At 67.9% G+C, this 225,074-nt stretch carries 193 protein-coding genes and 13 pseudogenes (1 of these 206 only partly in view); 132 read left to right on the forward strand and 74 right to left on the reverse strand.

The window, feature by feature from the left end:
* Window positions 1-621, forward strand: the end of a protein-coding gene (gene tnpC, locus ACHMXA_RS30890; protein WP_395322083.1) for an IS66 family transposase. It extends 948 nt beyond the left edge of the window; 621 of the gene's 1,569 nt are visible here — the last part of the coding sequence; the start codon falls outside the window, past its left edge; the stop codon is at window positions 619-621.
* 137 nt (window positions 622-758) lie between these two features.
* Here tnpC and ACHMXA_RS30895 read toward each other — a convergent pair whose 3' ends face one another.
* The 4 genes from ACHMXA_RS30895 to ACHMXA_RS30910 form a co-directional block, all read right to left on the reverse strand.
* On the reverse strand, window positions 759-1,208 hold the full coding sequence (locus ACHMXA_RS30895) for a carboxymuconolactone decarboxylase family protein (RefSeq protein ID WP_281147579.1): 450 nt from the start codon (window positions 1,206-1,208) through the stop codon (window positions 759-761).
* 149 nt (window positions 1,209-1,357) lie between these two features.
* Entirely contained in the window at window positions 1,358-2,293 is a 936-nt protein-coding gene (locus ACHMXA_RS30900; RefSeq protein ID WP_348638670.1) for a sigma-70 family RNA polymerase sigma factor, read from the reverse strand.
* Between the two features lie 415 nt (window positions 2,294-2,708).
* A complete protein-coding gene (locus ACHMXA_RS30905) occupies window positions 2,709-3,131 on the reverse strand; it encodes a hypothetical protein (RefSeq protein WP_176666165.1) in 423 nt (140 codons plus the stop codon).
* A complete protein-coding gene (locus ACHMXA_RS30910) occupies window positions 3,128-4,072 on the reverse strand; it encodes a manganese catalase family protein (protein ID WP_395322085.1) in 945 nt (314 codons plus the stop codon). Before ACHMXA_RS30910 ends, ACHMXA_RS30905 begins: the two co-directional genes overlap by 4 nt.
* Before the next feature lie 507 nt (window positions 4,073-4,579).
* Between ACHMXA_RS30910 and ACHMXA_RS30915 the strand changes: the two genes are divergently transcribed.
* Window positions 4,580-5,068, forward strand: a complete 489-nt coding sequence (locus tag ACHMXA_RS30915; protein WP_395322087.1) for a PA2169 family four-helix-bundle protein — start codon at window positions 4,580-4,582, stop codon at window positions 5,066-5,068.
* A gap of 257 nt (window positions 5,069-5,325) precedes the next feature.
* Here ACHMXA_RS30915 and ACHMXA_RS30920 read toward each other — a convergent pair.
* Window positions 5,326-6,078 (reverse strand): annotated as a pseudogene (locus tag ACHMXA_RS30920) (OBAP family protein); the annotation flags it as partial.
* 236 nt (window positions 6,079-6,314) lie between these two features.
* Here ACHMXA_RS30920 and ACHMXA_RS30925 point away from each other — a divergent pair.
* The 14 genes and pseudogenes from ACHMXA_RS30925 to ACHMXA_RS30990 all read left to right on the forward strand — a co-directional run bounded on the left by ACHMXA_RS30925 (window position 6,315) and on the right by ACHMXA_RS30990 (window position 19,132).
* Complete coding sequence (locus tag ACHMXA_RS30925) at window positions 6,315-6,845, forward strand: DUF4142 domain-containing protein (RefSeq protein WP_395322088.1); 531 nt, start codon at window positions 6,315-6,317, stop codon at window positions 6,843-6,845.
* A 73-nt stretch (window positions 6,846-6,918) separates the two neighbouring features.
* Window positions 6,919-7,116 carry a hypothetical protein gene (locus tag ACHMXA_RS30930; RefSeq protein ID WP_395322089.1) on the forward strand — a complete coding sequence of 66 codons (198 nt, stop codon included), beginning with the start codon at window positions 6,919-6,921 and terminating at the stop codon, window positions 7,114-7,116.
* Between the two features lie 46 nt (window positions 7,117-7,162).
* Window positions 7,163-7,678, forward strand: a complete 516-nt coding sequence (locus ACHMXA_RS30935) for a helix-turn-helix domain-containing protein (RefSeq protein ID WP_395322090.1) — start codon at window positions 7,163-7,165, stop codon at window positions 7,676-7,678.
* Between the two features lie 94 nt (window positions 7,679-7,772).
* Window positions 7,773-7,928 (forward strand): annotated as a pseudogene (locus tag ACHMXA_RS30940) (ABC transporter permease); the annotation flags it as partial.
* A 151-nt stretch (window positions 7,929-8,079) separates the two neighbouring features.
* Window positions 8,080-9,120: pseudogene (locus ACHMXA_RS30945) on the forward strand (acyl-CoA dehydrogenase family protein); the annotation flags it as partial.
* Between the two features lie 256 nt (window positions 9,121-9,376).
* A complete protein-coding gene (locus tag ACHMXA_RS30950) occupies window positions 9,377-10,513 on the forward strand; it encodes an ABC transporter ATP-binding protein (protein ID WP_395322092.1) in 1,137 nt (378 codons plus the stop codon).
* Window positions 10,498-12,285 (forward strand): ABC transporter permease subunit, encoded by a 1,788-nt coding sequence (locus ACHMXA_RS30955; protein ID WP_395322094.1) that lies wholly within the window; start codon window positions 10,498-10,500, stop codon window positions 12,283-12,285. The genes ACHMXA_RS30950 and ACHMXA_RS30955 overlap by 16 nt, the downstream gene beginning before the upstream one ends.
* A gap of 55 nt (window positions 12,286-12,340) precedes the next feature.
* Window positions 12,341-13,441 carry an ABC transporter substrate-binding protein gene (locus ACHMXA_RS30960; protein ID WP_395322096.1) on the forward strand — a complete coding sequence of 367 codons (1,101 nt, stop codon included), beginning with the start codon at window positions 12,341-12,343 and terminating at the stop codon, window positions 13,439-13,441.
* A gap of 158 nt (window positions 13,442-13,599) precedes the next feature.
* Window positions 13,600-14,583, forward strand: a complete 984-nt coding sequence (locus ACHMXA_RS30965) for an AraC family transcriptional regulator (RefSeq protein ID WP_395322098.1) — start codon at window positions 13,600-13,602, stop codon at window positions 14,581-14,583.
* A 54-nt stretch (window positions 14,584-14,637) separates the two neighbouring features.
* A complete protein-coding gene (locus ACHMXA_RS30970) occupies window positions 14,638-15,222 on the forward strand; it encodes a carboxymuconolactone decarboxylase family protein (protein WP_395322100.1) in 585 nt (194 codons plus the stop codon).
* Entirely contained in the window at window positions 15,212-16,291 is a 1,080-nt protein-coding gene (locus tag ACHMXA_RS30975) for an acyl-CoA dehydrogenase family protein (RefSeq protein WP_395322102.1), read from the forward strand. Before ACHMXA_RS30970 ends, ACHMXA_RS30975 begins: the two co-directional genes overlap by 11 nt.
* A complete protein-coding gene (locus ACHMXA_RS30980; protein WP_395322104.1) occupies window positions 16,288-17,112 on the forward strand; it encodes an ABC transporter ATP-binding protein in 825 nt (274 codons plus the stop codon). Before ACHMXA_RS30975 ends, ACHMXA_RS30980 begins: the two co-directional genes overlap by 4 nt.
* A gap of 11 nt (window positions 17,113-17,123) precedes the next feature.
* Window positions 17,124-18,381 (forward strand): annotated as a pseudogene (locus ACHMXA_RS30985) (ABC transporter substrate-binding protein).
* Window position 18,382: 1 nt separating this feature from the next.
* A complete protein-coding gene (locus ACHMXA_RS30990; protein WP_395322106.1) occupies window positions 18,383-19,132 on the forward strand; it encodes an ABC transporter permease in 750 nt (249 codons plus the stop codon).
* A gap of 36 nt (window positions 19,133-19,168) precedes the next feature.
* Here the strand turns inward: ACHMXA_RS30990 and ACHMXA_RS30995 are convergent, their stop codons facing one another.
* The 4 genes and pseudogenes from ACHMXA_RS30995 to ACHMXA_RS31010 all read right to left on the reverse strand — a co-directional run bounded on the left by ACHMXA_RS30995 (window position 19,169) and on the right by ACHMXA_RS31010 (window position 24,161).
* Window positions 19,169-21,487, reverse strand: a complete 2,319-nt coding sequence (locus ACHMXA_RS30995) for a molybdopterin guanine dinucleotide-containing S/N-oxide reductase (protein WP_395322108.1) — start codon at window positions 21,485-21,487, stop codon at window positions 19,169-19,171.
* 3 nt (window positions 21,488-21,490) lie between these two features.
* Window positions 21,491-22,498 carry an NrtA/SsuA/CpmA family ABC transporter substrate-binding protein gene (locus tag ACHMXA_RS31000; protein ID WP_395322110.1) on the reverse strand — a complete coding sequence of 336 codons (1,008 nt, stop codon included), beginning with the start codon at window positions 22,496-22,498 and terminating at the stop codon, window positions 21,491-21,493.
* 49 nt (window positions 22,499-22,547) lie between these two features.
* A pseudogene (locus ACHMXA_RS31005) lies at window positions 22,548-23,292 on the reverse strand (ABC transporter ATP-binding protein).
* Window positions 23,289-24,161: an ABC transporter permease subunit gene (locus tag ACHMXA_RS31010; RefSeq protein WP_395322112.1), complete on the reverse strand. Its 873-nt coding sequence runs from the start codon at window positions 24,159-24,161 to the stop codon at window positions 23,289-23,291. Before ACHMXA_RS31010 ends, ACHMXA_RS31005 begins: the two are co-directional and overlap by 4 nt.
* A gap of 237 nt (window positions 24,162-24,398) precedes the next feature.
* Between ACHMXA_RS31010 and ACHMXA_RS31015 the strand changes: the two genes are divergently transcribed.
* The 3 genes from ACHMXA_RS31015 to ACHMXA_RS31025 all read left to right on the forward strand — a co-directional run bounded on the left by ACHMXA_RS31015 (window position 24,399) and on the right by ACHMXA_RS31025 (window position 27,189).
* Window positions 24,399-24,527, forward strand: a complete 129-nt coding sequence (locus ACHMXA_RS31015; RefSeq protein WP_395322114.1) for a hypothetical protein — start codon at window positions 24,399-24,401, stop codon at window positions 24,525-24,527.
* 25 nt (window positions 24,528-24,552) lie between these two features.
* Window positions 24,553-25,668, forward strand: coding sequence for an LLM class flavin-dependent oxidoreductase (locus tag ACHMXA_RS31020; RefSeq protein ID WP_395322116.1), 1,116 nt, complete (start codon window positions 24,553-24,555; stop codon window positions 25,666-25,668).
* Between the two features lie 138 nt (window positions 25,669-25,806).
* On the forward strand, window positions 25,807-27,189 hold the full coding sequence (locus ACHMXA_RS31025) for a SidA/IucD/PvdA family monooxygenase (protein WP_395322118.1): 1,383 nt from the start codon (window positions 25,807-25,809) through the stop codon (window positions 27,187-27,189).
* Between the two features lie 41 nt (window positions 27,190-27,230).
* Here ACHMXA_RS31025 and ACHMXA_RS31030 read toward each other — a convergent pair whose 3' ends face one another.
* Window positions 27,231-28,211: a tripartite tricarboxylate transporter substrate binding protein gene (locus ACHMXA_RS31030; RefSeq protein WP_395322120.1), complete on the reverse strand. Its 981-nt coding sequence runs from the start codon at window positions 28,209-28,211 to the stop codon at window positions 27,231-27,233.
* A gap of 225 nt (window positions 28,212-28,436) precedes the next feature.
* Between ACHMXA_RS31030 and ACHMXA_RS31035 the strand changes: the two genes are divergently transcribed.
* Complete coding sequence (locus tag ACHMXA_RS31035; protein WP_395322122.1) at window positions 28,437-30,656, forward strand: rhodanese-like domain-containing protein; 2,220 nt, start codon at window positions 28,437-28,439, stop codon at window positions 30,654-30,656.
* 18 nt (window positions 30,657-30,674) lie between these two features.
* Here the strand turns inward: ACHMXA_RS31035 and ACHMXA_RS31040 are convergent, their stop codons facing one another.
* Entirely contained in the window at window positions 30,675-31,559 is an 885-nt protein-coding gene (locus ACHMXA_RS31040; RefSeq protein ID WP_395322124.1) for a LysR family transcriptional regulator, read from the reverse strand.
* Between the two features lie 185 nt (window positions 31,560-31,744).
* Here ACHMXA_RS31040 and ACHMXA_RS31045 point away from each other — a divergent pair, with 185 nt between their 5' ends.
* From ACHMXA_RS31045 to ACHMXA_RS31070, 6 genes are read left to right on the forward strand one after another with little or no spacing between them, the layout of a single operon-like run.
* The gene (locus ACHMXA_RS31045) at window positions 31,745-32,851 is read left to right on the forward strand and encodes a TauD/TfdA family dioxygenase (RefSeq protein ID WP_395322126.1); all 1,107 of its coding nucleotides are present in this window, start codon (window positions 31,745-31,747) and stop codon (window positions 32,849-32,851) included.
* 4 nt (window positions 32,852-32,855) lie between these two features.
* Window positions 32,856-33,821 (forward strand): hypothetical protein, encoded by a 966-nt coding sequence (locus tag ACHMXA_RS31050; protein ID WP_395322128.1) that lies wholly within the window; start codon window positions 32,856-32,858, stop codon window positions 33,819-33,821.
* Window positions 33,818-35,209, forward strand: a complete 1,392-nt coding sequence (locus ACHMXA_RS31055; protein ID WP_395322130.1) for an MFS transporter — start codon at window positions 33,818-33,820, stop codon at window positions 35,207-35,209. The genes ACHMXA_RS31050 and ACHMXA_RS31055 overlap by 4 nt, the downstream gene beginning before the upstream one ends.
* A 32-nt stretch (window positions 35,210-35,241) precedes the next feature.
* Window positions 35,242-36,420 carry an acetyl-CoA carboxylase biotin carboxylase subunit family protein gene (locus tag ACHMXA_RS31060; RefSeq protein ID WP_395322132.1) on the forward strand — a complete coding sequence of 393 codons (1,179 nt, stop codon included), beginning with the start codon at window positions 35,242-35,244 and terminating at the stop codon, window positions 36,418-36,420.
* Window positions 36,401-37,666 carry an ATP-grasp domain-containing protein gene (locus tag ACHMXA_RS31065; RefSeq protein ID WP_395322133.1) on the forward strand — a complete coding sequence of 422 codons (1,266 nt, stop codon included), beginning with the start codon at window positions 36,401-36,403 and terminating at the stop codon, window positions 37,664-37,666. Before ACHMXA_RS31060 ends, ACHMXA_RS31065 begins: the two co-directional genes overlap by 20 nt.
* Window positions 37,663-39,348, forward strand: coding sequence for a hypothetical protein (locus ACHMXA_RS31070; RefSeq protein ID WP_395322135.1), 1,686 nt, complete (start codon window positions 37,663-37,665; stop codon window positions 39,346-39,348). Before ACHMXA_RS31065 ends, ACHMXA_RS31070 begins: the two co-directional genes overlap by 4 nt.
* A 16-nt stretch (window positions 39,349-39,364) precedes the next feature.
* Here ACHMXA_RS31070 and ACHMXA_RS31075 read toward each other — a convergent pair whose 3' ends face one another.
* Together ACHMXA_RS31075 and ACHMXA_RS31080 are read right to left on the reverse strand one after the other, a co-directional pair.
* Window positions 39,365-39,745, reverse strand: coding sequence for a hypothetical protein (locus ACHMXA_RS31075; RefSeq protein WP_395322137.1), 381 nt, complete (start codon window positions 39,743-39,745; stop codon window positions 39,365-39,367).
* 25 nt (window positions 39,746-39,770) lie between these two features.
* On the reverse strand, window positions 39,771-41,351 hold the full coding sequence (locus tag ACHMXA_RS31080; protein ID WP_395322139.1) for an ABC transporter substrate-binding protein: 1,581 nt from the start codon (window positions 41,349-41,351) through the stop codon (window positions 39,771-39,773).
* 159 nt (window positions 41,352-41,510) lie between these two features.
* Between ACHMXA_RS31080 and ACHMXA_RS31085 the strand changes: the two genes are divergently transcribed.
* The 3 genes from ACHMXA_RS31085 to ACHMXA_RS31095 all read left to right on the forward strand — a co-directional run bounded on the left by ACHMXA_RS31085 (window position 41,511) and on the right by ACHMXA_RS31095 (window position 45,389).
* Complete coding sequence (locus ACHMXA_RS31085; RefSeq protein WP_126185139.1) at window positions 41,511-42,494, forward strand: ABC transporter permease; 984 nt, start codon at window positions 41,511-41,513, stop codon at window positions 42,492-42,494.
* Between the two features lie 43 nt (window positions 42,495-42,537).
* The gene (locus tag ACHMXA_RS31090) at window positions 42,538-43,497 is read left to right on the forward strand and encodes an ABC transporter permease (RefSeq protein ID WP_395322140.1); all 960 of its coding nucleotides are present in this window, start codon (window positions 42,538-42,540) and stop codon (window positions 43,495-43,497) included.
* A 161-nt stretch (window positions 43,498-43,658) separates the two neighbouring features.
* Window positions 43,659-45,389: a dipeptide ABC transporter ATP-binding protein gene (locus tag ACHMXA_RS31095; RefSeq protein WP_395322141.1), complete on the forward strand. Its 1,731-nt coding sequence runs from the start codon at window positions 43,659-43,661 to the stop codon at window positions 45,387-45,389.
* An 84-nt stretch (window positions 45,390-45,473) separates the two neighbouring features.
* Here the strand turns inward: ACHMXA_RS31095 and ACHMXA_RS31100 are convergent, their stop codons facing one another.
* The 21 genes and pseudogenes from ACHMXA_RS31100 to ACHMXA_RS31200 all read right to left on the reverse strand — a co-directional run bounded on the left by ACHMXA_RS31100 (window position 45,474) and on the right by ACHMXA_RS31200 (window position 71,846).
* Window positions 45,474-45,740 (reverse strand): antitoxin, encoded by a 267-nt coding sequence (locus ACHMXA_RS31100; protein ID WP_395322143.1) that lies wholly within the window; start codon window positions 45,738-45,740, stop codon window positions 45,474-45,476.
* A gap of 165 nt (window positions 45,741-45,905) precedes the next feature.
* Window positions 45,906-47,507 (reverse strand): ABC transporter substrate-binding protein, encoded by a 1,602-nt coding sequence (locus tag ACHMXA_RS31105; RefSeq protein WP_395322145.1) that lies wholly within the window; start codon window positions 47,505-47,507, stop codon window positions 45,906-45,908.
* Between the two features lie 34 nt (window positions 47,508-47,541).
* Window positions 47,542-49,284, reverse strand: a complete 1,743-nt coding sequence (locus ACHMXA_RS31110; RefSeq protein ID WP_395322147.1) for a hydantoinase B/oxoprolinase family protein — start codon at window positions 49,282-49,284, stop codon at window positions 47,542-47,544.
* Window positions 49,281-50,968: pseudogene (locus ACHMXA_RS31115) on the reverse strand (hydantoinase B/oxoprolinase family protein). The gene ACHMXA_RS31110 and the pseudogene ACHMXA_RS31115 overlap by 4 nt, the downstream one beginning before the upstream one ends.
* Window positions 50,965-53,133, reverse strand: coding sequence for a hydantoinase/oxoprolinase family protein (locus ACHMXA_RS31120; protein ID WP_395322149.1), 2,169 nt, complete (start codon window positions 53,131-53,133; stop codon window positions 50,965-50,967). Before ACHMXA_RS31120 ends, ACHMXA_RS31115 begins: the two are co-directional and overlap by 4 nt.
* A gap of 99 nt (window positions 53,134-53,232) precedes the next feature.
* A complete protein-coding gene (gene metC, locus ACHMXA_RS31125; protein WP_395322151.1) occupies window positions 53,233-54,513 on the reverse strand; it encodes a cystathionine beta-lyase in 1,281 nt (426 codons plus the stop codon).
* On the reverse strand, window positions 54,510-55,151 hold the full coding sequence (locus tag ACHMXA_RS31130) for a cysteine dioxygenase (RefSeq protein ID WP_395322153.1): 642 nt from the start codon (window positions 55,149-55,151) through the stop codon (window positions 54,510-54,512). Before ACHMXA_RS31130 ends, metC begins: the two co-directional genes overlap by 4 nt.
* A gap of 31 nt (window positions 55,152-55,182) precedes the next feature.
* Window positions 55,183-55,989, reverse strand: coding sequence for an amino acid ABC transporter ATP-binding protein (locus tag ACHMXA_RS31135; protein ID WP_395322155.1), 807 nt, complete (start codon window positions 55,987-55,989; stop codon window positions 55,183-55,185).
* A 51-nt stretch (window positions 55,990-56,040) separates the two neighbouring features.
* Entirely contained in the window at window positions 56,041-56,859 is an 819-nt protein-coding gene (locus tag ACHMXA_RS31140) for an amino acid ABC transporter permease (RefSeq protein ID WP_395322157.1), read from the reverse strand.
* Window positions 56,849-57,592 (reverse strand): amino acid ABC transporter permease, encoded by a 744-nt coding sequence (locus ACHMXA_RS31145; RefSeq protein WP_395322159.1) that lies wholly within the window; start codon window positions 57,590-57,592, stop codon window positions 56,849-56,851. Before ACHMXA_RS31145 ends, ACHMXA_RS31140 begins: the two co-directional genes overlap by 11 nt.
* The gene (locus ACHMXA_RS31150; RefSeq protein ID WP_395322161.1) at window positions 57,589-58,863 is read right to left on the reverse strand and encodes an aminotransferase class I/II-fold pyridoxal phosphate-dependent enzyme; all 1,275 of its coding nucleotides are present in this window, start codon (window positions 58,861-58,863) and stop codon (window positions 57,589-57,591) included. The genes ACHMXA_RS31145 and ACHMXA_RS31150 overlap by 4 nt, the downstream gene beginning before the upstream one ends.
* Window positions 58,864-58,873: 10 nt before the next feature.
* Window positions 58,874-59,692 (reverse strand): transporter substrate-binding domain-containing protein, encoded by an 819-nt coding sequence (locus ACHMXA_RS31155; protein ID WP_395322163.1) that lies wholly within the window; start codon window positions 59,690-59,692, stop codon window positions 58,874-58,876.
* 5 nt (window positions 59,693-59,697) lie between these two features.
* A complete protein-coding gene (locus ACHMXA_RS31160) occupies window positions 59,698-60,561 on the reverse strand; it encodes a transporter substrate-binding domain-containing protein (RefSeq protein WP_395322165.1) in 864 nt (287 codons plus the stop codon).
* Between the two features lie 107 nt (window positions 60,562-60,668).
* Entirely contained in the window at window positions 60,669-61,514 is an 846-nt protein-coding gene (locus ACHMXA_RS31165; RefSeq protein WP_395322167.1) for a transporter substrate-binding domain-containing protein, read from the reverse strand.
* A 79-nt stretch (window positions 61,515-61,593) separates the two neighbouring features.
* Window positions 61,594-63,288, reverse strand: coding sequence for a rhodanese-like domain-containing protein (locus ACHMXA_RS31170; protein ID WP_395322169.1), 1,695 nt, complete (start codon window positions 63,286-63,288; stop codon window positions 61,594-61,596).
* A 129-nt stretch (window positions 63,289-63,417) separates the two neighbouring features.
* Entirely contained in the window at window positions 63,418-64,314 is an 897-nt protein-coding gene (locus ACHMXA_RS31175; RefSeq protein ID WP_395322171.1) for an NmrA family NAD(P)-binding protein, read from the reverse strand.
* Window positions 64,311-65,396, reverse strand: coding sequence for an ABC transporter substrate-binding protein (locus ACHMXA_RS31180; RefSeq protein ID WP_395322173.1), 1,086 nt, complete (start codon window positions 65,394-65,396; stop codon window positions 64,311-64,313). Before ACHMXA_RS31180 ends, ACHMXA_RS31175 begins: the two co-directional genes overlap by 4 nt.
* 19 nt (window positions 65,397-65,415) lie before the next feature.
* On the reverse strand, window positions 65,416-67,044 hold the full coding sequence (locus ACHMXA_RS31185) for an ABC transporter substrate-binding protein (RefSeq protein ID WP_395322174.1): 1,629 nt from the start codon (window positions 67,042-67,044) through the stop codon (window positions 65,416-65,418).
* A gap of 3 nt (window positions 67,045-67,047) precedes the next feature.
* Window positions 67,048-68,682 (reverse strand): ABC transporter substrate-binding protein, encoded by a 1,635-nt coding sequence (locus ACHMXA_RS31190; RefSeq protein WP_395322175.1) that lies wholly within the window; start codon window positions 68,680-68,682, stop codon window positions 67,048-67,050.
* Window positions 68,679-70,196: an amidase gene (locus ACHMXA_RS31195; protein ID WP_395322176.1), complete on the reverse strand. Its 1,518-nt coding sequence runs from the start codon at window positions 70,194-70,196 to the stop codon at window positions 68,679-68,681. The genes ACHMXA_RS31190 and ACHMXA_RS31195 overlap by 4 nt, the downstream gene beginning before the upstream one ends.
* A gap of 36 nt (window positions 70,197-70,232) precedes the next feature.
* Window positions 70,233-71,846, reverse strand: a complete 1,614-nt coding sequence (locus tag ACHMXA_RS31200; protein WP_395322178.1) for an ABC transporter substrate-binding protein — start codon at window positions 71,844-71,846, stop codon at window positions 70,233-70,235.
* Window positions 71,847-72,061: 215 nt separating this feature from the next.
* Between ACHMXA_RS31200 and ACHMXA_RS31205 the strand changes: the two genes are divergently transcribed.
* The 5 genes from ACHMXA_RS31205 (at window position 72,062) to ACHMXA_RS31225 (ending at window position 79,527) form a co-directional block, all read left to right on the forward strand.
* The gene (locus ACHMXA_RS31205) at window positions 72,062-73,393 is read left to right on the forward strand and encodes an acyl-CoA dehydrogenase family protein (protein ID WP_395322179.1); all 1,332 of its coding nucleotides are present in this window, start codon (window positions 72,062-72,064) and stop codon (window positions 73,391-73,393) included.
* A 6-nt stretch (window positions 73,394-73,399) separates the two neighbouring features.
* The gene (locus ACHMXA_RS31210; protein ID WP_395322181.1) at window positions 73,400-74,584 is read left to right on the forward strand and encodes an LLM class flavin-dependent oxidoreductase; all 1,185 of its coding nucleotides are present in this window, start codon (window positions 73,400-73,402) and stop codon (window positions 74,582-74,584) included.
* A 36-nt stretch (window positions 74,585-74,620) separates the two neighbouring features.
* Window positions 74,621-75,658, forward strand: coding sequence for an aldo/keto reductase (locus ACHMXA_RS31215; protein ID WP_395322183.1), 1,038 nt, complete (start codon window positions 74,621-74,623; stop codon window positions 75,656-75,658).
* Entirely contained in the window at window positions 75,655-76,896 is a 1,242-nt protein-coding gene (locus ACHMXA_RS31220; RefSeq protein WP_395322185.1) for an SfnB family sulfur acquisition oxidoreductase, read from the forward strand. Before ACHMXA_RS31215 ends, ACHMXA_RS31220 begins: the two co-directional genes overlap by 4 nt.
* A 249-nt stretch (window positions 76,897-77,145) precedes the next feature.
* Window positions 77,146-79,527 carry a DNA polymerase II gene (locus ACHMXA_RS31225; protein ID WP_395322187.1) on the forward strand — a complete coding sequence of 794 codons (2,382 nt, stop codon included), beginning with the start codon at window positions 77,146-77,148 and terminating at the stop codon, window positions 79,525-79,527.
* A 320-nt stretch (window positions 79,528-79,847) separates the two neighbouring features.
* Here the strand turns inward: ACHMXA_RS31225 and ACHMXA_RS31230 are convergent, their stop codons facing one another.
* From ACHMXA_RS31230 to ACHMXA_RS31250, 5 genes are all read right to left on the reverse strand, one after another.
* Window positions 79,848-82,958: an EAL domain-containing protein gene (locus ACHMXA_RS31230; RefSeq protein WP_395322189.1), complete on the reverse strand. Its 3,111-nt coding sequence runs from the start codon at window positions 82,956-82,958 to the stop codon at window positions 79,848-79,850.
* Window positions 82,955-83,974 carry a TRAP transporter substrate-binding protein gene (locus tag ACHMXA_RS31235; RefSeq protein WP_176666539.1) on the reverse strand — a complete coding sequence of 340 codons (1,020 nt, stop codon included), beginning with the start codon at window positions 83,972-83,974 and terminating at the stop codon, window positions 82,955-82,957. Before ACHMXA_RS31235 ends, ACHMXA_RS31230 begins: the two co-directional genes overlap by 4 nt.
* A 269-nt stretch (window positions 83,975-84,243) precedes the next feature.
* The gene (locus ACHMXA_RS31240; RefSeq protein ID WP_176666538.1) at window positions 84,244-85,026 is read right to left on the reverse strand and encodes a citryl-CoA lyase; all 783 of its coding nucleotides are present in this window, start codon (window positions 85,024-85,026) and stop codon (window positions 84,244-84,246) included.
* Between the two features lie 11 nt (window positions 85,027-85,037).
* On the reverse strand, window positions 85,038-86,579 hold the full coding sequence (locus tag ACHMXA_RS31245; RefSeq protein ID WP_395322191.1) for a class I adenylate-forming enzyme family protein: 1,542 nt from the start codon (window positions 86,577-86,579) through the stop codon (window positions 85,038-85,040).
* A gap of 21 nt (window positions 86,580-86,600) precedes the next feature.
* Window positions 86,601-87,590, reverse strand: coding sequence for a tripartite tricarboxylate transporter substrate binding protein (locus tag ACHMXA_RS31250; RefSeq protein WP_395322192.1), 990 nt, complete (start codon window positions 87,588-87,590; stop codon window positions 86,601-86,603).
* Window positions 87,591-87,782: 192 nt separating this feature from the next.
* Between ACHMXA_RS31250 and ACHMXA_RS31255 the strand changes: the two genes are divergently transcribed.
* The 7 genes from ACHMXA_RS31255 (at window position 87,783) to ACHMXA_RS31285 (ending at window position 95,671) form a co-directional block, all read left to right on the forward strand.
* Complete coding sequence (locus tag ACHMXA_RS31255) at window positions 87,783-88,625, forward strand: IclR family transcriptional regulator (RefSeq protein WP_395322194.1); 843 nt, start codon at window positions 87,783-87,785, stop codon at window positions 88,623-88,625.
* Between the two features lie 707 nt (window positions 88,626-89,332).
* The gene (locus ACHMXA_RS31260) at window positions 89,333-91,603 is read left to right on the forward strand and encodes a phosphoesterase (protein ID WP_395322195.1); all 2,271 of its coding nucleotides are present in this window, start codon (window positions 89,333-89,335) and stop codon (window positions 91,601-91,603) included.
* A complete protein-coding gene (locus tag ACHMXA_RS31265) occupies window positions 91,506-91,805 on the forward strand; it encodes a hypothetical protein (protein ID WP_395322197.1) in 300 nt (99 codons plus the stop codon). Before ACHMXA_RS31260 ends, ACHMXA_RS31265 begins: the two co-directional genes overlap by 98 nt.
* Window positions 91,806-91,951: 146 nt before the next feature.
* Window positions 91,952-93,367: a cytochrome-c peroxidase gene (locus ACHMXA_RS31270; RefSeq protein ID WP_395322199.1), complete on the forward strand. Its 1,416-nt coding sequence runs from the start codon at window positions 91,952-91,954 to the stop codon at window positions 93,365-93,367.
* On the forward strand, window positions 93,364-94,005 hold the full coding sequence (locus ACHMXA_RS31275) for a hypothetical protein (RefSeq protein WP_395322201.1): 642 nt from the start codon (window positions 93,364-93,366) through the stop codon (window positions 94,003-94,005). The genes ACHMXA_RS31270 and ACHMXA_RS31275 overlap by 4 nt, the downstream gene beginning before the upstream one ends.
* Window positions 94,006-94,050: 45 nt before the next feature.
* Entirely contained in the window at window positions 94,051-94,716 is a 666-nt protein-coding gene (locus ACHMXA_RS31280) for a hypothetical protein (RefSeq protein ID WP_395322203.1), read from the forward strand.
* Window positions 94,717-94,765: 49 nt separating this feature from the next.
* Window positions 94,766-95,671: a 2OG-Fe(II) oxygenase gene (locus ACHMXA_RS31285; protein WP_395322205.1), complete on the forward strand. Its 906-nt coding sequence runs from the start codon at window positions 94,766-94,768 to the stop codon at window positions 95,669-95,671.
* A 96-nt stretch (window positions 95,672-95,767) separates the two neighbouring features.
* On the opposite strand, the gene yjjJ is transcribed toward ACHMXA_RS31285, so the two are convergent.
* The 3 genes from yjjJ to ACHMXA_RS31300 form a co-directional block, all read right to left on the reverse strand.
* Entirely contained in the window at window positions 95,768-97,156 is a 1,389-nt protein-coding gene (gene yjjJ, locus ACHMXA_RS31290) for a type II toxin-antitoxin system HipA family toxin YjjJ (RefSeq protein WP_395322207.1), read from the reverse strand.
* A 146-nt stretch (window positions 97,157-97,302) separates the two neighbouring features.
* Window positions 97,303-100,302 carry a transglycosylase domain-containing protein gene (locus ACHMXA_RS31295; RefSeq protein ID WP_395322208.1) on the reverse strand — a complete coding sequence of 1,000 codons (3,000 nt, stop codon included), beginning with the start codon at window positions 100,300-100,302 and terminating at the stop codon, window positions 97,303-97,305.
* 249 nt (window positions 100,303-100,551) lie between these two features.
* The gene (locus tag ACHMXA_RS31300; protein WP_395322210.1) at window positions 100,552-100,995 is read right to left on the reverse strand and encodes a universal stress protein; all 444 of its coding nucleotides are present in this window, start codon (window positions 100,993-100,995) and stop codon (window positions 100,552-100,554) included.
* A 101-nt stretch (window positions 100,996-101,096) separates the two neighbouring features.
* Between ACHMXA_RS31300 and ACHMXA_RS31305 the strand changes: the two genes are divergently transcribed.
* The 12 genes from ACHMXA_RS31305 (at window position 101,097) to ACHMXA_RS31360 (ending at window position 110,959) form a co-directional block, all read left to right on the forward strand.
* The gene (locus ACHMXA_RS31305) at window positions 101,097-103,418 is read left to right on the forward strand and encodes a heavy metal translocating P-type ATPase (RefSeq protein ID WP_395322212.1); all 2,322 of its coding nucleotides are present in this window, start codon (window positions 101,097-101,099) and stop codon (window positions 103,416-103,418) included.
* Window positions 103,418-103,555 carry a cbb3-type cytochrome oxidase assembly protein CcoS gene (ccoS, locus tag ACHMXA_RS31310; protein WP_395322214.1) on the forward strand — a complete coding sequence of 46 codons (138 nt, stop codon included), beginning with the start codon at window positions 103,418-103,420 and terminating at the stop codon, window positions 103,553-103,555. Before ACHMXA_RS31305 ends, ccoS begins: the two co-directional genes overlap by 1 nt.
* Window positions 103,556-103,620: 65 nt before the next feature.
* On the forward strand, window positions 103,621-105,060 hold the full coding sequence (gene ccoN, locus ACHMXA_RS31315) for a cytochrome-c oxidase, cbb3-type subunit I (RefSeq protein ID WP_395322216.1): 1,440 nt from the start codon (window positions 103,621-103,623) through the stop codon (window positions 105,058-105,060).
* A 9-nt stretch (window positions 105,061-105,069) separates the two neighbouring features.
* Window positions 105,070-105,711: a cytochrome-c oxidase, cbb3-type subunit II gene (ccoO, locus tag ACHMXA_RS31320; protein WP_395322218.1), complete on the forward strand. Its 642-nt coding sequence runs from the start codon at window positions 105,070-105,072 to the stop codon at window positions 105,709-105,711.
* Between the two features lie 24 nt (window positions 105,712-105,735).
* Window positions 105,736-105,876, forward strand: a complete 141-nt coding sequence (locus tag ACHMXA_RS31325) for a cbb3-type cytochrome oxidase subunit 3 (RefSeq protein ID WP_395322220.1) — start codon at window positions 105,736-105,738, stop codon at window positions 105,874-105,876.
* 13 nt (window positions 105,877-105,889) lie between these two features.
* Window positions 105,890-106,807, forward strand: a complete 918-nt coding sequence (ccoP, locus tag ACHMXA_RS31330) for a cytochrome-c oxidase, cbb3-type subunit III (protein ID WP_395322222.1) — start codon at window positions 105,890-105,892, stop codon at window positions 106,805-106,807.
* 15 nt (window positions 106,808-106,822) lie between these two features.
* On the forward strand, window positions 106,823-108,244 hold the full coding sequence (gene ccoG / locus ACHMXA_RS31335; protein ID WP_395322224.1) for a cytochrome c oxidase accessory protein CcoG: 1,422 nt from the start codon (window positions 106,823-106,825) through the stop codon (window positions 108,242-108,244).
* A gap of 10 nt (window positions 108,245-108,254) precedes the next feature.
* Complete coding sequence (locus tag ACHMXA_RS31340) at window positions 108,255-108,554, forward strand: FixH family protein (RefSeq protein WP_395322226.1); 300 nt, start codon at window positions 108,255-108,257, stop codon at window positions 108,552-108,554.
* Window positions 108,551-108,817: a hypothetical protein gene (locus ACHMXA_RS31345; RefSeq protein ID WP_176666139.1), complete on the forward strand. Its 267-nt coding sequence runs from the start codon at window positions 108,551-108,553 to the stop codon at window positions 108,815-108,817. Before ACHMXA_RS31340 ends, ACHMXA_RS31345 begins: the two co-directional genes overlap by 4 nt.
* Window positions 108,814-110,256, forward strand: a complete 1,443-nt coding sequence (gene hemN, locus ACHMXA_RS31350) for an oxygen-independent coproporphyrinogen III oxidase (protein ID WP_395322228.1) — start codon at window positions 108,814-108,816, stop codon at window positions 110,254-110,256. Before ACHMXA_RS31345 ends, hemN begins: the two co-directional genes overlap by 4 nt.
* Window positions 110,257-110,258: 2 nt before the next feature.
* Window positions 110,259-110,723, forward strand: coding sequence for a sulfite exporter TauE/SafE family protein (locus ACHMXA_RS31355; protein WP_395322230.1), 465 nt, complete (start codon window positions 110,259-110,261; stop codon window positions 110,721-110,723).
* On the forward strand, window positions 110,699-110,959 hold the full coding sequence (locus ACHMXA_RS31360; protein WP_395322232.1) for a hypothetical protein: 261 nt from the start codon (window positions 110,699-110,701) through the stop codon (window positions 110,957-110,959). The genes ACHMXA_RS31355 and ACHMXA_RS31360 overlap by 25 nt, the downstream gene beginning before the upstream one ends.
* A gap of 82 nt (window positions 110,960-111,041) precedes the next feature.
* Here the strand turns inward: ACHMXA_RS31360 and ACHMXA_RS31365 are convergent, their stop codons facing one another.
* The gene (locus ACHMXA_RS31365) at window positions 111,042-111,545 is read right to left on the reverse strand and encodes an ornithine carbamoyltransferase (RefSeq protein ID WP_176666136.1); all 504 of its coding nucleotides are present in this window, start codon (window positions 111,543-111,545) and stop codon (window positions 111,042-111,044) included.
* A gap of 235 nt (window positions 111,546-111,780) precedes the next feature.
* On the opposite strand from ACHMXA_RS31365, the gene ACHMXA_RS31370 reads away from it, so the two are divergent.
* The gene (locus ACHMXA_RS31370) at window positions 111,781-112,551 is read left to right on the forward strand and encodes a Crp/Fnr family transcriptional regulator (RefSeq protein WP_395322234.1); all 771 of its coding nucleotides are present in this window, start codon (window positions 111,781-111,783) and stop codon (window positions 112,549-112,551) included.
* 18 nt (window positions 112,552-112,569) lie between these two features.
* On the opposite strand, the gene ACHMXA_RS31375 is transcribed toward ACHMXA_RS31370, so the two are convergent.
* The 3 genes and pseudogenes from ACHMXA_RS31375 to ACHMXA_RS31385 form a co-directional block, all read right to left on the reverse strand.
* Entirely contained in the window at window positions 112,570-114,399 is a 1,830-nt protein-coding gene (locus ACHMXA_RS31375; protein ID WP_395322236.1) for a GAF domain-containing protein, read from the reverse strand.
* 97 nt (window positions 114,400-114,496) lie between these two features.
* Window positions 114,497-114,778, reverse strand: a pseudogene (locus ACHMXA_RS31380) (PAS domain-containing protein); the annotation flags it as partial.
* Complete coding sequence (locus ACHMXA_RS31385; RefSeq protein WP_395322238.1) at window positions 114,702-115,433, reverse strand: winged helix-turn-helix domain-containing protein; 732 nt, start codon at window positions 115,431-115,433, stop codon at window positions 114,702-114,704. The pseudogene ACHMXA_RS31380 and the gene ACHMXA_RS31385, both read right to left, overlap by 77 nt.
* A gap of 213 nt (window positions 115,434-115,646) precedes the next feature.
* On the opposite strand from ACHMXA_RS31385, the gene ACHMXA_RS31390 reads away from it, so the two are divergent.
* The 3 genes from ACHMXA_RS31390 to ACHMXA_RS31400 all read left to right on the forward strand — a co-directional run bounded on the left by ACHMXA_RS31390 (window position 115,647) and on the right by ACHMXA_RS31400 (window position 118,059).
* Window positions 115,647-116,831, forward strand: a complete 1,185-nt coding sequence (locus ACHMXA_RS31390) for a fatty acid desaturase (protein ID WP_395322240.1) — start codon at window positions 115,647-115,649, stop codon at window positions 116,829-116,831.
* Window positions 116,832-116,910: 79 nt separating this feature from the next.
* A complete protein-coding gene (locus ACHMXA_RS31395) occupies window positions 116,911-117,147 on the forward strand; it encodes a hypothetical protein (RefSeq protein WP_395322242.1) in 237 nt (78 codons plus the stop codon).
* A gap of 72 nt (window positions 117,148-117,219) precedes the next feature.
* Complete coding sequence (locus ACHMXA_RS31400; protein WP_395322244.1) at window positions 117,220-118,059, forward strand: universal stress protein; 840 nt, start codon at window positions 117,220-117,222, stop codon at window positions 118,057-118,059.
* Between the two features lie 73 nt (window positions 118,060-118,132).
* Here the strand turns inward: ACHMXA_RS31400 and ACHMXA_RS31405 are convergent, their stop codons facing one another.
* Window positions 118,133-118,639 (reverse strand): universal stress protein, encoded by a 507-nt coding sequence (locus ACHMXA_RS31405; protein WP_395322246.1) that lies wholly within the window; start codon window positions 118,637-118,639, stop codon window positions 118,133-118,135.
* A 165-nt stretch (window positions 118,640-118,804) separates the two neighbouring features.
* Here ACHMXA_RS31405 and ACHMXA_RS31410 point away from each other — a divergent pair, with 165 nt between their 5' ends.
* The 6 genes from ACHMXA_RS31410 (at window position 118,805) to ACHMXA_RS31435 (ending at window position 122,380) form a co-directional block, all read left to right on the forward strand.
* A complete protein-coding gene (locus tag ACHMXA_RS31410) occupies window positions 118,805-119,389 on the forward strand; it encodes a hemerythrin domain-containing protein (protein ID WP_395322248.1) in 585 nt (194 codons plus the stop codon).
* Window positions 119,390-119,481: 92 nt separating this feature from the next.
* Window positions 119,482-119,904 carry a universal stress protein gene (locus tag ACHMXA_RS31415; protein ID WP_395322250.1) on the forward strand — a complete coding sequence of 141 codons (423 nt, stop codon included), beginning with the start codon at window positions 119,482-119,484 and terminating at the stop codon, window positions 119,902-119,904.
* Entirely contained in the window at window positions 119,904-121,340 is a 1,437-nt protein-coding gene (locus ACHMXA_RS31420; RefSeq protein ID WP_395322252.1) for a trypsin-like peptidase domain-containing protein, read from the forward strand. Before ACHMXA_RS31415 ends, ACHMXA_RS31420 begins: the two co-directional genes overlap by 1 nt.
* A 10-nt stretch (window positions 121,341-121,350) precedes the next feature.
* On the forward strand, window positions 121,351-121,887 hold the full coding sequence (locus ACHMXA_RS31425; RefSeq protein WP_395322254.1) for an NUDIX domain-containing protein: 537 nt from the start codon (window positions 121,351-121,353) through the stop codon (window positions 121,885-121,887).
* A gap of 35 nt (window positions 121,888-121,922) precedes the next feature.
* Window positions 121,923-122,078, forward strand: coding sequence for a hypothetical protein (locus tag ACHMXA_RS31430; protein ID WP_395322256.1), 156 nt, complete (start codon window positions 121,923-121,925; stop codon window positions 122,076-122,078).
* A 20-nt stretch (window positions 122,079-122,098) separates the two neighbouring features.
* The gene (locus tag ACHMXA_RS31435; RefSeq protein ID WP_256099056.1) at window positions 122,099-122,380 is read left to right on the forward strand and encodes a high-potential iron-sulfur protein; all 282 of its coding nucleotides are present in this window, start codon (window positions 122,099-122,101) and stop codon (window positions 122,378-122,380) included.
* A 162-nt stretch (window positions 122,381-122,542) separates the two neighbouring features.
* Here the strand turns inward: ACHMXA_RS31435 and ACHMXA_RS31440 are convergent, their stop codons facing one another.
* Window positions 122,543-123,973 carry an MFS transporter gene (locus ACHMXA_RS31440; protein ID WP_395322258.1) on the reverse strand — a complete coding sequence of 477 codons (1,431 nt, stop codon included), beginning with the start codon at window positions 123,971-123,973 and terminating at the stop codon, window positions 122,543-122,545.
* A 136-nt stretch (window positions 123,974-124,109) separates the two neighbouring features.
* On the opposite strand from ACHMXA_RS31440, the pseudogene ACHMXA_RS31445 reads away from it, so the two are divergent.
* Window positions 124,110-125,025, forward strand: a pseudogene (locus tag ACHMXA_RS31445) (LysR family transcriptional regulator).
* Between the two features lie 93 nt (window positions 125,026-125,118).
* On the opposite strand, the gene ACHMXA_RS31450 reads toward ACHMXA_RS31445, so the two are convergent.
* Window positions 125,119-126,021, reverse strand: a complete 903-nt coding sequence (locus tag ACHMXA_RS31450; protein WP_395322260.1) for a LysR family transcriptional regulator — start codon at window positions 126,019-126,021, stop codon at window positions 125,119-125,121.
* 127 nt (window positions 126,022-126,148) lie between these two features.
* Here ACHMXA_RS31450 and ACHMXA_RS31455 point away from each other — a divergent pair, with 127 nt between their 5' ends.
* Window positions 126,149-127,159, forward strand: a complete 1,011-nt coding sequence (locus ACHMXA_RS31455; protein ID WP_395322262.1) for an aldo/keto reductase — start codon at window positions 126,149-126,151, stop codon at window positions 127,157-127,159.
* Window positions 127,160-127,304: 145 nt separating this feature from the next.
* Here ACHMXA_RS31455 and ACHMXA_RS31460 read toward each other — a convergent pair whose 3' ends face one another.
* Both ACHMXA_RS31460 and ACHMXA_RS31465 read right to left on the reverse strand, forming a co-directional pair.
* Window positions 127,305-128,450 (reverse strand): sigma-54 interaction domain-containing protein, encoded by a 1,146-nt coding sequence (locus ACHMXA_RS31460; RefSeq protein WP_395322264.1) that lies wholly within the window; start codon window positions 128,448-128,450, stop codon window positions 127,305-127,307.
* Window positions 128,447-129,574, reverse strand: a complete 1,128-nt coding sequence (locus ACHMXA_RS31465) for an acyl-CoA dehydrogenase family protein (RefSeq protein ID WP_395322627.1) — start codon at window positions 129,572-129,574, stop codon at window positions 128,447-128,449. Before ACHMXA_RS31465 ends, ACHMXA_RS31460 begins: the two co-directional genes overlap by 4 nt.
* Before the next feature lie 309 nt (window positions 129,575-129,883).
* Between ACHMXA_RS31465 and ACHMXA_RS31470 the strand changes: the two are divergent.
* The 12 genes and pseudogenes from ACHMXA_RS31470 to ACHMXA_RS31525 all read left to right on the forward strand — a co-directional run.
* A pseudogene (locus tag ACHMXA_RS31470) lies at window positions 129,884-130,744 on the forward strand (LLM class flavin-dependent oxidoreductase); the annotation flags it as partial.
* Between the two features lie 318 nt (window positions 130,745-131,062).
* A complete protein-coding gene (locus tag ACHMXA_RS31475) occupies window positions 131,063-132,253 on the forward strand; it encodes an acyl-CoA dehydrogenase family protein (RefSeq protein WP_395322629.1) in 1,191 nt (396 codons plus the stop codon).
* A 348-nt stretch (window positions 132,254-132,601) separates the two neighbouring features.
* The gene (gene msuE / locus ACHMXA_RS31480) at window positions 132,602-133,213 is read left to right on the forward strand and encodes an FMN reductase (RefSeq protein WP_395322266.1); all 612 of its coding nucleotides are present in this window, start codon (window positions 132,602-132,604) and stop codon (window positions 133,211-133,213) included.
* Window positions 133,214-133,259: 46 nt separating this feature from the next.
* Window positions 133,260-134,399 (forward strand): dimethylsulfone monooxygenase SfnG, encoded by a 1,140-nt coding sequence (gene sfnG, locus ACHMXA_RS31485; RefSeq protein ID WP_395322268.1) that lies wholly within the window; start codon window positions 133,260-133,262, stop codon window positions 134,397-134,399.
* A gap of 11 nt (window positions 134,400-134,410) precedes the next feature.
* Complete coding sequence (locus ACHMXA_RS31490; RefSeq protein WP_395322631.1) at window positions 134,411-135,304, forward strand: ABC transporter ATP-binding protein; 894 nt, start codon at window positions 134,411-134,413, stop codon at window positions 135,302-135,304.
* A complete protein-coding gene (locus ACHMXA_RS31495; RefSeq protein WP_395322270.1) occupies window positions 135,304-136,200 on the forward strand; it encodes a branched-chain amino acid ABC transporter permease in 897 nt (298 codons plus the stop codon). Before ACHMXA_RS31490 ends, ACHMXA_RS31495 begins: the two co-directional genes overlap by 1 nt.
* Before the next feature lie 3 nt (window positions 136,201-136,203).
* Window positions 136,204-137,217, forward strand: coding sequence for a branched-chain amino acid ABC transporter permease (locus ACHMXA_RS31500; RefSeq protein ID WP_395322272.1), 1,014 nt, complete (start codon window positions 136,204-136,206; stop codon window positions 137,215-137,217).
* A 49-nt stretch (window positions 137,218-137,266) separates the two neighbouring features.
* Window positions 137,267-138,589 (forward strand): ABC transporter substrate-binding protein, encoded by a 1,323-nt coding sequence (locus ACHMXA_RS31505; RefSeq protein WP_395322274.1) that lies wholly within the window; start codon window positions 137,267-137,269, stop codon window positions 138,587-138,589.
* Window positions 138,590-138,639: 50 nt separating this feature from the next.
* The gene (locus ACHMXA_RS31510; protein WP_395322276.1) at window positions 138,640-139,899 is read left to right on the forward strand and encodes an SfnB family sulfur acquisition oxidoreductase; all 1,260 of its coding nucleotides are present in this window, start codon (window positions 138,640-138,642) and stop codon (window positions 139,897-139,899) included.
* A gap of 4 nt (window positions 139,900-139,903) precedes the next feature.
* Window positions 139,904-140,683, forward strand: a complete 780-nt coding sequence (locus tag ACHMXA_RS31515; RefSeq protein WP_395322278.1) for an ABC transporter ATP-binding protein — start codon at window positions 139,904-139,906, stop codon at window positions 140,681-140,683.
* A gap of 206 nt (window positions 140,684-140,889) precedes the next feature.
* Window positions 140,890-141,315 carry a DUF6088 family protein gene (locus ACHMXA_RS31520; RefSeq protein ID WP_395322280.1) on the forward strand — a complete coding sequence of 142 codons (426 nt, stop codon included), beginning with the start codon at window positions 140,890-140,892 and terminating at the stop codon, window positions 141,313-141,315.
* Window positions 141,278-142,321 carry a nucleotidyl transferase AbiEii/AbiGii toxin family protein gene (locus ACHMXA_RS31525; protein ID WP_395322282.1) on the forward strand — a complete coding sequence of 348 codons (1,044 nt, stop codon included), beginning with the start codon at window positions 141,278-141,280 and terminating at the stop codon, window positions 142,319-142,321. The genes ACHMXA_RS31520 and ACHMXA_RS31525 overlap by 38 nt, the downstream gene beginning before the upstream one ends.
* An 858-nt stretch (window positions 142,322-143,179) precedes the next feature.
* Here the strand turns inward: ACHMXA_RS31525 and ACHMXA_RS31530 are convergent.
* Window positions 143,180-143,926, reverse strand: a complete 747-nt coding sequence (locus tag ACHMXA_RS31530; protein WP_395322283.1) for a hypothetical protein — start codon at window positions 143,924-143,926, stop codon at window positions 143,180-143,182.
* A gap of 66 nt (window positions 143,927-143,992) precedes the next feature.
* On the opposite strand from ACHMXA_RS31530, the gene ACHMXA_RS31535 reads away from it, so the two are divergent.
* The gene (locus ACHMXA_RS31535; protein ID WP_395322285.1) at window positions 143,993-144,487 is read left to right on the forward strand and encodes a hypothetical protein; all 495 of its coding nucleotides are present in this window, start codon (window positions 143,993-143,995) and stop codon (window positions 144,485-144,487) included.
* Window positions 144,488-144,687: 200 nt separating this feature from the next.
* Here the strand turns inward: ACHMXA_RS31535 and ACHMXA_RS31540 are convergent, their stop codons facing one another.
* Window positions 144,688-145,593: a LysR family transcriptional regulator gene (locus ACHMXA_RS31540; RefSeq protein WP_395322287.1), complete on the reverse strand. Its 906-nt coding sequence runs from the start codon at window positions 145,591-145,593 to the stop codon at window positions 144,688-144,690.
* A gap of 86 nt (window positions 145,594-145,679) precedes the next feature.
* On the opposite strand from ACHMXA_RS31540, the gene mdlC reads away from it, so the two are divergent.
* From mdlC to ACHMXA_RS31570, 6 genes and pseudogenes are all read left to right on the forward strand, one after another.
* Window positions 145,680-147,308, forward strand: a complete 1,629-nt coding sequence (gene mdlC, locus ACHMXA_RS31545) for a benzoylformate decarboxylase (protein WP_395322289.1) — start codon at window positions 145,680-145,682, stop codon at window positions 147,306-147,308.
* A gap of 46 nt (window positions 147,309-147,354) precedes the next feature.
* Entirely contained in the window at window positions 147,355-148,806 is a 1,452-nt protein-coding gene (locus tag ACHMXA_RS31550) for an aldehyde dehydrogenase (protein WP_395322291.1), read from the forward strand.
* 25 nt (window positions 148,807-148,831) lie between these two features.
* A pseudogene (locus ACHMXA_RS31555) lies at window positions 148,832-149,296 on the forward strand (Bug family tripartite tricarboxylate transporter substrate binding protein); the annotation flags it as partial.
* Between the two features lie 115 nt (window positions 149,297-149,411).
* On the forward strand, window positions 149,412-149,801 hold the full coding sequence (locus ACHMXA_RS31560; RefSeq protein WP_395322633.1) for a Bug family tripartite tricarboxylate transporter substrate binding protein: 390 nt from the start codon (window positions 149,412-149,414) through the stop codon (window positions 149,799-149,801).
* Window positions 149,802-149,943: 142 nt separating this feature from the next.
* On the forward strand, window positions 149,944-151,581 hold the full coding sequence (locus ACHMXA_RS31565) for an FAD-dependent oxidoreductase (protein ID WP_395322635.1): 1,638 nt from the start codon (window positions 149,944-149,946) through the stop codon (window positions 151,579-151,581).
* A gap of 20 nt (window positions 151,582-151,601) precedes the next feature.
* The gene (locus ACHMXA_RS31570; protein WP_395322292.1) at window positions 151,602-152,567 is read left to right on the forward strand and encodes a Bug family tripartite tricarboxylate transporter substrate binding protein; all 966 of its coding nucleotides are present in this window, start codon (window positions 151,602-151,604) and stop codon (window positions 152,565-152,567) included.
* 186 nt (window positions 152,568-152,753) lie between these two features.
* Here ACHMXA_RS31570 and ACHMXA_RS31575 read toward each other — a convergent pair whose 3' ends face one another.
* Window positions 152,754-153,089: a hypothetical protein gene (locus ACHMXA_RS31575; RefSeq protein ID WP_395322702.1), complete on the reverse strand. Its 336-nt coding sequence runs from the start codon at window positions 153,087-153,089 to the stop codon at window positions 152,754-152,756.
* Here ACHMXA_RS31575 and ACHMXA_RS31580 point away from each other — a divergent pair.
* Entirely contained in the window at window positions 153,019-153,273 is a 255-nt protein-coding gene (locus ACHMXA_RS31580; protein WP_395322637.1) for a hypothetical protein, read from the forward strand. The two genes, ACHMXA_RS31575 and ACHMXA_RS31580, sit on opposite strands and share 71 nt — an antisense overlap.
* Window positions 153,161-154,459, forward strand: a pseudogene (locus tag ACHMXA_RS31585) (tannase/feruloyl esterase family alpha/beta hydrolase); the annotation flags it as partial. The gene ACHMXA_RS31580 and the pseudogene ACHMXA_RS31585, both read left to right, overlap by 113 nt.
* A 303-nt stretch (window positions 154,460-154,762) precedes the next feature.
* Here the strand turns inward: ACHMXA_RS31585 and ACHMXA_RS31590 are convergent.
* Together ACHMXA_RS31590 and ACHMXA_RS31595 are read right to left on the reverse strand one after the other, a co-directional pair.
* Window positions 154,763-156,760, reverse strand: a complete 1,998-nt coding sequence (locus ACHMXA_RS31590) for a phosphatase PAP2 family protein (protein ID WP_395322294.1) — start codon at window positions 156,758-156,760, stop codon at window positions 154,763-154,765.
* 276 nt (window positions 156,761-157,036) lie between these two features.
* On the reverse strand, window positions 157,037-157,558 hold the full coding sequence (locus tag ACHMXA_RS31595) for a hypothetical protein (RefSeq protein WP_395322296.1): 522 nt from the start codon (window positions 157,556-157,558) through the stop codon (window positions 157,037-157,039).
* A gap of 223 nt (window positions 157,559-157,781) precedes the next feature.
* On the opposite strand from ACHMXA_RS31595, the gene ACHMXA_RS31600 reads away from it, so the two are divergent.
* Window positions 157,782-158,180 carry a hypothetical protein gene (locus ACHMXA_RS31600; RefSeq protein ID WP_395322298.1) on the forward strand — a complete coding sequence of 133 codons (399 nt, stop codon included), beginning with the start codon at window positions 157,782-157,784 and terminating at the stop codon, window positions 158,178-158,180.
* Between the two features lie 194 nt (window positions 158,181-158,374).
* On the opposite strand, the gene ACHMXA_RS31605 is transcribed toward ACHMXA_RS31600, so the two are convergent.
* From ACHMXA_RS31605 to ACHMXA_RS31630, 6 genes are all read right to left on the reverse strand, one after another.
* Window positions 158,375-159,190, reverse strand: a complete 816-nt coding sequence (locus ACHMXA_RS31605) for a hypothetical protein (RefSeq protein ID WP_395322300.1) — start codon at window positions 159,188-159,190, stop codon at window positions 158,375-158,377.
* Window positions 159,191-159,999: 809 nt separating this feature from the next.
* Entirely contained in the window at window positions 160,000-161,130 is a 1,131-nt protein-coding gene (locus ACHMXA_RS31610; RefSeq protein WP_395322302.1) for a sterol desaturase family protein, read from the reverse strand.
* Window positions 161,131-161,150: 20 nt separating this feature from the next.
* Complete coding sequence (locus tag ACHMXA_RS31615; RefSeq protein WP_395322304.1) at window positions 161,151-162,233, reverse strand: GNAT family N-acetyltransferase; 1,083 nt, start codon at window positions 162,231-162,233, stop codon at window positions 161,151-161,153.
* On the reverse strand, window positions 162,224-163,066 hold the full coding sequence (locus ACHMXA_RS31620; RefSeq protein ID WP_395322306.1) for a hypothetical protein: 843 nt from the start codon (window positions 163,064-163,066) through the stop codon (window positions 162,224-162,226). Before ACHMXA_RS31620 ends, ACHMXA_RS31615 begins: the two co-directional genes overlap by 10 nt.
* A 35-nt stretch (window positions 163,067-163,101) precedes the next feature.
* Complete coding sequence (locus ACHMXA_RS31625) at window positions 163,102-164,340, reverse strand: multidrug effflux MFS transporter (RefSeq protein WP_395322307.1); 1,239 nt, start codon at window positions 164,338-164,340, stop codon at window positions 163,102-163,104.
* Window positions 164,340-166,190: an AMP-binding protein gene (locus tag ACHMXA_RS31630; RefSeq protein ID WP_395322309.1), complete on the reverse strand. Its 1,851-nt coding sequence runs from the start codon at window positions 166,188-166,190 to the stop codon at window positions 164,340-164,342. The genes ACHMXA_RS31625 and ACHMXA_RS31630 overlap by 1 nt, the downstream gene beginning before the upstream one ends.
* Window positions 166,191-166,332: 142 nt before the next feature.
* On the opposite strand from ACHMXA_RS31630, the gene ACHMXA_RS31635 reads away from it, so the two are divergent.
* From ACHMXA_RS31635 to ACHMXA_RS31725, 19 genes and pseudogenes are all read left to right on the forward strand, one after another.
* The gene (locus ACHMXA_RS31635) at window positions 166,333-167,154 is read left to right on the forward strand and encodes a phosphodiesterase (protein WP_395322311.1); all 822 of its coding nucleotides are present in this window, start codon (window positions 166,333-166,335) and stop codon (window positions 167,152-167,154) included.
* Window positions 167,155-167,166: 12 nt separating this feature from the next.
* Window positions 167,167-168,282, forward strand: a complete 1,116-nt coding sequence (locus ACHMXA_RS31640; RefSeq protein ID WP_395322313.1) for a DUF6001 family protein — start codon at window positions 167,167-167,169, stop codon at window positions 168,280-168,282.
* Entirely contained in the window at window positions 168,266-168,829 is a 564-nt protein-coding gene (locus tag ACHMXA_RS31645; RefSeq protein ID WP_176668829.1) for a DUF6031 family protein, read from the forward strand. Before ACHMXA_RS31640 ends, ACHMXA_RS31645 begins: the two co-directional genes overlap by 17 nt.
* Window positions 168,826-170,094, forward strand: a complete 1,269-nt coding sequence (locus tag ACHMXA_RS31650; protein ID WP_395322316.1) for an aspartate aminotransferase family protein — start codon at window positions 168,826-168,828, stop codon at window positions 170,092-170,094. Before ACHMXA_RS31645 ends, ACHMXA_RS31650 begins: the two co-directional genes overlap by 4 nt.
* Window positions 170,087-170,548 (forward strand): aromatase/cyclase, encoded by a 462-nt coding sequence (locus ACHMXA_RS31655; protein ID WP_176668827.1) that lies wholly within the window; start codon window positions 170,087-170,089, stop codon window positions 170,546-170,548. Before ACHMXA_RS31650 ends, ACHMXA_RS31655 begins: the two co-directional genes overlap by 8 nt.
* Window positions 170,545-171,660, forward strand: a complete 1,116-nt coding sequence (locus ACHMXA_RS31660; RefSeq protein ID WP_395322318.1) for an SDR family oxidoreductase — start codon at window positions 170,545-170,547, stop codon at window positions 171,658-171,660. Before ACHMXA_RS31655 ends, ACHMXA_RS31660 begins: the two co-directional genes overlap by 4 nt.
* Complete coding sequence (locus ACHMXA_RS31665) at window positions 171,657-172,670, forward strand: fatty acid desaturase family protein (RefSeq protein ID WP_395322320.1); 1,014 nt, start codon at window positions 171,657-171,659, stop codon at window positions 172,668-172,670. Before ACHMXA_RS31660 ends, ACHMXA_RS31665 begins: the two co-directional genes overlap by 4 nt.
* The gene (locus ACHMXA_RS31670) at window positions 172,651-173,169 is read left to right on the forward strand and encodes a deoxycytidine triphosphate deaminase (RefSeq protein WP_126472178.1); all 519 of its coding nucleotides are present in this window, start codon (window positions 172,651-172,653) and stop codon (window positions 173,167-173,169) included. The genes ACHMXA_RS31665 and ACHMXA_RS31670 overlap by 20 nt, the downstream gene beginning before the upstream one ends.
* Window positions 173,166-173,774, forward strand: a complete 609-nt coding sequence (locus ACHMXA_RS31675; protein WP_176668824.1) for a dCTP deaminase — start codon at window positions 173,166-173,168, stop codon at window positions 173,772-173,774. The genes ACHMXA_RS31670 and ACHMXA_RS31675 overlap by 4 nt, the downstream gene beginning before the upstream one ends.
* 16 nt (window positions 173,775-173,790) lie before the next feature.
* Window positions 173,791-174,552: pseudogene (locus ACHMXA_RS31680) on the forward strand (PEP/pyruvate-binding domain-containing protein); the annotation flags it as partial.
* A gap of 940 nt (window positions 174,553-175,492) precedes the next feature.
* Window positions 175,493-175,744 (forward strand): PEP-utilizing enzyme, encoded by a 252-nt coding sequence (locus tag ACHMXA_RS31685; RefSeq protein WP_395322639.1) that lies wholly within the window; start codon window positions 175,493-175,495, stop codon window positions 175,742-175,744.
* A 1,213-nt stretch (window positions 175,745-176,957) separates the two neighbouring features.
* A complete protein-coding gene (locus ACHMXA_RS31690) occupies window positions 176,958-178,082 on the forward strand; it encodes a hypothetical protein (RefSeq protein ID WP_395322322.1) in 1,125 nt (374 codons plus the stop codon).
* Window positions 178,079-179,128, forward strand: coding sequence for a hypothetical protein (locus tag ACHMXA_RS31695; RefSeq protein WP_395322324.1), 1,050 nt, complete (start codon window positions 178,079-178,081; stop codon window positions 179,126-179,128). The genes ACHMXA_RS31690 and ACHMXA_RS31695 overlap by 4 nt, the downstream gene beginning before the upstream one ends.
* A gap of 31 nt (window positions 179,129-179,159) precedes the next feature.
* Window positions 179,160-179,786: a hypothetical protein gene (locus tag ACHMXA_RS31700; RefSeq protein WP_395322326.1), complete on the forward strand. Its 627-nt coding sequence runs from the start codon at window positions 179,160-179,162 to the stop codon at window positions 179,784-179,786.
* Window positions 179,787-180,539: 753 nt separating this feature from the next.
* Window positions 180,540-181,430 carry a hypothetical protein gene (locus ACHMXA_RS31705; protein WP_395322328.1) on the forward strand — a complete coding sequence of 297 codons (891 nt, stop codon included), beginning with the start codon at window positions 180,540-180,542 and terminating at the stop codon, window positions 181,428-181,430.
* Window positions 181,421-182,206: an HAD-IIA family hydrolase gene (locus ACHMXA_RS31710; RefSeq protein WP_395322330.1), complete on the forward strand. Its 786-nt coding sequence runs from the start codon at window positions 181,421-181,423 to the stop codon at window positions 182,204-182,206. The genes ACHMXA_RS31705 and ACHMXA_RS31710 overlap by 10 nt, the downstream gene beginning before the upstream one ends.
* A 46-nt stretch (window positions 182,207-182,252) precedes the next feature.
* Window positions 182,253-183,386 carry an alanine racemase gene (locus ACHMXA_RS31715; RefSeq protein WP_395322332.1) on the forward strand — a complete coding sequence of 378 codons (1,134 nt, stop codon included), beginning with the start codon at window positions 182,253-182,255 and terminating at the stop codon, window positions 183,384-183,386.
* A 6-nt stretch (window positions 183,387-183,392) separates the two neighbouring features.
* Window positions 183,393-184,223 carry a hypothetical protein gene (locus ACHMXA_RS31720; RefSeq protein ID WP_395322334.1) on the forward strand — a complete coding sequence of 277 codons (831 nt, stop codon included), beginning with the start codon at window positions 183,393-183,395 and terminating at the stop codon, window positions 184,221-184,223.
* 215 nt (window positions 184,224-184,438) lie between these two features.
* Window positions 184,439-184,870: a VOC family protein gene (locus ACHMXA_RS31725; RefSeq protein ID WP_176668815.1), complete on the forward strand. Its 432-nt coding sequence runs from the start codon at window positions 184,439-184,441 to the stop codon at window positions 184,868-184,870.
* A 126-nt stretch (window positions 184,871-184,996) separates the two neighbouring features.
* On the opposite strand, the gene ACHMXA_RS31730 is transcribed toward ACHMXA_RS31725, so the two are convergent.
* Both ACHMXA_RS31730 and ACHMXA_RS31735 read right to left on the reverse strand, forming a co-directional pair.
* The gene (locus ACHMXA_RS31730) at window positions 184,997-185,911 is read right to left on the reverse strand and encodes a LysR substrate-binding domain-containing protein (RefSeq protein ID WP_395322335.1); all 915 of its coding nucleotides are present in this window, start codon (window positions 185,909-185,911) and stop codon (window positions 184,997-184,999) included.
* Window positions 185,912-186,281: 370 nt separating this feature from the next.
* The gene (locus ACHMXA_RS31735) at window positions 186,282-187,178 is read right to left on the reverse strand and encodes a LysR family transcriptional regulator (protein WP_395322337.1); all 897 of its coding nucleotides are present in this window, start codon (window positions 187,176-187,178) and stop codon (window positions 186,282-186,284) included.
* Between the two features lie 100 nt (window positions 187,179-187,278).
* Here ACHMXA_RS31735 and ACHMXA_RS31740 point away from each other — a divergent pair, with 100 nt between their 5' ends.
* The 3 genes and pseudogenes from ACHMXA_RS31740 (at window position 187,279) to ACHMXA_RS31750 (ending at window position 190,094) form a co-directional block, all read left to right on the forward strand.
* A complete protein-coding gene (locus ACHMXA_RS31740; RefSeq protein WP_395322339.1) occupies window positions 187,279-188,148 on the forward strand; it encodes an SDR family oxidoreductase in 870 nt (289 codons plus the stop codon).
* Window positions 188,149-188,189: 41 nt separating this feature from the next.
* A pseudogene (locus ACHMXA_RS31745) lies at window positions 188,190-188,486 on the forward strand (AtaL-like protein); the annotation flags it as partial.
* A gap of 69 nt (window positions 188,487-188,555) precedes the next feature.
* A complete protein-coding gene (locus ACHMXA_RS31750; protein WP_395321717.1) occupies window positions 188,556-190,094 on the forward strand; it encodes an IS3 family transposase in 1,539 nt (512 codons plus the stop codon).
* Window positions 190,095-190,140: 46 nt separating this feature from the next.
* Here ACHMXA_RS31750 and ACHMXA_RS31755 read toward each other — a convergent pair whose 3' ends face one another.
* Window positions 190,141-191,058: a LysR family transcriptional regulator gene (locus tag ACHMXA_RS31755; protein ID WP_395322341.1), complete on the reverse strand. Its 918-nt coding sequence runs from the start codon at window positions 191,056-191,058 to the stop codon at window positions 190,141-190,143.
* 96 nt (window positions 191,059-191,154) lie between these two features.
* Here ACHMXA_RS31755 and ACHMXA_RS31760 point away from each other — a divergent pair, with 96 nt between their 5' ends.
* From ACHMXA_RS31760 to ACHMXA_RS31785, 6 genes are all read left to right on the forward strand, one after another.
* Window positions 191,155-192,183, forward strand: a complete 1,029-nt coding sequence (locus ACHMXA_RS31760) for a Kelch repeat-containing protein (RefSeq protein WP_395322343.1) — start codon at window positions 191,155-191,157, stop codon at window positions 192,181-192,183.
* 609 nt (window positions 192,184-192,792) lie between these two features.
* Entirely contained in the window at window positions 192,793-193,827 is a 1,035-nt protein-coding gene (locus ACHMXA_RS31765) for a tyrosine-type recombinase/integrase (RefSeq protein ID WP_395322345.1), read from the forward strand.
* The gene (pabB, locus tag ACHMXA_RS31770; RefSeq protein ID WP_395322347.1) at window positions 193,824-196,250 is read left to right on the forward strand and encodes an aminodeoxychorismate synthase component I; all 2,427 of its coding nucleotides are present in this window, start codon (window positions 193,824-193,826) and stop codon (window positions 196,248-196,250) included. Before ACHMXA_RS31765 ends, pabB begins: the two co-directional genes overlap by 4 nt.
* Before the next feature lie 31 nt (window positions 196,251-196,281).
* Window positions 196,282-197,106, forward strand: coding sequence for a DMT family transporter (locus ACHMXA_RS31775; protein ID WP_395322349.1), 825 nt, complete (start codon window positions 196,282-196,284; stop codon window positions 197,104-197,106).
* Between the two features lie 109 nt (window positions 197,107-197,215).
* Window positions 197,216-197,377: a hypothetical protein gene (locus ACHMXA_RS31780; RefSeq protein WP_395322351.1), complete on the forward strand. Its 162-nt coding sequence runs from the start codon at window positions 197,216-197,218 to the stop codon at window positions 197,375-197,377.
* On the forward strand, window positions 197,377-197,811 hold the full coding sequence (locus ACHMXA_RS31785) for an acyl-homoserine-lactone synthase (protein ID WP_395322640.1): 435 nt from the start codon (window positions 197,377-197,379) through the stop codon (window positions 197,809-197,811). The genes ACHMXA_RS31780 and ACHMXA_RS31785 overlap by 1 nt, the downstream gene beginning before the upstream one ends.
* Before the next feature lie 35 nt (window positions 197,812-197,846).
* Here the strand turns inward: ACHMXA_RS31785 and ACHMXA_RS31790 are convergent, their stop codons facing one another.
* On the reverse strand, window positions 197,847-198,557 hold the full coding sequence (locus ACHMXA_RS31790; RefSeq protein ID WP_395322353.1) for a LuxR family transcriptional regulator: 711 nt from the start codon (window positions 198,555-198,557) through the stop codon (window positions 197,847-197,849).
* Window positions 198,558-198,880: 323 nt separating this feature from the next.
* Between ACHMXA_RS31790 and ACHMXA_RS31795 the strand changes: the two genes are divergently transcribed.
* Window positions 198,881-199,864 carry a helix-turn-helix domain-containing protein gene (locus tag ACHMXA_RS31795; RefSeq protein WP_395322355.1) on the forward strand — a complete coding sequence of 328 codons (984 nt, stop codon included), beginning with the start codon at window positions 198,881-198,883 and terminating at the stop codon, window positions 199,862-199,864.
* A gap of 14 nt (window positions 199,865-199,878) precedes the next feature.
* Here the strand turns inward: ACHMXA_RS31795 and ACHMXA_RS31800 are convergent, their stop codons facing one another.
* Both ACHMXA_RS31800 and ACHMXA_RS31805 read right to left on the reverse strand, forming a co-directional pair.
* Window positions 199,879-200,781 carry a ParB/RepB/Spo0J family partition protein gene (locus ACHMXA_RS31800; RefSeq protein WP_395322357.1) on the reverse strand — a complete coding sequence of 301 codons (903 nt, stop codon included), beginning with the start codon at window positions 200,779-200,781 and terminating at the stop codon, window positions 199,879-199,881.
* Window positions 200,778-201,569 carry a ParA family protein gene (locus ACHMXA_RS31805; protein ID WP_395322359.1) on the reverse strand — a complete coding sequence of 264 codons (792 nt, stop codon included), beginning with the start codon at window positions 201,567-201,569 and terminating at the stop codon, window positions 200,778-200,780. Before ACHMXA_RS31805 ends, ACHMXA_RS31800 begins: the two co-directional genes overlap by 4 nt.
* A gap of 324 nt (window positions 201,570-201,893) precedes the next feature.
* Here ACHMXA_RS31805 and ACHMXA_RS31810 point away from each other — a divergent pair, with 324 nt between their 5' ends.
* The 16 genes from ACHMXA_RS31810 to ACHMXA_RS31885 all read left to right on the forward strand — a co-directional run bounded on the left by ACHMXA_RS31810 (window position 201,894) and on the right by ACHMXA_RS31885 (window position 216,077).
* A complete protein-coding gene (locus ACHMXA_RS31810) occupies window positions 201,894-202,355 on the forward strand; it encodes a hypothetical protein (RefSeq protein WP_395322361.1) in 462 nt (153 codons plus the stop codon).
* Window positions 202,356-202,359: 4 nt separating this feature from the next.
* A complete protein-coding gene (locus ACHMXA_RS31815) occupies window positions 202,360-202,860 on the forward strand; it encodes a TrbC/VirB2 family protein (RefSeq protein WP_395322363.1) in 501 nt (166 codons plus the stop codon).
* An 11-nt stretch (window positions 202,861-202,871) separates the two neighbouring features.
* Complete coding sequence (locus ACHMXA_RS31820; RefSeq protein WP_395322365.1) at window positions 202,872-203,240, forward strand: type IV secretion system protein VirB3; 369 nt, start codon at window positions 202,872-202,874, stop codon at window positions 203,238-203,240.
* Window positions 203,241-203,255: 15 nt separating this feature from the next.
* Window positions 203,256-205,763: a VirB4 family type IV secretion/conjugal transfer ATPase gene (locus ACHMXA_RS31825; protein ID WP_395322367.1), complete on the forward strand. Its 2,508-nt coding sequence runs from the start codon at window positions 203,256-203,258 to the stop codon at window positions 205,761-205,763.
* Window positions 205,756-206,490 (forward strand): type IV secretion system protein, encoded by a 735-nt coding sequence (locus tag ACHMXA_RS31830; RefSeq protein WP_395322368.1) that lies wholly within the window; start codon window positions 205,756-205,758, stop codon window positions 206,488-206,490. The genes ACHMXA_RS31825 and ACHMXA_RS31830 overlap by 8 nt, the downstream gene beginning before the upstream one ends.
* 6 nt (window positions 206,491-206,496) lie before the next feature.
* On the forward strand, window positions 206,497-206,706 hold the full coding sequence (locus tag ACHMXA_RS31835) for a hypothetical protein (protein ID WP_176668784.1): 210 nt from the start codon (window positions 206,497-206,499) through the stop codon (window positions 206,704-206,706).
* A 14-nt stretch (window positions 206,707-206,720) separates the two neighbouring features.
* Window positions 206,721-207,770: a type IV secretion system protein gene (locus tag ACHMXA_RS31840; RefSeq protein ID WP_176668783.1), complete on the forward strand. Its 1,050-nt coding sequence runs from the start codon at window positions 206,721-206,723 to the stop codon at window positions 207,768-207,770.
* 141 nt (window positions 207,771-207,911) lie between these two features.
* Window positions 207,912-208,634 carry a virB8 family protein gene (locus ACHMXA_RS31845; protein ID WP_395322371.1) on the forward strand — a complete coding sequence of 241 codons (723 nt, stop codon included), beginning with the start codon at window positions 207,912-207,914 and terminating at the stop codon, window positions 208,632-208,634.
* 20 nt (window positions 208,635-208,654) lie between these two features.
* Window positions 208,655-209,473 carry a P-type conjugative transfer protein VirB9 gene (gene virB9, locus ACHMXA_RS31850; RefSeq protein WP_395322373.1) on the forward strand — a complete coding sequence of 273 codons (819 nt, stop codon included), beginning with the start codon at window positions 208,655-208,657 and terminating at the stop codon, window positions 209,471-209,473.
* Window positions 209,470-210,807, forward strand: coding sequence for a type IV secretion system protein VirB10 (virB10, locus tag ACHMXA_RS31855; protein ID WP_395322375.1), 1,338 nt, complete (start codon window positions 209,470-209,472; stop codon window positions 210,805-210,807). The genes virB9 and virB10 overlap by 4 nt, the downstream gene beginning before the upstream one ends.
* On the forward strand, window positions 210,776-211,570 hold the full coding sequence (locus ACHMXA_RS31860) for an ATPase, T2SS/T4P/T4SS family (RefSeq protein WP_395322377.1): 795 nt from the start codon (window positions 210,776-210,778) through the stop codon (window positions 211,568-211,570). Before virB10 ends, ACHMXA_RS31860 begins: the two co-directional genes overlap by 32 nt.
* Before the next feature lie 14 nt (window positions 211,571-211,584).
* Entirely contained in the window at window positions 211,585-211,926 is a 342-nt protein-coding gene (locus ACHMXA_RS31865) for an ATPase, T2SS/T4P/T4SS family (RefSeq protein ID WP_395322379.1), read from the forward strand.
* Window positions 211,892-213,820: a type IV secretory system conjugative DNA transfer family protein gene (locus ACHMXA_RS31870; RefSeq protein WP_395322381.1), complete on the forward strand. Its 1,929-nt coding sequence runs from the start codon at window positions 211,892-211,894 to the stop codon at window positions 213,818-213,820. Before ACHMXA_RS31865 ends, ACHMXA_RS31870 begins: the two co-directional genes overlap by 35 nt.
* A gap of 25 nt (window positions 213,821-213,845) precedes the next feature.
* A complete protein-coding gene (locus ACHMXA_RS31875; RefSeq protein WP_395322383.1) occupies window positions 213,846-215,042 on the forward strand; it encodes an LPD7 domain-containing protein in 1,197 nt (398 codons plus the stop codon).
* A gap of 145 nt (window positions 215,043-215,187) precedes the next feature.
* A complete protein-coding gene (locus tag ACHMXA_RS31880; RefSeq protein ID WP_395322385.1) occupies window positions 215,188-215,820 on the forward strand; it encodes a TraX family protein in 633 nt (210 codons plus the stop codon).
* 53 nt (window positions 215,821-215,873) lie between these two features.
* The gene (locus ACHMXA_RS31885; protein WP_395322386.1) at window positions 215,874-216,077 is read left to right on the forward strand and encodes a hypothetical protein; all 204 of its coding nucleotides are present in this window, start codon (window positions 215,874-215,876) and stop codon (window positions 216,075-216,077) included.
* A gap of 640 nt (window positions 216,078-216,717) precedes the next feature.
* Here the strand turns inward: ACHMXA_RS31885 and ACHMXA_RS31890 are convergent.
* From ACHMXA_RS31890 to ACHMXA_RS31915, 6 genes are all read right to left on the reverse strand, one after another.
* A complete protein-coding gene (locus tag ACHMXA_RS31890; RefSeq protein WP_395321717.1) occupies window positions 216,718-218,256 on the reverse strand; it encodes an IS3 family transposase in 1,539 nt (512 codons plus the stop codon).
* Window positions 218,257-218,859: 603 nt separating this feature from the next.
* Window positions 218,860-219,966: a relaxase/mobilization nuclease domain-containing protein gene (locus ACHMXA_RS31895; RefSeq protein ID WP_395322388.1), complete on the reverse strand. Its 1,107-nt coding sequence runs from the start codon at window positions 219,964-219,966 to the stop codon at window positions 218,860-218,862.
* Window positions 219,959-220,540 (reverse strand): hypothetical protein, encoded by a 582-nt coding sequence (locus tag ACHMXA_RS31900; RefSeq protein ID WP_395322390.1) that lies wholly within the window; start codon window positions 220,538-220,540, stop codon window positions 219,959-219,961. Before ACHMXA_RS31900 ends, ACHMXA_RS31895 begins: the two co-directional genes overlap by 8 nt.
* Window positions 220,541-221,156: 616 nt before the next feature.
* On the reverse strand, window positions 221,157-222,023 hold the full coding sequence (locus ACHMXA_RS31905) for a DUF932 domain-containing protein (RefSeq protein WP_395322392.1): 867 nt from the start codon (window positions 222,021-222,023) through the stop codon (window positions 221,157-221,159).
* 610 nt (window positions 222,024-222,633) lie between these two features.
* Window positions 222,634-222,993 (reverse strand): DUF2958 domain-containing protein, encoded by a 360-nt coding sequence (locus ACHMXA_RS31910; RefSeq protein WP_395322642.1) that lies wholly within the window; start codon window positions 222,991-222,993, stop codon window positions 222,634-222,636.
* A 627-nt stretch (window positions 222,994-223,620) separates the two neighbouring features.
* Entirely contained in the window at window positions 223,621-224,490 is an 870-nt protein-coding gene (locus ACHMXA_RS31915) for a prephenate dehydratase (RefSeq protein WP_395322393.1), read from the reverse strand.
* Window positions 224,491-225,074: the final 584 nt, after the last annotated feature.

Below are 225,074 nucleotides of genomic sequence, written 5' to 3' on the forward strand. Positions count from 1 at the left end.
CGAGGTACGCTGATCTGCGACGACTACGCGGGCTACAAGCAGGTGATGAGCGCTGGCGTGACCGAGGCCGGTTGCCTGGCGCACGCACGGCGCAAGTTCCATGAGCTGTGGGCCAACCACAGCAGCATGCTTGCCGAGGGGGCGCTCAAGCTGTTCGCCAACCTCTACGACATCGAACGCGAGGTCAAGGACCTCGGGCCGGGCGAGCGGCTGCGCGTGCGGCAAGCCAGGTCCAGGCCGGCGGCCGACTTGTTGCACGCCTGGTTGATGGCTAATCGTCAGAAAGTGCCAGATGGCAGTGCAACGGCCAGGGCCATCGACTACAGCCTCAAGCGCTGGGCTGCGCTGACGCGCTTCATCGACGACGCCGACCTTGCCGCAGACAACAACCGCATCGAGAACCTGATCCGCCCCGTCGCGTTGGGCAGGAAGAACTGGCTGTTCGCCGGTAGCCTGCGCGCGGGCCAGCGCGCCGCCGCCATCATGAGCCTGCTGCACACCGCCAGGCTCAATGGCCATGAGCCATCCGCTTACCTCAAGGACGTACTGCAGCGGCTGCCGACCCAGCCAGCATCTGCACTGCGCGATCTGCTGCCGTACCGCTGGACGCCGCTGACCTGAGCTGCGGCATCTCCGGCGTCAAGATGACTTCGCCTGGCGCATACGTCGCAGTAGCCGGCCAGCAAGATCGGGAAGTTGATGCCGCACTACTGAATGGAACCCACGAGCTCAGCCAATAGAGCGGCGCGCCGCAGCCGTTAAGCTTTCGCCCGCGGCTTCATGCGGAAGCTGATGCCCATGCGGTTAATGGCGTTCATCGCGGCGATGGTGAGGGTCAGGTTGACCAAGTCCTTCTCGCCGAACACTGCCAACGCCGCCTCGTAGGCTTCATCGGAAGCGTGTGTTTCGTTGACGCGGGTGACTTCCTCGGACCAGGCGAGGGCCGCTCGCTCTTGCTCCGAGAACAGGTACTCCGCTTCGTGCCACACCGGCACGAGGACTACTTTCTCAACCGACATTCCGCCAGTCATCAGGTCACGGGTATGGATGTCGATGCAGTGGGCACAGCCATTGATCTGCGAGACTCGCAGGAACACCAGATGGATAAGCTGGCTGGGCAAGGACGTGCCAGAGGTGACGAAGTGATGCAGGCCACCGATGGCCTTTGCGCCCTCCGGGGATACTTGGAACCAAACTGCGCGGGTCATGAAACGCTTTCTTCAAGTTGAGACTGGATGCGGCTGCAGGAGCAACCTGGTCCCAAGACGTTTGACGTGATCGCGTTGTGACAGTCGCAGGGGAAAGAAATGTCGCCCCAGGCCTCAGGTTCCTGGTGGCGGCGCGTTTGGCCGGGAGCTCAGGAGACGAGTGGCTTCTCCTTCAACGTTGCCAACTTCACCGGATTCCGCTGGATGCGAACCCGAGAGACCTGGACATTGGTGAACTCAAATGTCTGTACGGAGTCAAGCGCACCATCGATGTAGCGCAGGAGGGACCATTCGCCATTCAGTATGGCCAGCTCAAGTCGCATAGCGTCACCGTGGCGAAGGTGCATCGCGTAGTAAAGCTGAGCGATGCGTTGAGCTCCAAACAAAGGCCCCGTGAAGCTTGGCCTGACGTCGCCAAAGTCGCCCAGCATCTCCGCTTCCTCTGCGAGCAGCCTCTTAATGCCCTCAAGGTGACCGCTCGAAATTGCTTGAACGAGTCGTCGCAACAGTTCCAGCTGAGCCACTGCTGGCATTGGCGGCGCCTTCATGCCCGCTGATTCGCGTGCGTTCTCCAGCCTTCGCTTGGCTCTATGGACAATCTGCCGGGCGGAGGCTTTGCTTCGGCCAATAGCCTCGGCTACTTGCTCGTACTCAGCGTCAAACACCTCACGCAGCAAAAACGCGGCCCGCGCTTCCGGCGACAGGCAGTCCAGAAGTAGCAAGAAGGCGATGGACACATTGTCGGCGGTCTCACACGCTTGCTCAGGCGTGGTCGGCGCCCGTTCCAGTAGCGGCTCCGGGAACCACGGGCCCGCGTACGTCGCTCTCCGCAGTTTGGCCGCCCGAAGACGGTCAATCGCCATCCGCGTGGTCACGGTCACGAGCCAAGCTTCAGCATTCAAGACTTGGGCCTGGGACGATTTCGTCTCCTCATGCCAGCGCAACCATGCGTCCTGCACCAAGTCCTCCGCCTCCTGTACGGACGAAAGCATGCGATAGCCAATAGCCATCAACCTGGGACGCACGTTCGAGAACAGTTCGGTAGACGCGGACGACATGGCGAGCAAGTCTAGTACGAAGGTCAAGCTCCTTGGTGGGCGTGGCCATCTCCTCGGCGCGAGCTAATTTCGGCCATCGGTCTACGACGTAGGGGGTGATGCCATACTTCATCACTACCCTGCTCCTGTAATCAAGTCCACCTAAGTTGGGTGGACGCGATCCTTTCTGCCGTCAGCCCCGGTTTCAAGATGACTTGGCCGGACGGATACGCTGGAGCCACCTCCGCAATCTGCGGGCAGTCGCCCCACGGAAAAAGGGCGGCTCGCTGACCACGGCCTTGATGCCATGCACTGCGGCTGCCACGGAGTCAGTGTCCTGCAGGTCGCCCTGGACTATCTCGATACTGGTCTCATGCAGATGGACGGTGCGCGCTCTATCGCGCAGTCGCTGCAGGCGCCGCACTTCCTGCAGTTCCGCATGCGCCATCGGGGGCCGGGCCCGCTAGACGTTGTGCAGGTAGCGTTCCATGCGCGCCACCTCCACGATGCGCTGCGGCTGGCTGTCGATGAGGGCGATCGGCGCGCGATGACCGAGCTCTCGCTGAGGCCGCAGGAACCAGTCGGCACGCTCCCAGTCTTCGGTCCAGCCCGCGAGTTCGGCCACTACGCAGGCCACGCCTCGGCGCTGCGACATGTCGCTGCGCTCGAACTGGAAGACCGGGAACCACAACACCTCCCGCCAGGTGAAGAACAACAGCTCGCGATGTGCGATCCGGCGGGCGAGCCAGGCGAAGCCACCGGGGTTCCTGGCGGCCACCCGCGCTGCGATCTCGCTGTCGCGCGCGAGGCCGCCGGTTGGGCGGTAGCCGCACAACAGTGCGTTGAAACGCTGATCGAGCGGGTCGACGACGGCATCCTTGTTCACTTGAGCGGCTTGCGCAGGAGGCCTTCGGGATCGGGACCCACGAGGTCCGCGTCGGGCGCAAGGCCGTCTTCCCCGCCCATACCGAGCTCGGCGCCCGTGAGTGGATCGCCGTCGCGCGCCGACTGCGTGCGCGCGGCCATCTGGGCGACCACCGGCGCTTCTTCGGCCGAGAGTTCGACTGTGGCCAGGCCGTCGCCGCCGCCGACGGGTGCGGAGTCCTGTGTCATCGGCATGAAGTCCCATTTCCCGCCCTGGTTCCAGGGGCCGCGCAACTCCGGCTCGCCCTTGGACATGCGGAAGTAGACGCTGGTGAAGCGCGGGTCGCCCGGCAGCTTGCCCGGCGGAAAGTTGGGTGTGATCGCGTACAGCGCCTTCTCGAAGGACTTCTGGTGCGCGATCTCGCGCGTCATGAGAAAGCCCAGTGCCTCCTTCACCCCGGGGTCGTCGGTCAGGTTGATGAGGCGCTCGTAGACGATCTTGGCGCGCGCTTCGGCCGCGATGTTGGAGCGCAGGTCGGCAGTCGGCTCGCCGATGCTGTCGATATAGGCGGCCGTCCAAGGGACGCCCGCAGAGTTCACCAGGGCCGGGCCGCCGCCGTAGAGCACCTGCGTGAGATGGCTGTCGTTGCCTGCGCCGGTGATGCTGCGGTAGAGCTCGCCTTCTTCCTCGACGCCTTCGGCCAGCCGCCCCTTGGCCCCCTTGTTGAGCATGCCGACGATGGTGCCGATGATCTCGAGATGGCTGAGTTCCTCGGTGGAGATGTCGAACAGCATGTCCTTGCGGCCCGGGTCGTCCTCCCCGAGGGCCTGCGTGAAGTAGCGGCAGGCCGCGGCGAGTTCGCCCTGGGGGCCGCCGAACTGCTCGAGCATGAGGTTCGCGAGGCCGGGGTTGGACTCGCTCACGCGGACGGTGTACTGAAGTCGCTTGTTGTGAGAGAACATGAAGATGGCTCCTGGTTGGTTAGAGGGAAAGGATCGGCATTGCGTTCGGGCTGGAGCGTGCTTCTCCGATGCCACGAATGGCGCGTGCCCGGCGCGGGTCATGTGTCGTGGCAAGCGGCATGCCGGTCGAAGGCGGGACGAACACCCGGGGCGAGGAGCAGGAGGGCGGTTGCATGCGCCCCGCGTGCCTCTGCACTGCTTTCTTCGTTCGCTGCGAATCGGTGCTCCACAGGGGCCTGCCGGCAGTTTTGCAGCAAGTTTTGCCAATCCGCCGAAAAGGAATTCCGTGCTGCCGACCAGTGGCGCCTCGTGGCTTGACGATCTGCTCGTCGCCTGGCCCGCGCAGGTCCTGGCCGGCAAATGACTGACAGCGTGCCTGCAGAGTGGATGACACCGCCCTCGCGGCACGCGCGCACCATGGATTGCAGCGAGCCATTCCGGCCCGTCGGCCGGACGCAGGCGCGAGCCCCCGCGTTCGGCCTAGCCATTCCCTTGAAGGAGCTTTCCATGCCTGACTACACGACAGCCGGCAGCCCCGGCGCCACTGGATCCGAAGAAGTGGTCGACGTACTCGACGACCTCCTGGAGAACGCACGCGACGGCGAGTACGGCTTCAAGGCCTGCGCGGACGAAGTCAATTCGCCTCAGCTCAAGCAGGTTTTCCAGGACCGCGCTTCGCAATGCGCCGCGGCTGCGTCCGAACTGGCACAACTGATCCGCCGGCTGGGCGGCAAGGTCGACGACGGCGGCACCGTGGCCGGCGCAATGCATCGCGGCTGGGTCCATGTGAAAGGATCGCTCGGCGCCGACAGTGCGCTGTCGATGCTAGAGGAGTGCGAGCGCGGCGAGGACGCAGCCGTGGCCCGCTACCGCAAGGCACTCAAGGCGCCGATTCCAGCGGACGTGCGCTCCGTGGTGGAGCGGCAGGCACAAGGGGCGCAGCGCAATCACGACCAGATCAAGGCATTGCGCGACCAGATGCGCGCAGGGGCCTGAGGGAGCCGTGATGACCGGCTCATCCGCAAAGACCGCCCGGCAACCGCCTAGGCAGTCGCCGGTGAACATCGACCAGAACCGCGCGGTGGGGCAGGACAGCCCCGCCGAGGGCAGCCGCATGGGGCGCGAGGCCAACAAGAAGCGCGGCTACCCCGGCTCGCCCGACATCGGCACCAACGCCGCCCAGAAAGAGGAGGCGGGAGAGAAGCTCCCGCCCTCGGACGCCTGAGCGGCGTGCCTCCGGCCGTTGCAGGCGCGTGCGGCGTGCCGGTCGGATCCGGCAGCTGCACGGCGCGGCCGGCCTGCCAGGCATCGGCGCCGGGCGCCACTGCAGGCGCGAGGATGTCTTCACGGTCCCTTCGCTTGTCATCGCTGCGCACGCCGAAGCGCCGGTCCCGCTCCTCGATCATCGCCGTGTCGGCTTGGCCGTCCGAAGTGAAGCCCATCATGAGTTGCGGCACGCCCAAGGGCAGTTCCTTGTGCTGGTCCGTGTGCCAGGTGTGAAAGGTCTTGCCGTAGGTGCCGACGAGCTTCTTCATCAGCGCGTGCTCCGCAAGCTGCGGAATCCCCGGCGCGATCAGCTGGCCCGATTTCACCTCGTGCGCATGGCTGTGCCAGAGCGCCTTCTCCGCATCGGGCAGCCCCTTGAAAAGGGCTTCGCTCACGATGTACTCCACGCCCATGAGCTTGGACTGCCTGGTGTTGCCATCGAAGATCACGCACTGGATCAGTTCCTCGTTGAGGATCGTGCAGTAGTGGTGTGCTTCCATCTGCGCGTCCATCCGGCCGCTATAGAAGTGGAAGCCGTCGAGATAGGCGTTGAGCGCTTCCACGGGCGGCTTGTCCTGCAGCAGGACGGCACCCGCCTCCAGCGCCGCTGTGTCCTGGCGTTTCTGAGCGCCCGGCGCCTGGACGCTGGAAGGGCTGGTCCCGTCGCCGCAGCCTGTAAGCGCAAGGGCGATCATCAGCATTGCGCCGCGCGTAGCGATGTCGAGGAAATGGCGGCCCATGGATTGCGTCCGGAATGGAGTTCCTGGTTGTGGCAATCGGCATGCCTGTCGGAGCCCGTGCGTATTGAAGACCGCCTTGGCCGGCCTCGGACCGGTGACCTGGTCGTCAAACGAACGTCCTATCGCTCCAGGTGCCAGGAAGGAGTTTGGAGCATGTGGATTTGATTCTTCTCCTACACGGCGAGCGGCGAGAGGGCGAGAGCCTTCGATGCTTGATCAACCCAGGAGTGCATCCCATGACCCGATTTCCTCTTCACCTCGCGGCTCGCGTCGCCGTCGTTTCCTCGTTGCTCGCCGTCTCTTCGGCATGGGCCGCCGACAAGCTCGCGGCCGCCGATGCGGCGATGCTCAAGGACATCGCGCAGGCCAACATCGCCGAGGTCGAGACCGGCAAGATGGCGCTGGAGAAAAGCTCGGACGCCGAAATCAAGAAGTTCGCGCAGATGATGGTCGACGACCATTCCAAGGGGCTCGGCGATGTGAAGACGCTGGCTGCCGCCAAGGGCACCGAGCTGCCCGACTCGCCGGACGTCAAGCACAAGGCCACGGCTCTCGAATTCAAGGCACTATCGGGCGGCATGTTCGACAGCCGCTATGTGAAGCAGGCGGGCGTCGGCGACCACGAAGCCACCGAGAAGCTGCTGAAGAAGACCCAGTCCCAGGCGAAGGACGCCGATCTGAAGGCCCTGGCCGGCAAGATGTTGCCGGTAGTGCAGTCGCACCTGCAACACGCGCGCACCCTGGAAGCCGGCATGGCCAAGAAGTAGGGCATGGACCCGCTCCGGCCTGCGCCGCGCGAGCCGTGCAGCGCGCAGGCCGGCGGTTCAATAAGGAGTTCTCATGGACAAGGATCGAGACAAGGGCGGCCGCGCGGGCCGCAGATTGATGGCCGCATTGTTGGCCGTCATCGCGATCATCGTGGTCGGCATGCTCTTCTTCTACGGCGTGCGAAAGCCGGAGCGAGGGCCGGGCAACGTTCCGGCCCAAGGGGCCGCGAAGCCGCTGCAGGACAACGGAAGTCCGCCCACGTCGAAGTAGGTGCAGCAGCAGCGCTTCGAGCGGGTGCGCGGAACTACGAGTCCGTATGAACGAGGCGGTTCTCGGCACGCCCGCTTCCGCCATCGCCGGGCACACCATCGCACTCGAGGATCTGTGGGGCGACAGTGCGCGGCTGTTCGATCGGCTCGCCGGCGCGCGCAGCATGGCCGAGGCGGCCGCGGCGCTGGAGGGCGCAATCTCCGAGCGCCTCGGCACCGCGCAAGGACGCAATACCCATCCGCGTTTCGCGCTCGAAGCCGCCAGGAGGCTGCAGAGCGCCAGCGTGGACGTTGTCGCCGCAGACCTCGGCGTAAGCGCCCGACACCTGCGTCGTGTGTTTCGCGAGGCCTTGGGCACCAGCCCCAAGGCATTCGTCAGGCTCACGCGCTTCCACCGCGCGCTGCGCGATGCGCGTCAGGACGGCCGCACGGGCTGGGCGGGCATCGCCGCTGCCGCCGGGTACTACGACCAGGCGCACCTCATCGCCGAGTTCCGGGCGATTGCCGGCGTGACGCCGCGTGCACTCGTCGACGAACTCCGTGCGGGGCCTGGGATCGACTGAAGTCAGGTTACTGCGCTGGCGCGCGGAACGGGCCTGGCCATCGTCGTCATCAGGAAGCGTGGCGAACTGATCCAGTGTTTCAGTGTTCGAACAAGGAGCCGGCGGGCTGGGCGACCTCGCGATCCGCTACGGCTACGAGCGCTACGAGACGCGCGTGATGTTCGAGGTGATCGTGATCCTCATCGCGCTGGTGTCCGTGATCCAGTTCGCGGGCGAATGGCTGTCGCGAAAGGTGGACCACCGGCGCTGAGGGCGCATATGGCGGACGGCGCAATACGGGATTCGCATTTGGTCATGCGGATTCCTTCGTTCTGCATGCGAACCTTCGTTCCTAGACTCGATGGCTCCCTTGTCGAGCGGTTCCCTCGCTCCCTGAAGCCGGGTGGAGTCCCTTGTCATCCTTGCCCTCCCCATCTCCCTCATCTTCGTCATCTGCCGCCTCTGCGGCCGATCCCTTCGATGAAGACTTCGGCGGTCTCACGCAGACAGTCCAGGCGCTCGCCGACTCGCTCGCCGCCACCGCCGCTGCGCGCGACCGGGCCGGCGGCACCGCATTGGCCGAGCGGCAACTGCTGCGGCAAAGCGGGCTGCTGACGCTCGCCATTCCGTCGGCCTACGGCGGGCAGCAGGCGGCATGGCCGCTGATCTTCCGCATCCTGCGCAGGCTCGCCCAAGCCGACAGTTCGCTCGCGCACCTGTTCGGCTTCCAGCACCTGCAGGTGGCGAGCATCCTGCTGTTCGGCTCGCAGGCGCAGCAGGCGCGCTACCTGGGCCAGGCGGTGGAGCATCGCTGGTTCTGGGGCAACGCCGTGAATGCACGCGACACGCGGCTCACCGCCAGGCGCACCGAGCAAGGCCTCGAGATCGACGGCGTCAAGGGCTTCTGCTCCGGCGCTTCGGATTCGGATGTGCTCAATGTCTCCGTCACCCTCGGCCCCGAGCCCACCGACCGCGTCTTCGCCGTGGTGCCGACCTCGCGTGCCGGCATCCGCGTGCACGACGACTGGGACAACATGGGCCAGCGCCAGACCGACAGCGGCAGTGTTTCCTTCGACCGCGTGCAGATCGCGCACGACGAGGAGCTCGGGCCGCCCGGCGTGGCGTCGAGCCCGCGCGCGACGCTGCGCAACCTGATCGGCCAGATCGTGCTCACCGAGATCTATCTCGGCAACGCGCTCGGCGCGCTGCGCGAGGCCATCGGCTACCTGCGCACGCAGACGCAGCCCTGGCCCATGGCCGGCGTGACGCGCTCCGAGGACGACCGGATGCTCCAGCTGCGCGCCGGCGAGATGTGGTCGAGCCTGCGGGCCGCCACGGCGCTTTCGAACCTGGCCAACGAGCGCTTCCAGCAGGCCTGGGACCGCGGCAGCGAGCTGACCGCCGAGGAGCGTGCCACGCTGGCCGTGGAGGTGGCCGCGGCGCGCACCCAGGCCGGCCGCGTGGCGCTGCAGGTGACCTCGCAGATCTTCGAACTCGTGGGCGCGCGCGGTACCCGCGGCGCGCCACGGCTTCGACCGCTACTGGCGCAACGTGCGCGTGCACACGCTGCACGACCCGCTCGACTACCGGCACCAGGGCATCGGCGCGTGGCTGCTGGCGGGCGAGGCACCCAACCCGTACGGCTACGGCTGACGGGAACTTCGCATTGCCTGACGCCGTGCGGCGGTCGTCACTCCTTCACGCACTCGTCTTCCCTCCATGAGTTCCATCGGCACCGACATTCCCCTGCACGCCCAGGCCCTGCGCACCGCAGGCGCCGCCTCCATCGGCAGCGCGATCTCCATCCGCGGCCTGAGCAGGCGCTTCGGCCGCTTCACGGCAGTGGACAACGTCGACCTGCAGATCGAGCCCGGCGAGTTCATCACGCTGCTGGGCCCGAGCGGCAGCGGCAAGACCACGCTGCTGGGCGCCATCGCCGGCTTCGCCGAGGTGGATGCGGGCGACATCCTGGTGGACGGACGCTCGGTGCGCGGGGTGCCGCCGCACCGGCGCGGCTTCGGCATGGTGTTCCAGCACTACGCGCTGTTCCCGCACATGACGGTGGCGCAGAACGTCGGCTTTCCGTTGCGCATGGCGGGCCTCGGCCGCGCGGAAAGCGCACGGCGAATCGGCGAAACGCTCGAGCTGCTGCACCTGGGCGACTACGCCGAACGCCTGCCCGCGCAGCTCAGCGGGGGCCAGCAGCAACGGGTGGCCATCGCGCGCGCCATCGTGCGCCGCCCGCCGGTGGTGCTGATGGATGAGCCGCTGAGCGCGCTCGATCGGCGCCTGCGCGAGGCGATCCAGATCGAGATCCGCGCGCTCCATCGCACGCTCGGCACCACCATCGTCTTCGTCACCCATGACCAGGGCGAGGCGCTGGCGCTGAGCGACCGCATCGCGGTGCTGGACCAGGGCCGGATCGTGCAGGTCGGCACGCCCGGCGCGCTGTACCGGCAGCCGGGCAGCGAGTTCGTGGCGCGCTTCGTCGGTGAATCCAACGTGCTCGACGCCCGCGTACTGCGGGTGCAGGGAGAAGATGTCGTGCTGCAGGCCGGCGACGCGCACCTGTTCGAGGCGCGCCATGCGGGCGCCGCGCTGGCGCCCGGCCAGCAGGTCAAGGTGCTGGTGCGGCCCGAACGCGTGGCGCTGGTGGCACCAAGCACACCGGGCGCGTTGGCCGCCACGGTCGAATCGACCGTGTTCCTCGGCGAGATCCTGCGCATCGATGCGGTGCTGGCCTCGGGCGACCGGGTGCAGGTGCGCTGCCTCGATCCGCGCGACGCCCGGCAGCCGCTCGCCGGCGAGGCGGTGCACCTGGCCTGGCACGCGGGCGACGCGTGGGTGCTCGCGTGAGCGCGGCGGCGGCAGCCCCGGCGCGGCCCGCCCTGGCGGCACGGCTCGACCTGCGCAACCCCGCGTGGCTGCTCGCGCCGGTGCTGCTGTTCTTCGCGTTCTTCTACATCCTTCCGCTCTTCGACCTGCTGCACCTGAGCGTGGCGGGCGATGCGGGTCTCTCGTACTACGCCCGCGTGTTCGAGGTGCCGCTGTACCGCGATTCGCTGCTGCGCACCTTCGGCATCGCCGCCGCGGTGGCTGCGCTGTGCGCGCTCTTCGGCTATCCGACGGCGCTGCTGATCCACCGCGCGCGCGGCACCTGGAAGCTGGTGCTGACGGCGGCCGTGGTGCTGCCTTATTTCATCTCGGTGCTGATCCGCACCTATTCGTGGATGGTGCTGCTCGGGCGCAACGGGCCGATCAACAAGCTGCTGCTCGCGCTGGGCCTGGTCGACGCGCCGCTGCCGCTGATCTTCAACCGCGCCTCGGTGCTGATATCGATCAGCGCGGTGCTGCTGCCGCTGCTGGTGCTTACCGTGGGCGGCAGCCTGGCGCGCATCGATCCGCTGGTGCAGCGCGCCGCCACCGCCAGCGGGGCAGGGCCGCTCGCGGTGTTCTGGCGCGTGCTCTTTCCGCAGACGCTGCCCGGGCTGCTCGCGGGCGTGCTGCTGGTCTTCATCTCGGCGCTGGGCTTCTTCATCACGCCTTCGCTGCTGGGCGGCCCGGCCGACCAGATGTTCGCGATGCACATCACGCAGCAGGCCGACTTCCTCGCCAGCGGCGGCTTCCTGCAGGCGCTGGCAGCGGTGCTGCTGGCGGTGATGCTGCTGGTCGTCGTGGTCGCAGCACGCTTTCTCGGGCTGGAGTTCATCTGGGGCGGTCAGCGCGCGGGCAAGTCGGCGCTCGAAGCGGTGCACGCTCGGCAGCCGTCGTGGCGGCGCGCGGTGCTCGAACGCGCGGCCGACATGTTCGGCTGGCCGCTGCTGCGCGCGCTCGGCCTCGTGCCCTCGTGGCTCGGCCGGCTGGTGTCGGGCGGTCTGGCAGCGGTGGCCTATGCGACCTTGCTGCTGCCCATCGTGGTGGCCGCGCTCATTTCATTCAGCGACTCGGCCTACATGCGTTTTCCGCCGCCGGCATATTCGCTGCGGTGGTACGAGAAGTTCCTGTCCGACCCGGCATGGATGTCCTCGCTCGGCACCTCGGTCGCAGTGGGGCTGCTCGCGACCGCGATCTCCGTGGTGCTGGGCACGGCCGCCGCGTTCGGGCTGGTGCGGTCTTCGCTGCCGGCCAAGTCGGCCTGGATGACCTTGCTGGTGAGCCCGATGATCGTGCCCGGCGTAGTGCTCGGCCTCTCGCTCTACAGCCTGTTCCTGCGCGCCGATCTCGCGGGCAGCGTGGCAGGCCTGGCGGCGGCGCACGCCATCGGCGGCATACCGCTGGTGCTGGTGATCGTCGCGGCAAGCCTGCAGGCGGTGGATATCCGCCAGGAGCAGGCCGCGGCCGTGCATGGCGCCTCGCCGTGGCGGGTGTTCCGTTTCGTCACGCTGCCGGCGATCCGCCCGGGCGTGCTCGCGGCGTCGTTCTTCGCGTTCCTGCATTCCTTCGACGACCTCGTGCTCTCGATGTTTCTCAGCGGGGCGCGCATGACGACGCTGCCGCTGCGGCTGTGGGGCAACGTCAACTACAAGCTCGACCCGGTGCCTGCGGTGGTGGCGACCTTCGAGGTCGCGCTGATCGTCGTCGGCCTGTTCTTCGCGCGCTCCGCATGGGCTGCGCGCCAGCGGCGCTGATCGTCGAATTCATTTCATCCCCCTTGTTCGTCATCCGCAGAAAGAAAGCATCCGCATGAAGCAGAGAAAAAGAAGTCCTCGTCCGCTGCAGGCCCTGGCCGCGCTCGCGATCGTGCTGGGCAGCGCCTGTGGCGTCGGTCCGGCCTGGAGCCAGTCGAACGAAGTCGTCACGCAGGACCCCGGCGGCACCTACGGCGAGAACCTGCGCCGGCTGGTGTACGACCCGTTCACCAAGGAAACCGGCATCAAGGTGCTGACGGTGCAGGAAGCCCGCGGCGGCCCGCGCGTCAAGGCGCAGGTGGAGGCGAAGCGCACCGAGTGGGACCTGAGCTTCATCTTCGACCAGGAAGTCCGCCTGCTCGATCCCTACCTTGCCGAGATCGACTACAAGAAGCTGTCGCCGGAGGCGCAGAAGACCGTCGCCTCGCTGCCGAAGGAGGCCGTGCGGCCCAAGGGCGTGGCGCTGCAGGTGATCGGCGTGGCGCTGGTCTACAACAAGGAAGCCTTCCCGTCTAAGAAGTATCCGAAGACCTGGGCCGACTTCTGGAACGTGAAGGACTTCCCGGGCAAGCGCTGCCTGCCGCAGTGGTCGCGCTTCGTGTTCGAGTCGGCGCTGCTGGCCGACGGCGTGCCGGCCGACAAGATCTACCCGGTGGACTTCGAGCGCGCACTGCGCAAGATCGCCGAGATCAAGCCGCACGTGGTCAAGTGGTGGCTGACCAACTCGCAGGCACCGCAACTGCTGCTGGACGGCGAGGCCTCGGCCTGCCTCTCGTACACCGGCCCGGTCGCCCGCCTGAAGAAGGAAGACGCCAACGCGCCGCTGGAGCTGACCTGGGACCAGGCCTTCACCTACTACGACTTCTTCTCGGTCCCGAAGGACGCGCCGCATTACGACGCCGCGCTCAAGCTGCTGTCGTTCCGCCTCGATGCGCAGCGCGCGGCACGCCTGGCCGAAGCCACCAGCGTCGCGCTGCCGTCGCCGCGCGTGTATGCCGCGGCAGATCCGAAGCTGCGCGACTACTGGACCAACAGCCCCGAGGTGGAGAAGAAGGCGATCAAGTGGAACGCCGACTTCTGGGGTGCCAAGGCACCGGACGGCACAACTAACGAGGAGTACGCCCAGCAGAAGCTCAACCAGCTGCTGGCACGCTGAGCGGCGCGGCCTCCCTGGCTGGCCCCGACGATCGCTCTGCGGGCGGCCCGGGCAGGGGCAGACTGTTTCAGCCGGCCGGCGTGACCGCCGCCGCTGCATAAGCTCACGTCGAATCGTTCTTTTGTTCCATGCGGGCGCTCGGCCAAACTCGGGCCCCTATGTCTTTTGTACGACAGCGCCACGCACCGGACGCCCCGATCGAGCCCGCCTTAGATGCCCAGGCCGACCGCGTCGTCGATTGGCTGCTGGGCAGTCTCGAGTGGGATGCCACGCTGTTCCATGTCGGCCAGTACTGCGGCCGCTGGCGCGCCTCCACGGCGGGCCGGGCGCGGGCCAGCTTCCACCTGATCCTGGAAGGGCGCTGCTGGCTGCACATGCCGGGGCGCGCCTCGGTGCAGCTCGCGCCGCGCGACGGTGTCTTCCTGATGCGCGACGTGCCGCACTTCCTCTCGCCCTATGCCGACCCCGGCATCGACTGCGCGCCGCGCGCCATGCAGCCGCTGTCGACGACGCCCGCTATCGGCGAGACCGGCCTGGCCTGCGGCTTCTTCTCCTTCGACGGCCCGTTCCGCGATGTCGTCGCCAATGCCTTCCCCGACTGCCTGGTCCTGCGCGCGGACGACCTCGCCATGGCCTCTGCCGCCACGCTGTTCGACCTGATGCGCAGCGAGGCGCAGCGCGCCGGCACCGAGCCCTCGGTGGCGATGGACCGGCTCGCCGGGCTGCTTTTCTTCTACGGCCTGCGGCACGCCGCGCACAGCGAGCTACATGCGCATGGCTTCTGGACGCTGCTGCGCAAGCGCGGCTTCGCCCAGCTGCTGGCCGACATCCTCCAGTCGCCCGGACAAGACTGGAGCGTGGCCGAGATGGCGCGACGCGTGCATCTCTCACGCACCGCGTTCTTCCGGCAGTTCGGCGAGGCCTGCGACCAGGCGCCGCTGCAGTTCCTGCTCGCATTGCGCATGCAGCTCGCGGCGAGGCGCATGGCCCAGGGCGAATCCATCGCGCAGGCCGCGCAGGCCGTGGGCTATGCGTCGTACGCCGCCTTCTCGCGTGCCTTCAAGCGCGTGATGGGCGAGCAGCCGGGTGCCTGGCAGCGCGCACGGACGAACCGGCATAGATCAGAGACGCCCGGTCATTGATGCGCAGGGGCGGCGCCTGAAGAATCGGCGCATCGCCTCGAATCCGACAAAGCCATGACACGCCTGACCCTCCACACCGAAGCCTCCGCGCCCGAGGCCAGCCGCGCGCTGGTGCAACGCGCCATCGCCAACAACGGCTTCCTGCCGAACCTGATCGGCATCCTCGCCAACTCGCCGCAGGCGCTTGAAACCTACCTGGGCGTGGCGAAGACAACGGCCAGCGGCGAGCTCACGCTGGCCGAGCGCGAGGCGCTGCAGATCACCGCCGCGCGCATCCACGGCTGCGACTTCTGCGTGGCCGGGCACACCGCGGCGGCACTCAAGCAGGCCAAGCTGCCCGTGGCGGCGGTGGCTGCGCTGCAGCAGGGCCATGACAGCGGCGAGGCCCGGCTCGACGCCGTGCGCGCCTTCACCGAGGCGGTGATCGCCACGCGCGGCAAGGTGTCCGACGAATCGCTCGCCGCATTCCGCAACGCCGGCTTCTCCGAACGCCAGGCACTGGAAGTGGTGCTCGGCGTGAGCCTGGCCACGCTGTGCAACTTCGCCAACAGCCTGGCCGGCAGCCCGGTCAATCCGCAGCTGCAGCCCTACCTGCCGGACCACCTGCAGCGCGACGGCGCGCCCGCCCATGCTGGCTGAGGCCGAGTCGCGCTGGCTCGACGCGAATGCCGAGGCACTCGATGCCGACGGCGCGCTCGCGCCGGAAGTGGTGCCGCGCCTGGCCGCCGCCGGCCTCTTCAGGCTGGGCGTGCCGAGGGCGCTCGGCGGCCTTGGAGGCGACGTGCGCGACGCCGTCGAGGCCATTGCCGAAGTGGCCGGGCATTCGCTCGCTGCCGCCTTCACCTTCTGGGGCCAGCGCGCCTTCATCGAATACCTGCTGCAGTCGCCCAACGAAGGCCTGCGCGAACGCTGGCTCGCTGCCTTGCTCGACGGCTCGCAGGCCGGCGCGACGGGTTTGTCGAACGCCATGAAGTTCCTGGGCGGCATCGAGTCGCTGCAGATCACGGCCACGCCCGAAGGCGACGGCTGGCGCCTCGACGGCACGGTGCCGTGGTGCACCAACCTGCGTCCGCAGGGCTTTGCGGCGGCGGTGGCGGTGCAGCGCACCGGCGGCGGCGCGCCGCTGGTAGCGGTGCTGAAGGCAGGGCAGCCGGGCGTGGAGCGCAGCGCCGACCTGGACCTGATTGCGCTGCGCGGCAGCAACACCGCCTCGCTGCGCATCGAGGGTGCGTGGCTCGAGGCCGCCGATGTCATCCACGAGGAGGCCAACCGCTTCCTGCCAGCCGTGCGGCCCGACTTCCTGGGCCTGCAATGCGGGCTGTCGATCGGGCTGGCACGCGCCGCGCTCGACACGGCCGCACAGCGTGGCAGCGCCGGCCGCTCGGTGCTCGACGCTCCGATCGCCGCGCAGCGCGAAGCGCTGGCCTCGGTCGTCAACGGGCTCTACCAGGGCCTGTCCGATGGCCGCTTCCGCACGCGGCCCGAGGCGCTGTTCCGCGCACGGCTCGCGCTGGCCGACATCGCGCAGGCCGCGGTGCAGCTCGAACTGCAGGCCAGCGGCGGACGCGGCTACCACCGCGACCAGCCGCTGACCTTCGCGCGGCGCTGGCGCGAGGCCGCCTTCATCCCCATCGTGACGCCCAGCGTGACGCAGCTGCAGGGCGAACTGGCGAAGCGCGCGGCTCAGCAGGCCGCTGCAACGCCGTGAGCGAGGCCCGGCCGGCGCAGGCGGTGCTCGAGGCCCGCGATCTTTCCTTCGGCTATGCGCGAGGGCGCGCGGTGTTCCAGAACGTGTCGCTCGACGTCGCGCCGCGCGAGATCGTCTGCCTGCTCGGCGGCAGCGGTTGCGGCAAGTCGACGCTGCTGCGCACGCTGGCCCATCTGGAGGCACCGGCCGCGGGCCGTGCGAGCGGGCAGATCCGCTTTCTCGGCGAGCCGCTCGCCTCACCGCACCCGCGCGCGGCAATGGTGTTCCAGCAGCCCGGACTGCTGCCCTGGCTCGATGCAGCGCGCAACGTCGGCTTCGGGCTGGGCTTCGCGCGGCAACCGCGGCTGGAGCGCGCGCGGCGCGAGCAGCGCGTGCAGGAAGCGCTCGCGGCTGTGGGCCTGGCGGGGCAGGGCGGCCTCTATCCGTCGCAGCTGTCGGGCGGCATGGCGCAGCGCGTCGCGCTGGCGCGGGCGCTCGCGCGGGAGCCGGTGCTGCTGCTGGCGGACGAGCCTTTCTCCGCGCTCGATGCCATCACCCGCGCCGAGATGCAGGACCTGCTGGTCGAGCTCGTGCACCGCTGGCAGACCGCCGCGCTGCTGGTGACGCACGACATCGACGAAGCCATCCTCGTGGGCGACCGCATCCTGCTGATGGGCGGCGCGCCGGGACGCATCGTGCGCGAATGGCGCGTGCCGGCCGAGCGGCCGCGCACCGCCGACGCGGCCGCCTTCACCGCGCTGCGGCTGGACATCCTCGCGGCCCTGCACAGGCGCGCGCGGGGCCGGCACGGCACCGGCAGCCCCTGTCGTCTCTTCACCTGAAAGCCTTTCGCATGACTGATTCATCGTCCTTCATCGACGCCCTTCGCCGCCGAGCGCACATCTGCGCCTCGCCGGCCTGCGACTGCGGTCTCACGCGGCGCGACATGCTGCGCCTGTCGGCGCTGACCGGCGCCGCCGTGGCCGCGCCCTTCCTGTCCGCCGGCGATGCGATGGCCCAGGGCTTCAAGGGCGACGACCAGCCCGTGAAGATCGGCTACCTGCCCATCACCGACGCCACGCCGCTGCTGATCGCGCATGCGCGCGGCCTGTTCGACAAGGAAGGCCTGCGCGCGGAAACGCCGCGCATGTTCCGCTCGTGGGCGCAGATCGTCGAGGCCTTCGTGTCGGGGCAGGTCAACGTGATCCACCTGCTCACGCCGGCCACGCTCTGGGTGCGCTACGGCTCGAAGTTCCCCCGCGAAGATCGCGGCGTGGAACCACATCAACGGCTCCGCGCTCACGGTGCTGCCCGAGATCGGCAGGATCCAGGACCTGGGCGGCAGGACGGTGGCCGTGCCTTTCTGGTATTCGATCCACAACGTGCTGCTGCAGGACCTGCTGCGCGCCGAGGGGCTGACGGCGGTGACGCGCGGGGCGAACGGCAGCATCGGAGCGAAGGAGGTCAACCTCGTGGTGCTGGCGCCGGCCGAGATGGTGTCGGCACTCGCGGGCAAGTCGATCGCCGGCTTCATCGTCGCCGAGCCCTTCAACGCGGCGGCGGAGATCGCCGGGGTGGGCAAGGTGCTGCGCTTCTCGGGCGACGTCTGGAAGGACCACGCCTGCTGCGTCACCTTCCTGGCCGAGCGCGACATCGCCGAGAAGCCCGAGTGGTCGCAGCGCGTGACCAATGCCATCGTGAAGGCGCAGCTGTGGACGCGCGACAACCGGCTCGACGCGGCGCGCCTGCTGTCGAACGCGGGCGAGCGCCGCTACACGCCGCATCCGCCGCAGACGCTGGCCAAGGTGCTGGCCGCGACCGACTACGCGAGCTACGAGGCCAGCGGCGTGGTTCGCCACAAGGGCTGGACCCAGCGGCGCATCGACTTCCAGCCGTACCCCTTCGCCTCTTACACCGAGCAGCTGGTGCGCGCGGTCCAGGGCACGAAGGTGGAGGGCGACAACGCCTTCCTGCGCGCGCTCGACGCGAAGTTCGTCGCGCGCGACCTGGTCGACGACCGCTTCGTGCGCAAGGCCATCGAGAGCGTGGGCGGACCACAGGTGTTCGGCGTGGCGGCGGACTACACCCGCCGCGAAACCATTGCGGTCTGAGGTGCGCCGCCGCTGGGGATTGCCGCTTGCCGGCATCGCGCTGGTGCTGGCGCTGTGGTGGGCGGGCAGCGCGCTGCTGGTGCAGCGCACGCCGGTGGCCGCCGCCTTCGCGCCCTGGCCCTCGCTGGTGGCGCTTACGCACCTGGTCTCCGGTGCCGACATCTGGCACCACGCGCTGCTGAGCCTGCAGCGCGTGGCGGTGGGGCTGCTGCTCGCCATCGCGTGCGGCGTGCCGCTGGGCGTGCTCGCCGGCCTGTCGCGAGGCTTCTCGCAGGCCACCACGCCGGTGTTCCAGTTCCTGCGGATGATCTCGCCGTTGTCGTGGATGCCGATCGCGGTGATGGTGCTCGGCGTGGGCGATCTTCCGGTGTACTTCCTGCTCGCCTTCGCTGCGGTGTGGCCGGTCATGCTCAACACCGCGGCCGGCGTGGCGCAGATCGACCCGCACTGGCTGATGCTCGCGCGGGGCCTCTCGGCCACGCGGCGCGAGACGGTGCTGCACGTGATCCTGCCGGGCATCACCGCGCACATCCTCACGGGTGTGCGGCTGGCCATCGGCATCATCTGGATCGTGCTGGTGCCTGCCGAGATGCTGGGCGTGTCCGCCGGCCTCGGCTACTTCGTGCTGGACACCCGCGACCGGCTCGCCTATTCCGAGCTGATGGCGGTCATCGTGCTGATCGGGGCCTTCGGCTTCGCGCTGGACTGCATCGCGCGGTGGCTGCACGCGCACTGGCTTCACGCGCGCTAAGTGCGCGGCTGGGCCGGGCGCTGTGCATGCTCCGCCCTAGGCCACGGCCTCGCTGCCGAGCGCGACGAACTCGGGCGACTCGAATGCCGTGATCGGCGGCAGCGGCCCGGTCCACAGCGCGATCTCCACCTGCGCGCTTTGCGCCGTGCAACCCTGGGCCAGCCGGGAACTGCCGACGTCCGGCGTCACCACGTTCGGATTGCCGTGCTTCTCCAGGGTGCCCGGCTTGCGCGCATCGAGCGGGTCGTACCAGGCTCCTGTCGCGATCTGTGCAACACCGGGTCGCACGCCGTCGGACAGCACCGCTGCGGCGAGGAACTCTCCCAGCGCATTGAAGACTCGCACCACGTCGCCGTCGCGGATGCCGCGATGATGGGCGTCCTGCGAATTCAGCGTGATCGGCTCGCGCCCCGCGATCTTCGATGCGCGGCTGACGCTGCCGTGGTCGTACTGGCTGTGCAGCCGCGTCGCGGGCTGGTTCGACAGCAGATGAATCGGCCAAGCCGAGGGTTCCGGTTCGAACCAATGGGCGTGTCCCGGGCAGTCGTCGTAGCCGAAGCTCGCGATGCGTTCGGAGTGAAGCTCGATCCGCCCAGAGGGCGTCGGCAGCGGATGAGCCACGGGGTCGGCCCGAAAGCGCGAGAGCAGCACGGTCGGCGTCGAGGCCGCCGCCGTCTTCGCCCGGGAGACGTCGAAGTGCCCGGCCTTCCAGAAGTCGTCGAAGGCGGGCAGGGCAATGCCCTCGGCTTCGGCGCGTGGGCGCGACGCCTCGTAGAGGTGGCGCAGCCACTGTCGCGCATCGCGGCCCTCGGTGTAGGCCGGCGCGATTCCCAGGCGCCCGGCGAGCTGGGTGAAGATGGCGTAGTCGTCACGCGCCTCGCCCACCGGCGCGATGGCCGCGCGCATCGCGATCATGAAGCGCTCGCTGCCCGCGCTGCCGATGTCGTCGCGTTCCAGCGTCGTGGTGGCGGGCAGCACGATGTCGGAGTACTTCGCCTGCGCCGTCCAGTACTGCTCGTGCGTGACGATGGTTTCGGGGCGTTGCCACGCCGCGATGGTGCGGTTGAGGTCCTGGTGGTGATGGAACACGTTGCCGCCGGCCCAGTGCACGAGGCGGATGTCCGGGTAGCGGTGCCGTCCGCCGTTGTATTCGAAGGGCTCACCGGGATGCAGCAGCATGTCGGCGATGCGCGCCACCGGAATGAAGTCGACCACGGCATTGGTGCCCTGCGGCAGGCGCGCGCCCGAGAAGCTGCCGTGCCCGCTGCCGATGTAGTTCATGGAGCCGTAGCCCAGGCCGAAGCCGCCGCCCGGCAGCCCGATCTGCCCGAGCAGGGCGGCGAGCGTGACGGTCATCCAGAAAGGCTGCTCGCCATGCCGTGCGCGCTGCAGCGAATAGGTGCAATTCACCAGCGTGCGGTGCGCGGCCATGCGCCGTGCGAGCGCTGCGATGGTCCCGGCCGCGATGCCGGTGCGCTCCGCCGCCCAGTCCGGCGTCTTGGGCACGCCGTCGGACTTGCCCGCGATGTAGTCGCGCACCTGGTCGAAGCCCACGGCGTGGCTCCTGCAGAAGGCCTCGTCGTGCAGCCGCTCGTCGATCAGCACGAAGGCAAGGCCCAGCATCAGTGCCGTGTCGGTTCCCGGGCGTACCGGCAGCCATTCGGCTGCGGGCACCGCGTCGAGATCACCGCGCATGGGGCTGATGTTGACGAAGGTGGTGCGCCCCGCGGCCGCCATGCGCCGGACCGCTGGCTCCACGCCATGGTCGCTCGCGCCGCCGGGGCTCACCTGCGTATTGCGCAGCGGGAGTCCGCCGAACGCGACAAAGAGCTCGCAGTGCTGCTCCAGCGCTTCCCACGAGGTATGGTTCTGCAGCAGCGCGTCCATGCCGTCGACGATATGTGGCATCAGCACGCGGCCTGCGCCCAGGCTGTAGCTGTCCTTGCTGTAGACGTAGCCGCCGAAGGCATTGAGGAAGCGGTGCAGCTGGCTTTGCGCGTGGTGGAAGCGCCCTGCGCTCGACCAGCCGTAGCTGCCGCCGAAGATGGCCCGGTTGCCGTGCGTCTGCTTCACCCGGTGCAGTTCTTCCGCCACAAGGTCGAGCGCCTCGTCCCACGGCACATCGACGAAAGGCTCCAGCCCCCGCTGGCGGCCGCTGCCGTGCCGCGTGGCCTGGTTCAGGAAGCCGCGGCGGATGGCTGGCCGCCGCACCCGGGTGGGCGAATCGACGGCACCGGCCATCGACTGGCCGATCGCCGACGGGGCGGCATCCCATTCGGCCGGCTGCATGCCGGCAAGCCGGCCGTTCTCGACGAGCGGGCGGTAGACACCCCAATGCGTGGAGGTCAGCGACATGCGTCAGATGCGCGCCAGGTAGTCCGTGACCTTCGCTTTCTGCGGCAGGATCTTGCGCTCCGACAACCAGTCGGCCGCCTTCTGGAATTCCTGGAGGAACTTCGCGTCATCCACGCCATGCACGCTCCAGCGGCGCTTGAGCTTGATCTGCGAGTCGCGCACCGCGTCGCTGTAGCCGGCATCCTGCTGGGTCAGGGTCTCCGCCTCCACGGGGTGCTCGCTGATCCACCGGGCTTCGGCGGCATAGGCCGTATTCACCGCGCGCACGATGGCCGAGTTCTCCTCGGCGAACTTGCGGTGCGTGACGTAGGAGTTGAAGTCGATCAGGAAGTCGAGGTCGCGGCCCTCGAAGAAGATGTCGTGCGCCTTGTATTCGCTGCGCGCGATGTCCACGCCCGGGCTCCACATCGACCAGGCGTCGATCTTTCCCTGCGCGAAGGCCGGGCCGGCGTCCGGCGGATTGAGGTAGACGAACTTGACCTTGCTGCGATCGATGTTGTGCTTCTCGAGCGCCGCCACCAGCAGGAATTCGCCCAGGCCCGAACGGTTCACCGCCACCGACTTGCCCACGAGGTCCTGCACCTTGTCGATGCCCGAGCCGTCCTTGGCGATGATGGCCGTGCTGCGCGGCTCGACGATGGCGAACTGCGTGAACACCAGCGGCGAGCCCGCGAGCATGGCCGCCAGCGCGGGCGTGGTGCTGCCGCCGAAGCCGAAGTCGGCGCTGCCGCCGGTCACGGCCTGCAGCGACGGCGCATGGTTGGGAAAGGGCCCGATCCATTGCACCTTGATGCCGTCCCTGGCGAGCAGCTTCTCGAATTCGCCTCGATTCCTGGCGAGCGAAGGAAGGCCGCCGCGGCCCCAGGTGAGGCGCACGGTGTCGGTGTTGCGCGTGGGCTTGGCCGTGCCGGCGGTTTGCGCCTGGGCCAGGCCCGAGGCGAGGGCGTCGGCGCCGACGAAGGCGGTTTGCAGGAAACTGCGGCGCGAGGCCGTGGAAAACGATGAGGTCATTGAAGAAGAAGTGCCCAACGGCGAAGACAGAAAACGGAGAAAAGAAGAGTCAGGCGTCGGCGCTCTCGGAAGCCACGCCCAACTCGGCGAGCAGGGCTTCGCGCAGCGCTGACGCGTCGGGATGCGTTCGCCTGGCATTGGCGTGCGGCGACACCGCGTATTCGCTCGCGATGGCGCCGTCGCGCATCACGAGCACCCGGTCAGCCAGCGCGATGGCTTCGTCGACGTCGTGCGTCACCAGCAGCACGCCGGGGCGGTGACGCTGCACCAGTTCCTTCACGAGGCCGTGCATGCGGATGCGGGTGAGCGCGTCGAGCGCGGCGAAGGGTTCGTCGAGCAGCAGCAGCCGGGGTTCGCGCACCAGCGCGCGCGCCAGGGCGACGCGTTGCGCCTGCCCGCCGGAGAGATTGCGCGGCCAGTCCTCGAGGCGGTCGCCCAGCCCGACCTCGGCCAGCGCGGCCTGTGCCAACGCCTTTCCGGTGGTCTCGTCGAGGCCCAGCGACACATTGCGCCAGAGCGAATCCCACGGCAGCAGCCGGTGTTCCTGGAAGACCACCGCCGGCTGGCGCGGGACCGTCGATGCGGCCGCCGTCGATGGCGTCGAGTCCTGCCAGCGCGCGCAGCAGCGTGGTCTTGCCGCAGCCGCTTTCGCCGAGCAGCGCCACGAATTCGCCGCGGCCGATGCGCAGGTCGAGCCCGCCAATCACCGTGCGCTCGCCATAGCGGCGCTGCAGGCCGTGGACGACGACGGCGGGAGCCTCGTCCTGCGGTGTCCGTTGCCGCTCCCCGCTCATCGGCTGCCTCCGGCCGTCGCGTAGTTGGGATGCCAGGCGAGCAGCCGGCGCTCGAGCAGCCGTGCCACCGCGTCGGAGGCCACGCCGATGGTCGCGTAGACAACGATGGTCAGCACGATCACGTCGGTGCGCAGGAATTCGCGCGCATCCATCGCGAGGTAGCCGATGCCCGAGCTGGTGGCGATGGTCTCGGCGATCACCAGCGCCAGCCATGCCACGGCGAGCGCATAGCGCACGCCCGCCAGGATCGAGGGCAGGGCGCCCGGCAGCACGATGCGGCGGATCAGGGTCGCATTGCCCAGCCCGGTCACGCGGCCGAGCTCCAGCAGCTTGGGGTCCACCTGGCGGATGCCCAGCACGGTGTTGATGTAGATCGGGAACATCACGCCCAGCGACACCAGGAAGATCTTGCCGCCTTCGTCCACGCCGAACCACACGATCACCAGCGGCAGCATCGCCAGGAACGGAATGGCCCGGACCATCTGGATGCTGCGGTCGAACAGCGCCTCGGCCAACCGCGAGAAACCCACCACGGTGCCGAGCGCGAAGCCGATGGAGCCGCCGATCAGGAAACCGGTGGCCGCCCGCAGCAGGCTCGTGCCCATGTCGCTGATCAGCCGGCCTTCCTGGATCAGCCGCCAGGCCGTGGCGGCCACCTTGCTGGGTGCGGGCAGCACATGGATCGAGAGATAACCCGCACGCGCCGCCAGCTCCCAGACCACGAGCACGAAGGCGGGCACCAGCCAGGAGATCAGCAGCAGCCGGTTGCGCGAGAGCGGGCGCCGCGCGGGTTTCCTTGGCGCGGCGCGGTCGGGCCCGGTGGCGCCGGCGGCCGCCGGCAGGGGGAGGTTGTCGAAGACGTGGGACATTGAGGCGAGGCTTTCCATGGGAGTCCCAGTCGGTCGGGATGGCGCGCAGGCTATCGCGCCGCCGGGCGGATCCCAAAGAACAAAAACGGATCAGCGTATGCGGATTACGTGCTTCGCTTCTCGCGCCGATGCCTGAAGAATGGCTGCTCTTGCCTTCGAGGTGAGTGTCTCCTCGTCGTATCGAAAGCGACGTTCAGCGGGCCCCACGGGGTCCGTTTTTTTGCACACAGGCGCGTCATGAACACACGCTTCTCCCGCCGTCGCCTCGCCGGTGCGACGCTGGCCGGTGCCCGGATCTCCCCGCTGCTCGCGTCCGGGATCGACGTCGACAACCGGGTGACCCAGGCCGCCGGCATCACCGCCTGAGCACGCCCTCGGAAAGATCGAGTACATGACCATCGAGCTCTACGGCACCCTGTATCCCCGCCTGTTCTCCGAGACCATTCCGGCCGAAGGTCCGGCCTTCGACATCGCTCACATAGAAAGCACTGCCAGGGCGCATGAAGACGCCGGTTTCGACGGCGTGCTGCTGCCGCACAACGCGGGCTGGGCCGACAATTTCCTGACGGCGGCGCGCGCGTCGGGCGTCACGCGGCGCCTGGTGTTCCTGCTGGCGCACCGCCCGGGCTTCGTTTCGCCGACGCTGGCTGCGCGCAAGCTCGCCACGCTCGACCACTTCACCGGCGGTCGGCTGCGGCTGCACGTCATCACCGGCGGGCGCGACGCCGAGCAGCAGCGCGACGGCGACTACCTCACGCACGACGCGCGCTATGCGCGCACCGACGAGTACCTCGACATCCTGCGGCGCGTGTGGACCAGCGAGACGCCGATCGACCACGAGGGCGAGCACTACCGCTTCGCATCCGCCTTTTCCGAGCTCAAGCCGGTGCAGAAGCCGTACATCCCGATCTCCTTCGGCGGCGCGTCCGATCCGGCCATCGAGGCGGCGGCGAAGCATGCCGACCTGTATGCGCTGTGGGGCGAGACGCTGGACGGCACGCGCGAACTGGTGTCGCGCGTGCGCACGGCCGCCGCGCGCCACGGCCGCTCGCCGGGCTTCAGCATCTCGATTCGAGCCATCGTGGCCGACACCGAGGAGGCTGCCTGGAAGAAGGCTCGCGAGATCGCCGAGATCACGCGCGAGGTCGGCTTGTGGTCGGGCAAGTCCAAGGTGTTCGGCGGGGCGAGGCCACCATCGGAAACCGCCGAGAACGAGGGCTCGCGCCGCCTGCTCGCGCTGGTGCAGAAGGGCGAAGTGCTGGACGAGCGCCTCTTCATGGGCGTGGCCGCGGCCACCAATGCGCCCGGCAACACCACGGCCATCGTCGGCACGCCCGAGCAGGTGGCCGAGGCGCTGCTCGCATACCACGACGTGGGCGTCACCAACTTCCTGTTCCGCGGCTTTGATCCGCGTACCGACGCGCAGGACTATGGCCGCGCGCTCGTTCCGCTGCTGCGCGAGGGCGCGGCACGACGCGAGCGACAGGCGCGGCGACGGCTGGCCTGATCCGGCACTGCAAGAGATTCACGCAACCTTCCGACGAACGACAAGCGCCGCACATGAGCTCTTCCTCTTCTTCAACGAACCCCCGACCACGCCGCGCACGAAGCGCTGCGCCTGCTCGGTCCCGCGCCGGCCAACTGGGTGCCTGCCCATGCGGGCATCGACCACAACGTGCTCGTCGTCGGCGGCGGCCAGACCGGCAGTGCCTTCGCCTTCGCGCTGCAGCGCGCGGGCATCGGCGGCGTGAGCGTCATCGATGCCGCCGAGAAGGCGTCGCAGGCCGGCGTGTGGCTCACGCGGGCGCGCATGCACAAGCTGCGCACGCTCAAGAACCTGGTCGGACCCGAAGGGCCGGTCACGGCGCTGGGTTTCCAGGCCTGGTACGAAGCGCGGCACGGCCAGGAGGCGTATGCCGCCATCGACCGCATTCCACGCACCGCCTGGGCCGAGTACCTGGACTGGTTCCGGGGCATCACGGGCACCGCGGTGCGCTACGGCACGCGGCTGGTTCGCTTCGAGCCGGTGGAGGGCGCGGCGGTGCCGCACTTCCGGCTGCATCTGGAGGTGAACGGCGAGCCGCGCACCGAGACCGCGCGCAAGCTGATCTTCGCGAATGGCGTGGCCGGCAGCGGCGCGCCCTTCATCCCTGACCTGCTGGCTTCGGCCGTGAGCCAGGGCCTCGCGGCGCATACCGGCCACGCGATCGACTTCACAGCGCTCGCCGGCAAGACGGTGGCCGTGATCGGTGCTGCCGCATCGGCCTTCGACGCGGCGGCGGTCGCCCTCGAAAGCGGTGCCGCCGCGGTGCACCTGTTCGCGCGTCGCGACCGGCTCGCGGCCACGCCCGTGGCGCGCGTGCGCGGCTATCCGGGCCTGTACGACAACTACCTCGCGCTGCCCGATGCCACGCGCTGGCACCATGCGGCGCGCTACCGCCGCCTCGGCACCACGCCACCGCCGGATTCGGTGCAGCGCGTGCTGAAGTTCCCGCACTTCCACCTGCACCTGTCCTCGCCCTGGCAGGGCGCGGAGGTGCGCGACGGCAAGGTGGCCGCGTCGGTGAACGACGAGCGCTTTCGCTTCGACTTCGTCATTGCCGGCACCGGCTACACGCACGAGTTGGCACAGCGGCCCGAACTGGCCGGCATCGCCGGCGAGGTGCTGCGCTGGCGCGACCGTTTCGAACCGCCCGCGCACGAGCGCGACGACGAACTCGGCGCGGCGCCGTACCTCGGCACGGGGCTCGAACTGCTGGAGAAGACGCCCGGCACCGCGCCCTGGCTGCGCGACATCCACATCTACAACCCCGGCGGTTTCGCCAGCACCGGCCTGCCGCTGGGCGACGTGCCGAGCATCCGCGGCTATGTGCCCGCGGTGGTGCGCCGCATCAGCGAAGACCTGCTGCTGGCCGATTTCGCGCTGCACGAGGAGCGCACGCGCGCAGATGTGCCGCCGGATTTCGACGAATCGCTCTATGCCAGCGCGATCTGGCAAGCCGGCGCGGGGCAGCGGCTCGCGGCCTGAGACCCGCCTCCGTCTCCGGCCGGCTGGGGACGGAGGCGCCTTCAGCGCAGGGTGATGCCCGCGGTCTGGATCGTCTTCGCGTAGCGCACGCGTTCGGCGGCGAGGGTGCGGGCCATGTCGGCGGGCGTTCCGCCGGCCACCTTGAAGCCCATGTCCTCCAGCTTCGCCCGGGTTTCCGGCGCGGCGATCACGGCCTGGATGTCGCGGTTGATCTTCGCCACCACGGCGGGCGGCGTGCCCGCGGGCGCGAAGTAGCCCTGCCAGCTCTCGACGGCGAAGCCCGGCAGGCCGGCCTCGGCCATGGTCGGCACCTCGGGCAGGGCGCTGGAGCGGTAGGCGGTGGTCACGGCCAGCGCGCGCAGCTTGCCGGCGCGCACGTGGTCGGTCACTGCGGCGAGCGTGATCAGCGTGGCGTCCACATGGCCCGCGAGCACGTCGAGGGTGGCAGGGCCGCCGCCGGAATAAGGGATGTAGTTCACCTGCGCGCCGGTGTCCTGCGCGATCATTTCGTGCGCCACGTGGGCGATGCCGCCGTTGCCGGGCAGACCGAGGCTGATCGACTGCGGCTGCGCCTTGGCGCGCGCGAGGTAGCCGCGGAAGTCGGTGATGCCGGTCTTCGGGTTCACCACAAGGATCTGCGGGTTCACCACTGCCTTGATCACCGGCGCGAAGGCCTTCTGCCCGTCGTAGGGCAGGCGGTCGAAAAGAATGCCGTTGAGCGTCAGTCCCTCGCCCTGCTGCAGCAGCGTGTAGCCGTCGGCGGGCGACTTGGCCACGCGCGCGGCGCCGATGGTGCCGCTGGCGCCCGCCACGTTCTCGACCACCACCGACTGGCCCCAGCGCTCGGTCAGGCGCTCCGCGATGAGCCGCGTGAGCTTGTCGGCGCTGCCGCCGGCGGCCACCGGCACCACGATGTGCACGGGCTTCGACGGGAAGCCGGCAGCGTCGTCGTCGGCGGCGGCGGCGGTGGCGGAATGGGCGAGCGGATGGAGCGCGGCGAAGGCGAGGGCGCCCAGCAGCATGGCGCGGCGGGGTGCGTGGAACGGACGAAGTACGGGGAATGTTTGCATTGGGCGCAATCTAGGTGCGTCCCCGGGCCGGCCCAACGAAGCAAACCGGATATGCGTAGAAGAAAAACTTCCTTGGGCTCGCACGGGCTGCTGCATACCCTGGGTCCGGCGTCGCCGTCCGCGCCTTCCCTGTCGCTTTTTCCCTGTCTTTCTCCTTCACGAATCCCGGACCCCCTCATGAGCCTCACCGAACTTCCCGTCGAAACCGCAGGCAACGACATCGCCAGCGCACGTGCGCGCGCCGTCGAAGCCTTTCTCGCCCAGGCCCGCGGCTTGCTGCTTCCGGGTGCAGGCGCCCCGGGCGACGCCTTGCAGGCCGTGGCCGATGCGCTGGTGCGGCTCGGCCAGCAGCGCTCGCTGTTTCCGGCGGCCCACTTTCCGGTGTATGCGCAGCGCCCCGCACAGGTCTATCGGCTGGCCGAGGATGCCGATGGCGGCTTCGCGCTGTACCTGTCGGCTGGCCTGGCGGGCAAGGCCCAGCCGCCGCACGATCACACGACCTGGGCGGTGATCGCCGGCGTGGAGGGCAACGAGCGCAACGTGCTCTACCGACGCGAGAAGACCGCCGACCCCGCGCGCGACGCGCTGGTGCACCAGCGCACCGTCGACGTGGCCTCCGGCAGCGCGGTCGTGCTGTTGCCCGACGACGTGCACACCATCGAGCTCGTCGATGGCCAGGACGGCCGCCACCTGCACTTCTATGGCCGCGCCCTGGAGCTGCTCGACAGCCGCGTGGTGTTCGAGGGCCCTGGTGGCGGCAGCTACCGCCATTTCGCGGCGCCGAAGAACATCCGCCATCCGGCGATCACGCCGCAGGCGCTGAAGGCCGCGCTGTCCGACGGCGAGGAGATCGCGCTGCTCGACGTGCGCGAGACCGGCGTCTTCGTGCGCAGCCACATCCTTCTCGCAGCCTCGGCGCCGCTATGGCGGCTCGAAGTGCTGATCGACCGGCTGGTGCCGCGCCGCAGCACCCGCATCGTGCTGGCCGATGCGGACGAGTCGCTCGCGCACCAGGCGGCCGCCAAGCTCGTGCGACTGGGCTGGCGCAACGTGTCTGTGCTCGCCGGCGGCACGCAGGGCTGGGCCGCCGCGGGCTATGAGCTCTTCAGCGGCAGCAACGTGCCGAGCAAAGCCTTCGGCGAAGTCATCGAGCACCGCAAGCACACGCCCTGGATCTCGGTCGACGAGCTGCACCAGCGCGTGGAGCGCGGCGACGACATCGTGGTGGTCGACAGCCGCACGCCGGAGGAGTTTGCCGACTTCAGCCTGCCGTTCGCGCACAGCCTGCCGGGCGCCGAGCTTGTCTACCGCATTCAGGAGCTCGCGCCCCGGCCCGAGACGCTGGTGGTGGTCAACTGCGCCGGCCGCACGCGCAGCATCGTCGGCGCGCAGACGCTCATCGACGCGGGCATTCCGAATCCGGTGGTCTCGCTCAAGGATGGCACCATGGCCTGGCTGCTGGCGGGCCGCAAGCTGAGCCACGGCCGCGCGGCGCCGCTGCCCGAGCCGGGCGAGCGCACGCGGCTGGAGGCCCGCGCGCGGGCCGAGGACGTCGCCGCGCGCGCCGGCGTGCGCCGCATCGACGCGGCCACGCTCGCGCGCTTCGAGGCCGAGTCCGACGAGCGCTCGCTCTACCGCTTCGACGTGCGCACGCGCCAGGAATACGAAGCCGGGCACCTCGAAGGCTGGCGCTGGGCGCCGGGCGGCCAGTTGGTGCAGGCCACCGACGAGTACGTGGGCACCCGCCGCGCCCGCATCGTGCTGGCCGACTGGGACGGCGTGCGCGCGCTGACCACCGGTGCATGGCTCGCTCAACTGGGCGGCCACGAGGTGTTCGTGCTGTCGCCGCCGGCGCTGCCGGTGCTGGTGCTCGGCCCCGAGCCCGTGCGCGTGCTGCCGCTGCGCGCGGGTGCGCCGGAGATCGCGACGCGCGAAGCCGCTGCCGCGCTCGAAGCCGGCACCGCCGTGGTGTTCGACGTGGAGCGGCGCTCGGCCTACGAGCGCCGGCATGTCGCGGGCGCGCGCTTCTCCGTACCCGACCGCTTGCAGGAATTCGTCGCCGACCTGCCCGCGTCCCAGCGCATCGTGATCACCTCGTCGGACGGCGTGCTCGCGCGCATCGTGGCGGCGGAACTGGGCGCGCGCATCGGCCGCGAGGTTCATGCGCTGGCCGGCGGCACCCAGGCCTGGGTCGCCGCGCGACTTCCCACCGCGGCCGGCCCCGAAGGCGTGCTGACCGGCGACGACGACCACTGGTACAGCCCCTACGCACACGCCGACCTCGCCAAGCGCGATGCCGGCTTCAAGGAGTACCTCGACTGGGAGATCGGCCTGGTGGCGCAGCTCGAGCGCGAGGGCGACGTGGGCATCCGGCTCGTCGAACCGGGCGCGTCCTGAACGACCGGGCGGCCCGCCTCAGAGCGGCGCCGTGGGCTGGCGGGCCGAGCGGCGCAGCTCCTGCATCAGCGCCCGCGCCTCGGCGCCGGGCCGCCATTCCTCGCGGTACACGAAGTAGCTCGTGGCCGGCGCCAGGTCGCGCGGGCGGTAGGTCTGCAACTGGTAGGACTGCGCCTGGTTCTCCACCAGCCTGCGCGGCACCACCGCGATGCCCATGCCCGCCGCCGCGCAGCCCAGCACCGCCCCGTAGGTGCTGAACGACAGCACCCGGGCGCAGGCGATGCGCCGCGATTCGAGCCAGCGCTGCGCCATGGTGCGGTAGGGGCAGCCCTCGCGGAAGGCGATCAGCGTCAGCGCGTACAGCGGCGCCTGCGCCAGCAGTTCGGCCGGCTCCTCCTGCGCCACCACCACGAGCGGCTCATCGAAGCCTGCCTCGTAAATCAGGCCCGCGCGCTCGTTCACGCGCGCGGTCACCGCGAAGTCCAGCCGGTGCTGCAGCAGCATCTGCGACAGCGCCGGCTCTGCTTCCACCTCCAGCTGAAGCTCCAGTTCAGGGAAAGCCTCGCGCATGGCGGCCAGAGCGTGCGGCAGGTGCATGGCGGCCGTGCTTTCCATGATGCCCATGCGCAGGGGCTGCACTGCGGGGGCCTCGGCGCGCGCGTTGGCCGCCGCTTCGTCGATGAGGTCGAGGATGCGCGTCACGTAGGGCAGGTAGCGCTCGCCTGCTTCGCTCAGCTGCAGCCGCTTGCCCTGGCGGTTGAACAGCGGCACGCCCAGGCGTTGTTCCATCTGCTTGAGCCGCGTCGTCACGTTGGACTGGGCGCAGCCGAGCACGTTGGCCGCCTTCAGGGCGCCGCCTTCGTCCACCACGGCCTTGAAGGTTTCGAGCAATACACGGTCCATGGGCGACCTCTTTTCTCCAGACTCAGCGGAAAGTAATAAATCTGATTATCGGATAAGGAAGAACAAATAGATTCGTTTTTGAGATAAAAAAACGCCAATAGCCTCGCGTCAGCGTCAGCAGACCAACCCGCTGTCCATCGTGACGCGCCTTGCCGCGCGCCAGTCGACACACTCAAGGAGTTTTCATGTCAGACCAAGGTTCGAGAGCCGAAGTGAGCATCACCGCCAGCGAGGCCGAGCAGATCCGTCAGGTGCTCGGAGACCTCGACTACGACCCGGCGGGGAGTTCGGCCTACATCGGCGAGCTTCGCCGGCGCGTCTATTCCGGTTTTCCGGAGCGCCTGGTGCGGCTGCTGGAAGTCATCAAGTCGTCCAACAGCGCGGCCTACGCCTACCTGGTGGTCGACAACCTGCCGATCGACTCCGGCGTGAGTGGCAGCCCCCACTTCGGTGAGACCGGGCGCCAGTTCAAGGACGGCGTGCTCAGCGAGAACCTGCTCGCGGCACTCGGCGCGGCCATCGGCGAGCCGTACTCCATCTCGCACGAAGGGCTGGAGCTGGTCAACAACCTCACGCCGCACAAGCACACGCGCAACGACTACACCGGCCTGGGCTCGGAGGTGGAGCTCGACTTCCACATCGAGAACGCCGCCCAGGCCTTCATGCCCGAGGGCGACACCTCGCCGCTCGCGCTGCTGCTGCTGGGGCTGCGCGCCGCGCCCGAGGGCGAAGGCAAAGGCCCGTTCACCCGGGTCGCCGATGCGCGCCTCGCGCTGGCCCGCCTGAGCGACGAGGACCTGGAGGCGCTCTATGGCCGCAACTTCATCATCCGCGTGCCGTACCGCTGGCGCGGTGCCACGCCCACACCGCGCGACAACACCGACCTGAGCCCGGTGCTGTCGGGCCCGCTGGAGCTGCCGCGCGTGACGGTGGCCTTCTACCCCGACATGGTGCTGCCGGTGAACCAGCGCGCCCGGGCGGCGCTGGAGAACTTCCATCGGGAGGTGAGGGCGGTCTCCGAGGCCATCGACATCAAGCCGGGCCGGCTGGTCTTCGTCAACAACCGCTTCGCGCTGCATTCGCGCGACAGCTTCGTGCCCAGCTTCGACGCCAACGACCGCGCCTACCGCTGGGTGCAACGCATCATGGTCACGACCAACCTGTGGAACTTCCGCTCCTTCGGCAAGCGGCAGGAGCGGGTCTTCGATCCCTTCCTGCTGCCGCGCGCCACCGAGCCGGTGCGCTCGCGCAACGCGGACGCGCGCCAACCCGCCCTGAGCGAGCAGGCCTGAGCCGATGCCGGGGCCGTTCGCCGTCCTGACCCGCAACGGCCCGAGCGTGCTGGCCGCCGGTGTCTTCCTGGGCCTGCTCGTACCTGCACTGGCGGATGCGGCGCGCCCGCTGATGCCGGTGACGGTGTTCATCTTCGTCCTGGGCACGCTGCTGCGCGTCGATCCGGCCACCGTGCTGGCGGTGGCGCGCCGGCCGGCAGTCTCGCTGGCGCTGCCGCTGTGCGCGATCGTCGTGTGCCCCGTGGTGGCGGGCCTGGCGGGCCATGCGCTGGGCCTGCCGCCGGCGTGGACCCTGGCGCTGGTGCTCGCCTTCTGCGCGCCGCCTTCCAGCGGTACCTCGGCCGTGGCTCGCATGCTGGGGCTGGATGCGGCCGTTGCGCTGGTCGCCACGCTGGCGGCGATGGCGCTGGTGCCGCTCACCGCGCCGCTGCTGGCGCATCGGTTCGGACGCGATCCGGGTGTCGCCATCCAGCCGTCGAGCCTCGCGCTGCGACTGATCCTGCTGGTCGGCACGGCCGAGGGCGCGGCGATCCTCGTGCGCCGGTTCGCGAAGGAGCGCCTCGCGGCCCATGCAGGCGCGATCGACGGCGTCGTGGTGGTCGCGCTGCTGGTGTTCGCGGTCGGCACGATGGCCGGCCTGCAGCAGTCCATCGTGGACGAACCGGCACTCGTGATCGCGGCCATCGCGCTCGCGTTCGCTGCCAATGTCGGCGTGCAGTGCATCGCGTACCTGCTCACGCCGGGCAGCGTGCGCACCCGTTTGAACGTCGCGCTGCTTATGGGCAACCGCAACGTCGGCCTGCTGTGGGCCGCGCTCGGCGCCGCGGCGACGCCGGCCATCGCGCTGTTCTTCGCCTGCGCGCAGCTGCCGATCTACCTGCTGCCGCGCGTGATCCAGAGCCTGTTGCCACGCCTGGAAGCGCTCAGCGAGCGCCGCAGGAACGCACGCGAACTGAGGGCATCGGAATGAGCGCCGCAGGCAGCACTTCATTGGCCGAACTCGCATCCGCCGACGAGCGGCGCGGCACCGGCATCGGCTGGACCCTCGCTGCCACCAGCTTCGGCTTCGTGGTGGTGCAGCTCGACGTGACCATCGTCAACGTGGCGATGCCGCAGATCGGCAGGGACCTCGGTGCCGGCGTGACCGGCCTGCAATGGATCGTCGACGCCTACACGCTGGCTTTCGCGGCGCTGCTGCTCACGGCCGGCTCCTTCGCCGACCGCTTCGGCAGCCGGCGCGTCTTCAGCGCCGGGCTGGTGCTGTTCGGGCTGGCTTCGCTCGCCTGCGCGGTCGCGCCGTCCATCGGCGTGCTGATCGCGGCGCGCGCGGCGCAGGGCATCGGCGCTGCGCTGATCCTGCCGACCTCGCTGTCGCTGCTGTCGCATGCCTGCGCGGGCGACGCGGTGGCACGCACGCGCGCCATCGGATGGTGGAGCGCCATCGGCGGCGTGGTGAGTGCCGCCGGACCGGTGCTTGGCGGCGCACTGACCACCGGCCTGGGCTGGCGCTCGATCTTCTTCGTGAACCTGCCGATCTGCGCACTGGGCCTCTGGGCGGTGCGCCGCTACGTCGCGGAGACGGTGCGTTCGGCGGCCGGCCGGCTGGACGTGGGCGGGCAGCTGCTGGCGATCGTCGCGCTGTTCTTCCTCACGCATGCGGTGATCGAGGGCGGCGTGCTGGGCTGGACCGACTGGACGGTGCTCGCGGGCTTCGCCGTGGCGGCGCTGGCCGTCGCCGCCTTCGTGCGCAACGAATCGCGCGTGCCGGCGCCGATGATCCCGCTCGGGATCTTCCGCAGCAAGGCGTTCTCCGCGGCCATCGTGCTCGGGGTGCTCATGAACATCACCTTCTACGGGTCGATCTTCGTGCTGAGCCTGTACTTCCAGCATTCGAAGGGCTACACGCCCACGCAGACCGGCCTGGCCCTGCTGCCCTTCACCGTGATCATGCTGGCGAACCTCGCGAGCGGACGGCTGGCCAAGCGCTTCTCGCCGCGCACGCCGGTGATCGCGGGCTTCCTGCTCTCCGCGCTGGCGTTCGCGCTGCTGCACGGCGTGGACGCCGCCACGCCGTACCTGCGCATCCTGCCGAGCCTGCTGCTGCTGGCCATCGGCGCGGGCATCGGCACGCCGGCCCTCACGTCGCTGGTGATCGGCAGCGTGGCGTCGTCGCTGTCGGCCACCGCATCGGCGATCTTCGGCGCGGCCCGCCAGGTCGGCAGCGCCATCGGCGTGGCCCTGTTCGGGGCATTGCTGGTGGGCTTGCCCGTGCAGGTCGCGGCGGGGGCGGTGTTCGCTTTCGACCTGTCGGCCTTCCTGCGGCTGGCCGGTGCGCTGATCGCCGTGCTGTGCCTCTAGCGCCCGCTTTCCTTTTTCTTACGGGGTATCGAATGACACGACTCATCGTGATCGGTGCGCGCAAGACCGGCACCAGCCTTGCGCTGGTACGCGCGGCGCTCGACAGGCAGTTGCAGGTGACGGTGATCAGCGGGCCGAACGACCTGCTGCAGGGCGTGTTTCCGCCGGAGGTGGAGATCGTCAACCTGCGGACCGACGCCGATGCGGTGGTCGCATGGCTGCGCGACCGCCATCCCGATTCCGGGCAACAGTTGCGCATCACCACGGCCAATGACGTCTATGCGCGGCTCGCGGCGCAGGTGGCCACGCAGCTCGGCCTGCCGGGGCCGGATGCCGCCGCCGTGGCGCGCAGCGTCTCCAAGGCGAACCAGAAGGCGCTGCTCGCCGAGAGCGGCCTGCCGACCGCGAAGTTCGTCGAAGGCGCACTGTCCGATTTGCCGGCGCTGTGGGACCGCCTGCGCGCGCTGCGCTTCCCGGTGGTGGTGAAGCCGGCCGAAGGGTCGGCCAGCCACGGGGTGAAGCGCTGCGCCGACGCGGACGAAGCCAGGCGGCACGCCGAGGCCCTGGCCGACGAGTTGCGCGCCAACCGGCGCACCGGGCTGACCGACAGCGTGATCGTCGAGGAATTCCTCGAAGGCGCGGAGTATTGCGTCGAGTATTTCGACGGGCGGTACGTGGGCGCCATGCGCAAGCTCAAACGCCGCGGCGAAGGTTTCCTGGAGCGCGGCTACACCTCCGAGCTCGACCTGGACGACGCCGCCTTACGCCGGCTGATCGATGCAGGTGCCGGGGCCATCGGGTTCGCCGGGCTCTCGTGGGGTCCGGTGCACCTCGACTGCATCGTGCGCGACGGCGTGCCCTACGTGATCGAGCTCAACCCGCGCATCGCCGGCAGCTTCATCTGCGACATCGTGCGCGACGGCTACGGCTTCGACATCGTCGCCGCGCTGCTCGACAAGCTCACGGGCCGCGGCGTGGAGGTGCCCGACATCTTCGCGCCGCGCTCGTACGCGCACGTCGAGTTCCTGCTGGAGAGCGATCCGCTGCCGTGGGACTTCTCCTCGCCCGGCGAACTGCGCAACGCCGATCTCCACATCACCTACGGACCGCAACGGCTGGTCCACCGCGAGCGGCGCGCATACATCTACGTGCGCCGCCTGTTTCAATCCACCACCGCAGAGAAGAGACTCCATGAAGAAGCAGTTGCTTGATACCGTGGCCATCGTCGACGGCGCCTCGACCAGCGCGCACCTGGCGCCCGCCTTCCGCTCCTACGGCGTGCGCTGCGTGCACGTGTTGAGCAGCGAGTCGCTGCCGCAGCGCCTGCAGACGCAGATCAACCCGGCCGACTACGTGCGCAGCGTGGTGCACCGCGGCGACCTGCGCCAGACGGCCGACGCGCTGCGCGACCTGGGCATCAGCGTGGTGCTGCCGGGCGTCGACAGCGGCGTGGAGCTGGCCTCCAGGCTGGCCGACGCGCTCGACGTGCCGCTGCGCAATCCGGTGGAGCTCACCGCCGCACGGCGCGACAAGTTCGAGCAGATCGAGGCGCTGCGGCGCGCCGGCGTGCGCACGCCGCAGCAGTTCCGTTCGCGTTCGCCGCAAGAGATCGCCGCCTGGGCGCGGGCCCACGCGCGCCTGCCGGTGGTCATCAAGCCGACGCGCAGCTCGGGCGTGAAGGGCGTGAAGATCTGCCGCACGCAGGAGCAGGTGGAGGAGGCGGCCCGCAACGTGCTGGCCATCAAGTCCTCGTACGACGAGGTGCAGGAGGACATCCTCGTGCAGTCGTACAGCGAAGGGCAGGAATACATCGTCGATGCCGTCTCCTTCGAGGGCCACCACAAGGTGGTCAGCCTGTGGGAGGTGGAGCGCGACCGCAGCCATTCGCCCCGGCTGGAGAAGATGCTCGTGGTCGACCACACGCAACCGCAGTACGCGGAAGTCATCGCCTATGCGGCGCAGGTGCTCGACGCGGTGGGACTGCACTACGGGCCTTCCCACCTGGAACTGATCGTGACGGCCGAGGGACCGACCATCGTCGAGCTGAACTCCCGCCTGCACGGAAGCCTCGACCCGCGCCTCACGACGGCGGTGACCGGCGAGAACCAGATCTCGGTGACGGTCGAGGCCTTCGTCAACCCGCAGCTCTTCAAGCAGACGCTGAACGAGCGGCCGCGCTTCAGCGGCTTCTGCGGCCACATCCTGCTGGTGTCGCCCAAGGCGGGCGTGCTCGCGAAGGACTTCGCCTGGGATTCGATCGAGCAGCTGCCGTCTTGCGTCAGCGTGAAGCGCTGGGTAAAAACAGGTGACCGCCTGAACGTGACCACCGACCTGCGCACGGCGCTGGGCATGGTGGGCTTGTTCGATGCCCAGTTCGACCGGCTCACAGCCGACTGGAAATCCATCCGCCAGATCGAGCACAGCTTCTTCTCCGACCCCGAAACCCTCGCTGCATGACTTCGCTGCTCGACACCACCGTCCCTCGAACCCTTGCTCAGCTGGTGGAGCGCTTCACTGCCGAACCCGCGACGCGCGTGGAGGCCTGGCTGTTCGAGGACGAGGCGGCGCGCCGGGCGGCGGAGAAGACATTGGCCGCAACGGGTGTCGCGGCGTTGCTGCGCAGCGCGTACAAGCCGCTGGTGCATTTCTTTCTGGAGGAGTTCGACGGCCCCGCCGCGGGTGAGATCGCGGTCCGGACACCAGCCGGCAAGGGGCAGCGCTTCCGGCTGGAGGCCTATCCGTTGGCAGGGCTGATCGGCGACGGTGCCACGCTGCGCTTCGTCGAGGGCGACGACCTCACGTCGGACTACGTGGTCGAGGCCGGCGGCAGGCGCTGGCAGGTGTTCGCACCGAACGACGGCACCGCCTCGCCCTGTGGATGGCTGCGCGTGTGGCGAGGCGACACGCTGGTGGAAGACGCGCCGATTCGAACGGAGTTCGAGATCGCCTGCGAGGCCGCGCTCGACGCTGTGCGCAGGCACGAATGGCCGGCCACGCTGCCCCTGTTCGACACGCTGGAGATCGACATCGCGACCACCGGCATCGAGCGGCGCCTGCCGTTCGGCGAGGAAACCATCAGCACTTTCGAGGCGCTGCACGAGGACAGCTACTACGGCGTGCTGGAATTCTTCAAGGCACGAGCGGGCCTGTCCGAGGCCGACCGCACGCTGCAGCCGGGGCAGATCGTTCCGCTGATCTCGCAGGTCGATGGCGACACGCGCGTGACGGTGCGGCTCGCGCAGCACCGCCGCGTTGATCCTCCCGTGGATGCCGCTCTGGTGCTCGATGAGGCCGAACGCTCGCTCGCGCCCGTGGAGGTCGAGCAGGCCGTCGCGCAGCTGCCGGGAGAGCCGTTCTCCGTGACCTCGTTCCAGGGCAGGAAGGTGGCGGGCGTGCATGTGCGCGGCGCGCTGCCGGGCCTGGCGATCACGGCCGGGCAGCATGCGAACGAGAGCTCTGGCGTGGTCGGTGCACTGCGTGCCGCTCGCCACCTCAACACCCACCGCGACGCGCATTACGCACTGGTGCCGCTGGAGAACCCCGACGGTGCCGCGCTGCACCACCTGCTGCAGGCCACGCATCCGAAGCACATGGCGCACGCCGCCCGCTACACGGCGCTGGGCGACGACCTGGAGGCCCGGACGAAGCCGCCTTTCGGTGAGAAGGCCGCGCGGCTCGAGGCCATCGCCCGAACCGGCGCGCGCCTGCACCTGAGCCTGCACGGCTATCCGGCGCACGAATGGACGCGGCCGCGCGCGGGCTACGTGCCCCTGGGCGGCGAGCTGTGGACCGTGCCCAAGGGCTTCTTCCTGATCTTTCGCCGCCATCCGGGGCTGGACGGCATGCGATTCCTGCATGCGCTCACCGAGGAACTGCATTCCGGCTCGTCCGAGCTGGCCGAGTTCAACGCGGCGCAGCAGCGCATGTGGCATGCCCACGTGGGCGAGCTGCCGTTCAAGCGGATCAACGGCATCCCGTGCCTCGTCACCACCGACGAGCGCTCCACCGTGCCGTTCACGCTCGTGACGGAATTCCCCGACGAGACGGTGCGCGGCGCAGCCTTCCGGCTCGCCCATACGACGCAGATGCGCACCGTGCTGGCGGCCGCGCGGCTCTACTGGAAGGGGCTGCTGGCCTGAAGCAGGGTCGTCTGCTTCAGGCGATCACCAGCGCGGCATCGACGCGCCGCGCGCGGTGATCGACGTAGTAGCCGCCGAACTCGGTGTAGCGCAGCACGAGCCGCTGGCAGGCCGTGCAGCGGTACACGTCGCAGCGGTTGAACGGGAAGTGCGCCACCGAGATCGGCGCGTCGGCCGAGTCGTAGCGAGTGCCGCCGGGATGAAATTCCTCGAAGGTCGGCTCGTCGATGCCTTCGGCGCGCAGCGTGTCCACGCGCTGCAGAAGATCGGCGGGCCAGCGGTCTTCGGTGAAGCTTTCCCACGCATCGGCCCGGTGCAGCCAGCAGCCACAGGGGGAGACTGCGGATCGGTCGCCGGCCTCGGCGAGTTGTTTCAGTTCATGGGCATTCAGCGGCATTCTTCTTCGCGACAGGTGAAAGCGGTCAGCGAATATAGACGTCCGCGAAGTTCGCTTCCACGCCGTCGCCCGTGAGCGAATGGTCGTGCACCCGGCGGTTGTAGATGGTGAAGTAGGTGGGCGAGAGCAGGTTCAGGTCGGGCACCTCGACGCCGACGATGCGCTGGAACTCCTTGAAGAGGGCCACCCGCTTTGCGGGATCGATCTCGACCGCGGCGTCTTCCAGCAGCTTGTCGACCACCGGGTTGTCGTAGAAGGTGCCGTTGGAGAAGGGTACGCCCTGGCGGATGTTCTTCGACCAGTACAGGCGCTGCGAGCCCACGGTGGGGTCGAACAGGTTGCTCGTGCCGTTGATCGCCAGATCGTAGTTCTGCTCGGTGTAGATGCGCTTCACGTATTGCGAGAAGTCCGTGGCGCGGATGTTGACCCGGATGCCGACCCGGCCCAGCGCCTGCTTCACGTAGTCGGCCAGGCGCTTGTGCACGTCGCTGGGGTTGAAGTCGAGCGTGAGCGTGAAGCGCGTGCCGTCGGCGCCGCGCGGAAAGCTCGCCTCGTCGAGCAGGCGCTCCGATGTCTTCGGTGCGTACGGGTAGGGTGTGGGGCGGGTGTCGTGGAATTCCTTGAGCCCGGGCGCGATGGGTGAATAGGAGATCACGCCATAGCCGTAGAACACGTTGTCGCGCACCACCTCGCGGCTGACGGCGTGTGCGATCGCCTGGCGCACCTTGAGCTCCTTCAGCTGCGGCTGCCGCAGGTTGAACTCCAGCCGCGTCACGTTGTAGGAATAGCTGTTGCCCCTGGTCTCGAAGCCCAGCTTCGGGTTCGCTTTCAGCCGCTCGATGTCCCCCGGCGAGACGGGGGTGCGGTAGCCGATGTCCACGTCGCCGGTCTCGAAGGCGATGGAGCGCGAAGCCGCGTCGGGAATGATCTTCACGACCAGCCTGTCGACGTAGGGCTTGGGCTTGTCCCAGTAGTCGGGATTGCGCTCGTACACGATGTGGCTGCCGCGCACCCATTCCTTGAACCTGAACGGGCCGGTGCCGACGGGCGCGGAGCCGTTCGGGTTGCGCAGCACGTCGCCGCCGTTCTCGTAGAGATGCTTCGGCACGATGGGCGCCTCCGACGCGACGAAGGCCTTCAGCAGATAGGGCGCGGGCCGCGACAGCTCCAGCACCGCCGTGTACGCGTCGGGCGTCCTCACGCGCTCGACCGGCGCGAAGGTGCTGCGACCGCGCGGATGGTGTTCCTTCAGCAGCAGGATCGAATAGGCCACGTCGGCCGAGGTGAAGTCGCGCCCGTCGTGCCATTTCACGCCGCGGCGCAGGGTGAACGTGTAGGACTTTCCGTCGGGGCTCACCTGCCAGGCCGTGGCGAGCTGGGGCTGCGGCTTCAGGTCCTGGTCGTACTTCAGCAGCCCTTCGGTGACCTTGGCGCTGACGGCCAGCGTGGAGGAGTGCGAATGCGCGATCGACACCAGTGTGGGCGGCTCGTTCTGCAGCACCAGCGTGACCGTGCCGCCTGCCTGCGGAGCCGCCTGGAGCGCGTAGTGGGTGTACAGCAGGGCCAGCGCGAGCAGCGTCTTGCCGAGGGTGGTGGTCTGGATCATCTTCGTGGGGCCCTGGAAGTCGGACCGCAATCTAGATGCGCGCGCGACGCCGGGCCAACGAAGCAAATCGGATATGCGTAGAAGAAAAGCTTCCTTCGATGCATGAGGCCCCTGGGATAGCCTGACGGCCCGATTGACCGCCTCCTTCCAGAACCTTCTATGAACCTGCGCAGCGCAAGCCGCACGCTGGCGCGCACGGCGTGGCAGGCCGTGCCGACCGTCATCGGCGTGATTCTTCTCAACTTCGTGCTGATGCAGTGGATTCCGGGCGACGCCGCCGACGTGGTGGCCGCCGAGTCGGGCTCTGCCACCGCCGAGAGCATGGCGCAGCTGCGCAGCCACTTCGGGCTCGACCTGCCCGTGCTGCACCAGCTGGGCGCCTACCTCAACAACCTCGCGCACTTCAGCCTCGGCGTCTCGCCGCGCTACAACATGCCGGTGGTGTCGCTGATCGGCGCGCGGCTGGGCAACACGCTGCTGCTGATGGTCACGGCACTGGCCTTCGCGCTGGCCATCGGCATCGCGCTGGGCACGATCATGGCCACGCGGGTGGGGCGCTGGCAGGACCGCACGCTCTCGGTGCTCGCGCTGCTGCTGTATTCCACGCCGGGCTTCTGGCTCGGCCTGATGGCGATCGTGCTGTTCTCGGTGCACCTGGGGTGGCTGCCCACCGGCGGCAGCGAGAGCATTGGCGCGGGCTACACCGGCTGGCGGCACGCGGTCGACGTCGCGCGGCACCTCGTGCTGCCGGCGCTGGCGATGTCGGGTTTCTACATCGCGATCTTCTCGCGCCTCACGCGCGCGGCGATGCTCGAGGTGACGCGCCAGGACTTCGTGCGCACCGCCGAGGCCAAGGGCTTGCACCCGTGGACCGTCAACCTGCGGCACGTGCTGCGCAACGCGCTGATCCCGGTCACCACGGTCGCCGGCATGCACTTCGGCACGCTGCTGGGCGGCGCGGTGGTGGTCGAGACCGTCTTCAGCTGGCCCGGCCTGGGCCGCCTGGCCTTCGACTCGGTGGCGGGCCGCGACTACACGGTGCTGCTGGGCGTGCTGCTGATGTCCTCGATGCTGGTCATCGTGGCCAACATGCTGGTCGACCTGCTGCACGCCTGGCTCGATCCGCGCATCCAGGTGCGCTGAGCTCCATTTCCGATCTTCCCCGATCTTCCGACTGCGATCCCCGATGTCCGCACAGTTCCCCCTCGATACCGCCATCGCGCATCCGCCGGCTCCGGCCGCGGCTGCCAAGGCCGCCACCAAGCCCGCCGCCAGGGCCAAGGCCGCGGTGGACGTCAGGCCGCTTTCCAGCCGCCATGCCGCGCTGCGCGCATTCGTGCGCAACCCGGCGGCGATGGCGGGCCTGGCGCTGCTGGCCTTCATGCTCGTGCTGGCGCTGGTCGCGCCGCTGCTCTATCCGGGCGACCCGCTCGACATGGTGGCGCAGCCGCTGCTGTGGCCTGGGCAGGACGCCGCCTATCCGCTGGGCAGCGACTCGCTGGGCCGCGACGTCATCGCCGGAATCGCGCACGGCGCACGCATTTCGCTCTCCGTGGGCGTGGTGGCGGCCGTGCTGAGCCTGGCGATCGGCGTCCTCGTGGGGGCCACGGCGGGTTACTTCGGCGGCCGCATCGACGACGTGCTGGTGCGCATCACCGAGCTGTTCCAGACCATGCCCTCGTTCCTGTTCGTGATCGTGGTGGTCGCCATCGGCCAGCCCTCGGTGCCGGTGATCGTGTTCGCCATCGGGCTCGCATCGTGGCCGGTGATCGCCCGACTGGTGCGCGCCGAGTTCCGCGCGCTGCGCGAGACCGAGTTCGTGCTGGCCGCGCGCAGCCAGGGCTTCAGCCATGCGCGCATCATCTTCCAGGAGATATTGCCCAATGCGCTGCCGCCCGTGATCGTGACCACCTCGGTGCTGGTGGCCAGCGCGATCCTCATCGAGTCGGCCCTGTCCTTCCTCGGCATGGGCGACCCCAATGCGGTGTCGTGGGGCAGCATGATCGGGCAGGGGCGTGAGCTGCTGCGCACCGCGTGGTATCTCACGGCGCTGCCGGGCGCGGCCATCGTGCTGACGGTGCTGGCGCTCAACCTCGTGGGCGACGGTCTCAACGACGCCTTCAACCCACGCCTGAGGGGCCGCTAGGATGAAACTCCCTAGGCTTCGCGCACTTCGTGTCGCTTCGCCCACCCCCTCACCGGGGGCGACACCGGCGGCCCGGCAAAGCCGGTTCCGTGGTGTCTCCCGACTGGATCGCGACGTTTTCATGCGTCGCAGGTCACGCACCAGCGTGGTGGAAAACTGAGATGACACTAGAACAAGTGACGACCACCGAGCCGCTGCTCGACGTGCGCGGCCTCGATGTCTTCTTCCACGGATCGAACGGGCCCATCCAGGCGGTGCGCGGGCTCGACCTGACGCTGCAGCGCGGCGAGACGCTGGCGCTGGTGGGCGAGTCGGGCTGCGGCAAGTCGACCACCGCGCTGGCACTGCCGCGGCTGCTGGCGCCGGGCACCGCGCTGCGCGGCAGCATCCGCTTCGACGGGCGCGACATCCTGGCGCTGTCGCCCGCCGCCCTGCGCGAAGTGCGCGGGCGCGAGATCGCGATGATCTTCCAGGAGCCGATGACCTCGCTGAACCCGGTGCACACCATCGGCGCGCAGATCGAGGAAACGCTGCGCCGGCACGAGAAGCTCTCGCCCACGGCGGCCCGCAAGCGCGCCATCGAACTGCTCGACCTGGTGCGCATCCCCGAGCCGCACCAGCGCATCGACGACCATCCGCACAATCTTTCGGGCGGCCAGCGCCAGCGCGTGATGATCGCGATGGCCGTGGCTTGCAGGCCGCGCCTGCTGGTGGCCGACGAGCCGACCACCGCGCTCGACGTGACCATCCAGGCGCAGTTCCTCGAGCTGCTCGACGGCCTGCGCCGCGAGCTCGACATGGCGCTGCTGCTGATCACCCACGACCTGGGCCTGGTCGCGCAGTGGGCCGACCGCGTGGCCGTGATGTACGGCGGCGAGAAGGTCGAGGAGGCGCCCACCTCCAGGCTCTTCGCCGCACCGTCGCACCCCTACACCAAGGGCCTGCTCGGCGCGTCGCTTCATGCCGGCAGTTCGCTGCACCATGCGGATGCGAGGCTGCCCGAGATCCAGACGCGGCTCGACCCCGTCACCGGCGTGCGCGACTTCACGCTGCATGTGCCGCAACCCGCCTCGAAGGTGCGGTCCCTGCCGGTTCGTGCGGCGGGCGGCGAGCCGCTGCTGTCGGTGCAGGAGCTGCGCACCGACTACCCCCGGCGCGGCGGCGGCGTGCTGCACGCGGTGGACGGCGTGTCCTTCGACATCCGTGCGGGCGAGACGGTGGGGCTGGTGGGCGAATCGGGCTGCGGCAAGTCCACCCTGTCGCGCACGCTGCTGCGGCTGGTGAACCCCGCGGGCGGGCGCATCGTGTTCGACGGTACCGACATCGCCGGGCTGTCCGAGAAGGCGCTCAAGCCATGGCGGCGCCGCGTGCAGATCGTGTTCCAGGACCCGTATGCCTCGCTCAACCCGAGGCGCAGCGTGTTCGACATCCTCGAATCGGTGCTGAAGGTGCACGGCGTTTCGGACCGCGCGGAGCGCCACAACCGCATCGCGGCCATCCTGGAGCGCGTGGGCCTGCCGGCCGACTCGGGCCGGCGCTTTCCCAACGAGTTCTCCGGCGGCCAGCGCCAGCGCATCGGCATCGCACGCGCGCTGGTACTGCGACCCTCGCTGATCGTGCTCGACGAGCCCGTGTCGGCGCTCGACGTGTCGGTGCAGGCGCAGATCCTGAACCTGCTGGTGGAGCTGAAGGAAGACTTCGGGCTTTCGTACCTGTTCATCTCTCACGACCTGTCGGTGGTGCGCTACATCGCTGACCGCGTGATGGTGATGAGCCAGGGGAAGATCGTGGAGACCGGCAGCCATCGGGACATCTGGGATCGGCCGCAGCATCCGTATACGCGCAGCCTGATTGCGGCTGTGCCGGGGGCGGAGCAGCGGAAGGCCGCCTGAGATCGGGGCGGCTGCCCGCTGCCTTGATGTGGGCGCGTAGATCGCTACGTCGCGTCGTCGCCTTGGTGTCGAGCGTGTACAGCATCATTCCTTCCAGCCTTCGAAAGGATCGCGCCCTTCTTCTCCCTGCGCGCGCCCCGGCAGCGCATAGGGACGAGCAACGCCCAGCCGTTCGCGCATCTGCATGAATGTGCGCCAGTCCGCTGGGGGGCGCCTCGACAGGATGACATCGCCGGTGGCGTCGTCGCGTCGGATGTAGACCTCGGTGGTGCCGTCGAATCGGAATTCCGCAGGCAGACGCACCGCTTGACTACCCCCGGTGACAAAAAGTTTGGCAATGGCGTGTCGCATGACCGTCTCCCCCGATGAACAACGTAATGTCGATATATACATCGAGGTAGGCTGTCAAGCGACCGCACCTTTGCTTCAACACCAGGCAAAAGACGGAGCTAAAGGGTCGCACCGACCTGCGCGAGCCGCAGCTCAAGCTCCGGCAGCGCCGGAATCAAGGTCTTGCTACTTCTTCACCTCATCCACCCACACATCCGCAAGATTCGACTCCACCCCGTCCGCAGTCAACGAATGGTCATGCACCCGCTGATTGGCAATCGTGATGAACACCGGCTGGTAGAGGTTCAGGTCGGGCACGTCCCGCGCCACCGTGTCCTGGAAGTCCTTGAAGAGCTTCAGCCGCCGCGCCGGGTCGTTCTCGACGGCGGCGTCTTCCAGCAGCTTGTCGACCACCGGGTTCTGGTAGTGGGTGCCGTTGGAGAAGGGCACGCCCTTGATGAAGTTCTTCGACCAGTAGAGGCGCTGCACGCCGACGGTGGGGTCGAACAGGTTGCTCGCGCCGTTGTGCGTGAAGGCGAAGTCGCGGTCGGTGTAGATGCGCTTGATGAAGGCGCTCGGGTCCTGCGCGCGCACGGTGGCGGCGATGCCGATGCGCGCCAGCGTCGAGCGCAGGTAGTCCGCCAGGCGAGGGCCGTCGGCGCCGATGGGGTTGAAGTCCAGCGGCACGCTGAAGCGCACGCCGCCGGCCTTCTTCGGGAAGCCTGCCTCGTCGAGCAGCGCGTTGGCCTTCTTCAGGTCGAAGGCATAGGGCGAGGGCGCCGGGTCGTGGAAGGCCTTGAGGCCCGGCGCGATGGGCGAGTAGCTCACCTGGCCGTAGCCGTAGTTCACCACCTTCACGATCACGTTGCGGTCGATGGCGTGGGCCACGGCCTGGCGCACCTTCTCGTTCTTGAAGTACTCGTTGTCGAGGTTGAACTCCAGCCGCGTCACGTTCGACGAGTAGCTGTTGCCCTTGGTCTCGAAGCGCAGCGCCGGCACTTTCTTCAGCCGCTCCAGGTCGGCCAGCGGAACGGGCGTGCGGTAGCCCAGGTCGACGGTGCCGGTCTCGAAGGCCACGGCGGCCGCGGCCGGGTCGGTCACGAAGCGGACGATCAGCTGGTCGATGTAGGGCTTGGGCTTGTCCCAGTATTCGGGGTTGCGCTCGTACACGATGTGGCTGCCGCGCACCCACTCCTTGAACCTGAACGGACCGGTGCCGATGGGCGCGTTGTTGTTCGGATTGCTGGCGGGGTCGGTGCCCTCGTAGACGTGCTTCGGCACGATCGGCGTCTCGGTGGCCACCAGCGCGCGGATCAGGTAGGGCGCGGGCTTCGACAGGCGCAGCACCGCGGTGTACTTGTCGGGCGTCTCTACCGCCGTGAGGTTGGCGAAGGTGTTGCGCCCGCGCGGGTGGATCTTCTTCAGCAGCTCGATGGAGCAGGCCACGTCGGCCGAGGTGAAGTCCTTGCCGTCGTGCCACTTCACGCCCTGGCGCAGGGTGAATGTGTAGGTCAGTCCGTCGGGGCTGATGGCCCACTTGGTGGCCAACTGGGGCTGCGGGTTGACGTCGTAGTCGTACTTGAGCAGACCTTCGGTGACCTTGGCGCTCACGCTCAGGATGGGCGTAGCGACGTTGCCGATGGTCACGAGCGCGGTGGGTTCGCTGGTCGACAGCAGGGTGAGCGTGCCGCTGTGGTTGGGCGGCGCGGCGTGGGCGGCGAAGCCCACTGCAAGCAGCGCGGCAAGAAGGGCGCTACGAAGCGGGAAGGCGTGGTTCGAGAAAAGCATGGTGTGAAAAAAGAAGTCGGAAGAAAAGAAGGAATCAGGCAGTGACCGGCTCTGCCGGCGCGGCACCGAGACGGCCCGCGTCCGCAGAGGCCTCGGGCGACACAAGCCCTTCGCGCAGGTCGCGCGCCACCAGCGCCGGATCGCGCTGCGAAGGCTCGCCCAGGCCGCCGCCGCCGGGCGTCTCGACGACCAGGCGGTCGCCCGCCGGCACGATCTGCCGGCCCTTGGCGCGCAACGTGGCGCCCGAGGCCAGCCGCAGCCTGCCCGGTGCGCCATTGCCGCCCCCGAGTGCCCCGCGCGCGGGGTTGGCCACACGGTCGAAGGCCGCCGCGATCAGGAAGGCGGCGTCCGGCTGCGCATGACGCACCTCGATCACCTGGCCCAGGCCGCCGCGCACGGCGCCGGTGCCTCCGGAATCGGCCCGGAATTCCTTGCGCTCGAACACGACTGGCGCCTGCGTCTCCAGGATTTCGAGCGACACGTTGCGCACGCCGCTCGGATAGGCGGTGACCGAAAGGCCGTCCTTGCCGGGCCGCGCGCCGGTGCCGCCGGTGGAAAAGCTGATGACGTTGAAGCGCGCGCCGCGGCGCACGGCCTCGGCGTCGGCCTGGCTGGTGCCTGCGAGCACTTCACCGCCGACCAGCTGCAGGTTCCACAGCGACGAGGCGCCTTCGGCCGGCACCTTGTCGGCGCGGGCCTGGCGCAGGGCGCCAAACACCGCGTCGGGCAGCAGCTGGCCCACAACGTGCCGCGCCGTGACCGCGGCGGGGGGCAGCGCGTTCAGGATGCAGCCCGTGGGCGCTTCCACGCGAATCAACCCGAGCGAGCCCGCGTTGTTCGGCACGTCAGAGCCCACGAGACAGCGGATGCCGAAGGAGGTGTAGGCGTCGGTGTAGGCCTTCACCACGTTGATGCCGCGCGCCACCGTGCCCGAGGTGCCGTCGAAGTCCACCACGATGCCGTCGTCGGCGATGGTGACTGACACCTGCAGCGTGATGGGCGCGTCGTAGCCGTCGGCCACCAGCGTGTTGTGCCAGGTGCCGCGCGGCCAGTCGCGCAGTGCCTCGCGCATGGCCTGGGCCGAGCGCGCGATGATGAATTCGCCCAGCGCCTCGAGGTCGTCCAGCCTGAATTCCCGCAGCAGCGTGCGCAGGCGCCGGCCGCCCACCTCGTTGCACGCGACCAGCGCATACAGGTCGCCCTCGACCTGCTCGGGGTCGCGCACGTTGGCGCGGATGATCGCGCGCACGGCAGGGTCCACCGTGCCCTGGCGCACGAAGCGCAGGATCGGCAGGAACAGGCCCTCGTGGTAGATCTCCAGGCCGTCGGGGCTGGAGCCGATGCCGCCGATGTCGACCACGTGCAGCGTGGAGGCGAACAGCGCCACGGGTCTTTTCGCGTCGCCTTCGCCATGGAAGATAGGCGTGACCATCGTCATGTCGAACAGGTGGCCGGTGCCCTTCCACGGGTCGTTGGTGAGGAATACGTCGCCGTCCTCCATCGTGTCGATGGGAAAGCGCTGCAGGAAGTGCTTGACCGATTCGGCCATCGAGTTGACGTGGCCCGGCGTGCCGGTCACAGCCTGCGCGATCATGCGGCCGTCGGGCAGGAACACGCCCGCCGACAGGTCTCCGGCCTCGCGCGTGGAGGTGCCGAAGGCGGTATGGATCAGCACCTGCGCCTGTTCCTCGACCACGGAGAGCAGCCGGTTCCATGCGAGCTGGTTGCGGATGAGCTGGCGGCTGGCCAGCGCCTTGGGAGTGGGTGTGGTGCTCATGCAGCGGTTCCTGCGAAATCTCTGGTTGGGTGGATGGCCGCCTGGGTGACCAGTCCGGCCTTCAGGTCGCGCGCCACCCGTGCGGCGTCTCGTGCTGCGGGGTCACCCAGGCCCGCGCCGCCGGGCGTCTCGACCACGAGCACCTCGCCGGCCGGGACGACCTGGCGGCCTTTGCCGCGCAGCACCGTGCCCGAATGCTTGAGGCGCGCCGTGCCGGGAGCGCCGTCGCCCCCGCCGAGCGCGCGCCGCGCGCGGGAAGGCGCACGCGGTCCCAGGTGGCCGAGAGCACCATCGGGTCGCCGTCGGCGTTCTCGATCTCGATGACCTGGCCCAGTCCGCCGCGCGAGGCGCCGGCGCCGCCCGAATCGGGCCGGAATTCCTTGCGCCTGAACAGCAGCGGCGCCTGCGTCTCCAGGATCTCGATCGACACGTTGCGCACGCCGCTGGGGTAGGCGGTGGTCGAGAGTCCGTCCTTGCCCGGCCGCGCGCCGGTGCCGCCAGTGCTGAAGCTCACGATGTTGAAGCGGCGCGCACGGCGCAGCGCCTCGTTGGGGCCACCCTCGATCGGCTGGCCGCCGGACAGCCGGATGTTCCACAGCGACGAGGCCCCCTCGGCCGGCACGCGGTCCGGCCGCGCCTGGCGCAGCGCGCCGAACACCAGGTCGGGCAGCATCTGGCCGATGGCCGCGCGCGCAGCCACCGCCGCGGGCGGCAGCGCGTGGACGATGGAACCCTCGGGCGCCACCACGCGGATGGGCGCGAGCGAGCCCGAGTTGTTGGGCACGTCCGCGCCGATCAGGCAGCGGATGCCGAAGGAGGTGTAGGCGTCGGTGTAGGCCTTGGGCACGTTGATGCCGCGCGCGATGGCACCCGAGGTGCCCTCGAAATCGACCAGCACGCCCTCGTCCGAGATGGTGACGGCCACGTGCAGCTCGACGGGCGTGTCGTAGCCGTCCACCGTCATGTGATTGCGCCAGGTGCCCCTGGGCCATTCGCGAAGCGCCTCGCGCATGGCGAGCCGCGAGCGCTCGATGACGTAGTCGCCCTGCGCTTGCAGGTCGGCCAGGCCGAACTCGTGCAGCAGGCGCTGCAGCCTGGCGGCGCCGACGGCGTTGCAGGCCACCAACGCGTGGAAGTCGCCCTCCACCTGGCCGGGCTCGCGCACGTTGGCGCGCACGATGTCCAGCACCGCCTCCTCGATCGCGCCTTCGCTCACGAAGCGCAGCGGCGGCAGGAAAAGGCCTTCATGGAAGATCTCCAGTGCATCTGGCCCCGCGTTGACGCCGCCGATGTCCACCACGTGCACCGTGGAGGCAAAGAGCGCCACCAGCCTGCCGCCATGGAACACCGGCGTGACCATGACCACGTCGAACAGGTGGCCGGTGCCTTTCCACGGATCGTTGGTGACGAACACGTCGCCGTCGCGCATGGTGTCGGCCGGAAAGGCGCGCAGGAAGTGCAGCACCGAGTCGGCCATCGAGTTGACGTGTCCCGGCGTGCCGGTCACGGCCTGCGCGACCATGCGGCCGTCGGGCAGGAACACGCCCGCCGACAGGTCTCCGGCCTCGCGCGTCGGCGTGCCGAAAGCGGTGCGGATCAGCGCCTGCGCCTGCTCCTCCACCACCGCGAGCAGGCGGCTCCACACCAGCTGCTGGCGCAGGGCCTGGCGGCCCGTGCCCGTCATGCGGCCTCCGCTTCGGTGGCCTCGTCGGCTTCGGCGTGCGCCGCCCGGGCGGCGGTGGTGTCGTCGAGCACCAGCGCGCCCAGCTTGCTGACGCGTGCCTCGAAGCCCGCGATGACATGCGTGGTCGTCTCGTCCTCCACGACGAGCGCCGGGCCTGCGATCCACTTGCCCGCGCCGAGGGCGGTGCGTTCGTAGACGGGCACCTCGGCCCACTGTCCGGCGTCGGCGTCATACAGGCGGCGCGTGCCGGAGGGCTCGGCGCGGCCCGTGTCCGCGGCCACTTCGTCGGGCTCGGGTGCGGCGCGGCCGCCGGCTTCCACCGCGACCGACCAGCTCACCGCCTCGGCCGCGATGTGCGGCAGGCTGCGGCCGTAGAGTGCGGCATAGCGCTCCTCGAAGCGCCGGTGCAGGGTGGCGCTCGCGGCGGCGTCGAACGGCCCCTCGGGCAGCTCGACGGGAATCTCGTGGCCCTGGCCGGCGTAGCGCATGAAGGCCTGGCGATGGCGCACCAGCGCAGCGGCGGGCGCGGCGCGCAGCACCACGTCGTCGGCGGTGGCGGTGAGTTCGGCCAGCAGCCGGTCCACCGCGGCATGGTCGATGCGGTCGAGCCGCTGCGCGAGGCTGCGCACGGTCTGGTAGGCCACGGGCGCCCAGAGGAAACCCAGCGCCGAGCCGACGCCGGCCGAATTGGGGATCACGAGCCGGGCCACGCCCAGCTTGCGCGCGAGCAGGGCGGCGTGCAGCGGCGCCGCACCGCCGAAGGCGATCAGCGTGCTTTCCTCGGCCGCCTTGCCGAGCTCGGAGGCGTGCACGCGCGCGGCGTTGGCCATGTTCTCGGTGACGATCTCGACCACCGCCTGCGCGGCATTCTCCACGTCGAGGCCGGTCTGCGTCGTCAGGTCCTGCAGCAGCGCGTCGCGTGCGCGCTGCGGATCGAGCCGCACCTTGCCAACCGCGAAGCGCGCCGGGTCGATGGTGCCGAGCGCGGCATGCGCGTCGGTCACGGTGGGCTGCTCGCCGCCCAGGCCGTAGGCGGCAGGGCCGGGCGCGGAGCCCGCGCTGTCGGGCCCGACCTGCACCACGCCCAGGTGGTTGACGCGCGCGATGGAACCGCCGCCGGCGCCGATCTCCACCATCTCGATCACCGGGATGCGGATCGGCAGGCCCGAGCCCTTCAGGTGCCGGTGCACCCGGCCGAACTCGAAGCTGCGGCTGATCTGCGGCTGGTAGTCGTCGATGAAGCAGATCTTGGCGGTAGTGCCGCCCATGTCGAACGAGAGCGCGCGCGGCGCACCGATCTGCTCGGCCACCTGGCGCGCCAGCACCGCGCCGCCCGCGGGGCCCGACTCGACCAGCCGCACGGGCTCGTCGATGCCGGCCTGCAGCGTGGTGATGGCGCCGCCCGAGGTCATGAGGAAGGGTTCGGCACGCAGGCCGCGCGCGCTGGCCCCCTCGTGCAGCCGGCGAAGGTAGCCCGCCACCTGCGGCTGCACGTAGGCGTTGGCGCTGATGGTGGAAAGCCGCTCGTACTCGCGGATCTCGGGGCAGACGTCGGAAGCCAGCGACACCCACAGGCCCGGCGCGTGCTCGCGCAGCAGCTCGCGCACGCGGCGCTCGTGCACCGGGTTGGCGTAGCCGTGCAGGAAGCACACGGCCACGCTCTCGATGCCGTCGGCCACCAGCTGCCTGGCCAGTGCGGCCACCTGCGCCTCGTCCAGCGGCGTGATCACGCGGCCGGCCGCGTCCACGCGCTCGACTACGCCATGGCGCCAGTGGCGCGGCACCAGCGGCGCCGGCTTGTCGAGGAACACGTCGTACTGCGCGAAGCGGTCTTCCAGGCCGATCTCCACCAGGTCGCGAAAGCCATGCGTGGTGAGCAGCGCAGTGGGCGCGCCCTTGCGCTCGATCAGCGCGTTGGTGGCCAGCGTGGTGCCTAGGATCAGCAGGTCGACGTCGGCCCAGCCTGCGCCCGCCTGCTGAAGCACTTCCTCGACGCCGCCGAGCACGGCCTGCTCGGGTGCCGATGGCGTGGTGAGCACTTTCAGGGTGTGCTTCTCGGCGCCGCGCAGCAGCACCACGTCGGTGAAGGTGCCGCCGACGTCGACGGCAATGCGCAGGCGCGGATCGGCCGCGTTCGGGTTGGAGGATGCGGAAGGAGAGGGCATGGCGGCGATGCGGATGGGCTGCCCGTGGGCAGCGGAGGAAAGAAGGGAGCGAATAAAAGAGGGCTCAGCGCGGGCTCAGCGAGGGCTCGAAGCCAAGGCTCAGCGCAGGTGGGCCTCGGCCCGCAGCAGTTCCGGGAAAGGCGCGGCGGCGGGCTTGGTCGCCGGCACCGGCGCCTCCGCGATCCCGGCGAGGGCCTGCGCCAGGTCGGCCGTGAGATCGCGTGGGTCTTCCAGGCCGACATGCAGGCGGATCACCGGCACGTCGTGCGTCCATTGCGGGTGCTCGCGCAGCCGCTCGGGTTGGGCGACGAGGGCCAGGCTCTCGTAGCCGCCCCACGAGGCGCCGACCCCGAACAGCGTGAGCGCGTCGACGAAGGCATCGGCCTGGGCCGGCGTGGCCTGCGGCAAGGCGAAGGAGACCAGTCCGCTCGCGCCGCTGAAGTCGCGCTTCCACAGTGCGTGGCCGGGGTCCTCCGGCAGCGCCGGGTAGTACACGCGGCCGACCTGCGGCTGCTGCTGGAGGAAGCGCGCGACCTCGGTGGCGTTGCGCTGGTGCTGGGCCAGGCGCACGGGCAGCGTGCGCAGGCCGCGCAGCGCGAGGTAGGCGTCATCGGCGCCGATGGTCAGGCCCAGGGCATCGTGCGCCGTGCGCACCTTCGCCGCCAGCGCCGGGCTGTCGACCACCACGATGCCCTGCATCAGGTCGGAGTGGCCCGAGATGTACTTGGTGGCCGCCTGGATCGAGATGTTGGCGCCCAGCGCAAGCGGCTTGTAGAACCAGCCGCCGCTCCATGTGTTGTCGGCCGCCACCGTCACGCCGCGCTCGCGCGCGATGGCGCTCAGGGCAGGCAGGTCCAGCACTTCGTAGAGCAGCGAGCTCGGCGATTCGAGGTAGACGAGGCGCGTGTTCGGCCGCAGCAGGCTCGCCAGGTCGTCGCGCGCGGGCGAGAAGTACTCGACCGTGATGCCCAGCCGCTTGAGCAGCGTGTTGTCCACCCGGCGCAGCGGCGCGTACACGCCGTCGACCACCAGCGCGTGGTCGCCCGGCGACAGCAGCGCGAGCAGCACCAGCGCGATGGCCGACAGGCCCGAGGGCGTGAGGAAGGCGCGGTGCCCGCCTTCCAGTCCGGCGACCGCGTCTTCCAGCGCGCGATGGGTGTCGAGCCCATGCCGCCCGTAGGAGGCCACGCGCTCGCCGGCGTCGCGGCGATGGTGGAAGTCGGTGTAGGCCGCGGTGTTCTCGAAGCGCACGGTGCTCGTGCGCACTACCGGCACGTTGACCGGGCCCGAGCCGTCGCGCAGCGCCGGCGCGCCGGCGTGAAGCAGTTGCGTGGTGCCGTGCAGCCGATGTCCGGCGTTTTCGACGTTCCCCGCGCTCATGCGGCCACCTTGCTGGGCTTGAGCTGCGTGGCGTTGTAGTTCACGACCGCGCCGGTCTCCAGGTTCACGCCGATGCGCTGCGAGAGCGTCTCCAGCGGCCGGCCGTACAGGTGGAAGTGCAGCGTGGGCCTGTCGCCGATCACGTGGATGCTGTGCAGGTCGTCCGCCAGGAAGCCGATGGAGGTGCCGGGCTGCACCGTCACCTCGCGCTCCAGCTCCAGCCTGGCCACTGCAGGGTCGCTGCCGTCGTCGGTGCGGCGGTAGACGCGATTTTCCTCCTGGCCCTCGACCGCCACGATGGTGGCCCACGTCGTGTGGTTGTGCGGGATCGAGGTCTTGCCGGGGTTGATGGAGTTCAGGTAGAGCGCCACGTCGTCGTCGCCGTCCTCCGCATTGAGGCGGTAGCGCGTCGAGGCGCCCACGCCCTCGGTGGCTGCGGGCGGCGGAAAGTCGGCGCGCGGGAACAGCGCCGTGCGCGAAGCCAGCTCCTCGAGCCGCGCCGTGATGCGCGCGAGCACTGCACGGTCGAAGGGCTCGGCGGCCGCGATCGCGCGGATGTCGTCGAGGGCCTGGGCGACCGCGGCGCGGCGTTCGGCGGCCAGTGGGGTGGCGAAGGTGCTGGGGGTGGTTGTCGTCATGTCGTGGATCGGAGTGAGGACTGGAAGGGGGTCACAGTGCGAAGCGCAGCCGCTCGAAAGGCAGCGCCTCGGGAACCGGTGCTGGCCGCGCCGGCGCGTTGCGCGAGCCATCGCCCAGCGCGCGGTGCAGGAAGGCGCGGGTGCGCTCGCTGCGGGGCTGGCCAAAGATGTCTCGTGCGGGGCCGTGCTCGACGATCACGCCGGCCTCGGTGAAATACACCTGGTCGCTGATCTCCTCCGCGAAGCGCATCTCGTGCGTCACCAGCACGCATGTCAGGCCTTCCTGCACCAGGTCGCGGATCACCGTCAGCACCTCGCCCACGGTCTCGGGGTCGAGGGCGGAGGTCACCTCGTCGAACAGGATCAGCTCGGGCCGCATCGCCAGCGCCCGGGCGATCGCCACGCGCTGCTGCTGCCCGCCGGAAAGCTCGCCGGGGTAGGCCGCCTCCTTGTGCGACAGCCGCACCTTGTCGAGCAGCACGCGCGCCTCGCGCAGGGCCTCGGCGCGGTCCCGGCCGGCCACGCGGGTGGGGGCGATCACCAGGTTCTCCAGCACCGTGAGGTGCGGGAACAGGTTGTACTGCTGGAACACGAAGCCCACGCGCTTGCGCAGCGCGATCAGCTCGGCTTCGGAGCGAAGCGTCTCCACCTGCGTGTCGCCCACCCGAATCGAGCCGCTCTGCGGCCGCAGCAGGCCGGTGATGCAGCGCAGGATGGTCGACTTGCCCGAGCCCGAGGGCCCGATGATGGAGACGGCCTCGCCGCGCCGCACCTCCAGGTCGATGCCCTTGAGCACCTCGTTGGCGCCGAAGCGCAGGTGCACGCCGCCCAGCGCCACGAGCGGCTTCTCCGGTGCGGTGGAGAGGAGTGGGAGACGGAAAAGGTGGTCTCAGTGGCGGTCATGGCGGCGTTCCAGCGCGCGGGTGGCGCGCGCGATCGGGTAGCAGTAGGCGAAGAACAGGCCCAGCAGCGTGAAGTAGACGAGGATGGTGAAGTCGGTGCGCGCCACCGTGTTGCTCGCGATCTGCGCCGTGTCGACCACGTCGTGCACGCCCACCAGCGAGGCCAGCGCGGTGCTCATGGTGATGCTCGCGTAGAGGTTCATCCACGGCGGCAGCATGCGGCGCAGGCACTGCGGCAGCACGATGAGGCGGAAGATCTCGCTGCGCCTGAACGCTAGCGACTGCGCCGCCTCCCATTGCGCGCTGGGGATCGACTGGATCGCGCCGCGGAAGATTTCCGCCACGTTCGCGCTGGCCGGCAGCGCGAGGCCGAGCACGACCTTGAGCCAGTCGGGAAACGGGAAGGTCCACGAAACCAGGTGCAGCTCGAACGGGAACACGTAGGTCGTGAAATAGATCAGCACCAGCACCGGCGCATTGCGGAACACCTGCACATACCAGCGCGTGACCACCCGCAGCACCCTCAGCGGCGAGAGCGACAGCGCCCCCACCACCAGCCCGGCCAGCGTGCCCAGCGCCATCGCCAGCACGCTGATCTCGATGTTGGCCAGCAGGCCGCGCAGCAGGGCGGGCGACCACTTCCAGAGATGGACGAACGCGACGGGCGTGGTGCCCGTGGCGACCCAGAAGGCCACGAGCGCCAGCACGGCCCACGCGACGAGCGCCCAGGGACGCCGCCACGCAGGCGCATCGGCGCCGGGGCGGATCACGGCCTGGGCGTGGGCAAGGGCGATCTCATTGGCCATAGCCTGGCATCCTCAAGCGTTCTTCGAGCCAGCGGCCCGCCAGGCTCACGAGCCAGGTCAGCAGGCCGAAGAAGATCAGGATCAGCAGCAGCAGCTCGAGCACGTTGTCGCGCTGCGTCCAGATCATGATGGATTCGTAGGTCACGTCGCCCACCGCGATGGCCGAGGCCACCGCTGTCATCTTGACCAGGTCGACCAGGTTGTTGACCAGCGACGGCAGCGCGAAGCGCAGCGCCAGCGGCAGCTCCACGCGCGACAGCAGCTGGCGCTGCGAGAAGCCCAGCGAGCGCGCCGCCTCCAGCGTGACGCGCGGCACCGCCTCGATGCCCGCGCGCAGCGCCTCGGCATGGAACACGCCCTTGTGCAGCGACACCACGATCACCACCCACACGAAGGGCGTGAGCGGATTGCCGCCGGGCAGCTTCACGTGCTGCGTGATCAGCATGTTGAGCACGAGGAAGGCGCAGTACAGCTGCACCAGCGTGGGCGTGTTGCGCGTGACCTCGACGAAGGCGCGCGCCGGCGTCGCCAGCCACGCACGGCCGGAGGTCAGCGCCGCCGCGATCAACACGCCGGCCGCCAGGCTGCAGGGAATGGTCAGCAGGCACAGCTGCAGCGTGACGCCCAGGCCGCGCAGGAAGGCGCTGCGCTCGCCCACGTCGAGCACGAAGGCGTAGTTCAGGCCCACCGTCTTGAGGGCGGCGACGGCTTGCGCCAGCAGCGCGTCGCTCATCCGGCGGCCTCCAGTGCGGCGCGCGCGGGGGTCGCTTCGCCGGAAGGGCTCAGCGCCGCGACCGCGCGCCCGATGCGGCCGACCGCATCGGCCAGCACCGCGTCGCCTGCGGCGATCGACAGGCGGAAGTAGGGCGAGAGCCCGTACGAAGGCCCGTCCACCACAGCCACGCCCTCGGCGTCGAGCAGCCAGTCGACCACGTCGGTGTCGCTGGCGATGGACCGGCCGTCGGGCCGCACGCGGCCGATCAGCGCGCCGCAGTTCACGTAGACGAAGAAGGCGCCTTCCGGTGCGTGCACCGAGAGGCCGGGCACCGCATCGAGCGCCGTGCTCACGAAGGCGGCGCGGCGGGCATAGGCCGAGCGCGCCGCAGCCACGAAGCTCTGGTCGGGCGACTGCAGGGCCGCCTCGGTCGCCGCCTGGCCGATCGCGTTGGCGCCCGAGGACACCTGCGACTGGATCACCACCATCGCGCTCACCAACGCCTGCGGCCCCGCGCCCCAGCCGATGCGCCAGCCGGTCATGGCATAGGTCTTCGATGCGCCGTTGACCAGCAGCGCGCGCTCGCGCAGGTCGGGCGCCACATGCAGCAGGTGCGCGGGCGCCTCGGCCCCGAACCAGATGTGCTCGTAGACCTCGTCCCACAGCACCAGCACGCGCGGATGGCGGCGCAGCACTTCGGCAAGCGCGGCGAGCTCGCCGGCCGCATACACGGCGCCGGTCGGATTGCCCGGCGAGTTGAGCACCAGCCAGCGCGTGCGCGGCGTGATGGCCTGTTCGAGGGCCTGTGGCGTGAGCTTGAAGCCGCTGGACTCGTCGCTCGCGACGATGACCGGCGTGCCGTCGTTCACCCGCACGATGTCGGGAAAGGAGGGCCAGTAGGGCGCGGGCACGATGACTTCGTCGCCCGCATCGAGCGTGGCCGCCAGTGCCTGGAAGATCACCTGCTTCGCGCCGTTGGCCACCACGATCTGCGAGACGGCGTAGTCGAGCGCGTTCTCGCGGCGGTACTTGGCACGGATCGCCTCGCGCAGGCGCAGCGTGCCGGGCGTGGCCGTGTACTTGGTCTCGCCGCGTGCCAGCGCCGCCACGGCCGCCTGCTTGATCGGCTCGGGCGTGTCGAAGTCGGGCTCGCCGGAGGTCAGCGTGAGTACGTCGCGCCCCTGGGCGGCGAGCGCGGCGGCGCGACCGCTGGCTGCGGCGTTGGCCGAGAGCTTCACGCGCCGTGCGCGCTGAGACAGGGGGAATGCGTCGGATGGAGAAGTCGTCATCGCGGGCTCCTCAGGACGGCGCCTTGCCGAACTTGTCCTTGAGCTGGTAGAGCAGGGGCGTGGGCGTCATGCCGTTCTTCTTCTCGACCGCGATCAGCCAGCCGGTGCGGTGCCAGTCCTGCACGACGCGGTCGAGGGCCGACTGCACGTCGGCCTCGCCCTTGCGCACCCAGATCACCGAGGGCGAGGGGATCAGGTCCGACGGCGACACGATCTCGTGGTTCTTCCAGTCGGGGTTGTCCGCCACCAGCTCGCGCAGCGTGGGGCTCACATGCACCGCCGCGACGCAGTTGCCGCCCTTGAGCGCCAGCAGCGACTCGGGCTGCCCGCGGAAGGCCTTGATCTGCGCGCCGTACTGGTCGGCCAGCGGCTTGGTGAAGTTGCTGCCCTGCGAGACGCAGATCGGCTTGCCTTTCAGGTCTTCCCACTTCGAGATGCCGCTGCCCTTGGCCGCGATGGCCGCGCCGCCGACCTCCTCGAAGGGCGTGGGCACGAAGGAGAGGATCTCGCTGCGCTCCTGCGTCCACTGCATGTTGGCGATCAGCAGGTCGACCTTGCCCTGCTGCAGGAACTGCACGCGGTTGGAGGGCTGCACCTGCACCGTCTCCAGGCCCACGCCGAGGCCCTTGGCAACCCCCTCGGCCAGCTCCACGTTGTAGCCGACGTGCTTCTGCGTGACCGGGTCGATGGTGCCGAAGGGTGGCCCCGAAAGCATCACGCCGACCACGACCTTGCCGCGCTGCTTGATCTTGTCGAGGGTCGCGTCGGCATGGGCCGCGCCGGCGGCGATAGCGAGGGCCAGCAGGCCCGCGCGGTGGAGCAGTTTCATGGCGGTCACTTGAAGTCTTTCTCGAAGGGGGCGGCGTCGTAGCGGTCTTGCAGCGCCTTCTGGTGCGCGGCCTGGATGTAGGCGTCGGGCACCCCGTACTTGCGTGCCGTCGCCAGCAGCAGTCCGGAGCGATGCCAGTCACGGATCGCCTTGTCGACGAAGGCCTGGGTGTCGGCTTCGCCGCGCCGCGTCCATACGACGGTGGGCGAGGGGATCAACTGGTCGGCGGTGGCGAGTTCGAAGTCTTTCCACTCGCCGGCACTCTCGCCGTTCAGGGTGTGGTAAAGCGCAGGCTGGATATGGACCGACGCCGCGCAGGTGCCGCCCTTCAGCGCCAGCAGCGATTCGGGGATGCCGCGCAGCCCTTTCACGACCGCGCCGTAGGTCTCCTGCAGCGGCCGCGCGAAGTTGCTGCCCTGGGACACGCAGGCCACCTTGCCGCGCAGGTCTTCCCAGCGATGGATGCCGCTCGACTTGGCGACCAAGGCCGCGCCGCCGACAAGGTCGTAAGGCGTGGGCGCAAAACTCAGGATCTCGCTGCGCTCCTGAGTCCACTGGATGTTGGCGATCAGCAGATCGACCTTGCCGGCCTGCAGGAACTGCACCCGCGTGGAGGCCGTCACAGGCACCGTTTCCAGTGCCACGCCAAGCCGCTTCGCGATGTCGCGGGCCAGGTCGGTCTGATAGCCCCCGACCTTGCCTGTGGCGGCGTCGAGCAGGCCAAAGGGCGGACTGGCGCCGTCGATGCCGACGGACAGCTTGCCGCGCTGTCTGATCTTGTCGAGCGTGGCATCGGCATGCGCTGCCTCGATGCCGCAGCCCAGCAGGCACAGTGCCGAGAGCAGCGGAGCGAGAAAGCGATTTTTCATGGCAAAGAAGCTCCAAGGCCGCGCGAAGGCGGCCTGATTCGAAACGACGGCGGGAGAAGTGCGGCGGTCCGACAGTCCTGCGAGGTGCGGGCCTTCGACGCCGACGCTCAAGGCGCCTTGAACTTGGCCTGCAGCTCGGGCAGCAGCGCCTGCGGGGGCTCGATGCCGTTGCGCTTCTCGGTGGCGATCAGCCAGCCGCTGCGATGCCATTGCTGCACCACCTTGTCGACGGCGGCGATGGTGTCGGCCTCGCCCTTGCGGGTCCATACCACTGAGGGCGCGGGCAGGATCTCTTCACGGATCGGCGCCGCGTAGGCGGCCCATTCGGCGTTGCCGCGCAGCAGCGGCTGGATCAGCGTGGAGTCATGCACGGCCGCCACGCAGTTGCCGCCGCGCAGCGCGAGCAGCGATTCGGCGGAGGTCTTGAAGCCGCGCACCTGCGCGCCGTATTGCTCCTGCAGCGGCTTCACGTAGCTGCTGCCCTGCGAGGCGCAGACGACCTTGCCGCGCAGGTCTTCCCACTTGGCGATGCCGCTGGTCTTGAGCACGGCCGCGGTGCCGCCGACACGGTAGAAGGGAGTGGGCGCATGGCCCAGGATCTCGCCGCGGTCGGCGTTGTATTCCATCGAGGCGATCAGCAGGTCGACCTTGCCCGATTGCAGGAACTGCACGCGGTTCGAAGGCTGCACCTGCACCAGCTCGGCTTCGGCGCCGAGCTGCTTGGCGAGCTCGCGCGCCAGGTCGGGGTTCCAGCCGACCAGCTGCTGGGTGGCGGGGTCGATCGAGCCGAAGGGGCCGCCGTTCACCATGACACCGATGGCGACCTTGCCGCGCTGCTTGATGCGCTCGAGCGTGGCATCGGCATGGGCGGCGCCGGCGCACAGGCCGAGAAGGGTGGCGAGCGCGACGGCGGTGCGCGACGGGAAAAGGGAAGGGCGCGAGCGGGAAATCATCGGGTTCGAGGAGCGAAAAGGGCAAAGCAATGCAGGCGGCGATCTTCCGAGGCCGCGACTGCCGCTGCAACGAACACCTTCAACTATCGATATGCGTTTTTCCGTGCGAGCTTTCATGCGCGCCAGCGGGAACGCGGAAGCTCGCGAGTTCCTCGGGCGAGCACTGCGCGATCAGGCCGAGCTCCCAGTCCAGATAGCGGCGCGCGGCGTCGAGATTGCCGTCGTGCCGGTCGTGCACGAAGAGCAGGTAGTCGATGGCCTCGCCGTCCGAAGGCGAAGCGGGCGTGGCCTGCCGGGGCCAGCCCGCGGATTCGAGCGCCTCGGCGCTGGTCCACGAGAGCTGCTGCCAGCCGGCTTCGCGCAGGTCCTGCGCTGCCAGCCGTGCGAGGCTTTCGTCGGGGGCGACCAGCAGCACGGGCCGCTGCGGGTCGCCACCGGTCGCGGCGCGGGCATCGGCCACCACGCGCGGTCGGATCGACCAGACCGCGCCGCGTGCATGAGAAGCCCTGTAGGCGCGCGAGGGGCGCAGGTCGAGCACGGCCGGGAGTCCGCGGGCGTCCTCGCTCCACGCGGGCACTGCATCGGCGTCGAGCGCGGGCACCGGCGCGGGAAGCTTCACGGGCGTGCGCACCGGAACGCGCAGGTCGCTGGCGAGACCGTCCTCGACCAGGGCCGCGTCGAGACCGAGCCGGCGCAGCCATAGTGCGACCACCGGCGCGCGCACGCCGTCGTCGTCGTCGAGCACCAGGACGCGGGCGTGGCGCACGCCGATCTGCAGGTCGGTGGCCTGCAGCAGCTGTCCGCCCGGCGCATGGCGTGCGCCCTGCAGGCCGCCGGCGGCAAATTCTTCCGCGGTGCGCACGTCGAACACGAAGGTGGTTCGGTTGCCGTCGTCGAGCCAGCCCTGGGCTTCGGCTGCGGTGAGAACAGGTACGCCGGCGCGACGCGCCGCAGCGGCAGCGTCTTCGCGAGCCGCCTGGCGCTGCACGGCATCGGGAGCGGGCGGAAGCGCGCGGGCGCTGCCGCGCTCCAGTTCGAGTCCCGCGAGCGCCCAGCCCTGCGTGCCGTTCTCCAGCGCGAGCACCGGGTTCGGCACGCCGAGGTCGCGCAGGATCTGCGCGCCCACGATGCTGCGCGTGCGTCCCGCGCAGTGCACCACGATGGGCGTGGCGGGGTCCGACACCAGCGTGCGCCAGCGCAGTGCCAGCTCGCCGTTGGGCACGGGAATCGCGCCGGGCAGCGTCATCTTGTGGTGTTCTTCGAGCGTGCGGCCGTCCAGCAGCACCAGCGGTTCGCCCGCGCGCTGCCGGGCGGCGAGTTCGCGCGCATCGATGTGCGGCACCTCGAAGGCATGTTCGGCGACTTCGCCGAAGGTCTTCGAAGGCAGGTTCACGCCCTTGAACAGCGTGTGCCCTGCGCGCGACCAGGCGGGCGCGCCGCCCGCGAGCACCGACACGTCGTCGTAGCCGAGGGCCGAGAGGCGGCCGGCCGCCTTGTGCGCCAGGGCCGAATCCGCGTCGCCGTCGTCGAACAGCACGGTGCGGGTGGCGCGCCGCGGCACGAGTCGGGCCACTTCGGTCTCAAGGCGGCTGTAGCCGGCGTGCACAGCGAAGAAGGGATGCCCCTCGCCGTACTGGCCGTGTTCGCGGATGTCGAGCAGCGCGAGCTCGCGGCCGTCCTGCAGCCATTGATGCAGCGTGGCCGCGGAGACGAGGGGCGCATGCGCAACGGCGCGCACAGGAACGGGGGCAGAAATTTCGGCGGTGGTGGACATGAAGGCTGAGGAAAAGCTCGGCGGCACCATAGCCGCGCGGCGCGCGCGCCGCTACGAAGACTTCCGCATAAGCAAACGCGGTGTTGGGGCGGGTGCGGATTTTCCGATCCGCCGACCCGCCGATCTCTTTCAGGCCGGCGCGCGTCTCGCGACGGTTTCCGCGAGAAAGGCTTCCACCGTGCGCGGCGGGCGCCCAAGGACGTCGGCCACCGTGCCTGTCGTCGGCTCGGCTTCACCGGCGGCGATCAGCGCCGCGAACTCGGCGTGCACGCGGGCGATGTAGGGCGAGGGCGCATTCGCAGCCTGTCGCAGCTGCTGTGCCTGGGCGGACAGCGGCGTCGCGACGATCGGGCGGCCGGTGAGTCGCGACGCGATGCCGGCAATCTCGTCGTACCCGACGGCGCTGCCGCCGGTGAGCACCCATGGCGTGGCCGATGCCTCGCTGGCGACGGACTGCTCGAACAGCGCCTCCACCGCCACGTCCGCGATGTCGCGTGCATCGATGAAGGCGACCTTCGGGTCGTCCGGCGGCGCATGCAGCGCGTCGCCGGCCGCGAGCTCCGCAGCCACGCGCGAGAGCATCACCTGCATCCATGCATTCGGGCGCAGCACGCGGTGCGCGATGCCCGAGCGGCGCAGGGCGGCCTCGATCTCGCGGTGCGCGTCACCGGAAAGCGAGCGCCCGGGCGGCTCGATGGTCCAGTGCGAGCCCGAGAGCTTCACGATGCGTTCGACGCCCGCCGCCGCAGCCGCCTCGATCACCGTGATCTGCTGAGCGGCCAGCGTAGGCGTGATCGGGGACAGCAGGAAGAGGCGCGACACGCCTTTGAGCGCACGGCGCAGGCTGTCGCCGTCGTCGAAATCGCCGACGGCCGTTTCGGCGCCTTGCGCCCTGAGGTCGTTGGCCCGCGCAGGATGGCGCGTGAGGGCGCGCACCCTGGCACCGCGCGCGAGCAGTCGGGGCACGAGCAGTTGGCCCAGCCGGCCGGTGGCGCCCGTCACCAGGATGCGAGGCGGCGAGCTCATGCGGCGACTGCCTGCGGCACCTGTTCGATGTGCCCCGACCGAGCATGCAGTGCGCGCAGAGGCGCATGGTCGACCCAGGCGCCGAGATCGAAGTCCGCCAGCAGGAAGCCCCACTGCAGCAGGAAGTCCTTGAAGTGCCCGATGGCCTCCACCAGCGGCGCATCGAGGCCGATGCCCAGGTGCCTGTGCACGTCGGGGCCATTGGAGGCGAGCACCGCTTCCTCGTTGGTGGCGATCTCGCGCGCGACGAAGCGCAGGGTCTCGTCGGGATGGGCCTCGGCCCAGCGGCCCGCGCGTGCGACCACGTCGAGCAGTCGCACCACGAGATCGGGGCGTTGCCGCGAGAGCGCGTCGTCCACCGTGAGCACGCGCGGCGTGCCGTTGTTGATGCGGATCTTCGGATCGGGATGGTTGCCGAACTCCGCGACGACCTGCGCGCCGATCAGGTTCGCCACCACGATGCCTTCGGCGCCCTTGAGGAAGATCGCATCCACCTCGCCGCGCACCAGCGCCTCGACTTCGCGGAAGTAAGGATGGCGCCGGCGCAGCCCGAAGAGGCTCGGGTCGCCCTGCGCGACGATGACGGACTCCTCGATCGGCAGCTCCACCAGCGTCACGTCGCCGGTCGAGAGCCCCGCCAGCGACAGGCCCGACACGATGCCCTTGAGGGCGGTCGCGCGATGGAAGTCGATCAGGTCGTTCACGCGGCGCGGCACGGCGAGGCGCCGGCCTGCGAGCGCCTCGGCCGATGCGTTGCCGCGGTCCGGCAGCGTCACGATGGCCTGGAATTCGTCGGTCCAGGTGATGGCCACCAGCCGCGTGGCGCGCCCGTTGGCGCGCGCCCAGATCGGCGGGATGTTGCCGCCCTGGCGGAAGGACCACGCCAGGTGATGGTCGAAATGGCTCTCGCGGATGCTGCGGTCCTTCGAGTCGATGATCGATTCGATGGCGATGCCCTCCTCGGCGAAGGTCTCGGCCAGCCAGCCCTGGCGGGCGGCGATGCCCAGCGGCGAGGGCACGGGGCAGCGGGTGTACCAGAGCACGTCGGGCCGGGCGCCGGAAGGTGAAGAAGGCGAAGTCATGATGGGGTGTTCCTTGATCTCAGGTGCCGATCCACGCGCCGGCCAGGTTGCCGCCGATGCCGTCGGCGCTCACGGTGTGGCCGTGCACGCGGCGGTCGGCGATGGTGTAGTTGTCGATGGCCAGCAGCGTGATGTCGGGCAGGTCGCGCACGATGTGCCGCTGGAACTCCACGAAGGCCTGTCGCCTGCGGCCCTCGTCCACCTCGACGGCCGCGGCTTCGAGCAGGCGGTCCACCTCGGGGTTGCTGTAGCCCGAGCCGTTGGAGAACGGCAGGCCCTTCCTGAAGTTCTTCGACCAGTACAGGCGCTGGATGCCCACGGTCGGATCGAAGGTATTGCTCATCACGCTCACGTGCAGGTCGAAGGCGCGGTCGGCGTACACGCGGCGCACGTAGGTCGCGAAGTCCTGCGAGTTGATGGTGACCTCGATGCCGATGCGGCCCAGGCTCTGCTTCAGGTACTCGGCCGTGCGCTGGCCGCCTTCGTTGGGAATCGGCACGAGCCCCAGCTTCAGCCGCAGGTTGCCGCCGGCCTTGCCGCGCGCGAGGCCCGCCGCGTCGAGCAGCGCCTCGGCCTGCTTCAGGTCGTAGGGCAGCACGGGCAGGTCCGGCACGTAGAACTTCTTCAGCGCCGGATGCACCGGCCCCGGGATCAGCGTGCCCTGGCCATACCACACGGTCTTGCGCACCACCTGCCGGTTGATGGCGTGCGCGATGGCCTGGCGCACGCGCAGGTCCTGCAGCGCGGGGTTCTCCAGGTTGAATTCCACGCGCGAGACGTTGTTGATGTACTGGTAGCCGTTGGGCTCGAACACCAGGTTCGGCTTGGCGCGCAGCCGCTCGACGTCGCCCAGCGGCACCGGCGTGCCGGGGCTCAGGTGCACCTCGCCCTTCTCGATGGCGGCGGCGCGGGCGGCCGCGTCGGGAATGAAGCGCACGATCAGCCGGTCGACGTAGGGCCTGGGGTTGTCCCAGTAGTTCGGGTTGCGCTCGTAGGCCACGTGGCTGCCGCGCACCCATTCCTTGAAGACGAAGGGGCCGGTGCCCACGGGCGCGTTGTTGGCCGGGTTGGCATCGGCCTTGCCGCTCTCGTAGAGGTGCTTCGGCACGATGGGCGACTCGGAGGCCGAGAGCGCCGTGAGCAGATAGGGCACCGGTTTCGACAGCACCAGCACGGCGGTGAAGTCGTCCGGCGTGCGCACCTCGGCCAGGCTGGAGAAGGTGGCGCGGCCGCGCGGGTGGTACTGCTTCAGCAGGCCGATGGAATGCGCCACGTCGGCCGAGGTGAAGGGCCGGCCGTCGTGCCACTTCACGCCGCGGCGCAGGGTGAAGGTGTATTGCAGGCCGTCGCTGCTCACGGCCCATGCGGTGGCCAGCTGCGGCTGCGGCGCGAGCTCGAAGTCGTAGCTCAGCAGCCCCTCGGTGACCTTGGCCGAGATCAGCACCGACGAGCCCGCCGAATGCGCGATGGTGGTGAGCGTCGGGGGCTCGGGGTCGACCAGCACGGTGAGCGTGCCGCCGCGCACCGGCGCACCGGTGGTGGCTGCTGCCGCCGGCAGCCCCTGCGCCCACGCGGGCGCCAGGCCGGCAAGGCCCAGGCTTGCGCCGCCCTGCAGGAAGAGGCGGCGATGGATGGCGTTGTCGTTCATGTCTCAGGCCCTGATGTGGATGTCGGCGAAGTTGCCCGAGAGCCCTTCCGCACCGACCGTGTGGTCGCCGATGCGTCGGTTCGCCACCGTGACCTGCGCCACGGCCACGAGGCCGATGGTCGGCAGCTCGGATGCGATCACGCGCTGGAACTCGCTGAAGAGCGCGCGCCGCTTCGCGGGGTCGTTCTCCACGGCAGCCGCCTTCAGCAGCCGGTCGACTTCGGGGTTGTCGTAGTGGGCGCCGTTCGAGAACGGCACGCCGGGGCGGAAGTTCTTCGACCAGTAGAAGCGCTGGATGCCCACCGTGGGGTCGAACATCTGGCTGATGCCCTGGTTGTTGAAGTCGAAGTCGCGGTCGGTGTACACGCGCTTGATGTAGCTGCCGAACTCCTGCGTGCGCACCGTCACGTCGATGCCCACGCGCGCCAGCGCCTGGCGGATGTACTGGCCCACGCGGTTGCCGCCGCCGTCGAACACGTCGTGGCTCACGCGGAAGCGCACGCCGTCGGCGCCCCGCGGAAAACCCGCCTCGTCCAGCAGCGCCTCGGCGCGCCTGCGGTCGAAGCGCGGCACCGCCACCTTCGGGTCGTGGAAGGCCCTGAGCACCGGCGAGATCGGCCCGGGCGCGGCGATGCCATAGCCGTACCACACGGTCTTCAGGATCACGTCGCGGTCGATCGCATGCGCGACGGCCTGGCGCACCTTGGCGTGCTTGAAGTAGCGGTTGTCCAGGTTGAACTCGATGCGCGTGGTGGAGTTGTTGAAGTACTCGTTGCCGCGCGTGTCCAGGCGCAGGTGGGGCAGGTCCTTGAGGCGGTCGAGGTCGGGAATGGGTACGGGCGTCGCACCCGCGAGATCGACCGTGCCGCTTTCCAGTGCGGCGGCCGCGGCAGCCTGGTCGGGAATGAAGCGCACCACGAGGCGGTCGATGTACGGCTTGCCCGGGTCCCAGTAGTTCGGGTTGCGCTCGTAGATCACATGGCTGCCGCGCACCCATTCCTTGAACACGAAGGGGCCGGTGCCCACAGGCGCGTTGTTGGCCGGATGAGTGGCCAGGTCCTTGCCTTCATAGACATGCCTTGGAACGATCGGCGACTCCGCCGCCGCGAGCGCGGTGAGCAGGAAGGGGGCGGGGCGGCTGAGCACCAGCACCGCCGTGTGCGCATCGGGCGTGCGCACCTCGGACACGCTCGCGAAGGTGGCGCGGCCGCGCGGGTGCGAGGCCTTGAGGGCGAGGATCGAGAAGGCGACATCGGCCGAGCTGAAGTCGCGCCCGTCGTGCCACTTCACGCCGCGCCGCAGCCGGAAGGTGTATTGCAGGCCGTCGGGCTGCACCTCCCAGGCCACCGCCAGCTGGGGGCGCGGGCGCAGGTCGAAGTCGTAGCTCAGCAGGCCTTCCACCGCCTTGGGCGAGACCAGGAAGGTGCCCGCGGCGGAGTTGACCAGGCCGACCAGCGTGGGTGGCTCCAGCGCCGTGAGCAGGGTGACGACGCCGCCCTGCGCGCGGCGCGGCGCCTCGGACGGTGCCGCGGCGGTGGCCGCCAGTGCTGGCGCCGCCAGCGGCAGGCCGAGGCCGCCGAAGCCCCCAAGGAGACGCCGGTGAAAGCGCCGCCGGCTGATGGGCAGCGTGGGCCTCATGCCGGGCCGCTCCCTCCGAAGCCGGGCGGCGCGATGAAGCCGCCATAGACCTGCTCCAGCAGCTCGGCGAAGGCGATGGTCGTGCGGTCCTCGAGGTAGGGGCCGACGGCCTGCGCGCTCACCGGCAGGCCGGCCTCGTCGAGCCCGACCGGGAAGCTGGTGGCCGGCAGGCCCGGCAGCACCGGCAGGCCCGCCCAGTGGAACAGGTCCAGGAAGCGGACTTCGCGCGTGCCGTTCTCGAACGCGACGGGATAGGTGCGCTCGTCCTTCGGCTCGGTGTGGTTGTGGCGGAAGGCCGGAAGCGGCGCGACCGGCGTCACCACCACGTCGAAGTGCTCGAAGAAGCGCTCCCACTGGTGGCGCAGCGCCACGCGGCGCTCGTTGTCCTTCAGCCATTCGCTGTGGCGCAGCGTGGGCGCGCGCAGCCATGCGGCATCGGCGCTGTCGTCGTCGCTCGAGAGGGCTTCGAGCCGCTTCTGCGCCGACTTGCTCAGTGCGGGCGGCGTGGCCAGCGAAGAGCCCAGCAGGCTGCGGTAGACGCGGTGCGACTGCGTGAGGTCGGGCAGCAGGCCATCCGGCAGTTCCGAAGGCCGCGTCACCTTCACGCCCTGCGTGCGCAGGCGCTCCACCACGCGCTCGACCACCAGCGCCTCGTGCAGGCTGCGCTCGCTGCCGGGCCACTGGTCGATCACCAGCACGCGGAAGTCGCTCAGCCTGGTGTGGCGCGCCGGCGGCAGCGCCGCCTTCCAGGCCTTGGCGGCCAGCGGCTCGAGGTTGACCAGCAGGTCGAGCGCGAGCCCGAGGTCGGAGGCGGTGCGCGCCAGCGGACCGGCCACGGCAAGGTCGCGATCTGCCAGCCGGCCCGAGGGCACGCCGGTGCCGCGCAGCGCGACGAGTCCTGCCGTCGGCTTATGGCCGTACACGCCGTTGAAGTGCGCAGGGATTCGGATCGAGCCGCCGATGTCGGTGCCCAGTTCCAACGCGACGTAGCCCGCCGCGAGCGCGGCGGCCGAGCCGCCCGAGGAGCCGCCCGGCGTGCGCGTGGTGTCCCACGGGTTGTTGCTCACGCCGTAGACGTCGTTGTAGCTCTGCAGGTCGGCCAGCGCGAGCGGCACGTTGCTCTTGCCGACGATCACCGCGCCCGCTCCGCGAAGCGCCGCGACGGCCAGTGAGTCCTGCGCTGCCACGTTGTTCGCGTAGTCGGGGTTGCCGCTGCTCGTGACGTAGCCGGCGACGTCGAACGATTCCTTCACCGTGATCGGCACGCCCAGCAGCGGCCTGCGCTCGCCGCGCGCCAGGGCCGCATCGGCTTCGCGGGCCGCCGCGCGGGCGGCTTCGTCGTCGCGAACCACCACGGCGTTGAGGTCGTTGTCGAAGCGGCTGATGCGCGCGAGCACGTGCTCCAGCAGGTCGACGGCGGACACGCGGCCGGCGGCCAGCGCCTCGGCCTGCGCGCGGGCGCTGGCGAAGGTCAGCGAATCCAGAAGGGTGTGGTGGAGGTCCTGGGTGGTCATGTGAGCTTTCGGCGATTGGCGCATTACTTGCGTGATTTACTTGCGCGGTTCGATCCATGCGTCGGCCAGGTCGCCGGACATCAGGTCGATGCTGTTGTGGAAGTCGTGCAGGCGCGTGCTGTGCACCACGATCGACGGTACGGCGACGATCGGGAGCACCGGCAGCTCGCGGCCGACGATCTGCTGGACCTGCCGGAACTGCGCCGCGCGTTTGCCTGCGTCGAGCTCGACGGCGGCCTGCCGGAACAGCTCGTCGACCTGCGGGTTGTCGTAGTGGGCGGCGTTGACCCAGATCAGCGGGTTGCGCACGCCGTCACCCCAGTAGATGCGCTGCACGCCCACGGTGGGATCGAAGAGGCGGCCGAGGCCGTTGATGTTGATGTCGAAGTCGCGCGTGGTGTAGACCCGCTTGAGGAAGGTCGGCAGGTCGCCGTCCACGATGTCGACCTTGATGCCCACGCGCGCCAGCGCGGAGCGCAGGTAGTCGGCCGTGCGCTTGAATTCCGCACCTGGGATGTAGCTCAGCCGCAGCGAGAAGCGCTGGCCGTTGGCCTGCTTCGGCTGGCCCGCCTCGTCGAGCAGGCGGTTGGCCGCGGCGACGTCGAAGGGATAGCGGAAGGTGCTGTCGTCGTAGTAGTCGGACAGCACGCGCGGAATGGGCGAGTTCACGACCTCCACGCGCTTGTAGTAGATCGTGTTGCGGATGAAGTTGCGGTCGATGGCCTGCGCGATGGCGTGGCGCACCTTGGCGTTCGCGAGGACCGGGTTCTCTACGTTGAACTCGAGGAACGAGGCGTTGTTGAGGAAGCCGTCATAGCCGTCGTCGACCTTGAGCTTCGGGTTCGACGACAGCCGTTCGAGGTCGGCCAGGCTCACGCCCTGCGCCACGTCGACCTCGCCGGTCTCGATGGCGGTGGAGATCGCGGCTGGGTCGCGCACGAACTTCACGATCACGCGGTCGATGTACGGGCGGTCCTTGCGCCAGTAGCCCGGGTTCTTGCGCAGCACCAGGTGGCTGCCGCGCACCCACTGCTCGAAGATGTACGGACCCGTGCCCACGGGCGCCGAGATGTTCGGGCTGGCGAGCGGATCGCCGTCGGCGTAGCGGTGGGCCGGCACGATCGGCAGCTCGGCCGACGACAGCGATTTCAATAGGAATGGCGCCGGCTTGGCCAGCACGATCACCGCCGTGAGCGGATCGGGCGCGTCCACGCGCTCCACGTTGGCCAGCGTGATGCGGCCGCGCGGCCCCTGCTTCTTCTGCACCAGCACCGAGTAGCGCACGTCCTCGGCGGTGAAGTCGCGCCCGTCGTGGAACTTCACGCCCGGGCGCAGCTTGAAGGTGTACTTCAGGCCGTCGGCGCTGACCTGCCACGAGGTTGCCAGCAGCGGCTGCGGGTTGAACTTCGCGTCGTAGCGCAGCAGGCCCTCGGTGACCTTGGCGCTGATGTTGCGGTTGTCGGTCTTGGTGTCGAGGAAGGACACCAGCGAGGTCGGCTCCTGCGACACCGCGTAGGTCAGCGTTCCGCCGCTCACAGGTGTGGGCGCAGCGGCGCTCTGCGCACCGGCGGTGAAGGGCAGCGCGGCCAGCGCAAGGTGGATCAGCCGCCGGTCGAACTTCAGTTTTGCGAGAAGAAGAAATGAAAGCATGGGATGGATCGCCGTGTCCGCGAGTGGCTCGAAAGGCTGACGATGGTCTTGGAAATCCGTCCCGGCGCTTAGCATTTTTTCGATCATCGAAATGCAGTCGCGACGGGTGCCCGGCGTGCTGCGCATCGAGCCGAAAACCGAGTTTGCTTATGCGCAAACCGAGGGGTGCCGCGGCCTATATTCCCGAGCCTCTGCCGCTTCCGGAAATGCAAGCCATGAATGCCGTCGATCGCGCCTTTTCAGGTGCCCAACTCAGAACCTTGCTCGAACGGCTGCCCGCCCTGGCCGCGGCAATCGGCGAGGGGGCCTCGCAGCGAGAACGCGAAGGCACGCTGCCTTTCGAGGCCTTTGCGCTGTTCCGCGCTTCGGGGCTGGGCGCGTTGCGCATTCCGGCCGAACGCGGCGGCCCCGGCGGTTCCATCGAAGACCTCGTGCAGGTCGTCGCCACGCTGGCGGCGGCCGACTCCAACGTGGCGCATGCCTTGCGCACGCACTACAACGCGATCGAGCTGTGGACCTCCGCGCCGTCCAATGCAGACTCCGACCGACAGCTCGCGCGCGTGCTCGAAGGCGCCCTGTTCGGCGGCGCCTTCACCGAACTGGGGACGCCGCGCTCGGGCACCGTGACCACCGCGCTCGAACGGCAGGGCGACAGGATCGTGCTCAACGGCAGCAAGTACTACGCGACCGGCACCGCCTTCTCCGACTTCGCGAGCATCGCGGTGCGCGACGAGGAGGGCCGCGACGCGACGGTGATCGTGCCCACCGGCCGCGCCGGCCTCCACGTGAAGGACGACTGGGACGGCATGGGGCAGCGGCTCACGGCCAGCGGGAGCCTGGAGTTCGACGATCTCGAAGTCCGGCCCGACGAGATCGTGCTCACCTCGCCGCGCAGCCTGCAGCGGCGCCATGCCTCTTCGCTGCGGCAGCTCTACCTGGTGGCCGTCGCGGCGGGCATCGTGCGCAACGTGTTCGATGACGCCGTGCACTACGTGCGCCATCACGCCCGGCCCGCGGCGCACAGCCTGGCGTCCGCGGCGGCGGAAGACCACTTCACGCAATGGGTGGTGGGCGACCTGGCCGCGCACACGCACGCCGTGGATGCGCTCATCGCCGCCAACGCGCGGCAGCTCGACCGTTCGGCCGAGGCCCTGCGGCGCGGCGCCGCCAACGGCGATGTGGGGGAGGAGGGAGTGCAGCAGCTGGTGCTCGACGGCGCGCTCGCCACCGCCAAGACGCAACTGGCGGTCAGCCGGATCGCGCTGCAGGCGGCCGAGCGCCTCTTCGAGGCCGGCGGCGCCTCGGCCACTTCGCGCAGGCACAACTTCGACCGCCACTGGCGCAACCTGCGCACCATCTTCAGCCACAACCCGCTGCTGCAGAAGGCGCGCGTGATCGGCGACTACCACCTCAACGGCACGACGAAGCACCTGGAGGAAGGCAAGGTCTTCTCGAGCCCGATGATGAATCCGGCGAATTTGGATATGCGGATTCCGGGCGTGCCATTTGCCGTGCGGCTGCACAGAATCCGGGCCCCTGGAAGGTAATTTCAAATGTCCCTGCCACAACGGCCCGGCGCCATTGCCGGATGGGAGCGCTTTGCCGCTCCGAGCGAATTCAGCGAGAGCCCGCTTTCCCAGGCCTTCAGGCAGCCCGTGCTGCTGGGGCTGTTCCTGCCGATCCAGGCGGGCGGCTGGAGCGCGTCGACACTCCCGCGCACCACCGACTGGCGCTTTGACTACAACCGCGACCTCGTGCTGAAGGCCGAGCAGTTGGGCTTCGACCTGGTGTTCGCGCTGTCGCAATGGCTGCCCAAGGGCGGCTATGGCGGTGTCTTCAACGGCAACGCGCTCGACTCGTTCATGACCACGGCCGCGCTCACCGCGGTGACGAGCCGGATCATGCTGATCTCGACCATCCATGTGCTCTACGGCCCGCTGCATCCGCTGCACCTGGCCAAGTACGCCGCCACGCTCGACCACATCTCGGGCGGGCGCTGGGGCATCAACGTGGTCACTGGGCACCGCGCGGTCGAACACGAGATGTTCGGTTCCCATCGCATCGAGCACGACCGCCGCTACGAACTTGCAGCAGAGTTCCTCGAAGTGGTGCAGCGGCTTTGGGCCGACACCGAGAACTGGTCGTTCAAGGGCGAATCACTGTGGAAACTCGATGGCGCTTTCGTCTCGCCCAAGCCGCGCTTCGGCCGGCCCGTGCTGGTGAACGCCACCGGCTCCGACGCTGGCATCGGCTTCGCGGCGCGCTATTCCGACATCGTGTTCATCACCAGCCCGAGCGGTTCGAGCTTCGCCAGCGCCATCGAGGCGCTCCCGGCGCATGCCGCGCGCGTGAAGCAGGCTGCGCGCGACGTGGGCCGCGAGGTGCGCACGCTGCTCAACCCGATGGTGATCAGCCGCGAGACCGAGCGCGAGACCTGGGACTACCACGACGCCATCGTCGCGCACGTCGACGCCGATCCGAAGACCAGCTTCAACCGTTTCGACAGCGACGCGCACGCCTGGCGCGGCCGCGTCGGCAACGACGCTCCCAAGCGCCGTGCCATCGGCGGAAACATCGAGGTCATCGGCACGCCGGAGCAGGTGGTCGAGCAGTTCGTGCAGCTCAAGCGCGCGGGCATCGATGGCCTGCAGCTGAGCTTCTTCGACTTCAAGCCCGACCTCGAATTCTTCGGCGACCGCATCCTGCCGCTGATGAGGCAGGCCGGGCTTCGCCTGTAGGCGCACCTTTCACCCCGACACCAGAGAACCTTCTCCATGAGCACCATCGACTACCGCCCACTCGGGCGCAGCGGCATCCTCGTGTCGCCGCTCACGCTCGGCACCATGATGTTCGGCGGTCAGACCGACCGCGCCACCGCGCAGTGCATCGCCGATCGCGCCTTCGAGCAGGGCATCAACTTCATCGATACCGCCAATGCGTACAACAAGGGCGAATCGGAAAAGGTGGTGGGCCAACTGGTGGCGCCCAACCGGCACCGCTGGGTGCTCGCGACGAAGTTCGCGAACCCCGATCCGGACATCGCCGGCCCCAACAACAGGAGCACCGGGCGGCACGGCATCGTGCAGTCGGTGGAGGCCAGCCTGAAGCGACTGGGCACCGACCACATCGACCTGCTGTACCTGCACCGCGAGGACCGCGCCACGCCGGTGGCCGAGACCGTACGCGCACTGGGCGACCTGATCCGCGCCGGCAAGCTGCGCAGCTACGGCCTCTCGAACCACAGCGCCTGGAAGATCGCGGAGTTCAGCCGCACCGCAGACGCCCTGAACGTGGACCGGCCGGCGGCGAGCCAGCCGCTCTACAACCTCGCGAACCGGCAGATCGAGGCCGAGCACCTGCCCGCGGCCGAGTACTACGGCGTGGGTGTCGTTTCGTACAGCCCGCTCGCGCGCGGCGTGCTCACCGCCAAGTACGAGCCGGGCAAGGCGCCGCCGTCCGGCACGCGCGCGGGCCGCGACGACAAGCGCATCCTGCAGACGGAGTGGCGCGCCGAGTCGCTGCAGATCGCCCAGCGCGTGAAGGAGCACGTCGAGGGGCGCGGCATCACGCCCGGGCAGTTTGCACTGGCATGGGTGTTGAACAACCGGCTGATCACCTCCGCCATCGCCGGCCCCCGCACGCTGGAGCAGTGGGAAGACTACGTGCCGGCGCTGCAGTACCGCTTCAGCGATGAAGACGAGGCGTTGGTCGACGCGCTGGTGACCACGGGCCATTCGTCGCTGCCGGGCTTCAACGACCCGAGCCATCCCTTCTTCGGGCGTCTGCCGCGGCATCGCGCGGCGGCCTCATGAATGCCGTGCTCGCCTCGGTGATCAAGCGCCAGCAGTCCGCCCATCGCACCACGCGCGCCGTGCAGGCGGCACAGGTGCTGCGCTCCGACGCGGAAGTGCTCCAGGCCGCGCGCCGCATCGCCGGCCTGATCGCCGAAGGCTCGGCCGAGCGGGACCGCGAGCGCATCCTGCCCGAACGCGAGCTCGACCTGGTCTCGGCCGCGGGCCTGTGGGCCATGAACGTGCCGCGCGAGCACGGCGGCGCGGGCGTGTCCTATGCCACCGTGGCGCAGGTGTTCGCGATTCTCACGGCCGCGGATGCGTCCATCGGCCAGATCCAGCAGAACCACAACAGCGCGGTTTTCTGGCTCTCGACGGTGGGCACTGCCGCGCAGAAGGACTTCTTCCTGGGTGAGATCCTGCGCGGCTGCCGCTTCGGCAATGCCAACACCGACGCGCCTGGAAAGCAGGGTTTACAGCCCACGGTCATCGCTCGCACCGCACGCGGCCACGTGCTCAGCGGCGAGAAGATCTACGCCACGGGGGCGCTCTTCGCCCACTACGTCACCGTCATCGGCCAGAACGAAGCTGGCGAGAAGACGGTCGCCATCATTCCCGCGGGCACGCCCGGCCTCGCGATCGAGGACGATTGGCAGAGCTTCGGCCAGCGCACCACCGCGAGCGGCCGCGTGCGGCTCGACCGTGTCGAGCTGCCGGACCTGTGCGTGCTGCCGATCCACCGGGCCTACAGCGAACAGGCCATGGGCGCCGTCTCGCAGCTCAGCCACGTGGGCATCGACCTGGGCATTGCGCAGGCGGCGCTGGACGACACGGTGCGCTTCCTGCGCGGCCGCTCGTCGATCAGCCAGCCCGAGGGCTCGCCGCGGGCGGTGATCGACCCGCTGGTCATCGCGCAGGCCGGGGAGATCCAGATCCGCATCCATGCCGCCGAGGCAATGACGCAGCGCGCGGGCCTGGCGGTGGATGCGGCCATCGCCGACCCCGACAGGGCGAACCGCGCGGCGGCCTCGCTGGCCGTGGCCGAAGCCAAGGTGCTCACATCGGAAGTGGCGCTGCTGGCCTCCAGCAAGCTCTTCGAGCTGTGCGGCACGCGCTCGGCGCAGTCGCCGCATGCCTTCGACCGGCACTGGCGCAATGCACGCGTGCACACGCTGCACGACCCGGTGCGGCACAAGTTCACCGTGGTGGGCGACCATCTGCTCAACGGCATTCTTCCGGAGAGTGCGGGAGCACTCTGAGCATGCGGAGCGTGCCGATGCCGCAGGTGAACGGCAGGCATCGGTCGATCTGTTGAAGAGCCCCAAGCGGGAGCGGCAAGGACTGGCGCAGGAGCAGCCGGCTTCCCGACCTTAGGCCGAGGTGCGTGGACCGCGATTGCCGGCAGGAATCGAATCAGCCGCTCGTTCGAGGGCGGGATGCAATGGACTGGGCGAAAATCCGTGCCGCCCAAGCACGTCTACTTCGCGTCCCCATTTCCTCAGGCTCTCGTGGCACCCATCGAACTCAAGGGCTTCATCCTCACCCGCCACTGGCGGGATGCCCCGGCGGGCACGGAGATCGAATACTGGCTGGCCACGGATTCGGGGCCGATGAAGGTCGTGCTCACCTCCCAGGCGTCCGTCGCGTTCGTCGCGGCCCGGCACCGCGCGGCAGTGCAGGCGCAGCTTGCCGCCATGCCGGGGATGGAGCTTCGCGAACTCGACCTGAAGACCTTCCAGCGGGAGCCCGTCGTCGGTGTCTATGCGAAGCACTTCCGGCAGATCGGCCGGCTGGCGCGCGCACTCCGTGCACAGGACATTCCGCTGCTCGAGGCCGACGTGCGCCCGCACGACCGCTACCTCATGGAGCGCTTCATCACCGCCGGCGTGCAGGTGGAAGGAGGGCGCACGGACCGCTCGGCGCTCGTCGACTACAGGCTCAGGCCCGCGCCCGAATACCGCCCGGCGCTGAAGATGGTGTCGCTGGACATCGAGACCAGCCAGTACGAGGCACTCTATTCCATTGCGCTGGACGCGGCGCAGGACCGGACCGTCTTCATGCTGGGCGAACCGCCAGCCGTGCCGGGCGGGCCGCAGGCGCATCCGGACTTCTCGCTCGTCTATTGCCCGACCCGCAGGGCCATGATCGAGAAGCTCAACGAGTGGTTCGAGAGGAACGATCCGGACGTCATCGTCGGCTGGAGCGTCATCCAGTTCGACCTGCGGGTACTGCAGAAGACGGCCAACGACTGCGGGGCGCAACTGCTTCTGGGGCGGGAGCGAGGCACCATCGACTGGCGCACCCACCCGGGCAAGCAGGGCTATCTGTTCGCCTCCGTGTCCGGGCGGGTGATCGTCGACGGCATCGAGGCACTGCGGGCCGCGATGTGGAGCTTTCCTTCCTTCAGCCTGGAGAGCGTCTCGCAGGCGCTGCTGGGCGAGGGCAAGGCCATCGGCGACGAGTACGACAAGATGGCCGAGATCGAGCGGCGCTACCAGGAGGACAAGCCCGCGCTCGCGCACTACAACATCCGGGATTGCGAGCTCGTCCTGCGCATCTTCGAGAAGGCGAAGCTGCTGCAGTTCGTGCTGGAGCGGGCGCAGACCACCGGCCTGCAGATCGACCACTTCGGCGGCTCCATCGCGGCGTTCAGCCACCACTACCTGCCGCGCATGCATCGACTGGGCTACGTGGCGCCGAACGTGGGCGAGATCCCGAGCAAGGCCTTCCCCGGGGGCTACGTGATGGACTCGAAGCCGGGGTTCTACGACTCGGTCGTGGTGCTGGACTACAAGAGCCTCTATCCCTCGATCATCCGCACCTTCCTCGTCGATCCCGTGGGCCTCGTGGAAGGCGCCGGCGCGAGCGACCCGGCCGCGGTCGTCCAGGGGCCCCAGGGAACGACCTTCTCCCGCACCAGGCACTGCCTGCCGGAGATTGTGACCACGCTCTGGCGCGCGCGGGACGAGGCCAAGCGGGCCAGGAACGAACCGCTGTCGCAAGCACTCAAGCTGCTGATGAACTCGTTCGCCGGCGTGCTGGGCGCGTCCGAATGCCGCTTCTTCAATCCCAAGCTGGTGTCGGCCATCACCCTTCGGGGGCACGAGATGATGAAGCTCACGCGCGAATTCGTGGAGCGCCGGGGCTACGAGGCCATCTACGGCGACACCGACTCCATCTTTATCTGGCTCGGGCGCACCCACACCAACGAGGAGGCGCATGCCGTCGCGGCGGGGCTCGTGAAGGACATCAACGGCTGGTGGACACGCACCCTGCGCGAGACGCACGGCCTCGAGAATCTGCTCGAGATCGAGTTCGACACTCACTACAGCAAGTTCTTCATGCCCACCATCCGCGGCTCGGACGTGGGCAGCAAGAAGCGCTATGCCGGCCTGAGCAAGGACGCCGCGGGCAAGGAGGAAATGATCTACCGCGGCCTGGAGATGGCCCGCAGCGACTGGACCCCGTTGGCGCGGCAGTTCCAGGAGGGGCTGCTCTCACGCATTTTCCGGGGCGAGCCCTACGAGGAGTTCGTGAGGGAGTACGTGCGCTCGACGCTGTCCGGCGGCCAGGACGAACTGCTCGTCTACAGGAAGCGCCTGCGCCATCGCCTGGATGCCTACCTCGTCAACGTGCCGCCGCAGGTGCGCGCCGCGCGCCTCGCCGACGAGCACAACGACCGGCTCCATCGGCCCAGGCAGTACCAGAACGGCGGCTGGATCCGCTACGTCATGACCCGCAACGGCCCGGAACCGATGGAGGCCCTCCACTCCCGGATCGACTACGACCACTACCTGAGCCGGCAGCTGCAGCCGATCGCCGACGCCATCCTGCAGCCCATGGGAGCGAGCTTCGCGGCCCTGACGAGCTCGCAGCAACACCTTTTCTAGCGCCGCGAGCGAGGCGAATTCCCCGGGCGCGCGCCGCCGGGGCTGTGGCGCACCGGGCCGACCTGCCAAAAGAAAACCCGCCGAAGCGGGTTAAATGGACAGCCATAGGAGGAGGGTAGAGGGAGAGATTGGCTGCCCCGGTTGCAGTGTAGCCCTTTTGTTTGCAGAGTTTTGCGGAATCGGCATCCGAAAAAGTGACAGCGTGTTGCCGGCGGCTGCACGACGGTGCTTTCTTTCGGCACCAACAGGGCGTCCCGACGCGGGCCGATGCCCTGGGGATGCTGACGAAGATCCGGACGACCGGGAGACGGTTCATGTCTTCACGAGAAGACAGGATCCGGGCGATCGAGCTTTCCATCGAGCTCGCGCTCATAGATTTCCAGTGGCTGCGGCACGCCGAACAGATAGCCCTGGCACAGGCCGCAGCCGTGGCGCACCAGGAAGTCGCGCTGCGCGGGCGTTTCCACGCCTTCGGCCACGATCTCCAGTTCCAGGCTGCGCGCCATGCCGATGATGGCCAGGATGATCGATTCCACCTTCGGATCGAGCCCGATGCGGTGCACGAAGAACTTGTCGACCTTCACCTGGCTCAGCGGCAGCTGGGTCATGTAGGACAGCGACGAGTAGCCGGTGCCGAAGTCGTCCATGGAGAAACGGATGCCCAGCGCCGCCAGCGCCTGCATCTTGCCGACGGCGTCGGCCACCTTCTCGTGCAGCAGGCTCTCGGTGAGCTCCAGCTTGAGCTTTTGCGGATCGGCACCGGTGCGCGCCAGCACGCGGCCCACCTGGTCGACGAAGTCCGCTTCGCGGAACTGCCGGGCGCTCACGTTGACCGAGAGCTGCATCCGTTGCCGCAACGGATCGCCGCTCCATGCCGCGAGCTGGCTGCAGGCCGTCTCCAGCACCCACAGGCCCAGCGGGATGATGAGCCCGGTGTCCTCCGCCACGTCGATGAACTGGCCCGGCAGCAGCAGCCCGCGCACGGGATGGTGCCAGCGCACCAGCACCTCCGCGCCCAGCACCCGGTTGTCGCTGGTGACCTGGCTCTGGTAGTGCAGCACGAACTGCTGCGCCGCAATGGCGGCGTGCAGTTCGTTTTCCAGCGCGGCGCGCGTGGTGATGCGGGTCTGCATGTCCGCTTCGAAGAAGCGCAGCGCGTTGCCGCCGTCCGTCTTGGCGCGGTACATGGCGATGTCGGCTTGCTTGAGCACCTCCTCGATCGAGGCCGTGCGGGCGTCGAACAGGGCGGCTCCGATGCTGCACGTGCCGTGGTGGTGCTGCGCGCCGAGCTGGTAGGGCTGGTTCAGGTGCGCGAGGATGGCCGCGCCGACGGTTTCGGTCTGCGAGGTGGCCACCGCGACCTGGTCGCTCAGGTTTTCGAGGATCACCACGAATTCGTCGCCGCCCAGGCGCGCGACGATGTCGCCCTCGCGAAGGCAGCTCTTCAGCCGCTGTGCCACCTGCTTGAGCAGCACGTCGCCGACGTCGTGCCCCAGCGCGTCGTTCAGCGTCTTGAAGTTGTCCAGATCGAGAAAGAGCAGCGCGCACAGTCCCGGGCGGCGTGCCGCGTCGCCGATGGCCTGGTGGAGGCGGTCGAGCAGCTGCCGCCGGTTGGGCAGGCCGGTGAGCGTGTCGTAGAAGGCCAGGTGCTCGATCTCGCGCGCCGCGCGCTTGCTCTGGGTGATGTCGCGCAGGATCACGATGAAGCGCGCACTGCGCTCCTCGGCCCTGCCGGCCGGGTCTTCGGCCGGGTCGCCGGCAGTGGCATCGACGGTCGCATCGGCCGCCTCGTCGACGGCCTTGCGCGACGCGGAAATCTCGAACCAGTTGCGCTCGCCCTGGTCGCGCCGTTCGAACTGGCGGCCGGCCGAGTAGCCCTTGGCGTTGGCCTCGCGCAGCGCCGCCATCACCTGCGAGGCAGCCTCGGGCGGCAGCAATTCCTGCAGGGTGCGGCCCACGGGGTTCTCGAGACCGGCGGCGGGAAAGGGCACGCGCGGCGTGTGGTGGCCGTGGCAGCGGCCATCCAGGCCCACCTCGAGCAGCAGGTCGGGCAGGGCGTCCAGCGTGGCCTGCAACTGCGCCTTGCTCTCGATGATGGCGGCCGTGTGGCGACGCTTCTCGGTGATGTCGTGGTAGACGCAGACCATGCCGCCGTCCGGTGTCCGGCTGCGCGTGGCGCGAATCACCTGGCCGTTGTGCAGCAGCGCCTCCTGTTCGGAGTGCGCCTGTGCCATCTGCGGCGCATTCAGCGCCAACCAGCCGGCGGGCCCACGGCCGTGCACCACGTGCTGAGCGGTCTCGTCCATGATGCGCCGAAAGGGCAGCCCCGGCGCGATCATCGATCCGACCCACGGGAACATCGCGACGAAGCTGCGGTTCCAGGTGAGCACGCGGTGCTCGGCGTCAAGCAGGATGAAGCCGTCGATCATGGACTCCAGCGCCTGGTCCAGCGTGGCCTTGGACTGCACCAGCTCCATGCGGGCACGCCATTGGCGGCGCAGCTGGACATGCGTGAAGCACGCCACCGACAGGATCATCAGCGCGACGGCTGCGCCGGTCCAGGCGATCAGGTCGCGCTCGCGGCTCCAGTCCATCAGCGCGGAGGTCAGCGGCATGCTCGCGACGATCAGCAGATTTCGGTGCAGCGTAGGCCGGGCCACCACGATGGCCGGTTCGCCGCTCAGGCGTGCGGCCATGCGCTGCGGCTTGCCGTCGCTGGTCTGCTCGTGCAGCGGCGGCTCGATCGGCCTGCCGGCGAGGTCGTCGCGTGGTGGCACGCTCGCCAGGAGTGAACCGGCATCGCGTTCCAGCGTGACCTCCAGGCCGCGCAGGCCGGCACCCTGCGTCATGATCGTCGCGAGCAGCGACAGCTGCACCTCCGCCACCGCCAGCATGCGCGAGCCGTCGGCGAGCGTGACGGCGCGGGCGAAGTACAGCACCTTCTGCGAGGTCACCAGGCTGATGGCCGGTGCGCTGATCTCCAGCGTCGACACGGGCTTCGCCAGCACGCCGTCGACGAAGCCCGGCGGCAGGGCCAGCGGCAGGTATTCGCCGCGCCGGTCCGACGAGGCCACCACGGTGCCGCGCGCATCGACGAAGGCCACGTGGCGCACCAGCAGGTTCTGCCGCACCATGTTGTCGAGCAACTGGTGCGGCCCGGCGCTGGCAGCGTCTCGGCCGGCGCTGCCGGCCTTCGAGCCGCGCAGCAGTTCGTTGGCGCCCGCGAGCAGCATGTCGACGCTCAGCAGCGCGCGATTGAGCGCGGCCTCGGAGCCGGTCACGAAGCGGACCGTCTGGTTCTCGTGATCGGTGATGGCCTTCAGCCTGGCTTCCCAGACGATGAAGGAGGCCACCGTCCCCACGGTGGCGAGGAAGACCAGCGCCACGCCGTAGACGATGGCGGCGATGCGGCGGGGAAACCGTAACGTCACCGTGCCGTGGCCCGGGCCTGGATGCCGACCACCGGGGCGACCGTCTGGTTCCATACCGTGGCGCACACCGGGCCGCAGCGCTGAATCCATCCGGGCAGCACCTGGGTCGCGAAGATGTCGCGGCGGCGGGCCTCGTCGCGCGGCGAGGGCCGCACCGCCAGCATGCGCCCCCTGGTTGCCCTGCCGCAGCCTGCCGCACCCGTGTTGCAGGCGATGCCCTCCTCGGTCTCGCGCTCCGACTGGGCCCACACCGCGGCCTCCAGCCGCGGCAGTTCCTTGCGCAGCAGCGCCTGCAGGTCCGGCGGCAGTGCATTGAAGCTCTCGCGGTTGGCGGCGAAGACGGCCACGCCCCAGTTCAGCGGCATGGCATAGAGCACGCTGGTCACCTCGTGCAGGCCCAGCGTGTGCCCGGACATGGTGCCGGTGATGACGCAGTCGGTGTTGCCCGATTTCATGTTCGCCATGATCTGCGAGAACTCGGTGTACACCGGCGTACCGCCGAGCGCCGCGACAAAGTCGGCCTGTGTCGGGCTCGACACGCGCGTGCGCCTGCCCGCGAGGTCGCCGAGCTGCTGCATCGGCTTGTTGCAGAACACCACCTGCGCCGGATAGATGTAGACCGCCAGCAGCTCCACGTCGTAGCGCTCGCGCAGGGCCTGCGACAGATAGGGACGGAATGCGCCGACCACCCGCCGCAGCGTGGCGATGTCGGGATTCAGGCCGGCCATGTCGGGCGCACCAAGCTCCGGAAACTGGGTGGATACCTGGCTCATCAGCGCCGTGCCGAAGGGCACGACGCCCAGCTGCATCAGATTCAGCATTTCCTGGCCGGGCACGCCGGCACGGTCGAAGGGCACGATGCTGGCGGTGTAGCGGCCGCCGGACAGCGCGGCGAGATCACGCGTCCAGAACTGTTCCTCCTGCCCCGTGTACTGCGTGACCCCGGCCAGTCCTCCAACGATGCGCAGGCGCTGCACAGGCGCGGTCTGTGCATGGCACAGCGATGCGACGAACATCAGAAGTGCGACGAGGTAGGCCAAGGTGACGTCGTGCCAGCCAGGGCGGCGCAGCGCCCGGGTGCGGGGGAAGTTGATCAGGGAACTTCATCATGGCACAGGAACGCCGGGCGGCGGCGTGCGGGGGCGCCGCCTGTTGCGCGCCGGGCACGGCCGCCGGCCTGCCGCGGCATCGGGCTGCCTGGACGGTGCGCCGGCAACAGGAGCTGCCGAGCGGGCTCTCAACGAACTCGGCAGCGGGGGCGCAGGGATGCGGCCCCCCGCCGCGGTCATCGGGATTTCCCGAGCCCGTCCACGAACGGGATGGCCTGCTCGACGGTGTCCCAGATGAAACGACCCGAAGGGCTCTGCTGCTCTTCGACGATGTGGGCCACCAGGCCCGCCGCGCGCGAGATGACCGCGAAGCCGCGCATCACGGCAGTGGGCACCCCGATCTCGCCGAGCAGCGCCGCCACGGCGCCGGTCGCGTTGATCGTGATGGGGCGCTGCGCCACCGCGTCCACGGCGGCCGAGAGTCTCTCGAGCGCGCGCACCTTGTCTCCTGGCAATTCGGGCTCCGCGCGCGCGATGTCGAGCAGCTTGTAGGCACGCGGATCCACCGGCTTGTGCAGATGATGGCCGAACCCGGGCACCGGGGTCTTGAGCGCCTTGTGGTGGCGCGCGATCTCCAGCGCCTCGGCGTCCGGATCCGCTGCCGCGCCGATGCGATCGAGCAGGCCCGAGCAGTTCTCCATCGTGCCGACGAAGGAGCTGCCCACCGCCAGCAGGCCCGCCGAGACGGCGCCCTGCAGGTTCTCGGGCGCGCTCATGTAGACCAGGCGCGTGGCGATGGCGCTGGGCGTGAGGCCGTGTTCCATCAGGACGATCAGCACGGCGTCGGTGATGCGCAGGTCCACGCCGCGCGGCGTGCGGTTCAGGATCTGCTTCAGCATCGCCTCGGTGAAGGTCTTCTTGCCGAGCAGATCCTCGACCAGATCCTCGTCGCGGTAGTGCAGGCTGGTGAGCGTGTGGGTGCAAAGGCCCGTGACGGGCGTGGCGGGAGAGTTGGGCATGGGGTGGTCTTTCATTGGGCTGTGGCGATGGCGGGGGCGCTGGCGGAAACCATCGCGCGTTCGCGCACGGTCGCCTTGAGCACTTTGCCCACCGGAGAGCGCGGCAAGCTCTCGTAGAAATGGATGTGCTTGGGTGTCTGCACGGGGCCCAGGCGTTCGCGCACGAACGCGATCAGCTCGGCGTCGGAGGCTCGGGCGCCCGGGCGCAACTGGACGGCAGCCTGTACGGCCTCGCCCCACTTGTCGTCGGGAATGCCGAACACCGCGCATTCGTGCACCGCGGGGTGCTGGCCCAGCGCGTTCTCAACGTCCACCGGGTAGACGTTGAAGCCGCCCGTGATGACCAGGTCCTTCAGGCGATCCTTGAGGTACAGGTAGCCCCGTTCGTCGATCAGGCCGCGGTCGCCGGTGTGCAGCCAGTCGCCCACCAGCGTCTCTGCCGTCTTGTCGGGCAGACGCCAGTAGCCGCTCATCACCAGGTCGCCGCGCGCCACCACCTCGCCGACCTCGCCCGCGGGCAGGAGTCGGCCATTGGGCGCCATGATGGCCACGTCGCTGAACCACGTGGTGCGGCCCACGGCTGCCCAGTTGCGCTCTTCCTCGAAGTCCTCGGGGCGCATCACCGTCAGGATCTGCGGCGCCTCGGTCTGGCCATAGGTGGTGCCGAGCACCGGGCCGAAGAAGTCGCGCACCTGGCGGATCTTCTCGGGCGGCATCGGCGCCCCGCCGTAGATCAGGCGGCGCAGCTGCGGAAAGTCCGCGCGCGAAGCGCCCGGCAGTGCCATCAGCATGTAGACCAGCGTGGGGGGCATGAAGCACACCGTGCCGCCGCGCTCGCGAAAGGCCGTGCGCACGGCCTCGGCGCCGCTCTCGGCCAGCACGACGTGGCAGCCGCCCTGTGCCAGGATGGGCAGGAGATAGGTCGAAGTGCCGTGGGTGATCGGGGCGGCCATGATGTAGCGATCCCGCGGCTCGAATCCCCAGGCATGGATCTGGTTGACGATCGTGGCCATCCAGGCGCGATATGGCTGGATCACCCCCTTGGGCGCGCCGGTGGTGCCGCCGGTGAACTTGATCGCCTGCGCGGCCTCGGGCGGCAGGGCGAAGGTGGGCCGTGCCCCCCCGGCGTGGCGCGAGATCAAGGTGGCGATGGTGGGTTCGCTTTCCCCGCTTTCCTCGGTTGTGCCGCTGTGGATGCGCGCACCCGGCGCGCCTTCGAGCAGGCCGGCGCAGGCAGGGTCGACCACGAGGATCGAGGGCTCGGTCGCATCGACGATCCGGCGAATCTCGGGGCGGGTGCTCTTGGGGTTGAGCGGCACCCAGACCTTGCCGCAGGCCAGCACAGCCAGAAGCGCCACGATGTGCCCGGCGCTGTTGCTCGCGCAGATGCCCACGCGGCTTTGCGGCTCGGGGTCGAGTGCGTTCAGGGCCGAGGCCAGCGCGGCCACCTGGGCGGCCAGTGCGTCGTAGCGGGTCGTGCCCTCGGGGGCGTCGATGGCAATGCGGTCGGGCCAGCGTTCGGCCGCGCGCCAGAAGAAGTCGATGGGAAACATGGGGCAGGCTCCTTTCTTTCCTTATTCGGCGGTGGCGCCCGACGCCTTGACCACGTCGCGCCAGCGCTTGATCTCCGCGGCAGCGAACGCGCGCATCTGCTCGGGCGTGCCGGCCTCGGGCGTGGCCGCCATGTCCTGCAGCCGCTGGCGTACTTCCGGCGCGGCCAGGACCTTGCCCAGCGCGGCATTGAGCCGGTCGATCACGGCGCGCGGCGTTCCGGCGGGGGCAGCCAGGCCGAACCAGGACTGCACGTCGAAGCCCGGATAGCCCGACTCGGCCACGGTGGGCACGTCGGGCAGCAGCGGCGAGCGCCGGGGACCGGTGATCGCGATGGCGCGCAACCTTCCGCCCTGCACATGCGGCAGCGCCGAGGGCGCGTTGTCGAACATCGACTGCACCTGCCCGCCCAGCAAGTCCGTGATCGCGGGAGCGCTGCCCCGGTAGGGCACATGCAGCATCTTCAAGCCGGCTTTCATCTTGAACATCTCGCCCGAGAGGTGGATGGATGAGCCGCTGCCCGAGGATGCGAAGGTGATGCCGTCGGGCTGCTCCTTGGCGAAGCGCACGTAGTCGGCCACGCTCTTCACCGGCAGCTTCGGGTCGACCACCAGGATGTTGGGAATCTTGGCGATCAGTCCGATGGGCTCGAAATCCTTGATCGGGTCGTAGCCGAGCCGGGCATAGAGCGACGCGTTGATCGTGTTGGCGATGGTGTAGACGTAGAGCGTGTAGCCGTCGGCGGGGGCGCGGGCCACGGCTTCGGCACCCACGTTGCTGTTGGCGCCGGTGCGGTTGTCCACCAGCACGGGCTGGCCCAGCTGTTCGCCCAGCCTGATGGCGACCAGGCGCGCGATCACGTCCGTGGCCCCTCCCGCGGCGTAGCCGACCACGAGCTTCACCGGCTTGGACGGCCAGGGGGCGGGCTGTGCATGCGAGGGCAGCGCGGTGCTGCAGAGCAGCGCGGTGGCAAGGGCCAGCAAACGCCGGCGGGATGCGGTCGGGCAAAGCATGTTCTGTTGTCTCCTTCAGTATTTCGGTGACGGCGGCGGTGCCTGCCCGAAGGCCTGGCGCCGCACGGCAAGCGCGTTCGTCAGGCCGGAATTCTTTGACAGCCCCGTCCATCGCACCAATCAGAACGTCCGCCAGGCGGACGTTTTTGGCACACTGGAGGGCTCGTCCCCTCGACTTCCGAATCCCCTCGCATGCCGACTCGCCGCATCCCTCGAGCCACCCACCAGGCAAGCGCCCCGAGCGTGGCGCCGCCGGGCCCGGCGGACACCGAGCCCGGCGGGGAGAGGGACAGCAGTGGCCGTACGCTGAGGCGAGGCCTGCAACTGCTGGATGCGGTACTGGCCAGCGACCGCGAGGGGCTGCGTGTGGTGGACCTGTGCCGGATCGCGCAACTGGAGCGCGCGACGGTCCACCGGCTGCTGGCCACCTTGCTGGACACCGGGCACGTGGCGCAGCGCGGACGCTTTCGCTACGTCGCAGGGCCACGGCTGGCGGCCATGGCATTGCACGATGCAACGCCCAACATGGCGGCGCGGCTGCGCCCCGTGCTGGAGCAGGTGAGTGCCGCATGTGGCGACGCCGCCTTCGCCATCGTGCGCGAAGGCGCCGCTTCGCGCTGCATCGCACGGCACGTTGGCACACATCCGATCCAGATCCTCGTCATCCAGGTGGGGACGCTCCAGCCGCTCGGCGTCGGGGCGGCGGGACTGGCGCTGTTGTCGGCGCTGCCGGACGAACAGATGAAGGCCGCCATCGCCGCCAATGCGCCGAACCTGGCGCGCTACGGTGGAATGACGCCCGAGCGCATGGCGCTGCTGGTGCAGGCGACGCGCCAGCGTGGCTGGTCCGTCATTGGCAACCACGCCACCGACGGCGTGCTGGCCGTCGGCATGGCGGTGCGCAATGCCGCTGGCGAGCCCTCGGCCGCCATCAGCGTGGCTTCAACCCTCGAGCGGATGCCGCGCGAACGCCAGCAGTTGATCGCACGGCTGATGCGCGACGCGCTCGCCGCCCTGCTGCCGGACGGCTTGTGAGCGTCACGGAGCCACAGGTCGAACGATCCACCTCGACGGCTGCGCGCCCTCGGCCTCCGGCCGGACGATCAATGCCGCGCAATCATCCGCGGCATTGATGTGAGTTTTTCGGAGGCGCGATTCGCACCACGTGCGCCGCTCGAATTCTCGGGAACAGGGATTTGATCGATGGGGCGTGCCGACGGGTGGTAATTGCCTGGTCGTGTGAGTTGGCGCGTCCCTGGATCGCCGGTCGACCCTCCGTGGCGTGACTTGGCAGCGCATCCGTCGCGTCGCAATTAATTTCACGCCACGCAGCTTCGACGTACCGAGTACGGCGAGGCGCCGTCGATTTTTCTCGACGAATGAAGGGGGCTGGCCCTGTCGTCCCGTTGGGAAAACTCCTCTTGCCGCACTCCGTCGAGCTTGCGAGGGGGACAGGTTCGTGCTGAAAGCAAGGGAATTTTTCCTGAATATTTCACCGAAAACAAGCGTTCCTAATTTCCATCTAATTCTCCGGTCAGCCCGTGGTCAGTTCCAATCAAATCGGAAATTTAATACGGCCTGGTGCCTGTGAAATCAAAGGATTTCGAAATCGTTATTGACACATGAATGTCATTGGCGATTTCTACATTTCTCCACGTTGCGGTTTTCTTAATGAGAAAGCACGCCGCCGTTGTTTCCTGCAGGTTGATCAAAACCATCAATAACTCATCGCCCCAAGATATATGACCATCTTCGACAAGAAAGTCTTGCTCACGTCGTTGACGACGATTGCGGCCTGCGTGCTCGCTGCGTGCGGAGGAGGAGGGGGCGGCGGAAGCGCCGGCTTCTTCCCGATCACGATCCCACCCACCAGCACGACCGGGCCCACCAGTTCCACCAGCACGACCTTCAGCGGCGTGGTGGCCGCCAGTGGCTACGTGCCGGGCAGCGGCACGGGCAATCCGACGCTGAAGGCCGGCTACTACCAGAAGGCGACGGTCTTCGTCGACGCCAACGGCAACGGCGTGCTCGACAGCGGCGAAGCCTCGACGCTCACCGATGCCAGCGGCAAATTCACGCTGACGACCAGTCAGGCCGGCCAACTGGTGGCCGACATCGGCACTTCCGCAACCAATACCGCGACCGGCGCCCCCGTCGCCAGCCACCTGATCCTGCGTGCCTCCGCCGCCCAGATCGCCGACCAGGGCGTGGACAAGATCGTCATCAGCCCGCTGTCGAGCGAAGCCCAGCGCCTGGTGGAAGCCAACGGCAGCAGCTACGCGGCCGAGAAGGCCAACTTGATTGCTCGCCTCAACGGGCCGACCTTCAACCTCGGCTCGGCCGCGTTCACCGACCCGCTGGCCGACGTCAACGCCCTGAGCGGCGCCACCCAGTACGCCGCGCTGTACGAAGACAACCAGCTGACCAACCGCTACACCTACGCGACGACCAAGCTCGACCGCAAGGACCTGTTCCCCGACAACCTGGCCGTCGCCGGCGGCGATCCCCGGCTCGTCGGCCTGTCGGGCGTGACGCTCACCAACACGGACGGCAGCAAGGCCACCCCCACCGTGCCGACGCAGAAGCAGGCGCCCATCACCTTCGCGCAGGCGCAGCAGGCCGCCTTCAACGTGGAAGGCGTGCCGGCCTACGACAACATCTTCATCATCGTCGAGGAGAACAAGTCGACCGACGTGATCGTCGGCAATCCGCGCGCGGCGAACATCAACTACATCCTGAACAACTACAACCAGCTCAAGACGTACTACTCGACCGGCAACCCCTCCGAGCCCAACTACACCGCGCTGGGCGGCGGAGACGACTTCGGCATCCACGACGACAACTGGTTCGGCTGCGGCGCGGTCGCCCCCTACGACATCAAGGACGTCGCATTCGCGGGCGGCACGGCCTCCGACGGCCAGGTCATGCCCGCGCAGGGCGCGCTCCCGCCGGCGAACAAACAGAGCCGCTCCCAATACGTCCCGACGGACGCGACCTGCGGCGACCACCCGACCGGCGGCACCGTGCACAACATCCCGGGCAGCAACCTGTTCACGGCGATGTCCAAGGCGGGCCTCACCATCCGCACCTACAGCGAATCGATGAACCCCGGGCAGGACGTGCGCGCCGACAGCATCCTCGACAACGCCGTGACCGCCACGTACGACTCGAGCAAGCTCAAGGGTGCCACCAACCTCGACGGCTCGGCGCCGCCCACCCTGGTCGGCTCGCCCAGCTTCCCCGCGCAAGGCGGCCTCTACAAGGTCAAGCACGGCCCCTCGATCGCCTTCCAGGGCGCCCGCAGCCTGCCCGACTTCGTGGCCAACAACCGCACCATCTTCGGCACGCAGTACCAGGAAGCCGACTGGCTCAATTCCTCGATCTTCCCGGTGCCGACCGGCTGGATCTACGACCAGTTCGGCAAGGACCTGGACACGGGCGACGTGGGCAACATCAACTTCATCGTTCCGGACCAGTGCGACGACATGCACGGCGTCGGCTCCGACACCAGTTGCGCGAACACCAACAACGACGGCCAGGGCGCCGGCACCATCCGCGCCGACATCTACCTGGGCATGGTGGTCAACAAGATCCGCAACTCGGCGCTGTGGAAGAACCCGTACAAGCGCGTGGCCATCGTCGTGATGTACGACGAAGGCGAAGGCGGCAGCAACGGCTCCTGCTGCGGCTGGAACGCGGGCGGCCCCGAATTCGGGCGCGGCGCCGGTGACGGTGGATGCGAGCGGCAAGGCGACGGCCACCACGCCGCCGCCCAACTACGCGGGGGGCAACTTCGGCCACGGCAACTCGATCTTCGGGATCATGACCAACCAGCAGGACGTGGGCACGGCGAAGAAGCAGGTTGCGGACTCCGACTCGTACAGCCACTTCTCCTTCCTGCGCACGCTGCAGGACATGTTCCAGATTGCCGATCCGGGCGTCGATGCGTCGTACCTGAACCGCACCAAATACACGGAAGCGTTCATCACGGCCAACATCCTTGCACTGCCTGAATACCAGGCCAGCGCGGACACGCACTTCGACTCGGTGCGACCGATCAACCATGCCTACGTGATCCCGGCCAACTACACCCAGAAGCTGTACGCGAACGACATCGTCGGCGTGCAGGACGCCCTCACGGGCAAGCTGGAAGGCCAGATCACCCCGCAGACCGGCGCCGACGCGAGCCAGAACAACGTCTGGGCGACCAGGTAGACCGGCATGCGCATGAGGGCAGGGGGACCTCCAGCCCCCGAGCCCTTTGCGGACGGCCGCTCCTGGATTGCGGGTTCGCGCGAAGGCAAGGAAGAGAACGAATCGAAGGCCGCCCTGGCGGCTCTTCGGAGATGCAACGGTCAATGATGAATCTGGCAAAGGACAGGTGGGTCCCGCTCGGCATGGTGCTCGTGGCCGCGCTGCTGTCGATAGTGGCGGCCTGCGATAGCAAGGGCACGGCAAGGACCACGAGCAACACCCGCCCCGGCGGACCCGCCTTGAGTCTTCGCGCCCAGGTCGGGCAGATGGCCTTCTTCGACAAGAACCTCTCGAGCGGCAGGAACATGTCGTGCGCGAGCTGCCACGACCCGCAATATGCCTATGGTCCGCCCAATAGCATCTCCGTGCAGCTGGGCTCCGACATCACGCAGACCGGCGCGCGCGCCGTCCCATCGCTGCGCTACAGGGAATCGACGCCGCCCTACAGCGACGACGCACCCAACCCCGACGGAGTGACGTCCAGCTCGCCCGGTGGCGGCCTCATGTGGGACGGCCGCGCGGCGACGCTGGCGATACAGGCCGGCATGCCGCTGCTCAATCCGGTCGAGATGAACAACAGCTCGAAGGAAGCAGTCGTGAAGGTCGTCCAGGCCAGCACTTACGCGGGCTTGTTCAGGCAGGCCTTCGGCGCCGACGTGTTCAACGACACCGATGCGGCTTTCACCGCCCTTGGCAATGCAATACAGGCGCTGGAGACGGAAGACTTGAGCTTTCATCCATACAGCAGCAAGTACGACCTGCATGTCTTCAACAAGATCGGCGGCACGCTGACACCGGCCGAACGGCGCGGCGAGATCGTGTTTCACAGTACCGGCGTCGCCAATTGCTCGGGCTGCCACTACACGGGCGCCAACTTCAACGGCACCACAGGCCTGATGACCGACTTCACCTACCAGGCCCTGGGCGCGCCGCGCAACGACAGGTCGATTCCGAACAACCCCGACCCGATTCCGGCCAACGGCGACCCGAAGTACCACGACATGGGTCTGTGCGGACCCTTCCGAACCGACCACGCGCCCGCCACGCCGGACACGGCGAGCCCGTACTGCGGCATGTTCAAGGTTCCCGGCTTGCGCAACGTGGCGACGCGGGGAGCCTTGTTCCACAACGGCGTCTTCCATTCGCTGGAGCAGGTCGTCAACTTCTACAACACGCGGGACACCAACCCCGAGTACTGGTATCCCGCCAGCAACGACGGCGCAGGTGCGCCGCAGGCGAACCCCGCCTGGGCGCTGCAGCCCACCCATGTGCCGGGCGCGACGGTCGACAAATACAACGACCTGCCGCCATCGCAGCAAGGCAGCCTCGACGAAGAGGTGCCCATGGGTACGGGCGAGGGCGGCGACAAGACCCTGGCCAGCGGCACGAAACCCCGCGCGCCCGGGTCCCCTCCGGCCATGACGCCGCAGCAGATCGCCGACCTCGTCTGCTTCCTCGGCACGCTGAGCGACGGCTACCAGCCCTCCCCAAAGCCATCCACCACCGACAGGTGCGCGAAATGAAGGCCGGGCGAGGTTCGATGCGCACCGCCGTGCTGCTGCTGACGGTGCCGCTGGCCTGCCTGACCGGTTGCGGCAACGAGGAGGCACGCTTTCCCAACCGAGACAACTTCACCGCGACGACCAACGACTACCTCGCACAGCGCGGGCATGTGTGCCTGGCCAAGTACGCCTGGCCGATCACGGTGGCGGCCGGATCGCGCGAGCCCGATGCGCAGCAGATGCCGGTGCTCGAGAAGCTGGGGCTCGTGACCGGCAGGGATGTCGTCTCCGCCGCCGCGCAGCCGCCAGCCCGCGAATACGCACTGACCGAGGCGGGGCGCAAGTACTACCTGCACGTGCCCGTGGTGGTCCGCACGACGACGCAGACGATCACACACTCGGGCGACTTCTGCGCGGCCACCCTGAGCCTCGATCGCCTGATCGGCTGGGATCCGCCGCAGACACGCGATGGCCGCACCGCGACCTCGCTGCTTTTCACATACCGAATCGCACCCGAGCCCTGGGCCGCGGCGCCCGAAGTGCTGCAGGCCTTTCCGCTGCTGGCGCGCGCCATCCAGCGCGAGGGAACGATGCAGGTACGCCTCGGCGTTCACCTGACGCGGCACGGCTGGGTTGCCGACGAGCTCGACGAGCACTGAGTCCGCGTCCGCCACCGATATCCAGCAAGACCAAGCACAAACCCCATGAATCCCCGCTTCATCCGCCCGAGCCGGCACACCCTGAATTCGCTCAAGACCCTGGCGGGCATCGCCGCGATCTGCGCCCTGGCCGCCTGCAGCGTCGGCCACGATGCCGATGCGCCCACCGCCGAGAACCTCGCGGCCCCGCTCGACGACTACCTGGCCCAGCGCGGCGACATCTGCCTTGCCATGTCGAGCTGGCCGATCGACCTGACCGAAGCCGAGGCCGGCGCGGGCGCGCGCCATGCGCTCCAGTTCCCCGTGATGGAGCAACTGGGCCTGGTACGCAGCACCATCGTCGCCGCGCCGAAGAGCAGCGAGAACCCGGACGGCGCGGTCAAGCGCTTCGAGCTGACCGAGGCCGGCCGCAAGTTCTACAAGTCTCACGCAGGCCGCGATGGCGAGCACGCCAGCGACTTCTGCGTGGTTCATCTCAAGCGCGAGAAGATCGTCGACGTCAAGGTCGGCAGCTCCGACGCCGGGCGTCCGCTGGCGGTGGTGAGCTACACCTACCAGGCCGAGTCGGCGCCGTGGATGCAGGACGCCGACGCGCAGCGCGTGTTCCCGATGATCGCGCGCATCATGAACGGCGCGGGCGGCGCGCTGCAGCTGCGTCAGGGCTTCACGCGCGGCCAGAAGGGCTGGGTCGCCCAGACGGGGCCGGTCTGATGCGCGGCTCATTGCATAGTGCCGCATCGCATAGTGCCCACAGGTCGCCATGAGCACCGTCGTCCGCTTCTCCCCCGACCTGGGCCGCTGGCTCGAGCACAAGCTCGATGCCGGCCAGCTGCCGCCGACGCTGGTGGCCGCGATGCTGAAGCAGGGAGTGAACGAGCGTGCCGCGCACGCCATCGTCGCGGCGTTCGTCGATGCGCGGCAGCAGGGCGCGGCGGTGCCGGATGGTGTCATCGAACTTCATGACGATGCGCCATCCAGGCCGACGGCAAGGCTCGCGCCGGGCACCCGCATCCTGGCGGCCGACCGCGAGATCGCCGTCCACTCGCGTGGCGACGACCCGGTCCTCGCCACTCTCGGCAACGTGGTGGACGCCGATGAATGCCAGGCCATCATCGAGATGGCACGGCCGCGCCTGAGACCTTCCACCCTGGTCGACCTGATGAGCGGCCGCGACGTGGTGAGCGACAAGCGCGCGAGCTGGGGCATGTTCTTCCGCCTGTGCGAGAACGACCTGATCGCCAGACTCGACCGGCGCCTCTCGGCGCTGATGAACCTGCCGCTGGAAAACGGCGAGGGGCTGCAGGTGCTCCATTACCCGACCGGCGCGGGCAGCGAGCCCCACCACGACTATCTGGCGCCCACCAACGCCGCCAACCGTGAATCCATTGCGCGCAGCGGCCAGCGGGTGAGTACCCTGGTGACCTATCTCAACGACGTGCCGGAAGGCGGACAGACCGTCTTCCCGCGCCTCGGCCTCGCGGTTTCGCCGATCCGTGGCAATGCCTGCTACTTCGAGTACGGCGATGACCGAGGCCGTGTCGACGCGCGTTCCCTGCACGCGAGCGCGCCGGTGACCCGGGGCGAGAAGTGGGTCGTGACGAAATGGGTGCGCGAGAGGCGCTTCGTGGCTGCCGACGAAGCCGCGAAGCTCTTCGCCGGGTCTTGAGACCTTTCTTTGCAGCTTCGTCGCGGGGTCGGGAATTCGCCGGCCATCTCCCGCGCGAGGGCCCGGGAGGCCATTTCCTCGATGCCGGTCCGCGAGCTATCCGACCCGAATGCTCCTTCGAAGTGTCCGAGCGTTCTGAGCGCACGTGTCCCGAAATTCGGTGCTGATTCGCTCATCGGCTGCCGCGCTTTCCCAGAATGCGAGCGCAGCACGCGCAGCCTGCTGCCAGATGCCCTTCTCGGAGGGCAGGGGCAGTTGCGGGGCATAGGTCCTGGGGGGCAGTTCCACGCCGCGCACGGGGGCGTAAGTCATCGGAAGCATGTCGTAGATCGGCGCCAGTTGCAGTAGCACCTGGTTGGCGTCCTGAACGGGCTGGAACGACAGGTTGCCGTCGTGCATGTCGGTATTGCCGATGAGCTGTCCGAAGTGCCCGACAAGATCGATGCGGCGGAGGTCCTCGTCGGTGACCCAACCCCGGTTGACCAGGGGCTGGACACCTTCTGCCCATCGGCGCCCGCTGACGCCGACGAAGGTCGAGTTCAGCGTGCTCCAGGAAACGACCGGTGAGCGGCCCATGGCGCCATGCCTGTCGAATCGGTCGACCTCGAGAAAAGTCCGGCCCGCGATGAGGTGGATTCTGGACTCGGCCACCTCGATGCCGGCATGCGCGGCCAACGCGCGAGCGGCAAGGTGCTCGCACTGCAGCAGGTCGGCCCAACGCCGAGTGCCCGGAGAATCATCGGAGCCGGAGAACTTCACAAGGACATGCCTGTCCTGTCCGGCCATGCGCCTCATGGCGGTGAACTTCGGAAACTCGCCACCCGCCGATGAGCCAGCCACGCCGAGCTCCAGCATGTCTGCGGCGAGTCGTGGGTAGGACCGCTGCAGCTGATCGTCGCCCAGGCCATGGGGTACGGCCCCGTCGCTGAGAGCCTGAACCTGTGCGAGCCACGTCCTGGCCGCAGCCTCGCCAACCAGCAGATCGCCGGGGACATCGGTGCCCAGCAGCGACAGGGCATGCAGGACGTCATCGTCCGACCAGGACGCCGGGTCGTCGCTCACTTTCAACAAGGCTGCGTGGTGTCGTGCGAAGTTGCGCCCGAGGAAGCCTTGAGGCCGCATGTCCTGCATCATGTACGGCAGCCCTTCGAACCAACCCTGCTTCATCTCGTCGTCCAGGGGCCAGCCGGGCTTTCCGGAGAACTCAACGGCAGTCCCGTCGGGATACAGCAGGTCCAGCATGGCGATCTCGTGCGGGATGCCGTCGCGGTCGATCCGCAAGAGCGGGATGGGATTGAAGTCCCCTCTCAGCGCGCGGCGTGCCGCGTACTTGGTGCGCCTGGCGTTTCCGCGAACGATGATTTCCGGCCCCGCGGCGCGAATGGCCCGACTCAGGGTAGGGCGGCTCACCTTCATCGCATCGGCAAGGACGCCCGCCTGAAGTGGTCCCCTGGCCCGGAGGATTGCAACAGGGTCAGCGGTCATATGAAACGATATATGAAGACCAAATATAGGAAATCTTCATAGGAAAAATCTTCTTAGAAATCGATATGAGAAACGATTCATGAAACGATTTTACGTCAGAAGAAGGGTTGCCGATGGTGTCCGGCATCGCGCCGGCAACCGACTGCTCAATCGCCCGCGCATCCGCTGCGCTGGAGCACCGGCAGCAGTTGCGGCCCCAGCGACTTCAACAGCTGGGTCGGCAGCGCGCTCGTGAACCTGTAGCGGGCGGCATGGGGTTCGTGCACGTAGGCCATGACGGTGCCGAAGTAGCGCTCGCCGATCATGAAGACGAAGGTGGCAGAGCGGTCGATCTTGCGCTCGGAGATCACCCGCCCGCCGCGGCCGGTGCGCTCGTAGCGGTGGTCGCCGGTGCCGGTCTTGCCGCCGATGTCGATCGCGCGGCCGTTCGCATCCGCGAGTGCCCCCTTCAGGCGCCGTGCCGTGCCGTCGTTCACCACCTCGAGCAGTGCCCGGCGCAGCGTGGCCGTCACTTCCGCCGGCAGCACCTGCTCGGGCTTCGCGTTGCGCGGCTCCAGGCGTGTCTCGTAGGGCGTGTCGCGAGCGAAGTGCAGCGCCTCGACCCGCTGTGTGGGCAGCCGGACGCCGTCGTTCACGACGATGCCCATCAGCTCGGCCAGGGCGGCCGGCCGGTCGCCCGATGCGCCGATGGCGCTGGCGTACGACGGCGTCAGCGAGGCGAAGGGGTATCCCTGGCGCTGCCATGAGCGATGGATCTGCGCGAAGGCGTCGAGCTCGAGCAACTCGCGCAGGCGCCTGTCCTGCGCGCTCTTGTGGCGCGTCTTGAAGAGCCAGGCGTAGACCTCCTGGCGCTCTCCCGCGCTCGCGTCCAGCACATCGGCCAGCGTCGCGCCCGGGTGGCGCCGCAGGAAGCCCACCAGCCAGAGCTCCAGTGGATGCACACGGGCGACATAGCCGCGATCGGCCAGCGACAGGCTCGCGTAGGTGGTGCGCAGCGCCTTCAGTTCGCGCGGCGAGGCCGCGCCCCGACCCAGCTGCCGCGCGAGCAGTTCTTCGAGCCGTGCGTCGCTGGCATCCGGCTCGATCGTGAACAGCACGCTCGCCAGGCGCGGCGCAGACGACCGGAGGCCGCGCAACAGCAGCGCCTCGGCTTGCGCGGCGCTGCGGTTCTGGTACTTGCGATGAAAACGAACGAGGAAGGCCGAACCCTCGTGGTCGGCAAAGCGCGAGAGCAACTCGCGCCGGCGCGGGTCGGCGGGGTCCTTGAGCAACCGCTCGGGGTCTGTCGCGCCGCCGAACATGCGGTGGCGGACCAGGTCGCGCATCAGGCGGATGAACACCAGGTTGACCGAGTGCTTGAAGCCTTCGCGCACGGTCATCGAGCTGCCGTTGCGCGAGCGCTCGAAATTCTCGAACTGGTGCAGCCCGCCGCCGGTGAAGAAGGCCTCGCCCGGGCTCGCGGAGTATTTCCGCTCCATGGCCGCCTCGAGCATCGGCGCGAGGCGGCGATCCTTGGTTCCGAGCAGGTACTGGCGCGCCCATATGCCCAGCGGGTCGCGCGGGCTCGGCGCCAGCGCCGACAGCTCGGCCGCGCCCAGGCCGGACCAGTTCGCGTGCAACTCGGCCACGATCTCCAGGTAGCTCACAAGGGTGCGCAGCTTGGCGGTCGATCCCAGGTCGAGCCGGGCGCCCTGGTTCACGTCGAAGGGCTGGTCGATGCTGTCGGCCTGCACGCGCAGCAGGTTGGCCCCAGCGCTGCGCTCGAACAGCGTGAAGCTGTAGATCAGCGGGCCTGGGTCCGCACCCGGGTCGAGCATGTGGGGGCCGAACAGGCCCGCTGCCTTGGCCGCGGCTGGAATGCGCAGGCCGGCCAGCACCCGGGCGGCCACAGCTTGCGCCTCGCTGTCGAGGCTCGTTTCGGCCTCGAGGTCGAGGCGTTCCAGGTCGTAGGCGCGCGGCACGTCGAGCAGCGTGGAGATATGCGTGCGCAGCGCGGTCGTGGCCTTGCGCTGCACGAAGTCCGGCCGGGGAGTCGGCGGCAGCTCGGGCTGCAGGTGCAGGGGAAGCGGCAATGCCGCATCGCGCAGGGAGGACGTGATCAGGCCGGCCTCGGCCATCAGCCGCAGGTAGCTGTCAGTCAGCCGGGCCAGGCCCTCGCCGTCGCCGAGCAGGTGCTGCGAGGGGCGGCGCTGCGCAATCATCAGCGACAGCGCCTCCTTGAAGGCCGCGGCCTGGCGTTCGAGCGCCTCGGGCGTGGGCGCGGTGCCTTCGGCGTCGTCGGCCAGCAGGCGGTTGACCTCGCGGACGTCGCGCCCGTACCAGGCCCACAGGCCGTCGCCCAGGCCGTGCACCTCGCCGATGCCTGGGCGCGCGGCCAGGGGCACGGTGTCGAGGTAGTCGACGACGATCTGGCGCCGCCGCGCCTGCGTGTCCTCGCCGTCCTGGTAGGCGCGCAGCGAGGCCGATGCCATCTGGCGAAGCTTCTCTCCGACCGACCCGGTGCGGCCCTGCGGCGAATGGCGGTATTTCTCGATCTGAGTGGCCAGCGTGCTGCCGCCGCTCGCCGTGCGGCCCAGGCTGACCGTCCGCAGCGCTTGCTCGAGCACCGCCTTCGCAAAGCGCTCCGGGTCGATGGCGGGGTTGCGCTGCGGCGGCTGCGCGTCCAGCAGGTGGCGGTCCTCGACGAAGAGCAGGGCGCTCACCAGCAGCGGAGGCACGTCCTCGAAACGCTCGTAGGCGCGCCCGGGTACGCGCGTGTGCAGCAGCGCCTCGTTGCGGCAGTCGCGTACGCTCAGGCCGGCCTGGTTTTTCTCGCGGTAGGGAGCGAAGAGCCCGTGTTCCTGCAGCTCGATCAGCCGTGGCGACATGCGCGCCTGGCGGGTGACGGCATAGCCCTGGCGCTGCAGGCGCTCGATGAAGTCGGGAAGCTGCCGGTAGCCCAGCCGTTCGTCATACGGCCCGGCGCGCGGAAAGCGGATGGCGTCGCTGGGACCGGCGTCGACGCTGAAGCGCGCGTCCCTGGCAAGGTCGTGCCACAGGGCCGATTGCAGCCGCGAGGTCTTCAGCTCGTCCGCCACGAACACGGCAAGCGCTCCCCCCATGGCGAGCCCTGCGCCGACCCAGAAGAGCTTCTTGAACCATGCCATGCTCTGCCTCGCGAACAGTCTGCACCGTGGGTTCGTCAACCAAGATGATGCGCCTTTCGCAGGCTTTTGGGGTGGCATGGCGAGAGGAGCGGTGCGCCTGCGTCATTCCCCTTGCTGCGACAGACGCTGCCCCATCTCAAGCCTGAGGTGCAGCCCCCTCCGGAAGTCGCGCGCACGCTGTCACGCCGCCGGAGGGTTGCAATCCACGGATTCAGGAGAGGCCGCGCACCCGAACCGACGCCAGGCCAGCTACCGCAGCACCAGAACCGGCAGCGATGACCGAACCAGAACCTGCTGTGTCTCACTTCCCAGCAGGAGGCGCTTGAGGCCCTTGCGTCCATGCGAGGCCATCACGATCAGATCGCTCTTGTGCTTCTTCGCCGCGGCGACGATCGATTCGGCGACCAGGTCGGAGCTGGCTTGCGCAGTCCTGATCCGCACGCCGCGTTCCCGCGCACGGTCGCGAATCTTGTCGAGCATCGTCTGTGCCTTTTCCGCCCATTGCTTCTCGATGCGCCCGACCTCCTCGGCGGAGAAGGACATCGAGCCTTCGAAATAGCTCTTGGGGTAGCGGGGAACGACCGTCAGTGCGACCAGGTCCGAGTCGTGCTGCGCCGCCAGTGCGATGGCGCTGTCGACGGCCTTCTTCGACAGGGCGGTGCCGTCGGTGGCGACGAGGATGCGTTTGAACATGAGGGGCTCCGCGTGGTTTGCGGCAGAGCTTAGGTGCGCCAGGAATACACGGCTTGATTCAGATCAAACGGCTCGCGCGGCCCGCCTCTTAGGCTCGCCCGATGAATGCCACGCTCGCCCCCGATCGCGCCGCGATCTCCGACTTTCCCGCCGCAGACGGCGACCAGGCCTGGCAGCTGCTGGACGATCCGGCCGAATGGCCAGCCTTCGGCCGCGAGCTGGATGCCGCCGGCGCGGGCTGCTGGGAGTCGCAGGTCGTGGTCGAGGGCATGCACTGCGCGGCCTGCGCCTTCACGGTCGAAGCCGCGCTGCGGCAGGTGCCGGGCGTGATCGAGGCGCAGGTCAACGCGGCCAGCCGGCGTGCGCGCGTGGTCTGGTCGCCCGCGCAGACCCGGCCTTCGCGCTGGTTCGAGGCCTGCGCGAAGGCCGGCCATCCGCTGCTTCCCGGCGGTGACCGGTCCGCCCGTGAATTGCGCCGGCGCGAATCGCGGCTGGCGCTGTGGCGCTGGCTGGTCTCGGGCTTCTGCATGATGCAGGTGATGATGTACGCCTACCCGGCCTACGTCGCACGTCCCGGCGACATGGGCGCCGATTCGGCGCAGCTGCTGCGCTGGGCTTCCTGGGTGCTGACGCTGCCCGTCGTGCTCTTCTCCTGCGGGCCGTTCTTTCGCAGCGCCTGGCGCGACCTGCGCATGGGCCGCATCGGCATGGACCTGCCGGTGGCCTTCGGCGTGCTCGCGACCTTCGCGGTCAGCACTGCCGCCACCTTCGATGCCACGGGACCGCTCGGCCACGAGGTGTACTTCGACTCGCTGACGATGTTCGTCTTCTTCCTGCTCACGGGCCGCTGGCTCGAGGCGCGCCTGCGCGAGCGCACCGCCGGCTCCCTCGACGCCTTGATGAACCGGCTGCCCGACGGCATCGACCGGCTCGCGCCCGACGGCAGCTGGCGTCGGGTGGCGGTGCGGCGCCTGGCTGCTGGCGACGTGGTGCGCGTACGCCCCGGAGAAGCCTTCCCGGCGGACGGCATCGTCATCGAGGGCGGCACCAGCGCCGACGAGGCCCTGCTGACCGGCGAATCCCGGCCTGTGCCGCGTCCTTGCGGCGACCGCGTGCTGGCCGGTAGCCACAACCTCTCGGCGCCGGTCCGGGTGCGGATCGAATCGGTGGGCGAGGGCACGCGCTTCGCGCAAATCGTCCGGCTGATGGAGAGTGCCGCCTCTCGCAAGCCGCGCCTCGCGTTGCTGGCCGACCGGGTGGCGCGGCCTTTCCTCGTCGCGGTGCTCGCAGCGGCGGCAATGGCGGCGGCGTTCTGGTGGCCGACGGATCCTGGCAAGGCGCTGATGGTTGCCGTGGCGGTGCTCATCGTGACCTGCCCATGCGCGCTCTCGCTCGCGACGCCGGCCGCCATGCTCGCCAGCGCCGGTGCGCTGGCGCGCGGCGGGGTGATGACATCCAACCTCCAGGCCCTGGAAGTGCTCGCGTCGGTCGATACCGTCGTGTTCGACAAGACCGGAACCCTGACCGGCGACATACCGCGCCTGGAGCGCATCTACTGCCGCCAGGGCATTCGGCCCGGCGACGCGCTGGAGATGGCCGCCGCGCTAGGCGCGCAGTCGCTGCATCCTGTGTCGCAGGCGCTGGTGAATGCGTGGAATGCCCAATTCCGTGCCCCGCCCGGCTGGGCAACCGACAAGGTCGCCGAGACGGCGGGCCGTGGCATCGAGGGCCTCATGCGGCGCTTGCGCGCGGCCGCCGATACGGGCTGCCCTGTGCGCCTCGGCTCCGCGGCTTTCTGCGGCGTGGCGGCGCTGGACGTCGACGCCGCGCAGGTCCACCTCGCCGACGGGCAGGGATGGCTCGCCAGCTTCGTGCTGGCCGAGGAACTGCGTGCCGATGCCGCGGCCGCCGTGGCCGCGCTGCGCGAGCAGGGCCTCACGGTGCGGCTGCTGTCGGGCGACCGGGATTCGGCCGCGCGGGAGATCGGCGCGCGCTGCGGCATCGACTTCGCGCAAGGCGGCTGCACGCCGGAAGACAAGCTCGACGCGCTGTGGCGCCTGCAAGCCGAGGGCCGCCGGATCGCGATGGTGGGCGACGGCCTCAACGACGGCCCTTCGCTGGCGCGCGCCGACGCCTCGTTCGCCTTCGGCCGCGCCGTGCCGCTGTCGCGCGCGCATGCCGACTTCGTGGTGCTGGGCGACAGGCTCGCCACCATCCCGCAGGCCATCGCGCAGGCGCGCAGGACGCTGCGCGTGGTGCGCCAGAACCTCCTGTGGGCCGCGGGCTACAACGCGCTGTGCGTGCCGCTGGCCGTCGCCGGCTGGCTGCCGGCATGGCTCGCGGGGCTCGGCATGGCCGCGAGTTCGCTCGTGGTGGTCCTCAACGCGGCGCGGCTGGCGTCCGGCACGAGACAGGCGCACTGATGGACATCCTCTTCCTTCTCGTTCCGCTGTCGGTGGCGCTGGTCCTCGCGATCCTCGGCGGCCTGTGGTGGGCCGTCGAGCGTGGCCAGTTCGAGGACGTCGAGGCCGAGGGCGAGCGCATCCTGCACGGCGATTGATCTGCATCAACCCGAGGGGCGGGGTGCCCACGGAAACTGCCCGCAACTGAATCAAGGGCACCACGATGCAACCACCGAACCCACCCGCCGCGGAATACGACGACACCGTCGTGCGGCAATTCGCGCTCATGTCCGTGGTCTGGGGTGTGGTCGGCATGCTGGTCGGTGTGGTCATCGCTTCCCAGCTGACGTGGCCCGAGCTCAACCTCGGCATCCCGTGGCTCAGCTATGGGCGCCTGCGGCCGCTGCACACGAACGCGGTGATCTTCGCGTTCGGCGGCTGCGCGCTGATGGCCACCAGCTTCCACGTGGTCCAGCGCACCTGCCAGGTGCGCCTGTTCGCGCCCAGGCTCGCATCCTTCGTGTTCTGGGGCTGGCAGGCGGTGATCGTGGCGGCGGCCATCAGCCTGCCGATGGGCTACACCAGCGGCAAGGAATACGCCGAGCTTGAGTGGCCCATCGACCTGCTGATCGCGGTGGTCTGGGTGGCGTACGCCGTCGTGTTCTTCGGCACCATCGGCATGCGCAAGGTGCGCCACATCTACGTGGCGAACTGGTTCTTCGGCGCCTTCATCATCGCGGTGGCGCTGCTGCACATCGTCAACAGCGCCGAGATCCCGGCAGGCTGGATGAAGAGCTACTCGGCCTACGCCGGCGTGCAGGACGCGATGGTGCAGTGGTGGTACGGCCACAACGCGGTCGGCTTCTTCCTCACGGCCGGCTTCCTCGGGATGATGTACTACTACATCCCCAAGCAGGCGGGCCGGCCGGTGTATTCGTACCGGCTGTCGATCGTGCACTTCTGGGCGCTGATCTTCACCTACATGTGGGCGGGCCCGCACCACCTGCACTACACGGCGCTGCCCGACTGGACGCAGTCGCTGGGCATGGTGTTCTCGCTCATCCTGCTGGCGCCGAGCTGGGGCGGCATGATCAACGGCGTGATGACGCTCTCGGGCGCCTGGCACAAGCTGCGCACCGACCCGATCCTGCGCTTCCTGATCGTGGCGCTGTCGTTCTACGGCATGTCGACCTTCGAGGGGCCGATGATGTCCATCAAGACCGTCAACGCCCTGAGCCACTACACCGACTGGACCGTCGGCCACGTGCACTCCGGCGCGCTCGGCTGGGTGGGCTTCATCACGATGGGCTCGCTCTACTACCTGATCCCGCGCATGTACGGCCGCACCGCCATGTACAGCGTGCGGGCCATCGAGGCGCACTTCTGGATCGCCACCATCGGCATCGTGCTGTACATCGCCGCCATGTGGATCGCCGGCGTGATGCAGGGCCTGATGTGGCGCGCCATCAACCCCGACGGCACGCTCACCTACACCTTCGTGGAGAGCGTGAAGGCCACCTTCCCGTTCTACCTGGTGCGCGTGATCGGCGGCGTCCTCTACCTGAGCGGGATGCTGCTGATGGCCTGGAACGTCTGGATGACCGTCATCTCCGGGCGCGCGGTGCGCGCCGAGATCCCGCCCCCTGCCATGGCCCACGCCTGAGGACGCACGATGAACCAGAACAACTCCAGCCCGGCTTCCGGCTCCGGCGGCTTCACGCACGAGAAGATCGAGACCAACAACCTGCTGATGATCGTGCTGATCCTCGTGGTGGTGGCCGTCGGCGGCCTCGTCGAGATCGAGCCGCTGTTTTTCCAGAAGTCGACCACCGAGGCGGTGCAGGGCGTCAAGCCGCTCACGCCGCTGCAGCTGGCCGGGCGCGACGTCTACCTGCGCGAGGGTTGCTACAACTGCCACTCGCAGATGATCCGGCCCTTCCGCTCGGAGACGCTGCGCTACGGCCACTACTCGGTGGCGGGCGAGTTCGTCTACGACCACCCGTTCCAGTGGGGCAGCAAGCGCACCGGGCCCGACCTGCACCGCGTGGGCGGCAAGTACAGCGACGAGTGGCACCGCATCCACCTGAACAACCCGCGCGACGTGGTGCCCGAGTCGAACATGCCGGCCTACACCTGGCTGGAAAAGACGCCGGTCGATGCCGAGGCGCTGCCGGCCCACATGCGCGCGCTGCGCCGCGTCGGCGTGCCCTACACGGACGCCGAGATCGCGGCCGCCACGGAGGATGTCCGCGGCAAGACCGAGATGGAGGCCACGGTGGCCTACCTGCAGTCGCTGGGCCTGGCGCTGAAGTAGGCACGGCGGCAAAGGACACAAACCATGATCGACCTCACCACCTTGCGCGTCGCCGCCACCGTCGTGTGCTTCGCGCTTTTCATCGGCATCGTGATCTGGGCGTATTCGCGCCGCAACGCGCCTCACTTTCAGGAAGCGGCACACCTGCCCTTCGAGCAGGACTGAAGGGAGAAGCACGATGAGCGATTTCATCAGCCGTTTCTGGTCCGGCTACGTGGCCGTGGTCTCGCTGCTGAGCATCCTCGGCTGCGTGATCCTGTTGTGGCTCACGGCCCGCAAGCGCGTCGCTTCCAGCGCCGACAACACCACCGGCCACGTCTGGGACGAGGACCTGCGCGAGGCCAACAACCCGCTGCCGATGTGGTGGGTGGGCCTGTTCGTGCTGACCATCGTCTTCGGGCTGGGCTACCTGGCGGTCTTTCCGGGGCTAGGAAGTTTTCGAGGGCAGTCCGACTGGACCTCGCGCGGCGAGTACGACGCGGAAGTCGCCAAGGCCACGCAGGAGCTCGCACCCGTCTACGCCAAGTACGCCGCCATGCCGGTCGAGGACATCTCCAGGGACCCGCAGGCCAAGGCCATCGGCGAACGGCTCTTCATGGGCAACTGCGCCCAGTGCCACGGCTCCGATGCGCGCGGCAGCAAGGGCTTTCCCAACCTGACCGACAAGGACTGGCTGCACGGCGGCACGCCCGAGAAGATCATCGAGACCATCACCAAGGGGCGCGTGGGCGTGATGCCGCCCATGGCGGCTGCAGTAGGCTCCCCCGACGACGTGAAGAACGTCGCCAACTACGTGCTGAGCTTGTCCGGCGAGCCGCACGATTCGGTGCGCGCCGGCCTCGGGAAGTCGAAGTTCACGGCCTGCGCCGCCTGCCACGGCATCGGCGGTGTCGGCAACCAGGCGCTGGGCGCGCCCAACCTCAGCGACAGGATCTGGCTGCACGGCTACGGCGAGGCCGCCATCGTCCAGATGATCAACTCGGGCAAGCACAACGAGATGCCCGCGCAGGAAGGCCGCCTCACCGAGGCGCAGATCCGGATGGTCGCGTCCTACGTCTGGGGGCTCTCCAATAATGCGCCCGCGGCCACGCCCTGAAGCCGGCGAACCGCCATGACCCGCAGGATCATTCCCATCGCAAACGCCGCCCCGGGAGGAGGCGAGGAGGTCGGCCTGTACGAGGCCTCGAAGAAGATCTATCCCCGCACCGTGCGCGGCGTGTTCGCGCGCTGGCGCTGGGCGCTGGTCTTTCTCACGCAGTTCGTGTTCTATGGCATGCCCTGGGTGGAGTGGGGCGGGCGCCAGATGGTGCTGTTCGACCTCGCGGCGCGGCGCTTCTATATCTTCGGGCTGGTGCTCTATCCGCAGGACCTGATCTATCTCTCGGGCCTGCTGGTCATCAGCGCGCTCTCGCTCTTCCTCTTCACCGCGGCGGCGGGGCGGCTGTGGTGCGGCTATGCCTGCCCGCAGACGGTCTACACCGAGATCTTCATGTGGGTGGAGCAGAAGATCGAAGGCAACCGCGTCGCGCGCATGCGGCTGGACGCCGAGCCGATGTCGCTCGAGAAGCTGGTGAAGAAGTGGTTCAAGCACATCGTCTGGATCGGCATCGCGATGTGGACCGGCTTCACCTTCGTGGGCTACTTCACGCCCATCCGCGAGCTCGGCATGGCCTTCCTGCAGACGCAGATGGGTTCGTGGGAGGTCTTCTGGGTGTTCTTCTACGGCTTCGCGACCTACGGCAACGCGGGCTTCATGCGCGAGCAGGTCTGCAAGTACATGTGCCCCTACGCGCGCTTCCAGAGCGCCATGTTCGACCGCGACACGCTGATCGTGAGCTATGACCCAAAGCGCGGCGAACCGCGCGCGCCGCGCCGCAAGGGGCCCGACCCGCGCACGCTGGCGCTGGGCGACTGCATCGACTGCGGCCTGTGCGTGCAGGTGTGTCCCACGGGCATCGACATCCGCCAGGGCCTGCAGTACGAGTGCATCGGCTGCGGTCTCTGCGTGGATGCGTGCGGCACCGTGATGGAGAAGATGGCCTACGCGCCGGGGTTGATCCGCTACGACACGCAGAACGGCATGGAAGCCGGCTGGTCGCGCCGGCAGCTGCTGCGGCGCGTGCTGAGGCCGCGGGTGCTGGTCTACACGGCGATCCTGGCGGTGCTGGTGGCCGGGCTGCTCGCGAGCCTCGTCGTTCGCACGCCGTTCAAGGTCGACGTGGTGCGGGACCGCGCCTCGCTGGCGCGCATCGCCGAGGGCGGGCGGCTGGAGAACGTCTACCGGCTGCAGATCATGAACGCCACCGAGCAGCCGCAGCGCTACCGCATCGCGGCCGTCGGCCTGGAAGGGCTGAGCGTGTCGCCGGACGAACCGGTAAGTGTCGATGCGGCCCAGTCGCGCTGGGTCGCGGTACGGCTGCAGGTGCCGTACGGCGCCGTGTCTCCCGGTTCCCACGAGGTGCATTTCCGCATCCGCGAGGAGGGCGGCGCAGCGCAGGTTTCCGAGAAAGCGGCCTTCCTGGTGCCGCGCTGAAAGGTCGCAAATGAACGCAGCAGTGACGGATTCATCGATGGACGCGCTGGTGGACAAGCCCTGGTGGCGCCATCCGCTGCTGTGGATGGTGATCGGCGGCCCGCTGGCCGTGATGGTCGCGAGCTGCGTGACCTTCTGGCTCGCATGGCGCAGCCCGGACGCGCTGGTGTCCGAGGACTACTACCGCGAGGGCGTCGAGATCAACAGGACGCTGGCCGCGAAGAGGCTCATGCCCGCGCTGGCCGGACGCAACCATGCGACCACGCCGGCGGAAGACGTGCCGCCGCCGGTGCGGAAGGCGGCGCCATGAACGGCTTTCGCCAGCTCGCGGCCGTCCTCTGGCCCTCCTTCCTGGTGGCCTGCGGCATGGAGGTGCTGGTGTTCGCGCTCATCGATCCCGTCAACACCTTCTGCGGCGCCGACGCGCTGCGCATGTCGCGGCAGGGCATCTACACCGGCGCCTTCTTCGTCTTCTGGCTCATGGCGGCGGCGTCGAGCGCCTGCACGACGCTGCTCGCCGGCCCGCTTGCGCCGGAAGGCTCCAAAGCTTCCCTGGGGACGCCCCTGCAATGACTCCCGCCGCTTCAGCTCCTCTTCCCGTGGCCGCCGCAACCACCGTTGCCACTGTCGACACCGGACCCGTGCCGCTGCCCGTCGACCTGCTGCGCCAGTTCGACGTTCCCGGACCGCGCTACACCTCTTACCCCACGGCGGACCGCTTCGTGGAGGCCTTCGGCGCCGACGAGTACGCGCAGGCGCTGCGCCGCCGGCGCGAGGCTGGCGCGCTGGCGCCGCCGCTGTCGCTGTACGTCCACATCCCGTTCTGCGAATCGCTGTGCTACTACTGCGCGTGCAACAAGATCGTCACCAGGCACCATGAGCGCGGCCGCCAGTACCTGAACGACCTGGCGCGCGAGGCCGAACTGCAGGCCGCGCAGCTGGGCCGGGGCGCCACGGTCTGCAACCTGCACCTCGGCGGAGGCTCGCCCACCTTCCTGGACGACTCGGAGCTCGGCGAGCTGATGGCGCTGCTGCACCGTTCCTTCGCCTTCGTGCCCGGCGGCGAACGCTCCATCGAGATCGATCCGCGCACGGTGGACGCGCGCCGGCTCTCGAACCTTGCCGTGCTGGGCTTCAACCGCCTGAGCTTCGGCGTGCAGGACTTCGACCCCGCGGTGCAGCAGGCCGTGCACCGCATCCAGCCGGCGCGCCAGGTGTTCTCGTTGATGGCTGCGGCGCGCGAGCTCGGCTTCGAGTCGATCAACGTCGACCTGATCTACGGCCTGCCGCGCCAGGACGATGCCTCGTTCGAGCGGACACTGGCGCAGGTCCGCGAGCTGCGGCCCGACCGCATCGCGCTCTATGCCTATGCACACCTGCCAGAGCGCTTCAAGCCGCAGCGGCGCATTTCCGCCTCGGAGCTGCCGGACGCCGCCGCGCGGGTGCGCATGCTCGCAAGCGCGATAGCGCGGCTCACCGAGGCGGGCTATGTCTACATCGGCATGGACCACTTCGCGCTGCCCGACGATCCGCTTGCCGTCGCGAAGAAGGAAGGGCGGCTGCACCGCGACTTCCAGGGCTACGGCACACGGCCCGAGGGCGACCTGATTGCGCTCGGCGTCTCGGGCATCGGTCGTGTCGGCGCCACCTACAGCCAGAACGCCAAGACCCTGGACGAGTACCGCGATCTCCTGGACCAGGGCCGCCTGCCTGTGGTGCGGGGCCTCGCGCTCTCACGCGACGACCTGCTGCGGCGCGAGGTGATCATGGCGCTGATGTGCCGCGGCCGGATCGACTTCGACGCCATGGGAGAGTCGTTCGCCATCGATTTCCGGCGCTACTTCGCCGTCGAGTTCGCGGCGCTCGGGCCGCTGGCCGCCAACGGCCTGGTGCGGCTGAGCGACCACGACCTCGTCGTCACGCAGCAGGGCTGGTTCCTGGTGCGCGCGGTCGCCATGGTGTTCGACCGTTACTGCCGAGCGAACCGCACGCGCTTTTCCCGCGTGGTCTGAGCATGCAGCTCGCGCTTGCCGCAGCCGCGCTGCTCATGGGCCTCGCGGGAGGGCCGCACTGCGTCGCGATGTGCGGCGCGGCTTCGTCGGCGGTGATCCGGATCGTGCCGCTCGCGCCGGCGGGGCATGGCGCGGCGGCGGCATTCGCGGCGCCCGGCGCGTTCCATCTGGGGCGCATCGCGAGTTATTCGGTCGCGGGCGCCATCGCCGCAGCCAGCGTCGACAGCCTGGCGCTGGCGAGCATCCATGTCGCCGCGCTGCGGCCTCTGTGGGTGCTGCTGCACGTCTTCGTGTTCACCTGGGGCGCGATGCTGGCCGCCACCGGGCGGCAGCCGCTGTGGGCGCAGCGCATCGGCCGTTCGCTCGAAGCGCGTCTTCGTCCCCATGCGGGCAGCACCTGGCTGGGCGTGTTCGCTACCGGACTGCTGTGGGTGGCGCTGCCTTGCGGGCTGCTCTATCGGCGCTGATGCTGGCGGGGCTGGGCAACGGGCCGCTGCAGGGGGCGGCGCTGATGGCGCTGTTCGCCATAGGCAGCGGCGTTTCGCTGATCGCCGGGCCATGGCTCTGGCAGCGCCTGCGCCTGGCCGGCAACGGCACGCGCCAGGGCTGGGGCACCCGGGTGGCCGGCATGCTGCTGGCGGGCGTGGCGGTGCATGCCCTGTGGGCGGATATCGCCAGGCAGATCGACGCCTGGTGCCGTTGAACGGGCCGCGTCGCATCGAGAGGCACCCAAGGGCAGATCTCTCGCCACCACATTGAAGCGGCGCGGCATGCGCCCGCCGGGCTCAGGCGATCGCGTCCAGCAACATCGCCTGGAGCACGAAGCGCCGGTTGTCGGCCAGCGGCATCGCGTTCCCGAGCAGTTCCGCGAGCCGGTCGGCCGGATGGCCCCGCGTTGCGGCCCCGTCGAAGACCGGGATTCCCGCATGCAGGGCAATGTGCCGCACCAGCACGGGGTCGAGGCCCTGGCACTCCACGGCTTCGTAGAGCCGGCCGAGCATGCGCGCCGTGTGCTGCACCTCCTGCGGCGTGCTCGCGCGGGAGAGGCTCGGGCGCATCACCGCCACGTGGGCGCCCAGTTCCTCGGCGGCCCGGCGGAACAACGCCTGTGCCTCGTCGGCCGGCGCCTCGCACAGCAAGCCCAGGTTCTTGCCGCGCAGCAGCTGGCGCGTGGTGCCGTCCAGCGCCGCGCGCTGGAGGATGCGCGCGTGGCCGAGCAGGCTCGCCACGTTCAACGGGGAGAGCTGGAGTTCGGCCTCGGGACTGCAGGCGTTGTTGGAAGGAGGCATGGCAATGGTCAATGTGCGACCTGCCGAGGCTAAGCCGGCCGGGGCCCCCGGACTTGATGCAGGTCAAAGGCGCGGGCGCGAGAGCGTGACCTGCCGCACGCCGCCGGCCATTGATACACGCCGGACACATTGCATTCACCGAGCGTTACGCGCCGATTCCGGCCGTTGTCATTGCATTGCCCAACGCTTCCTAGCATCCCTGCATCGACACGAGAAGACCACCAAGGAGTCGCAGATGCTCAACGCCGCCATCCCCTCGAAGAACGCCACGGTCCCGCCCAGCCAGGCTGCGGCCGGCATCGGCCGGGACTGCATGGGGCGGCAAAGCACCGCCGACACGCTCAAGCTGCTTGGCGAGCGGCTCAGGCCGCAGCGCCGCGTCGTGCACACGGGCGACACGATCTACCAGGCGGGCGAGCGCTTCGGCAACCTCTACATCCTGAACTCCGGCTTCTTCAAGATCGTGAATCTCTCGGCCGACGGACGCGAGCAGGTGGTGGGCCTGAAGTTTCGCGGCGACTGGCTCGGCTTCGACGGCATCGCCAGCGGGCGCTACTCGTGCGATGCGGTGGCCATGGACACCGGCGAGATCTGGGTCGTCTCGTACGAAGCCCTGCTGGCGGCCTGCGCCGCGCAACCGGCCTTGCTGCAGGTGCTGCACGCCGCCATGAGCCGCGAGATCGCGCACGACCGCGATTCGCTGATGTCAGTCTGCACGCTGCCGGCCGATGCCCGCGTGGCCGACTTTCTGCGCTACTGGGCGGAAACGCTCGCCGAGCGCGGCATGCGCACCGACGAGATCACCCTGCGCATGACCCGCGCCGAGATCGGCAACTACCTGGGCATGACGCTGGAGAGCGTGAGCCGCGCGCTGTCGCGGCTGGCGCGCGACAACGTCATCGGATTCGCGACCAAGGGGCGGCGCGACGTGCAGATCCCCGACGTGGGAGCCCTGTCGGCCTTCGTGCAGCGCTGCCTCGCGCCCGCGCCGGCCATGCTCCAGTAAGGCCCGCCGCCTGCGCGCTCAGGCGCGGCCGGCCAGCACCCTGGCCATGGCCCGCGCGAGTTCGGAGCGCGTGTAGGGCTTGCGCAGCAGTTCCCAGCCCTGCGGCACCTCGCGGTCGGCGTCCAGCAGTTCCGACGAAAAGCCCGACATCAGCAGCACCGCCAGTTGCGGAAGACGCTGCTGGATCTCGGCGGCCAGCCGGGTGCCGCGCATGCCGGCACCCAGCGCGATGTCGCTCAACAGCAAGTCGAAGGGGCCGGCGCCCGCGTCGAGCGCGGACAGCGCCTGCTCGGCCGTGGCGGCGGTGAAGACCTCGCAGCCCAGCGTGGACAGGAAGGTGTGCACCACCTTGCGGACCTCCGCGTCGTCCTCGACCAGCATCACGCGAAGGCCGGCCGGAATGGTCTCGTCGGTCGGCTCTTCCGCCATGACGGCCGGCCGGGCCTCCTCCTGCTGCGGCAGATAGAGCGTCACCGTGGTGCCCTGGCCGGCCTTGCTGTCGATCGCGACCGCGCCGCGCGACTGGTTGACGAAACCGTACACCGTGCTCAGGCCCAGGCCGGTGCCGCGGCCGGCCTCCTTGGTGGTGAAGAAGGGCTCGAATGCGCGTTCTTTCACTTCCTCGGACATGCCCGTGCCGCTATCGGCGATGGAGATGGCGACGAAGCGCGCGGGAGCAGCCGATGCATCGCCTTGCGGTTCGTTGTTGCGCTGGCCGCGCAGCGCCGCCGGCAAGGGCCCGCACGGCTCGGTGCGAAAGCGCAGCGTGCCGCCCTCGGGCATGGCGTCGCGCGCATTGATCGCGATGTTGAGCAGCGCCGACTCCAGCTGCCCCGGGTCGGCCACCACGGGCGGACAGCCCGCGGCGGTGTCGATCTCGATGCGGATGCGCTGGTCGAGCGTGCGGCGCAGCATGTCGGCCAGCGAGTGCAGCAGCGCGCGGGTGTCGACCGCGCTCGGCTGCAGCACCTGGCGGCGCGAGAAGGCCAGCAGCTTGCCGGTGAGCTCCGCGCCGCGCCGCGTGGCGCGAGCCGCGGCCGCCAGCAACTGCTGCGCATAGGCGTCCTGCGCGAGCACCGGCAGTTCCTCGAGCACCTGGAGATTGCCCTGGATCACGGTCAGGAGGTTGTTGAAGTCGTGCGCGATGCCGCCCGTGAGCTGGCCGACGCTTTCGAGCCGCTGCGAATGGTTGAGCGCCTCCTCGGTCTGCACGCGCTGCAGGCTGGTGGCGAGCAGGCTGGAGAGCGATTCCAGGAAGCGCACCTCCTCGTCGCCGAAGCGCCTGGACTCCTTCGAGCGAACCGACAGCATGCCGATCACGCGCCCCCGGTCGGACAGCGGCACGGCGAGCGCGCTGACCAGGCCGGCCTCGATATACGCCGGGGGTACGCGGAAGCGGTCTTCCCGGGCGTAGTCCTGGACCACGACCGGCCGGCCCTGGGAGAACACGAAACCCGGCGGCGTGTCGGGCCGGTTGGCGACGCGTGCGCCGATCTCCTCTTCGGCGACCAGCCCGACGCCGCTGGCCACGCGGAACTCGAGGCGGGCGCCGTCGAGCAGCCACACCATCGCGACCTCGGCCTGCAGCGCGGTGGTGATGATGGCCGGCACGTGCTCCAGCACCACCTGCAGGTCGCGCGTGTCGACCGCCAGACGGCCCAGCTGCGCCAGGTGCTCGCTGTAGCGCGCCCGCTGCAGCGCCTGCTTCACGCGCGGGTAGGCGCCAATGTCCCGGATGGCGGCCACCACGAACGGCAGGCCGTGGCTCTGCAGCGGGCTGAGCGCGATCTCGACCATGACCTCGCTGCCGTCCTTGCGCTTGGCCACGAGCTCCATGTGGGTGCCCATTGGGCGGGAGCGGGGGAGCATGCCCGTAAGCCTCGCGGTACGAGGCGTGGCGCGGGCGGATGCTGTCGGGCACCAGCACGTCGACATCCAGGCCCACCAGCTCGTCCACCGCGTAGCCCAGCAGCGCGGCCGCCGAGGGATTGGCCAGCATGATGCGGCCGGAGCGGTCCACCACCAGCAGCGAATCGGGGTAGGCGACGAAGAGCGAGCGGAACACGCTGCCTTCGTCGAAGCCCTCGAAGCCTGTCGCCGCCCCCGGCGGGGGCGCGCCGGCGGCGGCATCCTGGGGCTTGCCGGTGGCTTCAGCCATGGGAGACCGGCGGCACCAGGATGTAGCCCGCGCCCCGTACCGACTTGATGAGCTGCGGGTCTTCCGCATCCGCCTCGATCTTCCTGCGCAGGCGGCCGACCTGCACGTCGATCGTGCGATCGAAGGGCGCCGCCTCGCGCCCGCGCGTCTGCTCGAGCAGGAAGTCGCGCGAGAGCACGCGCCCCGGATGGCGGGCAAAGGCCTGCAGCAGGTCGAACTCGCCGCCGGTCAGGGCCACCTCCTCGCCTTGCGGATTCCTGAGGCTGCGCGCGGCCGTGTCGAGCTGCCAGCCGGCGAAGCGCAGCCTGCCGGACGAGCTCGCGGCGCCCGTGGCGGCGGAGGCGGGCACTTCGGGCGCGATCCGCCGCAGGACCGCCTTCACGCGGGCCACCAGTTCGCGCAGGTCGAAGGGCTTGGTCACGTAGTCGTCGGCGCCCACCTCGAGGCCCACGACCTTGTCCACCGCATCGCCCCTGCCCGTGACGATGACGAGGCCGCAGCGGAAGCTCTCGCGCAGCCGGCGTGCGATGGAGAAGCCGTCCTCGCCGGGCAGGCCCAGGTCGAGCAGCACGAGATCCGCCGGGTCGGAGCCCATCAGCGACATGAGCGCTCGTCCGTCGTGTACCTGGGTGACGCGGAAACCGTGGCTCTGGAGGTAGTTGGCCAGCAGCAGCGTGATGTCAACCTCGTCGTCGAGCACCGCAATGTGGGAGGCTTGTTTCATGCGATGGCGGGAAGGAAATGGAATGCGGGTGTCGTGGGCACCCTGTATCAACGGGAGCGTAGCACGCACGCTGCGCCGCGGCACCCCCCTGGAAGCGCGGTGGAGGGCAGGGTGCCAGGCCATGGCGCAGGAGTGAGCGCGGCATGTTGACGTGCATCAAGGCCGTTGCCGGGCGCGCTGCGCAGAATCGCGCGCACAGTTCACGAGGTATCCATGCACTCATTGCTTCATTCCGGCGCGCTCGATCTTCCATGGTGGGGCACGGCGCTGGCCGCGCTGGCGCTCACGCATGTCACGATCGCTTCGGTCACCATCTTCCTGCACCGCTACCAGGCGCACCGCGCGCTCGAGCTGCATCCGGCGGCGAGCCATTTCTTCCGCTTCTGGCTGTGGCTGACCACCGGCATGGTCACGCGGGAATGGGCCGCCGTCCACCGCAAGCACCACGCGAAATGCGAAACCCCGGAAGACCCGCACAGCCCCCAGGTGCACGGGCTCAACCGCGTGCTGTGGGGAGGCGTGCTCCTTTACATCCGCGAGGCGAGGCAGGCCGAGACGCTGGAGCGCTACGGCCACGGCACGCCCGACGACTGGCTCGAGCGCAGGCTCTATTCGAAGCACAAGATCCTCGGCATCGTGCTGATGGGCCTCGTGGACATGGCGCTCTTCGGCGTGGTGCCGGGCGGGCTGGTACTGCTCGTGCAGATCGCATGGATTCCGTTCTGGGCGGCCGGCGTCGTCAACGGCATCGGCCATTACTGGGGCTACCGCAACTGGCCCGCGCGCGACGCCAGCACGAACATCTTCCCGGTGGGCATCCTGATCGGCGGCGAGGAGCTGCACAACAACCACCATGCCTTTCCCGCCTCGGCCAAGCTCTCGAACAGGTGGTTCGAGTTCGACATCGGCTGGCTCTACATCCGCGTGCTGCAGGCCTTCGGGCTCGCCAGGGTGAAGCATGTGGCGCCCGTGCCGCGCCTGGTCGCGCCGAAGGCGAACGTCGACCTCGCGATGGTGCAGGCCGTCATCCGCTGCCACTACGACGTTCTGTCGAACTACACGCGTTCGCTGAAGAAGGCCTGCGTGGCCGAACTCGGCCGCCTGCGCCGCATGTCGCCGGAAGCCGCGCGTGCGCTGAAGGCGGTGAAGCCGTGGCTTGGCAAGGACCAGGCGCTGCTCGGTCCGTCCCGCTACGGGCAGGTGGTGCAGGCCTTGAATGCATCGCAGGCGCTGGCCACGATGTACGCGATGCGCGCGGAGCTCACCGCCTTGTGGAGCCGTTCCGCAGCCACCGGTGACCAACTCGCCAGGCAGCTGCAGGACTGGTGCCAGCGCGCGGAGGCGAGCGGCATCGCGCCCCTGGCCGACTTTTCGCGCCGCCTGCGTTCCTACGCCTGAGCGAGGCCATGCCGAGGAGATGCGAATGAAGAGTGCAGGAATACCCCTCGCGGATACCCGACCCAAGGAGACATCTCGCATGGCCAAGGACAGCTTCTCCGGAACCCCGACGGCACCGGCGCCGGCGCCCCTGGGCGCGCGCTACCTCCAGGCGGCGATGGACTGGCAGATCGCCGTCGGCCGCAGCGTTCTGCTCGCGCAACGAGCGCAGTGGGAAATGTTCGCGGCCTGGCAGCGCGCAACGGCAGCCGCCCAGCGCGAGCTCATGGACCAATGGATCTGCCGGTTCGGCGGTGGCGTGCCGCTGGATGGCTAGGCGAGAGAGCACCCGGTCCAACCCACATCTTCCTTTCGCGCCGGATGCGGCGCGCCGCTCAGCGAGGCATTCATGAACTTCAGAACCATCCTCGTCCACCTGGACCCATCGACCCGCTGCCCCGAGCGCGCTGCGTTGGCGGCACGGTGGGCGCGCTCGCACGAGAGCCACCTGACCGGGTTGATACCCACCGGCCTCCACGACGGCGTGATTCCCGCCAGTGCCATCGCCACCGGCATGACCGACTACATCGCCGAGTCCGCCGACTACCTGCGACGGCGCGCCGAGGGCATCGCGCGGGAGTTCAGGCAGGGCATTGCCGCGTCCGGGCCGCTGTCGTACGAGGTGCAGCTGGTCGACGGCCTCACGGTGGACGCCGTGGTTCGCTACGGGCATGCGAGCGACCTGGTGGTGCTTGGCCAGAGCGACGATTCGAACCGTGGAGACACCACGGTGCATGGTCTTGCCGAGCAGGTGCTGATGGAAGTGGGCAGGCCGGTGCTGGTCGTTCCGTCGGCGGGCGAGTTCTCCGGCGTGCCGAAGAGTGTCGTCGTGGCCTGGGACGGCTCGCGCGAGGCGGCCGTGGCCCTGCGCGCGGCATTGCCGGCGCTGCGCGGCGCACGAGTCACGCTCCTGTCGCTGCGCCATGCGCGCGACGAGGAAGACGCGCAGCGGCTGCTGCTGCCCGAGGTGATCCAGTTCCTGCTGCGCCACGGCGTGCAGGCGCGCGCAGAGTCGGAAGTGACGGAGACCGGCATCGCCGATGCGCTGCTGTCGAGGGTCGCCGAGCTGGGCGCCGCGCTTCTGGTGATGGGCGGCTACGGCCATTCGCGCCTGCGCGAAAAGATACTGGGGGGCGTGACGCAGCAGATCCTCGCGCAGATGACAGTGCCGGTTCTTGTCGCGCATTGAGCCGCGCCGGGGCCGGCGGCGCCATCTCGCGGTTTCAGTGCTTCGGCATCCCCCCGGCGGACAGCCCCCTCGCTCACTGGCTGGCCAGTTCCCCGCTCGGCAGGGTGAAGCGCTCATGTTCCGTCTTCGCGCCCTCGGGCGCGCGCACCAGCAGCACCGGCACGGGCGACATGCGCAGGATGTGCTCCGCGCTGCTGCCCATGACCCAACGGCCGATACCCCTGCGGCCGTGGGTGCCGATGACGATCAGCTCAGCCTTCCAGGCCTGCGCTGCGGCAATGAGCTGGTCGTGCACGGTGCCCTTGAAGCTGTCGAGCAGCACGATGTCGGCTTCCACGCCTTCGGCCGCAGCCCTGGCGCACGCGTCCTCGAGCAATTTCCTGGCGTTGCCGCGCAGTTCCTCGAGCCAGTCGCCGACGTAGCCCGCATAGGCGTCCATCGTGAGGGCGAACGACAGTTCGTCGATGACATGCGCCACCCGCAGGCATCCGCCCGTGAGCTTCGCGAGCTCGATGGCCTCGGCCAGGCCGCGCGCGGACGTGGAACTGCCGTCGATGGGCACAAGAATTCGCTGGTACATGGCACGACTCCGGTCTGTTGATTGGATCGCTCCAGTATCCGGAGGGCCGGCGCGCGCGGCTTGACATCGATCAAACCCGCAAGCCGTGGCTGACTTGGATTTGATCTGGAACAAGGCCGCGCGCCATGAAAGAGCGACCCTCGGTGCATGCACAGGAAGACCCTCATGCCCCACGCCACCATACGCATCATCCGCCAGGAGCATGCGGCGCTCGCCGCCATGCTGCGCTCCATCGTCATGCTGCTCGAGCAGCACCGCAGGAAAGGCACGCTGCCCGACTTCGCGACGCTCAGGGCCATGCTCTTCTACGTGGACGAGTTCCCCGAGAAGCGCCATCACCGCAAGGAAACGGAGTTGCTGTTTCCGAAGCTGCGCGCCAGGACGCCGATCTCGCGCGACCTGCTCGACAAGCTCGACGGCGACCATGCCAAAGGCGAGCGCAGGATCCGCAACGTGGAACACGCGCTGCTCGCGTTCGAGATGCTCGGCGAATCGAGGCGCGAGGACTTCGAGCGCACGGTGGAGGAGTACGTCGACTTCTACCTGGACCACATGGCGCAGGAGGAGCGGGAGATCCTGCCGCTGGCCGAGCGCGTGCTGACGGAAGACGACTGGTGCGACCTGGACGAGGCCTTCGCGCAGAACCGCGATCCGATGACCGGGCATGTGCCGGACCTCGAGTACAGCGCGCTCTTCACGCGCATCGTCAACGTCGTTCCGGCGCCCATCGGGCTGGGGCCGGCCCTCTAGTCCGGCGCGGCCTTGCGCTGCATCAAGGGCGGGGACGGAGGTCGGGGCGAGCATCGGGGCACGGGGGGAACGTCCCGCCGAAGGAACCCATCATGAAGATCCTGCTCGCCGTCGACGGCAGCGACTACACCGACCGCATGCTGACCTACCTGACCACGCACAAGGCATGGTCAAACGCGGGCCACGCCTTCACGGTCTTCCACGCGGTGCTGCCTGTGCCGCACCGCGCCGCGGCCTTCGCGGGACCGGAGGTCGTGCATGGCTACTACGAAGACGATGCACGGATGGTGCTGGAGCCGGTGCGCGAGCTGCTGGCGCGCAACGGCATCCAGGCGCACTTCGAGCACCGGGTAGGACACCCGGCGGAGGAAATCGCCTCGCTCGCGCAGAAGGGGCAGTTTGATCTCGTCATCATGGGATCGAGAGGCCAGGGCGCCCTGGCAAGCCTGGTGCTGGGATCGGTCGCCACCAAGGTGCTGGCGGCGTGCTCCGTGCCGGCTTTGCTGGTGCGCTGATGAAAGCCGCCGTCACGCGGAGTGCGATCGCAGCCGTCCTCGGCGCGTTTGCCCTCGCCAGCGGAACGGGGGCGTGGTCGCAGGCGCGGTCATGCCTGGAGCGGGTGCAGACCGCGCCGCAGGCCGCCGATTTCGCGGCGGCCGCGGCGCGGCAGTCGCCGGCGGTGGTGAGCATCATGGTCACGGAGAACGGTAACGAGCGGCCGGTTGCCGGTGAGATGCGGCCTTCCATGCCGTGGGAAAGAGGTTGGGGGCGGGGCTTCGCGTCGGGATTCATCATCGGCAGCGACGGATACATCCTGACCAGTGCGCACGCCGTGGCCGGCGCCCAGGCCATCTCCGTCGTCACCGCCGACCAGCGTCGCTTCGACGGCGAGTTGGTGGGGGTCGATCGCGTCAGCGATGTCGCCTTGCTGAAAGTCCCTGCTTCCGGCCTGCCGGTCGTCGTCCTGGGCCGCGGCAGCGAACTGTGTCCCGGCGAGCGGGTGGCCGCGATGGGGGCACCGTTCGGCTTCGAGCGCAGCGTGACGGCCGGCGTGGTGAGCGCCAATCCACGCTACATACCCGGGGGAAGCGGAGTACCGTTGATCCAGAGCGATGTGGCACTCAATCCGGGCAACTCGGGCGGGCCGCTTTTCGACGAACGGGGCGAAGTGGTGGGCATGAACTCGATGATCTACTCCCCTGGCGGAGGGTATTTCGGCATGTCGTTCAGCCTGCCCATCGATACGGTGATGCGTGTCGCCAACGAACTTCGCGCGACCGGGCAGGTGAGGCGGGGACACATTGGCGCCCGTACCCAGCCTCTGACTCCAGAGCTGGCACCGGCTTTCGGCCTTGCTTCCACCCAGGGAGCGTTGGTTGTACGAGTCGACCCGGGCAGCCCGGCCGCGGAGGCGGGGCTTCGCAGCGGCGACGTGGTGCTGGCCGTCGGGGCCGACGTCCCAATGGGCTACGCCGACATACAGAACCACGTGGCGGCAGCGCACAAGGGCAACCGCATCACGCTGAAGGTCTGGCGTCACAGGGCGCCGCTGATGGTGCAGGTGGACGTGGCCGAGAACCCACCCGATGTCTCGCCCAGGCCGGCCGGGCGTTCCGCCGCGCAGGAAACGCGCTTCGGACTGGAACTCGCGGAACGCAAGGGGGTGCTGGGCATCAGCCTGCCTTCTCCGGGAATCTACGTGCAGTCGGTCTCGGGCTCGGCCCAGCTGGCGGGGCTGCGATATGGCGACATGCTGATCGCGGTCAACGACGTGGAAGTGGCCAGCCTGGCGGACTTCGACGTGGCGACCCGCTCCGTGCGGGAGAGCGACACCGTGGCGCTGCTGGTCATGCGCGGTTCGGCTCGAAGCTACGTGCCGATTCTCCCGCGCAGTGCGCCGCGTGCCCCGGTTGCTCGGCGCGCAGGCGATGAAGCCGTGCCGACTCCTTGAGGCTGCCGTGATGATGAACGAGTCGACCAGTTGCGGCGTCCTGGTGTTCGATACGGCAGGGCAGCTGCTGCTCTGCCACGCAAGCGACAGCCGCTACTGGGACATCCCCAAGGGCGCGATGGAAGGGCTGGAGCAGGCCGCACAGGCAGCGGTTCGAGAGGCCGCCGAGGAATGCGGTCTTGTGCTGTCGCCGGGGCAGTTGAGGGAACTCGGTTTGTTTCCGTATCGCAAGGGCAAGAAGCTCCGGCTCTTCGCGGTGCTGGTGCGGCACTTCGAGCCGAAGACCTGTGTGTGCTCCAGCTTCTATGCCGACCGGCATGGACGACGGCGGCCCGAGATGGACGGGTTCCGCTGGGCCTGCTTCGAGCAATTGCCCAAGCTCTGCGCGCCCAGCCTCGTCGCGGTGCTGACGCAGTCGCTTTCGCTGGCCGGCATTCACGGGCAGTTGTTGTACGAAGTTGGGCCTGTCGACGCGGCACCTGGTTCATGCGGATCTTGCGCAATTGATATTGCGCAAGGGCGCGGGCAGCCGATCGTTCAAGAATGACTTCGGGCCGTCCCAACCATCTCCACGAGGCTTCCATGAACATCACATCGAACGCGGTCTTGCAAGTTCTTGGCTTCTGCATCGCGACGCTTCTTGCCACCGTCGTCCTCGTGCTGGCGGGTCTGAGTGAGCGCGATGCGGCGCCCCGGAGTTCGGTCTCCACCTCGCAAACAATGAAAGACCCACGATGAAATCCAACCGTCGCATCTTCATGCTGACCCTTGCCGCCTCCGGCGCTGCCGCTTGCGTTTCCAGTTCCTTCGCGCAGGCCGTGCTCGATGAAAAGGATCCGCAGGCTGCGGCCCTCGGCTATGTCGCCGACTCGACCAGGGCCGATGCAAAGAAGTACCCGAAGCACGAGAACGCACAGCTGTGCAACGGCTGCGCACTCTGGCAATCCAGGCCGGCGGACGCGCAGGGAAACTGCGCGTTGTTTGCCGGAAAACAGGTGAATGCGAAGGGCTGGTGCAGCGCCTGGGCCAGGAAGAGCTAGCACGCGAGCAGGGCGGGCCGGCGGTGACCGCAATCGCTCGACACATTGCGGGCCGGCTGATCGGTGCGGTGGAGTGCGCTCGGCGATATGGCTCGATTTCCATGAACTATGGCTCAACCAAGGCAGCGCGTGGCCGACGCACCGGCTCCCTCCTGCGGACGATCACCCAGCCGCGGTCCTGCCCGGACTCCTGAGCAGGCTCACCACGCTCCCAACCATGGCCGCCAACGCAGCCATTGCCAGTCCAAGATGCACGGCGCTGTGCGAGGGCAGCAGCCCGAACATCAGGCTCATCGCCAGGCTGCCGAGCGTCAGCCCCGTGAGCCGTGCTGTCCCTTGCGCGCCGCCGGCTGCGCCACTGCGCTCCTTGGGCGCTGAAAGCAGCATGTTCTGGTTGTTGGGTGTCTGGAAGAGTCCGAAGCCGAAGCCAGCGAGGCTCGTGAAGACCGCGATAGGCAAGGCGGGGTTGCCGTGGATCGGCCACAGCGCGCACAGCGCCAGACCGGCCGCGAGGAATGCGCCCCCGGCCGCGCAGAGCCAGGCCGTCGGTACTCGCTGGGCCAGGCGCGCGGACAGTGGTGCGGCCAGCATCACAGCAAGGGGCCAGGGCGTCAACAGGAGGCCGGTGGTCGCGGTGCTCTGACCCAGTTCGTGCTGGATGTAGAAGGGCAGTGCCACGTAGCTCGCCATCTGGCCGGTGAAGCAGCAGACGGAGGCGATGACCGAGATGCGGAAGGAGTGCACGCGCAGCAGGTCGAGCGGTACGAGGGGCGCCTTCCTCCTCATTTCGCGGCGCACCAGAAGCAGCATGCAGGCGATGGACAGCCCGAGCAGCGCGCCGCCGTGCAACAGGTTCGAAGGCAGCCGGTCGCTTCCTAGCACGAAGGACGCGAACATGATCGCGTTGAGCGCGATGCTCCAGAGGTCGATGCGGTCCTGGGACGGTGCAGGGCGCGGCAATTTCGCGCAGGCCGCCAGCACGAGGATGCCGATCGGAAGGTTCACCGCGAAGAGCCACGGCCAGCTCGATGTGGAGAGGATGAAGGCGCCTATGGAGGGGCCCGCCGCGGTGGCACCTGCGATCGTGAGCGCGTTCCAGCCGATCGCACGCGCCAGCAGCCGGCGTGGATAGGTGAAGCGCAGTAGCGCCAGGCCAAGCGGCATCACCGCCGCGGCGCCCAGCCCCTGAAGGCATCTCGCGGCCACGAGCCACGGCAGCGATGGGGACAGCGCGCACAGCACCGATGCCGCGGTGAACAGCGCGACGCCTCCGGCGAACACGCGGTGATAGCCCAGCCTTGCTCCGATGGCCGAGGCGGGCAGGAGAAACATCACGACCGCCAGCTGATAGGCCGTGATGATCCACACCGCATCTGCGGGCGTCGCATGCAATTGCCGGGAGATGCTCGGCAGCGCCACGTTGGCGATCGCGCCGTCGAGCACGACGAGAGTACCCGCACCCAGGATGGCGGCGACGGCTGCGATGCGCTGCGGCAACGGCAGTCCGTCGGCATCGTTCGCGGCGTCGGGTCCGGCGGAGCGCGGGTCGATGGAAGAGGAGTTGCTGGGGCGGAGAGGAGGTGAGAGCAACATGGGAGTGGCCTGAAGAGACGTTCGATTGCGTCGGCTCAGAATAGGACGCCATGACGCATCGGCCCAGAGCGCCGCGCGCAGGTTGTTCCTGCACGCCGCGCCTGTTCGGGTATGCGCGGCTGTGCTAGCGTCAGGCATGCCGGACGCCGACCTCAACCTGCTGACCGCGTTGAACGCACTGCTTTCCGAAGGCAACGTCGCCAAGGCCGCCGAGCGCATGGGCCTGAGCGAATCGGCCATGAGCCGCACCCTGTCGCGGCTGAGGGATGCGACCGGGGACCAACTGCTGGTGCGGGCGGGGCGCGGCATGGTACCCACGCCGCATGCGCTCGCATTGCGCGACCGTGTGAGGGAGCTGGTGCAGGAGTCGCATGCGGTCCTCCAACCCGCCGATGCGAGCATGGACCCGCGCTCGCTCCAGCGCCTCTTCACCATAAGGGCCAACGACGGGTTCATCGAAGCCTTCGCCCATGTGCTGGTGGCATGCATCGCACAGGAGGCTCCGGGCGTCCGCCTGCGCTTCGCGCCCCAAGCCCGACAAGGACGTGCGCCCGTTGCGGGAGGGGCTGATCGATCTCGATGTCGGTGTCCTGGGCGAGTCGGGGCCGGAGGTTCGCATCCAGGCGCTCTACCGGGACCGGTTCATCGCGGCGGTGCGCGAAGGCCATCCTCTGCTGGCCGAAGCCGAGATCACTCCGGAGCGCTACGCCGCCTGCGACCACGTGGTCACTTCTCGCCATGGCCGCACGGAGGGCCCCGTAGACGTGGCTCTCGCGGCAATGGGACTGGCGCGCAACGCCGCGGTGGTCGTGCCCAGCTTCGGCACCGCGTTGTCGATCGCGGCGGCGACCGATCTGGTCGCGCTGATACCGGCCTCGTACTTCGAGCGCCTGAGAGCGCAGAGCACGCTGCGTTCGTTCCCGCTGCCCGTGCCGGCGGAGCAGATCACCATTTCGCAGATGTGGCACCCGCGCCTCGACCGGGACCCCGCGCATCGATGGCTGCGCGGGATGGTGCTGGCGTTGTGCCGCTCGCCTGAAGATTCGTTCTGAGGGGCCGCCTGAGCTTGCTTGCCTCTACTTTTTCTGCTGCGTGATGAAGCGCTCTGGGCAGCTTCTCAGGGCACGATCCGCTGGCGGCGGACATCAGGTGGACTGGCTCTCGCTCTTCAGAAAATCGACAAAGGCTCGCAGCGGCGCCGGCATGTGCGTGCGGCTCGGGTAGTACAGGAACGGCCCCGAAAAGCTCTGCCACCAGTCCTCCAGAACAGGCGCCAGCGTGCCCCGTTCGATGGAAGGGCGCAGGTACTCGTCGAAGGTGTAGATCACGCCCAGGCCCGACTCGGCGGCGTGCAGTTCCAGGTCGAGCATCGACGCGATCAGCGGTCCGCTCGGCGTGATCTTCATCGCCTTTCCCTTGCGCACGAAGCCCCAGGCCGCGAGCACGCCGCTCGGAAAGCGATGGCCGATGCAGGCGTGCTGCAGCAGGTCGGTCGGGTGCTTCGGCACGCCGTGCGCGGCGAGGTAGCCCGGCGATGCCGCGGCCACGAAGCGCTGCGTGCGCGGGCCCAGGGGCACGGCGATCATGTCGCGGGCGATGCTCTCGTCGTAGCGCACGCCCGCGTCGAAGCCTGCCGCGAGCACGTCGATGAAGGTGTCGTTGGTCGTGATCTCCAGCGTGATGCCCGGGTGCGCGCGGAGGAAGCGGCTGGCCAGCGGCGGCAGCACGCGCTGGGCCACGATGGTCGGCACGTTGAGCCGCAGGGTGCCGGTGGGGCTGTCGCGAAAGCTGTTGAGCGTGTCGAGCGCACCGGCGATGTCGTCCAGCGCGGGCGAGATGCGGTCGAGCAGGCGCTGGCCCGCTTCGGTCGGCGTCACGCTGCGCGTGGTGCGGTTCAGCAGGCGCACACCCAGTTGCGCTTCGAGCCGCCGCATCGCCTCGCTGAGCGAGGAGGGCGACACGCCGCGCAGGGCGGCCGCGCCCCGGAAACCACGCGCACGGGTGACGGCCACGAAGGCCCCCAGGTCGGAGAGATCGGGTTCGGTCATTGCTAGATTGTGCGTTTTTTCGCACAACCCGTGCGGTGTCGGACGGATTATCGAACGGGTCGTTTGCTTCCAGACTACCGCCATGCCGTTCGCCATCGCGTCCGGCTCTCCTGAAAGGATCGCTCCAATGAACACACTTCAACTCGGCGCCACCGGCCCCAAGGTTTCCGCCATCGGCCTCGGCTGCATGGGCATGTCGGGCATGTACGGCCCCTCCGACCGCGTGGAAAGCATCGCCACCATCCACGCCGCCATGGACGCGGGCATCACGCTGCTCGATACCGGCGACTTCTACGGCAGCGGCCACAACGAGATGCTGATCGGCGAGGCGCTCAATGGCCTGAAGCCCTCGCAGCGCGACGCGGCGCTGCTCAGCGTGAAGTTCGGCGCCATGCGCGATCCGGCCGGCGGCTGGGTCGGCTACGACGCGCGGCCCGCGGCGGTGAAGAACTTCGCGACCTACTCGCTGCAACGCCTGGGCGTGGACCACATCGACATCTACCGCCCCGCGCGGCTCGATCCGAGCGTGCCGATCGAGGAGACGGTGGGCGCCATCGCCGATCTGGTGAAGGCGGGCTACGTGCGTCACATCGGCCTGTCGGAAGTGGGTTCGAGCACCATCCGCAAGGCGGCGGCGGTACACCCGATCTGCGACCTGCAGATCGAGTATTCGCTGATCTCGCGCGGCATCGAGGACGACATCCTCGCGACCTGCCGCGAGCTGGGCATCGGCATCACCGCATACGGCGTGCTGTCGCGCGGTCTGATCAGCGGGCACTGGCAGAAGGACGCCGCGGGCGAGAAGGATTTCCGCGCGCACAGCCCGCGCTTCCAGGGCGAGAACGTGGAGCGCAACCTCGCGCTGGTCGAGGCGCTGCGCAAGATCGCCGAGGCGAAGGGCGTGACCGTGGCGCAGATCGCCATCGCATGGGTGGCCGCGCAGGGCGACGATATCGTGCCGCTGGTCGGCGCGCGGCGGCGCTCGCGGCTTGACGAGGCGCTCGGCGCGCTGAACGTGAAGCTGGGGCCCGACGATTTCGCGGCCATCGAGCGTGCGGTGCCGAAGGGCGCCGCTGCCGGCGACCGCTATGCCGCAGCGCAGATGGCGAGCCTGGACAGCGAATCGCGCCGCGCCTGAAGCGGGGGGAAGCTGACCGGGGCCGAAGTCGACGGCGCTACCGCCAACAGGGATCCCGACGCTTGGGCAGCACGAGGCACCGCGGACCGCGTCTTGGCGGCCTCGTGATGCCCTGTGCGCACGACGGCCAGCGAATCCGCCGCGGCTACTTCAACGCTGAAATCTCGCGGCTCTTGATGAGCCGCGAGCGCAGCACATTGCGGCTGATGCCCAGCAGCTTGGCCGCCTGCACCTGGTTGCGGTGGCAGAACTCGAAGGCGGTGCGCATCACGGTCTCCTCGATCTGTTCGAACATCTGCTCGTTCGGCTCGTTGAAGAGGTCTCGCAGCACAGCCTCCAGCGCCTGCTGCGGCGTCGCGCTGGCCGGGGGCTCGTCGTCGGGCGGGCGCCGCTGGATGTTCAGCGAAGACAGGTGCAGATGCTCCGCACCCAGCACGCCGTTCTGGCAGATCAGCAGCGCGTGGTGGATCACGTTCTCCAGTTCGCGGATGTTGCCGGGCCAGCCATGTTCGCCCAGCTTCTGCTCGGCACTCGCGTCGAGGCGCACCGGTCCGTAGCCCAGGCGCTGGCGGTATTCCTCGATGAAGTGCCGCGCCAGCGGCAGGATGTCGCCGGGCCGCTCGCGCAGCGTCGGCAGCGCGAGGTGCACCACGTGCAGCCGGTAGAACAGGTCTTCGCGGAAGTTGCCAGCGGCCACCGCGTCCTGCAGCCGCACGTTGGTGGCGGCTACCACGCGGACGTCGATGGGTACGCTCCTGCGCGAGCCCAGCCGAACCACCTCCCGTTCCTGCAGCACGCGCAGCAGCTTCACCTGGATCGACAGCGGCAGGTCGCCGATCTCGTCGAGGAAGAGCGTGCCGCCGTTGGCGGCCTCGAACCATCCCGCCTTGGCCGAGAACGCGCCGGTGAACGCGCCCTTCTCGTGGCCGAAGAGCTCGCTCTCGACCAGGCTTTCGGAGAAGGCGCCGCAGTTCACGGCCACGAAGGGCTTGCCGCTGCGCCGGCTGAGGTCGTGCACGTGCCGCGCGATCAGTTCCTTGCCGGTTCCTGTCTCTCCGATGATGAGCACGTTGGCGTCGCTGGGCGCCACCATGCGGATGCGTTCGAGCAGCGCGGCCGAGCGCGGGTCCTGGAACACCTGTGCGGTGGCGCGGATCGAGGTGGTGAGCTTGCGGGGGTTGGGCAGCGTGAGCAGCGTGGACGGTGCGGACGGCGCGGTGGCATCCCAGTCCTCGCCCGGGGATGCGTCGGCCGGCGGCAGCACTGCGAGAGGGCGGGTGTAGGCGGTCATGAGTAGAAGGTCGGTACGGGGTATTGCTGCTTGAGGGCCCATTCGCCGAGTTCGCGCAGCTTGTAGGCCACGGGGTCGTGCAGGGACTGGGTGCGCAGGTTGCGCCAGTGGCGGTCCAGCCGCAGGCCGCCGTGCGTGGCGCGCGCGCCGGCCACGTCGAACATGCGCGTACAGATGTCCAGGCCCGTGTTCGTCGCCGCGACCTTGGCGGTGGCCACGGCCACCGCGACTTCGCCGCGCTCGGGCTCGGTCAGCGCGGGGCCGCGCCGCCAGGCCGCATCGAGCCGGTCGGCCGCGCGATCGGCCAGCGCGCGCACGCTCTCCAGGCCGACCCAGAAGTCGCCGTAGTGGCCGAGCACGTAAGGGTCCTCGTGCATCTGCGCCACCTTGGCCGCATGCCAGGGGCGCGACTCGTGCAGCGTGTAGTGCTTCGCATCGTCGAAGGCTCCTTCCGCGATGCCGAGGTAGATGTTGGCCAGAACGAGCTGCGACACCAGCGGCCGCAGGCAGGCGAAGGGCGTCGAGAGCGGGCCCGGATCGGCCAGCACCTCGTGCTGCTCGACGCGCACCTTCTCGAAGGTCACGCTGCCGCTGTCGGTCTGACGCTGCCCGATGTTGTTCCAGTCGGGCGCGACGAAGATGCCCGAGCGGCCGGTGGGCACTGCCGCGACGATGAAGGCGCCGCTGCCTTCCTCGCGCGCCGACGCGATCAGCATCTCGGAGTCGAGCGCGCCCGAGCAGAAGCTCTTCTGCCCGGTGAATTCGCGCCAGCCCTCGTGCGCGCTCGACACCGTGCGGTCGTCCAGCGGATTGAGCGCATTGCCCCAGAACCACCGCCGCCGCGCGGTCTGCTCGAACCACGGCTGCCATTGCACGGGCCGCGCGAAGAGCCGCACCGTGGCAAGCATCAGGTGATGGAAACCGAACACGTGCGCGAGCGAGCTGTCGGCCTGCGCGAGCAGGCGCACGACGTCGAGCGTCTCCCGCCAGTCCGCACCGCCGCCGCCGAATTCGCGCGGAATGCTCAGCGCGAGCAGGCCGCTCTCGCGCAGGGCATCCCGCTCGGCCTTGGGCGTGCCGCCGCGCTCGTCGCGCTCGACGGCGGTCGCCGCGAAGCGCTGCATCAGGTCGCGGGCAATGTCGCGAGGCGATTCGGAAACCGGAATGGAAAGAACTGAACTCACGCAGACCCTCGGTGATGTGCAGGCAGCAGGGTTGCTGCGCCAGCAGCATGTTGGAGGCTGCTCCGCGCGCCGCCAACGATGCGATCCGTATATCGATCCTTGTTTTGCTTCCATGGCAGCAGCGCGGGCATGCCGATGCGCCACGTGCAGCAGGTCTGGTGCTCGGCTGCTGCTGGAGCAGCAGAAATCGCGTGCTTCGGCGCGTTTGCGCAGGCAGGGCGACTGGCACGCTAACTGCTGAATCGCCTCATGCAACTTTTCTGGTTTCTTCCCACGCACGGCGACAGCCGCTACCTCGGCACCTCGCGCGGCGCGCGTACCGTGAGTCACCGATATCTGCGGCAGGTGGCGCAGGCCGCCGACGAACTGGGCTACGAAGGCGTGCTGATCCCGACGGGGCGCTCCTGCGAGGACTCGTGGGTGGTCGCTTCGTCGCTCGCGGCGCAGACCGAGCGGCTCAAGTTCCTGGTCGCGATCCGCCCCGGCATCATCTCGCCCACGGTCTCCGCGCGGCAAGCCGCGACGCTCGACCGTTTCTCCGACGGCAGGCTGCTCATCAACGTGGTGACCGGCGGCGATCCCGATGAACAGCATGGCGACGGCAGCTTCCTCACGCACGCCGAGCGTTATGAAGTCACCGATGAATTCCTGCGCATCTGGCGCGGCGTGGCCGCCGGCGAGACCGTGAACTTCTCGGGCCGCCACCTGCGCGTGGAGAACGCCAAGACGCTCTATCCACCGGTGCAGAAGCCCTATCCGCCGCTGTGGTTCGGCGGCTCGTCGGACGCGGCGATCGCACTCGCGGGCGAGCAGGTCGACGTGTACCTCACCTGGGGCGAGCCGCCGGCCGACGTGGCCGAAAAGATCGCGAAGGCCCGCGCCGCGGCGGCGAAGCATGGCCGCACGCTGCGCTTCGGCATCCGGCTGCATGTGATCGTGCGCGAGACCAGCGAGGCGGCCTGGCGCGCCGCCGACGAACTCATTTCCTACGTGACCGACGACACCATCGCAGCCGCGCAGAAAGCCTTCTCTCGCTTCGACTCGGTGGGCCAGCAGCGCATGGCCGCGCTCCATGGCGGGCGGCGCGACAGGCTCGAAGGTGTCGCCCAACCTGTGGGCGGGCGTGGGCCTCGTGCGCGGCGGCGCGGGCACGGCGCTCGTGGGCAGCCCCGAGGAGGTGGCGGCGCGCATCAAGGAGTACGCGGCACTCGGCGTGGAGACCTTCATCTTCTCGGGCTACCCGCATCTCGAAGAGGCGTACCGCGTGGCCGAGCTGCTGTTTCCGCTGCTGCCGCTCGACCATGTGCGCCCGCCAGGGCAAGCCAACATCACCGGGCCCTTCGGCGAAGTCATTGCCAACGACATCTTGCCGCCTTCTTCACAGGCCGTGCAGGCTGCGCCGAGGGCCCCGCGCGAGAAGGCGGCCGCATGAAGCATTTCTCCGCGGAAGCCGGCGACGAGGTCGTGCCGTGGCATGCGAGTGCGCAGCGCATCGCGCAGGCACTGGCCCGCACCGCCGTCGAGCGCGACCAGCTCGGCGGTACGCCGAAGGCCGAGCGCGAACTGCTGCGCGACAGCGGCCTGCTGATGCTCAGCGTGCCGGTCGAGCTCGGCGGCCTGGGCGCGAGCTGGCGGCAGACACTCGACGTGGTGCGCGGCTTCGCGCGCGTCGACAGCTCGGTGGCGCACCTCTTCGCCTTTCATCACCTGCTGCTCGCGACCACGCAGCTCTTCGCGCAGCGCGCGCAGTGGCAGCCGTGGATCGAGCAGACCGGCGCGCATCGCTGGTTCTGGGGCAATGCGCTGAACCCGCTCGACAAGTCCACGCGCGCCGAAGCCTTCGACGGCGGGTATGTGTTCTCGGGCCGCAAGAGTTTCTGCTCCGGCGCCAGCGATTCGGACATGCTGGTCGCCTCGGCCCTCGACGCGAACGACCGCCTGCTGATCGGCGTCGTGCCCACGCGGCGCGCGGGCATCACGGTGCTCGGCGACTGGGACAACATGGGCCAGCGCCAGACCGACAGCGGCAGTGTGCTGTTCGACGGCGTGCGCGTCGGGGCGACCGAGCTGCTGCTCGATCCTGGCCCGCTGTCGACACCGTTCGCCTGCCTGCGCCCGCTGCTGGCCCAGCTGATCCTCGCGAACATCTACCTGGGCCTGGGCGAAGGCGCGCTCGAGGAGGCGAAGGCCTTCACGCTGCAGCAGGGCCGGCCCTGGCTGTTCTCGACGGCCCCGGCCGCGAACGAAGACCCGTACGTGCTCACGCATTACGGTGATTTCTGGCTCGCGCTGCAAGGCGCGCGACTGCTGCTCGACCAGGCCGCTGCAGCCTTCGATCAGGCATGGCTGCGCGGCACTTCGCTCGACGAGCAGGAGCGTGGCGAGGTGGCCATTGCCGTCGCCGCGGCCAAGGTCGCGAGCACGCGTGCAAGCCTCGAGGTGGCGCACCGCATGTTCGAAGTGACAGGCGCGCGAGCCACCACCGCCGCGTTGCGCCTCGACCGCTACTGGCGCAACCTGCGCGTGCACACGCTGCACGATCCGGTGGACTACAAGGTGCGCGAGCTGGGCCACTGGGCGCTCAATGCGCGCCTGCCGCAACCCAGCTTCTATTCCTGAACCTGCCATCGCCATGCAACGGGCCTGCGGCTTCGCGTCGCAGGCCCGTTGTGCTTTTCAGCGCTGCTCCCGCTGTTCCGCGCTGCTGCGCAGGAAGCAGTTGCATCGAGCAGTTGCTGCCTGGCGTTCATTCGATGCCCGCATACCGATCTGCCTCAAACGACTATGGCTGCAAAGCTGCTGGCTGATCAGCAGCTCACCCGCAGCCTGTTTCGGATTCAGCACGCACGCGAATAGCCATTTCGCTCTAACTCATTGATTCATAAGGAAAAAGGAAGTGGCACGCCATTCGCATATATCAGGCGTGCCGCGAATCGCTCGTGGCTTCCAAACAGAGGTCATATCAACATGAGTCGAAAACTGAAAGTCGTCGCCGTCTCCGGCAGCCTGCAACGTCCGTCGCGCACCCTGGTGCTGGTCGATCAACTGCTGGCGGGGCTCGCCGACGAGATCGCCATCGAGTCGCGCGTGATCTCGCTGGGCGACATCGGCCCGCAGTTCGCCGGCGTGCTCTACCGCAACCAGCTGCCCGCCGCCGTCGAAGAGAGCATCGCGGCCATCGAGTCGGCCGACCTGCTGCTGGTGGCGAGCCCGGTCTATCGCGGCTCGTACACCGGCCTCTTCAAGCATCTCTTCGACTTCGTGCATCACGAGGCGCTGACCGACAAGCCCGTGCTGCTCGCGGCCACGGGTGGAAGTGATCGCCATGCGCTGGTCATCGATCACCAGCTGCGCCCGCTCTTCAGCTTCTTCCAGGCGCTCACGCTGCCCATCGGCGTCTATGCGGTGGAGAAGGACTTCGAAGGCTACGAGATCGCCAGCCCCGCGCTGCGTGAACGCATCGCATTGGCCGTGGCGCGTGCCGTGCCCCAGCTGCGCGATGCCTCGCCGGCCGCCACGTCCACCACACCGACCGCGCCCGCCATCCGCAAGCCCGCGCCGGTCGCGCTGGCCGCCTGAAGAAGCCTTCGTTCCGATCGATCGTCCCCACAGAGAGAAACCTGCCATGAGTCAACAGTCGTCCTCCACCGCCGCCCCCATCAAGTTCGCCTACTGGGTGCCCAACGTCAGCGGCGGCCTCGTGGTCAGCACCATCGAGCAGCGCACCGACTGGAGCCTGGAATACAACCAGCGCCTCGCGGTCGCGGCCGAGAAGGCGGGCTTCGAATACGCGCTGAGCCAGATCCGCTTCACGGCCGGCTATGGCGCGGAATACCAGCACGAGTCGGTGTCCTTCAGCCAGGCGCTGTTGCATGCCACCACGAAGCTCAAGGTGCTCGCCGCCATCCTGCCCGGGCCGTGGAACCCCGCCGTGGTCGCCAAGCAGATCGCCACCATCGACCACATCTCCAACGGCCGCATCGCCATCAACGTGGTCAGCGGCTGGTTCAAGGGCGAGTTCCAAGCCATCGGCGAGCCCTGGCTCGAACACGACGAGCGCTATCGCCGCTCCAACGAGTTGATCCGCGCGCTCAAGGGCATCTGGACGCAGGACAACTTCACCTTCAAGGGCGACTTCTACCGTTTCAGCGACTACACGCTGAGCCCGAAGCCGGTGCAGAAGCCGCACCCGGAGATCTTCCAGGGCGGCAGTTCGCGCGCCGCGCGCGACAACGCGGCCAGCGTGTCGGACTGGTACTTCACCAACGGCAACACGCCCGAGGGCCTGAAGGCGCAGATCGACGACATCCAGGCCAAGGCGGCACAGAACGGCCACACGGTGCGCATCGGCGTGAACGCCTTCGTCATCGCCCGCGACACGGAGGAAGAAGCCAAGGCGGTGCTGGCGGACATCATCAAGCACGCGCACGTCGAGGCAGTGCATGCCTTCGGCGATGCGGTCAAGCAGGCCGGCAAGGCATCGCCCGAAGGCGAGGGCAATTGGGCCAAGTCGACCTTCGAGGATCTGGTGCAATACAACGACGGCTTCCGTACCAACCTCATCGGCACGCCGCAGCAGATCGCCGAGCGCATCGTGGCGCTCAAGGCCATCGGCGTGGACCTGATCCTCACGGGCTTCCTGCACTTCATCGAGGAGGTGGAGTACTTCGGCGAGAAGGTGCTTCCGCTGGTGCGCAAGCTCGAAGCGGAGCAGGCCGCGCGTGCAGGCCAGCCCGCCAAGGCGGCACTGGAAGCCGTGGCGTGAGCCTCGCCGTGATGCCCGATCTTTTCTTCGAGGCCGGACCGGTGCCGTTGGGCGTCGACCCGGTGGCCTTCGTGCCCGCGGGCCGCACGGCGCCGGCAAGGGAAGACGCCGCGACTGCGGCGATGCTCCGGCTGGAGGGCATCGACCTGTCGTTCGGCGGCGTCACCGCGCTGTCGGGCGTGGACCTGTCGATCGCCAGGGGAGAGATCCGCGCCGTCATCGGTCCCAACGGAGCTGGCAAGAGTTCACTGGTCAACGTCATCAGCGGGCTGTACCGGCCCGACCGCGGGCGCGTGTGGATCGGCGGGCGCAGCTTCGGGCATGTGCCGACGGCCCGGCTGGCACGGCTGGGCGTCGCGCGCACCTTCCAGAATCTGGCGCTCTTCAAGGGCCTGAGCGTGCGCGACAACATCGTGCTCGGCCGCGTCGATGCGGCACGCTCCACATTCGTCGAGCAACTCGTCGGGCTGGGCCGCGCACGGCGCGAACGCGAGGATGCACGTGCGCGGGCCGACGCGATCATCGGTTTTCTCGGGCTGGGCTCCGTGAGCGAGCGGCTCGCGGGCACGCTCGCCTATGGCCTGCAGAAGCGTGTCGAGCTGGCGCGTGCGCTGGTGGCATCGCCTCGACTGCTGCTGCTCGACGAGCCGATGGCCGGCATGACGGTCACCGAAAAAAGCGAGCTCGCGCATTTCGTGCGCGCCGCTCGCGACGAGTTCGGCACCACCATCCTGCTGATCGAGCACGACATCGGCGTGGTGCTGGGCCTGTCGGACCGCGTGGCGGTGTTCGACCACGGCCGCAAGATCGCCGACGGCACGCCCGCGGAGGTGCGCAGCGACCCGGCGGTGATCGACGCCTACCTTGGCGTGGCACACGGCGACGACATCGAGGGGGCAGCCTGATGGACGGTTTCGACGCCGGTTTCTTCGCCGAAGTCCTCCTCGGCGGCCTGCTCTCGGGCGTGATGTATTCGCTGGTAGCCATCGGCTTCGTGCTGATCTACAAGACATCGGGCGTTCTCAACTTCGCCCAGGGCGCGCAGCTGCTGTTCGCGGCGCTCACCTTCGTGAGCCTGGTGGAGCGCGGCGTGCCTTTCGCATTGGCACTGGTGCTGACCTTCGCGCTCATGGTGGCGCTGGGGCTGGTCATCGAGCGCACGGTGCTGCGCCCGCTGGTGAACCAGCCGCCGATCACGCTGTTCATGGCGACGCTGGGCCTGTCGTACGTGATCGAGGGCGTGGCGCAGCTGGTGTGGGGCACGCAGGTGCATGCGCTGGAGCTGGGCATCGCCGACGAGCCGCTGCAGTTCCTGGGCATCATGGTCTCGACCTTCGACCTGTTCGCCGCCGCCACGGCCGCCGTGATGGTCGCGCTGCTGTCGGCCTTCTTCCGCTACACCCGTGTGGGCCTGGCGTTCCGCGCGGTGGCGGACGACACCTATGCGGCCATCGCGGTCGGCCTGCGGCTGCCGCGCATCTGGGCCACCGTGTGGGCCGCGGCCGGCGTCATCGCGCTGGTGGCCGGCCTGCTCTGGGGCGCACGGCTGGGCGTGCAGTTCTCGCTCTCGCTCGTGGTGCTCAAGGCGTTGCCGGTGCTGGTGCTCGGTGGCTTCGACTCGATCCTCGGCGCGATCGTAGGCGGGCTGGTGATCGGCGCGCTCGAGAAGCTGGCCGAGGTGTACATCGGGCCCTACGTGGGCGGCGGCATCGAGAGCTGGTTCGCCTATGTTGCGGCGCTGGCCTTCCTGCTGATCCGGCCCAGCGGGCTGTTCGGGCAGAAACTGGTGGAGCGTGCCTGAGCCATGCGCAATGTTTCCGTACCTCCATGGACCTGGCCGGTGGCCGTGCTCGCCATCGCCTTCGGCATCGTGCCGTTCGTCGCCTCCGGCTATGTGTTCGATGCACTGCTGATCCCGTTCCTTGCGCTGTCGCTGGCCGCGGTGGGGCTCAATCTGCTGACCGGCTATGCGGGCCAGCTTTCGCTGGGCACGGCCGCCTTCATGGCGGTCGGTGCCTTCGCCGCCTACAACTTCAACCTGCGCATCGAAGGCTTGCCGCTGCTCGCGAGCATCGGTCTCGCGGGCCTCGCCGCCACCCTCGTCGGGCTGGTGTTCGGCCTGCCGAGCCTGCGGCTGCGCGGCTTCTACCTGGCGGTGTCGACGCTGGCCGCGCAGTTCTTCGTGCAATGGGCGCTGACCAAGTTCGGCTGGTTCAGCAACGACAACCCTTCGGGCGTGATCGATGCGCCGGTGCTCGAGGTGGCGGGAATCGTGTTCGACACGCCCGTGCGACGCTACATCTTCTCGCTGGCCGTGGTGACGGTGCTCACCCTGCTGGCTTGGCGGCTGGTGCGCACGCAGACCGGCCACCACTTCATCGCCGTGCGCGACAACGAGCTGGCAGCGCGCGTGATCGGCGTGCCGGTGCTGCGCACCAAGCTGCTGGCGTTCGCGGTGTCGTCGTTCATCGTCGGCGTGGCCGGCGTGCTGTGGGGCTTCGTCTACCTGCGCACGGTGGAGCCCGCGGGCTTCAACCTCGACCGCTCGTTCCAGATTCTCTTCATCGTGATCATCGGCGGGCTCGCGACGATCCGCGGCGCCTTCCTCGGCGCGGCGCTGATCGTGGTGTTTCCGCTGCTGCTTTCGCGTGCAGGCAGCCTCCTGTTCGGCGGCTGGTTCGACTCCGGCGTGCTCGACATGAGCCAGCGCATCGTGCTGGGCGCCTTGATCATCTTCTTCCTCGTCGTGGAACCGCAGGGACTGGCCGCCCTGTGGGACCGCACGCGCAGGCGGCTGGCGGGCCCTTCCGCAGCCTGAGCGCACCGCGCCTTCTTCTTTTCCTTCGCATCCCGAGAGCCTTCATCACATGTCCTTCATCAAGCACCTGAAAACCGCGGCCGTGGCCGTCACCCTGGCCGCGAGCGGCCTGCAGCTCGCGCATGCCGACGCGAACGAGCAGTTCTTCCCGCTGCAGAGCTATCGCGTCGGCCCCTATGCGGCGGGCGGCACCGGCTTCTTCGGCGGCTTCATCGACTATCTGAACCTGGTGAACACGCGCGACGGCGGCGTGGGCGGTGTCAAGCTGACCTGGGAGGAGGGCGAGACGCAGTACGAGGTGGAGCGCGGCGTGGAGGTGTACGAGCGCCTCAAGCAGCGCCCCGGCATCGCGGCCTGGAACCCGCTGTCGGTCGGCATCGCGTACGCGCTGATCGACCGCGTCACCGCCGACAAGGTGCCGCTGCTCACCATCAACCACGGCCGCACCGACACCACCGACGGGCGCGTGTTCAAGTACATCTTCCCGTTGCTGCTCAACCCGTACAGCGAGACCTCCGGCATCGTGAACTACATCGCGGGCAAGGAGGGTGGCGCCGACAAGCTCAAGGGCAAGAAGATCGTGGTGCTCTACCACGGCTCGCCCTACGGCAAGGAGACCATCCCGATCTATGAACTGCTGTCCAAGAAGTACGGTTTCACGCTGCAGCAGATCGAGGTGCCGCACCCCGGCAACGAGCAGCAGTCGCAGTGGCTCGCCATCCGCCGCGCCAAGCCCGACTACGTGGTGCTGCGCGGCTGGGGCGTCATGAATCCGGTGGCGCTGAAGACCGCGCAGAAGACGGGCTTCCCGGTCGACCACATCGTGGGCAACGTCTGGTCCAACTCCGAGGAGGACGTGATCCCCGCGGGCGATGCCGCCAAGGGCTACGTGGCCATCACCACCGTGGCCGCGGGCGCCCAGTACCCGGTGCTGCAGGAGATCACCAAGACCGTCTACGGCGCGGGCAAGGGGAACCTGCAGGACCCCAAGCGCATCGGCAGCGTCTATCACAACCTCGGCGTGCTCAACGGCATCCTGAACGTGGAGGCCATCCGCATCGCCCAGGCCAAATTCGGCAAGCGCACGCTCACCGGCGACGAGGTCCGCTGGGGCCTGGAGAACCTGAAGATCGACGAGGCGCGCGCGGCCGCGCTCGGTGCCAAGGGCCTGTTCCATTCGATCAACGTGACCTGGGACAACCACGAAGGCGATGGCCGCGTGGCCTTCCAGCAGTGGGACGGCAGCAAGTGGAATGTGGTGTCCGACTGGATCGCGCCCGACTGGAAGCTGCTGCGGCCGATCATCGAGAAGTCTTCGCTGGCCTATGCCAAGGAGAAGAACGTCAAGGTGCGCAAGAGCATCGACGACTAGAACTTGGCTCGCCTTGATACCTCACTGACCAAGATTTGAAAGCCACGTCCATGTCCGCCATTCCCCAGCCGCCCTTATCCATCCAGCCGGCCGCCAACGACCCCGTGCCCGGCCTGCCGCTGTCCGACACGCCTGCGCACGTGATCCGCGGCGATGCCGAAGCCATCGCCGTGGCACACGCATTGGCCGCCAGGCTGATCGTCGGCGCCTCCGAGCGCGACCGCCTGCGCCGCTGGCCGGTCGAGGAGATCGATGCCTATTCGCAGAGCGGCCTGTGGGCCATCAACGTGCCGAAGGCCTTCGGCGGCGCCGAGGTGTCGTATGCCACCCTGGCCGAGGTGATCGCGATCATCTCGGCGGCCGATCCCTCGCTCGGTCAGATCACGCAGAACCACCTGGGCTTCGTCGCCGCGGTGCGCACGGTGTCCGATGCCGCGCAGCAGAAGCTCTTCTTCGCCGACTTCCTGCGCGGCGTTCGCTGGGGCAATGCGTTCTCGGAGTCGGGCTCCAAGCGCGCGGCCGACTTCGAGACGCGCTTCACCGACGCGGGCGACCACGTGGTGGTGACCGGCAAGAAGTTCTATTCGACCGGCGCGCTGCTTGCGCACTACGTGCCCATCGTGGCCAACGACGAGCAGGGCAGGACCTGGTATGTGGTGGCCGAGCGCAATGCGCCGGGCCTCACGGTGATCGACGATTGGTCGGCCTTCGGCCAGCGCACCACGCTCAGCGGCACGGTGATCATCGATCGCGTGAAGGTGCCGAAGACCCACCTGATCCCGGCCTACAAGGGCTACGACGCGCCCTCGGCCGACGGCGCGATCTTCCAGATCATTCAGGCGGCGGTCGACGTGGGTATCGCGCGAGGCACCATCGCGGAGACCGTCGACTTCATCCGCACCAAGACGCGCCCCTGGATCGACAGCCAGCGCGACCATGCGTGGGAAGACCCGTACTCGATCCAGGCCGTGGGCGACCTGCAGATCCGCCTGCATGCGAGCGAGGCCTTGCTGGAGCGCGCTGGCCGCGCGATCGACCGCGCGGTGGCCGCGCCCGATGCCGACAGCGTGGCCGCGGCGCAGATCGCGACGGCGGAAGCCAAGGTGCTCTCCACCGAGATCGCGATCCTGGCGACCAACAAGCTCTTCGAACTGGCGGGCACGCGTTCGACGCTGGGCCAATACAACCTCGACCGGCACTGGCGCAATGCACGCACGCACACGCTGCACGACCCGGTGCGCTGGAAGTACGCCATCGTCGGCAACTACTTCCTCAACGGCGTGAAGCCGCCGTTCCACGCCTGGAGCTGAGGCGATGACAGCACCCTTGCTGGGCGTCGAGGCGGTCGAGGCGGCGTACCAGGGCTCCATCGTCGCGCTGCAAGGCGTGAGCCTGGAAGTGCGCGCGGGCGAGGTCCATGCACTGCTCGGCGCCAACGGCGCGGGCAAGTCGACGACGCTCAAGGCCGTGTCGAATCTGCTGCCGGCCGAGCGTGGGCAGGTGACGGCTGGGCGCATCGTGTTCGACGGGCACGACACGGGCCGCACCAGCCCGGCCGATCTCGTCCGCCTGGGCCTCGTGCAGGTGCTGGAGGGCCGCCACTGTTTCCGTGCGCTCACAGTGGAAGAGAACCTGCTGACCGGCGCACTCGGCCGCGGTGCACGGCGCGCCGAGATCGCCGGGGACCTCGCGCGGGTCTATGCGATCTTTCCGAAGCTCAAGGACAGGCGGCGCACGCTCGCCGGCCTGTGCTCCGGCGGCGAGCAGCAGATGGCGGCCATCGGCCGCGCGCTGATGTCGCGGCCACGGCTGCTGGTGCTTGACGAGCCCTCGATGGGGCTCGCGCCGCTGGTGGTGCGCGACATCTTCGAGCAACTGCGGCAGCTCAACCGGGAAGAGGGCCTGTCGATCCTCGTTGCGGAGCAGAACTCGACCGTTGCACTGCAGTACGCCGACCGCGCGACCGTGCTCGAGGCCGGACGCACGGTATTGAGTGGCGACGCGCAGATGCTGCGGCAGCGCGCGGACATTCAGTCTTTCTATTTCGGGGAAGGTGGGATGGGCCGCCGCGTGGAGGCTGAAATCGCGGCCTGAGGACTCCTGTGGCAAGAAGCGAAATGAGGCGCGATGGAGGTATGAAAGGCACGCCCTCGTTCTGAGGGAGAGCATCCTCGGAACCTGCAAACTTTGCTGGAAGGCCGGCAAAGTTTGTGCTCATAAGTCGTTGTCATGAAACAGAAAATATTGACAAGCTACCAGGAGTTGCGATATTCTTCGCGCACCACCAAAGGAAGAGCACCATGAAGCTCCAAGAGCGCATGCTGCGGTCAGTTAAGCAGCGAGCTGGAAACGTCATCATCCGGGCGGAGCTGGCCGGGATGGGTAGCGCTTCGCAGGTGACGGAGGCCCTCAAAGCCCTCCAGGAGAAGGGCGTACTCGTGCGCATTGGTACGGGTGTGTACGCCAAGACCCGCAAGAGTTCGGTGACAGGTGCCACCATCCCGGCTGGCAGTCTGGAGAGCTTGGCGACTGAGACCTTGAGAAAGCTTGGCGTTCAGGTCACCGCGGGAAAGGCTGCGGCAGCGTACAACTCGGGCAAGACGACTCAGCTTCCGGGAACGTTCGTCGCAAACACCGGTCGCCGCCGTATCACGAGAAAAATAGCGGTGGGAGGCCGTAACGTGGCGTATGAGAACGATTACGGACGCGCAGAAACAAGCGCTTGAAGACCTCTCGGCGCAAGGCCTTCTTCGAGGCCTTCCCGTCCAGACTGCCGAAAAAGACATCCACATCACCGAGCTGCTCAAAGGGCTGAGCACGCTCCGGGTCCATCACGACCTGTTCAGCGACCTTGATGCGCGCAAGGAGCCTACGCGACATGACGAGGGCATCCAGCTTGTCTTTGCTGGCGGCACATGCCTCTCCAAAGCGTACGGACTCATCAACCGGATGTCGGAAGACGTTGACATCAAGGTTCTTCTCGCTCCGACCGCGAAGCCGCTGAAGAAGGGCAGGGGCGACCGCATGCGCCTCAAGGCCTTGCATGAACTCATCCCGAAGCTGCTGGATGAGTTGGGATTTCCGTTGCTTGAGTACCCCGATGGAGTCGACAACCCGCGCATCCGAGACGCACACCGCTACTTCGTCGTTGGCGCTGGCTATCAAACCGCCTACGGCGAATTTCCGAGCCTTCGCCCTGAGCTCAAGCTCGAGCTCATCCAGCGGCAACCTCTGTTACCTGTGGAGCGCCGGGAGTTCGGTTATCTCCATGAAGCCTTGGCAGGGATGACAGCTACGTCCACGCTCAGCATTGACTGCATCTCCGTGGCAGAGACAGCTGCTGAGAAGGTCATCTCCTTGCTGCGTCGCTGCGCGTACAAGTGGGATGGTCACCAAACCAAGGGCGACATGGACCCGGCTCTCGTGCGACACGTCTACGATGTGGCTCGCATCGCCGAACTGTCAGCTGACTCGTTGAAAGCAGCCAGGGAAATCTTCCACCAGTTGGTCACGAACGACCGCGACGAGTTCAAAGGTCAGAACCCAGACTTTGACGTCGACCCGGTTGCCGTTCTCAAACGAACGCTCGCCGCCGCCAAGAGCAATGGAGAATTGAAGGACTGCTACACGCGGCATCTCATTCCGCTGGTCTACGACATGAACCCACCGTCCTTCGAGCAGTCGTTCTCGTCGTTTGAAGCTGTGGCGCAGGATTTCTTGGCGGCCTGCTAAGCCCGCAGTCAGTCCGACTGAGCTCGTCCCGTGCAGTAAGACTACCTGAGGGTGTTTTGATGGTGCCGAATCGGCTGTTCTAAGTGTGACAAGGGCTCAATGCGTTTCTTTACTGCCTAGCCTGCGGCGGCAAAAATCACGAGACGCCCTCGGTCGCCTAAGTCATTGTTTTGACCAAACCGCAAGATACGCGCAGGTCGAACCATATTCGCGAGACCGGCGCAGTTTTTTGGCAAGAATCGCAGGACTCGGCGCCGGCCTCATCCGTGATGGGTATCCGGAGGGTAGTAGCCCATGAAGGTTTCGACGGCGCGATGGCCGGTCATCTTCATGACATCGACCGCGAACGCTTTCGGAACCCACCTGTCGCCGCTGCGAGCAGCGGGGCCGTGCGCATAGGCTCGCGCGGCTGCCCGGTGCCAGCCTGTGAGTTTCTTCGTCTTCTTTCTCTCAATGGTGTTGAGAGTTTCGCGCCAGCCGGGCAGGCCTGCGTAAGTCGATTTCCTGCATGCCGCGACGGCAGCCGATTGGTACGCTTAGTTAAGCCCCGATTTTATTTAACATAATCATAATTGTGTTCGAAAAAGGTGTAGGCCCCGAGTAGTAATGTCCGTTTTCTCCCAAGTAGAAATGTCGCATCGTGGCGGCTCCGCTGTGTGGGATTCGAGGTGGCGCGATGGCCCAGCCAAGTGCGACGAGTGGACCGCATCAAAACGATGCAGGCATTGATGGATCGCATGCTGCGACCCGCCCAGCGCTGGGTCATGGCTCCGGGCCAAAAACCGGGGCGCGACTCGCCGCGCTGGCGCCCTTTCGCCGGGCCGCTCGGCGCCCTGAGCCAGCGCGGGGTACAGAGCCTCAACCAGGTTCGACAAGCTCCCGCAGACTGACCTTCAGCGGAAGCTCGTAGCCACGACCGATGAGTTCCGCCTGGAAGGACTTGCGAGGATGGATCGTCAGCACCTCGTCCACGATGGACAGCCGGTCGACCAGACTCGGGGCCTCGTCATGGAAACGGACCTGCGCGACCTGAACCTCCAGAGTCCGCGAAGTGGCGAGCTCCTCGATGCGTGCGAACACCCGGCTCGGCTTCGGATGGACCGGAACGTCCTGCTCCACGCGTATCCGGTACTTCTTCGTTTCCTTGGTCCGCAGCGTCACCCGCAACGCGTTGCCTTTGCTGGCCATCTCTTGCTGCAGCAGGGGCAGCAACTCCGCCCCCCTTGTTGCTAGCGCCGCGATCGCCTCGAAGGTGGCGCTGCGAACCACTGACAACTGCTCGCCCGGTGAGCGATCACTGTAGCCGCCGGCCAGTCCGACCATGACAAACCTGTGCCATCTCTCCAGGGCGTAGTCGGTGTGCAGCAGGCTTGCCTCAGGGATGCATGGCGTGAGGCAGACATACAGGTGATCGGCATCCCCGATCGATATGCCGAGCTCTTCGCACTTTCTGCCGATACGCTGCCCTAATGCGATCACGTCCTTCGGCAGCTTGAAGAGCTCGCCCGCGTAGCCCGGCATGGGAGAACCAGGCCGTAGGTGCTCGGGACTCTCGAAGTAGCGAACGTCCCGCAGCGCCTTGTCGCGTTTCACAGGCTTTTCCATGATTGCAATGTATCGCGCGGCTGCACAGCGTTCCCGGGACTTCGCGCGAAGGCAGAATCAACACGAATGCGTTTTTCGCCTATCGATTTCGATCTGAAGCTGCAGCCCATGCCCCCTACCCTCGCTACACGCAAGCCCGTCGATGAACTCACGGCCACCGACCTGGAGAAGTTCCCTGTCTGGGAGTTCGCCATGGATGAGGAGGGAGACGACGAGGAGCAGGACGAAACCTGGGTGAAGCCGGTCCCGACCAGCGAAGTACCGGACAACAACTCCTCGCTCGCTGTCGCCGCCGCCCTGAGGCTGGCCGGTGGGCCGGTCTATCCAGGCGTGATGTTCTGCGACACGCAAGGTGGCTTCGATGTTGCGGCGGTCGCGCTGCTCACGACCAAAGGTCGAGTCCTTTTTGCGCAGGGCGACTCACCCGCCGAAATCAGGCGCAACCTGAAACGCCTCGGACTGACCCATCAGGGAGTCTTTCCGCTGGACTACTGCACCCGCGTTCCGTCGGCACGCACCGGCATCTTCGAACGTGGCACGTTTGATGTGCTGCGTGCATAGTGCTCGCGCTCGGCCTCCGTCAAAGGTGAGCAGCTGACAGACCCTGTGAGACGCTGAGTGTTCAGCACGATGGCCTATCGCGAAGCAGTTTGCACCGTAGCGGAGTCCATTGCGCTCCCCACGGCGTGTTGTTTCCCGCTCGACGTTCTGGGCGCAGCGTCAGCGGAGGCATCCGCTTGGCCGCGGATCTGCCCGTCGGATCAGCGTCCTTTGTCCTCGAACAGGCCGACGAACAGCCGCCGTATCCATTGCAGGGCTGGGTCCGCCTCGAACCGGCGGCTCCAGTGCATCGACACCGTGAACGTACTGCGCGGCAGATCCGCGGGCAGCAGCGCGTAGCGCTTCGCATCGAGAAAGCGGCGTGCGATCGCCTGAGGCATCACCACGGCGAGATCCGTGCGCGCGATGATGGCGGGCAGCGCCATGAAGTGCGCCGAGGTCAGCACCAGGCGACCGTCGAGACCCAGCTGCTGGAGGATGCGCAGGGTCTCCGAATGCGAGCGCACCGCCACGTACTCCAGCCTTCGCAGATCCTGGATCGTCGTTTTTTCCTTCGCGGCGCTCGCCATCGGATGCCCGGCGCGCACCACCACCGCGTAGCGATCGCGCAGCAGCTCGACGCGCTCCGTCCCGCTGATGGAAGGCAGGAACCCGAGCGCAAAGTGAATCGCACCGGTTTCCAGCGCATCGGCGATTTCCCCCTGCGGCAGCGGCGTCGTATGCACCCGTATGCCAGGAGCCGCGGGGTGCAGCGCCGCCATCAGCTCAGGCAGCAGCCTCGACTCCCCAATGTCATTCATGTGCATCCGCAGGGTCATCTTCGAACGCGAGGGATCGAAGGTGTCCTGCTCCTTGAGCACGTCCTGGATGGCGATGAGGGACGGCTGCACCACGCCGGCCAGTCGCTCGGCCCGCAGCGTCGGCCGCATGCGGCCATGGGCGCGCACGAACAGAGCGTCGCCGAGTGTCAGCCGCAAGCGCGTCAGGCCCTGACTCGCGGCGGGCTGCGAGAGGCCCAGAGCCTCGGCCGCAAGGGTGACGCTGCCCAGGCGATAGACGGCTTCGAACAGGCGAAGCAGGTTCAGGTCCAGTGAGTCTCTATTCATGAAATGCATTTTGACTTAGTCGGTTCATCTTATTGATGAATACGGCTGGCGTCGTGACACTGCCCGCAACCAACGAAGGAGCAGCAATGAATCGACGCGTCGAGTTCGACTCGATGAAAGCAACAGCGGGGAGCGGCACCGTGACGGTGCGAGAAGCGGTCTTCGGGCTGCTTCGCTTGTTTGGCATGACCACTGTCTTCGGCAACCCAGGTTCGACGGAGCTGCCGTTGTTCATGGATTTCCCCGACGATTTCCGTTACGTGCTCGGACTGCAGGAATGCGTGGTGGTCGGCATGGCCGACGGCTACGCGCAGGCAACCCACAACGCTGCGTTCGTCAATCTCCATTCGGCAGCCGGCGTCGGCCACGCAATGGGCAACATCTTCACGGCGCACCGCAACCAGACACCCCTGGTCATCACTGCGGGTCAGCAGGCACGCTCGATCCTTCCCTTCGAGCCCTTCCTCGGTTCCACCCAAGCCCCCGAGCTGCCGAGGCCTTACGTGAAGTGGAGCGTCGAGCCGGCGCGTGCGGAAGACGTGCCCCTGGCGATCGCCCGCGCGTACTACATCGCGATGATGCCGCCGCGTGGCCCCGTGCTGGTGTCGATCCCGTCAGATGACTGGGGCGTGCAGACCCTGCCGGTCGATGCCCGGGAAGTCAGTCGCCACCTGCGTGCCGCCCCCGATCTGCTCGCGCAGGTGGCAAAGACCCTCGATGGGGCCCGCGCGCCAGCCTTCATGGTGGGCGCGGCGGTCGATCGCGACGGTGCCTGGAACGAGGTGGTGCAGCTGGCCGAGCGCCACAACGCGCGCGTCTATGTCGCGCCGATGTCGGGTCGCTGCAGTTTCCCGGAGGATCACCCGCTCTGGTCGGGCTTTCTGCCGCCCATGCGCGAACGCATCGTCGAGCGGCTTGCCGGACACGACGTCGTGTTCGCGGTGGGCGCACCGGCCTTCACCTATCACGTCGAGGGCCACGGTCCTCACCTGCCGGAGGGCGCGCAACTGGTGCAGCTGACCGATGACCCGCAGGTCGCAGCTCGGGCGCCGACGGGGACCTCCGTCGTCAGCAGCATTCGCCTCGGCCTGCTGGATCTGCTGGCGCTGAGTGTGCCGCCGCAGCGGGAAGCGCCGCCTCGGCATGCGAGGCCGTCTCGCGTGGCCGACCCTGTCTCGGGCGAGCGGCTTCCGGTCGCCTGGGTGCTGCAGACGCTGAGCGACCTGCGTCCGCGCGACAGCATACTGGTCGAGGAGGCACCGAGTGCGCGGCCTGTCATGCACGACCACCTCCCTATCTTCGAGTCGCAGACCTTCTACACGATGTGCAGCGGTGGCCTGGGCTACGGCCTCCCCGCCGCCGTGGGCGTGGCGATGGGCAGGCCGGGCACGAAAGTCATCGGCCTGATCGGCGACGGCTCCGCGATGTATGCGATCCAGGCCCTGTGGAGTGCCGCGCAGATGGCCCTGCCGGTGGCGATCGTGATCCTGAAGAACCGGCGCTACGCGGCGCTGCACGAGTTCGCCCGGATCTTCGGCTATCGCCCGGGTGAGCAGGTGCCGGGCACCGACCTGCCCGACCTGGACTTCGTGGCGCTCGCCGCCGCCCAAGGCATGCAGGGTCTGCGTGTCGAGCACGCCGAACAGCTGCGTCCGGCGCTCACGCAGGCGCTGCAGGCGACGCGGCCAGTGATCGTCGAAGTCGAAGTGGCCTGAGCCCACTGATTTTCTCTATCCATAACTTTCCAGGAGACAACGAGCCATGGGCACGATATCCATGTTGATCAACGGCGAGGCCCGTCAGGCCAGCCACGGCGGCACCTTCGAGCGCCGCAATCCGCTCGACGGCACGGTAGCGACCACGGCGCCGGCCGCCACGGCGGCCGATGCGGTGGCGGCTGTAGAAGCGGCGGCTGCAGCCTTTCCCGCCTGGTCCCGAACCGGCCCTGGCGAACGCCGCGCGCTGCTGCTGAAGGCGGCACGCGCCCTCGAGGCCAAGGCACAGGCCCTGTCCGCCGCGATGGCCTCGGAGACAGGCGCAGCCGCCCCTTGGGCCGGCTTTAACGTCCACCTGGCGGCGGGCATGCTGCAGGAGGCCGCGGGCATCACCACCCAGATCGGCGGCGAAGTCATTCCCTCCGACGTTCCCGGCAGCCTCGCCATGGGCGTGCGCCGTCCGGCCGGCGTCGTGCTGGGCATCGCTCCATGGAATGCGCCGGTGATCCTGGGGGTACGCGCCATCGCCACGCCGCTGGCCTGTGGCAACACGGTGGTGTTCAAGGGTTCGGAGCTCAGCCCGGCGACTCACGGGCTCATCGTCGAGGCATTCAAGGACGCAGGCTTTCCGCCGGGCGTCGTCAACTTCGTGACGAATGCGCCGGCGGATGCGGCCGAAGTGGTCGAGGCGATCGTGGCCCATCCGGCGCTGCGCCGGGTGAACTTCACCGGCTCGACCCGCGTCGGCAGGCTGATCGCACAGACCTGCGCGAAGTACCTGAAGCCCGCCGTGCTGGAGCTGGGCGGCAAGGCGCCGCTGGTCGTGCTCGACGACGCGGATCTGGACGCCGCCGTGAACGGCGCCGCCTTCGGTGCCTTCGCCAACAGCGGACAGATCTGCATGAGCACCGAACGCATCATCGTCGAGCGCAGCATCGCCGATGCTTTCGTCGACAGACTGGCGGCCAAGGCGACGAAGCTGCCGCTGGGCGATCCGCGCAAGGGCGTCGTGGTGCTGGGTTCCGTCGTCGATGCCAGCACCGTCGAGCGCTGCAACGCGCTGATCGACGACGCTCTCGCCAAGGGAGCGAAGCTCGTGTGCGGCGGCAAGGCCGAGAACACCCTGATGCCGGCGACGCTGCTCGATCATGTGACGCCGCAGATGCGCATCTACCACGAAGAGAGCTTCGGCCCGGTGAAGCCGGTGGTGCGCGTCGACGGCGTCGACGAAGCGGTGCGGGTGGCCAACGACAACCCGTACGGACTGTCTGCCGCCGTGTTCGGTCGGGACATCGCCCGGGCCTGGGCGGTGGCCAACCGCATCGACTCCGGCATTTGCCACGTGAACGGCCCGACCGTCCACGACGAAGCGCAGATGCCCTTCGGCGGTGTGAAGGACTCGGGCTACGGCCGCTTCGGCGGACGCGCCGGCATCGATGCCTTCACCGAACTGCGGTGGCTCACGGTGCAGACCACCGAGCGCCACTATCCGTTCTGAGCGGCCGGACTGGAGGGCAACACCCATGAAGAAACTCCTGCTGAAGATCGCTGCGGTCTCGTTCGGCCTGTGCGCATGTGCCGTCTCGCAGGCCGAGGACTGGCCGAAGCAGCCCGTCAAGGTCGTCGTCAACTTCGCGGCAGGCGGCGCCGCCGATCAACTCGCCCGCGTGGTGGGCGTCCCCCTGCAACAGGCCTTGGGCCAACCCGTGGTGATCGACAACAAGGGCGGTGCGGGCGGAAACCTCGGCGGTGAATTCGTCGCCAAGTCGGCACCCGATGGCTACACGCTGCTGATGAGCTCCGGCGGGATGGTGTCGATCAATCCGCACATCTACGCCAGGATGCCTTTCGATCCGGCGAAAGACCTGACGCCGGTAGCCGCCGTGGCACGCGTCCCCTTCTATCTGGTGGTTCGCAACGACAGCCCCGCGAAGAGCTACAAGGATTTGATTGCAGACCTCAAGGCGAATCCCGGCAAGCGCGCATTCGGCTCACCCGGCAACGGCAGCTCGCCGCATCTGGCCGCGGAGATGATGACCGCCCAGACCGGGACATCGGCGGGTACACGTTCCCTACAAGGGCGCGGCGCCCGCGCTCACGGACCTGCTAGGCGGCCAGATCGACTTCCTGTTCGATCCCGGGATCGCGATTCAGTATGTCAAGACCGGCAAGCTGCGCATGCTGGCGGTGGCCAGCCTCAGGCGCTCGCCGCTCGTGCCCGATGTGCCGACGCTGGACGAACTGGGTCTCAAGGGCTTCGATGCTGATGCCGTCTTCGGTCTCTACGCCCCCGCCGGTACGCCGCAGGCGGTCATCAGGAGGGTCAATGCAGAGGTCAACCGCGCGCTTGAGTCGCCTGCGGTCCGCTCGCGCATCGAGATTCTTGGCAACGTGCCGGAGCCGCTCACACCCGTGGCGTTCGGTGAAAAAGGCGTTGCCGACTTCAAGCGTTTCGGCACGGTGATCAAGGAGCGCGGCATCCGCGCGGACTGATGCAGCTTTCGCACGAGACATCGGCCCCTTTCGTATCCAAGGAGAACAGACAGTGACAGACGCCCTTCGGCTCGAAGAAGGCACACGAAAACCCGTGATCGAGACGGACGTGCTGGTCGCGGGTGGCGGCCCCTGCGGCCTGATGCTCGCGAACGAACTCGGCCGGCGCGGCATCCGCTGCATGGTGGTCGACGCCAAGCCAGGCACCGCATTCAATCCACAGGCCAATGCGACACAGGCGCGCACGATGGAACATTTCCGGCGCCTGGGGTTTGCCAAGGAGATTCGAGCACTCGGCCTGCCGCCAAACCATCCGACGGACATCGCCTACCTGACCCGGTTCGCGCACCGCGAACTGGCCCGCATCAGCCTGCCGACGGCCGCGCAAGCCATTGTCGACGTCAAGACGATGACGGGCTCCTGGAGCGCCGCGGAGTTGCCGCACCGGGTGTCGCAGAAATTCGTCGAAGCGACCATGCGCCGCCATGCACAGAAGTGGCCGTCGACGGACGTGCGATACGGCTGGAAGCTGAAGAGCTTCAGCGACGAAGGCGAGTCGGTTCGCGCCACCATCCAGCCGACCTCGGGCGGCGCGCTCCAGGATGTGGTGGCCAAGTTTCTGGTCGGCGCCGACGGGGCACGCAGTTTCGTGCGACAGCAACTGGGCATCGAATGGGATGGCGTGACCGGCATCCAGCGCGAGTTCATGGGCGGCAAGATGTTCGCGATCTACCTTCGCGCTCCGAGCCTCCTGTCGGTGCTGCGACACCCCAGGGCCTGGATGTACGTGATGGTCAATCACGAGCGGCGCGCCTTCATGGCGTCAGTGGATGGCGTGGCTGAATATGCATTCCATGCGGCGCTGCGGCCGGGCGAGGACGCTGACGGATGGAGCGAGGCCGATGCACGGCGTGTCTTCGCCGAAGCCATCGGTTCCGAGGTTCCGATGGAGATCCTGTCCATGGGAACCTGGCTCGCCGGGCATGCCTTGGTCGCGCGCCGTTTCCGGCAGGGACGTGTCTTCATCGCCGGTGATGCTGCCCACCTGTTCACGCCCACTGGTGGACTGGGCTACAACACCGCGGTCGAAGATGCCGTGAACCTGGCCTGGAAACTGGCGAGCGTGGTGCTCGGCAAGGCGCCGCTGTCCTTGCTGGAAAGCTACGAAGCCGAACGCAGGCCCCTGGCCGAACGCAATACGCGCTACGCGATGCGGTTTGCGGATTCGGTGGGGCTTTTTCAAGCTACGCCCGAACTGGAGGAGGACTCGCCAGATGGCGATACCGAGCGGGAGCGCGCAAGGCATCACTTCAACCAACATGCGCGGCTGGAGTTCAACATTCCCGGGGTGACCTTCGGAGGCCGCTACGACAGCTCCACGATCATCGCGCACGAGGGCACCGCCCCACCGCCCGACGAGCCCAACAGCTATACGCCCACTGCGAGTCCCGGGGGCCGCCCGCCACACGCATGGCTCGATGATGGACGTTCGCTGTTCGACCTGTTGCATATGGAGTGGACCCTGCTGGCGCTCGGCCCGAATCCGCCCTCCGCCAAGGAGTTCGAGGATGCCGCGCGGGTGCTGGAGATCGACCTTCGCGTGGTGCACGTGGCGCAGCCGTCGGTGCATGCGCTCTACGAAGCGCCGCTCGCGCTCATTCGCCCCGATCAGATCGTGGCTTGGCGCGGCGCGACGGCGCACGGTGCGCTGGATGTTCTGTCGCAAGCCACGGGCCGCCTGGCGGATACCGATGAACAACAACGGGCAAAGACCGCCTGACAGAGACAGCGAGACAGAAAATGAAAAACCGCCCCTCCCCGCTTCGTTGGCTCCTGCTCGTCGCCGTGCTCCTGGCGACGCCTCACCTGGCCGTCGCACAAAGCTGGCCCACCAAGCCGGTGCGCCTGGTCGCTTCGTTCCCACCCGGCACCCCGGGCGACGTCATCGCCCGGCTGATCCAGCCCGCGCTGCAAAGCGCGTGGGGCCAGCCTGTCATCGTCGAGAACAAGCCGGGCGCTGGCGGCAACCTCGCCGCCGGAGAAGTCGCCCAGTCTAGGGACGAACACACCCTGCTCGTGGGCCCAGACACGGTGCTCACCATCAATCCGCACCTCTACAAGAGGCTGGGGTTCGACCTTCGAACTTCGCTCAAGCCCGTCACCTACTTTGCGAGCTTCAACCAGGTGCTGGTCTGCAATCCGGCCACCGAGATCGCGTCGCTACAGAAGTTCTCGCAATTGCCAGCCTCCCGTACATATGCATCCGGCGGAGCCGGAACGCCAAGTCACATGACGATGGAGATGCTCCAGTCGACACTCGGCACCAAGCTGACGCATGTTCCCTACCGCGGACCAGGACCAGCGGCCTTGGACATCATGGGTGGCAATGTGGACTGTGGTTTCATCGTCGCATCGGTGGTCCTGCCTCACATCCAGAGCGGACGGCTGCGCGCGATAGCAGTTTCCGGCAAGGAGCGGTCAGGCCTGCTGCCAACCGTTCCGACCGTGGCGGAAAGCGGTCATGCAGGATTCGACGCGACCTTCTTCGAAACCTTGATGGCGCCTGCCGGCCTTCCTGCGCCGGTCGTCGAAAAGATCCAGCGCGACGTTCGTGCAGCCCTGCAAGCGACGTCGATACGCAGCAGGCTGGCAGAGATGGACCTGCGGGTGGAGGGCAACTCATCGCAGGATGCGCTGGCTCGCAGCCGGGAGGACTTCGCCAAGTGGGGAACCATCGCGCAGAAGACCAAGCTGCAACTGGATTAAGGAGAGAAGGTTCGCACGTGCAACCGCGGACATCGAGAGTTCCCCGGATGGCGACATTGCGCAGGGCCAATTCCCAGGCATCGCGCACGGAAGCATCGACAGCGAGGGCCACTGCATGTCTGTGTACATTGGCGCTTTGGCTACGACGGCTGGTTGAGTATTCAAGGAACCTGGAGACACCATGAATCACTTCAATATTCGGACGTTTTCTTGCGTCAGCTTCGCGCTGCTTGCGTTGGCCTTGTCGGCGTGCGGCACAGCTCCGAACGCCGACCGGCTCGCCGGCTCCTGCGCCGGCCTCGCACACCATGCCATCACACCGGGCGCAACGGGACTGCCCAGCGGCAAGGCTTCGGTCACTTCGGCTGTGCTGGTGTCGGCCTCGGCCGCAACCGTCAACGACGGGGCGTTCGCACCAGCTCTTCCGCAGTTCTGCAAGGTCAGCGGAACCATCGCATCTCGCGACCCCGCGGCACAGCCGATCAACTTCCAGCTGAATCTGCCGACCACCTGGAACGGCAAGGCCGTCCAGTACGGGGGGCGGGGGCTTCAATGGGGTGCTGATCACCGGGCTGGCTCCTCTGCGGGACGCGGCGCCGGACGATGCTCTCCCGATTGCGCGGGGCTATGCGACCTTCGGCCACGACTCCGGCCATCAGGCCTCGGCGTTCCCCGCCGGCGAGCCCGGCGCTTTCGCGCTGAATGACGAGATGCTCGAGAACTTCGCCTTCGCCTCGTACAAGAAGGTGAGAGATGTGGCTGTGGACGTCATGAGCGCGTACTACGCGCGTCGACCGCAACGCACGTACTACTTCGGCGGTTCCGAAGGGGGACGGGAAGGGCTGACGATGGCACAGAGGTTTCCGGCCGACTACGACGGGATCGTCAGCGTCGTTCCCGTGATCAACTGGACCGGCCTTTTCCATGCCTTCGTGCGAAACCAGGTACCGCAGCACGAAGACTGGCTGCAAGCCGGAAAAGCAGCGCTCATCGCCAAAGCCACTTCCGACGCCTGCGATGCGCTCGACGGGCTGGCGGACGGTGTCGTGAACAACTACATGGGGTGCCAGGGCCGGGTGGATCTGCAGCGTCTGCGCTGCCCCGACGGTAGCGACGCGGGCATGCACTGTCTGTCCGACGCCGAGCTGCGCCTGATGCGAGCCATTCACTCTCCCTATGTATTTCCTTTCAGCATCGCCAACGGCCTCACGACGTATCCCCAATGGCTCTACGGGCACGAGGACAGCCTCGACGGCCCCTCCGCCGTCAACATGGTGCGATGGGTCACCGGCTCGGCGGCGCCCGCTGTACCGCCGGACGCCGCACGCAGCGCCACCCAGTGGATCTATGGAAGCAGCTGGATCCGCTATGGGATCGCCCGCGACAGGAACTACGACGTGCGTCGCTATCGCCCCGAGGATTTCCGCGAGCGGGTGCAGGCGACCTCGGCGCTGATGGACTCCACCAACCCGGACCTCTCGGCTTTCTTCGCGCGCGGCGGCAAGCTGATCCTTAGAGAGAACGCGGCGGATCGCGCTCAGAGTGCGCTCATGGGCATCCAGTATCACGATGCCCTCGTGGCACACATGGGCGCCGCGGCAGTCGAACGATCGGTGCGGCTTTACGTCTCGCCCGGGTCGACGCATTCCGGCAACTCACGAGCGGTGGCGGGCGGGCCGGCGGTGCCGACGATGGTAGATCTGCTGGATCCGCTGGACCGGTGGGTCAGTGCTGGAGATGCGCCCGCGAATGCACTGGTGCAGGTGGTGAAGGCGCCCCTCCCGCCGTTTGCAATTCAGGCCTCGCGCCCCATGTGCCGCTATCCCGGCTACCCCCACTACATCGGCGGTGACCGTGCACAGGCGTCCAGCTACGAGTGCCGGCACTCTTGAATAACGGTGAAGAGGTTTCGAACCCCGTTCGCCCAGCCAGCGCAAGTTGACTTTCGCACGCCATCTTGAATGCGCTGCCGTGTCAGTACCCCCGCGCACCTTCTGATGATTTGTCCCCCTGGGCCTTCTGACTTGTCCGGTGATTCGACTGCAGGATGACGATCCAGCTGCAATTCGTTCGATCTCGGAGACGATTAAAGAAGAGCATTCGCGTGCGGTGGATTTGCCGCTCGCAAAGCTCGTCATGACCAATAGCGAAGTCTCTGAGTTCGCTATTGCCGCAAACCAGATCGCACAGTATTTCTAAGCGTCGAGGCGCACGACAAGTTGGGTGCCCGTGTAGGTCGGCGTGACCTTGAACCCTGGCGCATTGATGGCCGAGAAGCGGCCGGTGAGCGTCCCGCCGCTGATGACCACAAACGTGTCGCCCGCGCTGGGCGCGAAGCCTGGCCTGAAGCTCAGGTTCAGCGTGCCATCCAGGGCCGCCACGCCGGCTACGTTCAGCCGCCCCGCACCGCTGGCGCCGAGGTTCAGCTGCAGCGTCGTGCCGGCCAACTGCGTGTACGCGCCTGCCATGACGACCGTCGACGGCGCATTGCAGACCAAGGTGCCGCCGCCCACATAGACATTGCCCTGGCCGAAGGCCGAGGCCGCATCGGCGCGTAGCGTGCCCGCCACGAGTTGCGTGCCGCCCGAGTAGCTGTTGCTGCCGCCGAGCGCGAGCGTGCCGCTGCCCTTCTTGGTCAGCTTGCCGGCGCCGGAGATGTTGTTGCGCCAGCTGTCCAGCGCATTGAAGCCGCCCAGGCTGGCGTCCATGGTCACGACGACGTCGCCATTGAAGGCGCCATAGCCGTCGGCCGCGTCGAACAGGTTCAGTCGACCCCAGCCTTCGGGGTCGTCCATCACCGGATAGCCCGAAGCGACGGCCGTGGTCTTGAGCACCACGCGGCGCTGCGTTGCGTCGAGGTAGGGAAGGCGCGTTTCGAGGAGGACCTCGGCGCCCTTGGGAACGACGGCCGGCTTCGTGGTGTCGGCCACCTGTTTGAAGCCGAAGGTCAGGCGGCGAAGATAGTCGGCCTTGCTCGCGGCATGGTCCGCGAAGCGGTCGGCGGCGGTGCCCTGCGAATGGGCGAAGTCGTTGAAGGCAGCGGCATCGCTCGCGCCCACCGCGGCCATCAGCACGCCTTGTGCCTGCGCATAGGCCGCGCTCTTGCGCGCGGCATTGGCACCGGTGGCCAGGCTCGCGGTGGCCACGGCCTGCCCGTGCAGGCGTCCACCCACCACGTCCAGCGGCGAATGCATGCCCGCGAGGACGCGGTTCTCGCCGAGCTCGAGGCCGCGCGCCACCATCTCCTGGAAGCGCTGCGGCACGACGTAGGCGGAGGCGATGGAATCGCGCACCGCTTCGGCCGTGTGGCCGCTCACGAAGCCGCCGTCGGTCGCGGGCGTGGGGCTCTTGGCGGGTTCCAGTGCCGGAACCACCTTCACGCTGCTGCTCCAGCGCCAGGGCCGCGCGTACTTGTAGAACCGCTTGGCGGGCTCGGTCGAGCCGTTCTCGCCGATGTTCTTGAGCAGGTCGACCACCGTGCCGAAGCCGGTGTTCGCGGAACCGCCGACGCCGACGTCATTGCCGCCGTCGTTGTAGAGCACCGTGGTGGCGTCCGCTGCGATGCCTGTGATGGTGGTGGCCTGTTGCGTGGCCGCGCGCCAGGCGTTCGTAAGCGGCCCCATGCCGTCGCTGATGCTGTAGCCCTTGCCACGGCGGTCGTCGAGGTAGGCGGCCAGTTCCTGCGCGGGGGTGCGCGCGTTGGTTGCATCGACGACGTACTGGATGTTGCGGTTCAGCACATCGGTATTGAGCATCTTGCCGTCGGTGACGTCACCCGGAATACCGCTCCAGGTGGATGCAACCACCGCCGGGAAACCGCCCTGCGCGGGCGCCGAGACGCCCGCATCCACCAGAAGCGTGCTGGGCTGCCAGAAGTCGAGGAAGCCGGTCAGCACGCGCACGCCGGCGTTGGTCTCCTTGGTTGCGAAGCGCGCATCGCCGCGCTGGTTCGTCGCCACGTTGTCGACGAAAGGCGGGACCGCGACCGCATCGGGCGCGGGCGCCGTGTCGGTGAAGCCCAGGTCTTTCGGCGGGCCGGCCACGACCACGGCGGGCGGATTGGTGGTGGCAGGAGGGATGGAGGTGATCGGGAACGAGATGCCGCTTCCGCCTCCACCGCCACAGGCCGAAAGGCAAAGGGCTGCGACGAGGGAGATGGCGAAGGGACGAACAGACGAAGGAAAGTGCGACATGGAGCAGAGGATGGAAAACGTGAGGCCTCGGAGCAGGTCACCGGCACCTGAACGAGTTCGCGCAATCTATCGGTGCAACAAGTCGTTTTTATTAATAACCAATCTGCTCGACAAGAAAGAACGCCGGCGCTCCCTGGCGGACACCATGGATTCCTTGGAAAAGTGATCGAGAACTACTCATTTCTGATGGCAATTGCATGCCCTGCACGCTCGGCTTGTCGAAGTGCCTTCGCCGATGTTGCGTCGTGCTTTCGGCCTCGGACATCCGATTCGGATTCAGGGAGCGAAGACTTCAGGATGGGTATAGCGCCAGGCACCGATGCAACCGATCAGGCAGACGGTGTGGTTGATCATCGTGCTCTCGCGTCCTTTGCCCGCGAAGGTGATCGCGATGTTCAGGTGCTGCTTGCGCCAGGCCAAGACCCTGCCAGAGAAGCCCGGCCGGTCATGCTCCTCGTCCAGGTCGGGCTGGCCGAGCGCGTCGATGCAATCCTGCGGTGTCGAACTGATGGCGAGGCCCATAGGGAGAGGGCCGGAAAACGGCGCCTTGATCCTGTCGTCCGATCCGGGTGCGAGGAGTTCCACGGACCCGATGATCCAGCCCTCCTCGTCAGGGTAGCCCGACCCCGTCAGTCCGTTCAGTTTCTGCGCCTGGTAGATATCGATGCGCACGGACGCCTTGGGTATCCAGATGATCTCTTCGCTCGAGGAGAAGGCGCCGGGGCCGGAAACCCTCTTGACGCCCAGGGAGCCCAGCACATCGCGAACCTTCTTGCCGTCGAAAGGCTGACCGATCATTGCGACCAGCTGTTCTGATATTTCCTTCACCCTAAAACCTCTTTCTTACGTCGTGGTGGACAGCCTGCAGCATGGCGGCGCGGCATCATAGGGGACGCATGAGAATCGGCCGCTGCATTGAACCTGCGTGGGGATATCTGCGGTCGAACGGCCGCATCTCGATGTTGATCGAAGATGCGAAGCCACGAGTGACAAATGGAACCGCGAACGCCGGAACAAGCACATGGCTCACCATCGAAATGCCTTGCCCCTGTGGCTGTTGCTGTCGGTTGCGCCATGTCATGCCGGGGGTATCGAGGACATGCGCTCTCACGGCTCGGTGCAGGGCCTCTATGAGATCCGTGAACAGGCCCATGCGTTTGTCGCGCAGCAAAATGCGAAGGGCGCCCTGCTCTGGCAGGCCGGCGAGCCGAACGTCAAGGTCTTCGTGCCGCGCTGCGTCGTGGCGCTGCAGACGCGATGGGAGACGATTCGCTGGTCGTCGACGGACGCGCAGGGTGCCGTGGTGCCGCAGAGTCGCCGTGTGATCGCGGTGAGATGTGCGCGCACCGTCGATCCGCCTCAGCAATGGAGCGTCCATGTCCCGGTGACCACGATTGGCCCGAAGCCTCAGGAGAGATAAAGCCGGATCGCAAGAGGACGAAAGAGGAGCATGCGCGCGTGGCGCCTGCGGCTTGTCACGGCGACGCATGCGGAAGAAACGCCCCCCTCGCATCCAGTCTCGAGCAACAGGGATGCCGGAAACTGTCCTTGCGTCGGCAAGAGGGATCGGGCACGCGCGCGCGGCGTGCCTCTCAGCCAGTCAGTTCAACGAGCCTATCGACCAAAAAGGGAAGCCGAATTGCAGAGCTCGCCGGCGCAGTTGCCTGCCGCAAAGAAGATGATCTTGGCTTGACCGCTTGGCATCATGTAGTCCCCGATCAGACCATGGCCCTGCGCTCCCTGTGTGTTGGCCAGTTCGATCCACTTTGCGCTGTTGTCCACCGGATCGAGCGCAGAGAAACTGAACGTCGCCGACTGGCTGCCGTCTTGTACGTAGAGCAAGCCGCCACGGTCCGTGAAGCTGTATGGCGTACGGAATCGGAAGCCACGTGCACCCTGGCCGTTGAACTGGGCCAACAGGTCCGCATCACTGCCTGGAGAAGAAGGAAATTCGTAGACATAGCGCGCGCTGCCAGTGCTGCTCTTCTCGTAGATGGCCACAGTTTCCGTGCCGACCAGGAAGCCAGGTGCCAGATTCAGGTAGCCATTTGCGCCCTGTGCATTGGCCTCTTGGAGAAAGCCGGCGCTGCTCGATTGAGCGGCGGTGAGAGCATAGGAGTAGGTGCTGGAATCTTCCTTTCTGTAGAGCGTGACATTCGCGCCGCCCACCGCGTAGGAGCCGGCCCAGCGGAATCCTCGTGCACCTTGCGCGTCGAGCTGCGACTGGAACGCGCTGCGATTGGCGGGGGTGTCCAACAATTCGTAGACGTAGCTTGCATTCCCATCTTTCACATATGTCTCGGCGGTACTCACGTTCTGCCCGGACACAAAGGCCACAGCCGTGAGGAAGCGGAAGCCCCGCGCGCCTTCGGCATTGAGATGACTGAGGAACGCGTCCTTGTCGGCCGCAGGCGACAGGGCTTCGTACATGTACGTGCGTGCCGCGGGTGCAGGTGCTGGCGCAGGAGATGGAGCGGGCGCGGGTGCCGGAGACGGTGCGGGGGCGCTCCCTGAATCCGGCGGCGGCGCGGAGCCGATGGGCAGTGCAGAGAATCCACCACCTCCGCCACCGCCACCGCAGGCGACGAGGACGGCGGCCGCGACAGCGGTCAGGACTGACTTGAACTTCATATCTTCGAACCTCCTTGAATCGGATTTCTTTTCGGGTGGACGTCGTCAAAGGCAAGGACTGAGTGCCGGCGTTCAGCGCCGCACAGTGCCGGGAGCCATGCGTGTTCGCCTGAGCGGAACGGAACCATCGATGGAATGGAATGCCGCTTTCTCAAGTGCGGCACGCATGAGGTCTTCCTGGCGGCGGAAACGCGATGCATCGCGATGCGCGGCTCGTCGGACGTGCCGACGACTTCCTCTCGGCAGACAAGGCGAAAGCCTCTTGTCGAGAAGAGTTCGGGTTCGCCTTGCCGACGAGCCGGCAAGGGCTCCCCTGTTCCATACCTTGTCCTTTGAGTCGCAACGGTATGGCGACCGCGCATCGGTGTTGCTCACGCAGTCGCCATACCGGCGGATCCTAGGTCAGCTGTCCTGCAGCCCGGGTGCACTTTCATCCACATCCGGTGGAAATCCGGCACCGCCGTCTCGCTTGTGGAGATGCAGCCACGTTCGCGACCAGGGGGCCCTGTCCGGGGGGCTCCAGAGAGCCGCGGCTTCTCGCCCTCGCGCGGATGAGCGAGTCCGGCCGGCGCACGTTGTCAGGCACGCAAGCGCGAACGCTCGCGCATCTACGAACCTGCCACGTAGACCATCACCGGGCTCAGGAACACGGCTTGCAGGCACCACGCCCAGCGCACCCGGATCGCGGATTCCAGCAGCGCGCCGGTGACCCAAAGCCCGGCGAGGGTCAGACCAAGCATCGCCGCATTGATCTGGAACGAGGAGGCATCTGCATGCCACAGGAACGCAAGGATGGCGCCGAGCCAAAGGGTGAGCTGGGCGATGGCCGTCCACTGCTGGACAGGCGTGAGTGCCGGGTCGTAGCGCCTGGCCGTATCCGGCGCCTGCAACGAGATGGGGAACCTCTCGGCGATGTCGGCTGGCTGCCATCCCGGGGGCTTCACCCACACCCGCAGCTTGTCGCTCCACCTGCGCGTATGCCACGCGGTACGTGCCAGCGTGGCGTAGACGTTCAGGAGCGCGCGCAGCGGATTCCAGCTTTCGAGTGGCCTGACCGTGCCGTAGATGCAGGGCTCGCGCTCTTCGGCGAAGGTCCCGAAGAGCTTGTCCCACACCACCAGCAAGGCGCCGTAGTTGCGATCGAGGTACCCTGGGTTGACGGCGTGATGCACGCGATGGTTCGACGGCGAGGAAAAAACATGGTCGAACCAGCCGAGCTTGCCGATGTGTTCGGTGTGCACCCAGTAGCCGTACAGAAGAAGCACCATCGCCGCGATGCCGAAGTTCTTTGGCGGGACGCCGACGATTGCCATCGGCAGGAAGAAGATCCATCCCAGGATCGCGACCGCGCTGCCCTGCCTCAGCGCGATCGAGAGGTTGAAGTCCTGGCTCTGGTGATGCACGGCGTGGGCCGCCCAGAACACCGCGCATTCATGGCCCGCGCGATGCACCCAGTAGTTGCAGAAGTCGAACAGGATCACGGCGGCCAGGAGTCCCGCCCAGCTGTTCCAGAACTCCGGGTTCGACCAGCGCGAAGTGAACGGAAAGACGGCGGCATAGAACCCGATCTGGAAGAACGGCGTGCACACGGCCACCACCTGGCTCAGCAGGCCGTGGCTCAGGTTGCTGATGAAATCGTTGAGCCGGTAGGTGTTGCGCCGCTTGATGCAGCCCCAGGCAAACTCAAACGCGATCAGCACGGCGAAGAAGGGGATGGCATAGATGATCGTGCGGTACATGGTGCCTCCTTGCGACGGGATCAGCGGCCGTCGGGAGTGGCCGGCGCTGCCTTCCCCGCGGGTCGATAGGTCGAAGCCAGGGTGTGCCGGATCAGGGGTGCGAGAAGTCGCGTGAACCAGCGGCTGCGGTGGCGCACGGCGATCCAGATGTCCTCGTGCTGGGCGCCGAACTTGCGCTTCATGCCGTGGTTGGTCGATCCCAGGTCGACACTGGTGCAGCCGTTGCTCGCGGCGTACTCGATCGAACGCGCGACGATCTGGTACCAGAGCTGGAGCTCCCTTGAGACTTCGTAGTCCATGCCGATCACGAGGCACTTGAGCTTCGCGCGCTGGTGCAGCAAGAGGCCGAACCCCACCGTCCTCTCGCCCTGTGAGATGGTGAGCATCCGCGCGGCGTCGAGCCGCCCGAGCGCCGCGAAGAGTCGGTACGGCAACGCGGGCGTGCGTGCCTCGGCGGCACGCGCATTCACGGCCAGGTAAAGAGCGTAGGCCGTATCGACCAGATGGTTGAAGTTCCGATGTACCTCGACCTTCAGGCCCGCCGCGTCGCCTTGTGCCATCACCTGCCGCAGATTCCTGCGCTTCTTCGACGGCAGCGAGTCCAGGAAGTCCTGCATGTCCCCGTCCGCAGGCAGCGCAAGGCGGCTGCGGTCGTAGCACATGTGCGCGATGAAGCCCGCATCGGAGATCGAGCGCATCGGTCCCGCGTCGGACTCCGGCGAGAACTCCTTGAGCACGAGGATGTCGCAGCGGATGGCCGTTTTCACGTACGCCTCGAATCCGGCGAGGAACGCGGCGAAGTCGACCGCCTCGGCGTCGAACCAGAAAGCCTTCCCCGCGGCCACGGTGCCGCCCAGCACCAACACGCGCAGAGGGACGAAGCGCATCACGCGCATCTCGGCAACCGAGCAGCAGGCGAGCGCCCTTACCTGTCCCGCGGAGTCGGTGGCCTGCACGAAGTGGTAGGCGACCTCGGGGTCGGCGTCGGCCAGCAGGCCGAGGAATCTGAGATCCAGCGAAAGCTCCTTGTCGGCGATCCGCTCATTCCATCGCGCGCGAAAAGCCTCATCCAGGGGATCGGCCGGACGAAAGGTCAGCTGCATGGCAGTTCGGGCTGCGGTCTTCTGACCATCAGGTTGATCGTGTAGGGGCCGACGCTGTTGAATCGCGAGGCGCCGAAACGGTGCTCGCCGATCTTCTCGAAGCGGAAATTGGAGAAGACGCGCTGGTCGTTCGTCTCGGGGCTGCTGCTTTCCAGCCGGTATATGAGGCCGAAGCGATCCGCCAGCAGGCGAAACGGCTCAAACATGCGCCGCGAGACGCGCTGTCCCTGGTGGGCCGGGCGCACGCATCCCATCTGCGCGTAGATGAAGCGCTGCGCAAGACCCTGCTCGCCCAGCGTCTGCAGCGATGCGTGCACCAGCGCATTCGCGGCACCCGCGGCGGCCAACGCGCGCAACGGCCCGTAGCTGCGCAGCGCGGCCGCAGCGCCGAACGCCGCCAGGTGCCACCAGGGTTCGGAGCGCGGCACCGCCGGCGGGAGCCCCCAGAGCGATGCGCCTCTGATCTCGCGTCCCTGCGGGGTCTGTGCGGACTCGATCAGCACCAGCCCTCCTTCGAAAGCCGCGGCCATGCACAGGTAGTCGATCACGCGCGCGATCTTTTCCTGGGCCCGCCGGAGATCGCCGCAGCGCACTCTCGCCACCTCCGAAGGAGGCAGCCAGGCCAGCCAGCCCTTGTCCTGGTTGTGCACGAAGGCATGCGCCATCAACTGCGCAGCCAGGCTCACCTGCTGCCTGGTGCGCGCGATCTCGACGCGGGGCTGGCGCGGCAGCTCGGCATCCGCCATGTTCAGCCCCGCGATCAGTTCGTGCAGTCCCTGCAACAGGGCCGGCTCCACGTTGAGTGCGCGCAGGGGACGTGATGTCGACGGCATGGCAGACCCGCTCGTACCGTTGCTCATCCCGCTGCTCATCCCGCCGCTCTGGCCGGCAGCGGCGTTGCGGCAAGCGGCTGGAAGAGGCGCCCGCGTTCGGCCATGAGCACCATCGCCAGGGCCGCACAGCCGCAGGCGATCGACCCCAGCGTCATCGGGACCGCGGTGCCGTCGAAACGCTGCCCGATGAAGATGCCGATCAGCGCACCGCCGACGTTGATCACCAGGCTCTGGACCGCGGAGGCCGTCCCCGCGATGTGCGCGAGGCGTGCCATGGCGAGCGAACCGAAGTTCGCGAGCATCAGGCCGAAGCAGAACATCAGCGTGGATTGCAACGCCGTGAAGATCCAGGGTCGCTCCATGCCCGACCATGCGACGGCACCATGGATGCATGCGACGAGCAGGTAGCCCATCAACGCCAGGTGGGACGTGCGCCGGGCGCCCAAGCGGCCGACCACGCGTCCGTTGAGCAGCGCCGCCAGTGCGACGCAGGTCGCAACCGTGCCGAAGACCATGGGGAAGACCTCGGGCGCGCGGAACACGTTGGCGAACAACTGCTGGCCCGACGTGACGATGCCGAACAGCGCCCCCACGAGTGCCGTGGACGCCAGCGTGTAGCCCAGCGAATCGCGCTGGCGCAGCACGCAGCCGATGGCCCGCGCCACCGTGCGCGGCGACAGCGGCATCCGGCGCTCCGGCGGGAGCGTCTCGGGCAGGCGCAGCGCTACCCACGGCAGCAGTGCCGCGCCGAAGAGCGCGATCGCGGCGAACACCCATTGCCACGACGACACGGCCAGGATCGCGTGGCCCAGCGAGGGCGCGAAGATCGGGACCCCCAGAAAAAGCATGAACGCGAGCGACATCACGCGCACCATCTCCTCGCCGGAATGACGGTCGCGGATGATCGACAGCGCGAGCACGCTCACGCCACCGCCGCATCCCTGCAGCACGCGCAGGGCCACCGCGGTGCCGAAGTCCGTTGCCAGCACGCTCAGCCCTGCGAAAGCCGCGTACAGCGACAGGCCCAGGAGCATGAGCGGCTTGCGCCCGTAGTGGTCCGACAGCGTGCCGTAGACCAGTTGGGAGACGCCGAAGCCGATCAGGTAGGCGGTGATCAGCCACTGCCGGCGGTTGTCCTCGCCGGCATTCACCGCTGCGCCGACCTCGGCCAGCGCCGGCAGCAGCGTGTCGACGGCCACCGCGTTGACCGACATGACCGCCGCGGCCAGCACGATGAACTCCCTGGCGCCGGGCATGGCGAAGACGGGTCTCATCATGCGGCGACAACGGTGATTGAGGACACAGCCCCGCCTGCCGCGAATCCGACGGAGCCCGGCTGCCGCGCCGCGTGCACATACTGCGCCTCGACGAGGTCCGCGCGGCGCGAGAGAAAGCGGCGCGGGTTGATCGTGCCCTTGTCGGTCAGCTCGCCGAAGGCCGCGCTCGGCGGCTCGACCAGCACGCAGGCCCGCGCGAGCGATTCGCTCGATCCGGTGTGAACGGCGTTGTAGGCGGCTACGGCTTCCTCGAGAAAGCCCACGAGCGCCGCCCTGCCCTCGCCCTGGCTGCCTGCTTCGTCGGCCGCGTCAGCGAAATCCCGTTGCACGAGTTCGGCGTTCAGCCAGAGGAAGACCACCAGCCGCAGCCGGCCGGAGCCGGCCACCACCACGTCCTGCACGAGCGGGCCGGTGTGCGAGAGCAACTGGGCCTTGATGCGTCCCGGCACCACCCAGATGCCGCTGCCGAGCTTGAATTCGTCGCTTGAACGCCCTTCGTAGCGCAGCCCCGCGTCGGGGTTGGCGGGGTCGACGAAGGAGACCAGGTCGCCGGTGCGGAAGAACCCCTCCTCGTCGAACGCGGCGCGTGTGCGTTCGTCGTCGTCGAGGTAGCCGGGGGTGACGTTGGGCCCCTTCACCGCCACGGCGTACAGGCCCCGGCGCGGCGACAGCCGCAGGCACATGCCCGGCAGCGGCAGGCCGATCTCACCGGTGCCCGTCGTCTCGAAATGCGTGATGGCCGAAGTCGATGTGGTCTCCGTGAGTCCCCACCCGCTGGCCCAGCGCGCGGCGTGCCCGGTGGTCCGGCGGCACACCGCGTCCATGCGCCGCCAGAGCTCGGCGGGTAGCGGCGCACCGCCGTACACCAGAAGGTCGAGCCGGCGGAAGAAAGCCTCGGCGAACGACGCGTCGTCTTCGAGATGCGGCAGCAGCGCCGCATAGCCCAGGGGCACGTTGGTGTACCAGGTGGGCGACACCTCGCGCAGGTTGCGGATGCTGTGCCCGATGTCCTTGAGTGTCGGCCTGCCCTGGTCGATGAAGAGCGTGCCGCCGTTGCGCAGCGTCATGTTGAAGCTGTTGTTGCCGCCCGAGGTGTGGTTCCACGGCAGCCAGTCGCACAGCACGGGCGGGCCGTCCTCGAGAAACTGCCACAGCTGGGCCATCTGCTGCTGTTGCGCGCAGAGCATGCGCTGCGTGTGGATCACGATCTTGGGCAGCCCAGTCGAGCCGGAGGTCAGCAGAAGCTTCGCGGGAGTGTCGGCGTCGATCTGCGCCCTGCGTGCGCGAAGGCGATCGGCTGCCGTGGCGTCGGTATCGTGCGCGCCGTTGCCGGCGAGCATGTCCGCGGACAGCCAGCGGCACGCAGCGGCTTCGCCGAGCGCAGGGCGCGAGGCACTCGCGTCCGCCATGTACGCCAGGCCGGGCCGCACGCGCTGGGCGACGCTCTCGATGCGCGCGAGTCCCTGCGCGCTTTGCAGGTGGACGGGCGACACGGGAAGCACGATCACGCCGACGGACATCGCGGCGAGCGACAGCAGCGCATGCGTGATCGAGTTCGCGTCGATGAGCAGCAACGTGTCGCCGGCGCAAGCGCCCTGCTGCAGCAGCACCTGCGCAATGGCTTGCACACGCTCGCGCGCGGCGGCATAGCCCAAGCGGTGCCAGGCCTCGTCCGGCCCTTCGCGTTGCGCTAGGAACACCCGTTCGGGCGCATTGCGTGCCCATGCATCGAGGTGCTCCAGAAGCGTGTGCGGGTAAGGCTGCAGTGGCTGCCGGGTTGCATAGAACACGTCGCCCCCGCGGTGCGTCATCACCGCTGCGGCAGGCGCGAGACGTGGCGAATTCATGATTCCATTCCTCCTCGATCGGAACGGTCCGATGTCGATCAGCGCGCGTTTTTACGTCAAAGCAATTGCGTTGGGTGCGTCGTGAATACTTTCCTCCGCTACGCCATCGGGCGTATGGCTGCACGCCTTTCGTGACAACACCATGACGGCCTGTTCGTCGAGGAGTCACATGCTCATTGCGCAGTTGTCCGATCCGCACATCCGTCCTGAAGGCGTGCTCTACCAGGGCGTCGCGGATTCGAATCGCATGTTCAGCGAAGCGCTGGCGCACGTGCATGCACTGGATCGGTGCCCCGATCTGCTGCTGATCACCGGCGACCTGGTCGACGAAGGCCGGCCCGACGAGTACGCGATGGTGCGCGAGCTGCTTGCGGCAGCGCGCATTCCATTCCTGGTGATTCCGGGCAATCACGACCACCGCGACAACTTCCGCGCGGCCTTCGCCGACCAGTCCTACCTTCCCAGGGAAGGGCCGCTGCACTGGTGCGTCGACGACCATCCCGTGCGCTTCATCGGGCTCGACTCGTGCCCCACGGGAAAGCACTACGGCCACATCGATGCCCAGGGGCTTGCATGGCTCGCACGCACGCTGGCGCAGGACACGACCAGGCCCACGGTGCTGATGCTCCATCACCCGCCCTTCATGAGTGGCATTCCCTATATGGACATGTACCGGTACATGGAGGTGCAGCATCTCGAGGACGTGGTGCGTGCCGCGCCCAACGTCGAACTCGTGCTGTGCGGTCACGTGCATCGCACCATGTTGCGCCGCTGGGCCGGAACCGTCGTGTGTACCTGCCCGAGCACGACCACCGAGATCGATCTGCAGCTCGACCCCCAGGCACCGCCGCAGTCCCACATCGGCCCGCGCGGCTGCATGCTGCACCTGTGGGACAAGGCGCACGGCATGGTCAGCCACGTGAGCCACATCGGTGCCTTCGAAGGCCCCTACGGGTTCGCCTGATCGCTCGAAGACATGGACCACCGGAGCCTGCAGACAGTGAACTACCCGGATTTCGTCACCGTCAACGCCGCTGCGTTTCTGCGCAGCCGCAACATCGGCTTCGAGCTGCTCGCCACGCTGGCGCGCGAACAGGGCTTCAACGATGCGCAAGTGCTGCTCACGAGTTCGCCGGTGCACGGCATCGCCACCGCCACGAGCGACATCGACCTCATCTGCGTGACGCCGCAGCCCGTGAGCCGGGGCCAGATGGCCACGCAGATCCACCGCGATGGCCAGCATTGCGAGATCCTGCCGATCGGCGCGCAGGACCTGGAGCGGGCCTTCGCCGATCTTGCGCTGCTGTCCCGGCGCGCCCTGCCGCGGCGGCTCGCGGACTACCAGCGCTGGGACGCATCCCACGCCGTGCGCAAGAAGTACCTGGAGCGCATCGTCTATGCCGTTGCCACCGACGGCCACGCACACCATCTCGGGCACCTGCCGGCATTGGTGCCGGTCGCTGCCGCGCAGGAGTACGACGCCTTCCACCAGAGCCGGGTGTGCGCGATGCTGGCCGGGCGCGCCGGCGAGCCCGAAGCGGCGCGCGGCTACCTGATCAATGCCTGCCTCTTTGCGATGGCAGCCGCGCTGTCGCTCGGCGGCTGGGTGTTGTCGAACAAGAAATGGACGCTGCGCCGCTGGCACGAGGCGGCGACATCGCGCAGGGGGCTGCTCGACTCGATGCTGCAGGACCGGCTCACGGCCCTGTGGTCGGCGGTCTGCGAATTCGCGCCCGCCGCCACCGCGCTGGAGATCGCTGCGCTGGACGAGATCGCGGCACGGCTCGCCGTGCTGATGGACGCGCCTTCGCTGGCCGACGCCTTGCCCCACACGGCGGCTTCCTGCACACAGGCCGCGCTCGACAAGCGCTCGGCCTTCCTGATCGGCGATGACGGTCGTGCCCGGCTCGCCACGACTGCTGAGATGCAGGCGCCCCCGCCCGAGTTCGCAGGTCTCGCCACCCTCACCAGCACACAGGCGGCCTCGCTGCTGCGCGGCGCACGCAGCGGTGCGCTGAGCTTCTCGCTCACGGCCATCGATTCCCGCGCGGAAGACGAAGACAAGGAAGACACCCATGCCCTCGCCGACTGAGCCGCGGTTTTCTTCGTCCGCCCGGACCGTGCGCTGGTTCCCGCGCATCAACGCGGGCTACCGCTTCGATGCGGGCGAGCATGTCACCTCGACCATCAGCGCCGCCTGGCTGCTCATGACGGAGTTGCGCGCTTACATCGAGGACCTGGCGGGTGCGCGCGACATCCCGGACGCGGCAGCACTCGTCAAGATCAAGATCGCCGAACTGCTGCTGCAGGTGGACGCGGTGCTCGGCCGCGCGGTGGTGCCCCCGGAAATGCATCGCCTGCCGCTGCTCATGGCCTACGGCCTGGGCGACGTGGCGGCCATCGACGGTCCCGCCGCGACCCGCCTGCTCGGCCTGGACGTGCCCACCGACGGCGCGGAAGTCGACCGACTCATCGGCGTGCTCGAGGAACTGCTCGCGGCCTTCCCGAGCGACCTCGTCGATGCGCTGCAACCCGAGAACCAGGGCCACGTGCTGCGCTTCCTGCGTTCTGCCAACAAGGCTTGTGAGCGCGTGGGCTGCGATGCCGGCTTCCTCGCGCCGCTGATGACCTCGCTATGAACGACGACAGACCGACCGGGCGCAAGAACGCCTTCGCGGACCGCTACGGCAGCGTCTTCGGCCGCCAGCAGGGGCTGATGCTCAAGATGGCCGGGCTCGCGAGCTCCGAGTGCAGCGCGAGCGGCCCCTGGATCGAGGACAGTGCGGGTGCGCGCTGGCTCGACTTCGGATCGTTCGGCGTCCACCTGCTCGGCCATGCCCATCCACAGGTGGTGCAGGCCCTGACCGCGCAAGCGGCGCGCATGGGGCTTTCGTCGAAGATCCTCGCCAACGAGCCGATCGTGGCGGCGGCCGAGCGGCTGCTCGCGCTGGGCGGCCAGCCGCTGGACAGCCTCATCCTGGCCAACACCGGCTCGGAGGCGGTCGAGGCCGCGCTCAAGCTCGCGCGCATCGCCACCGGCCGGCGGCGCATCCTGGCGTTTCGCCATGCCTACCATGGGCGCACGCCCGGCGCACTGAGCGTGAGCCACGGCTACGAGCGGCACGGCGCCTTGCTGACCGACGGGCAGTCGAGCTTCGTCGACGTCGGCGACCTTGGGGCCGTCGAGGCGGCCCTGGCCACCGGCACGTACGCGGCCGCGATCATCGAGCCGGTGCAGGGGGAAGGCGGCATCCGCCCGGTGGCACCGGCCTTCCTGCAGGCGCTGCGCGACCTAACGCGCGCACATGGCGTGCGGTTCGTCCTCGACGAGATCCAGACCGGGCTCGGCCGTACCGGGCAGCTGGTGTGTCCCGTCGCACCCGACATCCGCCTGCTCGGCAAGGTCCTCGGTGGGGGCATGTTCCCCGTGGCCGCGGCGCTGTTCGATTCGGCGCAGTTCGGTTCCGCCGCGCGCGACCCGGTGGTGCACGCCTCGTCCTTCGCGGGCAGCCCCTTGGCGGGCGCCGTGGTGAATGCCGTGCTCGACGTGGTCACCGAGCCGTCCTTCGCGCCCCGGGTGGCCAGGCTCGGCGAGCACTGCCGCGAACTCATCGCCGCGCGCATCGGCCAGCACCCGGGCGTGGCGCAGGTGCGCGGCGAGGGTTTCATGATCGGCGTCGAGTTCAGGGACATGAGCGACGCCGGCCAGATGATCATCGAGGCGGCCAAGCGCAAGCTGCTGATCGCCTTCTGCCTCACGGCACCGAACGTCGTGCGCGTGTACCCGCCGGCGGTCATCGACGAAGCCACGCTGATGGACGGCATCGGGCGCTTCTGCGCCAGCGTGGCCGCCCTGCCCTCCCGCGACCCCTTGCCCTCGAAGGAGCCTCTCGCCAATGCCTGACGTCAACTCATCGCTCGCCATGGGCCCGATGGACCGTGAACTTCTCTGGCGCACGCTGTGCGACTTCGAGCGCTACCCGGATTTCATGCAGGACGTGCTGGAGGTGCGCGTGGAGCGGCGCTCCGCCACCGAGATCCTCAGCCACTGGCGCGTGCTGCTCAACGGCAGCGAGCTGTCGTGGACAGAGCGCGACCTGCTCACCGATGACCACCGCATCGTGTTCGAACAGACCGACGGCGACCTCGAGGTGTGGCAGGGCGAGTGGCGCGTGCTGGACGCCGGCGACGGCAGCCTCAGCGTGGAGCTCGACGTGAGCTTCGACCTCGGCATACCGTCGCTGGCCGAGGTGCTGCATCCGATCGGCGAACGCGCCATCCGCGCCAACAGCCGCCAGATGCTGGAGGGCATCCGCACGCGCATGGCCGCCGCAGACGGCGTGCTGGTCGGCTCATGAAGGTGCTGCTCAGCGGCGCGAGCGGCACCGTCGGCATGCCGCTCGTGGCCGCCCTGCTGGCGCACGATGCCGACTTGCGCCTGACCTGCGTGCTGCGCTCGGAGAAGGCGCGCGTTGCGCTGGCGCAGACCTTGGCGCCCGCGCAGCGAGAGCGTGTCGACTTCATCGAGGCCGACCTGTCGGACGACGCCAGCGTCGACATGGCGGCGCGACTGCTGGCCATGGAGCACGTGCCCACGGTCGGCGTGCACCTGGCGGCCGACGTGTCCTGGGACAAGAGCTGCGAGGAGATGCAGCAGCTCAACGTACAGGGCACGCGGAATTTCGTGCGGCTGCTGCTGGCGGCATCGGCGCGCGCGCACATGGTCTACGTCTCGACCGCCTACACGCGGACGCACGACTGGGACTATCGCAACGGCTACGAGGAAAGCAAGGCGATGGCCGAACGCAGCCTGCGCGAGGAGTTCGGCGCGCGGCTGCCGATCTCCACGTTCAGCTGCAGCTTGGTGGTCGGCGACAGCCGCACGGGGGAGATCGCGCGTTTCAACGGGCTCTACCCGCTGATCAAGTTCCTCGCGGCCTTCAACCCGCCCTTTCTCGTCGGCAACAAGGACGGCTTGCTCGACATCGTGCCCGTGGACTGGGTGGTGGCCGAACTGCACGCGATGGTGCTGCGGTGCGCGGCCAGCGACACGCCGTGCGAGTGCGTGGCCTCGGCGGGACCGCATCGCGTGCGCTACGAGACCGCGGTGCGGCTCATCGAGGAACGCATCGCGCTCGCTCGACGCAGCCACGGGCTTGCCGAGCTCGCGCCGGTGCCCATCCTGCGCGACCGGCAATGGGGCTTCCTGAAGCGTGCCCTGGCCGCGTGGCAGCCGCCGGGCATCTCGCGCTCCGATTTCCGCTATTTCGAACGGCTGCTGCGCGTGTACGGCACCTATGCAAGCAGCGATCGTGTGCGCCCGCCGCTGCACGTGAGTTCACCCTCGCCCGACCCGCTGGCCTTCCTGCCGGGCGTGGTCGACCACTGGATCGCATGCCACCCGCGCACGGTGAGGCGGCAGGCTTCGACGGCGTCGTCCGCCCCGGCGGCGCAGGAGCAGCCCGCATGACCGCGACCGGCATGAGCACTACCCTCGGTGGGCAGCCGATGCGCCTGCCCTTCGGCCCGCAGACGCTGCAGGCGCTTGCCACGCTGCGGCCCTGGAACTGCGCAGCGCAGATCCTCACGCAGTGGCTGGTGTGCGCCATCGTCATCGTGCTGGCACAGTGGCTGAAGCAATGGCCCGTGACCATTGCCGCGATGCTGGTCATTGCCACGCGCCAGCATGCGATGCTGGTGCTGATGCACGATGCGGCCCACTGCCTGCTCGCGCGCAACCGCCGCATCAACGACCTCGTCGGCAACCTGATGCTGGCCTTCCCACTGACCCTGAGCGTGGCGCGCTACCGCGCCCATCATTTCAGGCACCACCGCTACCTCAACGGCGAGGGCGATCCCGACGTCGCCGACTCCGTGATCCCGGCGACACGCGGGCGCTTCCTCGTGCTGCTGCTGCGCGACGCTTCGGGCCTCACGACCCTGGCGACCCTTCGTTCGGCGAACAGCTTCGGCATGCTGGGCCTGTTCTCCCGTACGTCCCCGGGCAGCCGGTTCGACCGCATCCTCGCGGTGGCCTTCGTCGTGGCGGTGGCGGGGCTGGTGGCCGGCTTCGGCGTGTGGCGCGAATTCGTCCTCTACTGGCTGCTGCCGATCCTGCTTTTCATGCCCGCGATCCTGCGCGTGCGCGGCATCGCGGAACACGGAGGGCGACTCGGCAACCCCGCGAACACGGCCGCGCGCAGTCTGCGCGTGGGATGGATCGAGCGCTTTCTCTGGGCGCCCTGCCACATCAACCGCCACTGGGAACACCACAGCTGTCCTGCCGTGCCCAGCTACAACCTGCCCGCGCTGTCGCGCCTGCTCGCGGCCGGCGACGCGCAGTGCGCGGCGGCAAACCCGACGATGGGCTACTTCATCGGATCGCGCTCGCTGATCCACGAGCTCTACCCGGCCGTCCAGGCGAAACCCGCGCCCGCCGGCGCGACGGAGAAAGGCATGCATGGTCCTCACGGGAAGTGAAATCCGCCGCATGCGGGAGGCCGGCTCGATCGTCATCGAGCCCTTCGACGAGCGCCAGATCGAGCAGAACTCGTACGGCTGCTGCCTGGGCGCGGAGATCCTCGAGTACAGCTCCGACCAGATCGATCCGCATCTCGGCCTGCAGGTGGTTCGCCACGTTATCCCCGAGGAGGGACTGGTGCTGCAGCCCGGGCGCTTCTACCTCGGCCAGACGGCGGAGCGCATCGGCGGCGTGCACTTCGCCAGCGAGCTCTACGCCAATCTCTCGACGGCCCTGTGCGGCATGTTCATCCAGACCAGCGCGCCCCTTGGTCATACGGGCGCGGTGATCTGCTGGACGCTGGAGATCGTCGTCACGCAACCGCTGCGCGTCTATGCCGGCGCGCGCATCGGCAAGGTTTGCTTCTGGACCAACCTCGGCGGGGAACTGAGCTATCAGGGCCGCTACGTGGGCTCGGAAGGTGTTGTTCCCTCGCGAATCATCATGGACTCCAAATGATCCTCACAGGCACCGAAATCTCCCAGCGCGTTCACAGCGGCGACATCACCATCGCGCCGTTCCTTGCGAAGAACGTCAATCCCAACAGCTACAACTTCAGGCTGGCTCCCCGCATGAAGGTGTATCAGGAGGGGGTGATCGACATCAAGGAGGAAAAGCCCACCGAGGACATCCACATCGGGCCCGAGGGCTTCGTGCTGGAGCCGATGCGGCTGTACCTGGCGACGACGATGGAGACCATGGGCAGCACGAAGTTCGTGCCGACCTATGCGGCGCGTTCGTCGATCGCGCGGCTGGGCATGTTCATCAACCTCTCGGCCTCGCTCGGCGACATCGGCTTCGTGGGCAAGTGGACCATCCAGCTGCTGGCCATCAACCGCATCCGCGTCTATGCCGGCATGGACATCGGGCAGATGATGTTCTGGAAGGTGCAGGGCGACATCGACCTCTACGACGGCAAGTACCAGGGGGCGACCGAGGCCTACGCTTCGCGCATCTTCATGGACTACCAGAAGAAGGCCATGCCGGCACCGATCGCGGCGCCCTCCGTCGTGCATCCGCTCGAGGTCGTCGACGCCCGCGCCGCCGAGCTGGACGACGCCTGAGAGGGAGCGCCGAGCCATGTCTTCCAAGTACCGCACGCTCGTCGCCCTGTCGCATGCCGTTCCCGTGCCGGCCCTGTTCGCGCTCGACGAGGCGCTGCTGGCCGAACTGTGGACCAACCACGGCGCGATGCGCGAGGAGGCGCAGGAGGTGTTTGCCGGCATCCGGCTCACCGCCGGTGCCTTCCTGGACCGCGACCTCGGCCGGCTCGACGCAGTGGCCGCCCCGCAATGGGCAGACGATGCGGACGCGCGCCTGGCGGACCTGCTGGCCAGGGCCGGGTTGTCGGCCGCACACGCGCTGGCGGTGCGCTCCTCCGGCGGCATCGAGGACGGCGCGGCGCACAGCTTCGCCGGCATCTTCGACTCCGTGCTGCAGGTCGAGGGCCTGGCGGCGCTGAAGGCGGCAGTCTCCCAGGTGTGGCGTTCGGCCTTCTCGCGCCGCGCGGCCATCGAACGGCTGCGCTGCGGCCTGCTCGACGCGCCGCTGGAGATGACGGTGATCGTGCAGCGCATGGTTGCCGCGCGCTGGGCCGGCGTCGCCTTCAGCCACGACCCGATCGACGGGCGGCCCGAGATGCTGATCGAGGCCGTGCAAGGCCTGGGCGACGCGCTGGTGTCCGGCGCCGCGGTCTCGCAGTCGGTGCGCTGGGGCGAGGCCGGACTGACCGGGGACGCTCCTTTGCGCGACCAGCAGGAGATGCTGGTGGAGCTCGGAGCGGTCGTGCGCACGGTGGAGAGCCAGCTGGGCACAGCGGTCGACGTCGAATGGGCCTTCGACGGTGAACAGGTGTGGGTGCTGCAGGGGCGCCCCATCACCTCGCTGCACGCGCCGGAGGAGGACACGGACCAGGCCGCATGGACCGACCTCTATCTCGCACCCGACGAGGACATCGCCGAGTTCCGGCCGCTGCCGGGTTTCGCGAACTACTTCCGCTCGAAGCGCCGGCCGCTCGCGCTGCTCGCGGATGCGCAGGGCGTGGCTCCGGGCACGGCGCTGCTGGTGCGCGGCAATGCGGGCGGCTTCGCCGATGACTCGCGCATGCAGGCGCTGTGCGCGCGCTTCGGCGAGGAGAGTGTGGTGCTCGATTTCTCGGACGGCCTGCGCCAGCAGGTGCTGCCCACCGGCGAGCTGGCCGCCCGCCTGCGGCAGGTACTGGGTGCGAAGGCATCGACCTTCGTGATCCGCGACTACGTGCGCGGCGACTGGGGGCTGATCACCCAGCCTACCGGAGACGGCGGCGTGCTCTGCGAGTGCTCCACTGACGGCTTGCTGGCGATCAATCGCGGATCGGCGCTCACGCACACGTTCTTCATCGACGGCGACGCGCGGGTGAGCGGCTCGCAATCCGCCGCGGCCGTACCGTTCCGGCGCGCGCGAGCGCGAACAGCTCCACCGCGCCACCCATGCGGCGGTGGAGCGCTTCGGGTCGGTGCAGCTGGAATGGGTCGCGAGCGGCGGCCGGCTGAGGCTGATCGATTTCTCGCCGATCAAGAGCCTGCACATCGCCCAGGGGAGCGAGGGAGCGGGCGAGGAGCCGGGACGGCGAACGATTTCTCCCGGCTTCGCGCATGGCGCGGTGCTGATGGTCCCGGCCGACCGGCAATTGGAGGACATCAGCATCGCCGCGACCGTGTCGATCAGCCACATGCCGAGCCCGGAAAGCCTCGGCCCCGCCATCGCCCGCCTGGCCGAACGCGCACGCGCGGGCGGTGGCTCGATGATCGTGGTGGCGCCGCGACCCTATGCCGCGCTCGCGGCGCTCATTCCCTACGTCTCGGGCTTCGTGTTCGAGCAGGCCTCGATGCTGTGCCATCTCGCGATCCTGCTGCGCGAGAGCCAGATCCCGGCCGTGGCTTCGCGCGAGCTCCACGCACGGGGGCTCGAGGGCGCAAGCCTGACGATCGAGGCACGCGCGACGAGCGCGGCACACACGGCACACGCCGCCTGCGGCAGCCGGGAGACGGCGTGAACGAAACCGTCTATTTCCTGGTGCGTGCCAACGCCGCGCCGCGGCGTCCGGTAGCCCTCCTCGCGTGCACCGGCACCGGCCTGCGCAGGGGTGCCAACAGCTTCTACGTGCGAGGCGGCGACCTGCGGCTGCAGTCCGTCTGGCTGCCCGACGCAAGCCGCCACGCCGCGCCGCCGGACGCGCCGGACTTCGAATACCGCAGCTTCAGCGCGACGCAGCGCGCGGCCAGCCGCCGCTTCTGCGCCTGGCTGTGCGAGCGCCACCCCGAACTCGCGCCCGCGCTCGACGCCGGCGCGGGACTCGCACCGCGCCTCGCGCCGTCCATCGCCGCCATCCGCGAAGGCGATTCGCTCGCCTTCCATCATTTCGTCCAGCAAGGCGAGCTCGGCAGTCTCTTCCTGCGCTACCGCGACGAGGCGGCGCCCGATGCGCCGCTGGCCTGGCGCCACTTCGAGGACCTCGTCGCGAGCCATGTTCCGGTGCTCGCCGCCCTGCGCCCCGCGCTCGGCGACGAATGCTGGTACACCAAGTGGCGGCCCGACCTGGAGATGGAGCGCAAGTTCACGTTCCGGGACATTCCCGACACCTGGCGGCTGCTGATGGCATTCCACGACGCCATCGCCGAGGGCGCGCTGCCCGATTTCGTGCCCGAGATCGACCGCGAGATCCAGGTCTGGGACTACGAGCAGCACATCTTCGAGGTGCTCGGCGCGAATGCGGAGAGCGGTTATGTCGCCTACATCCCGCAGGCGGACGGGCGCATGACGGTCAAGCGCAAGTGGTTCATCGAGAACAGCGAGGTACGCCGCGAATCCCTCTGGGGCAACCTGGCACTGGGCATGGACGACATCGAGGCGCACCTGCGAGCGCTGACGTCCGAGGCCACGCGGCGGCTGCCTTCGTACCGGCGCAAGCGCTTCGACGCGCAGTTCGAATCGCTGGCCACCGGCAACATCTTCGGCATCTACATGGACGTGTGCCGCACGCTCGACGATGCGCACGTCTTCTCGCAGTGCGAGGTCGAGTATTGCCGCACGCGCAGCTTCGGCGAACTGCGCGCGCTCGAGCAGGACTTCGACGCGATCTCGGGCTTCGTGGGCGCGTCGCTCGCGCGCTGGGGGCAGGCGCACCAGCAGGACCTGTACTCCAAGCTCGACTTCGTGCGCGAGGTCGCGGACGCCGGTCGGGATCGACCGGCCGAGCGGAGGGCCGCATGAACCGCACATCGATGATCGTGTTCGGCAGCTGGCGGCTGCGCCACGCCGAACCTTCCACCGAGGCGGCCCGCCGGCTGCGCGTGCAGCGCGTGCCTGCCCGATGGGGCGCGCGGGCGGCGCAGGCGGACTGCCGCGGCGCGCACGCGCTCGTCGCGCATTGCGTGGATGCGGCATGGCAGCCTGTTTCCGGCGACGTCGCCGCGGTGCCGGGCCACAACGTCGACCCCGACTGGGTGCCCCTGGCCCACGTGGAGCTCGACGGCGGGTTGATGCATATCAGGCACCTGATCGATCGCGCGGACCGCCACGTGGCGCACTTCATCGCGCCGCCGGTGCCCGTGCAGCCTTTCGCGCCGTCGTCGCTGTACGAGCAGCTCTGGCGGTCTTTCCAGGCCAACCACCTGCAGACCAACAACTACGAGTGCCACTACGCGGTGCATGCGCAGCCGCAGGACCTGCATCTGATCCTCGACACTTCAGCGGCACCGCCAGACGTGCTGGCGCTCGGCGACGCCTGGCTCGACGCGCTCGACGCCGACACAGACTCTCCCTTCGTCGCGCAGATCGGCGACGAGCTGCAGCACAGCGACCACGACAACATCCTGTGCCGCGTCCTGCCTCATCTGGAGGGGCGCAGCGGATGGGCCAACGCCGCGCTCTTCAGCCGCAAGCGTCGGGGGACGGTGCTGGAGCCGCTGGCCGAGTTCAGCGCGGTGCTGCAGCGCGACGCCAATGCGCCGTGGACACACGAGCACCACCCCGACCAGATGCACGGCACGGCCGTCGAGGTCGACCTGGCCCAGCACTTCGACCTGCCGCTGCGGCCGGTGGCACGCTGGCGCCACACGCGGGCGAGCTCGGGCTGCGAATCCCTCGAAACGGGCAATCTCTTCAGCGTGGCGTTCTCCTGTGCGCAGGCCGCGACGCCGATCCTCCTGTGCACGATCGGCTACCTGCGCACGCGCGGGCAAGGCAACGCCGCGCTCGTCGCGCAGGATCAGGCCGCGCTGCGCGACCAGCTTCTTCAATTTCTCGGGCGGCTGGGGCTCGACGCCCACCCCGCCGCCGAAGGCCTCGCCCACGTGTACGAACGCATTGCCGAAGGAAGCCCCCGCCCATGACGGACAGCCTGTTGACCAACACCGTGTTCAGCCTGCGCCTGCGTGCGCAGCAGACCTCGAAACCGCTGGCCACGCGCCTGCGAACCTTCCTCGCGCCCTATCTCTGGGCCGGGGCGGGCGACGGCGAGCCGGACCTATGCGTCGACCTGCACGCGGCCGACGAATTCCTGCCCGAATGGCGTGTCCGCTGCATCACGCCGATGACGATCCGCGAGACCTATGCGGTGGGCTTCACGCTCAAGGTGCTGCGCGGCACGCTCGACGACGACACCCAGCTCGCGTGGGACGCGCAAACGGGCGTGGGCTACCGCTACAGCGTCTCGCGTCGCGAGGTCGCGTTCTATGGGGACGAAGCGACCGCGTTCATCCACCTGATCGAGCTCGTGCGCTATTTCGGCCTGCTGGTCGAACAGGCCAAGGGGACGGCGATCCTGCACAGCTCGGCCGTGCTCGACGAGAAGACCGGTGGTGTCATCGCCATCGCGGGCATCAAGGGTGCGGGCAAGACCACCACCATGCTGGAACTCGTTCTCGGCCAGGGACTTCGCTATTTCTCGGGCGACAAGCTGCTACTGGACGTGGTGGACGGCCGGCTGCGCGCACGCGGCTGGCCCGACTACCCGCACATCGGCCTGGGCTCGCTGCGGCAGCACCCGGCCTTGATCGAGCGGCTGGGCAGCCAGGCCGACGCCGCGCTGGACCCCGCGCGCGCAGATTCCGACAAGATCCTGCTCACGCCCGAGGCCTTCGCCGGTGCCGTCGGCCGCAGCCCGGTGGGCAGCGGCTGGCTCGAACGCATCGTGCTGCCCGAGGTCGCGGTGGACCGCGCGCTGAGCACCCGGGCGCTGCGCGGCGAGGACATCGACGACCTGCTGCGCGATCCGCGCATCTTCGAGTGGCCGCACACCTTCATCACGTCCACCTGGCACGGCATGCCGCCGGCCGACCGCGCGATGGAGCGGCGCGTGGCCGCACCCGTGGGCGCCGCGCTGGCCACGCTGCCCTGGATCAGCATGCCGGGCCGGGCGGCACTGGCGCACGCCTGAAGAACACGCGTGGAAGGAAGGACATACAGCCATGCCGAATCCCATCGCCACGCAATCGCCCGAACTGCGCCCGGGGCTGTGCCTGTGCCTCGTGGCGCCCAGCGGTTCGGGAAAGAGCACGACCGCGGAGCTGATCCGCGAGTGGCTGCTCGCGCGCGGGCATTCGGTCGACGTCGTGAAGCTGGCCGAGCCGCTATACCGCATCCAGGCGATGTTCTATGCCGAAGCCGGCATCGCCCTCACGCCGGAGACACAGGACCAGAAGCTGCTGGAAAGCGTGGCGACGCATCTGCGGGCGATCCATGCGCGCGCGCTGGCCGATGGCTTCCTGCGGCGGCTGGCGACTTCGCGTGCCGACGTAGTGATCAATGACGACCTGCGCGACGACCGCATCGACTGGCCCGCGCTGCGCGAGGCGGGATTCGTGGTGGTCAAGGTGGCTGCGCGCGCGGAGATTCGCGCGCAGCGGCTGGCCGTGCGCAACGATCTCAGCGTCGTGAAGGACAGTCCGCTCGACCTGCAGATGGCACGCATCGAGGCCGACTACGTTCTTACCAACAACGGCAGCCTTGCCGCGTTGCAGGCCCAGGTGGACGGCCTGTGCCGACTGCTGCTCGCGAGCCGGCGTACCGATGCCACCGCCGGGGCCGCGGCATGAGCCTCGCGAAGGGGCTGCTGTGGCTGCTGGTGGACGGCCTGTCCCACACGCTTTGGCAGCAACTCGCGCCGATGCTGCCGCTGCGCGTGGATTGCGCGCTGCCGCTGGAACCGCTAGCGCCCAACTGCCAGACGCCGCCGTCGCTCTTCAGCATCTGGAGCGGGCTGGACGCCAGTGCGCACGGGCTCACGGGCTACGAGATCCCCGACGCCGGTGCGGCAGACCCGCTGGCCGTGGCCGACGCCTTCTCGCGCTGGCCGCGTGCCACGCAGATGGTATGGGACCGCTGGGCCGCGGCGGGTGGGCGCGTGCGCACCAGCGCCGTGCCTTTCGTGCAGCCGCAGCGGCTCGCGGGTGCGCTGCTGTCGCACACCGAGGTCTATGCACGCCTCGTGAGCCCGCCTGAGGTGCTGGCGCCGGGTGAGGTGCTGTCGGTGCCGGCACTGCAGCTGCATTGCCCGCTGTCGGTATCGAGCGACGACGCGGCCATCGTGGTTCACGGCGTGCCGACGGGGGGGGACCTGCGCGTGCCGTTCGGCGCCACCTGCCACGTCGCGCTGTCTCCGGCCCTGCCGGCGGCGCTTGCCGGCGACACCAACCGCGCGGTCGCGGTGCATGCCCAGCGCGTGGAGGGCCAGCCGCGGCTGTGCTTCCTGGGCTTCCAGCCCGTGTTCGTGCATGGCCGCGACGCCGCACTGCGCCGGCTGGCGTTGCGCCATCGTGCCTGCAGCGTGGGCAACCCGGCGAAGCTGCATGCGAGCGGCGCGCTGGGGCGGCATGTCGACCAGGGCGGCGACGGTTCGGCCGAGCTGCTGCTGCTGGACCTTCTCGAAGGTGATGCACCGCAGCTTTCTCGACGACATCCTCTGGAGCCTGCGCGCGGGCGGCGCGGAACTGGCGGTGGCCTACTACCCCGTGATCGACCTGCTGTCGCACCAGCTGCTGCGCCACCTGGACCCAGCCGCGGTCGCACCGCAACCTGCACTGGCCGGCGCGATCCGGGCGCGGATGGCGCGCTGGCTCTTCGAGTTGTTCGATGGATGTCAGGCGCTGCTTCCCCCAGGCTGGCGCTTCATCGCGCATTCGGACCACGGCATGCAGCCGCTGAGCCACGACCTGGCGCCCAACCGATGCTTCGCCTCGCAGGGCTGGCTCGCGACGCAGGACGACGGACGGATCGATACGCAGCGCTCGATGGTGTTCTACCACCCCGCGGAGAACGGCTGGCTGGCCCTGCACCCCCAACGCATGGCGGCGGCGGGCGTGACCACCCCGGCGCTCCTCGATGCGCTGAACGACGCCCTGCCACCCGGGCTCTCGGGCGCCTTCCGGTTGATCGGGGGCCCGGTGCTCGACCTGGGCGATGGATGGACCAGCCCCTGGTACCTGCAGCCGCCGACGGCCGCACGCCTGCTGAAGTCGCCGCACCTGCCTTTTGCCGCGGCAAGCCGCAAGGGAGGCGACCACACCTGCTGGTCCGACGCGCCCTGGCTCAAGGGCGTGTTCCTGGAGCCGACCCTGCAGCCCGGTGCATCGGCATGGCAGGCACCGCTGACCCTGATTCAGCTGGCCCCGGCGCTGATGGCCGGCCTGGCGCAGCCCGCGCCGGCCAGAGCGCTGCCGGAGGCGCATGCATGGCACTGAAGGCGCTGCTCATCGACATCGACGGCACGCTGCTTTTCCGGGGCGAGGCGATCGCGGGGGCGAACCGGGTGCTGCAGGAAGCCGCGGACGCAGGGCTCGCGGTGCGGCTGCTGACCAACATCAGCGCCAGGCTGCCGCAACACATTGCCGCGGAGCTGCGCGTGGGTGGCATCCACGCGGCCGAGGACGCCATCCAGACCGCCGGCATGGCCTGCAGCGCCTACCTCCGCGGGCAGGCTGGGACGTCCTGCCACCTGCTGGTGCCCGATGCGATGGCCGAGCTCTTCGAGGACATCCGCCAGGACGCCAGCAAGCCCGACTTCGTCGTGATCGGCGATGTGGCCGAACGCTTCGACTATGCGCTGCTCAACGGGGTCTTTCGCATGCTGCGCGACGGCGCTCGTCTGGTGGTGCCGCATCGCAACCTTTATTGGTTCGATGGCGCGGGGCCTGCGCGGCTGGATGCGGGCGCGTTCATCGTGGGGCTGGAGGCCGCGGCGGGCCAGCAGGCCATCGTCACCGGCAAGCCCTCTCCGGTGTTCTTCCAGGCCGCGCTCGATGCGGTCGGCGTGACCGCCGCCGAGGCGCTGGTGGTAGGCGACGACCTGCTCACCGACATCGAAGGCGCGAGGGCCTCGGGCATCGCAAGCGTGCAGGTGCGCACCGGCAAGGGCGAGACACCGCGCGCACCGGGAACAGCCGTCCCCGGTGCGCAGCTGCAGAGCATCGCCGGCCTGATGCCCTACCTGCGCGACACAGGTCTTCTCGCACGCTGAACGAACGACCGGAAACACATCACAAGATTCACGAGGGGCAAACACCATGGAGTTCGATACGGCACTGCGCACGACGGAGTTCGATGCGTTCTATACATTCAACCCCGCCCGTCTGATGCGCTCGACACGGGCCCTTGTCGAAGGCTTTCCCGGCAGCGTGCTGTACGCCGTGAAGGCGAATCCGCTGCCGCAGGTGATTTCGACCGTGCGCGCCGCCGGCGTCGCGGGCTTCGACGTGGCCTCGATCGGCGAAGCCCTCCTCGTGCAGGCCGAGGCACCGGGTGCGCGAAGCTGGTTCATGAACCCCGCGAAGTCGCGCCGCGACATCGAGCGCGCCTGGCGTGAACTGGGCCTTCGGGACTTCGTGATCGACTGTGCCGCGGAGCTCGACAAGCTCATCGAGGTGTTGCCCACCGGAGAGTCCTCGCTGCGCGTCCACGTGCGTTTCCACTCTGGGGCCTCGGACGCGCTCTACGACCTGAATAGCAAGTTCGGCGCCTCGCACGAGGAGACGCTGCGCCTGCTCCAGCGCATCGCGGTGCAGACCGCATGGTCGTGCGGTCTGGCGTTCCACCCTGGCTCGCAGACGATCAGCATCGAGCCCTATCTCACGGCGATGCAGACGGCCGCCCGGCTGATCGAACAGGCCGACGCGCGCGTGGCGTCGCTCGACATCGGCGGCGGCTTTCCTGCGCGCTACGACAACATGCCGGTGCCACCACCTTCGGCGCTGCTGCGGCAATTGGGCGAGTTCGTCGCTTCGTCCGCGACGCTCAAGCGGGTGGAACTGCTGTGCGAGCCGGGGCGCGTGCTGGCCTACGACTGCATGTCGCTCTTCGCGCGTGTCATCCTGCGCAAGGATCAGGCGCTCTACTGCGGCGCCGGCATTTTCGGGGGGCTGCTGCCGGCGCAGCAGTTCTTCCAGTTGCCCGTGCGGGCGTGGCGCGGCGGCGAGGCCATCGATGCGACCGCCGGTGGCCAGCGCGAGTTCGTGGTGTTCGGGCCGACCTGCGACAGCAACGACCGACTCGCGTTCCCGTACGCGCTGCCCGACCACCTCCGAGAAGGCGACTGGATCGAGTTCCAGCATGTAGGAGCCTATTCGGAGAGCGTGCGCTGCGCATTCAACGGCTTCTCGGTCGACCATCTGGTGACGCTCGACGATCACGAAGCGGGTTGAACCATCATGTCCGCCGTCAGGCTGAACATCGAGGCCGCTGTTCTCCGGAGCCTGGCCAACCTGCTCGAGGAACAGAACATCGCCAGCGAGGCGGAACCGGAGACACCCCGGGTTCACATCGCCGCCACGCCGCACGACCTGGTGCAGGCGGCCGAGGTGATGGCGCAGGCGTTCGTGCGCAACCGCGACAAGGCCTGGATCGCGTGGCTGCGACCAGCCGACGTCAAGCGCGTCGGGTCGGGCGACTACGCCGATGCCGAGCGCAAGATCGCGCGCGTCATCCATTACCTGTTGCAGGCGGCGTTGCGCGTGGGCGGCGTAGTGGTTCTGGAGACTGCATGCGACGAACGCCAAGGCGGCCGCACGGTCCGCGGTGCGGCACTCAGGACAGTGCCGAGCGCTGCCTCCGCAGGCTCGGGGCTCTTCCATGACCTGACGGTGGGTGCACCCGCCGCCTTGCGCGCCTACGGCCTGCGCCGGACCCTGGCGGCCCAGAGCGCCTCCGCCGCCTTACAGCGCGCGACCCATGCCATGCGGGTGCGCGAGGGTATCCCCGTGCGATGCGTCTACGGCGGCATGGTCTGCGTGCGGCCGGACCATGAGCAAAAGCGCGTGGCCTCGCGGATGTCGCGTCCCTTCCAGCGGCTGGCCGATATCCACGGACTGTTCTACCTGCTGCAGAGCAGCAACCCGGGATCGCAACGACGCCCGTGTTTTCAAGGGCTTTGGCTTCAGGCACACGGGCGAATTTCTGTATGGTGCCTCCAAGCTCAACAGTGTCGGTCCCTGCACGGTCAAGCTGATGGTCAGGAGTCCGGCACCTGCGTAGACCGGTAAGAGGGAGCGCGCGTAGTCGTGCGACTCCTGGATGACCTGATCGCCGCCCTCCCGTTGATCGCGTTGCGACAAATCATTTCCTGTCGTGGGAGCGGCGGGATTCGCCAATTGCTGACTCATCGAAATTCATCGTGCTCAGAAGCGAAACATATCGCTTTTCATCGTTGATTTAGTTTCCTACAGTGACTGGTTCCTAACCTTCACCAGGATCCACGATGACATCCAACACCACTCGAATCCCCTTCCACCTGGCCTTCCCGGTCCGCGATATCGCGGAGGCACGCGCGTTCTACGGCGAACTGCTCGGCTGCCCCGAGGGCCGCAGCGCTCCCGAGTGGGTCGACTTCGATTTCTATGGCCACCAGATCGTGGCGCATCTCGCACCCGACGAGTGCGGCCACCGCAGCAGCAGCGCGGTGGACGGCCATGACGTGCCAGTGCGCCACTTCGGCGCCATCGTGCCGATGGCGCAGTGGCAGGCGATGGCCGACAAGCTGATTGCGCGCGGTACCAAGTTCGTCATCGAACCCTACATCCGCTTCAAGGGAGAAGTGGGTGAACAGGCCACGATGTTCTTCCTCGATCCGTCGGGCAACGCGATCGAGATGAAGTCTTTCGCGGATCTCGGTTCGCTGTTCGCCAAGTGAGCCCGGCGGGTCGCTCGAAGCCTGCGAGGGTAAGCCAAGGATTGGCGGCTTCGGACCTTGGCGAAAGATCGCCCACGTTGTGTGCCTGCGGCCTATCGGCCGACAAGGAACGGGCCGGTTCCACGCTCAGCGCGCGCCGGACGCCTTCTTCCTGCCTGCCTGGGCTCTCGGCGCTCCCTGCGATGCCTCGAGCAGGCACTCCGCGAACTGCGCCACGATGGGCGGGGTCAACCGGGGCTTGCGGCGCAGCAAGCCGATCTCGCGGTAGAAGGTGAACTCCCCGAGCGATACGGCGCGCACGCCCGGCGGCAGCGGTACATGCGCCTCTACCAACGGAACAAGGGCCACGCCAAGTCCTTTCGATGCCAGGTGGATCAGCCCCGCGATCTCGTCGATCTCGACTGCGTCGTTGACCGACAGGCCTTCACGCCGGAGAAAGCCCTCGACCATCCGCCCGCCGAATGACGCGCGGTCGTAGCGCAGGAAGGGTTGCGTCTGGATGAGCGTGCGCCAGTCCTTGCCGCGGACCGAGTTCGGAACGACGAGCACGAAGGGCTCCTGAACGAGCGGCTGCCATATCAGGTCAGGCAGCATGCCGAACGGCGGCCGGATGATCAGTGCCGCATCGATCTTGCCCGTGTCGAGGTCGTCCATCAGGTGCATCGACACGCCGGGCGCCACATGCACGCGAACCCTGGGATGGATCTGGCGCAGCCGTTCGAGCGCACGCGCCAGGAGTGTCGGCTGCGCCGAAGCGATGGCGCCGATGCGCAGCAGGCCGTTCAACGAGGCGTCGTCCGGCGCGTCGCCGAGCTTCTCGTACAGCGCGCAGATCTCCTTCGCGCGCTCCAGCGTTCCTTGGCCGCGCTCGTTGAGCGTGGCGGAACGGCCGGTCCTGTCGAAGAGCTCGAAACCCAGTGACTCCTCGAGCCGCCTGATCTGGCTGCTGACGGCCGATTGCGTGAGGCCGATTCTTTCGCCCGCCGCCGCGAACGTACCGTGCTTGCAGACGGCAATGAAGGTCTTGAGTTCGCTGATCAATGGTCTTCCACGTCGAGGATCGAAGTTGGCTCGATTGTCCGTCCACTACTCGCATGACAGGCTCCGGCATCCCGCCGGCCGAGCCGACCGCGCCAATGAACGGCATGAGGGTTGCCTCAGCCTGGTCAGTTGGGCTCCGTGCGCCGCCTGTGCTGCCGTACCTCCGGTTCGCGCGGGCGACCGCCCCCTTGAGGCGCGCGCCTGCGGCTCTTAACCGAGGGCAGGCGCACGTAGGCCGACCAGGGAAAAAGGAAATGTCTGGGCGATCGCCAGCAGTTCGGGCGATGTCTCAGACATCGTCTGAGTTTCCGGGCGGAAGCCGATTCTCCAGGCGGTGTCTGGGCAATCCGGCGCGTGCGCGCCGGGGGCGTCACTCCATGAAGGCCGCGAGCTCGTCGGGCGTCCCCTGAGGAAAGGCTTCCCGCAGGAATTCGAGGAAAGCCGAGACACGGCTGCTGAGCAGCCTGCGCGAGGGATAGAGTGCCCACAGTGCGATCTCGGGGCCGTCGACGTCGCCCCAGTGCACGAGCCGCCCTGCCGCCAGCTCGTGTGTGACCAGCGATGCCGGCAGGCACGCGACGCCGATGCCCGCGCGCGCGGCATCGCGGATCATGAACAGCGACGAGAGCTGCAGCACCGGCTCGACCGCCAGGGCGCGCGTGCGGCCGCGCGCCGACAGCTCCCATGCAGCGGCGTGGGCCGGTACGTCGCCCGGCCGTACGACGGCCGGCGCGGTCTTGCCCGCCGCGGGCTTCTTCAGGGCAGGGCTTGCCACGGCCACCAGACGGTCCCTGAGGAAGATGCGTCCCACGAGACGCTCGTCCGGCGCCGGATTGACGCGGATCACGAGGTCGTAGCCCTCCTCCACCATGTCCACCGCGCGGTCTTCCGTGGTGACCTCGAGGCGGACCTCGCGATGCTTCATCGCGAAGCGTGCCGCCAGCGTGCCCATCGCGGCCTGCGAAAAAAGCAGCGGCGCGCTCACCCGCAACCTTCCGCGCGGTGCGCCGCCGCCCGAAGCAATCGCCGCAGCGGCTTCGTCCAGTTCGGTCAACAAGACCGCCGTGCGTTCGAACAGTGCACGGCCCTCCTCGGTGAGCTTGAGTGCGCGCGGCCCGCGCTCGAACAGACGCAGGGCCAGGCCGCTCTCAAGGTCGGCCACGCGGCGCGAGAGCGTCGCCTTAGGGCGCCCGGACTCGCGCGAGGCGCGGCCGAAGCCGCCATGTCGGGCCACGAGGTTGAAGTCGGCAAGGGCAAGGAGGTCCATGTGTTCCACCAGAGAGACACCAGGTCCAAATATAGCGACTATCGGCCATGAAGTGGAACGAGCACGATGGAGCCTTCTTCAACCCCGCAGGAGTATTTCCATGACCATCCTCGTAACCGGCGCAACCGGAAAAGTCGGCCGCCAAGTCGTTCAAAACCTCGTCCAGCACGGCGCCAGCGTGCGTGCCGTCGTGCGCGATCCAGTCAAGGCAAGCCTGCCGGCATCCGTCGAGATCGTCCGGGGCGACCTGCTCGATGTGGAGGCGCTGCGCGGCGCCTTTGACGGCGTATCCACGCTCTTCCTGCTCAACGCCGTCGTCCCCGACGAGTTCACGCAAGCCCTCGTGGTTCTCAACGCGGCGCGCGACGCGGGCGTCCGCCGTGTCGTGTACCTGTCGGTCATCCACAGCGACAGATACGTGAACGTGCCGCACTTCGCGGGCAAGTTCGGCGTCGAACGGATGCTCGAAGCCATGGGCTTCGAGGCCACGATCCTGCGCCCGGCCTATTTCATGGACAACGATCTCACGGTCAAGGACGTGGTGAGCGGCTACGGCGTCTATCCGATGCCGATCGGCGCCAAGGGCCTCGCGATGATCGATACGGCCGACATCGGCGAGATCGCCGCGATCGAACTGCTGCGCCGCGACCGTGCGGGCGAGCCGCAGCCGCTGGAGCGGATCAACCTCGTGGGGCCAGACACGCTCACCGGCGACGCGGTCGCGGCCATCTGGTCCGAGGTGCTGGGCCGCCAAGTCGCGTACGGCGGCGACGACACCGCGGGCTTCGAAAAGAACCTGCTGAACTTCATGCCGCCGTGGATGGCGTACGACATGCGGCTGATGAGCGAACGCTTCCTGAGCGACGGGATGGTGCCCGAGGCCGGCGATGTCCAGCGTCTCACCGCCTTGCTGGGCCGCCCGCTGCGCTCCTACCGCGATTTCGCCGCAAACATCGCCGCAGCAGCCTGAGCGGCATCCATTGATCGAATCCCACTCACTGAAAGACCATCATGATCTATTCGACAGCAACCGTTCCGGTGAACCCCGAAGGCGAACCGGCGCTGAGCCGCGCGCAGGCCTGGGCCGGCCTCGTCCTCAAGGCGCGCGACGCCCGGCTCTTTCTTCCTCCGGGCCTGTGCACCAAATGCGAAGTGGTGCAGGAGAGCGCGACCCACATCGTTCGCGAAGCCACCATCGGCGGCGCGGATCTGCGCGAGATCATCGCGTTCGAGCCGCAAAGCAAGGTGACCTTCTTCCAGGCCGCCGGTCCGCGTGAAGGCGCCATCGTCAACGAACTGTTCGAAGACTGTTGAGTTCCATGGAATCCTGACCCGCGGGGGGTGCGGACGAAAACTTGGACTACCAGGAGGTAGTTCATGTATTCCTACGAAGATCGGATTCGAGCCGTTGAGCTCTACATCAAGCTGGGTAAACGCGTGCGGCCCACCATCCGCCAGCTTGGTTATCCAACAAAGAATTCTCTGAAGGGCTGGTACAACGAATATCAGCAGAAGCTCGACTTGCCAATGGGCTATGCGGGCCGCAGACCCAAGTTCTCGCTGGAACAGAAGGCGGCAGCTATCGAGCATTACCTCACCCACGACCGCTGCATTGCTGCCACCATGAGGGCATTGGGCTACCCCGGAAGAGGGACACTGACCGCTTGGGTTCGCGAGGCCGTTCCTGAGGCCAGAAGGGCCGCCGTTGGCAGCGTGGGCCGAAGAAGGTACTCTGGGAAGCTGATGCAAGCGGGAGTCATGGAGCTTTGCACGCGCGAGGAAAGTGCGCAGGCAGTAGCCGACAAGTTCGGCGTGTGTCGGCCAACGCTGTACAACTGGAAGAACCAACTTCTGGGACGTGAGGCACCCGCATCCATGAAACGCACCCATCCATCCTCGCCTTCGCAAGAGCGCGACGAGCTCGAGCGCCAGGTCGAGTCGCTGCGCCGCGAAGTCAGGCAACTTCGCCTTGAACAGGATCTCTTGAACAAGGCCAATGAACTGTTAAAAAAAGGCCTGGGCGTCGACCTGCAGCTCCTGTCCAACCGGGAGAAGACACTGCTGATTGACGCCCTCAGGGAGCACTACGGCCTACCGGAGCTCCTTGCACAGTTGGATCTGGCGCGCAGTTCGTACTTCTATCATCGGGCTCGTTCAGCGATGGGCGACAAGTACCTGGAGGTGCGGCAATCCATCACCGACATCTTTGAGTCGAACCACCGCTGCTATGGCTACCGCAGGCTGCAGGCATCCCTGAGCAGACAGGACGTGGCGATCTCCGAGAAGGTGGTGCAGCGGCTGATGAAGCAAGAGAGCCTGGTTGTTCCGAAGCCCAGGAAGCGCAGGTATGCGTCATACCTGGGCGAGATCAGTCCAGCGCCTGAGAACCTCATCAACCGCGACTTCCAGGCTGCGGTCCCCAATAAGAAGTGGCTCACGGACATCACGGAGTTCCAAATCCCGGCTGGCAAGGTGTACCTCTCGCCCATGGTTGATTGCTTCGATGGGATGGTGGTCAGCTGGACCATCGGGACCAGCCCGGACGCTGAGTTGGTCAACACGATGCTGGATGCAGCCATCGAGACGGTGGCGAACACAGCTGATCGGCCCGTGGTCCACTCCGACCGAGGGGGCCACTACCGCTGGCCGGGCTGGCTATCAAGAATGAGCGACGCGAAGTTCACCCGCTCGATGTCTCGCAAGGCATGCTCACCTGATAACGCAGCTTGCGAAGGCTTCTTCGGTCGGCTCAAGAACGAGCTGTTCTATCCTCGGGACTGGAAGAACGCCACCATTGAGCAATTCATCGAGGCGCTCGACTCGTACATCCGCTGGTACAACGAGAAGCGGATCAAGATCTCCCTTGGCTCCCTCAGCCCTATCGAATACCGGGTGAGCCTTGGACTTGCGGCATAAACCAGTCCAAGTTTTTATCCGCACCCCCAAATCAACAGGCAAATGTTCAATCTAGCTGCATTTGACCTGGAGTTTGCACCGCCGTCGATCGGCAAAATTCCACGAAGGCCTTCATGGCAGCAGAAATGTAGCGCTGGCGTGGATAGTAGAGATAGGGCGGCCCGATGCCAGGCGACCAGTTTTCCAGAACCCGCACCAGTTCTCCTGCAGCCAATTCGCGTTCCACATACTTCTGGTGAACATATGCCAGGCCTCCGCCTGCCACAGCAGCATTCACCGCAACCTGTGCATCGTTGACAACCAGCCGTGACGGGCCTGTGTTCGCAGCCGTATGGCGCCGCTGGAAGTCCCAGGTCTGGAGTGCTCCACCCGGAAATCGTCGCTGGATGCAATGGTGTCCAGCAAGATCACGCGGAGACTTTGGTACCGGACGATGCGAAAAATAGGAAGGGGAGCCGACTACCGCGTAGCGCTGTGGCGCACCGATACGAACGGCCACCATATCCTGCTGCAGATCCTTGTCGATACGCACGCCTGCGTCAAAACCATCGCGCACGATATCGGTCATTGCCGCGTCAGCGATGATCTCGATGGAAACGCCCGGATGCATCGCCACGAAGCGAGCGGCCAAACCTGCCAGCAAGAATTGGGCGACAGGTGCGGGTGCATTGATCCTGAGGGTGCCAAGCGGTGACTCGCGATGCTGGTTGAGTCGCTCCAACGCCTTGTGAATCAAGGTCAGGCCCGGCTCCAACTGCCCGAGCAGCTCCAACCCGGCAGCGGTGGGCGTGACGCTGCGAGTTGTTCTCGTCAGAAGCGTGACCCCCACTTGCTCCTCTAAACGGCGAATCGTCTGGCTGATCAGCGACACGGACACATCGCGTTGAGTTGCTGCAGCGCGAAAGCTTCTGTGCTTTGCAACGGATGCAAAAACATCAAGATCAGGCAGAACAGATCGGGACATTGTTTAGCCTAGTTAAACAGCTCATGCAGGATTATCCAGCTAGTCGCACCTGACCTCGGCTCTTACGATCTGGTCATTCACAAAGGACAAGACGCCATGAGAACGAGCTCCAAGATCGCCCAACTCGCACTCTTCGCAGCCGCACTTGTATCTACGCTGTCTCAAGCCCAGCGGCTCCCCCGATGGGAGCAGGCATCACCGGCCGGTGTCGCCCGTCAGGAACTGTATCCCGAGGTGCTGGACGGCAAGATATATGTAGCGGGAGGCCTCCTCAGCCCGAATACCGGGTATTCGGCGCACTTCGAGTCCTGGGATGAGGCTCAAGCGCGCTGGATTCGTAGAGCGACCCTTCCCGAGGCTCGACACCATATCGCCCTCGCCGCGGCGAACGGACGCCTGTGGGGCATCGGCGGTTTCAGTGGCGGGTTTCCGAATTGGCGTGCCCAATCCAGCGTGTTCTGGTATGAGCCTGGAGCCGACCGTTGGCACAAAGGGCCCGACCTGCCTCAACCTCGAGCGGAGGGCGTCGCTGCGGCGGTTCTTGGGAAAATCTATTTGATTGGCGGCCGGGTGCCCACGGTCGCTGGCGCCAGCCACTTCAACGACCACCGGGATACAGCTGCAGTGGAGGTTCTCGACCCGGTGCACGGGCGCTGGCGCCGGCTGCCCGATGCGCCAACGGCTCGCAACAGCGCCGCCTCCGCAGTCATTGACGGGCGCATTTACGTCGTGGGAGGCCGCAGCGCACAGAAGCAGGCTGACGGCACGCTCAGCCAGATCAATGTATCGACGCTCGAGGTGTTCGACCCGGTGCGCAACGTATGGACGACTCGAAAGCCGATGCCACAGGCGCGCGGGGGCCTGGCAGCGGCTGCGCATCGCGGCAGGCTCTACGTATTTGGTGGCGAGCAATGGGTTCCCGACCAGAAAGTGTTCGCTGACAGCTGGGTCTACGACCCCGCCAAGGACGACTGGGAGGCACTGCCGCCCATGCCCACTGCACGTCATGGTCTGGGCGCCGCCACTTTGAATAACCGCATTCACGTGTTTGGCGGCGGTCTGAAGACGGGAGGTAACGCGGCCAGCGACATCCACGAAGTGCTGGTGCTCGACGACACCCCATGACCTATCGCCTTCACGGAAGTTGAACCACCGGTACAGGCTCATCACGCCCCTCGAAAACACCTCCTTCTTGAAGGATCGTCGCCAACTGCTGCAGCGCGGGATCGGCGTCGCGGCGGCCATTCCATTGGCATTGGCCGCCAAGTCCAGCGGCGCGTAAAACCGGGACGCCGGCACCCCGGACGACCGCGCCTCCTCCTGGGGTCCTGACGTGAGCGATTCCACGCACCGGCGAATCTGTCTCGGTACTGGGACCGGGCACGTTTCTGACGGTCGACTCTTTGCCCGGGCAGCCCCGTTCGAATCTGCGCGATGCCGTCAAGACATACTGGGAAGGAGGCGTTCGGGTGCTCGACCCGTCGCCGCTGCACGGCGGCGACGAGAACACCGTCGGCGATTTCGTGATCGCTCTGGACATCAACGGCTCTTCATTGCCAACAAGCTGTGGACGGAGCGCTTGCCGTGGAAGGCCGCTCGAAGAAAAACATACTAACGGGAAGCAACATTAATAAAAGCCGGTCTCTCCCTCTACTCGTAGCGAGTCGCATGCACATTGCAACGTAAGAAGCGGCTGCCGTTAGTATGTTTATTCCGCCGACGCTCTTTTCCTCGATGGCAGATCTGACCCTCTCCCTTTTCGATGACGCCCCGCCCCCGCAACATGCGGCCATCTTCAAAGAAGCCTTCGAGGCCTGGCTGGCTGACCAGCGTGGCGCCGGGCTGCTTCGCCGCGAGGGCTCGGTGGCCGTGTATGAGGACATGTGGGAAGCGTTCTCGGCATGGTGCCTCGGGCAGGTCCCGGTGGTCACCCTGCCCTGTGTAGACCTACCCGATCTGCAGGCCTTCCAGGCAGCCCGGTTCGGCCGCAAGACCTCCGACCTGTCCCTCACGCCCCGATATGCATTGCGCCTGATGCGGTTGATCGATCGGGTCCTGCGCCACCACGCCTCACGCAATGACGCCCAGCCCAACACGGCCGCAGCGGACTGGATCAAGGCGAACCCCGAGATGCGGTACGCCGATGCCGCGCATGCCGATCCGTTGCCCGACTACCTCTCCGTCGGAGAGGCCCGGCAACTCATCGCCTTCCTGTCCGCCGCGCGGCCCAGGCCGGGGACTTCGCGGGACACGCAGGCCGCGATGACGTGGCAGGAAGTGCGCAACAGGACTTCAGTCGGCTTGCAGCTCGGCGCGGGCCTGACGCCAGGGGACGTGCGCGCACTGACGCTGGCGTCCCCGATCTCGCATGCCGGCCGTGTGAGGGAACGCCCATGGAAGCTCTTGGTCCCCGGCAACGGCAACTCACCTGCGCGCGAGACCCCGATCGCGCCCTGGGCCGCAGAGTTGCTTCAGCACTGGCTCACCGTGCGCAAGGACGCCGGCATCGTCGGGCCTTTCCTGTTCCCCTCCACGCGCACCGGCAAGCAGTGGCAGAAACCCTCCCAGTACGAATGCGCGAAACGCGTGCTCGAGGAAGCCGGCACGGATTCGCGCGAAGGCGGCTCGTTCCGCCTGAGGCACACCTTCGCTCTGCGTCAATTGCGACGTGGCACGTCGCCACAGCAGGTGGCGGCCTGGCTGGGCATCGAGGCGGCAAAGATGAAGCGCTATGAGCGGGTGCTGCCGGGCGTGATCGACGTCGTGTGATCGCCGGAGCCCGCGAGCGGCGCGCACGACCGCCTCTGCTCGCGAGCGATCAGGCGCAAGACGCCAGCGCCCGAGAGAAGCGCGGCCCGAAGGCTCCCAGCACGGGCTGGCCGCAGCAGGCCTACCTCGCGAATCGGGGCCGAGGCAACTGGCAAATAGCTCAGTGGCGTCGATCACGGCGTTGCCCAACGATGCGAGCTCCGCCAAGTGCCCAGGAGCCGCCGATGCGCACCCTCTTGATCGACAACCACGATTCGTTCACCTACAACCTCTACCAGTACCTTGCAGCATCCAACGCGCAACCGCCCATCGTGGTGCGCAACGACGAGATGCGCTGGGATCAGGTTGAGCGCCTGTCCTTTGACAACATCGTGATCTCGCCCGGTCCCGGGCGGCCGCAGCGTCCTGCAGACCTGGGCATTTCGGCGGATGCGCTGCAACGCTCCAGAAAGCCCGTGCTGGGCGTGTGCCTGGGCCACCAGGCGATCGCCCATCATTGCGGTGCGCGCGTCGACCTTGCGATGCGCCCCATGCACGGGCGCCTTGACCGCGTCTCGCACACGCAGCGCGGCCTCTTTCGCGGCATTCCGGATCGTTTCGAGGCGGTGCGCTATCACTCGCTGGCGGTGACACAGCTTCCCTCCAGCCTAGAGCCGCTGGCCTGGACGGCCGACGGGACGTTGATGGCGTTGAGCCACGTTTCGCTTCCGTGGTGGGGCGTCCAGTTCCACCCCGAATCGATCTGCACGGAGTTCGGCGCGCGGCTGCTGCGCAACTTCAGGGAATTGAGCGAGGAATGGCTCGCACAGGCGCAGCGGCGCGAATCGCGCGACCGCATCGGTCAGACGCTGCGATTCGAAGGCCCTCAGGCGCTGTCGTTGCATGCCGAATGCCTCGACACCGCAGCCGAGGCCGAATCGGTGTTCATCAAGGCTTTCGGCGAGAGCGACTGCGCCTTCTGGCTCGACAGCAGCCTTGCCGAAGCGGGACGCGCACGCTTTTCCTTCATGGGCGATGCGAGCGGTCCGCGCAGCCAGGTGCTGGTCTACCGCACGGCTCCGCGCGAATTGCAGGTGCGGCGCGGCGGCACGGTGCAGATGCGCGGCGAGAGCATCTTCGACTACCTGCGCGACCACATCCCCAGGCAGCCACCTTCGGGCATCGAACTGCCTTTCGAGTTCACCGGAGGATTCGTCGGGTACTTCGGCTACGAGCTCAAGCGGGAACTCGACGGTGCGCGCGCGCACGACGCCGACACGCCCGACGCGACCTGGATTCTTGCCGATCGCTTCCTCGCTTTCGACCATATGGAGCAACAGGTCTGGATCGTCTGCCTGGATCAATCGGCGCTGTGCGACGAGAACCGGCAATGGATCCAGAGGATGCAGGAACTCCTCAGCGCTGCAGGGCCTGGCGCCAAAGACTCTGCCGGCAATTCCTCCCACGATGCCGCCGTCGGATTGCGCTCCGTGGCATGGCGCATCGATCTCGGCGCTTACCGCGACCTGATTCTTCGCAGCCAGCACGAGATCCTGCAAGGCGAAACCTACGAGGTGTGTCTCACGAACCAGCTGGTCGGCGAGGGGCTTACCCATCCGCTGGAGATCTACCGGGTCCTGCGCAAGCGCAACCCCGCACCCTATGCGGCCTATCTGCGCGCCGGCGGCTGCAGCGTCCTGTGCGCGTCCCCCGAACTCTTCCTTCGCATATCGCGCAGCGGAGAGGTCGAATCCAAGCCCATCAAGGGCACAGCCGCGCGCGGCACCACGCCATCGGAAGATCTCGTGGTCACCGAGGCGATGGTCGCCGACGAGAAGACGCGCGCGGAGAACCTGATGATCGTCGACCTCCTGCGCAACGACCTCAACCGGGTGTGCGAGGTGGACAGCGTCCACGTGCCCAGCCTGTTCGCCGTGGAGACCTACGCCACCGTGCACCAGCTGGTCAGTACGATCCGCGGTCGGCTTCGTGCAGACCTCGGAGCTGTGGATTGCGTGCGCGCCGCGTTCCCGGGCGGCTCCATGACCGGTGCTCCCAAGGTGCGCACGATGAAGATCCTGGACGAGCTCGAAGGTGCCGCGCGCGGCATCTACTCGGGCAGCATCGGCTATCTCTCGTTCGACGGCGCCGCGCAGCTCAACATCGTGATCCGCACGATGGTGATCGCCAACGGCAAGCTCTCGATCGGTGCGGGCGGCGCGATCGTCGCGATGTCGGACCCGGACGCGGAGGTCGAGGAGATCGTGCTTAAGGCAAAGGCGCTGTGGGACGTGCTGAGGTACTGCGGCGCACAGCTGGGGCCCCGGCCGGGAACAGCGGCCGAGGCAGATTCCGCTGCGTCCACGCCAGCGCAGCTGCCGCAATCCACTTCCCCCGCGCCAGAAGGCGAAGCAACGGACCGCCCGCCGTCCGACAATGGCTAGCGCAGATGCCAACCGCCGAGGGATCGGGCTCATGCTGGTGGCCATGGGCTGTTATGTGCTCAACGATGCCTGCGTCAAACTGACCACGCACAACTTGCCGCCCGGCCAGGTTCTCGCCGTGCGGGGCGTCTTCGCCAGCGTCCTTCTCCTGGCCATTGCCCGAGGGGCCTGGCGCGGCTGGGAGCCTGCCTTGAGACCGATCGTCGGCGTGCGCTGCGCTCTGGAGGTGACCACCGCGCTGGCGTCCGTGCTCGCCCTGACGTTCGCGCCGCTCGCGACGGTCAGCACGCTCATGATGGCCGCTCCACTCATGATTGCGGTGACGGCGATGGTGCTGGGCTGGGAGCCCTGGAGCAAAGGCCGGCTGATCGCGACCGCAGCAGGGTTCATCGGCGTCCTGCTGGTGATCCGGCCGGCCATGGGGTTCGACGTCGCCTTCGCCGGCCATGCGTGGGCCCTCGTGTGCGCCGCCTCGCTGGCGGCTCGCGACCTGGTGACGCGGCGCATTCCCGCTGCGGTCCCTTCGGCGACCATCGCGGTCGCGACCACGATCGCAGTGTGCATGGCCGGAGGGCTGCTGGGTGTTTCGGAGCAGTGGGCCTCACCCGGAGCAAGTGAAGTCGCTGCACTGGCAGCCGCAGCCGGCTGCGCAGCACTCGGCAACTACGCACTCATCGCTGCGTGCCGAGGTGTCGACCTGTCCGTGGTCACTCCCTTCCGCTACAGCCTCATCCTCTGGGCCATGCTGCTGGGGTACGCGATCTGGGGCGACGTGCCGCAGCCGATCGCGGCCGTCGGCGTCGTCATGATCGTCGTGGCCGGCGCCTTCACCATCCAGTCCGCGCGTAGAGCGTAGACACAGGACCGTACAACTGCACGGGCGGGTCGCGCCCTATCAACTCTGTCAGTGTCCCCGCGTGCGTCATCAGGCTGTAATTGAACCCCGAGCAACAAGAGGTGGTGCCATGGAGATCATCGCAGGAACCGTCGATTCATTCTCCGCAGGAGTGCTGCTCGACATGGCGCGCTACCGCCACCAGGTCTTTGTCGAGAAGCTGGGCTGGAAGCTCGATACGCGCGGCGGTTCGAACTCGACGAGTTCGATCGGAAAGATACGATCTATCTGATCGCGCGAGATCCGCAGGGGCTGATCGTCGGCACGAGCCGCCTGCTGCCCACGCACCGTCCCTACCTGCTCGCCAGCGTCTTCCCGCAACTGCTGGGCGATCTCCCCGCACCATGTTCCCCGCACATTTGGGAGCTGTCGAGGTTCGCCGCCGTCGATGTCGCCCGGCTCGGGCCGAGCGAAGATCCCCACGGATCGTCGCTGGCACTGGACATGCTGAGCGTGGCGATGCAGGCGGTCGCGGGACACGGCGGACAGCGGTTGATCTCCGTCTCGCCCTTGGGCGTCGAGCGCATCCTGCGCCGCGCCGGTTTGAGGGCCCACCGCGCAGCGCCGCCGGTACTGATCGACGGCACGTACCTGTTCGCCTGCTACATCGACGTCGACAAGGCCTGGCGTCCACGCCCCGATCGCTGCGTCGACACCCCCCGATGAGCACACGCACAGCCAAGCAGGCGCCGCAGCGATCGTCAGTTCAGAATGCCGAGACGCGAAGCAAGCGCCACGGCGGAGTTCTTGTTGTTCACACGCAAGGCAATCATGATATTCCTGATGTGATAGTTCACGGTCGTCTTGGAAAGGCCAAGAATCTCCGCGGTCTCGTCACTCGTCTTGCCATCGGCAGTCCAGCGCAGTATCTCGATCTGACGGCTCGTGAGCGGTTCGAGTCCCGCAAGCGGACTCGAACCGCAGCAGCGGCAGAAAGCGCGATGGGCCGCGCTCACCAGCCACTGGAGCATCGGGTCCTTGGTCCGCATCTCCGCGGAAGTCAGAGGCTCGCTCGACCTCGCGAGCGACAACATGCCCACGCGCCCATCGGCCTCGAAGACGGATTGCGCCAACCCCACCCGCAGGCCGAACGAGCGCGCCTCATCCCACATCCTCGCCGCGCCCCGGAACAGCTCATCGCTCCACACCAGAGGCTCGCGGCTGCGCACCCCGTGGACAACGGTGGGGTCGATCTCGAGATACCCCGCGTCCATGTAGCGCCTGTTCCAGCGTTCGTCGTAGGTGCTGAGCATCCAGGTCTCGGGGCGGGTGAATGGCACAAAGACGCGCAGGCCGTAAGCGCAGTGCTCGAAGCCGAGCGACCTGGCTGCCGCGCTGATCTGCGTGAGCACCTGGGCCGGCTCGCGCGCCTCGGCCAATCGGCCGACAACATCCTGTGTCCAATCATTCATGGTGCTCTTCCTGGGTCGACGGCACCTCCCTTGCGCGTGCGCGCGCGGTCGACATCGCATCGGGGTCGACCTGCGCCACAGCCGGCAGGCGGGCGCACGCGCTGGCGGTGGAACCAACCGCGCCGGCACCGGTCTGTGCATGTACATAGCGCTCGGTGCGGCGCGTCAGCGGCGCAGCGCTCGAAAGTCTAGAAGCTGCGCGCCGCACGTGTGAGCAAAATTGACCACCAATCCTGCCAATCGCGCGGGCCCCGGGGGGCCAACAGGATTTGCGTAGGTCAAGGCGCGGATCGATTCCAACATGGAGACGGTGGCCCTGAACGATGCACAAAGTCTGGTTCCTGCTGCTTCCCGGGTTCCTGCTCGCCGACGTGCTCGGCGTCATGGCCGTATTCAAGGCCGCCAATGCCCTGCGAAAAAGGCGTCACCGGCTCGCCGCCTACGGGGTCCGATTGACCTCGCTCCAGGGCGGTCATGTCGTGGGCTCGGGCGGGGTGGGACTCGCGACCAGACTGCCGCCGCCGCAGCTGGCAGGCCCGTCGAACTCGCTCGTTCTCAGCGGCATGCCCGATGGGGTCCGCGTGGGGGATGGTTCTACAAGCATGCAGCGCCTGCGTGCATGGCTGTCGAACGGCCGACGCCGCCTGAGGCGCTGCGCCCTGCTCGGGAGCAAGACATTGCTGCCGCTGATGCCCCGGATCCGCCTGGGACGACCCCGCACGTCTACGCCCCCGACGACACCGGTTGCCGACGTGCAGGCTCCCGCTCACTTCACGACCCGTGCGGCCGCGCGCGGCTGGCAGAACTTCGATGCGAACCAGGGCGTGGATCTGGCCCTGTCGTGGATCGAGCAGGACTGCGGCAGGCAGTTCGCGGACACCGTCGCGTTGCGACTGCGCGGACGGCACAGCCACCGTTACGGCAAGAAGCGCTACCGCCGCATGCGGCAGGAATGCCTTTCTCTCGCCCCACGCATCGTCACGCTGCACGCATGGATCGAGGCGCACCTGAGCGAGAAGATCAGCGTCGCCGCCATGGCGCAGCAGGTCCACATGTCTTCGCGCTCCTTTGCCCGCTTCTACCGACGCGAGACCGGCGTCACGCCGGCGCAAGGGGTGATCCGGCTGCGCCTCGAGGCGGCTCGGCGCCTGATCGAGGCCAGCGAGCTCCCGCTCAAGACCATTGCCGCGCAATGCGGCTACGGGTCGCAGGAAGTGATGCGCAGGGCGTTCCTGCGCAGCCTGCGGATGACGCCGCTGGAGTACCGGCAGCGCCACGGCCCACCGGATGATCCGTCGCGCTCATAGCCCAGGGTCCCGCCTCATTCCTCGGTCGCCCAGCACACAGGCTGCAATTGCGACAGTGGCAGCAAAGCTTGGGTTCCATCGCCGAAGCGGACCTCTCCCACATTGCCGTCGCACGCCTTGATGCGCAGCGATCCGCGGCGTCCGCCGTGTTCCACGATCAGCACCGTGCGCCCGCCGCTGACCCGCCCGCCCGTGGCATTCACCGCTGGTGCTGGTGGGATCTTCGACCCGGAAGATCCCGAGCGCCCGGCCATTTCGTCGACACGTGCCCGTCCAATCGGGCCACCGCGTGCCAACAACGCCTGGAATTCCTCAGGCCGTTCGCGTGCAACAGTCACCAGCTGATATAGCGCCCGAACGTCAGCCCCCACGCGCCCTTGCTCGGCTGCCTGGCGCAGCGCTTCAGGTGCATCGTTGAGCCTGGCCGCCTCCGTGATGAAGGAGCGGGGCTTGCCCAGACGGCGCGCGATCTCCGCGCGCGAATAGCCGGCGCTTTCCCGTTCGGCGATGAAAGCGGCCAGGTCGAAGGGCGACATGTCCTCGCGGTGCAGGTTTTCCGCCGCCTGGGCAAACGGATCGCAGCGCTCGTCCATGAAGGCGGGTATGGCGGCAAGGCCTGCCCGCCGCGCCGCCCGCACCCTGCGTTCCCCGCGATTGACGATGTAGCGGTCTTCGTGCCGGGGATGGCGCCGCAGGGAAACAGGTTCCAGGACGCCGTACAGCCGGATCGACTCCGCCAGTTCCTCCAGGCTATCGTCGCGCAGGCATCGGCGCGGCTGGGAAGGATCCAGCTCAATGCGATGCAGCGCCACCGCCTTCGGCTCGCCCAGGGCAGGATGCGCGGGCTCGACTGCCAGCAGGTCGGCGGCCCGGAACTGGGACAGCACGCTCAGATCCAGGCTGCCCTGCCCCTTCATGCCCACACCTCGCGCTCAGGTGCCGGGCCGCAGGAGCAGTCGATGCGCTGCTGCAGCAGCTCGAAAACCCGCATCAGCTCGGCACTGGCCTCGCGCGCCGCGGTCTTGGGCAGGCGCCATACGGGCATCTCCTCGGCCAATGCCTCGGGAATCGCGGAGCGGATCGAGATCCTCGCCGGAATCACGAACTCCCGAAAGTTTTCCGCCAGTTCCTGCATCGCCGCCTTCTGTCGCAGCGAACGCGGATTGAACCGGTTCAGAACGATGCCGGCCAGCCGCAGTTGCGGATTGTGGCGCTGCCTGACGCCGAAGATCGTCTTGAGCATGTCGGTGACCCCGTCGATGCTGTACTCCTCCAGCTCAATGGGGCAGACCGCCGCTGTCGCCGCGATCAAGGCCGCGCTCATGCGCAGGCCCAGCGCCGGCGGCGTATCAATCACGACGGCGTCGAAGTCCTGCGCCAGGCGCGTCACGCTCCGACGAAACGCGGGGATCACCAGCTCGGGCCGCGCAAGCTCGACATCGGCCATGCACCTGCTGCTCGCGACGAGCGAAACGGCCCGGCCGCCCGTTGGCAATGGGGTCGGCGCAGCCTGATCGAAGAGCCGCGACGCCTCGAGACCGGTCGTGAACTGGCGCAACGACTTCGAACTGTTCGCCTGCGTGTCGAGGTCGATCACGCACACGGACCGACGCTGCATCTCGGCGAGCCACCACGCATACAGCACCGCCAGCGTGGATTTGCCGACTCCGCCTTTCTGATTGCCAAAGACGACCACGTTGCCCACGGCTTGTTCCTCGCGCATCGACTGGAGAAACCTGGCCTGTCACGCCAGGGCAAGCTCGCACTGCGCGTCTGATGCGCGCACCAGGGGCCTGACGCGCCTCGCGGCGGCTCGCCCGCCGTGATCGCCGGGATTCGCGCAAGTGGAGCCCGCGCGATTTGGCGCCTCGAATTCCTGCAGTTCCACTGTCATAAGTGATAGTCGACAGGCGCGCTGCTCAAGGTGAACAGTTCGCCCATGCGAGCAAGATTTGTCTCCCACGACCAAGCCACCGGCGAAAGCCGGCCAGCCCTCCTGCCCCGCCTGCGAACCGTCGTTACCCTGGCCGTGCAAGCCACCCTCTTGTGCGCACATGCGCTGCCATCCTCGCCTCACCGCGTCGCTCCGGCCGTGCAGGCCGGCCGCGACAGCGAGCGTGTCGAGATCCTGCGTGAGGAACTGAGGAAGGCCGAGGCGCAGTTGCAAAGCCTCACGCGTCGCCCGGAGGAACGCACGGCGGCATCCGCCCCCCTTGCAGCGAGCGAAGCCGATGCACAACGCCTGCGCACTCTTCAGGACATCACGGCCCTCCGGAGAGAGATCGCCTCCGCGACCTTCGAGGCACCCGGTTCCGCGGCCGCCAGACCGACGACCGCGCGGCCCGACAGCCATCGCGCCGGTGCTGACAAGCGCCCGGCATCCACGCCCTGGTGGGACGTCTACCGCAGCCGCCGGCCGGAGGCGTCTGCAGCCAACCTGAGCGCGTCGGGCCAGGACGCCCGTGGCGCCCGCCCAGACCCGCAGGAGTAATGCCATGGTCCTCCGTTCGATCCCACCCGTCGCTTCGCCGAGGCGCCACGTGCCGTCCTGCAAGGCCGGCGGGACCGGAGCGTTGCTCCGGCGCATCGGGAAGATCTCGCGCCGCGCGATCGGTCGCCCGGCTCCGAATGCGCGGCATGCGGCTCGGCCCGATCCCACTGCAGCGGGCAGGCCGACAGGAATGCGGGCCCTGGGGGTCAGGTGCGATCAGCCTCTTGCGTTCGGGATCGTACCCTGGCTCCTTCCCCTCCTCGCGATTGCCGTTCCCGATGCCGCGCTGGCGGGCAGTCCTTTCGCAACCGGCGCAAACGCCACGCAGCAGCAGCTCGTGGCGATCCTGACGCCACTGGCGGCCGTCGCCGTCATGGTCTCCGGCGCCATGGCCTGGTTCGGACGCCTGAGCTGGTGGTGGATGGTCGCCGTGGTCATCGGCACGGTGCTGGTCTTCGGCGGCCCGCAGATCGTGTCCTGGATCCGGGGTCTTTTCGGGGTCTGAGGACAGGCACCATGAATCGCAACCAAGGCATCGTTGCCGACCCGCTGTTCGTGGGCATGACCCGGCCATCGATGGTCTGGGGCGTCACCTATTCGGCCATGATGTTCAACATCGTCGTCACGACCGAGTCGTTCATCGTGACGAAGAACCTTGCCTGGCTTCTGGCCTTCGTCCCGATCCACGGGATGCTCTACCTGGTCTGCCTGTGCGAGCCGCGCTTCTTCGATCTGCTGCAGCTCTGGGGGCGCACGCGTCTGCCGGCCATGGTCGCCGGCAACCAGCGGTACTGGCGCGCCAATTCGTACAGCCCGCTGGCGCTGGACCTGCCCGGTGGACGGGGTCGCCGCCGCGGCCGGGCAGCGCCGGCAACGGTGATCTGACATCCGGACGGCACCATGCGCCTGCTCACTCGCTCGGAAAAAACGCTTCGCCGCGAGATCGCAGCCGCGGCCATGATCCCGTTCACCGCGCATGTCGACGAACACGTGATCCGCACTCGCGCAGGCGACTACGTCCAGACCCTGCGCCTGGGCGGCGCGAGCTTCGAGAGTGCCGATGACGATGACATCAACAGCTGGCACGAACGCCTCAATGTCCTGCTTCGCAACATCGCCTCACCGAATCTCGCCCTCTGGAGCCACGTGATCCGGCGCCGGGAAATTGGCTATCCGGCTGGACGCACGGTTCCCGGCTTCGCGGGCGAGGTCGAACACCGCTACCGACAGCAGATGGCCGGTGAGCGGCTGATGGTCAACGAGCTGTATCTCTCGCTGGTCTTTCGCCCGCAGCCCACGCGGATCGGCAACGCCACGCTGCGGCTGCTCCGGCAGACGGATCCGGCCAGCATCCAGGCCGAGCTGCGCGACTCGCTGGACGCCTGCGCCAAGCTGCGCCAGGAACTGATCGCAGCCCTGGAGCGCTACGATCCCATCGCGCTTGGCATCTACCGCCTCGATGGCAAGGACGCTCTCTTCTCCTCTCTGGCGGAGTTTCAAGGGCTTCTGATCAATGGCGAGCGCCAGCGCATGCCGCTGACCCGTTCACCGCTGAACGAGGTTCTGGCCACCACTCGACCGTTCTTCGGCAACGAGGCCATGGAATACCGCACCGGCACCCAGACCCGGGTCGGCGCATTCCTGGGAATCAAGGAATACCCGACGCCCACGGCGCCGGGCATGTTCAGCGCGCTGCTGAGCGCCTCCTTCAGCTTCGTACTGACGCAGAGCTTCACCTTCCTGGCCAAGGGGACCGCCACGGACATGATGGGCCGCCAGCACCACCGGATGGCGGCCGCGGGCGATCTGGCCATCTCCCAAGCCGAGGAGCTCAAGGACGCACTCGACGACCTCATGAGCAATCGATTCGTGGTGGGAGACCACCACTTCAGCCTGCATGTGCTGGCAGACGCCGTCGATGCCTGCGCCGACAGCGAGAGCCGGAACCGCCTGAAGCAGCTCAACGACCACATCGCGCACGCCCGCTACCTCCTCGGCGACACCGGCATGGTCGTGGCGAGGGAGGATCTGGCGCTCGAGGCCGCCTTCTGGGCACAGTTGCCCGGCAACTTCGGTTACCGCAGTCGCAAGGCACCGATCACGAGCCGCAACTTCGCGGCCATGTCCCCTTTCCACAACTACCCGACAGGCCGGCCGACGGGCAACCACTGGGGCAATGCGCTGACGATGTTCACGACACGTGCGGGCTCGCCGTACTACTTCTCCCTGCACGCGAGCGATCCGCGCAGCCCCGACGGCGGCAGCCGCAAAGACGTGGGCCACATCACGGGCGTGGGCCCGGTCGGCACGGGCAAGACCACCCTGCTCGGATTCTGCATGGCTGCGATATGCAATCGCCTCGACGCGACCCAGGTGATCTTCGACAAGGACGAAGGCCTGCACATCCTCGTGCGCGCGCTCGGCGGCCAGTACCTCCCGCTCAGGAACGCAACGCCGACCCACTGCAATCCCCTACAGTTGGACGACCGCATCCCCGACAACGTCGAGTTCATGCGGCACTGGCTCCGGCGCCTGGTCCTGCGAAGACCCGACGACACCCTGAGTGTTCGCGAGGAAGACGACCTCGACCAGGCCCTGCGCGGCACGCTCAAGCTCGATCCTCCATTCAGACGTCTTTCGCGTCTCAGCGCGTTCCTCGACGTCACTGCGCCCGAGGGCATGCATGCGCGCCTTCGCAAGTGGTGCGCATCGGACCACGGCGACTACGCCTGGGTCTTCGACAACGACCGCGACGAAGTGGCGCCGCTGCTCAAGCAGCACGCGCTGGTCGGCTTCGACGTGACGGACTTCCTGGACAACGAGGTCGTCAGGGCACCGCTGACCATGTACCTCTTCCACCTCGTGAACCGGATGGTGGATGGGCGGCCTCTCGTCTGCTGGATGGATGAGTTCGCCAAGCTGTTGAGCGATCCGGCGTTCGCGCGGTTCGCCAAGAACGGGCTCGAGACCTGGCGAAAGAAGAACGCGAACATCGCCACCTTCACTCAGAGCACCAGCCATGTCCTCGGTTCGAGCATCGCACGTGCGATCGTGGAACAGACGCCGACCAAGATCCTGTTTCCCAATCCCGAAGCGGATTACGCCGAGTACACCCAGGGCTTCAACCTGACCGACCGGGAGTTCGCACTCATCAAGCAGGAACTGCAGCCCGGCTCGCGACAGTTCCTCATCAAGCAGAACCACGTCAGCGTGGTTGCCCAGCTCGATCTGCGCGGCTTCGACGACGCCCTTCACGTCATCTCTGGACGCATCGACAACGTCCGCCTCATGCGCGAGCTCATCGAAGCACGAGGACCGCGGCCCGATCAATGGCTGCCTGCGTTCCGCGCACTCCTGGCAGCGCGTTCCTCCCCTTCATCCCCACCCCAGGAGCCCCCCCATGCATAGACATGTCATCGCCCTGTTGCTCGCCATCGCCACCTTCGCGGTCCCTCTGCACGCGAAGGCTGGCATCCCGGTGATCGATGTGACGGCAATCGCCAACCTGATTCAACAGGTGATGTACTGGCAGCAGCAGATCTCGGGCATGCAAAAGCAGCTCGACCAGGTGAAGGCCACAAAGGAACAACTGGCCCAGACCCACGGTGCCATGACAGGAACCCGCGGCATGGAACAGCTGCTTCCGACCTCCAACAGCGCCCGGAATTACCTTCCCGCCAGCTACGACGAACTGCTGCGCACGCAGGAAGGTTCGTCAGGCAGCTACGCCGGCCTGTCCACCCAGGTGCAGTCGATCTTGAAGGCCAACAGCATCCTCACGGGAACACAGATGGAAGCGCTCGGCCCCGAGTTGCGCCAGATCGTCGATCAAGGCCGGCAATCGGCGGCGTTGCTCCACGGAATGACCCAGAGCGCCTACCAAAACACGAGCCAGCGCTTTGCCGCCCTGCAGCAGCTCGTCAACGGCATCGCTACGGCCCAGGACCCCAAGGCCATCCAGGACTTGCAGGCGCGGATCCAGGCCGAGCAGACCATGCTGACCAATGAGCAAACGAAGTTGCAGAGCCTTTATCACATGGCGATGGCCGAAGAGGCCACCCAGCGGCAACGTACGCGAGAGCAGGTGATCGCCGGCCATGGCAGGTTCAGTACCCGGTTTCTTCCGAGGCCCTGATTCGCCATGGCCTCGTCCGTCACCATTGTCCCTACCGCGATCTTCGCCGCTGTTGCCGCGGGATTCGCCTACCTGTTTGTGCCGCATTGCCCCGTCACGACCATGCCCAGCGACAGCTCCAACGCGCCGCGGACACAGAAGATGGCTCCCGAACATGGAAGCTTTTCAAAGCGCTTCCAGCCAGAGCTGCCGCCGCCCCATGGTGCGATCAGGTGACTGCGAGGGCGGCGATGTTCTTCCAACAATTCTGGACGTGGCTGAACGCTCAGCTGACTGAATATGTTTCAGCAAAAACAGCCGCCGTGGCGAGTGCGATCGAGCCTGCGGCGATAACGCTCGCGACGATCTACGTGATGATTTGGGGCTTTCTCAGCATCACCGGGAAAATCCAGGAGCCGATCTGGGAGGGCATCAAGCGCATCCTCTTCATAGCGATCACTCTGGGTCTGGGCCTGAGGTTGTGGCTCTTCAACGCCGTCATCGTTGACACGTTCTTCAACGCACCGAGCCAACTCGCAGCAGCAGTCATCGGGGCGGCCAGTCCGGTGTCGCTGATCGACTCCATCTGGGACAACGGCGGCACCGTCGCGTTCAACCTTTGGAACAAAGGGGGTGTACTGAACGGAGATTTCGGCTTCTATCTGGCCGGCGCCGTCGTCTACCTCATCATGGGCGCAGTGACCGTCTACACGTTTTTTCTGCTCGCGCTCTCGCGAATTGCCCTCGTACTCATCCTTGCCTTGGGACCGATCTTCATCTGTCTGCTCTTCTTCGAGGCCACCCGAAGGTTCTTCGAAGCCTGGATCGCTCAGCTGTCCAACTACGCACTTGTGGTCGTTCTGGCCACTCTGGCCACAAGCCTGATGCTCCAGACACTTTCAGCCTACGCCATCCAGACAGCCGCTCACGGCGCTGCGATTGTCACGGTCGACGCGCTGAACATGGTTCTTTGCGCATCATTGGTCTTGCTGATCATGACGCAGGTCATGCCAATGGCCGCCGGTCTCGCAAGCGGTGTCGCCCTCAGTTCACAGGGAGCCATCGGCGGGCTGGCGAGATGGTCCATGGGAGGCGCCAAGCGCACGAGCTACGAGTTCGGTCGAGGCGTCCTCGATGGCGTCCGGCGCCAACCGGGTGGTCGCTGGGACTCCCTCACCCGTCTTGCGGGCAACCGCGCCGCCACCGCTGCAACGTCCTTGGCAAGTCTCGGAACCCCTCGCCGAGGCGGCACGGTGATTCCCAGGGAACGGGCGATGCCGAGTACCTCCCGCAATCGATGAAGGCAGCACGCATGAAGCCGGCCGCCACCCTCCTGTTGCTCACCTTGCTGCTCTCGGCATGTGCCACCCGCCCACCCCTGCCCCCGGGTTGCGATGGCCCGCTGACACCGATCAACGCTTCCTCAGACTCCGGAGAATCAGATGCCCAAGGACGCCGCCCTTGAGCAATACCTTCGCGAGGCCCAGAGTTGGGAGATCGACCGTGGGCGCCGGGCGGAACGGTCCGCAAGTGTTGCTTGGACCGTCGCAGCGGCAGCGACGACCCTCGCGACACTCGCAGTGGTTGCGGTCAGCGGTCTCACGCCATTGAAGCAACCCGTTCCTGTTCTGATCCGGGTCGACAGCAGCACCGGGATCGTCGACATCGTGCCCACGTACGAGGGCACGACCGATATCGAACAGGTGGTGACGCGCAACCTGCTTCAAAGCTACGTGATCGCACGCGAACGCTACTTCTACGGGACGGCGGAGGCCGACTACGAACTCGTCGCCTCGCAGAATTCGCCGCGGCTCAACCAGAACTGGGCGGCCCTGTGGGCCAGCGACAACCCGGCGTCGCCTCTCAAACTCTACAAGGACGGGACGTCCATTCGCGTTCAGGTGCGTTCAGTGACCTTCCTGCGACTCGAAAGTGGCAGGGACAAGCTCGCGCAGGTTCGCTTCACCAGTTTTGCACGCGCTGGCGGCACCGGGGAAGAACAGGCGAGCCACTGGGTCGCCACGATCGAGTTCGCCTATGTGCCGCCATCGAAAGACAACAAGATGCGCTCGCTCAATCCTCTGGGCTTTCGGGTCATGGAATATCGCCGGGAGCCCGAGGTGGTTCCCGCCGACACCTCGTCCGTCAGGTTGGATCTGCGATGAAGGCTCGAGGCATGCAACCGATGTCCGTGCTGGTCGCGGGATGGACGACAGGCCTGCTGCTGGCGACCCAGGCCGTCCATTCCGCCACCGTGCCACCGATCGGCAAGGTTGACGCACGCGTTCGGGTGGTCGCCTACAACCCCGATGACGTCATCACCCTGCAGGGCTTCGTGGGTTACCAGATCCATCTGCAGTTCGCCGAAGGCGAGGAGTTCGTGAATCTCGGCTCCGGCGACAACGGAGCTTTCGATGTCGGTGCTGAGAGCAATCACTTCTTCATCAAGCCCAAAGAGGCCCGTGCTTCGACCAACCTCACTGTCCTCACCAACAGACGCTCCTACCATTTCGACTACATCGTTTCGGCCAGCGTGGCCAACGGCGCGGCCGCCCGGCGCATGATCTACTCGATACGCTTCACCTATCCGGAAGATCAGGCACAAGCCGCCGCCGCTGAGTTGCAGCGTCGGGAGACCGAAGCGCGGATGAGGGAAGCGGCAACCCGTCGACCGCGCAACATGGACTACTGGTTCTGTGGCAGCGAATCGCTCAAACCCGAGAGTGCTTATGACGATGGAATCCAAACCCGGCTGCGTTTCCACGCCCGCGCCGAGTTTCCAGCCATGTTCGTGCAAAACGACGACGGTTCCGAATCGCTTCTGAACTTCAACATCGAGGACGACGAGGTCGTCATCCATCGCGTGGCGCGGCGCCTCGTCCTGCGCCGCGGTGAGCTCGCCGGCTGCGTCGTCAACCGGTCCTTCACGGGAGGCGGCATACGTGCCCCGAACAACACCAGCGTACCGGGTGTGCACCGCATCAACGCAGGAGAGGGACCATGAACTGGCGAGGCGGCCCCGGCCAGAAGATTCAGCCAGATCGACCCGGGCGTCCAGGCGCAACGGAAATCGACCCCGACACTGGTGAGTTGCTTTCCGGCGACCGAGCAACGGCAGGCCCTCCCGACGCCTCGCGATCGGACATCGAGGGCATCGGGATGGACGGAGAGAGAACCATCCCCTCGGTCAATCGCGAACGCACCATCCAGTCACGCGTCAGCAGTGCCCTGGCATTGACCTTGATGGTGCTGCTGGGGGCGGCATTCCTGTTCTGGTACTACAACACGCAGTACGCCCGTGCCCGGCAGGCGGATGAGGCTGCGAGGAAGGCCGCTGCCGAACGCGCCGGCGGCGAGATGAAAGTGCCGCCGCTGGGCCCCGTCGCGCCGCCGAAGGTCCGTTCGCCGGAGCCGGCACCGGTTGCAGCCAATGCGCCGCCTGCGCCAATGCCGACACAAACGGGCACGACCGGATCGCCGCCGAAGACTCCCGAGCAAATCGCATTGGAGCGGCAGTTGGGATTTCCTGTGCTTCGGCACGCGCAATCCACGCAGGCCCCGGGCGCCCGGACGCCCGCTGCATTCGGTGAGCAGATGACGTTGCCCGGTGCCGTCCCCGACATGGCGCAGATCGTCGGCGCCCTGCGGGCATCCAATGCCGCCTCGCCCAGCTTCGGTAGTGGCGGCCTCGCCGCCAGCCTTCGACCGACGTCCACCCCGGCGGTCACCGCCCAGATCCTGCCCACGCGGCGCATGCTCCTGCCCAAAGGTGCGTTCATCGATTGCACCCTGGAGACGGCCCTCGATTCCACCTACGAAGGCATGGCCACCTGCATCGGCGCGGGCGACGTCTATGGCGCCGACGGCAAGGTCGTGCTGCTGGAGCGCGGCACCAAATACGTTGGCGAGCAGCGCGGCACACCGCGTCAGGGACAAGGCCGCGTCTTCATCCTTTGGAACGAGGCCCGCACGCCCGCCGGCGTGGTGGTCCAGCTCGCTTCCCCGGGCACCGATGAGCTCGGGCGCAGCGGATTGCCAGGATTCGTCGATACCCATTTCTGGGACCGCTTCGGATCGGCCATCCTCATTTCGGTCGTCGATGGCACGATGCAGGCCCTTGCCGCCCAGCAGCAAGGCAGCGCCGGCGACGGCCGAAGCGGCGGTGTGGTCCTGGCGCCCTCCGGCGGACGCGACGTCATCACCGAGGTGCTGCGCGGGACGGTGTCGATCCCGCCCACGGTCATCAAGAACCAGGGCGAACGCATCCAGATCCTGGTCGCACGCGACGTGGATTTCAGGAACGTCTATGCGCTTCGAATCGACCCCAACGCACCCTGACCACGCGCCCGAAACCGACGCGGACGATGCACGGGCGCCTCAGGCAGCAGAGCCCATTGCCGTACCGCGAGAGCAACCCTCTTCCCTCGCGCTCTTTCTGGCACCGCTTCGCCATCTGCTGGATGACCCTGAAGTCACGGAGATCTGCATCAACGAACCGGGTGCTGCGTTCGTGGAGCGGCAGTCCGGCTGGGCGCCCGAGGCGCTGCCTTTCGCGAGCTTCGACTGGTGCATCGCCATCGCCAAACTGGTCGCCAACTTCACGCACCAGCGAATCTCCGCCAACGAGCCGCTGCTGTCCGCTGTCCTGCCCGGTGGAGAACGGATCCAGATCGTGCTGCCACCCGCCACATCGGAGCGGACCGTCTCGATCACGATCCGGCGTCCGTCCAATGTCCTTTGGACCCTGGAAGACCTGGAGAGCCTGCAAATCTTCGAGACCACGCGCAGCATTCCCGCGTTGCCCGTCGCGCAGTCCGATGCCGCCAGCCTGGTACCGGAAGAACGCGAGCTGACGAGGCTTCTCGGAAAGCGCCAGTTCGTGTCCTTCTTGCGACGCGCCGTCCAACTGCGAAAGAACATCCTTCTGTCCGGCGCGACCAGCTCCGGCAAGACCACGGTCGCCAAGGCACTGATCCTGGAAGTGCCTGCTGGGGGACCGGCTGATCACCATCGAGGACGTCAGGGAGCTCTCCCTGCGCAACCAGCCCAATCATGTGCGCCTCTTCTCATTCCCAGGGGGCCCAGGGGCAAGCGGATGTGACGCCAGGACAGCTGTTGGCCAGTGCCAAGCGACAGCGTCCGGATCGGGTGTTCGTCTCGGAGCTGCGCACTGGCGACGAGGTTTACGACTACCTGGTTTCGGTGAACACGGGCCACCCCGGCTCCATCACCAGCGTACATGCCAACAGCGCCGAGATGGCTTTCGTGGCACTGGCGCAGTTGACGAAGCGCAGCCAGGCGGGCCAGGGCATGAGCACACGCGAGGGCGTGGAGCTGGCGCAGATGAGTGTCGACATCGTGGTGCAATGCGCCCGAGACAGCATGCACGGCCGGCAGCGACGCATCGTGCAGGAGATCTGGTATGACCCGGGCGCGAGGCACCGAAGGCCTGCCTAGTGCCTTCAGGGTTGCGGTCGCGCTGCTCGTGGCGGCGATGGTCGGCCTGTACGTTGGCGGCCATGCATTCCTGATGGCCATGAGGCTGCCACCCCAGCATGCAACTTTTCTCACGCTTCTTCACTATTGGAAGGCCTATGGCGACAGGCCGGAGGTGCGCCGCCCCCTGATCACCGCACTGATCGGGTCCCAGGGCGTGACCCTGGGCCTGGTCGGCTTCGCGATGCTGCCTCGGCGACGCCCCTTGCACGGCGAAGCACGGTTTGCCAGAAGGCGCGAGGTTGCAGAGGCGGGCCTCCTCGCGGATCAGGGCATCATCTTGGGGCGCCTTCGCAACCGCTATCTGATGCTGCCGGGCCAGCAGGGTGTAGAACTTGAAGCGCCGCCGCGCAGCGGCAAGGGCGTCGGCGTCGTCATTCCGAACCTGCTGAACTGGCCCGGCTCGGCCATCGTCAGCGACATCAAGGGTGAGAACTTCATGCGCACCGCCGGCTACCGCGCGGCGCATGGACAGGAAGTTCACCTGTTCGACCCCCTGTCGGAGCGCGAATGCTCCGCGCGCTGGAACCCCTTGGGCTACGTTTCAGAGGTGCCCTACCGTTGCATCGACGATCTGCAGCGCATCGGCACCATGCTCTTTCCGGACCCGCAGGTCGGCGATCCGTTCTGGACCTCCTCGGCGCGTTCGCTGTTCCTGGGCATCGCGCTGTACCTCTTCGAGACCCAGGGCACTACGCGGACGCTGGGCGAAGTCCTGCGCCAGGGCATGGCGAGTGACGCAGAGGGATTCCAAAAGCACTGGAAGCGCGTGATCGACGCGTGCGAACGCGCCGGCTATCCCTTGTCTCAGGAAGCGGTGCAGAGCCTCTACGACGTGATCGATCTGGCGCCGACCACGGCCTCCAGCATCCGCAAGACCTTCACCAGCCGCTTGGATCTGTGGCTCAACCCGATGATCGATGCCGCGACTTCGGCCAACGACTTCGATCTGCGCGATCTGCGCAAGCGGGCGATCTCCATCTACGTGCAGATCAACCCCGACAACATCACGCGGCTGCAGCCTCTTCTGAACCTGTTCTTCCAGCAGGCGATCGGCCTGCAGACGCGCGAGCTGCCCGAGAACAACCCGCAGCTTCGCCATCAACTGCTGTTGATGCTCGACGAGTTCCCGGCCCTGGGTCGCATTCCGGTGATCGCCGACGCCACCGCCTTCCTGCCCGGCTACAACGTGCGCGCCGTGATCATCGTCCAGTCCAACTCCCAACTGGTCGAGAAGTACGGCGTCGAGGGTGCCAGATCGATACGCAAGATGCTCGCCGCACGCATCGTCTTTCCTCCCAAGGAGTACGAGGACGCCGAGGCCATCTCGCGGGAGCTGGGCACCTACACCGTCCAGCAGAAAGGCGTCAGCCGGCCTTTGTGGGGTGCCGTCGGCGGCGCGAGCAGGACGTCGACCGTCAGCATCAGCGAGCAGCCTCGCCGCCTGCTCCTTGCCCAGGAGGTCAAGGAGCTGAGCCGGCAGCGAATGCTGCTCTTCCACGAAGGCCTGCGCCCGGTGCTGGCGCACCGCATCCTCTATTTCCGCGACAGGTTCTTCGCGAGCCGCGAACTGCCACCCCCACCGGTTCCACGGCTTGTGGTGACCCGGTCAGCCTCCCCCCGCACGGCCAGCGATGCCACGTCGCGCTCTGCTTCGAGCGATGCGCCCCTGCCAAACGGCAGGAGTTCCGCGTCGGCCGCACAGGGTGCCGTTGCGGAAGGCCTATCGAACGACGACCTGAACCTCGACCACTTCTCCTTCGATTTCGACGACGTGGAGATTCCGGCCGGAAAGCTCGACGAGAACGAACTGAAGCACCGTGTGGACGAGTTCATGGCACAGGTCCTGGATTGACGTCGCCACGCGAAAGGAGCCTCCAATGGCCACGGATTCATCGCCCAGCAACCCCTCCGGAAATGGCGCCAAGAGCTCCGCCGGAGGCTTCTACGGCTTCGTACGGGGGAACGCATTCGACGGGGATCGCCGTCGACATCAGGTGCCCGCCTTCATCGCCAGCCGGTACCAGCGCAGCCGGAATCACTACCTGTTCCCCGACCGCACGTTGGCATTCATCGACGAGGGCGACCGCCTTCGCGTGAAGACGGAGAACGAACAGGCGTTGCGCGACATCGTGGCAATTGCGCAGGCGCGAGGATGGAAGCTGCTTGAACTTCATGGCACCAAGACCTTTCGCCGCCGCATCTGGCGCGAGGCTGCGCAGCGGAACATCGCCGTTCACGGCTACAGCCCCACGCGGGCCGAGATCCTCCTGGTCCAGCGCGCATTGAAGACGGGCCATTCCACACCGCAAGCAGGTGACGAGGCTCCGCCACCAGCAGCATCCGCACGCCAGGAACGGAGCGCGCCGGATGTTTCCGTACAGAGCAGCTCCAACGCCGAGCCCCCGCCCACCGGCAGCACCGTGCACGATGCGGGCCAAGGACGAGTGGACTCAAGACCGCCCATCAGAGGAATCCTCGTGGAGGCGGCGGCTGCACCGTACCAATTCGATCGGACGCAGCGCATGTCCTTCTACGTGACCGTCCGTACCGAGGCCGGCAAGCGCACCATCTGGGGTGCCGACCTCGAACGCGCCCTCGCCGAATCGGCGTCTCGAGCGCGCGTCGGCGACAGGGTGGAGGTCCATCAACTGGGCTCGCGCGCGGTCACCGTCCGCGTGCCCACTCGGAATGCGCAAGGCGATCTGACCGGAGAAAAGAAGATCGCTGCACAGCAGACGCGATGGAGCATCGAGACGGCCGAACACTTTCGCACACTCGAAAACCACGCCGAACGTGTGCGCACGGGCGAAGGGTTCTCCGACGAGGAGCTCTCACGACACCGCGAACTGGCCTCGGCGGCGGCAGTCCTCAAGCTGGCCGAGCAGTTCGCCCGCCGAGTCACCACGGACCCTGAGTCCCAACTGCACCTGCTGCAGATGATCCGGGAGCGGACGGCCGATGCGCTCGCCCAAGGCGAACTGGTTCGCGTCCCCGCCCGCCGTACAGCCGACCTGCCTGCGCGGGAGCGTCAAACGATTCACCGCCGCCGGGAGGAAGGCCATGAGCGCGTCTAAGCCCGAGGGCAGACGTCGGCCCGCTACTACACGACGCACGGACTTGCTTCGGCCACCTCGCGCGCGTGCCGCCGGGGATGTGCCTGGCCCCTCCTGCACGCAATCCCCGGTGCCGCCTCATGTCCCGCTCGTTTCAGCCGGCTCGATGGAGATGCTCAAGTGGGTCGGCCTGCTGCTCATGGCGGGCGATCACATCAACAAGTACCTGCTGCACGAAGGCAGCCTCACGCTCTACGCGCTGGGACGCATGGCGATGCCGCTGTTCGGGTTCGTGCTCATGGCCCATCTGGCGCGCCCGGGGGCCCTTGCTGCCGGTGTCCACCTGCGTGCCATGAGACGCCTGGCCGTCTTCGCAGCGCTGGCGACGCCGGCATATGCGCATCTGGTCGGCTGGTGGCCACTGAACATCATGGCCACACTCTTCCTCGCCACGCTGATCGTCGGGCTACTGGAACGCGGCCGATGGCGCAGCCGCAGTGCCGCCTGTTTTGCGTTTCTCATCGGCGGAGCCCTGGTGGAGTTCTGGTGGCCGGCGCTCCTCTTCTGTCTCGGTGCCTGGGCATTCCTGCGCCGCCCCGGGAGACTTCGCCTGCTGCTGTGGACCTTGGCGACCGCGTCGCTCGCTGCCGTCAACGGCAATTTCGCCGCCATGGCTGCCTTGCCGCTCGTTTGGGGCGCCTCGCGGCTCGAGATGCCGATGGTGCGCAGCCGATGGGTTTTCTATGTTTTCTATCCGGCCCATCTGTCGGTGATCGCGCTGGTGCAAGGGCTGGCTTGAAGCGTTGCGGCTGCCGAAGTCCGAAAGGGCATCACTGTGCGCATCCCAGGCTGATGCAGAAGGCATTCGGCCGCGATGAATTTGATTCGGCCTACGACGAGATTCAGGCTGCTGCACGCAGCGCTTCCAGTGCTCCGCAGCAAATTTACAGCTTCTCTATGGAGTGCGGCCACCCCAACCCGTGGTATCACGCAGTGGCCGTCTCGGTCGAAGGCATGCAAGATCAAGAATATGATCAATTTTTCGGCGCTCGCTAGCGCCTGGCCTAGTCGAAGCACCACAGCCCGACAGCCCGTAGTTGGCCAGGAGCCGACGGTCATCAGCGGTGCTCAGTTCTCCCTAAAGCAATCGATTGGGCTGAAAGAATCTCTGGAGCGGGACTCGGCAGAATGCCCACGCAAGCGGCGTGAGGGAGGTCCATCAATGAACGATTTGGCAATCTCAGGCTAAAGGTTCAAACCCTATTTATGACAAATATCCGCTTTTTCAGAGCGAACGCGTCGCAGCGAACACAAAGTATCCCCTTGCGCTTAATCGAGCAAGCATTCGGCCGCGATGAATTTGATTCGGCCTGCGACGAGATTCAGGCTGCTGCACGCACCGCTTCCTGTGCTCCGCAGCTAATTTGCAGATTCTCTATCGAGTGTGGACACCCAAACCCCTGGTATCACGCAGTGGCCGTCTCGGTCGAAGGCATGCAAGATCAAGAATATGAACAATTTTTGGTGGCGCTTGCTGGGCTTGGCCTAGTCGAAGCGCCACAGTCCGACAGGCCATAGTCGGCCATGACCAGTCGTTCGTGCGTGAAGCGGAATTCGGCCCAAGACCATCTAGCCCATTTTGTATAGGCAACCGTCTGATGAGGTTCAGGGGGTGCGGATAAAAACTTGGACTGGTTTATGCCGCAAGTCCAAGGCTCACCCGGTATTCGATAGGGCTGAGGGAGCCAAGGGAGATCTTGATCCGCTTCTCGTTGTACCAGCGGATGTACGAGTCGAGCGCCTCGATGAATTGCTCAATGGTGGCGTTCTTCCAGTCCCGAGGATAGAACAGCTCGTTCTTGAGCCGACCGAAGAAGCCTTCGCAAGCTGCGTTATCAGGTGAGCATGCCTTGCGAGACATCGAGCGGGTGAACTTCGCGTCGCTCATTCTTGATAGCCAGCCCGGCCAGCGGTAGTGGCCCCCTCGGTCGGAGTGGACCACGGGCCGATCAGCTGTGTTCGCCACCGTCTCGATGGCTGCATCCAGCATCGTGTTGACCAACTCAGCGTCCGGGCTGGTCCCGATGGTCCAGCTGACCACCATCCCATCGAAGCAATCAACCATGGGCGAGAGGTACACCTTGCCAGCCGGGATTTGGAACTCCGTGATGTCCGTGAGCCACTTCTTATTGGGGACCGCAGCCTGGAAGTCGCGGTTGATGAGGTTCTCAGGCGCTGGACTGATCTCGCCCAGGTATGACGCATACCTGCGCTTCCTGGGCTTCGGAACAACCAGGCTCTCTTGCTTCATCAGCCGCTGCACCACCTTCTCGGAGATCGCCACGTCCTGTCTGCTCAGGGATGCCTGCAGCCTGCGGTAGCCATAGCAGCGGTGGTTCGACTCAAAGATGTCGGTGATGGATTGCCGCACCTCCAGGTACTTGTCGCCCATCGCTGAACGAGCCCGATGATAGAAGTACGAACTGCGCGCCAGATCCAACTGTGCAAGGAGCTCCGGTAGGCCGTAGTGCTCCCTGAGGGCGTCAATCAGCAGTGTCTTCTCCCGGTTGGACAGGAGCTGCAGGTCGACGCCCAGGCCTTTTTTTAACAGTTCATTGGCCTTGTTCAAGAGATCCTGTTCAAGGCGAAGTTGCCTGACTTCGCGGCGCAGCGACTCGACCTGGCGCTCGAGCTCGTCGCGCTCTTGCGAAGGCGAGGATGGATGGGTGCGTTTCATGGATGCGGGTGCCTCACGTCCCAGAAGTTGGTTCTTCCAGTTGTACAGCGTTGGCCGACACACGCCGAACTTGTCGGCTACTGCCTGCGCACTTTCCTCGCGCGTGCAAAGCTCCATGACTCCCGCTTGCATCAGCTTCCCAGAGTACCTTCTTCGGCCCACGCTGCCAACGGCGGCCCTTCTGGCCTCAGGAACGGCCTCGCGAACCCAAGCGGTCAGTGTCCCTCTTCCGGGGTAGCCCAATGCCCTCATGGTGGCAGCAATGCAGCGGTCGTGGGTGAGGTAATGCTCGATAGCTGCCGCCTTCTGTTCCAGCGAGAACTTGGGTCTGCGGCCCGCATAGCCCATTGGCAAGTCGAGCTTCTGCTGATATTCGTTGTACCAGCCCTTCAGAGAATTCTTTGTTGGATAACCAAGCTGGCGGATGGTGGGCCGCACGCGTTTACCCAGCTTGATGTAGAGCTCAACGGCTCGAATCCGATCTTCGTAGGAATACATGAACTACCTCCTGGTAGTCCAAGTTTTCGTCCGCACCCCCAGTGGGTCACTTCTGGATGGAAATCAACAGTTCGGCGACTATACCGACTGACTGTGGCCAGTCCGAACCGGTCATGGCCACTGAATTTCAGACTGCCCGGTAGAAGTCGTCGAACCGCGGGCGCATGCCGGGCTCCAATATTGAGGTCAGCCGGTCCGTGGACGTCCGAGTACCCCTGAGTAACGACGGCTGATCTCTGACTTGAGAATCCGGACAGCAGCAGCAATGGCGCCGAAACCAGAGCAGCACTCCAAACGAGACTCGATCGGCATTGCGACCGCATCCAGCGCCTCTCAAGACTCGTCTCACGCGTGGATGTGCGTCGAGCATGCGACGACTCACAACTTCCGACAACTGGCAACTTTCACAGGGGGCAAACCCTACCTTTCGGCATCAGTGACCAACACGCTCAGATGGCAAATGAAACGGAGGCAGCTGTCGCGCACCAAGTGACCCACACGTCGGTCCCCCGAAGGCGCCTTCAGCGAAACCGGTGATGTTTGCCAGACGCGCTGAGTACGCCCGGGCAAAAAACTCCATCGGCCGTTGCGCAAGTTCCTGGCTCACCGAGCCGGTGCTCCAGGTGACTTGGCATCTGTACGTTCCTGCGCTCGATTTCGCTCCGCATCCTTCCAGCGCTCCGCCATGCGCTGCTCGTCGGTCTGCACGGCAGGCATGCGACGGACGAAGCGCTCCACGCGTTCGGCCAATTCGGCCTGCCCCTGCCTTCTCAGCGTGTCGGCGGTCGATTGCCAGTCCGCCGCCACCTCCTGCCGGGTGCGCTGCATCTCATCTCTGCTGGCATCCAGGGTGTCTCGCTTTGTCTGTAGAGCCCGCAGCACGGCCCCGAGCTTGGCTCGCATGAAACTCGACGTCTTCGGCGGCTGCCGACCTGCCCGCTCGTCCGGCGGCAGTTGCCCGAATGCCCGAAGCGCGCGCAGCCGGTGATGAATCGCGTCCTTCAGCGGCTTGCGGATCTGACCGCGCACCTGCCGCGGCGTCGCGTTGGCCGCGACACCCTGCTCCCGCATCAGCGCGGCGAACTGCTCGCGCCACTGGCGCAGCGTATCCTTGCGGATGTAGAGGCGCTTGCCAGGCTCGAACTCGTGCTCGCACTTGACCACGAGGTGCACATGCGGATGTGGCTGGTCGGTGTGCAGCACCATCGCGTAGCGGTACTGCAACGCGAAGTTCTCCCGCGCAAACACGCATGCCGCTGCGAGCACCTTTTCCGGCGGGGTACCCGGCGGCATCGACAGCACGATGTTGTGGGCGAGCTTCGCGCGGCTGTCCTTCTGGCCTGGGGCCGGCTTGGGCCTGTACTGGCTGCTGCACAGGTCCAGTTGCCAGTCGGTGACGATCTCCCTGGGCGCCCCGCGGCCCTGCATGGCAGGACCTTCATCGGTCTCGAGGGGCACCTTGCCGTGCCGGGTGATGTAGCGCAAGTGCGCCTCGACGCCACCGGTGTCGCGCCCGCCGCCGGAGACCTTCACCAACACCTCGGGCGTGCGTCCCACGGTGCGTTGGATCTGCGCGATCTCGCCGGACCCGAAGCGCAGGGTGCCACCGGGTCCGCGCCGGCCATAGCTCACGATGTCCAGCGCCATGTCGCGCACGCCCTCGGCGGATCGGCGACCGCCGCGTGCGAGCCGCAGCGTCTGCTTAGGCATGGTCCACCTCGCGGCTGCGGGCCTCCCAGCTGATCAGGTTGCGCTGCACGATGGCGGCCGTCGCCTGGCGCGCCTGCTCGATCTCCCTTCGGGCAAGCGCAAGTGCCTCGATGATCTCGGGGGCCTGCGGTTGTGTGAAGGTGTTCGGCAAACCGAACATTCGGAACTGTCGTCCGAGCGCGGCCAGTTGTGCGCAGGTCGCCTTGATCTGGGTGAGTTCGTTCGGCGGAAGCACCACGGGTCCATGCACATGGTTGTGGATCAGCATGGCCAGGTAGCTGCCCGGCTTCATGCCCCGCAACCCGGCCCGTTCAGCAATCAGGGCACGATCCCCCGCGCGAAGCCGCAGGGTGATGCGATCTTCGGAAAGACGGCCGGTGTCCGAAGCGCGCGGGGCATGTGTGGAGGACGACACCGTGGTCGAGGGCGCATTGGTGCGCAGAACTTCGTCGACGAGCTTGGCGAGCAGGCTGGCCTCAGTCAGTTGATGACGTGCCGCGAGCGCAGCAAAGCGTGTCCGGGTTTCGGCCGACACCCGGGTCCCAATCACGCTCGATCGAGAGGTCTTGGTCATCGCGACGCCATCGCTGTTAACAATGTCTGACGGCAGTCTATCCTGCCCTCACAGCCGCACAAGGACTCTGCCCCCCAACACTCCCCGACTCGCGGCTCACAACCCACCAGCCGACGAGCAGGGTCGAGTCCCCGACCCATCCTGGCCGCCGCCAAGACCTCCCCATCGTTCCGTCCCGACGAAGTGCCATCACCCGCTGATGTTCGGTTTGCCGAACACCGGCTGCATCCGCGACTATGGCAACGTCCGATGTTCAATCCGTCGCGTTGCGCCCTCACGCACTTGCCTGCCATCGATGCATCCATGCCGCTCGCGGATCCGGAGCTCCGCGCCAAAGGGTTGCTGTGCGTGTCGGCCCGGAGTCATCGCGGGCCTCGGGTTCTCCGCGTTCCTCGCCTCGATGACGCGAGCCGCGCGCGGAAGCGGTCGCAAGCCGAGCGGGTGCCACGCGCCGGTGCAACGAACCGGTTCGCGGCGACGCGCGCCCATACCGCCGCGCCGAAGTCGCGGCGTCGGATCGGAAACACGCAGAAAGAGGAAATGCAAATGCAAAGGCGAAGGCAAAGAGAAAGAAGGAAAGAAAAGGGCCGGAGCCCTGCTCCGGCCCTGCCGCGCATCAGCGGCCGATGCGCCGCAGCGCGAGGTCCCACAGCCCGGCGTTCAGCCGCACGGTCTCGCGGATGGCCCGGATGCCCCGGGTTCGCATGGCGCGGCCCGCGGCACTGCGGCCGTCGAGCCCGCCGCGCAGCGTGTGCTCCTGGATCGCGTTGAACGTGCGCCAGACATCGTCACCGACGTCGGCCATGCGCCGGCGCTCCAGCAACTGCACCGGCTGCACCGCCGGCTCGGCCTGACCGGGATAGCGCAGTACCAGTGCCTCGCGCGCGAAGTCCAGCTGCTGCCCCTGCGAGAGCGCAGTGCCGCGCATCGCCTCGACTGCCTCGCCCACCTGCGCGAAGTCGCCCGCGATCCGCTGCGCGGCCTCGACCACTCCAGCCACCACATGGCCCCGGTGGCTCACGTGGACCAGTCCGAAGTCGCCGATCGCCGTGAGCATGCCGTTGGTGCACACGGGCCGGTACAGCCCCGCCCTGAGCTGATAGGCACTGCGGCCGTCGTGCGAATTGATCAGCACGATCTCGCCGAGCACGTCGTCGAGCGAGAGCGACTGCACGACCGGCTGGAAGCGCAGCATGTGCAGCGCATGGCCCGCACGGTCCGCATCCCGGCCGCGCGAACGGGTCTGCACCGCGAGCGTCGGCACAAAGCCCGCTTCACCGAGTGCGTCGACGATGTCGCGCGTGCTGATGAAGACGTACTTCGCCCCGGTGCAGGTGGCGGCCCCTTCGGCGAACGCCGCCGGCGCGCTGCGCGCGAGCTCCTGCGGTGACAGCGACCGCTGCGCGGCAAAGGCCGCCGAGCGGGACGGGGATGTCAGGGAAGAAGAGGACGAGAAGGAGAAAGGAAGAACGGACAGCGTCATGATGTGCTCCTGGGTGACGTGCAGGCGGGATTGCCTGCGTCGCCCTGCGCTCACGCGGCAGCGCAGCGCTCAAGGCCGCCGCAGGCGCGCGGCACGCGCCGAGCACGCGCAGCGCGCGCAGGGCCTTGAACGCGAGAACCGCGTGATACCCTGACCAGACACAGGCAAGCCCCACCCTCCCCACCCTCCCCACCCTCTCCTCCCTCCGGGGGCGAACGCCGCCCCGCCTGGCTTCGGGAAGAGCGACGGTGGCCAGCGATCGGCGAGTCCCGTCCTGGAACTGCTTGCCGCGTTCGATCACCACGCGGGCGTCGCCGTTGCGCGCGATGAAAAAGCGTGCAAGGAAAAAGCGCGCTCCTTTCATCGCCGGTTGCCGGCAGCTACGCCCCATGAGCCGGAGGTCCGCGACGGGCCCGGTGCGAAAAATGGATGGAAGGAAGGCATGCCCCTTCTGCGACTTCGGTGGTTCTGGATGCGGTGCATCGGGGGGTGCCGACCCGTGCCAGCACCCCGAGGCCGGCGCGCGCTTCGCACGCGACGCGCTCACAAAGCGCGCCAAGAGGGTGTGCGCACAGGTCGCGGCATGCCTCGGCCGCCCCGACCGACGCCTTCAGGCCTGGATGCGACCTGCCATGCGGGCCAGCTTCGCATAGGCGCTCAATCGCCTGTCGGCGCGGAAATGCAGGTCCCGTTCGACAGGCAGCCCCAGCATGCCGCGCAGAGCGGCCAACTCGGACAGGCGCACGCAGCCCAGCTCGGGAAAGCCCATGCCGAGGTCGCACAGGCCGAACGCGATGTCGGGATCCCCGGGGTCGATCGCACCGAGCAACCAGGTGGCGCCCGCATCGGGCGTGAAGAGCTTGACCACCGGCAGCGGATCGAAATCCGCCTGCGCCCACGAGGGCATGCCGTTGGCCAGCAGTTGTTCGAACTGCGCATCGGTGAGGAAGGAAAAATTGGAAGCAGCCATGGCGTTCTCCTTGAACGGTTGCGGGCGGGATTGCCCGGCACCGTCGCCGGCATGCCGCAGCGCAGCGGTCAAGGTTCGCAGACGGCCGCGAGGCCGCCAGCGCGCCGCGAAGAGGCGCGCGCAGACCTTGACGGCGAGAACGGTGTGCCACGCTGAAGGAGCCAGCAGCACGCCAGCCCCACGCACCATCCCCGCTTCTGAACCACTCCGGCCTTCCCCGCCTCTTCTGGCTTCAGCCCGGCACGAGGCGAAGCGAGGCGAGCCGGGCCGGGCCCGGAACCCGTCGCGCACAGGCACGCGCACCGCCGTGCGAGAAATCGGAAACGAGACCCCGCGACGACCAGACGGGAGGCTCCGCACCGGATGGAGGATGCATCGGTCACTCGAAACCGCCGCCCGCCGCCAGGGCGGCCACGCCGACCTTGCCCTGCCCATCCCCGACGTGTGTGCGGAAAAGCTCCCGCACCTGGAGAACGGCCGGGCCTTCGGGCCACGGCGCCGACGCCCGACGGGGGTCGTGCGCGTGCACCACGACCGAGGGGCCGTGACGCGGCGCACTGGATGCGCTCGCGCGGGCAGAGTCCCTCCCGGAGTGGTGTCCCCTGAAGCCAGCGCCGTGCGCCGTGTTCAGTACCGGCGAGGATAGGAGCCGAGCAGGCGCAGTTCGCGGTGTTCCGCGAGCAGCCTGGCGAGCTTCGGCTCGGTGGCGTGGCCCGCAACATCGATGACGTAACGATGCCCGTCGAGCGACTTCCGGCCCGGGCGTTCATAGATCGCCAGCACCTGCGCCGCGCTGGCCAGCGCCTGCAGCGAGCGCTGGAAGCCGGCCTCGTCGACGCTCAGCAGCAGGCTGGTCTTGTCGCGCCCGCTGGGCGCGGGCATCGTGCGGCCCAGCACCCACCAGCGCGTGGTGTTGTGAGGCCCCTCTTCGATCCCGTCGGCGACAGATGCCAGCGCGTGGATGCGCGCCGCACTCGGCGGCCCCATCGCCGCCATGTCCGGGCCGCTTGCCTGCGCCACGAGCTTCGCGGCCGCGCCCGCGCTGGCCGCGGGCCGGCGCTCCACGTCCGGCATCTCCCGATCGAGCCAGGGCTTGACCTCCTCGAGCGCCACGGGGTGCGCGACGACCGTGCGGATGTCCTCGCGACGCGCGCCGGGCTTCGCGAGCAGGCTGTAGCCGAGCACCTTCGGATACTCCGCCACCACCTGCACGCCCGCGAGCGCATCGAGCGCGAGCACGTCGTCGAGGTAGGGGGTGGCGCCGACCACCGAGGTCGTGACGGGCACGCACGCGCGCTCGATGGTCTTCGCGCGCAGGGCCTCGAAGAGCGCCTCGCGCTCGAGCGCGACGAGTTGCGCCTCGCCGAAGAGCTCCAGGCAGGCCTGATGGGTCCAGCTGCCGGCCGGCCCCAGGTAGCCGATGCGGGCGGCGGCCGCGGTGCAGATGCTCATGGACAGCATGGTAATGACGGCGACGCAGCGGGGAGGAATTTTCATGGTCGAAGCGAGGGCGGGGAAGCGAGGGACAGGCACGGCGCGATGATCCCGACGGGGCGCGCCACATGCAACGCTTGCGTCTCAGGCACTGCGCGCACAACGCCACGCCCCGCCCTGTCGAGTGCCAAGCTCATCGGCGTTGCATAGCGCGCAACCAATGGCCAACCCGGATGCGCGCCGCGGCAGGGTGCGCCGAGGGCCGTCGAGGGAGGGAGACGGCAGGCAGCCCGGCGTGCTCTTCGCAGCCACGCGTGGATGGCACGTGATCGTTGCCAGCACGTTCGGGTGCATCCCGCAGGGGTTGCGTGGGGCCGACAGGCCGCAGGCGCGATCTCGACGCACGGACTGGGCCATCGGCGGCGGGCTCGATGAGCGCACGGGCGAACCGGTGCACCCTGCTCTTGGTCAGGCATCGCGCGCCTCGATTGGGCGGGCCATCAAAACCGTGGCCGATCGGGGCTCATGCCGCATCGAAAACAGGACGACGTCCCCTTGGCGGTGCGTGCAGAGCATCGCATCGCGATCCGCGCCCCATTCCCGCCGAGCGGGGAAGACCAAGGCCAGGCACTCTGGCGTGCCTGCCC

Source organism: Variovorax sp. UC74_104, assembly GCF_044055375.1.
In the GTDB taxonomy this organism is placed as follows: domain Bacteria; phylum Pseudomonadota; class Gammaproteobacteria; order Burkholderiales; family Burkholderiaceae_C; genus Variovorax.

Bases quoted from the DNA above. Each gene is read 5' to 3' on its own strand.
- ACHMXA_RS30895 (WP_281147579.1), bottom strand. From the start codon at position 1,208: ATGACCCGCGCAGTTTGGTTCCAAGTATCCCCGGAGGGCGCAAAGGCC.
- ACHMXA_RS30910 (WP_395322085.1), bottom strand. From the start codon at position 4,072: ATGTTCTCTCACAACAAGCGACTTCAGTACACCGTCCGCGTGAGCGAG.
- ACHMXA_RS30915 (WP_395322087.1), top strand. From the start codon at position 4,580: ATGCCTGACTACACGACAGCCGGCAGCCCCGGCGCCACTGGATCCGAA.
- ACHMXA_RS30925 (WP_395322088.1), top strand. From the start codon at position 6,315: ATGACCCGATTTCCTCTTCACCTCGCGGCTCGCGTCGCCGTCGTTTCC.
- ACHMXA_RS30930 (WP_395322089.1), top strand. From the start codon at position 6,919: ATGGACAAGGATCGAGACAAGGGCGGCCGCGCGGGCCGCAGATTGATG.
- ACHMXA_RS30935 (WP_395322090.1), top strand. From the start codon at position 7,163: ATGAACGAGGCGGTTCTCGGCACGCCCGCTTCCGCCATCGCCGGGCAC.
- ACHMXA_RS30950 (WP_395322092.1), top strand. From the start codon at position 9,377: ATGAGTTCCATCGGCACCGACATTCCCCTGCACGCCCAGGCCCTGCGC.
- ACHMXA_RS30960 (WP_395322096.1), top strand. From the start codon at position 12,341: ATGAAGCAGAGAAAAAGAAGTCCTCGTCCGCTGCAGGCCCTGGCCGCG.
- ACHMXA_RS30965 (WP_395322098.1), top strand. From the start codon at position 13,600: ATGTCTTTTGTACGACAGCGCCACGCACCGGACGCCCCGATCGAGCCC.
- ACHMXA_RS30970 (WP_395322100.1), top strand. From the start codon at position 14,638: ATGACACGCCTGACCCTCCACACCGAAGCCTCCGCGCCCGAGGCCAGC.
- ACHMXA_RS30975 (WP_395322102.1), top strand. From the start codon at position 15,212: ATGCTGGCTGAGGCCGAGTCGCGCTGGCTCGACGCGAATGCCGAGGCA.
- ACHMXA_RS30995 (WP_395322108.1), bottom strand. From the start codon at position 21,487: ATGTCGCTGACCTCCACGCATTGGGGTGTCTACCGCCCGCTCGTCGAG.
- ACHMXA_RS31000 (WP_395322110.1), bottom strand. From the start codon at position 22,498: ATGACCTCATCGTTTTCCACGGCCTCGCGCCGCAGTTTCCTGCAAACC.
- ACHMXA_RS31010 (WP_395322112.1), bottom strand. From the start codon at position 24,161: ATGTCCCACGTCTTCGACAACCTCCCCCTGCCGGCGGCCGCCGGCGCC.
- ACHMXA_RS31015 (WP_395322114.1), top strand. From the start codon at position 24,399: ATGAACACACGCTTCTCCCGCCGTCGCCTCGCCGGTGCGACGCTGGCC.
- ACHMXA_RS31020 (WP_395322116.1), top strand. From the start codon at position 24,553: ATGACCATCGAGCTCTACGGCACCCTGTATCCCCGCCTGTTCTCCGAG.
- ACHMXA_RS31030 (WP_395322120.1), bottom strand. From the start codon at position 28,211: ATGCTGCTGGGCGCCCTCGCCTTCGCCGCGCTCCATCCGCTCGCCCAT.
- ACHMXA_RS31035 (WP_395322122.1), top strand. From the start codon at position 28,437: ATGAGCCTCACCGAACTTCCCGTCGAAACCGCAGGCAACGACATCGCC.
- ACHMXA_RS31040 (WP_395322124.1), bottom strand. From the start codon at position 31,559: ATGGACCGTGTATTGCTCGAAACCTTCAAGGCCGTGGTGGACGAAGGC.
- ACHMXA_RS31045 (WP_395322126.1), top strand. From the start codon at position 31,745: ATGTCAGACCAAGGTTCGAGAGCCGAAGTGAGCATCACCGCCAGCGAG.
- ACHMXA_RS31050 (WP_395322128.1), top strand. From the start codon at position 32,856: ATGCCGGGGCCGTTCGCCGTCCTGACCCGCAACGGCCCGAGCGTGCTG.
- ACHMXA_RS31055 (WP_395322130.1), top strand. From the start codon at position 33,818: ATGAGCGCCGCAGGCAGCACTTCATTGGCCGAACTCGCATCCGCCGAC.
- ACHMXA_RS31060 (WP_395322132.1), top strand. From the start codon at position 35,242: ATGACACGACTCATCGTGATCGGTGCGCGCAAGACCGGCACCAGCCTT.
- ACHMXA_RS31065 (WP_395322133.1), top strand. From the start codon at position 36,401: ATGAAGAAGCAGTTGCTTGATACCGTGGCCATCGTCGACGGCGCCTCG.
- ACHMXA_RS31070 (WP_395322135.1), top strand. From the start codon at position 37,663: ATGACTTCGCTGCTCGACACCACCGTCCCTCGAACCCTTGCTCAGCTG.
- ACHMXA_RS31075 (WP_395322137.1), bottom strand. From the start codon at position 39,745: ATGCCGCTGAATGCCCATGAACTGAAACAACTCGCCGAGGCCGGCGAC.
- ACHMXA_RS31080 (WP_395322139.1), bottom strand. From the start codon at position 41,351: ATGATCCAGACCACCACCCTCGGCAAGACGCTGCTCGCGCTGGCCCTG.
- ACHMXA_RS31085 (WP_126185139.1), top strand. From the start codon at position 41,511: ATGAACCTGCGCAGCGCAAGCCGCACGCTGGCGCGCACGGCGTGGCAG.
- ACHMXA_RS31090 (WP_395322140.1), top strand. From the start codon at position 42,538: ATGTCCGCACAGTTCCCCCTCGATACCGCCATCGCGCATCCGCCGGCT.
- ACHMXA_RS31095 (WP_395322141.1), top strand. From the start codon at position 43,659: ATGACACTAGAACAAGTGACGACCACCGAGCCGCTGCTCGACGTGCGC.
- ACHMXA_RS31100 (WP_395322143.1), bottom strand. From the start codon at position 45,740: ATGCGACACGCCATTGCCAAACTTTTTGTCACCGGGGGTAGTCAAGCG.
- ACHMXA_RS31105 (WP_395322145.1), bottom strand. From the start codon at position 47,507: ATGCTTTTCTCGAACCACGCCTTCCCGCTTCGTAGCGCCCTTCTTGCC.
- ACHMXA_RS31110 (WP_395322147.1), bottom strand. From the start codon at position 49,284: ATGAGCACCACACCCACTCCCAAGGCGCTGGCCAGCCGCCAGCTCATC.
- ACHMXA_RS31120 (WP_395322149.1), bottom strand. From the start codon at position 53,133: ATGCCCTCTCCTTCCGCATCCTCCAACCCGAACGCGGCCGATCCGCGC.
- metC (WP_395322151.1), bottom strand. From the start codon at position 54,513: ATGAGCGCGGGGAACGTCGAAAACGCCGGACATCGGCTGCACGGCACC.
- ACHMXA_RS31130 (WP_395322153.1), bottom strand. From the start codon at position 55,151: ATGACGACAACCACCCCCAGCACCTTCGCCACCCCACTGGCCGCCGAA.
- ACHMXA_RS31140 (WP_395322157.1), bottom strand. From the start codon at position 56,859: ATGGCCAATGAGATCGCCCTTGCCCACGCCCAGGCCGTGATCCGCCCC.
- ACHMXA_RS31145 (WP_395322159.1), bottom strand. From the start codon at position 57,592: ATGAGCGACGCGCTGCTGGCGCAAGCCGTCGCCGCCCTCAAGACGGTG.
- ACHMXA_RS31150 (WP_395322161.1), bottom strand. From the start codon at position 58,863: ATGACGACTTCTCCATCCGACGCATTCCCCCTGTCTCAGCGCGCACGG.
- ACHMXA_RS31155 (WP_395322163.1), bottom strand. From the start codon at position 59,692: ATGAAACTGCTCCACCGCGCGGGCCTGCTGGCCCTCGCTATCGCCGCC.
- ACHMXA_RS31160 (WP_395322165.1), bottom strand. From the start codon at position 60,561: ATGAAAAATCGCTTTCTCGCTCCGCTGCTCTCGGCACTGTGCCTGCTG.
- ACHMXA_RS31165 (WP_395322167.1), bottom strand. From the start codon at position 61,514: ATGATTTCCCGCTCGCGCCCTTCCCTTTTCCCGTCGCGCACCGCCGTC.
- ACHMXA_RS31170 (WP_395322169.1), bottom strand. From the start codon at position 63,288: ATGTCCACCACCGCCGAAATTTCTGCCCCCGTTCCTGTGCGCGCCGTT.
- ACHMXA_RS31175 (WP_395322171.1), bottom strand. From the start codon at position 64,314: ATGAGCTCGCCGCCTCGCATCCTGGTGACGGGCGCCACCGGCCGGCTG.
- ACHMXA_RS31180 (WP_395322173.1), bottom strand. From the start codon at position 65,396: ATGACTTCGCCTTCTTCACCTTCCGGCGCCCGGCCCGACGTGCTCTGG.
- ACHMXA_RS31185 (WP_395322174.1), bottom strand. From the start codon at position 67,044: ATGAACGACAACGCCATCCATCGCCGCCTCTTCCTGCAGGGCGGCGCA.
- ACHMXA_RS31190 (WP_395322175.1), bottom strand. From the start codon at position 68,682: ATGAGGCCCACGCTGCCCATCAGCCGGCGGCGCTTTCACCGGCGTCTC.
- ACHMXA_RS31195 (WP_395322176.1), bottom strand. From the start codon at position 70,196: ATGACCACCCAGGACCTCCACCACACCCTTCTGGATTCGCTGACCTTC.
- ACHMXA_RS31200 (WP_395322178.1), bottom strand. From the start codon at position 71,846: ATGCTTTCATTTCTTCTTCTCGCAAAACTGAAGTTCGACCGGCGGCTG.
- ACHMXA_RS31205 (WP_395322179.1), top strand. From the start codon at position 72,062: ATGAATGCCGTCGATCGCGCCTTTTCAGGTGCCCAACTCAGAACCTTG.
- ACHMXA_RS31210 (WP_395322181.1), top strand. From the start codon at position 73,400: ATGTCCCTGCCACAACGGCCCGGCGCCATTGCCGGATGGGAGCGCTTT.
- ACHMXA_RS31215 (WP_395322183.1), top strand. From the start codon at position 74,621: ATGAGCACCATCGACTACCGCCCACTCGGGCGCAGCGGCATCCTCGTG.
- ACHMXA_RS31220 (WP_395322185.1), top strand. From the start codon at position 75,655: ATGAATGCCGTGCTCGCCTCGGTGATCAAGCGCCAGCAGTCCGCCCAT.
- ACHMXA_RS31235 (WP_176666539.1), bottom strand. From the start codon at position 83,974: ATGTTCGTCGCATCGCTGTGCCATGCACAGACCGCGCCTGTGCAGCGC.
- ACHMXA_RS31240 (WP_176666538.1), bottom strand. From the start codon at position 85,026: ATGCCCAACTCTCCCGCCACGCCCGTCACGGGCCTTTGCACCCACACG.
- ACHMXA_RS31245 (WP_395322191.1), bottom strand. From the start codon at position 86,579: ATGTTTCCCATCGACTTCTTCTGGCGCGCGGCCGAACGCTGGCCCGAC.
- ACHMXA_RS31250 (WP_395322192.1), bottom strand. From the start codon at position 87,590: ATGCTTTGCCCGACCGCATCCCGCCGGCGTTTGCTGGCCCTTGCCACC.
- ACHMXA_RS31255 (WP_395322194.1), top strand. From the start codon at position 87,783: ATGCCGACTCGCCGCATCCCTCGAGCCACCCACCAGGCAAGCGCCCCG.
- ACHMXA_RS31260 (WP_395322195.1), top strand. From the start codon at position 89,333: ATGACCATCTTCGACAAGAAAGTCTTGCTCACGTCGTTGACGACGATT.
- ACHMXA_RS31265 (WP_395322197.1), top strand. From the start codon at position 91,506: ATGTTCCAGATTGCCGATCCGGGCGTCGATGCGTCGTACCTGAACCGC.
- ACHMXA_RS31270 (WP_395322199.1), top strand. From the start codon at position 91,952: ATGAATCTGGCAAAGGACAGGTGGGTCCCGCTCGGCATGGTGCTCGTG.
- ACHMXA_RS31275 (WP_395322201.1), top strand. From the start codon at position 93,364: ATGAAGGCCGGGCGAGGTTCGATGCGCACCGCCGTGCTGCTGCTGACG.
- ACHMXA_RS31280 (WP_395322203.1), top strand. From the start codon at position 94,051: ATGAATCCCCGCTTCATCCGCCCGAGCCGGCACACCCTGAATTCGCTC.
- ACHMXA_RS31285 (WP_395322205.1), top strand. From the start codon at position 94,766: ATGAGCACCGTCGTCCGCTTCTCCCCCGACCTGGGCCGCTGGCTCGAG.
- yjjJ (WP_395322207.1), bottom strand. From the start codon at position 97,156: ATGACCGCTGACCCTGTTGCAATCCTCCGGGCCAGGGGACCACTTCAG.
- ACHMXA_RS31295 (WP_395322208.1), bottom strand. From the start codon at position 100,302: ATGGCATGGTTCAAGAAGCTCTTCTGGGTCGGCGCAGGGCTCGCCATG.
- ACHMXA_RS31300 (WP_395322210.1), bottom strand. From the start codon at position 100,995: ATGTTCAAACGCATCCTCGTCGCCACCGACGGCACCGCCCTGTCGAAG.
- ACHMXA_RS31305 (WP_395322212.1), top strand. From the start codon at position 101,097: ATGAATGCCACGCTCGCCCCCGATCGCGCCGCGATCTCCGACTTTCCC.
- ccoS (WP_395322214.1), top strand. From the start codon at position 103,418: ATGGACATCCTCTTCCTTCTCGTTCCGCTGTCGGTGGCGCTGGTCCTC.
- ccoN (WP_395322216.1), top strand. From the start codon at position 103,621: ATGCAACCACCGAACCCACCCGCCGCGGAATACGACGACACCGTCGTG.
- ccoO (WP_395322218.1), top strand. From the start codon at position 105,070: ATGAACCAGAACAACTCCAGCCCGGCTTCCGGCTCCGGCGGCTTCACG.
- ACHMXA_RS31325 (WP_395322220.1), top strand. From the start codon at position 105,736: ATGATCGACCTCACCACCTTGCGCGTCGCCGCCACCGTCGTGTGCTTC.
- ccoP (WP_395322222.1), top strand. From the start codon at position 105,890: ATGAGCGATTTCATCAGCCGTTTCTGGTCCGGCTACGTGGCCGTGGTC.
- ccoG (WP_395322224.1), top strand. From the start codon at position 106,823: ATGACCCGCAGGATCATTCCCATCGCAAACGCCGCCCCGGGAGGAGGC.
- ACHMXA_RS31340 (WP_395322226.1), top strand. From the start codon at position 108,255: ATGAACGCAGCAGTGACGGATTCATCGATGGACGCGCTGGTGGACAAG.
- ACHMXA_RS31345 (WP_176666139.1), top strand. From the start codon at position 108,551: ATGAACGGCTTTCGCCAGCTCGCGGCCGTCCTCTGGCCCTCCTTCCTG.
- hemN (WP_395322228.1), top strand. From the start codon at position 108,814: ATGACTCCCGCCGCTTCAGCTCCTCTTCCCGTGGCCGCCGCAACCACC.
- ACHMXA_RS31355 (WP_395322230.1), top strand. From the start codon at position 110,259: ATGCAGCTCGCGCTTGCCGCAGCCGCGCTGCTCATGGGCCTCGCGGGA.
- ACHMXA_RS31365 (WP_176666136.1), bottom strand. From the start codon at position 111,545: ATGCCTCCTTCCAACAACGCCTGCAGTCCCGAGGCCGAACTCCAGCTC.
- ACHMXA_RS31370 (WP_395322234.1), top strand. From the start codon at position 111,781: ATGCTCAACGCCGCCATCCCCTCGAAGAACGCCACGGTCCCGCCCAGC.
- ACHMXA_RS31375 (WP_395322236.1), bottom strand. From the start codon at position 114,399: ATGGGCACCCACATGGAGCTCGTGGCCAAGCGCAAGGACGGCAGCGAG.
- ACHMXA_RS31385 (WP_395322238.1), bottom strand. From the start codon at position 115,433: ATGAAACAAGCCTCCCACATTGCGGTGCTCGACGACGAGGTTGACATC.
- ACHMXA_RS31390 (WP_395322240.1), top strand. From the start codon at position 115,647: ATGCACTCATTGCTTCATTCCGGCGCGCTCGATCTTCCATGGTGGGGC.
- ACHMXA_RS31395 (WP_395322242.1), top strand. From the start codon at position 116,911: ATGGCCAAGGACAGCTTCTCCGGAACCCCGACGGCACCGGCGCCGGCG.
- ACHMXA_RS31400 (WP_395322244.1), top strand. From the start codon at position 117,220: ATGAACTTCAGAACCATCCTCGTCCACCTGGACCCATCGACCCGCTGC.
- ACHMXA_RS31405 (WP_395322246.1), bottom strand. From the start codon at position 118,639: ATGTACCAGCGAATTCTTGTGCCCATCGACGGCAGTTCCACGTCCGCG.
- ACHMXA_RS31410 (WP_395322248.1), top strand. From the start codon at position 118,805: ATGCCCCACGCCACCATACGCATCATCCGCCAGGAGCATGCGGCGCTC.
- ACHMXA_RS31415 (WP_395322250.1), top strand. From the start codon at position 119,482: ATGAAGATCCTGCTCGCCGTCGACGGCAGCGACTACACCGACCGCATG.
- ACHMXA_RS31420 (WP_395322252.1), top strand. From the start codon at position 119,904: ATGAAAGCCGCCGTCACGCGGAGTGCGATCGCAGCCGTCCTCGGCGCG.
- ACHMXA_RS31425 (WP_395322254.1), top strand. From the start codon at position 121,351: ATGATGAACGAGTCGACCAGTTGCGGCGTCCTGGTGTTCGATACGGCA.
- ACHMXA_RS31430 (WP_395322256.1), top strand. From the start codon at position 121,923: ATGAACATCACATCGAACGCGGTCTTGCAAGTTCTTGGCTTCTGCATC.
- ACHMXA_RS31435 (WP_256099056.1), top strand. From the start codon at position 122,099: ATGCTGACCCTTGCCGCCTCCGGCGCTGCCGCTTGCGTTTCCAGTTCC.
- ACHMXA_RS31440 (WP_395322258.1), bottom strand. From the start codon at position 123,973: ATGTTGCTCTCACCTCCTCTCCGCCCCAGCAACTCCTCTTCCATCGAC.
- ACHMXA_RS31450 (WP_395322260.1), bottom strand. From the start codon at position 126,021: ATGACCGAACCCGATCTCTCCGACCTGGGGGCCTTCGTGGCCGTCACC.
- ACHMXA_RS31455 (WP_395322262.1), top strand. From the start codon at position 126,149: ATGAACACACTTCAACTCGGCGCCACCGGCCCCAAGGTTTCCGCCATC.
- ACHMXA_RS31460 (WP_395322264.1), bottom strand. From the start codon at position 128,450: ATGACCGCCTACACCCGCCCTCTCGCAGTGCTGCCGCCGGCCGACGCA.
- ACHMXA_RS31465 (WP_395322627.1), bottom strand. From the start codon at position 129,574: ATGCAGCGCTTCGCGGCGACCGCCGTCGAGCGCGACGAGCGCGGCGGC.
- ACHMXA_RS31475 (WP_395322629.1), top strand. From the start codon at position 131,063: ATGAAGCATTTCTCCGCGGAAGCCGGCGACGAGGTCGTGCCGTGGCAT.
- msuE (WP_395322266.1), top strand. From the start codon at position 132,602: ATGAGTCGAAAACTGAAAGTCGTCGCCGTCTCCGGCAGCCTGCAACGT.
- sfnG (WP_395322268.1), top strand. From the start codon at position 133,260: ATGAGTCAACAGTCGTCCTCCACCGCCGCCCCCATCAAGTTCGCCTAC.
- ACHMXA_RS31490 (WP_395322631.1), top strand. From the start codon at position 134,411: ATGCCCGATCTTTTCTTCGAGGCCGGACCGGTGCCGTTGGGCGTCGAC.
- ACHMXA_RS31495 (WP_395322270.1), top strand. From the start codon at position 135,304: ATGGACGGTTTCGACGCCGGTTTCTTCGCCGAAGTCCTCCTCGGCGGC.
- ACHMXA_RS31500 (WP_395322272.1), top strand. From the start codon at position 136,204: ATGCGCAATGTTTCCGTACCTCCATGGACCTGGCCGGTGGCCGTGCTC.
- ACHMXA_RS31505 (WP_395322274.1), top strand. From the start codon at position 137,267: ATGTCCTTCATCAAGCACCTGAAAACCGCGGCCGTGGCCGTCACCCTG.
- ACHMXA_RS31510 (WP_395322276.1), top strand. From the start codon at position 138,640: ATGTCCGCCATTCCCCAGCCGCCCTTATCCATCCAGCCGGCCGCCAAC.
- ACHMXA_RS31515 (WP_395322278.1), top strand. From the start codon at position 139,904: ATGACAGCACCCTTGCTGGGCGTCGAGGCGGTCGAGGCGGCGTACCAG.
- ACHMXA_RS31520 (WP_395322280.1), top strand. From the start codon at position 140,890: ATGAAGCTCCAAGAGCGCATGCTGCGGTCAGTTAAGCAGCGAGCTGGA.
- ACHMXA_RS31525 (WP_395322282.1), top strand. From the start codon at position 141,278: ATGAGAACGATTACGGACGCGCAGAAACAAGCGCTTGAAGACCTCTCG.
- ACHMXA_RS31530 (WP_395322283.1), bottom strand. From the start codon at position 143,926: ATGGAAAAGCCTGTGAAACGCGACAAGGCGCTGCGGGACGTTCGCTAC.
- ACHMXA_RS31535 (WP_395322285.1), top strand. From the start codon at position 143,993: ATGCGTTTTTCGCCTATCGATTTCGATCTGAAGCTGCAGCCCATGCCC.
- ACHMXA_RS31540 (WP_395322287.1), bottom strand. From the start codon at position 145,593: ATGAATAGAGACTCACTGGACCTGAACCTGCTTCGCCTGTTCGAAGCC.
- mdlC (WP_395322289.1), top strand. From the start codon at position 145,680: ATGAATCGACGCGTCGAGTTCGACTCGATGAAAGCAACAGCGGGGAGC.
- ACHMXA_RS31550 (WP_395322291.1), top strand. From the start codon at position 147,355: ATGGGCACGATATCCATGTTGATCAACGGCGAGGCCCGTCAGGCCAGC.
- ACHMXA_RS31565 (WP_395322635.1), top strand. From the start codon at position 149,944: ATGCTCGCGAACGAACTCGGCCGGCGCGGCATCCGCTGCATGGTGGTC.
- ACHMXA_RS31570 (WP_395322292.1), top strand. From the start codon at position 151,602: ATGAAAAACCGCCCCTCCCCGCTTCGTTGGCTCCTGCTCGTCGCCGTG.
- ACHMXA_RS31590 (WP_395322294.1), bottom strand. From the start codon at position 156,760: ATGTCGCACTTTCCTTCGTCTGTTCGTCCCTTCGCCATCTCCCTCGTC.
- ACHMXA_RS31595 (WP_395322296.1), bottom strand. From the start codon at position 157,558: ATGATCGGTCAGCCTTTCGACGGCAAGAAGGTTCGCGATGTGCTGGGC.
- ACHMXA_RS31600 (WP_395322298.1), top strand. From the start codon at position 157,782: ATGGCTCACCATCGAAATGCCTTGCCCCTGTGGCTGTTGCTGTCGGTT.
- ACHMXA_RS31605 (WP_395322300.1), bottom strand. From the start codon at position 159,190: ATGTACGAAGCCCTGTCGCCTGCGGCCGACAAGGACGCGTTCCTCAGT.
- ACHMXA_RS31610 (WP_395322302.1), bottom strand. From the start codon at position 161,130: ATGTACCGCACGATCATCTATGCCATCCCCTTCTTCGCCGTGCTGATC.
- ACHMXA_RS31615 (WP_395322304.1), bottom strand. From the start codon at position 162,233: ATGCAGCTGACCTTTCGTCCGGCCGATCCCCTGGATGAGGCTTTTCGC.
- ACHMXA_RS31620 (WP_395322306.1), bottom strand. From the start codon at position 163,066: ATGCCGTCGACATCACGTCCCCTGCGCGCACTCAACGTGGAGCCGGCC.
- ACHMXA_RS31625 (WP_395322307.1), bottom strand. From the start codon at position 164,340: ATGAGACCCGTCTTCGCCATGCCCGGCGCCAGGGAGTTCATCGTGCTG.
- ACHMXA_RS31630 (WP_395322309.1), bottom strand. From the start codon at position 166,190: ATGAATTCGCCACGTCTCGCGCCTGCCGCAGCGGTGATGACGCACCGC.
- ACHMXA_RS31635 (WP_395322311.1), top strand. From the start codon at position 166,333: ATGACGGCCTGTTCGTCGAGGAGTCACATGCTCATTGCGCAGTTGTCC.
- ACHMXA_RS31640 (WP_395322313.1), top strand. From the start codon at position 167,167: ATGGACCACCGGAGCCTGCAGACAGTGAACTACCCGGATTTCGTCACC.
- ACHMXA_RS31645 (WP_176668829.1), top strand. From the start codon at position 168,266: ATGCCCTCGCCGACTGAGCCGCGGTTTTCTTCGTCCGCCCGGACCGTG.
- ACHMXA_RS31650 (WP_395322316.1), top strand. From the start codon at position 168,826: ATGAACGACGACAGACCGACCGGGCGCAAGAACGCCTTCGCGGACCGC.
- ACHMXA_RS31655 (WP_176668827.1), top strand. From the start codon at position 170,087: ATGCCTGACGTCAACTCATCGCTCGCCATGGGCCCGATGGACCGTGAA.
- ACHMXA_RS31660 (WP_395322318.1), top strand. From the start codon at position 170,545: ATGAAGGTGCTGCTCAGCGGCGCGAGCGGCACCGTCGGCATGCCGCTC.
- ACHMXA_RS31665 (WP_395322320.1), top strand. From the start codon at position 171,657: ATGACCGCGACCGGCATGAGCACTACCCTCGGTGGGCAGCCGATGCGC.
- ACHMXA_RS31670 (WP_126472178.1), top strand. From the start codon at position 172,651: ATGGTCCTCACGGGAAGTGAAATCCGCCGCATGCGGGAGGCCGGCTCG.
- ACHMXA_RS31675 (WP_176668824.1), top strand. From the start codon at position 173,166: ATGATCCTCACAGGCACCGAAATCTCCCAGCGCGTTCACAGCGGCGAC.
- ACHMXA_RS31685 (WP_395322639.1), top strand. From the start codon at position 175,493: ATGATCGTGGTGGCGCCGCGACCCTATGCCGCGCTCGCGGCGCTCATT.
- ACHMXA_RS31690 (WP_395322322.1), top strand. From the start codon at position 176,958: ATGAACCGCACATCGATGATCGTGTTCGGCAGCTGGCGGCTGCGCCAC.
- ACHMXA_RS31695 (WP_395322324.1), top strand. From the start codon at position 178,079: ATGACGGACAGCCTGTTGACCAACACCGTGTTCAGCCTGCGCCTGCGT.
- ACHMXA_RS31700 (WP_395322326.1), top strand. From the start codon at position 179,160: ATGCCGAATCCCATCGCCACGCAATCGCCCGAACTGCGCCCGGGGCTG.
- ACHMXA_RS31705 (WP_395322328.1), top strand. From the start codon at position 180,540: ATGCGAGCGGCGCGCTGGGGCGGCATGTCGACCAGGGCGGCGACGGTT.
- ACHMXA_RS31710 (WP_395322330.1), top strand. From the start codon at position 181,421: ATGGCACTGAAGGCGCTGCTCATCGACATCGACGGCACGCTGCTTTTC.
- ACHMXA_RS31715 (WP_395322332.1), top strand. From the start codon at position 182,253: ATGGAGTTCGATACGGCACTGCGCACGACGGAGTTCGATGCGTTCTAT.
- ACHMXA_RS31720 (WP_395322334.1), top strand. From the start codon at position 183,393: ATGTCCGCCGTCAGGCTGAACATCGAGGCCGCTGTTCTCCGGAGCCTG.
- ACHMXA_RS31725 (WP_176668815.1), top strand. From the start codon at position 184,439: ATGACATCCAACACCACTCGAATCCCCTTCCACCTGGCCTTCCCGGTC.
- ACHMXA_RS31735 (WP_395322337.1), bottom strand. From the start codon at position 187,178: ATGGACCTCCTTGCCCTTGCCGACTTCAACCTCGTGGCCCGACATGGC.
- ACHMXA_RS31740 (WP_395322339.1), top strand. From the start codon at position 187,279: ATGACCATCCTCGTAACCGGCGCAACCGGAAAAGTCGGCCGCCAAGTC.
- ACHMXA_RS31750 (WP_395321717.1), top strand. From the start codon at position 188,556: ATGTATTCCTACGAAGATCGGATTCGAGCCGTTGAGCTCTACATCAAG.
- ACHMXA_RS31755 (WP_395322341.1), bottom strand. From the start codon at position 191,058: ATGTCCCGATCTGTTCTGCCTGATCTTGATGTTTTTGCATCCGTTGCA.
- ACHMXA_RS31760 (WP_395322343.1), top strand. From the start codon at position 191,155: ATGAGAACGAGCTCCAAGATCGCCCAACTCGCACTCTTCGCAGCCGCA.
- ACHMXA_RS31765 (WP_395322345.1), top strand. From the start codon at position 192,793: ATGGCAGATCTGACCCTCTCCCTTTTCGATGACGCCCCGCCCCCGCAA.
- ACHMXA_RS31775 (WP_395322349.1), top strand. From the start codon at position 196,282: ATGCTGGTGGCCATGGGCTGTTATGTGCTCAACGATGCCTGCGTCAAA.
- ACHMXA_RS31780 (WP_395322351.1), top strand. From the start codon at position 197,216: ATGGAGATCATCGCAGGAACCGTCGATTCATTCTCCGCAGGAGTGCTG.
- ACHMXA_RS31790 (WP_395322353.1), bottom strand. From the start codon at position 198,557: ATGAATGATTGGACACAGGATGTTGTCGGCCGATTGGCCGAGGCGCGC.
- ACHMXA_RS31795 (WP_395322355.1), top strand. From the start codon at position 198,881: ATGCACAAAGTCTGGTTCCTGCTGCTTCCCGGGTTCCTGCTCGCCGAC.
- ACHMXA_RS31800 (WP_395322357.1), bottom strand. From the start codon at position 200,781: ATGAAGGGGCAGGGCAGCCTGGATCTGAGCGTGCTGTCCCAGTTCCGG.
- ACHMXA_RS31815 (WP_395322363.1), top strand. From the start codon at position 202,360: ATGGTCCTCCGTTCGATCCCACCCGTCGCTTCGCCGAGGCGCCACGTG.
- ACHMXA_RS31820 (WP_395322365.1), top strand. From the start codon at position 202,872: ATGAATCGCAACCAAGGCATCGTTGCCGACCCGCTGTTCGTGGGCATG.
- ACHMXA_RS31825 (WP_395322367.1), top strand. From the start codon at position 203,256: ATGCGCCTGCTCACTCGCTCGGAAAAAACGCTTCGCCGCGAGATCGCA.
- ACHMXA_RS31830 (WP_395322368.1), top strand. From the start codon at position 205,756: ATGCATAGACATGTCATCGCCCTGTTGCTCGCCATCGCCACCTTCGCG.
- ACHMXA_RS31835 (WP_176668784.1), top strand. From the start codon at position 206,497: ATGGCCTCGTCCGTCACCATTGTCCCTACCGCGATCTTCGCCGCTGTT.
- ACHMXA_RS31840 (WP_176668783.1), top strand. From the start codon at position 206,721: ATGTTCTTCCAACAATTCTGGACGTGGCTGAACGCTCAGCTGACTGAA.
- ACHMXA_RS31845 (WP_395322371.1), top strand. From the start codon at position 207,912: ATGCCCAAGGACGCCGCCCTTGAGCAATACCTTCGCGAGGCCCAGAGT.
- virB9 (WP_395322373.1), top strand. From the start codon at position 208,655: ATGTCCGTGCTGGTCGCGGGATGGACGACAGGCCTGCTGCTGGCGACC.
- virB10 (WP_395322375.1), top strand. From the start codon at position 209,470: ATGAACTGGCGAGGCGGCCCCGGCCAGAAGATTCAGCCAGATCGACCC.
- ACHMXA_RS31860 (WP_395322377.1), top strand. From the start codon at position 210,776: ATGCGCTTCGAATCGACCCCAACGCACCCTGACCACGCGCCCGAAACC.
- ACHMXA_RS31870 (WP_395322381.1), top strand. From the start codon at position 211,892: ATGACCCGGGCGCGAGGCACCGAAGGCCTGCCTAGTGCCTTCAGGGTT.
- ACHMXA_RS31875 (WP_395322383.1), top strand. From the start codon at position 213,846: ATGGCCACGGATTCATCGCCCAGCAACCCCTCCGGAAATGGCGCCAAG.
- ACHMXA_RS31880 (WP_395322385.1), top strand. From the start codon at position 215,188: ATGGAGATGCTCAAGTGGGTCGGCCTGCTGCTCATGGCGGGCGATCAC.
- ACHMXA_RS31885 (WP_395322386.1), top strand. From the start codon at position 215,874: ATGCAGAAGGCATTCGGCCGCGATGAATTTGATTCGGCCTACGACGAG.
- ACHMXA_RS31890 (WP_395321717.1), bottom strand. From the start codon at position 218,256: ATGTATTCCTACGAAGATCGGATTCGAGCCGTTGAGCTCTACATCAAG.
- ACHMXA_RS31895 (WP_395322388.1), bottom strand. From the start codon at position 219,966: ATGCCTAAGCAGACGCTGCGGCTCGCACGCGGCGGTCGCCGATCCGCC.
- ACHMXA_RS31900 (WP_395322390.1), bottom strand. From the start codon at position 220,540: ATGACCAAGACCTCTCGATCGAGCGTGATTGGGACCCGGGTGTCGGCC.
- ACHMXA_RS31905 (WP_395322392.1), bottom strand. From the start codon at position 222,023: ATGACGCTGTCCGTTCTTCCTTTCTCCTTCTCGTCCTCTTCTTCCCTG.
- ACHMXA_RS31910 (WP_395322642.1), bottom strand. From the start codon at position 222,993: ATGGCTGCTTCCAATTTTTCCTTCCTCACCGATGCGCAGTTCGAACAA.
- ACHMXA_RS31915 (WP_395322393.1), bottom strand. From the start codon at position 224,490: ATGAAAATTCCTCCCCGCTGCGTCGCCGTCATTACCATGCTGTCCATG.